209 protein-coding genes, 11 tRNA genes, 1 pseudogene and 1 riboswitch (2 of these 222 only partly in view) are annotated in these 230686 nt (G+C 69.5%); of the genes and pseudogenes, 165 read left to right on the top strand and 56 right to left on the bottom strand.

Annotated elements, in window-relative coordinates; genetic code table 11:
* Positions 1–797, bottom strand: the 5' portion of a protein-coding gene (locus tag EOV43_RS11505) for a glycosyltransferase family 2 protein (protein ID WP_128221406.1). The gene continues 76 nt to the left of window position 1, outside the view; 797 of the gene's 873 nt are visible here — the first part of the coding sequence; the start codon lies at positions 795–797; the stop codon falls past the left edge of the window.
* Between the two features lie 101 nt (positions 798–898).
* On the opposite strand from EOV43_RS11505, the gene EOV43_RS11500 reads away from it, so the two are divergent.
* The 9 genes from EOV43_RS11500 to rdgB all read left to right on the top strand — a co-directional run bounded on the left by EOV43_RS11500 (position 899) and on the right by rdgB (position 7726).
* Positions 899–1339, top strand: a complete 441-nt coding sequence (locus EOV43_RS11500) for a M67 family metallopeptidase (protein WP_128221405.1) — start codon at positions 899–901, stop codon at positions 1337–1339.
* A gap of 111 nt (positions 1340–1450) precedes the next feature.
* Positions 1451–1726 carry a MoaD/ThiS family protein gene (locus EOV43_RS11495; protein ID WP_128221404.1) on the top strand — a complete coding sequence of 92 codons (276 nt, stop codon included), beginning with the start codon at positions 1451–1453 and terminating at the stop codon, positions 1724–1726.
* A gap of 55 nt (positions 1727–1781) precedes the next feature.
* Positions 1782–2339 (top strand): NYN domain-containing protein, encoded by a 558-nt coding sequence (locus tag EOV43_RS11490; RefSeq protein ID WP_128221403.1) that lies wholly within the window; start codon positions 1782–1784, stop codon positions 2337–2339.
* A gap of 129 nt (positions 2340–2468) precedes the next feature.
* Positions 2469–3416, top strand: coding sequence for a PLP-dependent cysteine synthase family protein (locus tag EOV43_RS11485; protein ID WP_128221402.1), 948 nt, complete (start codon positions 2469–2471; stop codon positions 3414–3416).
* A 198-nt stretch (positions 3417–3614) separates the two neighbouring features.
* Complete coding sequence (locus EOV43_RS11480; RefSeq protein WP_128221401.1) at positions 3615–4373, top strand: MBL fold metallo-hydrolase; 759 nt, start codon at positions 3615–3617, stop codon at positions 4371–4373.
* Positions 4374–4476: 103 nt separating this feature from the next.
* Positions 4477–5424 carry an ABC transporter ATP-binding protein gene (locus EOV43_RS11475; RefSeq protein ID WP_128221400.1) on the top strand — a complete coding sequence of 316 codons (948 nt, stop codon included), beginning with the start codon at positions 4477–4479 and terminating at the stop codon, positions 5422–5424.
* Positions 5421–6215, top strand: a complete 795-nt coding sequence (locus tag EOV43_RS11470) for an ABC transporter permease (protein WP_128221399.1) — start codon at positions 5421–5423, stop codon at positions 6213–6215. The genes EOV43_RS11475 and EOV43_RS11470 overlap by 4 nt, the downstream gene beginning before the upstream one ends.
* Before the next feature lie 145 nt (positions 6216–6360).
* Positions 6361–7107: a ribonuclease PH gene (gene rph, locus EOV43_RS11465; RefSeq protein WP_128221398.1), complete on the top strand. Its 747-nt coding sequence runs from the start codon at positions 6361–6363 to the stop codon at positions 7105–7107.
* Between the two features lies 1 nt (position 7108).
* The gene (gene rdgB, locus EOV43_RS11460; RefSeq protein ID WP_128221397.1) at positions 7109–7726 is read left to right on the top strand and encodes an RdgB/HAM1 family non-canonical purine NTP pyrophosphatase; all 618 of its coding nucleotides are present in this window, start codon (positions 7109–7111) and stop codon (positions 7724–7726) included.
* Between the two features lie 58 nt (positions 7727–7784).
* Here the strand turns inward: rdgB and EOV43_RS11455 are convergent, their stop codons facing one another.
* From EOV43_RS11455 to bcp, 3 genes are all read right to left on the bottom strand, one after another.
* On the bottom strand, positions 7785–8687 hold the full coding sequence (locus EOV43_RS11455; RefSeq protein ID WP_128221396.1) for a bile acid:sodium symporter family protein: 903 nt from the start codon (positions 8685–8687) through the stop codon (positions 7785–7787).
* A gap of 197 nt (positions 8688–8884) precedes the next feature.
* A tRNA-Leu gene (locus EOV43_RS11450) sits at positions 8885–8967 on the bottom strand.
* 83 nt (positions 8968–9050) lie between these two features.
* Entirely contained in the window at positions 9051–9521 is a 471-nt protein-coding gene (gene bcp / locus EOV43_RS11445; protein ID WP_128221395.1) for a thioredoxin-dependent thiol peroxidase, read from the bottom strand.
* A gap of 121 nt (positions 9522–9642) precedes the next feature.
* Here bcp and EOV43_RS11440 point away from each other — a divergent pair, with 121 nt between their 5' ends.
* Complete coding sequence (locus EOV43_RS11440; protein WP_128221394.1) at positions 9643–9891, top strand: DUF3618 domain-containing protein; 249 nt, start codon at positions 9643–9645, stop codon at positions 9889–9891.
* Positions 9892–10124: 233 nt separating this feature from the next.
* On the opposite strand, the gene EOV43_RS11435 is transcribed toward EOV43_RS11440, so the two are convergent.
* Positions 10125–10197, bottom strand: a tRNA-Lys gene (locus tag EOV43_RS11435).
* A 266-nt stretch (positions 10198–10463) separates the two neighbouring features.
* A tRNA-Lys gene (locus tag EOV43_RS11430) sits at positions 10464–10536 on the bottom strand.
* A gap of 275 nt (positions 10537–10811) precedes the next feature.
* Here EOV43_RS11430 and EOV43_RS11425 point away from each other — a divergent pair.
* Entirely contained in the window at positions 10812–12887 is a 2076-nt protein-coding gene (locus EOV43_RS11425; RefSeq protein ID WP_128221393.1) for an ATP-binding protein, read from the top strand.
* 91 nt (positions 12888–12978) lie between these two features.
* Here EOV43_RS11425 and EOV43_RS11420 read toward each other — a convergent pair.
* Positions 12979–13054, bottom strand: a tRNA-His gene (locus tag EOV43_RS11420).
* A gap of 143 nt (positions 13055–13197) precedes the next feature.
* Complete coding sequence (gene orn / locus EOV43_RS11415) at positions 13198–13851, bottom strand: oligoribonuclease (protein ID WP_128221392.1); 654 nt, start codon at positions 13849–13851, stop codon at positions 13198–13200.
* A 96-nt stretch (positions 13852–13947) separates the two neighbouring features.
* Here orn and EOV43_RS11410 point away from each other — a divergent pair, with 96 nt between their 5' ends.
* From EOV43_RS11410 to EOV43_RS11390, 5 genes are read left to right on the top strand one after another with little or no spacing between them, the layout of a single operon-like run.
* The gene (locus EOV43_RS11410) at positions 13948–14493 is read left to right on the top strand and encodes a DoxX family protein (RefSeq protein WP_128221391.1); all 546 of its coding nucleotides are present in this window, start codon (positions 13948–13950) and stop codon (positions 14491–14493) included.
* Positions 14462–15223 (top strand): DsbA family protein, encoded by a 762-nt coding sequence (locus EOV43_RS11405; RefSeq protein WP_128221390.1) that lies wholly within the window; start codon positions 14462–14464, stop codon positions 15221–15223. The genes EOV43_RS11410 and EOV43_RS11405 overlap by 32 nt, the downstream gene beginning before the upstream one ends.
* Complete coding sequence (locus EOV43_RS11400; protein WP_128221389.1) at positions 15223–15480, top strand: hypothetical protein; 258 nt, start codon at positions 15223–15225, stop codon at positions 15478–15480. The genes EOV43_RS11405 and EOV43_RS11400 overlap by 1 nt, the downstream gene beginning before the upstream one ends.
* Before the next feature lie 41 nt (positions 15481–15521).
* Positions 15522–16574, top strand: a complete 1053-nt coding sequence (locus tag EOV43_RS11395) for an adenosine deaminase (protein WP_239022106.1) — start codon at positions 15522–15524, stop codon at positions 16572–16574.
* Between the two features lie 9 nt (positions 16575–16583).
* Positions 16584–17168 (top strand): DapH/DapD/GlmU-related protein, encoded by a 585-nt coding sequence (locus EOV43_RS11390; protein ID WP_128221388.1) that lies wholly within the window; start codon positions 16584–16586, stop codon positions 17166–17168.
* Between the two features lie 89 nt (positions 17169–17257).
* On the opposite strand, the gene EOV43_RS11385 is transcribed toward EOV43_RS11390, so the two are convergent.
* Entirely contained in the window at positions 17258–17596 is a 339-nt protein-coding gene (locus EOV43_RS11385) for a YnfA family protein (protein ID WP_128221387.1), read from the bottom strand.
* 122 nt (positions 17597–17718) lie between these two features.
* Positions 17719–17832, top strand: a riboswitch (SAM riboswitch).
* 37 nt (positions 17833–17869) lie between these two features.
* On the opposite strand from EOV43_RS11385, the gene EOV43_RS11380 reads away from it, so the two are divergent.
* The 4 genes from EOV43_RS11380 to EOV43_RS11365 all read left to right on the top strand — a co-directional run bounded on the left by EOV43_RS11380 (position 17870) and on the right by EOV43_RS11365 (position 24401).
* The gene (locus EOV43_RS11380) at positions 17870–19396 is read left to right on the top strand and encodes an aminotransferase class V-fold PLP-dependent enzyme (protein WP_128221386.1); all 1527 of its coding nucleotides are present in this window, start codon (positions 17870–17872) and stop codon (positions 19394–19396) included.
* Between the two features lie 197 nt (positions 19397–19593).
* Positions 19594–21036, top strand: a complete 1443-nt coding sequence (locus tag EOV43_RS11375; protein WP_239022105.1) for a dicarboxylate/amino acid:cation symporter — start codon at positions 19594–19596, stop codon at positions 21034–21036.
* 53 nt (positions 21037–21089) lie between these two features.
* Positions 21090–22055, top strand: coding sequence for a hypothetical protein (locus tag EOV43_RS11370; RefSeq protein ID WP_128221384.1), 966 nt, complete (start codon positions 21090–21092; stop codon positions 22053–22055).
* Positions 22056–22217: 162 nt separating this feature from the next.
* Positions 22218–24401 carry an Ig-like domain-containing protein gene (locus tag EOV43_RS11365; RefSeq protein WP_128221383.1) on the top strand — a complete coding sequence of 728 codons (2184 nt, stop codon included), beginning with the start codon at positions 22218–22220 and terminating at the stop codon, positions 24399–24401.
* Between the two features lie 117 nt (positions 24402–24518).
* On the opposite strand, the gene EOV43_RS15470 is transcribed toward EOV43_RS11365, so the two are convergent.
* The gene (locus EOV43_RS15470) at positions 24519–24668 is read right to left on the bottom strand and encodes a hypothetical protein (RefSeq protein ID WP_164878704.1); all 150 of its coding nucleotides are present in this window, start codon (positions 24666–24668) and stop codon (positions 24519–24521) included.
* Positions 24669–24791: 123 nt separating this feature from the next.
* Positions 24792–24868, bottom strand: a tRNA-Arg gene (locus EOV43_RS11360).
* A gap of 195 nt (positions 24869–25063) precedes the next feature.
* On the opposite strand from EOV43_RS11360, the gene EOV43_RS11355 reads away from it, so the two are divergent.
* The 5 genes from EOV43_RS11355 (at position 25064) to EOV43_RS11335 (ending at position 29783) form a co-directional block, all read left to right on the top strand.
* Positions 25064–26296 carry a glycoside hydrolase family 26 protein gene (locus tag EOV43_RS11355; RefSeq protein ID WP_128221382.1) on the top strand — a complete coding sequence of 411 codons (1233 nt, stop codon included), beginning with the start codon at positions 25064–25066 and terminating at the stop codon, positions 26294–26296.
* Positions 26297–26418: 122 nt separating this feature from the next.
* Complete coding sequence (locus tag EOV43_RS11350; protein ID WP_206611320.1) at positions 26419–26997, top strand: PAS domain-containing protein; 579 nt, start codon at positions 26419–26421, stop codon at positions 26995–26997.
* Positions 26994–27989 (top strand): methyl-accepting chemotaxis protein, encoded by a 996-nt coding sequence (locus tag EOV43_RS11345; protein ID WP_128221381.1) that lies wholly within the window; start codon positions 26994–26996, stop codon positions 27987–27989. Before EOV43_RS11350 ends, EOV43_RS11345 begins: the two co-directional genes overlap by 4 nt.
* 85 nt (positions 27990–28074) lie before the next feature.
* Positions 28075–29055, top strand: coding sequence for an alpha/beta fold hydrolase (locus EOV43_RS11340; protein ID WP_128221380.1), 981 nt, complete (start codon positions 28075–28077; stop codon positions 29053–29055).
* On the top strand, positions 29049–29783 hold the full coding sequence (locus tag EOV43_RS11335) for an alpha/beta hydrolase (protein WP_128221379.1): 735 nt from the start codon (positions 29049–29051) through the stop codon (positions 29781–29783). The genes EOV43_RS11340 and EOV43_RS11335 overlap by 7 nt, the downstream gene beginning before the upstream one ends.
* Before the next feature lie 113 nt (positions 29784–29896).
* Here the strand turns inward: EOV43_RS11335 and EOV43_RS11330 are convergent, their stop codons facing one another.
* The gene (locus tag EOV43_RS11330; RefSeq protein WP_128221378.1) at positions 29897–30490 is read right to left on the bottom strand and encodes an LOG family protein; all 594 of its coding nucleotides are present in this window, start codon (positions 30488–30490) and stop codon (positions 29897–29899) included.
* A gap of 89 nt (positions 30491–30579) precedes the next feature.
* Here EOV43_RS11330 and EOV43_RS11325 point away from each other — a divergent pair, with 89 nt between their 5' ends.
* On the top strand, positions 30580–31500 hold the full coding sequence (locus EOV43_RS11325) for a hypothetical protein (RefSeq protein WP_128221377.1): 921 nt from the start codon (positions 30580–30582) through the stop codon (positions 31498–31500).
* A 39-nt stretch (positions 31501–31539) separates the two neighbouring features.
* On the opposite strand, the gene EOV43_RS11320 is transcribed toward EOV43_RS11325, so the two are convergent.
* Together EOV43_RS11320 and EOV43_RS11315 are read right to left on the bottom strand one after the other, a co-directional pair.
* The gene (locus tag EOV43_RS11320; RefSeq protein ID WP_128221376.1) at positions 31540–32220 is read right to left on the bottom strand and encodes a hypothetical protein; all 681 of its coding nucleotides are present in this window, start codon (positions 32218–32220) and stop codon (positions 31540–31542) included.
* A gap of 97 nt (positions 32221–32317) precedes the next feature.
* Positions 32318–33823, bottom strand: a complete 1506-nt coding sequence (locus EOV43_RS11315; RefSeq protein WP_128221375.1) for a malate:quinone oxidoreductase — start codon at positions 33821–33823, stop codon at positions 32318–32320.
* 537 nt (positions 33824–34360) lie between these two features.
* Here EOV43_RS11315 and efeU point away from each other — a divergent pair.
* From efeU to EOV43_RS11275, 8 genes are all read left to right on the top strand, one after another.
* The gene (efeU, locus tag EOV43_RS11310) at positions 34361–35284 is read left to right on the top strand and encodes an iron uptake transporter permease EfeU (RefSeq protein WP_206611319.1); all 924 of its coding nucleotides are present in this window, start codon (positions 34361–34363) and stop codon (positions 35282–35284) included.
* A gap of 78 nt (positions 35285–35362) precedes the next feature.
* Positions 35363–36568, top strand: coding sequence for an iron uptake system protein EfeO (gene efeO / locus EOV43_RS11305; RefSeq protein WP_128221374.1), 1206 nt, complete (start codon positions 35363–35365; stop codon positions 36566–36568).
* Positions 36569–36575: 7 nt separating this feature from the next.
* The gene (gene efeB, locus EOV43_RS11300) at positions 36576–37898 is read left to right on the top strand and encodes an iron uptake transporter deferrochelatase/peroxidase subunit (RefSeq protein WP_206611318.1); all 1323 of its coding nucleotides are present in this window, start codon (positions 36576–36578) and stop codon (positions 37896–37898) included.
* Positions 37899–38009: 111 nt separating this feature from the next.
* The gene (locus tag EOV43_RS11295; protein ID WP_128221373.1) at positions 38010–40229 is read left to right on the top strand and encodes a hypothetical protein; all 2220 of its coding nucleotides are present in this window, start codon (positions 38010–38012) and stop codon (positions 40227–40229) included.
* Positions 40230–40303: 74 nt separating this feature from the next.
* Positions 40304–43114: a VCBS repeat-containing protein gene (locus EOV43_RS11290; RefSeq protein ID WP_128221372.1), complete on the top strand. Its 2811-nt coding sequence runs from the start codon at positions 40304–40306 to the stop codon at positions 43112–43114.
* A gap of 165 nt (positions 43115–43279) precedes the next feature.
* A complete protein-coding gene (locus EOV43_RS11285; protein WP_128221371.1) occupies positions 43280–45991 on the top strand; it encodes an Ig-like domain repeat protein in 2712 nt (903 codons plus the stop codon).
* 272 nt (positions 45992–46263) lie between these two features.
* Entirely contained in the window at positions 46264–47472 is a 1209-nt protein-coding gene (locus tag EOV43_RS11280; protein WP_128221370.1) for a hypothetical protein, read from the top strand.
* Entirely contained in the window at positions 47469–48566 is a 1098-nt protein-coding gene (locus EOV43_RS11275) for a hypothetical protein (RefSeq protein ID WP_128221369.1), read from the top strand. Before EOV43_RS11280 ends, EOV43_RS11275 begins: the two co-directional genes overlap by 4 nt.
* A gap of 74 nt (positions 48567–48640) precedes the next feature.
* On the opposite strand, the gene EOV43_RS11270 is transcribed toward EOV43_RS11275, so the two are convergent.
* The 5 genes from EOV43_RS11270 to EOV43_RS11250 all read right to left on the bottom strand — a co-directional run bounded on the left by EOV43_RS11270 (position 48641) and on the right by EOV43_RS11250 (position 54406).
* On the bottom strand, positions 48641–49981 hold the full coding sequence (locus EOV43_RS11270) for a uracil-xanthine permease family protein (RefSeq protein WP_128221368.1): 1341 nt from the start codon (positions 49979–49981) through the stop codon (positions 48641–48643).
* A gap of 213 nt (positions 49982–50194) precedes the next feature.
* Positions 50195–50851, bottom strand: coding sequence for a hypothetical protein (locus EOV43_RS11265; protein ID WP_128221367.1), 657 nt, complete (start codon positions 50849–50851; stop codon positions 50195–50197).
* Between the two features lie 121 nt (positions 50852–50972).
* Positions 50973–51650 (bottom strand): enoyl-CoA hydratase/isomerase family protein, encoded by a 678-nt coding sequence (locus EOV43_RS11260; protein WP_128221366.1) that lies wholly within the window; start codon positions 51648–51650, stop codon positions 50973–50975.
* 144 nt (positions 51651–51794) lie between these two features.
* On the bottom strand, positions 51795–52934 hold the full coding sequence (rlmC, locus tag EOV43_RS11255) for a 23S rRNA (uracil(747)-C(5))-methyltransferase RlmC (protein WP_128221365.1): 1140 nt from the start codon (positions 52932–52934) through the stop codon (positions 51795–51797).
* Positions 52934–54406: an aminopeptidase P family protein gene (locus EOV43_RS11250; RefSeq protein WP_239022104.1), complete on the bottom strand. Its 1473-nt coding sequence runs from the start codon at positions 54404–54406 to the stop codon at positions 52934–52936. The genes rlmC and EOV43_RS11250 overlap by 1 nt, the downstream gene beginning before the upstream one ends.
* Positions 54407–54491: 85 nt before the next feature.
* Between EOV43_RS11250 and EOV43_RS11245 the strand changes: the two genes are divergently transcribed.
* The 5 genes from EOV43_RS11245 to ettA all read left to right on the top strand — a co-directional run bounded on the left by EOV43_RS11245 (position 54492) and on the right by ettA (position 61561).
* Entirely contained in the window at positions 54492–55634 is a 1143-nt protein-coding gene (locus tag EOV43_RS11245; protein WP_128221363.1) for a PrsW family intramembrane metalloprotease, read from the top strand.
* Positions 55631–57436 carry a dynamin family protein gene (locus EOV43_RS11240; protein WP_239022103.1) on the top strand — a complete coding sequence of 602 codons (1806 nt, stop codon included), beginning with the start codon at positions 55631–55633 and terminating at the stop codon, positions 57434–57436. Before EOV43_RS11245 ends, EOV43_RS11240 begins: the two co-directional genes overlap by 4 nt.
* Before the next feature lie 154 nt (positions 57437–57590).
* Positions 57591–59243, top strand: coding sequence for a YfjP family GTPase (locus EOV43_RS11235; protein ID WP_128221362.1), 1653 nt, complete (start codon positions 57591–57593; stop codon positions 59241–59243).
* A 172-nt stretch (positions 59244–59415) separates the two neighbouring features.
* A complete protein-coding gene (locus tag EOV43_RS11230) occupies positions 59416–59886 on the top strand; it encodes a single-stranded DNA-binding protein (protein WP_128221361.1) in 471 nt (156 codons plus the stop codon).
* Complete coding sequence (gene ettA, locus EOV43_RS11225) at positions 59879–61561, top strand: energy-dependent translational throttle protein EttA (RefSeq protein ID WP_128221360.1); 1683 nt, start codon at positions 59879–59881, stop codon at positions 61559–61561. The genes EOV43_RS11230 and ettA overlap by 8 nt, the downstream gene beginning before the upstream one ends.
* A gap of 92 nt (positions 61562–61653) precedes the next feature.
* Here ettA and EOV43_RS11220 read toward each other — a convergent pair whose 3' ends face one another.
* Positions 61654–62151, bottom strand: coding sequence for a MarR family winged helix-turn-helix transcriptional regulator (locus EOV43_RS11220; RefSeq protein ID WP_128221359.1), 498 nt, complete (start codon positions 62149–62151; stop codon positions 61654–61656).
* An 81-nt stretch (positions 62152–62232) separates the two neighbouring features.
* Between EOV43_RS11220 and EOV43_RS11215 the strand changes: the two genes are divergently transcribed.
* Positions 62233–63108 carry an acyl-CoA thioesterase gene (locus EOV43_RS11215; protein ID WP_164878703.1) on the top strand — a complete coding sequence of 292 codons (876 nt, stop codon included), beginning with the start codon at positions 62233–62235 and terminating at the stop codon, positions 63106–63108.
* 17 nt (positions 63109–63125) lie between these two features.
* Here the strand turns inward: EOV43_RS11215 and EOV43_RS11210 are convergent, their stop codons facing one another.
* Together EOV43_RS11210 and EOV43_RS11205 are read right to left on the bottom strand one after the other, a co-directional pair.
* Positions 63126–63521: a globin gene (locus tag EOV43_RS11210; protein ID WP_128221358.1), complete on the bottom strand. Its 396-nt coding sequence runs from the start codon at positions 63519–63521 to the stop codon at positions 63126–63128.
* Positions 63522–63537: 16 nt separating this feature from the next.
* Positions 63538–64590: a mechanosensitive ion channel family protein gene (locus EOV43_RS11205; RefSeq protein ID WP_239022102.1), complete on the bottom strand. Its 1053-nt coding sequence runs from the start codon at positions 64588–64590 to the stop codon at positions 63538–63540.
* Between the two features lie 149 nt (positions 64591–64739).
* Between EOV43_RS11205 and EOV43_RS11200 the strand changes: the two genes are divergently transcribed.
* Both EOV43_RS11200 and EOV43_RS11195 read left to right on the top strand, forming a co-directional pair.
* The gene (locus tag EOV43_RS11200; protein ID WP_128221357.1) at positions 64740–65099 is read left to right on the top strand and encodes a hypothetical protein; all 360 of its coding nucleotides are present in this window, start codon (positions 64740–64742) and stop codon (positions 65097–65099) included.
* The gene (locus EOV43_RS11195; protein WP_164878702.1) at positions 65086–65448 is read left to right on the top strand and encodes a DUF5130 family protein; all 363 of its coding nucleotides are present in this window, start codon (positions 65086–65088) and stop codon (positions 65446–65448) included. The genes EOV43_RS11200 and EOV43_RS11195 overlap by 14 nt, the downstream gene beginning before the upstream one ends.
* 90 nt (positions 65449–65538) lie before the next feature.
* Here EOV43_RS11195 and pepN read toward each other — a convergent pair whose 3' ends face one another.
* Positions 65539–68109: an aminopeptidase N gene (gene pepN, locus EOV43_RS11190; protein WP_128221355.1), complete on the bottom strand. Its 2571-nt coding sequence runs from the start codon at positions 68107–68109 to the stop codon at positions 65539–65541.
* A gap of 67 nt (positions 68110–68176) precedes the next feature.
* Here pepN and EOV43_RS11185 point away from each other — a divergent pair, with 67 nt between their 5' ends.
* Entirely contained in the window at positions 68177–68827 is a 651-nt protein-coding gene (locus EOV43_RS11185) for a mycothiol-dependent nitroreductase Rv2466c family protein (RefSeq protein WP_277745786.1), read from the top strand.
* A 1-nt stretch (position 68828) separates the two neighbouring features.
* Here the strand turns inward: EOV43_RS11185 and EOV43_RS16000 are convergent, their stop codons facing one another.
* Complete coding sequence (locus EOV43_RS16000; protein WP_128221354.1) at positions 68829–69269, bottom strand: GPP34 family phosphoprotein; 441 nt, start codon at positions 69267–69269, stop codon at positions 68829–68831.
* An 89-nt stretch (positions 69270–69358) separates the two neighbouring features.
* On the opposite strand from EOV43_RS16000, the gene metG reads away from it, so the two are divergent.
* The 13 genes from metG to EOV43_RS11115 all read left to right on the top strand — a co-directional run bounded on the left by metG (position 69359) and on the right by EOV43_RS11115 (position 81401).
* Positions 69359–71152: a methionine--tRNA ligase gene (gene metG / locus EOV43_RS11175; protein WP_128221353.1), complete on the top strand. Its 1794-nt coding sequence runs from the start codon at positions 69359–69361 to the stop codon at positions 71150–71152.
* Positions 71153–71232: 80 nt separating this feature from the next.
* The gene (locus tag EOV43_RS11170; protein ID WP_128221352.1) at positions 71233–71796 is read left to right on the top strand and encodes an LURP-one-related family protein; all 564 of its coding nucleotides are present in this window, start codon (positions 71233–71235) and stop codon (positions 71794–71796) included.
* A gap of 25 nt (positions 71797–71821) precedes the next feature.
* Positions 71822–72733 (top strand): alpha/beta hydrolase, encoded by a 912-nt coding sequence (locus tag EOV43_RS11165; RefSeq protein ID WP_128221351.1) that lies wholly within the window; start codon positions 71822–71824, stop codon positions 72731–72733.
* Between the two features lie 69 nt (positions 72734–72802).
* Positions 72803–73309, top strand: a complete 507-nt coding sequence (locus tag EOV43_RS11160; protein ID WP_128221350.1) for a ribose-5-phosphate isomerase — start codon at positions 72803–72805, stop codon at positions 73307–73309.
* Positions 73310–73316: 7 nt separating this feature from the next.
* The gene (locus EOV43_RS11155; RefSeq protein ID WP_128221349.1) at positions 73317–74159 is read left to right on the top strand and encodes an Fpg/Nei family DNA glycosylase; all 843 of its coding nucleotides are present in this window, start codon (positions 73317–73319) and stop codon (positions 74157–74159) included.
* Positions 74160–74238: 79 nt separating this feature from the next.
* Positions 74239–75333, top strand: coding sequence for a PP2C family protein-serine/threonine phosphatase (locus EOV43_RS11150; RefSeq protein ID WP_239022100.1), 1095 nt, complete (start codon positions 74239–74241; stop codon positions 75331–75333).
* 101 nt (positions 75334–75434) lie between these two features.
* A tRNA-Gly gene (locus EOV43_RS11145) sits at positions 75435–75505 on the top strand.
* Between the two features lie 140 nt (positions 75506–75645).
* A tRNA-Pro gene (locus EOV43_RS11140) sits at positions 75646–75718 on the top strand.
* 270 nt (positions 75719–75988) lie between these two features.
* Entirely contained in the window at positions 75989–77362 is a 1374-nt protein-coding gene (tig, locus tag EOV43_RS11135; RefSeq protein ID WP_128221347.1) for a trigger factor, read from the top strand.
* 225 nt (positions 77363–77587) lie between these two features.
* Complete coding sequence (locus EOV43_RS11130) at positions 77588–78178, top strand: ATP-dependent Clp protease proteolytic subunit (protein ID WP_206611479.1); 591 nt, start codon at positions 77588–77590, stop codon at positions 78176–78178.
* Positions 78179–78180: 2 nt separating this feature from the next.
* Positions 78181–78789, top strand: a complete 609-nt coding sequence (locus EOV43_RS11125) for an ATP-dependent Clp protease proteolytic subunit (protein ID WP_128221345.1) — start codon at positions 78181–78183, stop codon at positions 78787–78789.
* 215 nt (positions 78790–79004) lie between these two features.
* On the top strand, positions 79005–80282 hold the full coding sequence (gene clpX / locus EOV43_RS11120; RefSeq protein WP_128221344.1) for an ATP-dependent Clp protease ATP-binding subunit ClpX: 1278 nt from the start codon (positions 79005–79007) through the stop codon (positions 80280–80282).
* 183 nt (positions 80283–80465) lie between these two features.
* Positions 80466–81401: a hypothetical protein gene (locus EOV43_RS11115; protein WP_128221343.1), complete on the top strand. Its 936-nt coding sequence runs from the start codon at positions 80466–80468 to the stop codon at positions 81399–81401.
* A gap of 113 nt (positions 81402–81514) precedes the next feature.
* Here EOV43_RS11115 and valS read toward each other — a convergent pair whose 3' ends face one another.
* The 4 genes from valS to EOV43_RS11095 all read right to left on the bottom strand — a co-directional run bounded on the left by valS (position 81515) and on the right by EOV43_RS11095 (position 87354).
* Positions 81515–84142 (bottom strand): valine--tRNA ligase, encoded by a 2628-nt coding sequence (gene valS / locus EOV43_RS11110; RefSeq protein WP_128221342.1) that lies wholly within the window; start codon positions 84140–84142, stop codon positions 81515–81517.
* Between the two features lie 19 nt (positions 84143–84161).
* Positions 84162–85403 carry a M48 family metalloprotease gene (locus EOV43_RS11105; protein ID WP_128221341.1) on the bottom strand — a complete coding sequence of 414 codons (1242 nt, stop codon included), beginning with the start codon at positions 85401–85403 and terminating at the stop codon, positions 84162–84164.
* Between the two features lie 133 nt (positions 85404–85536).
* The gene (locus EOV43_RS11100) at positions 85537–86337 is read right to left on the bottom strand and encodes a flavodoxin family protein (RefSeq protein WP_128221340.1); all 801 of its coding nucleotides are present in this window, start codon (positions 86335–86337) and stop codon (positions 85537–85539) included.
* A gap of 90 nt (positions 86338–86427) precedes the next feature.
* Positions 86428–87354: a hypothetical protein gene (locus EOV43_RS11095; protein ID WP_128221339.1), complete on the bottom strand. Its 927-nt coding sequence runs from the start codon at positions 87352–87354 to the stop codon at positions 86428–86430.
* A 172-nt stretch (positions 87355–87526) separates the two neighbouring features.
* Between EOV43_RS11095 and folC the strand changes: the two genes are divergently transcribed.
* Both folC and EOV43_RS11085 read left to right on the top strand, forming a co-directional pair.
* The gene (gene folC / locus EOV43_RS11090; protein ID WP_206611317.1) at positions 87527–89218 is read left to right on the top strand and encodes a bifunctional tetrahydrofolate synthase/dihydrofolate synthase; all 1692 of its coding nucleotides are present in this window, start codon (positions 87527–87529) and stop codon (positions 89216–89218) included.
* The gene (locus EOV43_RS11085) at positions 89215–89709 is read left to right on the top strand and encodes a DUF4233 domain-containing protein (RefSeq protein ID WP_239022099.1); all 495 of its coding nucleotides are present in this window, start codon (positions 89215–89217) and stop codon (positions 89707–89709) included. The genes folC and EOV43_RS11085 overlap by 4 nt, the downstream gene beginning before the upstream one ends.
* 41 nt (positions 89710–89750) lie before the next feature.
* Here the strand turns inward: EOV43_RS11085 and EOV43_RS11080 are convergent, their stop codons facing one another.
* Positions 89751–91145, bottom strand: coding sequence for an aminotransferase-like domain-containing protein (locus tag EOV43_RS11080; protein WP_128221338.1), 1395 nt, complete (start codon positions 91143–91145; stop codon positions 89751–89753).
* An 85-nt stretch (positions 91146–91230) separates the two neighbouring features.
* On the opposite strand from EOV43_RS11080, the gene EOV43_RS11075 reads away from it, so the two are divergent.
* The 3 genes from EOV43_RS11075 to EOV43_RS11065 are packed head-to-tail and all read left to right on the top strand — an operon-like array spanning position 91231 to position 93162.
* Positions 91231–92004, top strand: a complete 774-nt coding sequence (locus EOV43_RS11075) for a pyridoxamine 5'-phosphate oxidase family protein (protein WP_128221337.1) — start codon at positions 91231–91233, stop codon at positions 92002–92004.
* Between the two features lie 10 nt (positions 92005–92014).
* Positions 92015–92422 (top strand): nucleoside-diphosphate kinase, encoded by a 408-nt coding sequence (gene ndk / locus EOV43_RS11070; RefSeq protein ID WP_206611316.1) that lies wholly within the window; start codon positions 92015–92017, stop codon positions 92420–92422.
* Positions 92422–93162: a hypothetical protein gene (locus EOV43_RS11065; RefSeq protein WP_128221336.1), complete on the top strand. Its 741-nt coding sequence runs from the start codon at positions 92422–92424 to the stop codon at positions 93160–93162. The genes ndk and EOV43_RS11065 overlap by 1 nt, the downstream gene beginning before the upstream one ends.
* Positions 93163–93262: 100 nt before the next feature.
* On the opposite strand, the gene EOV43_RS11060 is transcribed toward EOV43_RS11065, so the two are convergent.
* Together EOV43_RS11060 and EOV43_RS15465 are read right to left on the bottom strand one after the other, a co-directional pair.
* Complete coding sequence (locus EOV43_RS11060) at positions 93263–93823, bottom strand: DUF937 domain-containing protein (protein ID WP_128221335.1); 561 nt, start codon at positions 93821–93823, stop codon at positions 93263–93265.
* Positions 93824–93897: 74 nt separating this feature from the next.
* Positions 93898–94074 (bottom strand): hypothetical protein, encoded by a 177-nt coding sequence (locus EOV43_RS15465; RefSeq protein ID WP_164878701.1) that lies wholly within the window; start codon positions 94072–94074, stop codon positions 93898–93900.
* Between the two features lie 225 nt (positions 94075–94299).
* Here EOV43_RS15465 and EOV43_RS11055 point away from each other — a divergent pair, with 225 nt between their 5' ends.
* From EOV43_RS11055 to rodA, 6 genes are all read left to right on the top strand, one after another.
* Positions 94300–95481: a hypothetical protein gene (locus EOV43_RS11055; RefSeq protein WP_128221334.1), complete on the top strand. Its 1182-nt coding sequence runs from the start codon at positions 94300–94302 to the stop codon at positions 95479–95481.
* 155 nt (positions 95482–95636) lie between these two features.
* Positions 95637–96665 carry a rod shape-determining protein gene (locus EOV43_RS11050; protein WP_128221333.1) on the top strand — a complete coding sequence of 343 codons (1029 nt, stop codon included), beginning with the start codon at positions 95637–95639 and terminating at the stop codon, positions 96663–96665.
* Positions 96665–97585, top strand: coding sequence for a rod shape-determining protein MreC (gene mreC / locus EOV43_RS11045; RefSeq protein ID WP_128221332.1), 921 nt, complete (start codon positions 96665–96667; stop codon positions 97583–97585). The genes EOV43_RS11050 and mreC overlap by 1 nt, the downstream gene beginning before the upstream one ends.
* Positions 97582–98100, top strand: a complete 519-nt coding sequence (gene mreD / locus EOV43_RS11040) for a rod shape-determining protein MreD (protein ID WP_128221331.1) — start codon at positions 97582–97584, stop codon at positions 98098–98100. Before mreC ends, mreD begins: the two co-directional genes overlap by 4 nt.
* Positions 98100–100262, top strand: coding sequence for a penicillin-binding protein 2 (gene mrdA, locus EOV43_RS11035; protein ID WP_128221330.1), 2163 nt, complete (start codon positions 98100–98102; stop codon positions 100260–100262). Before mreD ends, mrdA begins: the two co-directional genes overlap by 1 nt.
* Positions 100259–101440: a rod shape-determining protein RodA gene (gene rodA / locus EOV43_RS11030; RefSeq protein WP_128221329.1), complete on the top strand. Its 1182-nt coding sequence runs from the start codon at positions 100259–100261 to the stop codon at positions 101438–101440. Before mrdA ends, rodA begins: the two co-directional genes overlap by 4 nt.
* Before the next feature lie 4 nt (positions 101441–101444).
* Here rodA and EOV43_RS11025 read toward each other — a convergent pair whose 3' ends face one another.
* Positions 101445–102695, bottom strand: a complete 1251-nt coding sequence (locus tag EOV43_RS11025) for a hypothetical protein (RefSeq protein WP_128221328.1) — start codon at positions 102693–102695, stop codon at positions 101445–101447.
* A gap of 113 nt (positions 102696–102808) precedes the next feature.
* Positions 102809–104950, bottom strand: a complete 2142-nt coding sequence (locus EOV43_RS11020) for a sensor histidine kinase (protein ID WP_128221327.1) — start codon at positions 104948–104950, stop codon at positions 102809–102811.
* Between the two features lie 138 nt (positions 104951–105088).
* Here EOV43_RS11020 and EOV43_RS11015 point away from each other — a divergent pair, with 138 nt between their 5' ends.
* Complete coding sequence (locus EOV43_RS11015) at positions 105089–107065, top strand: TIGR03960 family B12-binding radical SAM protein (RefSeq protein ID WP_128221326.1); 1977 nt, start codon at positions 105089–105091, stop codon at positions 107063–107065.
* 3 nt (positions 107066–107068) lie between these two features.
* Positions 107069–107368 (top strand): hypothetical protein, encoded by a 300-nt coding sequence (locus tag EOV43_RS11010; RefSeq protein ID WP_128221325.1) that lies wholly within the window; start codon positions 107069–107071, stop codon positions 107366–107368.
* A gap of 82 nt (positions 107369–107450) precedes the next feature.
* Here the strand turns inward: EOV43_RS11010 and EOV43_RS11005 are convergent, their stop codons facing one another.
* Positions 107451–108692 carry an MFS transporter gene (locus EOV43_RS11005; protein ID WP_239022098.1) on the bottom strand — a complete coding sequence of 414 codons (1242 nt, stop codon included), beginning with the start codon at positions 108690–108692 and terminating at the stop codon, positions 107451–107453.
* An 81-nt stretch (positions 108693–108773) separates the two neighbouring features.
* Between EOV43_RS11005 and EOV43_RS11000 the strand changes: the two genes are divergently transcribed.
* The 10 genes from EOV43_RS11000 (at position 108774) to EOV43_RS10955 (ending at position 121758) form a co-directional block, all read left to right on the top strand.
* Positions 108774–110027, top strand: a complete 1254-nt coding sequence (locus EOV43_RS11000; RefSeq protein ID WP_128221323.1) for a winged helix DNA-binding domain-containing protein — start codon at positions 108774–108776, stop codon at positions 110025–110027.
* A gap of 60 nt (positions 110028–110087) precedes the next feature.
* Positions 110088–110801 carry a TIGR03936 family radical SAM-associated protein gene (locus EOV43_RS10995; protein WP_128221322.1) on the top strand — a complete coding sequence of 238 codons (714 nt, stop codon included), beginning with the start codon at positions 110088–110090 and terminating at the stop codon, positions 110799–110801.
* A 363-nt stretch (positions 110802–111164) separates the two neighbouring features.
* The gene (locus EOV43_RS10990; RefSeq protein WP_128221321.1) at positions 111165–114689 is read left to right on the top strand and encodes an Rne/Rng family ribonuclease; all 3525 of its coding nucleotides are present in this window, start codon (positions 111165–111167) and stop codon (positions 114687–114689) included.
* A gap of 242 nt (positions 114690–114931) precedes the next feature.
* Positions 114932–115234, top strand: coding sequence for a 50S ribosomal protein L21 (rplU, locus tag EOV43_RS10985; protein WP_128221320.1), 303 nt, complete (start codon positions 114932–114934; stop codon positions 115232–115234).
* A gap of 33 nt (positions 115235–115267) precedes the next feature.
* Positions 115268–115522, top strand: coding sequence for a 50S ribosomal protein L27 (gene rpmA, locus EOV43_RS10980; protein ID WP_128221319.1), 255 nt, complete (start codon positions 115268–115270; stop codon positions 115520–115522).
* 94 nt (positions 115523–115616) lie between these two features.
* Positions 115617–117158: a GTPase ObgE gene (gene obgE, locus EOV43_RS10975; protein WP_128221318.1), complete on the top strand. Its 1542-nt coding sequence runs from the start codon at positions 115617–115619 to the stop codon at positions 117156–117158.
* Entirely contained in the window at positions 117155–118291 is a 1137-nt protein-coding gene (gene proB / locus EOV43_RS10970) for a glutamate 5-kinase (RefSeq protein WP_239022097.1), read from the top strand. The genes obgE and proB overlap by 4 nt, the downstream gene beginning before the upstream one ends.
* Before the next feature lie 94 nt (positions 118292–118385).
* Complete coding sequence (locus tag EOV43_RS10965; protein WP_128221317.1) at positions 118386–119573, top strand: cysteine desulfurase family protein; 1188 nt, start codon at positions 118386–118388, stop codon at positions 119571–119573.
* The gene (mnmA, locus tag EOV43_RS10960) at positions 119573–120670 is read left to right on the top strand and encodes a tRNA 2-thiouridine(34) synthase MnmA (RefSeq protein WP_128221316.1); all 1098 of its coding nucleotides are present in this window, start codon (positions 119573–119575) and stop codon (positions 120668–120670) included. Before EOV43_RS10965 ends, mnmA begins: the two co-directional genes overlap by 1 nt.
* Positions 120667–121758 carry a uroporphyrinogen decarboxylase/cobalamine-independent methonine synthase family protein gene (locus tag EOV43_RS10955; protein WP_128221315.1) on the top strand — a complete coding sequence of 364 codons (1092 nt, stop codon included), beginning with the start codon at positions 120667–120669 and terminating at the stop codon, positions 121756–121758. Before mnmA ends, EOV43_RS10955 begins: the two co-directional genes overlap by 4 nt.
* A 164-nt stretch (positions 121759–121922) precedes the next feature.
* On the opposite strand, the gene EOV43_RS10950 is transcribed toward EOV43_RS10955, so the two are convergent.
* On the bottom strand, positions 121923–123617 hold the full coding sequence (locus tag EOV43_RS10950; protein WP_128221314.1) for an MFS transporter: 1695 nt from the start codon (positions 123615–123617) through the stop codon (positions 121923–121925).
* 123 nt (positions 123618–123740) lie between these two features.
* Here EOV43_RS10950 and ligA point away from each other — a divergent pair, with 123 nt between their 5' ends.
* From ligA to serA, 17 genes are all read left to right on the top strand, one after another.
* Complete coding sequence (ligA, locus tag EOV43_RS10945) at positions 123741–125912, top strand: NAD-dependent DNA ligase LigA (protein ID WP_378528781.1); 2172 nt, start codon at positions 123741–123743, stop codon at positions 125910–125912.
* 99 nt (positions 125913–126011) lie between these two features.
* On the top strand, positions 126012–126311 hold the full coding sequence (gatC, locus tag EOV43_RS10940) for an Asp-tRNA(Asn)/Glu-tRNA(Gln) amidotransferase subunit GatC (protein ID WP_128221312.1): 300 nt from the start codon (positions 126012–126014) through the stop codon (positions 126309–126311).
* Positions 126308–127837, top strand: coding sequence for an Asp-tRNA(Asn)/Glu-tRNA(Gln) amidotransferase subunit GatA (gene gatA / locus EOV43_RS10935; RefSeq protein ID WP_128221311.1), 1530 nt, complete (start codon positions 126308–126310; stop codon positions 127835–127837). The genes gatC and gatA overlap by 4 nt, the downstream gene beginning before the upstream one ends.
* Positions 127834–129351 (top strand): Asp-tRNA(Asn)/Glu-tRNA(Gln) amidotransferase subunit GatB, encoded by a 1518-nt coding sequence (gatB, locus tag EOV43_RS10930; protein WP_128221310.1) that lies wholly within the window; start codon positions 127834–127836, stop codon positions 129349–129351. The genes gatA and gatB overlap by 4 nt, the downstream gene beginning before the upstream one ends.
* 330 nt (positions 129352–129681) lie before the next feature.
* Positions 129682–130800, top strand: a complete 1119-nt coding sequence (locus EOV43_RS15460) for a prenyltransferase/squalene oxidase repeat-containing protein (protein WP_164878700.1) — start codon at positions 129682–129684, stop codon at positions 130798–130800.
* Complete coding sequence (locus EOV43_RS10920; RefSeq protein ID WP_128221309.1) at positions 130797–131456, top strand: hypothetical protein; 660 nt, start codon at positions 130797–130799, stop codon at positions 131454–131456. Before EOV43_RS15460 ends, EOV43_RS10920 begins: the two co-directional genes overlap by 4 nt.
* A gap of 43 nt (positions 131457–131499) precedes the next feature.
* Entirely contained in the window at positions 131500–132621 is a 1122-nt protein-coding gene (locus tag EOV43_RS10915; RefSeq protein WP_239022096.1) for an energy-coupling factor transporter transmembrane component T, read from the top strand.
* Positions 132618–134237 carry an ABC transporter ATP-binding protein gene (locus tag EOV43_RS10910; protein ID WP_128221307.1) on the top strand — a complete coding sequence of 540 codons (1620 nt, stop codon included), beginning with the start codon at positions 132618–132620 and terminating at the stop codon, positions 134235–134237. Before EOV43_RS10915 ends, EOV43_RS10910 begins: the two co-directional genes overlap by 4 nt.
* Positions 134234–135085, top strand: coding sequence for an ECF transporter S component (locus EOV43_RS10905; RefSeq protein WP_239022095.1), 852 nt, complete (start codon positions 134234–134236; stop codon positions 135083–135085). The genes EOV43_RS10910 and EOV43_RS10905 overlap by 4 nt, the downstream gene beginning before the upstream one ends.
* Before the next feature lie 577 nt (positions 135086–135662).
* Positions 135663–137426 (top strand): acetolactate synthase large subunit, encoded by a 1764-nt coding sequence (locus EOV43_RS10900; protein ID WP_128221306.1) that lies wholly within the window; start codon positions 135663–135665, stop codon positions 137424–137426.
* Positions 137426–137971 (top strand): acetolactate synthase small subunit, encoded by a 546-nt coding sequence (gene ilvN, locus EOV43_RS10895; protein ID WP_128221305.1) that lies wholly within the window; start codon positions 137426–137428, stop codon positions 137969–137971. The genes EOV43_RS10900 and ilvN overlap by 1 nt, the downstream gene beginning before the upstream one ends.
* A 118-nt stretch (positions 137972–138089) precedes the next feature.
* The gene (gene ilvC / locus EOV43_RS10890; protein ID WP_128221304.1) at positions 138090–139115 is read left to right on the top strand and encodes a ketol-acid reductoisomerase; all 1026 of its coding nucleotides are present in this window, start codon (positions 138090–138092) and stop codon (positions 139113–139115) included.
* A 152-nt stretch (positions 139116–139267) separates the two neighbouring features.
* Entirely contained in the window at positions 139268–140317 is a 1050-nt protein-coding gene (locus tag EOV43_RS10885; RefSeq protein ID WP_128221303.1) for a glycosyltransferase family 2 protein, read from the top strand.
* Positions 140314–140823, top strand: a complete 510-nt coding sequence (locus EOV43_RS10880) for a GtrA family protein (RefSeq protein ID WP_128221302.1) — start codon at positions 140314–140316, stop codon at positions 140821–140823. The genes EOV43_RS10885 and EOV43_RS10880 overlap by 4 nt, the downstream gene beginning before the upstream one ends.
* 2 nt (positions 140824–140825) lie before the next feature.
* Positions 140826–141533: a DsbA family oxidoreductase gene (locus tag EOV43_RS10875; RefSeq protein ID WP_128221301.1), complete on the top strand. Its 708-nt coding sequence runs from the start codon at positions 140826–140828 to the stop codon at positions 141531–141533.
* Positions 141534–141641: 108 nt separating this feature from the next.
* Positions 141642–142745, top strand: coding sequence for a hypothetical protein (locus EOV43_RS10870; protein WP_128221300.1), 1104 nt, complete (start codon positions 141642–141644; stop codon positions 142743–142745).
* 153 nt (positions 142746–142898) lie between these two features.
* Positions 142899–144485, top strand: a complete 1587-nt coding sequence (gene serA / locus EOV43_RS10865) for a phosphoglycerate dehydrogenase (protein WP_128221299.1) — start codon at positions 142899–142901, stop codon at positions 144483–144485.
* Positions 144486–144905: 420 nt separating this feature from the next.
* Here serA and EOV43_RS10860 read toward each other — a convergent pair whose 3' ends face one another.
* Positions 144906–145472: an O-methyltransferase gene (locus EOV43_RS10860; protein WP_128221298.1), complete on the bottom strand. Its 567-nt coding sequence runs from the start codon at positions 145470–145472 to the stop codon at positions 144906–144908.
* A gap of 414 nt (positions 145473–145886) precedes the next feature.
* Between EOV43_RS10860 and EOV43_RS15865 the strand changes: the two genes are divergently transcribed.
* Genes EOV43_RS15865 through EOV43_RS10835 form a run of 6 tightly spaced genes read left to right on the top strand, consistent with a single transcriptional unit; the run spans position 145887 to position 152161 of the window.
* Positions 145887–146015 (top strand): hypothetical protein, encoded by a 129-nt coding sequence (locus tag EOV43_RS15865; RefSeq protein ID WP_277745784.1) that lies wholly within the window; start codon positions 145887–145889, stop codon positions 146013–146015.
* 11 nt (positions 146016–146026) lie between these two features.
* Positions 146027–147085: a 3-isopropylmalate dehydrogenase gene (locus EOV43_RS10855; protein WP_128221297.1), complete on the top strand. Its 1059-nt coding sequence runs from the start codon at positions 146027–146029 to the stop codon at positions 147083–147085.
* 14 nt (positions 147086–147099) lie between these two features.
* A complete protein-coding gene (locus EOV43_RS10850; RefSeq protein ID WP_128221296.1) occupies positions 147100–148173 on the top strand; it encodes a branched-chain amino acid aminotransferase in 1074 nt (357 codons plus the stop codon).
* Between the two features lie 45 nt (positions 148174–148218).
* Positions 148219–149991 (top strand): serine/threonine-protein kinase, encoded by a 1773-nt coding sequence (locus tag EOV43_RS10845; protein ID WP_128221295.1) that lies wholly within the window; start codon positions 148219–148221, stop codon positions 149989–149991.
* 3 nt (positions 149992–149994) lie between these two features.
* A complete protein-coding gene (locus tag EOV43_RS10840) occupies positions 149995–151428 on the top strand; it encodes an amidase (RefSeq protein WP_239022094.1) in 1434 nt (477 codons plus the stop codon).
* A 55-nt stretch (positions 151429–151483) separates the two neighbouring features.
* On the top strand, positions 151484–152161 hold the full coding sequence (locus tag EOV43_RS10835; protein WP_128221294.1) for a hypothetical protein: 678 nt from the start codon (positions 151484–151486) through the stop codon (positions 152159–152161).
* 30 nt (positions 152162–152191) lie between these two features.
* On the opposite strand, the gene EOV43_RS10830 is transcribed toward EOV43_RS10835, so the two are convergent.
* From EOV43_RS10830 to EOV43_RS10820, 3 genes are read right to left on the bottom strand one after another with little or no spacing between them, the layout of a single operon-like run.
* The gene (locus EOV43_RS10830) at positions 152192–152806 is read right to left on the bottom strand and encodes an energy-coupling factor transporter transmembrane component T family protein (protein WP_128221293.1); all 615 of its coding nucleotides are present in this window, start codon (positions 152804–152806) and stop codon (positions 152192–152194) included.
* Between the two features lie 7 nt (positions 152807–152813).
* Positions 152814–153500, bottom strand: coding sequence for an energy-coupling factor ABC transporter ATP-binding protein (locus EOV43_RS10825; protein ID WP_239022093.1), 687 nt, complete (start codon positions 153498–153500; stop codon positions 152814–152816).
* A complete protein-coding gene (locus EOV43_RS10820; RefSeq protein ID WP_128221292.1) occupies positions 153497–154186 on the bottom strand; it encodes a biotin transporter BioY in 690 nt (229 codons plus the stop codon). The genes EOV43_RS10825 and EOV43_RS10820 overlap by 4 nt, the downstream gene beginning before the upstream one ends.
* Positions 154187–154312: 126 nt before the next feature.
* Between EOV43_RS10820 and EOV43_RS10815 the strand changes: the two genes are divergently transcribed.
* Positions 154313–154894 (top strand): TetR/AcrR family transcriptional regulator C-terminal domain-containing protein, encoded by a 582-nt coding sequence (locus EOV43_RS10815; RefSeq protein ID WP_239022092.1) that lies wholly within the window; start codon positions 154313–154315, stop codon positions 154892–154894.
* A 24-nt stretch (positions 154895–154918) separates the two neighbouring features.
* Here EOV43_RS10815 and EOV43_RS10810 read toward each other — a convergent pair whose 3' ends face one another.
* Both EOV43_RS10810 and EOV43_RS10805 read right to left on the bottom strand, forming a co-directional pair.
* On the bottom strand, positions 154919–155524 hold the full coding sequence (locus tag EOV43_RS10810) for a pentapeptide repeat-containing protein (protein ID WP_128221291.1): 606 nt from the start codon (positions 155522–155524) through the stop codon (positions 154919–154921).
* A complete protein-coding gene (locus tag EOV43_RS10805) occupies positions 155521–156114 on the bottom strand; it encodes a 2'-5' RNA ligase family protein (RefSeq protein ID WP_128221290.1) in 594 nt (197 codons plus the stop codon). Before EOV43_RS10805 ends, EOV43_RS10810 begins: the two co-directional genes overlap by 4 nt.
* A 37-nt stretch (positions 156115–156151) precedes the next feature.
* On the opposite strand from EOV43_RS10805, the gene EOV43_RS10800 reads away from it, so the two are divergent.
* A complete protein-coding gene (locus EOV43_RS10800) occupies positions 156152–157474 on the top strand; it encodes a CAP domain-containing protein (RefSeq protein ID WP_128221289.1) in 1323 nt (440 codons plus the stop codon).
* A 49-nt stretch (positions 157475–157523) separates the two neighbouring features.
* Here the strand turns inward: EOV43_RS10800 and EOV43_RS10795 are convergent, their stop codons facing one another.
* Positions 157524–158015 carry a hypothetical protein gene (locus EOV43_RS10795; RefSeq protein WP_128221288.1) on the bottom strand — a complete coding sequence of 164 codons (492 nt, stop codon included), beginning with the start codon at positions 158013–158015 and terminating at the stop codon, positions 157524–157526.
* Positions 158016–158026: 11 nt separating this feature from the next.
* Positions 158027–158983: a 3-methyladenine DNA glycosylase gene (locus EOV43_RS10790; RefSeq protein WP_239022091.1), complete on the bottom strand. Its 957-nt coding sequence runs from the start codon at positions 158981–158983 to the stop codon at positions 158027–158029.
* 96 nt (positions 158984–159079) lie between these two features.
* Here EOV43_RS10790 and EOV43_RS10785 point away from each other — a divergent pair, with 96 nt between their 5' ends.
* From EOV43_RS10785 to EOV43_RS10750, 8 genes are all read left to right on the top strand, one after another.
* Complete coding sequence (locus EOV43_RS10785) at positions 159080–159889, top strand: fumarylacetoacetate hydrolase family protein (RefSeq protein WP_128221287.1); 810 nt, start codon at positions 159080–159082, stop codon at positions 159887–159889.
* Positions 159886–161340 carry a glutamate--tRNA ligase gene (gene gltX, locus EOV43_RS10780; protein WP_128221286.1) on the top strand — a complete coding sequence of 485 codons (1455 nt, stop codon included), beginning with the start codon at positions 159886–159888 and terminating at the stop codon, positions 161338–161340. Before EOV43_RS10785 ends, gltX begins: the two co-directional genes overlap by 4 nt.
* A gap of 139 nt (positions 161341–161479) precedes the next feature.
* Entirely contained in the window at positions 161480–162529 is a 1050-nt protein-coding gene (locus EOV43_RS10775) for a CPBP family intramembrane glutamic endopeptidase (protein WP_128221285.1), read from the top strand.
* A 65-nt stretch (positions 162530–162594) separates the two neighbouring features.
* Positions 162595–162666 (top strand) — tRNA-Gln (locus EOV43_RS10770).
* A 69-nt stretch (positions 162667–162735) separates the two neighbouring features.
* Positions 162736–162808 (top strand) — tRNA-Glu (locus tag EOV43_RS10765).
* Positions 162809–163050: 242 nt separating this feature from the next.
* A tRNA-Glu gene (locus tag EOV43_RS10760) sits at positions 163051–163123 on the top strand.
* 202 nt (positions 163124–163325) lie between these two features.
* A tRNA-Glu gene (locus EOV43_RS10755) sits at positions 163326–163398 on the top strand.
* 88 nt (positions 163399–163486) lie between these two features.
* The gene (locus tag EOV43_RS10750; RefSeq protein WP_128221284.1) at positions 163487–163987 is read left to right on the top strand and encodes a methylated-DNA--[protein]-cysteine S-methyltransferase; all 501 of its coding nucleotides are present in this window, start codon (positions 163487–163489) and stop codon (positions 163985–163987) included.
* A gap of 93 nt (positions 163988–164080) precedes the next feature.
* On the opposite strand, the gene EOV43_RS10745 is transcribed toward EOV43_RS10750, so the two are convergent.
* Positions 164081–166240: an ABC transporter permease gene (locus EOV43_RS10745; RefSeq protein ID WP_128221283.1), complete on the bottom strand. Its 2160-nt coding sequence runs from the start codon at positions 166238–166240 to the stop codon at positions 164081–164083.
* Positions 166241–166418: 178 nt separating this feature from the next.
* On the opposite strand from EOV43_RS10745, the gene EOV43_RS10740 reads away from it, so the two are divergent.
* On the top strand, positions 166419–167039 hold the full coding sequence (locus tag EOV43_RS10740; protein WP_128221282.1) for a TetR/AcrR family transcriptional regulator: 621 nt from the start codon (positions 166419–166421) through the stop codon (positions 167037–167039).
* Positions 167040–167045: 6 nt separating this feature from the next.
* On the opposite strand, the gene EOV43_RS10735 is transcribed toward EOV43_RS10740, so the two are convergent.
* Entirely contained in the window at positions 167046–167402 is a 357-nt protein-coding gene (locus tag EOV43_RS10735) for a hypothetical protein (RefSeq protein ID WP_128221281.1), read from the bottom strand.
* Positions 167403–167544: 142 nt separating this feature from the next.
* The gene (locus tag EOV43_RS10730) at positions 167545–168267 is read right to left on the bottom strand and encodes an IclR family transcriptional regulator (RefSeq protein WP_128221280.1); all 723 of its coding nucleotides are present in this window, start codon (positions 168265–168267) and stop codon (positions 167545–167547) included.
* A gap of 93 nt (positions 168268–168360) precedes the next feature.
* On the opposite strand from EOV43_RS10730, the gene leuC reads away from it, so the two are divergent.
* On the top strand, positions 168361–169773 hold the full coding sequence (gene leuC, locus EOV43_RS10725; RefSeq protein ID WP_128221279.1) for a 3-isopropylmalate dehydratase large subunit: 1413 nt from the start codon (positions 168361–168363) through the stop codon (positions 169771–169773).
* Between the two features lie 13 nt (positions 169774–169786).
* Positions 169787–170374, top strand: coding sequence for a 3-isopropylmalate dehydratase small subunit (gene leuD / locus EOV43_RS10720; protein ID WP_128221278.1), 588 nt, complete (start codon positions 169787–169789; stop codon positions 170372–170374).
* 94 nt (positions 170375–170468) lie between these two features.
* Here leuD and cofC read toward each other — a convergent pair whose 3' ends face one another.
* The gene (cofC, locus tag EOV43_RS10715; protein ID WP_128221277.1) at positions 170469–171095 is read right to left on the bottom strand and encodes a 2-phospho-L-lactate guanylyltransferase; all 627 of its coding nucleotides are present in this window, start codon (positions 171093–171095) and stop codon (positions 170469–170471) included.
* Between the two features lie 118 nt (positions 171096–171213).
* Here cofC and EOV43_RS10710 point away from each other — a divergent pair, with 118 nt between their 5' ends.
* Both EOV43_RS10710 and EOV43_RS10705 read left to right on the top strand, forming a co-directional pair.
* Positions 171214–172026 carry a lysophospholipid acyltransferase family protein gene (locus tag EOV43_RS10710; RefSeq protein ID WP_239022090.1) on the top strand — a complete coding sequence of 271 codons (813 nt, stop codon included), beginning with the start codon at positions 171214–171216 and terminating at the stop codon, positions 172024–172026.
* Complete coding sequence (locus EOV43_RS10705; protein ID WP_128221276.1) at positions 172023–173051, top strand: NAD(P)H-dependent glycerol-3-phosphate dehydrogenase; 1029 nt, start codon at positions 172023–172025, stop codon at positions 173049–173051. The genes EOV43_RS10710 and EOV43_RS10705 overlap by 4 nt, the downstream gene beginning before the upstream one ends.
* 16 nt (positions 173052–173067) lie before the next feature.
* Here EOV43_RS10705 and EOV43_RS10700 read toward each other — a convergent pair whose 3' ends face one another.
* Complete coding sequence (locus EOV43_RS10700; RefSeq protein WP_128221275.1) at positions 173068–174201, bottom strand: trans-sulfuration enzyme family protein; 1134 nt, start codon at positions 174199–174201, stop codon at positions 173068–173070.
* Positions 174202–174234: 33 nt separating this feature from the next.
* On the opposite strand from EOV43_RS10700, the gene EOV43_RS10695 reads away from it, so the two are divergent.
* Positions 174235–175359 (top strand): D-alanine--D-alanine ligase family protein, encoded by a 1125-nt coding sequence (locus EOV43_RS10695; protein WP_128221274.1) that lies wholly within the window; start codon positions 174235–174237, stop codon positions 175357–175359.
* Between the two features lie 89 nt (positions 175360–175448).
* Here EOV43_RS10695 and EOV43_RS10690 read toward each other — a convergent pair whose 3' ends face one another.
* Positions 175449–175934 (bottom strand): DUF3515 domain-containing protein, encoded by a 486-nt coding sequence (locus EOV43_RS10690; protein ID WP_128221273.1) that lies wholly within the window; start codon positions 175932–175934, stop codon positions 175449–175451.
* Between the two features lie 44 nt (positions 175935–175978).
* Positions 175979–176215, bottom strand: a complete 237-nt coding sequence (locus tag EOV43_RS10685; RefSeq protein WP_128221272.1) for an Lrp/AsnC family transcriptional regulator — start codon at positions 176213–176215, stop codon at positions 175979–175981.
* 135 nt (positions 176216–176350) lie between these two features.
* Between EOV43_RS10685 and EOV43_RS10680 the strand changes: the two genes are divergently transcribed.
* The 18 genes from EOV43_RS10680 (at position 176351) to EOV43_RS10595 (ending at position 196136) form a co-directional block, all read left to right on the top strand.
* The gene (locus tag EOV43_RS10680) at positions 176351–177301 is read left to right on the top strand and encodes a thiamine-phosphate kinase (RefSeq protein ID WP_128221271.1); all 951 of its coding nucleotides are present in this window, start codon (positions 176351–176353) and stop codon (positions 177299–177301) included.
* A 185-nt stretch (positions 177302–177486) separates the two neighbouring features.
* The gene (gene rpmB, locus EOV43_RS10675; protein WP_110238881.1) at positions 177487–177672 is read left to right on the top strand and encodes a 50S ribosomal protein L28; all 186 of its coding nucleotides are present in this window, start codon (positions 177487–177489) and stop codon (positions 177670–177672) included.
* A 219-nt stretch (positions 177673–177891) separates the two neighbouring features.
* A complete protein-coding gene (locus EOV43_RS10670) occupies positions 177892–179583 on the top strand; it encodes a DAK2 domain-containing protein (protein WP_239022089.1) in 1692 nt (563 codons plus the stop codon).
* Positions 179584–179589: 6 nt separating this feature from the next.
* The gene (locus EOV43_RS10665) at positions 179590–181926 is read left to right on the top strand and encodes an ATP-dependent DNA helicase RecG (RefSeq protein ID WP_128221270.1); all 2337 of its coding nucleotides are present in this window, start codon (positions 179590–179592) and stop codon (positions 181924–181926) included.
* On the top strand, positions 181923–182540 hold the full coding sequence (gene rsmD, locus EOV43_RS10660; RefSeq protein WP_128221269.1) for a 16S rRNA (guanine(966)-N(2))-methyltransferase RsmD: 618 nt from the start codon (positions 181923–181925) through the stop codon (positions 182538–182540). The genes EOV43_RS10665 and rsmD overlap by 4 nt, the downstream gene beginning before the upstream one ends.
* Complete coding sequence (coaD, locus tag EOV43_RS10655; RefSeq protein ID WP_128221268.1) at positions 182537–183031, top strand: pantetheine-phosphate adenylyltransferase; 495 nt, start codon at positions 182537–182539, stop codon at positions 183029–183031. Before rsmD ends, coaD begins: the two co-directional genes overlap by 4 nt.
* Before the next feature lie 146 nt (positions 183032–183177).
* The gene (locus tag EOV43_RS10650; RefSeq protein WP_128221267.1) at positions 183178–183732 is read left to right on the top strand and encodes a YceD family protein; all 555 of its coding nucleotides are present in this window, start codon (positions 183178–183180) and stop codon (positions 183730–183732) included.
* A gap of 65 nt (positions 183733–183797) precedes the next feature.
* The gene (gene rpmF, locus EOV43_RS10645; protein WP_128221266.1) at positions 183798–183983 is read left to right on the top strand and encodes a 50S ribosomal protein L32; all 186 of its coding nucleotides are present in this window, start codon (positions 183798–183800) and stop codon (positions 183981–183983) included.
* An 83-nt stretch (positions 183984–184066) separates the two neighbouring features.
* Complete coding sequence (gene rnc, locus EOV43_RS10640) at positions 184067–184699, top strand: ribonuclease III (protein ID WP_465263382.1); 633 nt, start codon at positions 184067–184069, stop codon at positions 184697–184699.
* Positions 184700–184730: 31 nt separating this feature from the next.
* Positions 184731–185582: a bifunctional DNA-formamidopyrimidine glycosylase/DNA-(apurinic or apyrimidinic site) lyase gene (gene mutM / locus EOV43_RS10635; RefSeq protein WP_128221264.1), complete on the top strand. Its 852-nt coding sequence runs from the start codon at positions 184731–184733 to the stop codon at positions 185580–185582.
* Between the two features lie 57 nt (positions 185583–185639).
* A complete protein-coding gene (locus EOV43_RS10630) occupies positions 185640–186185 on the top strand; it encodes a hypothetical protein (protein WP_128316355.1) in 546 nt (181 codons plus the stop codon).
* A complete protein-coding gene (locus tag EOV43_RS10625) occupies positions 186185–186667 on the top strand; it encodes a hypothetical protein (protein WP_128221262.1) in 483 nt (160 codons plus the stop codon). Before EOV43_RS10630 ends, EOV43_RS10625 begins: the two co-directional genes overlap by 1 nt.
* An 85-nt stretch (positions 186668–186752) precedes the next feature.
* Entirely contained in the window at positions 186753–186977 is a 225-nt protein-coding gene (locus EOV43_RS10620; RefSeq protein ID WP_128221261.1) for a hypothetical protein, read from the top strand.
* Positions 186978–187030: 53 nt separating this feature from the next.
* Positions 187031–190570: a chromosome segregation protein SMC gene (smc, locus tag EOV43_RS10615; protein ID WP_128221260.1), complete on the top strand. Its 3540-nt coding sequence runs from the start codon at positions 187031–187033 to the stop codon at positions 190568–190570.
* Positions 190571–190619: 49 nt separating this feature from the next.
* Positions 190620–191102 (top strand): acyl-CoA thioesterase, encoded by a 483-nt coding sequence (locus EOV43_RS10610; protein WP_128221259.1) that lies wholly within the window; start codon positions 190620–190622, stop codon positions 191100–191102.
* A gap of 139 nt (positions 191103–191241) precedes the next feature.
* Complete coding sequence (locus EOV43_RS10605; protein WP_128221258.1) at positions 191242–191436, top strand: hypothetical protein; 195 nt, start codon at positions 191242–191244, stop codon at positions 191434–191436.
* A 42-nt stretch (positions 191437–191478) separates the two neighbouring features.
* On the top strand, positions 191479–192696 hold the full coding sequence (gene ftsY / locus EOV43_RS10600) for a signal recognition particle-docking protein FtsY (protein ID WP_206611314.1): 1218 nt from the start codon (positions 191479–191481) through the stop codon (positions 192694–192696).
* A 131-nt stretch (positions 192697–192827) separates the two neighbouring features.
* Complete coding sequence (locus EOV43_RS10595) at positions 192828–196136, top strand: glycosyltransferase (RefSeq protein WP_128221257.1); 3309 nt, start codon at positions 192828–192830, stop codon at positions 196134–196136.
* Positions 196137–196166: 30 nt separating this feature from the next.
* On the opposite strand, the gene EOV43_RS10590 is transcribed toward EOV43_RS10595, so the two are convergent.
* Complete coding sequence (locus tag EOV43_RS10590; protein WP_239022088.1) at positions 196167–197081, bottom strand: glycosyltransferase family 2 protein; 915 nt, start codon at positions 197079–197081, stop codon at positions 196167–196169.
* 221 nt (positions 197082–197302) lie between these two features.
* Here EOV43_RS10590 and EOV43_RS10585 point away from each other — a divergent pair, with 221 nt between their 5' ends.
* From EOV43_RS10585 to EOV43_RS10565, 5 genes are all read left to right on the top strand, one after another.
* Positions 197303–198613, top strand: coding sequence for an ammonium transporter (locus tag EOV43_RS10585; protein WP_128221256.1), 1311 nt, complete (start codon positions 197303–197305; stop codon positions 198611–198613).
* On the top strand, positions 198610–198948 hold the full coding sequence (locus EOV43_RS10580; protein WP_128221255.1) for a P-II family nitrogen regulator: 339 nt from the start codon (positions 198610–198612) through the stop codon (positions 198946–198948). The genes EOV43_RS10585 and EOV43_RS10580 overlap by 4 nt, the downstream gene beginning before the upstream one ends.
* Positions 198949–199097: 149 nt before the next feature.
* Positions 199098–201368 (top strand): [protein-PII] uridylyltransferase, encoded by a 2271-nt coding sequence (locus EOV43_RS10575; protein ID WP_128221254.1) that lies wholly within the window; start codon positions 199098–199100, stop codon positions 201366–201368.
* 114 nt (positions 201369–201482) lie between these two features.
* Complete coding sequence (gene ffh, locus EOV43_RS10570) at positions 201483–203045, top strand: signal recognition particle protein (protein WP_128221253.1); 1563 nt, start codon at positions 201483–201485, stop codon at positions 203043–203045.
* Between the two features lie 125 nt (positions 203046–203170).
* Entirely contained in the window at positions 203171–203545 is a 375-nt protein-coding gene (locus EOV43_RS10565) for an NYN domain-containing protein (RefSeq protein WP_239022087.1), read from the top strand.
* Between the two features lie 42 nt (positions 203546–203587).
* Here EOV43_RS10565 and EOV43_RS10560 read toward each other — a convergent pair whose 3' ends face one another.
* Positions 203588–204148, bottom strand: a complete 561-nt coding sequence (locus EOV43_RS10560; RefSeq protein WP_239022086.1) for a GtrA family protein — start codon at positions 204146–204148, stop codon at positions 203588–203590.
* Between the two features lie 38 nt (positions 204149–204186).
* Here EOV43_RS10560 and EOV43_RS10555 point away from each other — a divergent pair, with 38 nt between their 5' ends.
* The 10 genes and pseudogenes from EOV43_RS10555 (at position 204187) to EOV43_RS10515 (ending at position 210716) form a co-directional block, all read left to right on the top strand.
* Positions 204187–205278 (top strand): amidohydrolase family protein, encoded by a 1092-nt coding sequence (locus EOV43_RS10555; protein ID WP_206611313.1) that lies wholly within the window; start codon positions 204187–204189, stop codon positions 205276–205278.
* 211 nt (positions 205279–205489) lie between these two features.
* A complete protein-coding gene (rpsP, locus tag EOV43_RS10550) occupies positions 205490–205933 on the top strand; it encodes a 30S ribosomal protein S16 (RefSeq protein WP_128221251.1) in 444 nt (147 codons plus the stop codon).
* Positions 205934–205935: 2 nt separating this feature from the next.
* Entirely contained in the window at positions 205936–206178 is a 243-nt protein-coding gene (locus tag EOV43_RS10545) for an RNA-binding protein (protein ID WP_128221250.1), read from the top strand.
* 196 nt (positions 206179–206374) lie between these two features.
* A complete protein-coding gene (gene rimM, locus EOV43_RS10540) occupies positions 206375–206953 on the top strand; it encodes a ribosome maturation factor RimM (protein WP_206611312.1) in 579 nt (192 codons plus the stop codon).
* Positions 206954–206960: 7 nt separating this feature from the next.
* Positions 206961–207659: pseudogene (trmD, locus tag EOV43_RS15725) on the top strand (tRNA (guanosine(37)-N1)-methyltransferase TrmD); the annotation flags it as partial.
* A gap of 42 nt (positions 207660–207701) precedes the next feature.
* Positions 207702–208142, top strand: coding sequence for a GNAT family N-acetyltransferase (locus tag EOV43_RS15720; protein ID WP_239022308.1), 441 nt, complete (start codon positions 207702–207704; stop codon positions 208140–208142).
* 193 nt (positions 208143–208335) lie between these two features.
* Entirely contained in the window at positions 208336–208686 is a 351-nt protein-coding gene (gene rplS, locus EOV43_RS10530) for a 50S ribosomal protein L19 (protein WP_128221247.1), read from the top strand.
* Between the two features lie 36 nt (positions 208687–208722).
* Positions 208723–209601 (top strand): signal peptidase I, encoded by an 879-nt coding sequence (gene lepB / locus EOV43_RS10525; RefSeq protein WP_128221246.1) that lies wholly within the window; start codon positions 208723–208725, stop codon positions 209599–209601.
* A 15-nt stretch (positions 209602–209616) separates the two neighbouring features.
* Positions 209617–210366, top strand: coding sequence for a ribonuclease HII (locus EOV43_RS10520; protein ID WP_128221245.1), 750 nt, complete (start codon positions 209617–209619; stop codon positions 210364–210366).
* A gap of 41 nt (positions 210367–210407) precedes the next feature.
* On the top strand, positions 210408–210716 hold the full coding sequence (locus EOV43_RS10515) for a DUF2469 domain-containing protein (RefSeq protein WP_128221244.1): 309 nt from the start codon (positions 210408–210410) through the stop codon (positions 210714–210716).
* An 84-nt stretch (positions 210717–210800) separates the two neighbouring features.
* On the opposite strand, the gene EOV43_RS10510 is transcribed toward EOV43_RS10515, so the two are convergent.
* Positions 210801–212141 (bottom strand): CE1 family esterase, encoded by a 1341-nt coding sequence (locus EOV43_RS10510; protein WP_164878699.1) that lies wholly within the window; start codon positions 212139–212141, stop codon positions 210801–210803.
* A gap of 225 nt (positions 212142–212366) precedes the next feature.
* Here EOV43_RS10510 and EOV43_RS10505 point away from each other — a divergent pair, with 225 nt between their 5' ends.
* From EOV43_RS10505 to EOV43_RS10490, 4 genes are read left to right on the top strand one after another with little or no spacing between them, the layout of a single operon-like run.
* On the top strand, positions 212367–212747 hold the full coding sequence (locus tag EOV43_RS10505) for a YraN family protein (RefSeq protein ID WP_128221242.1): 381 nt from the start codon (positions 212367–212369) through the stop codon (positions 212745–212747).
* Complete coding sequence (locus tag EOV43_RS10500; RefSeq protein WP_239022085.1) at positions 212747–214321, top strand: YifB family Mg chelatase-like AAA ATPase; 1575 nt, start codon at positions 212747–212749, stop codon at positions 214319–214321. The genes EOV43_RS10505 and EOV43_RS10500 overlap by 1 nt, the downstream gene beginning before the upstream one ends.
* Complete coding sequence (gene dprA, locus EOV43_RS10495) at positions 214318–215445, top strand: DNA-processing protein DprA (protein ID WP_128221240.1); 1128 nt, start codon at positions 214318–214320, stop codon at positions 215443–215445. Before EOV43_RS10500 ends, dprA begins: the two co-directional genes overlap by 4 nt.
* 36 nt (positions 215446–215481) lie before the next feature.
* The gene (locus tag EOV43_RS10490) at positions 215482–216456 is read left to right on the top strand and encodes a tyrosine recombinase XerC (RefSeq protein WP_128221239.1); all 975 of its coding nucleotides are present in this window, start codon (positions 215482–215484) and stop codon (positions 216454–216456) included.
* Positions 216457–216489: 33 nt separating this feature from the next.
* Here EOV43_RS10490 and EOV43_RS10485 read toward each other — a convergent pair whose 3' ends face one another.
* Complete coding sequence (locus EOV43_RS10485; protein ID WP_128221238.1) at positions 216490–217011, bottom strand: M23 family metallopeptidase; 522 nt, start codon at positions 217009–217011, stop codon at positions 216490–216492.
* A 435-nt stretch (positions 217012–217446) separates the two neighbouring features.
* On the opposite strand from EOV43_RS10485, the gene rpsB reads away from it, so the two are divergent.
* The 7 genes from rpsB to rlmN all read left to right on the top strand — a co-directional run bounded on the left by rpsB (position 217447) and on the right by rlmN (position 223465).
* On the top strand, positions 217447–218289 hold the full coding sequence (rpsB, locus tag EOV43_RS10480; RefSeq protein ID WP_128221237.1) for a 30S ribosomal protein S2: 843 nt from the start codon (positions 217447–217449) through the stop codon (positions 218287–218289).
* A 44-nt stretch (positions 218290–218333) separates the two neighbouring features.
* Positions 218334–219146 (top strand): translation elongation factor Ts, encoded by an 813-nt coding sequence (gene tsf, locus EOV43_RS10475; protein ID WP_128221236.1) that lies wholly within the window; start codon positions 218334–218336, stop codon positions 219144–219146.
* Positions 219147–219288: 142 nt separating this feature from the next.
* Positions 219289–220005: a UMP kinase gene (gene pyrH / locus EOV43_RS10470; protein WP_206611311.1), complete on the top strand. Its 717-nt coding sequence runs from the start codon at positions 219289–219291 to the stop codon at positions 220003–220005.
* A gap of 176 nt (positions 220006–220181) precedes the next feature.
* A complete protein-coding gene (frr, locus tag EOV43_RS10465) occupies positions 220182–220736 on the top strand; it encodes a ribosome recycling factor (protein WP_206611475.1) in 555 nt (184 codons plus the stop codon).
* Between the two features lie 23 nt (positions 220737–220759).
* On the top strand, positions 220760–221635 hold the full coding sequence (locus EOV43_RS10460; protein WP_128221233.1) for a phosphatidate cytidylyltransferase: 876 nt from the start codon (positions 220760–220762) through the stop codon (positions 221633–221635).
* Between the two features lie 120 nt (positions 221636–221755).
* Positions 221756–222292, top strand: coding sequence for a hypothetical protein (locus EOV43_RS15455; RefSeq protein WP_164878698.1), 537 nt, complete (start codon positions 221756–221758; stop codon positions 222290–222292).
* Between the two features lie 48 nt (positions 222293–222340).
* Positions 222341–223465, top strand: a complete 1125-nt coding sequence (rlmN, locus tag EOV43_RS10450; protein WP_128221231.1) for a dual-specificity RNA methyltransferase RlmN — start codon at positions 222341–222343, stop codon at positions 223463–223465.
* 48 nt (positions 223466–223513) lie between these two features.
* Here rlmN and EOV43_RS10445 read toward each other — a convergent pair whose 3' ends face one another.
* Positions 223514–224641 (bottom strand): LOG family protein, encoded by a 1128-nt coding sequence (locus EOV43_RS10445; protein ID WP_206611310.1) that lies wholly within the window; start codon positions 224639–224641, stop codon positions 223514–223516.
* Between the two features lie 58 nt (positions 224642–224699).
* On the opposite strand from EOV43_RS10445, the gene EOV43_RS10440 reads away from it, so the two are divergent.
* A complete protein-coding gene (locus tag EOV43_RS10440; RefSeq protein ID WP_128221229.1) occupies positions 224700–226244 on the top strand; it encodes a M1 family metallopeptidase in 1545 nt (514 codons plus the stop codon).
* Between the two features lie 92 nt (positions 226245–226336).
* A complete protein-coding gene (locus EOV43_RS10435; protein ID WP_128222276.1) occupies positions 226337–228232 on the top strand; it encodes a propionyl-CoA synthetase in 1896 nt (631 codons plus the stop codon).
* 88 nt (positions 228233–228320) lie between these two features.
* Here EOV43_RS10435 and metZ read toward each other — a convergent pair whose 3' ends face one another.
* Positions 228321–229526 (bottom strand): O-succinylhomoserine sulfhydrylase, encoded by a 1206-nt coding sequence (metZ, locus tag EOV43_RS10430; RefSeq protein ID WP_128221228.1) that lies wholly within the window; start codon positions 229524–229526, stop codon positions 228321–228323.
* Between the two features lie 144 nt (positions 229527–229670).
* On the opposite strand from metZ, the gene dxr reads away from it, so the two are divergent.
* Positions 229671–230686, top strand: partial view of a 1-deoxy-D-xylulose-5-phosphate reductoisomerase gene (dxr, locus tag EOV43_RS10425; protein WP_239022083.1) — the 5' portion only. The gene runs 106 nt beyond the window's last position; the window shows 1016 of its 1122 coding nt (coding positions 1–1016); it begins with the start codon at positions 229671–229673; its stop codon lies off the right edge, out of view.

Below are 230686 nucleotides of genomic sequence, written 5' to 3'. Positions count from 1 at the left end.
GGCGGTGCGGGTACCGGGGCCGGTGGCATGCTCAGCGGGTCCTCGACGGTGTACGGAACGTGCGGAACCATCCGCTGCGCCGGAGTCCGGTAGTGCAGGAGCCGTGCGTCCTCGGGGTCCACGACGACGCGCGGGCCGCGGTTGATCTTGTGCACCGAGCGGTAGGGCGTGGCCACCTTGAACCGGGCCATCGTCTTGTAACGGCGACCCCAGGCGGGGTCGGGGTGGGCCAGGACGTCCTCACGCGACCAGCGCATCGAGTGCTGCTCCAGGATCGGACGCGACGGGTCGTAGCCCTCGGTGTCGACGTTGAAGTTGAGGAACGAGATCCGCGAGGTCCGCTTCTCGGCGTTGATCCGGCGCACCAGTGCACGGATCGAGCCGTCGCGGGGGAGGGCGATGAACTCGTCGACGTCGATGAGCGCGATCCAGCCGCGTCGGTCCGCGGTGATCTCCTCCATCAACGGAGAGATGTTGAGGCCCTGACGCAGCGAGAGCGGGTCCTGGCAGCGGAACGGCAGCGAGGCGAGGAGTTCGGCGTTGTCCTCGCGCCACTGACGGTTCGCACGCCAGCGTTCGGCCTGGTCCATGCCGGCCTGGTACTCACCGGACTCAGCACGGTGGTGGACGTGGATCCGGGCGTCGACGTCGAGGTCGGCCAGCACCTTGTCACTGTCGTCGACGAGGCCGTCGAGGACGATGTGGAACTCCTCGAAGCCGATCCGGGAGTGGTAAGTGACCCACTCCGCGAGACGGCGCGCGTCGCCGCGCGACTGAGTGACGACCGCGAATACCACGGGGTGAGACTAGGGCACGGCTGGTGCTGAAGATGACACCGGGACGCTCCACGGGCACGCCGAGGCGGTCCCCACGTGCGTCGTCGTCCTAGGATTGGTCCGTGCTCACCATCTCCATCGCAGTCCGGGACGCCATCGTCGACCATGCCAGGCGGGACCACCCCGACGAGGCGTGCGGCGTCGTCGCCGGCCCTGAAGGCAGCGACCGACCCGAGCGCGTCGTCGAGATGGTCAACGCCGCGGGCAGCCCGACCTTCTACGAGTTCGACTCCACCGAGATGCTCGAGCTCTACAAGGAGATGTGGCGCAACGACGAGGAACCGGTGGTCATCTACCACTCCCACACCGCCACCGAGGCGCACCCGAGCCGCAGCGACATCGGGCTGGCCAGCGAGCCGAACGCCCACTACGTGCTCGTCAGCACTCGCCACCACGGCCCGGAGACCGGCCTGGTGGACGATGACGTCGAGTTCCGTTCGTTCCGGATCGTCGACGGCGTCGTGACCGAGGAAGAGGTCGTCGTCGTCGAGTCCCTCGACTGACGCACCCACCGCAGCGGTCCTCGGCAGCACCCCTGACTTCACCCAGCACCACTCAGCACCACCCGCAGCACCCGTACGCACCCACCAGCCCCCGACAGCAGGAGCAGTCACATGGCCATCGAGGTCAAGATCCCCACGATCATGCGCACCTTCACCGACGGCGCGAAGTCGGTCACCGGTGAGGGCGCGAACCTGTCCGCGCTCATCGCCGACCTGGACGCCAAGCACCCCGGTCTCGGCGACCGCCTCCTGGAGAACGGCGCCCTGCGTCGCTTCGTCAACGTCTACGTCAACGACGAGGACGTCCGCTTCCTCGGTGGCCTCGAGGCCCCGCTGTCCGACGGCGACGAGATCGTCGTCCTCCCGGCCGTCGCCGGCGGCTGCTGACCCACTCCACGCACGCCATCCACCCGCACCCAGCACACACATCTCGGGAGAGCCCATGACCCAGCGTCGCACCTTCGTCCTCGTCGACGGCGAGAACATCGACGCCACCTTGGGCAACTCACTCCTGGGGCGCCGCCCGGCGCCTGAGGAGCGTCCGCGCTGGGAGCGGGTGACCCAGTTCATCGAGGAGGGCTGGGGACAGCCCGTCAACGGCCTCTTCTTCCTCAACGCCAGCAACGGGCACCTGCCCACGCCGTTCATCCAGGCGCTGCTGGCGATGAACTACCGCCCGGTCCCGCTCTCGGGTCGGGCTGACGAGAAGGTCGTCGACATCGGTATCCAGCGCACGCTGGACGCCCTGGTCGACCACGACGACGCGGACGTGGTGCTGGTCAGCCACGACGCCGACTTCGTCGACCAGATGCGCAACCTGATCGACGGTCGCCGCGAGGTGGCCCTGATCGGTTTCAAGGAGTTCATGTCGCAGCAGCTGAACGCCCTCGGCGTGAAGGTGTTCGACCTGGAGGAGGACGTCCGCGCGTTCAACGCTCCGCTCCCGCGCGTCAAGATCATCCCGCTCACCCAGTTCGACCCCGAGGTCTTCCTGCGCTGAGCACCCGGTGGGGGCCGGACGGCACCCACCGTCCGCCCCGTCCCGCGTCCTCGCCCCCGTCGACGCGGTTGCACCGCCTCGGAGACCGCATCCGGTCGTCGTGGTGGTCCGTCCCGAAAGGTTCTCCCCGTGCGTCACCCCCATCTGCTCGCCTCCGTCGGCAACACCCCGCTGGTCGGGCTGCCGGGCCTGTCGCCGAGTGAGGACGTCCGGATCTGGGCCAAGCTCGAGGACCGCAACCCCACCGGCTCGATCAAGGACCGACCGGCCCTGAAGATGATCGAGATGGCCGAGGCGGAGGGGCTCCTCACGCCCGGCTGCACGATCCTGGAGCCCACCAGCGGCAACACCGGCATCTCGCTGGCCATGGCGGCCAAGCTCAAGGGCTACAAGATGGTCTGCGTGATGCCGGAGAACACCTCCGAGGAGCGCCGCCAGCTGCTCCGCATGTGGGGCGCGAGGATCATCTCCTCGCCCGCTGCGGGTGGTTCCAACGAGGCCGTCCGGGTCGCGAAGGGCATCGCTGCGGAGAACCCCGAGTGGGTCATGCTCTACCAGTACGGCAACCCGGCCAACGCGCTCGCGCACGAGGAGGGCACTGGCCCCGAGCTGCTCGCCGACCTGCCCGAGATCACCCACTTCGTCGCCGGCCTGGGCACCACCGGCACGCTCATGGGCGTCTCCCGCTTCTTCCGCAAGGCCAAGCCGGAGGTCAAGATCGTCGCCGCCGAGCCGCGCTACGGCGAGCTGGTCTACGGCCTGCGCAACCTCGACGAGGGGTTCGTCCCCGAGCTGTACGATGCCTCCCTGATCGACACCCGCTTCTCCGTGGGCCCGCGTGACGCCGTCAAGCGCGTGCGTGAACTGCTCGAGACCGAGGGCATCTTCGCCGGCATCTCGACCGGCGCGATCCTGCACGCCGCGATCCGCCAGGCCCAGGCCGCGGTCAAGGCCGGCGAGAAGGCCGACATCGCGTTCGTCGTCGCCGACGCCGGCTGGAAGTACCTCTCCACGGGTGCCTACGAAGGCACGCTGGACGAGGCCGAGGACCGTCTCGACGGTCAGCTCTGGGCCTGAGGCCCACCGGTCTGCCGTGGTGGTGGGCGCTCGTCATGACATCCACGTGTGCGTGGGACGTGGTGAGCGCCACTCGCCCGGTGTGACCATTGCCCCGGCGCGAGCCGTCGGGCTGGACTTACTCTGGACAGGCTGCCCACACCCCGTGGCGGCCAACGCGTCGGGCGAACCGGTGCGCGCGCAGGTTGGAGGAGACAGATGAGGCTCACCGTCGTCGGATGCTCGGGTTCGTACCCGGGACCGGACTCCCCGGCGAGCTGCTACCTGTTGGAGGCCGAGCACGAAGGCCGCACGTGGCGTGTCGTCATGGACCTGGGCTCGGGCGCGTTGGGTGCCCTGCACCGGTACGCGGACCCGCTCCAGATCGACGCCGTGGTGCTCTCGCACCTGCACGCCGACCACTGTCTCGACCTGTGCGGCTACCACGTGTTGCGTCGTTACCACCCGACCGGACCTGCGCCGATCCTTCCGGTCTACGGACCCGAAGGCACCGCGGACCGGATGGCCCACGCCTATGACCTCCCGCTCGAGCCCGGCATGAAGGAGGAGTTCGACTTCCGGGTCTGGCCCACCGAGCCGGTCGTCATCGGTCCCTTCACCATCACCGCCGTTCCGGTGGTGCACCCCGTCCCGGCGTACTCGCTGCGGGTGGAGGCGGACGGACGGACCCTCGGCTACAGCGGTGACTGTGCTCCCTGTGACGGTCTGAGCACCGCGGTGGCGGGCGTCGACCTGCTGCTGGCCGAGGCCTCCTTCGAGGAGGGCGCCGACAACCCGGCAGACCTCCACCTCACCGGCAAGGAGTGCGCCGAGCTGGCGATCGAGGCCGAGGCCGGTCAGTTGGTGCTGACCCACATTCCGCCGTGGCACGACCCGGCTGTCGTGCACGCCGAAGCGGCTGCTCTCTGGAACGGACCGCTCTCGCTGGCGAAGGCCGGCGCGGTCTACGAGGTCTGAAGAAGCCCCGACGCTCAGGGATGTCCCTGAGCGGCCCCTGCGCGTACCCCCGTTCCGGGGTGGCGAAGTCGCCTCGGAACGCTGCATGAGGCAGTCTGGGGACATGATCAAGGTCCAAGGCCTCTCCAAGAGCTACGGGCAGTTCCAGGCCGTCGACGACGTGACGTTCACCGCCCAGGCGGGGCGCGTCACCGGTTTCCTCGGTCCGAACGGCGCGGGCAAGTCCACGGTGATGCGGATGATGGTGGGACTCACCGTCCCCACGTCCGGCACCGCCACGATCGGCGGGCACCGCTACGCCGACATCCCCAACCCCGGACGTCACGTGGGTCTGCTGCTGGACGCCTCGGCGCAGCACGGCGGCCGTACCGGTCGTGAGGTCCTGACCCTCTCGGCCCGCACGATGGGTCTCCCTGCCAGTCGGGTCGACGAGATGCTCGAACTGGTCGGGCTCTCGGGCTCGGAGTCGAAGCGTCGGGTCAAGAACTACTCCCTGGGCATGCGACAGCGTCTCGGCATCGCGAACGCGTTGCTCGGCGACCCGTCGGTGCTGATCCTCGACGAACCGGCCAACGGTCTCGATCCGGCCGGCATCCACTGGATGCGAGGCCTCCTGACCGGGTTCGCGGCCGAGGGCGGCGCCGTCCTGCTCTCCTCGCACCTGCTCAACGAGGTCGAGCTGATCGCCGACGAGATGATCCTCATCGGTCGCGGCAAGATCGTCGCCCAGGGCGACAAGCAGTCCCTGGCGAACTCCGCCGGTGGTGGTCCGGCCACGCTGGTGGCGGGGGAGCAGCCCGGCGCCCTGGGTGATGCCCTCACCCGTGCCGGTCTCGCGTTCGCTCCGGCCGGTTCCGGCTTCCGGGTGCAGGCCCAGCCGATCGAGGTGGGCCGCGTGGCCCAGCAGGCCAACCTGGTCCTCGCCGACCTGCGTCCGGCCGAGGGTGGGCTCGAGCAGCTCTTCCTCACCCTCACCGCCGACACCCAGCGTGACGCCCCCGCGGGCGTCTCGACGAGCCCGTCCGCCCCGACCCAGGGAGCAGAAGCATGAGCACCCTCTCCAGCGACGCCAACGCTCCGCGTCGTGGCGTGATCGACGTCGCCGCGACCAGCAAGGTCCCGTTCTTGCGTCTGGTCTCCGTCGAGATGCGCAAGATGACCGACACCCGTGCCGGCATCTGGCTCCTGGCGATCCTGGTGGCGGTCGTGGCAGTGGCCGTGGTCGCGGTCGCGGTGACCAGCCGACCCGACGGCGCTCCGTTCTTCGGGTACGTCCTCTCCACGACGGTGCCTCTCAGCATCCTGCTGCCGGTCCTGGGCATTCTGCTGATCACCGGTGAATGGACCCAGCGCACCACGCTGAGCACCTTCACCCTGGAGTCGTCGCGCATGCGCGTCATGACCGCCAAGATCGTCACCGCCCTGCTGTACGCGGTGCTCGGACTGGCGCTTGCGGCCGGCGCGGCAGCGCTCTTCGCCCTCGCCTTCGGTGCTGATCAGGCCTTCGAGTCCGCGAACTGGCCGCTGCTGCTCAACGTCGCGGTGCTCCTGACGATCCTGATGCTGCAGGGTGTCGCCTTCGGCACGCTGATCCTGTCCTCGGCCGGCGCGATCGTGGCGTTCTTCCTCGTGCCGGTGATCTTCTCGATCGTGTTGTCGTTCTTCTCCGGGCTCTCCGAGCACGTCGCGTGGTTCGACACCCAGGCGGCCCAGGCATCCCTGATGAACGACGCTCTGCCCTCGGCCACGGAGTGGGCCCAGCTGGGAACCACGAGCCTGATCTGGATCGTGCTTCCGTTGGTCGTCGGTCTGGTGCGCATCGCCCGGATGGAACTCAAGTGAGCCCTCGAACACTCCACTGAGCGCCCTCGTCGCGAGCGTGCTCCTCGGCCCCCGTCCCTCCACCCACCGGAGGGGCGGGGGTCCGTCGTTCCCGATCCTTCACCGGAGTGCTGGCGATGAGGTGTGTGAGGCCTAGGCTCGACCCATGACGCAGAACCTTTCCGCTGCTCCTCGTGAGGACGGCCGCGCCGACGACGAGCTCCGCAAGATCACTTTCACCCGCGGTTGGCAGGACCACCCGGCCGGCTCCGTGCTGGTCGAGTTCGGCCGCACCAAGGTGCTGTGCGCCGCGTCGGTCGAGATCGGTGTCCCGCGCTGGCGAAAGGGCTCCGGCCTGGGCTGGGTCACGGCCGAGTACGCGATGCTTCCCTCCGCGACCAACACGCGTTCCTCGCGTGAGTCGGTCAAGGGCAAGGTCGGTGGCCGCACCCACGAGATCTCCCGCCTGATCGGCCGTTCCCTGCGTGCCGTCATCGACGACGCCGCGCTGGGCGAGAACACGATCATGATCGACTGCGACGTCCTGCAGGCCGACGGCGGCACCCGCACCGCTGCGATCACCGGCGCCTACGTCGCACTGCACGACGCCATCGAGCACCTCCGCAAGGAGGGTGCCGTGAAGGGCAACCCGCTCAAGGGTTCGGTCGCCGCCGTCTCGGTGGGCATCATCGACGGCGTCCCGCGCCTCGACCTGCCCTACGTCGAGGACGTGCGCGCCGAGACCGACATGAACATCGTCATGACCGGTGACGGCAAGTTCGTCGAGGTCCAGGGAACCGCCGAGGGCGCAGCCTTCGACCGTGCCGAGCTGGACGCTCTCCTCGCCCTGGGCGAGAAGGGCTGCGCCGACATCACCCGTCTGCAGCGCGCCGCGCTCGGTCTGGACGCCTGAGATGAGCACTGACGTCTTCCTGGCGTCCCACAGCGCGAAGAAGATCGCCGAGATGCAGCGCATCCTGGCTGAGCACGTCCCCGGCATCCGGGTGCTCGGACTGGCCGACGTCGACGAGTTCGACGAGCCGATCGAGGACGAGGCCACCTTCGAGGGCAACGCCCTGCTGAAGGCACGTGCCGGTGTGGCCGCGACGGGTCTCCCGACGATCGCAGACGACTCCGGTCTCTGCGTCGACGCCCTCAACGGGATGCCTGGCGTGCTGTCGGCGCGCTGGGCCGGTCGGGTCAAGAGCGACGCTGCCAACAACGAACTCCTGCTCGAGCAGATGCACGACGTGCCTGACGTCCGTCGCGGTGCGCACTTCACGTGCGTGATCGCGTTCGTGATGCCGAACGGCCACGAGCGGGTCGTCGAGGGTCGGATGAACGGTCGGATCATCCGGGAGACCCGTGGCCACGGCGGCTTCGGCTACGACGTGCTGTTCGTCCCCGAGGAGCATTCGCGTGCCGGACTCACCTCGGCTGAGCTGACCCCGATGGAGAAGGACCACATCTCCCACCGCGGTCGTGCCCTGCGCGAGATCGGTCCGCTCATCGCGGCCGACCTCGCCGGCTGAGCCACTCCGCCTGAGACATTCCGCCTGAGCCACTCCGGCAGCTGCCCGCAGCGCACGATCAGACAGGAGCGCCGTCCGTCGACGACGGGCGGCGCTCCTGCGTCCGGACGGGGTTCTCGCGCCGCGACACCCAGGTGCCCCACAGGGCTGCGAAGACGAACATGATGATCGAGTAGACCGCTGCGGGCACCGAGATGGCCACGTCGTCCAAGACCTCGACGGCGACGTAGATCGCGAGCGTGGAGTTGTGGACCCCTATCTCCATCGACGACGCGATCGCCTGGGGGCCCGGGACCCCGAACGCCTTCGGGACGACGTATCCCAGCAGCAGGCTGCAGGCACAGAAGAGGGCGGCTGCGACGCCGATGTCGGCCAGGTACTCACCGATCCGCTCCCGCTCGGCCAGGACGACGCCGATGATCATCACCACCAGGATCGCCGCCGAGGCGATCCGGACGGGACGGTCGGCGCGCTCCGCGAACGCCGGACGCAGGTGCCGCACTAGCATGCCCAACGCCACCGGAACCAGGATCAGGGCGAAGACTTGGAGCACCTCGGCCAGCGGCATGGAGACCTCGTCGGTGCGGTCGTACCAGCTGATCGCGAACCCGGTGATGAGCGGGAGCGTCACGATCGCGACGAGTGAGTTCACGGCCGTGAGCGAGATGTTCAGGGCGACGTCGCCGCGGAACAGGTGGCTGAACAGGGCTGCGGTGGTCCCGCCGGGGGAGGCGGCCAGCAGCATCATGCCGATCCCCAGCAGGGGAGGCAGGTCGAGCAGCAGCACCAGGCCGAAGCACAGGGCGGGCAGCAGCAGGAGTTGGCAGCCCAGCGCGACGAGGGCTGCGCGCGGGTTCTTCCGCACCCGGCGGAAGTCTGCGGGAGTCAGTTCGAGCCCGAGGCCGAACATGATGATCCCGAGCGCGATCGGCAGTCCGATGGTGGTGAGTGCGGAGTCCATTCGACGAACCTAGGGGTGAGCCACGTCACTCTCGACCCGTGAATGGGGTAGCGCTGTGCACATCGATCAGGCACATCGATCAGGCGCATCGATCAGGCGCATCGAACCGGCGCATCGAACCGGCGCATCGAACCGGCGCAGCGACCGGACCGGGGACGCAGCAGGGCCGGTGTCACGTGGTGACACCGGCCCGTCGGTGCCGAAGAGGGGACTTGAACCCCTACGCCCAGTGGGCACAGGAACCTAAATCCTGCGCGTCTGCCAATTCCGCCACTCCGGCTCGCGGACAAGTCTAGGCAGCGTGCCTGCCGAGGCGTCGCCCGGGACCTGCCCGCGACCTGCTCGGGAGCAGGCCTCGGGGAATCAGTCCAGCTTGAGGTCGCGACGCAGCTTGGCGACGTGGCCGGTGGCCTTGACGTTGTACTGGGCGACCTCGACCGTGCCCTCGCCGTCGACGACGACGGTGGAACGGATGACGCCCGTGACGACCTTGCCGTAGAGCTTCTTCTCGCCGAACGCGCCCCAGGCGGTCAGGACCTCCTTCTCCGGGTCGGAGAGGAGCGTGATGGTGAGACCGTCGCGCTCACGGAACTTCGCGAGCTTCTCGGGCTTGTCGGGGGAGATCCCGACGACCTCGTAGCCGGCGGCCTTGAGGGAGTCCAGGGAATCGGTGAAGTCGCAGGCCTGCTTGGTGCAGCCCGGGGTCATCGCAGCCGGGTAGAAGTAGACGATCGTGCGACGGCCCGCGAAGTCGGACAGGGAGACCTGCTCGCCGGTGTCGGAGGTCAGGGTGAAGGCGGGGGCGACGTCGCCGGGGGAGAGGCGCTGGCTCACGGGTGCTCCTGTGCGTCAGGGGGTGGTGGTTCTGGTCCGGGGCCGACGCTACCTGCCGCGGCCGACAATTCCTTCTCGTCCCTCGTGGGACGGGGTGCTGTGGTGTTGGTAACCTCGCAGCGTGACCAACGACGTGAACGCCCTCGAGTCCGAGATCGAGCAGACCCGCGAGCGCCTCGCGGCGACCCTGGACCAGCTCCTCTACCGCGCGCACCCGAAGACGATCGTGGGCCGTGAGGTCACGACCGTGAAGTCGAAGTTCGTCGACCTCGAGACCGGTGCCCCGAAGACCGACGCGATCCTCCGCGCCGCCGGCATTGCCGTGGGCGTCGTCGTCGCACTGATCGTCGTGCGCAAGATCGTCAAGTGATCTGAGCTGCTGCGGGGGAGTGCCCCCTGCAGCAGCAACCGCACCACGGCTGCACCACTGCCGCGCGACGGCCACACCACTGCCGCGCGACGGGGCGGGCACTGGAGGGCAGCTCGCCGCGAAGCGCCGGAGTTGCCCACCGGTGTTCGCGGAGGGTAGCCCGCCGGGGTGGACCTGTGGGCGGACAACGAAGAAGGCCCGGTCGATGTTTCCATCGACCGGGCCTTGCTCTGTACGCCATCACGGACTCGAACCGCGAACCCGCTGATTAAGAGTCAGCTGCTCTGCCAATTGAGCTAATGGCGCCCGTTGCTCTGTTCCACCTTGCGGTGTCCCTTGCAACGAGAAGAACTTTACGACGATCTGGCCGAGGACGCCAAACCGGGGGCGATTCCGGGGTGCGCGACGCCGGAAATCGAGCGATCGGGCCTGCTCCTGGACCAGGTGGGAGCCGGTGGCACCGTGGGGGTGGGGGATCGCTGGCGCGCGCGGGTCGCGGCTGATCCCGGCAGAAGTGGCCGGAGAACGAAGAAGGCCCGGTCGATGTTTTCCATCGACCGGGCCTTGCTCTGTACGCCATCACGGACTCGAACCGCGAACCCGCTGATTAAGAGTCAGCTGCTCTGCCAATTGAGCTAATGGCGCCCGTTGCATGAACCTGAGGCTCTGCGAACCTTGCGGTTTGCCCTGCAACACGTAGAACGTTAGCACCGAGATCTTCGGAGGCACAATTCGGGGCGCTGCGTGGGGCCTCCCCGCCGGAGCGGAGACCGAACGGTGCAGGTCATCTGGCCTGTTCGGGTCATGTCCGCTCGCTGGTGTCCGGAAGCGGACAGAAACGGGGCGCCGCCGCGCGGCACACCGTTAGGGTCGGCAGAAGTGGAAGCCTGCGCGCTCGAGGGGAGGGGGACGAGGTGGTCATGGGCCGAGGGTGGGCAGCGCTCGCGCTGACCCTGTTCGTCGTCGTCGCCTCGCTGTACTGCGTCGGCATCCAGCCAGCTGCGGTGACGGTTCCCGAGGCGCTCCCCGTGGGACTGGTCGCGGGCACCTGGTTGTTGCTCCCGCGCTCCACGCGGCCGATGCTCGTCGTTCCGGTCGCCGCCGGTGTGGCGGCCGTCTACGCCGTCTTCGATCGCACGTGGGGAGTCTCGCTCGGGCTGGGCATCAGTGCTGCCCTCGGTGTCTGGGTGGCGACCGAGGTGCTCACCGACCGCGGTCGGCGCCCCGCAGCCCTGCTCAGCGACGACGACCTGGGCTACTTCGTCGGAGCCGGCTTCTTGGGTGCGTTCGCGGGGGCGTCGGGAGCTGTCGTCACTGCCCTGTGCACCGGGTACGCACCGTGGTGGTTGGCAGGTTTCGGCACGATGGTGTGCCATCTGGCCACCTATCTGACCGTGATGCCGCACTTCATGGGGCGCGCGCGTTTCCCCAGCGTCGCGGGCTCGGGGGAGCGCATCCTCCAGTGGACGCTGATGATCGTCCTCACCGTGGCCTGCTTCCTGCCGATCGAGGCCGACTTCTCCCTCGTCTTCTGCCTCATCCCGGTGATGGGATGGGCGGCCCTGCGCGCCCCGATGCGGGAGACGATCGTCCAGGTCCTGGTGGTGACCACCCTCACCCACGCCATGACCTCGCGTGGGCTGGGGCCGTTCGCCACGAACCCGCTCGCCTCGGACGTGCACAACGAGCTGGCCGTGATCGCCTACGGCGTCTTCGTGTGCGCCTACGCCCTGACGGTCATCCCGTTCTCTCTCGCCGTCGGGATCCAGCGCCGTCAGGCCTGGCGAGCCAAGTCCGAGCAGGCCCGTGTGCGTCAGCTGGTGCGGAGTGCGTCGGGCGTCGCCATCATCGGCACCGACGCCGAGGGACGCATCGACCTCTTCAATCCCGGTGCCGAGAAGATGCTCGGGTACACCCAGCGCGAGGTGCTGGGTCTCTCGCCCAGCATCTTCTTCACGCAGGCTGAGGTGGAACGGCTCTCCCGTCGCCTCGGCAGCCGGGCCTCGTTCGGTGACGTCGCGGCCAAGTTGGCTGCCCGCACGATCTCCAACACCGACGTCGAGTTCCTGCGCAAGGACGGCGAGGTGCTCACGTTGCAGTTCGCGATGTCGCGCATCCACGACGACGACGGAGAGGTCGCCGGGTTCGTCGCCACCGGCGAGGACGTCACGGACCGCGTCAAGCGTCAGCGGGCTCTGGAAGAGGCGTTGGCCGCTGAGCAGGTGGCCAACGAGAACCTCAAGGAGGTCGACCAGGTCAAGGATGCCCTGATCTCCGGTGTCAGCCACGAACTCCGCACCCCGATCACCAGCATCCTGGGCTACCTCGAAGTGCTGGAGGACGGCGGTTTCGGCGACCTTGAACCGGCGCAGGTCCGTGCCTTGCGGCGAGTCCGGGGCAACAGCACCCGCCTGCTCTCGCTGATCGACGACCTCCTGATGCTCAACCGGATCCAGGACGAGTTCGTCGAGGTCGTGCACTCCTCCCTCGACCTGCGCGAGGTCGTGCGTGGGGCCCGGGAGAGCAATCTCTCGGTCTTCGCGGCGGCCGGCGTCCGGTTGGTGTGCGAGGTGCCGGCCCGGGCGGTCCGGGTGCAGGGCGACGCCGACCGGCTCGCTCGTGTCCTGGACAACCTCCTCGGCAACGCTGCGAAGTTCACCGAGCGCAGCGGCGAGGTGCTCCTGTCGCTGCACTGCGAGGGGCAGCAGGCCGTCGTCACCGTCAGCGATTCCGGCATCGGGATCCCGGCCTCGGAGCAGCCCCGGGTCTTCGATCGCTTCTACCGGGCAGCCGCTGCGCGTGAGCGTGCGATCCAGGGAAGTGGGCTCGGTCTCTCGGTGGCCCAGGCCCTCGTTCGGGCCCATGGTGGTCGGATCGAGGTCTCCTCGGAGCCGGGCGAGGGCTCGACGTTCCGGGTCAGGCTCCCGTTGGAAGGACGCGTGCCGGTCCCCGAGCAGGACCGCGCCGTCGCGCGGCACCAACGTTCCGTGACCTGAGCCGTCCGTGACCTGAGAGTTCGGCGGCTCACCGCGTCCCGAGGCAGAAATGCGAAGAACCCCGATCCGTGAGGACCGGGGTTCTTCGTGTTGGGGTGAGTAACGGGGCTCGAACCCGCGACAACCGCGACCACAACGCGGTGCTCTACCAGCTGAGCTATACCCACCATGGTTTTGTCCGGCAGTGCCGTAACCAAGAAGAACTATAGAGGACTTCGCTCCAAGTGCTTAATCGGGGGTCTCGACATGCAGATCGGGCCGGGTCCACGGAGTGTTCCGTGGGCCCGGCCCGATCGATGGGCGAGAGGCGTCAGGCCTGCTCAGCGGGGTTGTCGGTGGCCTCGGCCGGCTCGTCCCAGAGGCCGGTGATGGATCCGGCGTGCTTCGCGGCGATGCCGCGCGCGGTCTCGGAGTCGGGGCCGGGCTGGGCGACGAAGACGGCCTCGCGGTAGTAGCGCAGCTCCTCGATCGACTCCTGGATGTCGGCCAGGGCGCGGTGGTTGCCACGCTTCTCTGCCGCGGCGAAGTAGGCACGCGGGTACCAACGCTTCGACAGCTCCTTGATCGAGGAGACGTCGACGTTGCGGTAGTGCAGGTATCCCTCGAGCTCGGGCATGTCGCGGGCCAGGAACGAGCGGTCGGTACCGACGGTGTTGCCGGCCAGGACGGGGCGCGCGTTCTCGCCGCACTGCTCCTTGATGTACGCCAGCACGCGTGCCTCGGCGTCGGCCAGCGTCGTGCCGCCGTCGAACTCGGTGATCAGGCCCGAGGTGGTGTGCATGTTCCGGACGAAGTCGTCCATCTGCTCCAGCGCGGCGGCCGGGGGCTTGATGACGATGTCGACGCCCTCTCCGAGCACGTTCAACTCGTAGTCGGTCACCAACGCAGCCACCTCGACGAGCGCGTCGTTCACGAGGTCGAGGCCGGTCATCTCACAGTCGATCCACACCAGACGGTCATTCACGTGCACCAACCCTACTCCCGGGTGGCCGTCGCAACGCAGAACTGGAGGTCAGGCCTCCTTTTCAGGCGTAAGGCCACGTCAACTAGGGTTGAAGACGTGGACACCCGAGCGTCCCGGGGAGCGACGCCCTGGATCGGAACCGCCCTCCGTCTGGTGACCGGGGGCGTGTGGCTCGTGGCCGGAGGCGCCAAGCTCGGCGACCTCGACGGGAGCGTCCGTGCGGTCCGTGCCTACGAACTCCTGCCCGAGGCCGTCGTGCCCGTGGTCGGCAGTGCGCTGCCGGTGCTGGAGGTGGCCGTCGGCCTGATGTTGGTCCTCGGTGTCCTGGTCCGGGCCAACGCCCTCCTGTCCGCGGTCCTGTTCGCCGCCTTCGTCGTCGGCATCGCCTCGGCCTGGGGCCGCGGGCTCGAGATCGACTGTGGTTGCTTCGGTGGCGGGGGAGTCGAGGAGGGGGCGTCGTCGAAGTACCCCTGGGAGATCGCCCGGGACCTCGCGCTGCTGGCCATGTCGATCTGGCTCGTGGCGCGTCCCCGTACGCGTCTCGCCCTGGACACGCTGCTCTTCCGTTCCCACGAGTGGAACACCGACGCTGACACCGAGAGGAACGACGATGGCGAAGAACACCCCCACCTCACGCGCTGAGGACAAGGCGGCCGCCGCCCAGCGCCGCGAGGCCCGCAAGCAGAAGGCCGCAGCTCAGGCCGCTGCTGCCGAGGCGGCTCGCGTGGCCCGCCAGCGCAAGGAACGGATCACCGTCGGTGCGATCGTCGCCGTCGTCCTCGCTCTCGTCGTCGGTGTGGCCTGGTGGGCCGTGCGCGACAGCGGACCGGTCGCGGCACCGAAGAACGTCGTCGACTCCTACGCACTCGCCGTCGGTGACCCCGACGCCGAACACGTCGTCGAGATCCACGAGGACTTCCTCTGCCCGGCGTGCGCCTGGTTCGAGGGGGAGACCAACGAGGACCTCACCGCCGCCGCCGAGGCCGGCAAGGTCTACGTGAAGTACCTCCCGATCAACTTCCTGAGCCGTTTCGGTGACTACTCCGAGCGCGCCACCAACGCCTTCGCCGTCGTCCTCGACGCCGCAGGCCCCGAGGTCGCCAAGACCTTCCACGACTCCCTCTTCGCCGCCCAGCCCGCCGAGAACGGCAACAAGCCCGACGACGACTGGCTCGTCGAGAAGGCCGTCGCTGCCGGTGCTGACGAGGACGCCGTCCGTGACGGCATCGAGGAGATGGCCTTCGAGGGCTGGGTGGCAGAGGCCACCGACGCCGCGTCCAAGGCCGGGATCCGTTCCACCCCCACCGTCGTCGTCGACGGAACGGTCCTGGAGAACAACGACCCCTCCACCCTGATGGGAATGATCAACTGATGCACGTCAAGCAGGTCCAGCGCTGGGTCATCACCGCGCTCGTCATCACCACCGCCATCCACTTCGTCGGCGGACTGCTGCTGCTGATCCCGTACGTCGGCACGGACTCGGCGTTCTGGGTGCTCACCGTGATCTCCGCGATCGTGATGGCGATCTCGATCATCGGAGCGCTGCTCCTGCACAACAAGAGGTGGCTCAGCCCGTGGCTGCTCTTCGCGGCCGTGCCGGTCATCATCAGCTTCATCTGGGTGAAGTGACGCCCTCCCTCGGGTGACGGGTTCCTGACAGACTCCTCGGTGTGAACGCTCACCCGCTGTCAGGCTTCGTCGCCGGCCTGCCCAAGGCCGAACTGCACGTCCATCACGTCGGCTCCGCGTCGGAGTCGATCGTGGCCGAACTCGCGCAGCGCCACCCCGGGACGGTTCCCTCCGACCCGGCCGCGCTGCGCGAGTTCTTCACGTTCACCGACTTCGCGCACTTCATCGACGTCTACCTCGCGGTCGTCGACCTGCTCAAGGAGCCCGAGGACATCCGGCTGCTCACCTACGAGGTGGCGCGCGAACTTCGTCGGGGCCAGAACGTCCGTTACGCCGAGCTCACGATGACGCCCTACACCTCCGTCCTGCCCCACGACCCCGCGCGTGGCATGGCGATCGAGGCGTACACCGAGGCGATCGAGGACGCCCGGGTGGCGGCCGCGCGTGACTTCGGGATCGAACTGCGCTGGATCTACGACATTCCCGGAGAGTCCGGGATCCCGGCTGCCGACGCGACCCTCGACTTCGCGCTGCGCCACGCCCCGGACTCCCTCGTCGGGTTCGGTCTCGGTGGCCCCGAGATCGGGGTCCCGCGACCGCAGTTCCAGCCGCACTTCGCCGCTGCCCGGGCCGCGGGCCTCCGCTCGGTGCCGCACGCGGGTGAGACCACCGGGCCGCAGACCGTCTGGGACGCGATCACGCTGCTGGGCGCCGAACGCATCGGCCACGGCACCACCTCGGCCCAGGACCCGCGCCTGCTGGAGCACCTGGCCGAGCACCGGATCGCGCTCGAGGTCTGCCCCTCGTCCAACGTCGCCACCCGCGCGGTGGCCTCGCTGACCGAACATCCGATCACCGCGTTCCGTGACGCGGGAGTGCGAATCACGGTCAACTCCGACGACCCGCCGATGTTCGGGACCACGCTCAACCGTGAGTACGAGATCGCCTCCGACCTGCTAGACCTCGACGCCGCCGGAGTCGCCGCACTGGCGGTCGAGGCGGTCGAGGCCTCCTTCGCGAGCGAGCAGGTGAAGACGTCGCTGCGTACCGAGATCGCCGACTACGTCGCAGGGTTCTCGACGACGGCGGGCTAACGTTCGGGTGTGAACGCCTCCCAGCCCGTCTCCCTGCCGCTCATCCCCACCATGCGCAGCAAGATGATGGCGGGACGCCCGTTCGTCATCGACTCCGGCATCCGCCGCATGGTCACCGCCTCAGCGTCGCGGGTGCACGCCTTCACCGCCTGCGACCCCGCCGACACCGAGCGTCGTGCCCAACTGCTGGCTGCGGTCTTCGCCGAGGTGGGCGAGGGCGTCGAGGTGCGCGGTGCGCTGCACGTCGAGCTGGGGGAGCGGACCACCGTCGGTGCCCGCACGGTGCTCGGTGCCGGGTTCAGCTGTGTCGACTACGCCCCGGTCGCGGTCGGGGCTGACGTCGTGATCGGTGCCAACGTCTCGATCAGCACCCTGCTGCTGCCGCACGACCCCGACAAGCGGGCCGAGAAGTGGGCCGGGGGTGCGGCCGTGAGTATCGGGGACAACGTCTGGATCGGTGCCGGTGTGGTGATCAATCCCGGTGTCACCGTCGGCGCGAACGCCGTCGTGGAGAGCGGTTCCGTCGTGGTCAACGACGTCGAGCCGGACACTCTGGTGGCTGGCAACCCCGCGAAGCTGATCCGTCGCCGCTGAGCCGCTGAGCCGCTGAGCCGCTGAGCCGCTGAGCGGCAGGTCGGCTGAGCCGCTGAGCCGCTGAGCGGCAGGTCGGCGGAGCCGCTGAGTCAGGCGAGGTTGCGCGGGGCGTACATGATCAGCGCGACGCCGACCAGGCAGACCAGCGATCCGGCGACGTCCCAGCGGTCGGGGCGGAAGCCGTCCACGACCATGCCCCACAGCAGCGATCCGGCGACGAAGACGCCGCCGTACGCGGCCAGGATCCGACCGAAGTTGGCGTCGGGCTGGAGCGTGGCGACGAAGCCGTAGAGGCCCAGGAGGACGACGCCCGCGCCGATCCAGAGCAGGCCCTTGTGTTCGCGCACGCCCTGCCAGACCAGCCAGGCCCCGCCGATCTCGGCGAGCGCGGCGAGCAGGAAGAGTGGGATCGAGCGCAGGGTGTCCATGCGCGGCATTCTCGCAGTGGGGACGCTGGCGGGGGTGGTTCGCACGCTCCGGCAAGCATCTCGGAATCTAAGTCAATGGATTAGGTGGACAAACCCCCGAGTGGGTGTGTTAGCGTCTTCCACGTCACGAGAACTGGTGCAAAGCCCCGGCTGGCCAGTCAGCAACCCTCCTTCTGCGGCGGGGTGCTCCGGGTGAAGACACGGCCCGTCGCAACAGCGGCGAGCAAGCGCAGACCCGGGTGACCGGGTCGTCTGATCCGTTGGAGACCCGCCATGTCCTACCTGTCCCAGCTCGAGCGTTCGTTCATCGAGTCCGGAGCCCTCGCGGCCCCCGGTGAACTGCTCGGCACCGGCGGCGACACCGCCGTCCGCGACCTCCGCACCCCGTCCGCGCCGTCGAACGCCACGCCTCTGCGCGGCCGGGTCGGATTCGCCCAGGACGTCGTGCCGACGGCCGTCGACCCGCGACCTGTTGCTCAGGCGCCGTCCGCAGGGCGCGGCGAGATCGCACCCCTGGCCGCCCTCGTCGGAGCCGACCAGACCGCGCCGCTCGTCACCGGTGGCGAGCTGCGCTACGTCAACCTCGACATTGCCGCCAGTGCACCCGCGCTGGTCGCCGTGGCCGAGCGGGTCGCGGAGTTCCTGCCCTACTACTCCAGTGTCCACCGCGGCTCGGGCTACGCCTCGATCGTCTCCACCGGCGCCTACGAGAACGCCCGCCGGGTGATCGCGGACTTCGTCGGTGCCCGGTTCGACGACGTCGTCCAGGTGGTGCGCCACACCACCGACGCCTTCAACCTGCTGGCCCGAGCGGTGCCCGGTGACGTGGTCCACCTCGACCTCGAGCACCACGCCAACCTCCTGCCCTGGCGCTCGTCGGGTTCGCGTCAGGTCGCCGTCGCGGGCACCCTCGAGGAGACCTTGGTCGCGCTCGACGCCGAGCTCGCCAAGGCCCCCGCGGCCCTGCTGGCCGTCACTGGTGCCTCCAACGTCACCGGCGAACTCCTGCCGCTGGACCGCCTCGTCGCGATCGCCAAGGCGCACGGCGCTCGGATCGCCGTCGACGGCGCCCAGCTCGTCCCGCACCGCCGCATCGACATCGAGGCTGCTGGCATCGACTACGTCGCGTTCAGCGGACACAAGGTCTATGCGCCCTACGGCGCCGGCGTCCTGGTGGGACGACGTGACTGGCTCGACGCCGCCTCGCCGCTGCTGCTCGGCGGGGGAGCGGTCCGCGAGGTGAGCACCACCGGCGTCAGCTTCGCCGCCACTCCGGCGCGCCATGAGGCGGGCACGCCCAACGTTGTCGGCGCGGTCGCGATCGCTGCCGCCCTGGAGGAACTCGAGCGGATCGGCGAGGACGCCGTGGTGGCCCACGAGACCGCTCTGCGCACCCGTCTGGTCGACGGCCTGCGCCAGTTGCCGGGCGTCCGGGTGCTGGAGATCTGGCCCGGTGAGGCCGAGGTGATCGGCGTCGCGACGTTCTCGGTGGAAGGATTCTCCGCCGAGCAGGTGGCCCACTTCCTCTCCGCGGAGTGGGGTGTCGGCGTCCGCGACGGTCGCTTCTGCGCCCACCCGCTCCTGGCTCGACTCAACGGCGGTCGCACCGCGGTGCGCGCCAGTCTCGGACTGGGGTCGTCGAGCTCTGATGTCCACCGCCTGCTCGCGGGCATCGACCAGCTCGTGACGCACGGTCCGGAGTGGACCTACGGCGTCGACGGACTGCCGAGTGTCGACCCGCGTCCGCTCCCGGCCTGGGCGACCGGCGGTGCAGTCGCTGCTGCCCCCTGCCGCGACTGACTCGGTAGGACTGACTCGGTAGGACTGGGTCGGCGCGACTGATCCAGGTCTGCCTCTGGCGGCAGGGGTTGGTCCGCCGCTGCGCCACTGCGGGTGAGGCGGCGCTCGACCGCCCTGGAGTGCGCCCCGGCGCAAACTCTTGTATCTCCATTAAGTACACTTCTTTTATCAACAAACACGCTTGAAAGAGAATGCCTGTGAACTGGCTCAACCTCGCGACGCTGACGGCCGTGGTCGTCGTCTTCGTGGCCCTGTCGCTGCTGCGGCGTCGCGGCGTCAACTTCAGCGTCCTCACGTTGATCGCCCTCGTCGCCGGTGTCCCGGTCGGCATCGTCGGCGCCGACCACGTGGCCTGGGTCGAACCGATCGGACGGATCTACATCAACGTCCTGCTCGCCGCCGTGGCCCCGCTCATCGCGGTCGCGATCATCTCCAGCATCATTTCGCTCGGTGACCTCGCCAAGCTGCGTCGGATCGGCTCCCGCTCCGCCTTCTGGCTGCTGCTCTCCAACGCCCTCGGCGTGGTGATCGCACTCGGCGTCGGTCTCGCAGCCGGCACCGGCAAGGGTGTCGACGAGCAGCTCGGTGGTCAGGAACTCAACGTCCTGGAGAACTCCGTGCAGGACTTCACCCAGGTGGTCGTGAGCTTCTTCCCGACCAACGTCGTCGGAGACTTCTCGGCCAACAAGATCATCCCGATCATCTTGGTCTCGGTCACCCTGGCGATCGCCTACCTCGCGCTGCTCAAGGAGAACCCGGCCGTGCGCCCCTTCGGCAACGGCATCGAAGCGCTCAAGCTGGTGGTCTTCAAGGCCGTCGGCTACGTCCTGGGCCTCACGCCCTACGCCATCGTCGCCCTCACCACCACCGTCGTGGCCGGCACCGACGACCTCGGGGAGAAGTTCACCTCGCTCCTGGGGCTGCTCGCCCTGACCTGGCTGACCTGCTTCGTGCACACCTTCGGTGTGAACGCCGTGCTGCTGCGCGTCTTCGCCGACGTCAGCCCGCTGGCCTTCTTCCGGAAGTTCCTGCCCGCCCAGGTCACCGCATTCACGACCCAGTCGAGCGTGGGCACCCTGCCGGTCACCACCGACCTGCTGACCCGACGCATCGGCGTCCACTCCGAGGTCGCTCACTTCACCGCTCCGCTCGGCACCACCATCGGGATGCCCGGGTGCGCCGGCATCTGGCCGGTCCTGATCGCGGTCTGGGGCATCAACGCCTACGGCCTCGACTACGGCGTCACCGACTGGATCGTCCTCGCGGTCCTCGGCGTGCTGGTCTCGGTCGGCACCGCCGGGGTCCCCGGAGTTGCCACCGTCGCCGCCGTCACCGTGCTCGCTGCTGCCGGACTCCCGCTCGAGTTCGTCGCCGTCACGCTCCCGATCTCGACCATCGCCGACATGGCCCGCACCACCACCAACGTCACCGCGGCCGGCGTCAGCGCCACCATCGTCGCTCGCCAGGTCGGCCTGCTCGACGACGACGTCGCCCAGGACCCGCACGCCGGGATCGACCCCGACCAGATCCCAGGACGGCGTCGTGCCGACCAGCCGGTCGCCGACGCGCCGCACTCCACGCCTCCCGTCACGCCGACGGTCGCATCGACCGTGGCGGCGCCCGACGTCGAACTCGTCTGACCCACTCAGTCCCACCTGCACTCAGCAATCAGCACCCAGCCCAGGAGAACCTCATGAAGACCTCCCTCACCGTCCTCAGCGCCTTCGGCCTCGCGGCCGGTTCGCTGATGCTCGCCGCACCGTCCCACGCCGTCATCAACCCGGCCGACAACCCGCGCCCGATCACCGTCAAGGGCGACGACGGCCGCACCTACAGCGACGGCGAGGACACCCTCCCGGGCTACGACGACGTCGAGTGCTCCTACATCCCCGGCGCCTGGTACGACTTCGACAACAACAAGGTTCACTACGCTGACGGCCAGTCGGTGAGCTGGACCGAGTGGGACCGCGTCGCGGGCTACAAGACCTGGCTGGCCAAGAAGAACGCCGCCGCCAGCACCCCCAAGTCCAGCACCCCCAAGGCCACCACGCCCACCACCCCGAAGAGCGGTGGTAGCACCGGAACGAGCGGCACCACCACGCCCACGAACGGCGGCAAGACGCCCGGCACCAGCACGCCCACGAGTGGTGGCAAGAAGGCCAGCACCAGCACGCCCACGAGCGGCGGGCAGGCCTCGAAGCCCACCACGCACACGGCACCCCGCACCGGCACGGCTGCGCAGGGCGGTGCCGCGGCGCCGAGCACCGGCACCGCGAGCACCGGCACCGCGACCACCGGTCCCGTCACCGACGGCACCGTGACGGACGCCGCGCAGACCCCCGCCGGAGAGGTCGACGAGACCCTCACCAAGGACTCGACCACCGACGCGTCGGAGGCAGGCGCGAAGGCCACCGATGTCGAGTCCGAGGCCGGTGCTGGTGAGTCGGGTGACTCCGGCGAGGGCGTTGCCGCCGGTGACGCACCCCAGGTGGTCGAAGGGACCTTCGCCTCCGCCGAGCGCACCGACGCAGCCGCCGCCGAGGACGACGGCAGCAGCATCGCCGGCCTCGCGATCCTCGGTGGCCTGGCCGCAGCGGCAGCCGCACTCGTCGGGGGCAGCACCGTCGTCAAGCGTCGTCGCAGGGAGGTCCAGCTCTGAGCAGCCGATGTAGCGGCGCAGCCCAGCGCTGCGCCCGACCCTGAGCCACGACCCTGAGCCACGACCCGCGTCACGTCTGAGCTGACGCTGCACTCCACCCACCGCGCACTGCGTGCTCGCGGGGCCCTGCCCTGCCCTGAAACTCTGAGGAAAAACGTCACCATGAACGTCTTCACCGCCCGCTCCCGTCATCTCGTCGCCCGCCGTCGCGTCGCCGCCGTCCTGACCGGCCTCGCCCTTGCGGCGCCGCTGACGGCGACGCTCCCGAACGCCGTCGCCGCCGAGCCGGCCCGTACGGCCACCACCTCGGTGGACAGCAGCTACCTCGCCGACGTCGTGGGCCTCCCGGCCAGCACCGTCGTCGAGACCGTCACCTACGACCGCTTCCAGTGGCTGCTCCAGCAGCCCGGCCAGTTCGCGTTCCTGATCGGATCCACCACCGACGCTGACTTCACCACCAAGGCCGTCGCCGCCGACGCCGCCGCCCGCGCCGCCGGGGTGAAGAAGATCTACTGGTTCGACCCCAACCTCACCGGCCAGAAGGGCGTCCTCAACCTCGACACCCGCAAGGCCGCCGGCATCGACCTGGCCGCTGACAGCCAGGCGGTCTTCGGCAACATCTGGAACAACGTCGTGGCCCAGTACCTCGGCAACGGCACCAAGGCCACCGTCGCCGCCAACGGCAACTCGGTCACGCTCGCCGCCGACGCAGCCGTCGTGAACGACGCTGTCGACCCGATCTTCGACGCCCGCCCGGAGAAGTCCGACGCCGTCGCAGCGGACTCCACGCTGTTCCTCGTCTACGACAAGGACCGCCTCGTCGCCGGTGCTCCCGACAAGGTGATCGACTGGGCCGACCTCTCCGCCACCGCCGACGTCACCGGTGAGGTCACCGGCGTGGTCGCCGCGGCGGGAGGCGGAACCGTCGTCGACGAGATCGGTCAGTTCTCCTGGTGGAAGGCGCAGAACAACTCCCGCCACAAGGTCGCCTCGCCCGACGAGGCCCGCTACGGCGGGGACATCATCACCGACGCCGACGACACGAAGGGCTGGCGCGTCCAACAGGTCACCTACCCCGAGCTGGTCCACCTGCTCGACGCCAAGGAGGCCGGCGCCAACTTCGCGCTCCTCTTCGGTGGCACCTGGTGCCCCAACACCCGCGCGGTGATCGCCGACGTCAACCGTGAGGCGCAGGAGAACGGTGTCCGCACCGTCTACAACTTCGACCTCGTCCTCGACGGCGGCATCACCAACGGCTCCAACGGCGCGGCGAACCCGATCCACGTGCGTGACAACGCCAACCGCCTCACCGTCAACGACTTCCGTCCCTCGTTCGTCTACGGCGACCTGGTCCGCAAGTACTTCCGCAACGCCGTCACCGAGTACGACCCGCACACCGGCAACCGCGTCGCCTACTACCCGGGCAACGACCAGGCGGCGTTCCCCGACGTGGTGCGCAAGCTGCAGGTTCCGTTCCTGGTCAACTACGAGCGCGGCACCGGCAACAACCCGTCCAACACCGCGATCAAGCGTCAGTGGATCCAGCAGAACGTCGACTCCAGCACCGGCCTGGCGACGTTCAAGGAGTACATGACCAACGCCTGGTTCACGAACCCGTCGAAGCAGCTCGGTCTGAGCTTCGCGATCCCGGCCGACGAGTCCACGCTGAGCGAGGCCGAGGCCGCCCAGCTGGAACAGGCCCGCACCTCCCTCGCCTTCGGCCAGGAGGCCAAGCGTGCGCTGGGCGACTTCTTCGGTGGTCTGCCGGGGGCGGTGCGCGCCTCGCGCACCGTAACCGCGGCGAACGTCACCTTCGGCACCGCGCCGCAGGTGAAGGTCGCGATCACCAACAAGTTCGGTCGCGTCGCCTCCGGTGCGGTCACCGTGAAGGTCGGCACGAAGACCTTCACCGGCACTGTCGTCGACAACTCCGCCGTCGTCACCCTCGGCAAGCTCGCTCCCGGCAAGCACACCTTCACCGTCACCTACGCCGGCGGCGAGGAGGTCCTCGGCTTCACCGAGACCGGTGCGGTCACCGTCGCGAAGGCCAAGGCCGGTGCCGTCACCGCCAAGGTCACCAAGGCCCCGACCACCAAGAAGGCCGGCAAGGCCACGCTGACCGTGACCTCGAAGGTCGCCGGTGTGAAGCCGTCGGGCAAGGTCACCGTCACCCTCAAGAAGGCCAAGAAGACCACCAAGGTGGTCGGCACCCTCAAGAACGGCAGCGTCGCGGTGAAGCTGCCCAAGCTCGCCAAGGGCACCTGGACGGTGTCGCTGGCCTACGCCGGTGACACCAACCACCTGTCCGCCACAGGCGCCGGCACGAAGATCGTCGTCAAGAAGTGACGACCCTCAGGTCCGCCTGACCCGTCCGCGGGCCCGACTGCACGGGCCCGTGGGGGAGCGGTGGTGTGAACGGCGACGGCCGCGGAGATCTCTCCGCGGCCGTTGTCGTGTCCGGGGTCAGGCCCCGCGGTTGCCGTACTTGAGCAGCAACCACATCACGATCCCGGTGCCCACGAGCATGATCAGGCCCAGGATGGCGGTGTTGAGGCCTGCGTTGGACGCCTCGGACTGCTGGGTGGCGGCCACGATGAGGGCGCTCTGGGTCATCGACTCGTTCCTCTGCTGGAGATGCAGGCGTCGGGGACTGCCGACGTCATACCGATTCTAGGCCGCGGCCGGTGGAGGTCGAACGCCACGACGGCGCCGGGCAGAGGCCCGGCGCCGTCGTGGTGGTGCCCCCGGCAGGATTCGAACCTGCGACCATCGGATTAGAAGGCCGGTGCTCTATCCAACTGAGCTACGGAGGCGTGACCCGTTGAGCGTGTCCGGAGGGAGTCTAGCCAGTGCGGGACCCGTGGCCATCACCCGTGTGGTCGCCTGCGGGTCGCGGTGGGGACCCGACCGGGATACCCACTCTTCGGGCTGCTGGACGTGACGTCGGCGCCTAGGGTCGGAGCCACTGGGGAGCCGTCCCCGCGCGCAGCACCGGGGAGGCGTTCTGCATGGGCCAGCGCACGGTCGTTGCGGCGCCGTTCCTCGGTGCGGCACTGGTCCTCGTGATGGCACTGGTCCTCGTGGGATCGCTGGGCGCAGCGTTCCTGCTCGGTGCCCCGGAGGACGCCGGTCACGGCGAAGCCACGCGAGCGGACTCCGGTGCTCGTGGGAACGGCACGACGCCCAGCCCTGCGACCAGCGAACCGACCTCGGGCTCGAGGCCGGGGCCGACCGGCGGGGCGCCCGGGAGCCTGCTCGGGGATGCCCTGTCGGATCCTCGCGGAGAGCCGGGGGAGACCCTGCTCCCGAACCACGTCGGTGAGACGTCGAGCGGCGTCGCTCCGGAGGCCGGCCACGGTGGTCGCTCGGATCCGCCGCCGCAGACCCTGGAGCCGGGCGAGGCGGCCGTGGCGCATTCGGCTCCTGTGTACCGCAGTACCGGCACCGTCTTCGGAGTCGCGCTCTCCAGCACCGACGGATCGATCCCCGAGGCGCTCGCCACCAACGACGCGCTCTTCGGACGGCTCCCGGTGGTGCGTCAGTTCGAACCCGGGCTGCCACCCGTGGGTGCCTGGTCGAGGCGAGGAGTGCTGGCGGACCGGATGCTCGTCCACTCGTTCCGTCGGGCGCCGCAGGAGATCGTCCGCGGGATCCACGACGACGCGATCGCCGCGTTCTTCGCCCAAGCCCCGACCCAGCAGCCGATCTTCTTCTCCTACTGGCACGAGCCCGAGCCCGACATCGCCGCGGGACGCTTCAGCGCCGAGCAGTACCGCGCGGCGTTCCGGCACGTGGTCGATCTCGTCGCCATGACCGGCAAGGAGAACCTCTACCCGACGCTGATCCTCACCGGGTGGACCGCCGATCCCGCCTCGGGGCGCGACTGGCGTGACTACAGCCCCGGTGACGACCACGTGTCGGTGCTGGCCTGGGACCCCTACAACGGAGCCCACGGCAATCCCGACCGCTACCGGAGCCCGGCCGAGGTCTTCGGCCACGTCGTCCGGGTCTCTGCCGAGGCCGGCAAGCCGTGGGGGATCGCTGAGACCGGCAGTGCCCTCGTCGCCGGGGACACCGGTACGGGGCGAGCGGAGTGGCTGCGTCGCTCTGGGGAGTACCTGGCGCGCCACGGGGCTGCCTTCGTCACCTACTTCCAGTCCACGCGCGACGGTGACTTCAAGTTGCTGGACGAACCCTCGGTACGCGCCTGGGCCCGACACGTGCAGCGAGGCAGCCGCTGAGGGTTGTGGACTGGTCCACACGAGTGAGAGACGTGGACCACAAACGGTCACATGACGCTCCACGGAGTCGATCTACCCGGTGACACGGGTATCGAAACCCACGTGACGAGCGGAGTTCCCCAGTGAGCCTGATCCACGAGACACCCCCCACCCGATCGCGAGCCCGTCAGCGGGTCCAGCCCACCGGGGTGGAGCGCACGTTCGGGGCCGACGAAGTGATCGTCACCAAGACCGACCTGCGCGGCCACATCACCTACGCCAACGACGTCTTCCTGCGCGTCTCCGGCTACGGCGAGTGCGAGATGATCGGCCAGCCGCACTCGATGATTCGTCATCCCCACATGCCGCGTGCCGTGTTCAAGCTGCTCTGGGACAGCGTCCAGAGCGGCAAGGAGATCTTCGCCTACGTCATGAACCTGGCGTCCGACGGCTCGCACTACTGGGTGCTGGCCCACGTCACCCCCAGTTTCGACGAGCGCGGCGGCATCGTCGGCTACCACTCCAACCGTCGGGTCCCGACCCGGAAGGCGTTGGAGACGGTGATCCCGCTGTACGCCCAGCTGCGCAGCGTCGAGGGAGGCCACGCCCGAGCCGTCGACGCAGCCGAGGCCGGACAGGCCGCCCTCGAGGCACACCTGGAGACCCTGGGTCAGACGTACGACGAATTCGTCTGGTCCCTGAACCCGGAGGACGGCCGATGAGCACCCGCACCGAACTCGCCGAGGCACGGGCCGAACTCGACGCCTACCGCGCTGCCGTCCAGGCACTCCTGGGCGTCTTCGACCAGGCTGCCGAGGGCAACCTCGAGGTCCGGGTCCCGCACACGCCGGGCACCGAGCAGTCGCCCGACATCATCGCCCTGCGCACTGCGGCGAACCGCTGCCTCGACCGGACCGACGCCTACGTGCGTGAGTCCGGCGCGGTGCTCACCGCTGCCAGCGAGGGGCGCTACCACCGCCGGTTCCTGCTCGGTGGCACCGCCGGTGCCTTCCGGGACGGAGCCCGCGTCATCAACGAGGCCCGCGCCGACATGGCGGCAGCCAAGGCACGCCTCGACAGCACCGACGGGGAACGCCGCGCCCTGGCCGACCAGCTGGAGGAGACCGTCCTGACGGTCGCCGAGCAGGTGGCAGCCGCCTCCACCGAGCTCTCCGCGACCGCTGCGACCCTGGCCACCAGCACCGCCGAGACGGTCCGTCAGGCCGAGAGCACCGGCAACACCGTCGTCCAGCTCGAAGCCGCCTCGGAGCACATCAGCAGCGTCGTCTCCACGATCGCGCAGGTCGCGGCGCAGACGAAGCTGCTCGCCCTCAACGCCGCGATCGAAGCCGCCCGTGCCGGTGAGGCGGGACGCGGGTTCAACGTCGTCGCCACCGAGGTCAAGGCGCTCGCCGACCACACCGCCGCCTCCACCAAGGAGATCGGCGTCCGGGTCACCGACGTCATGCGCGCGGCCGAGGAGTCCGGGGAGACGATCTCCCGGATCAGCGAGTCGCTGCGCGAGATGGCGCCGATGGTGGACGCGATCACGATCGCCGTCGACGGCGTCGGCAACCACAGCGGCTACTCCGGCGGGTACGGATCGGACGACTTCGGCTACGGCGCCCTGCACGGCGACCTCCAGGGCCTCGCGAAGATGGCCGAACTGCTGCGCAGCGAGGTCGGGGAGTTCTTGGCCAGCCTCCGCGCCTGATCCCGGACGGGTTTGGGGACCTACCCTCGAAGGGGAGGGGAGAAGGTGGGCGGGGACACTCCCCGCCCACTCGGGAGGTTCCACCGTGAAGAGATCCGTCCGCAGGACCCTGACCGCCCTCACGTCCGCTCTGCTGGCCGCGACCGTGCTGGCCCCGCTCGCCGGTGCCACACCCACGGGGCGGCCGGACACGGGAGCCGCGACGCGCTACACCCCGCCGGCACCGCAGTGGGGCACCTGTGAGTTGCCGCGCCTGCAGCGCGCCGGAGCCGAGTGCGCCGACCTCGTCGTCCCGCTCGACTGGGACCGTCCGCGGGGCAAGAAGATCACCATCGCGGTGAGCCGCAAGGTCCACACCGACAGTGACTACAAGGGCATGATCGCCGTCAACCCCGGCGGACCGGGAGGCTCCGGCCTCGTCTACCCCGTGCTCGGAGCCTCGATCCCGGACGGCGTCGGCGCGAAGTTCGACTGGTACGGCTTCGACCCCCGCGGCGTCGGATCGTCGGAGCCGTCGTTGAGCTGCGACCCCGACTACGCCGGTCAGGACTACGACCGCCCGAACTACGTCCCCGATCGCACCGCCGAGGGACGCGCCAACGAGGCGTGGTGGAGGAAGACCACCAGCGACTACGCCCGGGCCTGTGCCCGCGCGGACGCCAAGGAACTGCTGCCGCACATGCGCACCGTCGACGTCGCCCGTGATCTCGACGCCCTGCGTCGGGCGGTGGGGGAGAAGAAGCTCAACTACTACGGCTTCTCCTACGGCACCTACCTCGGTCAGGTCTACGCGACGCTCTTCCCGCAGCAGACCGGCAAGATGGTCTGGGACGGCGTCCTCGACGCCGACAACGCCTTCTACGAGGCCAACCTCGAGCAGGACGTCGCCTTCGACGCGAACCTCGACCGCTACTTCGCCTACCTGGCCGCACGCGATGACCACTTCGGTCTCGGGACCGACCCGGCGGCGATCAAGAAGGGCTACTACTCCCTGCGGGAGCGCCTCGACGACGAACCCGCCGCCGACGGTCTGTTGGCCCCGACGAACTCGACGACGCGATGCTGACGGTCGGGTACTACGTCTACGGTTGGGTCGAGCTCGGCGAGGCCTACGCCAAGCTCGTGAAGACAGGCGACGGCACCGACCTGCTCGCCGAGTACGCCGGCCCCGGTGACGACAACGGCTTCGCGGTCTACAACGGTGTCCAGTGCACCGACGCACAGTGGCCGTCGTGGCAGAAGACCCGTCGCGACGCCGCTCGACTGCACGCCGAGCACCCGTTCCTGACATGGGGCAACACCTGGTACAACGCTCCGTGCCTGAACTGGCCCGCGAAGTCGCACCGGGCGTTCAAGGTCGACGGATCCAAGGTGCGCACCCCCATCCTGCTGGTCGCCGAGACCCATGACGCGGCCACCGTCTACTCCGGTGCACTCGCCACGCGCAAGGAGTTCCCGACCGCGTCGCTGATCGAGGGCGTCGGCGGCACCACTCACTCGGGTTCGCTCTCGGGCATCGACTGCACCGACGACGCGATCGCGACCTACCTGGACACGGGGGTGGCCCCGCAGCGGGTGAAGGGCAAGAACCGCTCCGACCTGCAGTGTGACCCGGTCCCGGTGCCCGAGCCAGAGCCGGTCGTCTCCGGTGGTGCGGCGCTGTCGCGCAGTGCGTCCCCGTCGGCCGCGGCCCTGACGGCAGCTCCGGCCGCGAGCACCCGAGACCGGGTTCCCGCCGACGTGCGTGCTGCGCTGCAGCAGGCGCAGCGTCAGGGTCAGGGCGCCGGACGCTGATGGTGCGTGGGGTCGGGGTGCGTGAGAGCGTCCCGACCCCACGACCCTGTGACCCCACGGCCCTCAGCACCCACGGAGGAGCCGGTGACCATGCCTGCGCCGGCTCGTGACGCTCAGCGCAGGGGAGCGCGGGCCTTGTCCGAGAACGTCGCCCCGCGGCGTGCCTCCAGACCGACCAGCGCCTCGTCGAGGGTCTCGGCGACGACGAGGTCGTCGAAGACCTCCCGACGCACGAAACCGGTCTCGGTGAGCGCCTCGAGGGCCTCCAGCAGCGGGGTCCAGAAGCCGCCCCAGTTGAGGAAGCCGACCGGGTCGTCGTTGAACTCGATCGAACGCCACGACCACATCTCGATGATCTCCTCCAGCGTGCCGAGGCCTCCGGGGAGCGCGATGAACGCGTCGGAGAACTCCGCCATCATCGCCTTGCGCACGTGCATGTCGTCGACCACGTGCAGCTCGGTGAGGTCCTGACGGCCCCACTCCTTGGCCATCATCCGGGTCGGGATGACGCCGATCACCTCGCCGCCGCCGTCGAGGGCGCCCTGGGAGACCCGCTCCATCAGGCCGTGGCCACCGCCGCCGTAGACGAGGCCGATGCCGCGCTCGGCCAGGTCGCGCCCCAATCGGTAGGCGGCCTCGGAGTGGGCGGGGTCGTGGCCCGGGCTGGAACCACAGAAGACGGCGACGCGACGGAGCTGGGAAGTCATGGGACGAGTTTCTCACCGAGAGGGCGGCGGCCCCACCTCGCCGGATGACAGTCCTTGGCCGCTGACGACGCTCGCTGTTACCAAGAGTCATGGGCGACCTGCTGGCCACCGAACTGTTCGCCGTCCTTCTGGGCGTCCTCGTCTTCGGGTACGCGATGCTCGGAGCGGTGGCCAATTCCGGGTTCGTCACCAGTCGCACGCTGCGCGACGTCGAACTGCGTCACCGGGTGCTGGACGGCCTGCTGCACGCCTGGGGGCTCGATCCTGCGAGCACGCTGGCCGATCTGGAGGAGGCGGCCCGGGCCCGCAGCCTCGGACCGGAGGCCGCCCACGACCTGCGTCAGGTGTTCCGGGGTGCCAACAGCCGTGTCAGCCTGCGTCGTCAGGTCGCGTTCCAGCGTTCCCTCGACGAGGCCTTCCTGCGTCTGGCGAGCGACGACACCGAGGCGGGCCGGGAGAACAGCACCGCACTGCTGGCCCATCGCGGCGAGATCGAGAGACGGGCCCGACGTGAGCTCGACCAGGCCTGTGCTGCGCTGAGGCAGCCAGAAGGAGTGGGGCCGGAGGGGGCGGGTCGCGACGAGGCCGGGTTGGACGAGGCAGGGGCGCTGCTACGGGCCGGGGCGGACCTGCTGGGAGCCGACAGCGTCGGGCTGCTGCGGACGGTGACTCGCGACGTCCGCGACGCCCCGCGTCATCTGGCCGGGTTCGCGGCCAGCAGTCTCGACCGGCTGGGGCGCGGCGTCACTCTGGGGCTCCTGGGGGCCTGCCTGTGGGAGGCCGTCGACGACGCGGTGAGCGACTTCGACTCGTTCGGTGTCTCGATCACCTGGGGCACGTTGATCGGGGTGGTCTGCGTACTGCTCCACGACCTCGTGCGGATGGCCCGGGCCGTGGCGGTCCACCCCGGTCGCGACGGGGCGACCCGTCGCGACCTGGTGGAGTTCGTGCTGCTCCTGCTGCTTCCGGCGTTGTTGGTGGCAGCAGCGTTCTTCGTGCTGGTGCGCTGAGCGGCCAGCGGTCTCAGCCCCGCGTCAGCAGGTGAGTGCTCACTCCTCGTAGACGTCGACCTGCACGAAGAGCGGGTCCTCACCGATGACGCCGCCCAGGACCTCGTCGGCCCACTCCTCGGAGTCTCCGGAGAGCGGCTCGTCCTGCTCGACGACACCGGTGACGCCGCCGACGGCGCGCAGGCCCTCGAGCTGCCAGAGGTTGTTCCAGCCGTCGGTGTGGGCCAGGTGCAGGAGAGCGAGGTCGACGTCGTTGACCTCGGCCTCGGCCTGCTCGGTGGTGGCCTCGGGGGAGGTCTTGAGGTAAGCGGCGCGACCGGCGGCCATCAGGGCCTCAGGGTCGGTGATCGCGTAGTCGTGACGCTGGAAGACCGACACGACGGCCTCGGTGGCCTCGTCGGAGACCTCGGCGGTCTCGACTGCGTCGGCGTCGTCGGCACCGCAGCCGCAGCCGTCGCAGCCGCAACCCTCGGTGGCGTAGACCTCGTCGGCGCGCATCGGGTGGACCTCGCCGGTGATCGCGGCGTAGGCGTCGTCCAAGGCGATCAGGAACGGGGCCAAGGCCTCGTCGGCGGCCACGAACTTCTCGGTGTCTCCGTCCGCGGCGACGATCGCGGAGGCATGGGTGATCAGCGCGCCTCGCAGGGCACCGGCTGCCTCGACCAGACGGGCAGCAGCGTTCTCGGGGGTGTGGGGCTGGATCTCGACGTCGCTCTTCATGAGGCCGAGCCTAGGCGAGGGTGACCGAATGCAGCGACCCCCTCGCCCGCCGAGTGGCGGGGAGGGGGTCGTTGGAGCTGCGGTGAGCCGTACGGCGTCAGGCGCGGTCGAGGCCCAGGGCGCGGGTGGTGCGCTCGTGGAGCTCGGCGGCCAGCTCGGGGCGGTCGGAGAGCGGGGCACCGTAGGAGGGGATCATCTTCTCCAGAGCCGGCTTCCAGTCGTCCATCTTGTCGGCGAAGCACTTCTCGATGATCTCGAGCATGATCGACGGGGCGGTCGAGGCGCCCGGGGAGGCACCGAGCAGACCGGCGATGGAACCGTCAGCCGCGGTGATGACCTCGGTGCCGAACTGCAGGACGCCGCCCTTGCCGGGGACCTTCTTGATGACCTGGACGCGCTGACCGGCAGTGATCTTCTCCCAGTCGTCCATCTTGGCGTCGGGGAAGTACTCCTGCAGCGAGACGAGCTGCTTCTTCTTCGACGCCAGCAGCTCGGTGATCAGGTACTTGACCAGACCGAGCTCCTTGAGACCGACCTGGAGCATGGGGACCAGGTTGTGCAGGCGGATCGACTTGAAGATGTCGAACAGCGAACCGGCCTTGAGGAAGCGCGGGGAGAAGCCGGCGTAGGGGCCGAACATCAGGGCGGGCTTGCCGTCGACCATGCGGGTGTCGAGGTGCGGGACCGACATCGGCGGAGCGCCGACGGCAGCCTTGCCGTAGACCTTCGCCTTGTGCTGGGCGACGATCTCGGGGTTGGTGGTGCGCCAGAACTCGCCGGAGACCGGGAAACCGCCGAAGCCCTTGATCTCCTTGATGCCGGACTTCTGCAGCAGCGTGATGGCCTGGCCACCGGCACCGACGAAGACGAACGGAGCGTTGGCGGAGAACGCGGCGCCGGTGTCGCGGTTCTTGCCCGCGACCTTCCAGATGCCGTTGGTCTTCTTGATGCTGCGGACCTCGACGCCGAGCTCCATGGTCACGGCGCCGGAGGCGACGAGCGGCTCGATGAGGAGGTTGGTGAGGGAACCGAAGTCGACGTCGGTACCGGCGGTCGAGCGGGTCGCGGCGACGGGCTCGTCACCCGTGCGGCCGGCGAACAGCAGCGGCGCCCACTCAGCGATGACCTTCGGGTCCTCGGAGTACTCCATGCCCGCGAACAGCGGGTGGTTCTCCATGAGGTCGAAACGCTTCTTGAGGTAGTCGACGTTCTTGGCGCCCCACACGAAGGAGATGTGCGGGGTCGGCTGGATGAACGCCTCGGGGTTCGGGATCTGACCCGACTCGACGAGGAACGCCCACAGCTGACGGGTGACCTGGAACTGCTCGTTGACGTGGACCGCCTTGGCGATGTCGACGGAACCGTCGGCAGCCTGGGGGGCGTAGTTCAGCTCGCAGAGTGCGGCGTGACCGGTACCTGCGTTGTTCCAGGGGCCGGACGACTCCTGGGCGAGCTCGCCCAGACGCTCGACGACTGCGATGCGCCAGGTGGGCTCCACCTGGTGCAGGAGCGTCGCCAGCGTGGCGGACATGATGCCGCCGCCGACGAGGATCGCGTCGTACGAGCCAGAGCCGTTGGTGTCTCCGTGGCCTGCGGTGTTCACGAGAGTGTCTCCTTATTGCAGGCCCACAGTCGCGGTACGGATGACCAGGCGCTGGATGGGTCTGCCGAGCTGGTTCGGTCTGCGGGACACAGGTCCCCACAAGTCATCATGCGGGGGTCGCGCGGAGCACCCAAAATCGGTGGGCTCCTGCACCCGCCTGCCCTGAGACGAAGGTCACGCGAGGGTGCAGAACTCAGGCGGACGGCACCGTGGTGGCCCCCGCGACCGCGGCCGCGGTCCGATGGGGCCTCGCTGTCGATCCGCTCGGGCGTCGTGACGCGACCGTGATGGCACCTGCCCCCGCATGGGGGAGTGAGACCTCGAATCTTTTCCGGCCACCTCCCAGGTGGGCATTCGTGCTGGTCAGCGACCTTTGCGGCTCCCCGGCTGCCGCCCGCGTGACGCGCGTCACGGAGCTGCTGAGTTGAAATGAGGCAAGGCTTGCCTAACTATTCGTCTTGTCGGTCAATGCTTAGGCATGGCTAACCTTCCTCTGACTGAAGGTACTGTCTGTGCCGTCCCCTCCCAGGAGTCCCCGTGCTCGGCACCTTCATGATCGGCCTGCGCGAAGGCCTCGAGGCCGCCCTCGTCGTGGGCATCCTCGTGGCCTACATCCGCAAGATCGGCCGCAGCGACGTGCTCCGGAAGCTCTGGTTCGGTGTCGGCGTCGCGATCGGCGGATCCCTCGCCATCGGCGCGATCCTCACCTTCGGCGCCTACGGACTCACCTTCCAGGCCCAGGAGGCGATCGGCGGCTCGCTCTCGATCCTCGCTGTGGCGCTGGTGACCTGGATGATCTTCTGGATGCAGGCCACGGCTGCCACCCTCAAGAAGGAACTGCACGCCAGCATCGACGCCGCCCTCACCGGCACCGGCGTCGGTCTCGCCTTCATCGCCTTCGTCTCGGTGGCCCGCGAAGGTCTCGAGACCGCCCTCTTCCTCTGGTCCGCGGTTCGCGCCAGCGACGACGCCCCCACGGCCTGGATCGGTGCCGTCCTGGGCCTCGCGCTCGCCGTCGCCCTGGGCTGGCTGATCCACCGCGGTGCCGTGCGCCTCAACCTGGCCACCTTCTTCACCTGGACCGGCGGCTTCCTCGTCGTCGTCGCGGCCGGCATCCTCGCCTACGCCGTCCACGACCTGCAGGAGGCCCGCTTCCTCCCCGGCCCGTTCTCCACGGCCCCCGAGGGCGCCGGATCGTTCGTCTCCGGCTGGTACGGCCCCGACGCCTGGCTCTTCCAGATCTCCGACGTGATCGCCCCTGACGGCTTCGTCGGCGCACTGCTCAAGGGCACCGTCGGCTTCACCCCCGAGATGACCAAGCTCGAGGTGCTGGCCTGGTTCGTCTATCTCGTCGTCGTCGGTGGCCTCTACACCCGCGCCGTCCTGCGCTCGCGCCGACCGCGTCCGGCCGACGCCACCGCCACCTCTGTCCCCGCCACCTCTGTCCCCGCCGGCGACTGACGCGCGCGCCTGCACCGCATCTGCCCAGCACCCCACCTGCACTGAACCGCACTGCCCGAGAACTCAGGAGAACCCCAGATGAAGCTCACCGTCGCCCCGCTCGCCGGCGTCGCCCTCGCAGCCTTCGCGCTCAGCGGCTGCGTCTCGAACACCACCTCCGAGGCCGGCGCGCTGACCGTCTCCTCCAGCGCCGACGAGTGCAAGGTCTCCGCCGACACCGCGGAGTCGGGCAACATCTCCTTCGAGGTCACCAACGACGGTGACAAGGTCACCGAGTTCTACGTGCTGGGCTCCGACGGCCTCCGCATCGTCGGCGAGGTCGAGAACATCGCCCCCGGCATCACCCGCAACCTGACCGTCCAGGCCCAGCCGGGCGAGTACTTCACCGCCTGCAAGCCGGGCATGGTCGGCGACGACGTCGACAAGAACGCCTTCACCGTGACCGGCAAGGCCATCGAGATCGACCCCGAGGACGCCAAGGCCGTCGAGACCGCCGTGGCCAACTACGTCTCCTACACCCAGGCCCAGGTCGCCGAGCTGGTCCCGAACGTCCAGGAGTTCGCCGACGCCTACAAGGCCGGCGACGACGCCAAGGCCCGCGAGCTGTTCCCGATCGCCCGTATCAACTACGAGCGCATCGAGCCCACCGCCGAGCAGTTCGGTGACCTCGACCCGAAGATCGACTACCGCAAGCCCGGTGCCGAGGCCGAGGGCCTGGAGTTCACCGGCTTCCACCGCATCGAGATGGACCTCTGGCTCGACGAGGCCATGAAGAACTACCCCGACGAGAAGGTCACCGCTCTCGACGAGGCCGGCCGCGCGAAGGTCGGCGACCAGCTGGTGGCCGACGTCAAGGCCCTCTACGAGAAGGTCCACGCCGACGACTTCGCCCTCTCCCTGGGCGACATCACCAACGGTGCGATCGGCCTGCTCGACGAGGTCGCCGCTCCTGACGGCAAGCTCCCCGGTGAGGAGAACGAGTTCGCCCACACCGACCTCTACGACTTCTACGCCAACGTCGAGGGTGCCGAGGTCGCGTACCTCAACGTCCGCGACATCGCCGAGGCCAAGGGCGAGGACGGCAAGAAGCTGGTCGCCGATCTCGACCAGCAGTTCAAGGCCATGAAGGACCTGCTCGCCACCTACGGCGACTACGACCAGGGCTTCGTCTTCTACGACACCGTGAAGCAGCCCCAGCGCAACGAGCTCGGTGCCGCGCTCAACGCCCTCTCCGAGCCGATGTCGAAGCTGACCCACACCGTCCTCGGCGTCGACGCGGAGTGATGCCGTCGTGACTGAGCAGTCGGGGCAGGGGTCTGCCCGGTCACAGCAGGACGGCGCCGCTGGTGCTCCCCGGTTCGGCCGTTGGTCGCGCCGGGGAGTGCTGGGGCTGGCCGGTACCGGCGTCGCCGGTGCCGCCGTCGGCTTCGTGGCCGGACACGCCTCCGTCGACGAGGCCATGCCGGCGGTGGTCGACCCCGCGACCGTCGTCCACCCGTTCCACGGCGAGCACCAGGCCGGCATCACCACGCCGGTCCAGGAGCACCTCTACTTCGCTGCCTTCGACGTCCGCGACACCACCACGCGTGAGGACCTCGTCGAACTGCTGAAGGCCTGGACCGAGGCCGCCGAACGCCTCACCCGTGGGCTCGAGGTCACCGAGGACGGTGCTGTCGACGGCCCCGTGCTGCTGCCCCCGGACGACACCGGCGAGGCACAGGACATGGGAGCCCACGCTCTCACCGTCACCTTCGGTTTCGGCCCTTCGCTGTTCACCGGCGAGAAGGGCAAGCGCCTCGGCATCGCCGACCGGCGACCGGCCGAACTGAAGAAGCTCCCGCTCTTCGCCTTCGACCTCCTTGAGGACCCGATCAGCGACGGCGACCTCTGCATCCAGGCCTGCGCCGACGACCCGCAGGTCGCGATGCACGCCATCCGCAACCTCTCGCGCATCGGCTTCGGCACGGTCCGGGTCCGCTGGACCCAGCTCGGGTTCGGCAAGACCGCCTCCACCGACCGCACCACCCCCACGCCGCGCAACCTGTTCGGGTTCAAGGACGGCACCGCCAACGTCATGGCCGACGAGACCGCAGCGCTCGAGGAGCAGGTGTGGGTCCCCGACGACGCCACCCCGGCCTGGATGGCGGGTGGCTCCTACATGGTGACCCGCAAGATCATGATGACGATCGAGTCCTGGGACCGCGCCAGCCTCGCAGAGCAGCAGCGCGTCATCGGCCGTGACAAGGGCGAGGGCGCCCCGCTCTCGGGCGGACTGGAGTTCACCGACCCGGTCTTCGCCGCGAAGAACGAGGACGGCTCGCTGGCGATCGACGTCGACTCCCACGTGCGTCTCGCGCATCCGGAGATGAACAACGGCACCCGGATGCTGCGTCGTGGCTACAACTTCGTCGAGGGCAACAACGCCCTGGGGCAGCTCTCGGCCGGCCTCTTCTTCATCTGCTTCCAGCGCGACCCACAGCAGTTCATCGACATCCAGAACAACCTGCGCGGCGACCTCCTCAACGAGTACATCCGCCACGTCGGTTCAGCCCTCTTCGCGGTCCCGGCCGGAACCGCCGAGGGCGAGTACGTGGGACAACGCCTCTTCGGCTGACCAGCCCGCACCCAGCACCAGCCAGCAGCAGTCAGCAGCACCAGTCAGCAGCAGAGCACGGCTTCGGGGGACGCCGTGACATTCCTTCCGCACGTCCCCAAGGAGCCAGCCATGACCACCGCCAGGATGACCACCGCCCGGATGACCACAGCCAGGATCCGGTCCCGCCGCACTTCCGCAGCGGTCCTGGCCCTCGCCCTCACCGGAGGAGCCCTCGGACTCGCGCCGCAGGCAGTGCTCGGTGCTGCGTCGGCCGCACCGGCAGCCAAGGCCACGATCACCAGCGTCGACGCCGTCGTCGGCTCCGACCGCACGATCCGCGTCGGTGTGAAGTGCAGCGTCGCGAAGTGCACCGGCACCGTCAGCGTCAAGGTCAGTGGTGTCGGCACCGTGAAGAAGACGTACAAGCTGGCCAAGGGCAAGAAGGCCACCGTCGCGCTGAAGCTCTCCGCGGCGCAGACGAAGAAGGTCGCAGCGGCGCCGAAGGCCGGCACCGTGACCGTGACCCGCAAGGTCGGCAAGACCACCAAGAAGGTCACCCGCAAGGTCGAGGTCAAGGCTGCCGCCCCCTCGCTGCTGCTCACCTCGACGACCGTCACCGTCGGCCACGACCACGTCGTCGCGGTCGCCCTGACCTGCAAGGCAACCTCCACCTGCACCGCCACCGCCAGCCTCACCGTCGCCGGCAAGGGTGGCTCCGGCACCCAGGCCGTGCGTCTGGCGAAGGGCGCCACGAAGACGCTTCGCTTCGCGCTGACGCCGGCCCAGGTTGCCGCTCTCGGTGACGGCTCGGCGAAGGTCACGGGCGCCCTGCGCATCGTCGAGACCGCGCCGGAGAAGGTCACCAGCACCCAGACCGTCGCGCTGCTCCTCGACCACGAGATGGACACCGAGCACGGCACAGGAACGGGCACCGGCGGTGACGAGCACACCGGCCACGAGAACACCATGGCTCTGGACGACACCTACTCGCAGGCCTACCTCAAGGTCTGGAAGCCCACCGCGTACGACACCTGCACCACCGCGGAGCACCAGAGCTACTCAGTGACCGGTGTCGACGGCAAGCTCTACCCGTCCTGGCACCCGGCGGTGCACACCCGCGCCGACGGCAGCATCTGCACCTTCGGGCACGAGCACGGCGACGACCCGCGCAACTCCGACATCTACGACTGGGTCGTGTCGGAGTACAAGAAGCAGAACCCCGACGCCAACGGCGTGCCGTTCGGCTACGGATCCGAGCAGCTCACCGTCTACTCCAACATCCACAACTCCGTCTTCCATCGTCACGAGGACGACCCCGGCCACAAGGTCATCGTCGCCAACAACCAGCTCATGGGCGTGAAGTTCACCGACCGCTGGGGTGACACCCAGGAGATGGAGTGCGACACCCTGATCAAGGCCCACCAGGGATCGCACTCCTCCGACGCGACCAAGAACAACACCCACGAGCTCGTCTACGCCCTGAGCTGCAACGACGGCACCAAGGTCCTCACCACCGTGATGACCAACTACGGCAACGCCAACGAGCTCACCTCGTCCTGCACCCGCCCCTTCGCCACCGAGCACACCAGCAGTGGCACCGTCATCGAGACCAAGGGGTCCATCCTCCCCGCAGGTGAGGGCGGCGCCCGCTACATCCCGACGCTCGACTGCATCAACGCCTACGTCAAGAACGGCGCCGAGAGCGGCACCCCCGGCTCCGCCGTCGACGACCGTCGCGGTTCGCCCGCCGCCTCCAGCAACGGCTGGTGGTGGGCCGGGTACGAGCAGTGGCAGTCCTTCTCGACCCTGAAGATGGCCGACGGCAAGGAGATCGCCCGCTTCGAGCCGTGGTTCGGTCTGCAGAACCCCGCCCGCTACTACACCGGCAACACCGAGACCAACACCTCCGTCGCGTACCTCAACGACCTCGCCTGGGAGAACGGCAACCAGCAGAACTGGGGCCCGTGGAAGGACCAGCGCGCCGCGTCGCCGAGCGAGCCCGTCGACGAGTTCTCGCCGAAGTCCTGGTTCAAGGGCGACATCCGTGACGCCTGGCTGACCACCACCAAGGTCGACAACCGTGACGCCGCTTCCTCGGTGATCTGGACCAACCCGTGGGGCAAGGAAGGCAGCACGACTGCCTTCACCGGCAGCATCCGCACCATCGTGTCGCGCACCTCGAACGTCGAGTACGTGAAGACCACCACCCCGACCGTGGCCAACCGCTCGACCCGCACCTCCGAAGGTCTGACCCGCCAGGGCGCCTCGGCCCCGCTGACCATGAACTTCTTCTACGACTACGGCCGCGACGTCCGGGGCAACTCGCTCGGCGTGCACGCGCCCAACTGATCGCAGCCCGACGTCCAGCACACCCCGGCGGCGCCCCCGCGACGGCGCGCCCCGGGGGAGCGGAAGGAAACCCCATGAAGAACACCCGTACCTCAGTGCTGCTCGCCCTCGGCCTCGTCGCCGGTGGAATCGGTGCCGGCATCCCGGTCAGCGCGCACGCCGAGCGTCAGGCAACCGCGCTGGCCGCGACCGGTCTGGCCGACGCCTTCGCGCCCACCGCCCTGACCCTGCACGGCGGCCGCGCCAACCAGGAGTTCGGCACCGTCCTCAACTCCGACGTCTGCGACCTCGACGGCGACTCCGCCGGCGACGTCACCGCCACCGGTGCCGCCGCGTTCGGCAGCACAGGCGGCAGCTTCGTCGACATGGAGGCCCAGCGGCGTCTCGACGGCTACTCCGACGCGCTCACCGACCTTCCGCAGTGGACCAACTGGACCACCGACGGCACCACCGGGTTCACCTGCGCCGGGGACGTCAACGCCGACGGCTTCGACGACCTCGTCGAGGTGGTCGCCCCGACCACCCGCGTGATCGCGGTCGAGCAGTCCGCCGGGACCCGCAACGCCTCGGGCAAGCTGGTCCAGAACCGGGTGCGCCGCTACACGTTCCCCACCGGCTCCACCCACCTCGGCGCCCGCGCCCTGGGTGGCGCCGGCGACGTCGACGGTGACGGTCTGGGGGACGTCCTCGTCTCCCAGCACACCGCCACCCCTGCCGCCACCCCCGCCGCCACGGGCACCGGCGCCACCCGCGCCGAGGCCGGACGCCTCTGGGTGCTGCGCGGCAAGGCGGAGGCGACCTTCCCGAGTGCGGTCTCCACCCCCACCCTCACGACGTCGGCCAACGCCGGAGCCGACGTCGCGCTGGTCGTGAGCGGCGCTGCCGCCGGTGACCGGATCGGTACCGCCGTCAGCCTCGGTGACGTCACCGGGGACGGCTTCGACGACCTCGCCGTCGCCTCCGAGCGCGGCACCGTCTGGCTCGTCCGTGGCGCTGCGCCCACCGCCACGACCCGCGAGGTCGACCTCGCCGCGAGCGACGGCCACGTGATCGCCACCGGTGCCACCGGCCTGGCCGACCTCGCCGTCGGTGACGTGGACGGCGACTCCCGCACCGACCTCGTCGTGGGTCTGGGGGCCGGCCTCGGCACCGGCCCGGCCGCCGACGGTGGCGTCGCCGTCATCACCGACCTCGCCGACGCCGCCCTCGCCGCCACTCCTGTCGTCGTCGACCCGGCTGCCGGAACCGTCAGCGTGTCCGGCACCACCCACGGCTACCTGGTCCGCGCCGAGCACCCCGGCGACGCGCTGGGGCACTCCGTTGCCGTCATGGGCGACCTCGACGGTGACGGTCGTGACGACCTCCTCGTCGGTGCGCCCGGCGTCGACGTCCCCGACGCCTCCGGCCGGCTCGTCGCTGACACCGGCGCCGCCTACGTCCTGGCCGGTCGGGCCGGGGGAGCGGTCCAGGAACTCTCCGATCTCACCGCCGCCCAGGGACACCGCGTGGACGGCACCCGTGGAGACGCCCAGGCCGATGACCGCGCCTCCCGGTTCGGCTTCGACGTCGCGGCAGTCGGCGACGTGGACGGCAACGGAGCAGCGGACTTCGCGGTCTCCGCGCCGGGCCGTTCTGAGCACGCCACCTACCGTCAGGGTGCCGTCACCGTCGCACTGCGCGGCGAACTCGGCGCCCAGGTCTCGCTCAAGGCGGCCCGCCGTGTCGGGGACGACGGCATCGCCGTCGCGGACGGCACGGTCCTGAAGGCCTCCGACGTCGTCGACGTCCGGACCAACCTCCTCCTCGCCACCGCGCAGGGCATCTCCGGGCGCGTCACCCTGACCGTCGACGGCGCCCCCGTCGCGACCGGGGCCACCACCGTCTCTGCTCCGCATCGTGCGTTCGCGTTCTTCGACGACGTCGCGCTGCCCGTCGGCGAGCACGTCCTGGGGGTGCGCACCGATGCCGTCGCCGGCGTCCACGGCGCCGCCACACAGGCCGGCCCGCAGGTCCTTGTCACCGACACCACCCGCACCACCGTCACGGTCGAGAACGGCCAGCTCGTCGCCCGCGTGGTCACCGCCACCGACGGCACGTCCCTCACCACCGGAACCGTCACGTTCACCACTGCCGGTGGCGAGACCCTGGCCGCTGACGTCGCCGTCGTCGAGGGCGTCGCCCGCGTCGCCCTGCCGTCCGGCACCGTCCGTGCTGCCGCCACTGGTGCCCGGGCCGCGTACAGCGGTGTCGCCACCAGGTTCCGCGGTGAGCCCGCCCAGCTCCTGGCTGCTTCCACCGCCACGGTCGCTGCCCCGGTCACCCCCAAGGGCACTCTGACGCTCTCGACGAAGAGCGTCCGTCGCGGCGACGTCGTGCGCGCCACCCTCACCCTGGACCGCGTGGTCTCCGACACCGTCACGCTGCTCGTCGACGGCCGTGCCGTGGGGACCGCGAAGGTCACCGGCCGCACCGCCACCGTGCAGCTGCCGAAGACGCTCGGCGTCGGCAGCCACACCGTCACCGCCCGCACCGCCGGCACCCAGGAGCTGTTGGCCACCACGGCCACCGCGAAGCTCACCGTCACCCGGACCACCACCGGCACCGTCAAGGCCACCGCGAAGAAGTTCGCCCGCGGCGGCAAGCCGAAGGTCGTCGTCACCGTCGCCAAGGCCAGCGACGGCACGTGGCCGGTCGGCAAGGTCACCGTCAAGGTCGGCGGCGTCGCGAAGAAGGTCAAGGTGACTGCCGCGAAGAAGGGCAAGGTCACTGTCACCCTGCCCGCTCGCCGCACCGCGGGGAAGGCCACCGTCAGCTTCACGCCCACAGCCCGCGGCTCGTACACGACCCCGAAGAGCACCTCCGTGAAGCTCAGGCCCCGCGGCTGAACTCCGCATCCGCACTCCGTGCAGCGGGAGCCACCCCCCAGACCCCGAGCGGGCGCCACCACCTGACACGTCACCGTCGACGTCCGGTGCTGCCCGCGTCCCGGCCCTCACCGGAACACCACCACGAGACCGTCCCGAGTCGGTCCCGAGTCCAGAGGACAGAACATGAAGAAGCAGTCACTCGCAGCGGTCAGCCTGACCCTGCTCGTCACCGGCCTCACCGCCCCGGCCGTCGTGGCCAGCGCCGAACCCGCCGAGTCCGCCGACTCGGTGGCCTCGCGTCAGGTCGCCTTCTCCGGCGAGAACACCAGCTTCGGCAGCGCCCTGTCGCAGAGCTCCTGCGACGTCAACGGCGACCAGATCGACGACACCGTCGTCGGCGACCAGAACTGGAACCGTCAGGGCCACGCCAAGGTCGGTGCCGCCTACGTCATCCTCGGCGCGAAGGACCGGATCGGCGGCGACACCACCGACCCGTCCTCGGCCAACGCCGTCCGTCTCGGCGGCATGGCCAAGACCGTGTCCGGCGGCATCTGGGCTGGCTTCTCGGTCTCCTGCCTGGGCGACGTCAACGGTGACGGCTTCGACGACGTCGTGGTCGGCCACGGCTCGCGCATGCACCACCAGGCTGCCGTGGTCTTCGGTGCCAAGGACTTCGGGCCCGTGGACCTGGGCAACCTGGGCGAGCGCGGCTACCTCATCAACGACCCGGGCGCTGACGACACCACGACCCGCGACAAGGCGACCGACAACTTCGGCCACTCGGTGGGTTCCGCCGGTGACGTCGACGGCGACGGCCTCGCCGACATCGCCGTCTCCGACAACCTGGCCGACTACAACGGCAACAACGCCGGTCGCGTCTGGATCGTCAAGGGCAAGAAGACCAGTGCCGACGTCGACGTCCAGGCCGACACCGACCAGGTCATCATGACGATCGACGGCACCGAGGGCAGCCGTCTCGCCGGAGCGACCTCGGTGGGCGACGCCAACGGCGACGGCAAGGCAGACCTCGTCATCGGCGCCTACACCGCCACCCCCTACGGCACCTCGGCCCCGGTCGCGGGTGCGGCCCACGTCGTCCACGGCGGTGTCTCCTCCCAGGTCGTCTTGGGCACTGACGAGGCCCCCGGGTTCGACGTCTTCGGTTCCACCCGCGGCCGTGACCGTCTCGGCATGTCGGTGGCTGCGATCGGTGACGTCAACGATGACGGCCTGACCGACTTCATCGCCGGCGGCGACGGTGTCACCAACGGCACCGCCACCCGTCACGGTGGCGCCGCGGTGGTCCTCGGTTCGGCCTCGACCAACACGGTCATGACCGACCCGACGTCGGAGATCAGCGTCTTCGAGTGCGCCGACGGTTCGGTGAGCGACGACTGCGCCGGCTCGGAGAAGATCGCCCGCGGTCACTGGATCAACGGCGCTTCCGCCAACTCCAAGGCCGGTTTCGCGGTCGCCGGCGTCGACGGCACCGGCGACGTCCTCGTGGGCGCCTACGGCGAGTCCCCGCGAGGTGCCGCCTACCTGCTGCACGTCGACGGCGAGCGCACCAGCACCCTCGAGCTCGCCGACCTGACCGCCGAGCAGGGCGAGCGTTTCACTCCCGACCTCGGCTCCGGCGCCTACGGCCGCACCCTGGCCTCCGTCGGTGACTTCGACGGCAACGGCGCGCAGGACTTCTGGTTCGGTGGCGCCTCCAGCACCCTCGCGATGGTGTTGCGCGGTGATCTCGACACCGAGGTCTCCGCCACCGCAGCCACCGACGTGGAGGCGGGCGAGGAGTCCACGCTGACGGTCCGTGTCGCCGCGCTCCTCGAGCAGTTCGCCGACGACGTGGCCGGCACGGTCACCCTCGCCGTGGACGGCGAGCAGGTCGCGGGTTCCACCGAGGTCGTCGACGGCGTGGCAGCGGTCACCGTCCCGGCCCTGGCCACGGGCGCCCACACGGTGTCCGCGACCTTCGTCCCCGCCGCCGGTGCAGGCGTCAAGGCCGGTACGGCCACGGCGGCCCTCGAGGTCGCTCCGCGTACCGCGAAGGGTCGTCTCTCCCTCGACAGTCGGACCGTCTCTGTCGGTGACGAGATCGAGGCAGTCCTCACCTCCGCCCAGGACCTGACCGGTGAGGTCGCCTTCGTCGTGGACGGCACCGAGGTCTCGACCGCTGCGTTCTCCGACGGCGAGGCCGTCGTCATGCTCTCGGGTCTCACCGCCGGTCGGCACACCGTCAAGGCCGTCTACGCCGGCGACGAGTCCTTCGCCGGGTTCGAGACCGCCGCCACGACGCTGCGCGTGAACAAGGTCGACGCCGAGATCGGTGCCGTGAAGGTCTCGAAGCGCTCGCTGGTGGCAGGCACCGGTCCGGTCACCGTCACCGTCGCGGTCCCGGGCGCAGGCTCCGGCACCGTGAACCTCTACGACAACGGCTCGCGCATCGGCGCCGCTGCCGTGCGCAGCGGAGTCGCCACCTTCACGTTGGTCTCGCCCCGGGCCGGCTCCCACGCCCTGAGCGCCCGCTTCCTGGGCAACGCCGAGCTCAAGGCCTCCAGCCTGAGCGACGAGACCGTCGTCCAGGTCCGCAAGGCGCGTCTGGCCAAGGTGAAGGTCGCGGCGAAGAAGTTCGCCCGGGGCAAGAAGCCGAAGGTCACCGTCATCCTCGGCAAGCTCGACAACGGGGCGTACCCGGTCGGCAAGGTCACCGTCACGAGCGGTGGACGGTCCTACACCAAGGCGGTCACCGCCGCCTCCCAAGGCAAGGTCGTCGTCACGCTGAAGGCGTCGACCACGAAGGTGCGTGTCCGCGCCGCCTTCACCCCGACCGATCGCGTCAACGTGGCCCCGGCCACGAGCGCGAAGGTCACCGTGGGCATGCGTCGCTGACGCGCAGGTTCAACGGGGACAGGGAGGGTGCTGCTGGGCACCCTCCCTGTGGGGTCTTCACCCACGGTGCACCCACACCTCGCCACGGGCACGGTGTGACGCAGGCCGGCGAGGGGGCTCCGGGCCTGACACGACACTGTGATGGAGATGACGTTTGAATCACCTCTTTCCTTGACCGAAGGCCGGAGAAAACGAGGCGGAACGCGGAGAATCGACGTCGGTCGTGGCCCCATCCGCGGGGCCGCCACGTCTCAGCTGGAGCCCCACCACACATGACAGCCGCCAAGGACGAAAGTCCCGGACGCGTCGCCTCCCTGTTCCGCCCGGTCCTCGACCGGCTCCCCGGCGCCGCCCGTCGCCCCCTCGCGGTGCTGGCGCTCGTTCTCCTCGCTGTCCTCCTGCGTCGGGCCGTCGTGCACGCCTTCGCCTGGCCGTACCTGTTCGGGGCCTGGGTGATCGACCGGATCGGCCTCGACGAGGGGCACCTGCTCGAGGTGCTCGTGCCGTGGTTCTTCGAACTGATCTGGCTGGCTCTGATCGCGCAGGTCGCGGTCTCGATCGCGGTGCAGTGGCGGGCCGAACGCCGTGCGGACCGCGGCATCCGCCTCTTCGAACGCGCCCACGGGGCCGAGATCGCAGAGCTGGAGCGCCGCATCGACCTGGCTCCCGGACTGATCGACGAGATTGAGAACGAGGCCGCTCGGATCGACCTCTCCGTGGCAGCCATCGACCACGGACTCCTCGTGCCCGGAGCCGTGGAGCTGGGGGAGCAGGACGAGTTCGGTTCCGGCCACGTCGGGGTGGCCCACCGTGCGTTGATGGCTCAGCTCGCCGATCCCGGACTCGACGTGACGGCGCTGCGTGCCCAGCTGGTGGCCCTGCGTGCGTCCGCCGGCGCAGATGTGGACGCCGTCCTCGACGCCGGTCAGGAGGACCTCGACCGCCTCGCCGTCCTGGAGGACCAGCGGGAACAGGCACGGACTGCTGGATCGGAGGCGGCCGGAGGCGGGGCCACGGTGCACCTCGACCCGACCGGCGCCGGCGCCAGTGCCTCGGTGATCGTTCCGGTCGAGCAGGGTGACCTGCTGCTCGACGCCCCCACGCGGGTCATGGAGACGGTCTGGGGACGCAGTGCCGAGCGTGCCGCCCGCACCGTCTGGGACGGTGTGCAGGCGTCCTTGGAGGCCGGTGAGCACGTCGAGGCCGTTTTCCGGGTCAAGCGCAAGCGGCCTCCGTTGGACGTGGTGGTGGTGACCGACCGTCGGCTGCTGGCCTACGACGTCACCTCGGCCGCGGCCGGTCCGACGCCGGTGCACGTCCTGCCGCTGGCCTCGATCGGTGCAGTGCGGATCGTCGGGTTCATGGAGGTCGTCGAACTCAGGATCACCGGCGCCGACGGCCTCGTGCTGGGTCCCCTGGGGCACACCGCCGACCGAGACCTGGTCCAGTGGGCCCTGCGTCCGAGAGGAGGTCGGGCATGAGTACGACCACGACGTCACGCACCGCTCGGCCTCGCCCCGCGCCGGTGCGGGCGCGCCGGGCCGCGACGGCCCTGGCTGCGGTCGGTCTGGTGACCTGGGGGATCGGTGCCGCCGGTGCCGCCCTGGAAGACACCGGATACGAGAAGAAGCTCCTCGTCGACGGTGGCGGAACGGTGCTGGTGCAGGCCGCCCAGCAGGTCTGCTGGCGCCTCGAGGCCCACGACGAACGCTCGTTGGGACGCACCACCGTCAGCGAGGCCGGGCACGCGGTGCCGAACTTCGTACGGGAGGGCTGCGGCAACGCCGACGTGGAACTTCCGGGAACAGTGATCTGGGGTGCCACCAGGTTCCAGGTCCAGGACCGTTCGGCTGAGGAGTTGGCGGCCTTCGTCTGGGCCGACCGTGGATCGGTGGTCAGTGGCGCGATCGCGACGCCGGGCGTCGTCGCCGACGGTGCTCAGGGCTACGTCCTTGACGTGGAGCACCGTGGCCGGGTCCTCGCCGGTGAGATCTCCGATGCTCGTGAGGTGGGGCCGACGTTCGCCGCGGGCGGTCGTGGGGTCCCGCCGGTGCAGGTGCGTCAGCGTCTGGAGGCGGCCGGTGCCGATCTCGGCCTCTTCACCGACGGCTTGGAGGAACTGGGTGCCCGCACCGCGGCCCGCCCGGTCGGTGACCTGCTGAGCGCCCGCGCCGACCTGCGCGACCTGATGCCCAGGGCCCGCAACGCGATCACCTACGCCACCTTCCTCACATCGCTGGTGGACCCCGCGACCTCGGTGGCCACGTTGGAGCAGTGGTTCGAGCGGTTCGCCTCGGGGAAGGCCGGGAAGACGCTGAAGGCCTCCGAGACGCAGCTGCGTCAGGTGGCGGCCCGGGTCCGGGTCGACACGGTGAAGGAGAGGTTGCGCAACGGCGCCAGCGCGGCGCAGTGGCGCGAGGCCGCGGCCGGGGTAGATGACCTGGTCCGGATCTCCCCGGACGAGGCCGAGCGCTGGGAGACCGCACGGGAACGTTGGCTCGCGCGTGCTGCCGAGGAGCAGCAGGCCGAGGACGCCGCGGCGCGCACCGCGGACCCGGACGCTGCGGAGCAGTAGACCTCATGACGTACGACGCCCCGCCCGGGAGGACCCGGGCGGGGCGTCGTACGTCATGAGGGAGCGGGGCCCGATCAGGCCTTCGCCTCCGCGGGGGCGGACTCGTCGTCGCCGCCACGGATCTTCTCGAGGGTGTTCATGAGGTGGTAGAGCACCAGGACGGCCGCGGTGCCCACCGCGATGCCGCCGAACTTCACGTCGCCCCACACGAGGACGTCGTTGCCCATGCCCATGGCCAGGATCAGGCCGACAGCGATCGGGAACAGGTTCTTCTGCAGGCCGAAGTCGACCTTTGCGTCGATCCACATGCGGACACCGATCAGGCCGATGACGCCGTAGAGGGCGAGCGTCGCGCCACCGATGACACCGTTGGGGATGGTGAAGAGGATCGCGCCGAACTTCGGCGAGAGCGAGAGCAGGATCGCGACCACGCCGGCCACCCAGTAGGCGGCGGTGGAGAAGACGCGGGTGGCGGACATGACGCCGATGTTCTCGCCGTAGGTGGTGGTGGCCGAACCGCTACCGAGACCGGCAACGACGGTGGCGGCACCGTCAGCGAAGAGGGTGCGTCCGGTCATCGAGTTGATCGAGTCGTCCTTCACCAGGTGCGCGACGGAACGGACGTGTCCGACGTTCTCGGCGACCAGCACGAAGAGGACGGGCAGGAACATCGGGAGGATGGTCCAGTCGACGCTGGGGGAGGTGAAGGTGGGCAGACCGATCCAGTCGGCAGCCTTCACGTCGTCGAAGTTGAGGACGCCCAGCGGCCAGGCGGCCAGGTAGCCGATCACGAAGCCGATCAGCACTGCGATCCGGCCGATGATGCCGCGGAACAGCGCCGCGATGATCACGATCGCGAAGACGGTCACAGCAGCCAGGAGCAGGTGGTCGTTGTCGACCGGCTTGCCGCCGGGGGCGAACGAACCGCCGGCGTTCAGGTTGATGACGTTGTTGTACGACGCCTGGGCCAGGTTGAAGCCGATCAGGGCCACGACGGCACCCATGACGGCAGGCGGCATCAGCGCGTGGATCCAGCCGGTGCCGACCTTGCCGACCAGCAGACCCACGGCGGCCAGTGCGGCACCGGTGAGGATGATGCCGAAGAGGGCGGCGGAGAAGTCGGAGCCGTTGGACGCTGCGATCACGGGGGAGATGAACGCGAACGACGAACCCAGGTAGCTGGGGACACGGTTGCGGGTGATCAGCAGGAACAGGATCGTGCCGACGCCCGAGAACAGCAGCGTGGTGCTGGGCGGGAAACCGGTGATGATCGGGACCAGGAAGGTCGCGCCGAACATCGCGACGACGTGCTGCGCGCCGAGGCCGATGGTGCGGGGCCAGGTGAGGCGTTCGCCCGGAGCGACGACCTCGCCGGGTGCGACGGACTTGCCGTCGCCGTGGATGGTCCAGGCCACTGTGGGGTTCCTCCTGAGGACAGGGCTCACCCGACAGCCGGGCTCGCGTCGGGGTGGAAGCCTACGCCCGGACGACGTCGTGGAGCCGACTGCGTGCACGCGACCGAACCGAGAGGGGCCCCGGCGTCACACGCCGGGGCCCCTCTCAGGACGTCACGGACTCAGCCGCACGCTGGTGTCTGGGCGCTCAGTCGCACTCCGGTGTCTGGGCGCTCAGTCGCACTCGTCGCACAGGCCGGTGGCGGGCAGCACCATGAAGCACGAGGAGCAGAACTTCTCCACCGCCTGGGTGAGTCGCACCTCGGGCTCGGGCTTGGCCGGCTTCGCCGCACGGGGAGCGCGGGCGGCGGTGCCGGTGCCGGGCACCCGGGTGCCGGCGGCTGCCGCACGCGGGGTGGTGGCACGGGTGGCTCGGGCCCGCACGGGGGTGGGTGCCGGGGCAGGCAGGACGGGCTCGGCGCCCTCCTCGGGGATCTCGGCGCCATGGACGCGGTAGAGCTCCTCGCGCTCGTTCGCGGCGTGCAGGTTGGGGTTCTCGACGAACTCCCCGCGCACGGCCTCGACGGTGTCGGCCCACCACTCGGGCATGGTGCCGTCGGTGTTGACCACGAGGGCGCCGAGCAGCGGCTCCGCGCGACGACGGCACTCCTTGGCGACGCGGAACAGCACGTCACCGATCCACGACGACGGAGTCGCGCGGTAGCGGATCCGGGTGCGCTCCTGCAGCTTCGCGGCGAAGTCCGGCAGGTAGATCACTGCGTGGTACTCCATCGCGACGTCCGAGAGGACGTGCCGGGCGGCGAGCGCGAAGGTCTCCCTCGCGTTCTCCTGGTCGATGGTGCGGGCCTCGATCCACGGAGTGTCGTTCACGTCGATGGATTCTACGGGCCGGATCCCGTCGGGACGTGGTCGCGGGGGTGCGTTCCCGGGAGGGTGTGACGCACCTCCCGAGAACGCGTTGCTGCGCCCCTCGTCAGAGAGCGATTTCAGCTCAGAGTGTGAGGTCAGCGGGCAACGGCGTGAGCAGAGCCGTGCTGGCGGAGGCGAACATGCGCTGCTTGATCGCCCCGATGGTGGTGCGCTTCTTGCCCGCCAACGGGGTGACCAGGGCGGCAGCCCGGGCGACGACGTCCGCCTCGGGTGCGGTGGCGTCGACGATCCCCGCGGCCAGTGCGTCGGCTGCGCTGAAACGACGCCCGGTGGTCATGGAGGCGATCTGGGCCTGCGGGGTCAGCTTGGCCTGGATCAGCGCGTTCATGCCCTCGGTGAAGGGGATGTCGATGTCGGCCTCGGGGAAGCAGAAGAACCCGCGGTCCTCGCGCATCACCCGGTAGTCGTGGGCGATCGCGAGCATCGCGCCGCCACCGAAGGCGTGGCCGTTGATCGCCGCGACGGTGGGCACGGGCAGCGTCAGCACCTTCTCGAACATCGCGTGGATCCGGTCGACGTACCAGGCGAGCTTCTCGGCGTTGCCCATCACCCACTCGAGGTCCAGGCCGTTGGAGAAGAACTTGTCGGCGCCGGTGGTGAGGAGCGCGACGGGTTCGCTGGAGGCTGCGATCTCGTCGAGCGTGTCGTGGACGAAGTCGAGGAACGCGGGGGAGAAGCGGTTCTCGCCCTCGTCCAGGCTGAGCGTCCAGAGAGCGTCGTCCTTGGTCAGTGCAGGCATGCTCGTCGTCCCTCGTCGTGGTGGCTGCGGGCCGCGGTCCGGGCCGCGGTGCGACCCACGCTACTGGCGAGTAATGAAACTGTCACCGGGTCAACAGGAAACTCCTGGAACCCGGTGACAGCGACGTTGCGGGGAAGGTGACTCTCAGCCCGCGCGGGTCAGCAGCACCAGCACCTCGAAGTGAGTGGTGTGCGGGAACATGTCGAGCACCCGGGCCCGGACCGGACGCAGTGACGGCATCGCCGCGAGGTCGCGGGCCAGGGAGGCGGCGTTGCAGGAGGAGTACAGGACCGACCGGGCGCCGGAGTTCTCCAGCCAGCCGGCCAGTTCCGCGCCGATCCCGCGACGCGGCGGGTTCACGACGACGAGGTCGGGTGCAGCCTCCTGGGCCAGAGCCCATGCAGTGGCGTCAGCGGCCACGAAGGTGGCTCCGGTCAGGTCGAGGTCGGCGGCGGTACGACGGGCCGACTCCACGGCCTGCGCGCTCACCTCGACGCCGGTGACCCGACGTGCGGGGTGGGAGTGAGCCAGGTGCAGGGCGAAGCCGCCCACGCCGCCGTAGAGGTCCCAGACCTCGGCGTCGTCGGGAACGGTGGTCAGTTCGTCCACCCACGCGACGGCCTCGCGGTACAGCGCGGCGGCGACCTCGGTGTTGGTCTGGAAGAACGACTGCGGACGCAGGTGCAGGTCGAGGTCGTTGACGGTCATGGTCAGCGTCTCACCGTGCAGCAGGATCTCCTCCTCGCCCTCCAGTACCGCGGCGTGCGCGGGCTGCAGGTTGACCGAGACGACGCGGGCGTCGATCGCCTCGAGCAGGGTCGGCAGATGCTTGCGGATCCTGAGCACCGACTCGGTCGAGCGCAGCACGAAGCGCACCATCAGGCCGCCGTCGGCGGCCTCGGTGACGAGCAGGTGCTTGAGTTCTCCCCGACGTGCAGCCACGTCGTAGGGGACAAGGCCGGCCAGGGTGACGAAGTCACGCAGCGCGGGCATCGCGGCGACCAGTCCGGCCGAGTGCAACGCGCAGTCGGTGAGGTCGACACCGGCGCCGTCGGGCGTACCGATGCCCAGGACGGGAGCGGTGACGGTGCCGGAGACCACCATCTTGGCCTTGCTCCGGAAACCCGACTCGGCCCCGGCGAACGCGGGCACCCATTCCCGCACCCCGAAGGGTGCGAGCAGGTCACGCAGGGTCTGTTCCTTGTCGGCCACCTGGGTGGCACGGGGGACCGGCAGCAGGGTGCACGAACCGCACCGTCCGGCGTCGAAGTGGTCGCACTGCATCAGCGGCGCAGCGCTCCCATCCACTCCTCGATCGCGGAGACCTCGCGCGGCAGCGAAGCCGAGAGGTTCTCGTTGCCGTCGGCGGTGACGAGGATGTCGTCCTCGATCCGGATGCCGATGCCGCGCAGCTCTGCCGGGACCAGCAGGTCGTCGGCCTGGAAGTAGAGGCCGGGCTCGACGGTCAGCACCATGCCCTCGGCGAGCTTCGCGTCGGTGTAGGCGCTCGGGGCAGCCTTGGCGCAGTCGTGGACGTCCATGCCGAGCATGTGTGACGTGCCGTGCAGGGTCCAGCGGGCGTACACGCGCGAGTTCGGGTCCAGCGCCTCCTCCGGGGAGCAGGGAAGCAGGCCCAGGTCGCCCAGACCGTGGGCCAGGACGTCCATCGCGGCGCGGTGCGCGGCGAGGTAGTCCGCACCGGGCTTCACCGCGGCGATGCCGGCGCTCTGCGCGGCGAGCACCATCTCGTAGAGCTCGCGCTGCAGCGGGGTGAAGGTGCCGTCCACCGGGAGCGTGCGGGTCACGTCAGCGGTGTAGAGGTTGGTGTTCTCCACGCCCATGTCGAGCAGGACGAGCTCGCCGGGCGTGATCGGGCCGGTGTTGTCGATCCAGTGCAGCGTGGTGGCGTGGCTGCCACCGCCGACGATCGAGTCGTAGCCCAGGTCGTTGCCCATCGCACGGGCGCGACGGAAGAAGGTGCCCTCGATCCAGCGCTCGCCGAACTCCAGGGCGCGGTCCCACTCGGAGACAGCGTCGTTGAATCCGAGCGCGGTGATGTCGCAGGCCTCGCGCAGCTGCGCGATCTCCCAGTCGTCCTTGACCAGACGCAGCTCGGAGGCGACACGACCGAGGTCGGTGTCCCGGGCGGCCTGCTCGGCGTCGGCGACGGGGAGGAGCGCGTCGACCTCGGCATGCACGCCACGGTGCACGCGGGTCGGGGTGCCGGAGGCCAGGAAGTCGGGCAGCTCGGAGACGTGGCGGACCTCGATCCCCAGCGACGACGACAACTCGCGGACACTGGCGCGCTCGCCGGCCCACAGAGCGCCGTACTGACGGTCGCGGAAGAACTCGTCGGAGTCACGACCCGAACGCGGACGCGCGAACAGCACCGGGGAGCCGTCGGGCTCGATCACCAGGACGGCGTCGGAGGTCTGGTTGCCGCTCAGGTGGGTGTGCGCGGTGTCGGGACGGAACCGGTAGTCGGTGTCGTTGGCGCGCATCTTGTAGCTGCCCGAGGGCAGGACGAGACGCTCGCCGGGGAACGCGGCGTGCAGGTCAGCACGACGACGGGCCGCCAGCGGCGCCACCGGGTGCTGGGGGAGGTCGGCGTCACGGTCCGCCCATCCGGTCCGCATGAAGTCGGCGTAGGCCTGCGGGACCGCAGGGTCGTGGGACTGCGTCCCGCCCTCCTGCGCGACCTGCTCGGTCGTCTCGGCGTCGGTGCTCTGGTCCGGGGTCTGGTCCTGCTCGTTCACGGATTCGACTGTACGCGGGCGTGACACGTCCCACCGCACCGACGAAGGCCTGACCCGCCGCTCCCACGCCACTAGGATTCCGGCCATGTCCCAGACCACAGCGGCCCGTCCTCACGTGGCCCGCCGCACCGAGAGCATCGCCTTCGTCCGGGTGGTCTCAGTGGCCTGCGTGGTGGGTGCGGTGCTGGTCGCCGGGGTGCTGCTGGCCTCGGGTGAACCCGCGGTCGTGGCCCTCGGCGTCGTCCTCGCAGCGCTGCCCGTGGGCCCCTTGGTGGGCTGCTACCTCTGGCTCGACCGCTACGAGCCCGAGCCGCGCAGTCTCCTGCTGGCCGGGTTCTGCTGGGGAGCCTTCGCCTCCACGACGTTGGCGGTCCTGCTGCAGCTGCCGCTCGGTGAGATCAGCGACGAGGTGGCCACCGTGGTCGCGGCGCCGCTGACGGAGGAGAGCACGAAGGGTTTCTTCCTGCTGATGCTGTTCTGGTGGCGACGCAGTGAGTTCGACGGCGTCCTCGACGGCATCGTCTACGCCGGCATGGTCGGCATCGGGTTCGCCTTCGTCGAGAACGCCCTCTACCTGGTGAGTGCCGTGGTGGAGGCCGAGGAGTTCGGCCTCGGGCCGGGGGAGGCACTGGGTGGCACGTTCGTCGTGCGCTGCCTGGTGAGCCCGTTCGCCCACCCGCTGTTCACGATGTTCACCGGTGTGGCGGTCGGACTGGCGATCGGCAGCCGTTCCGCCGTGGCCCGATTCTGTCTCCCCGTCGTGGGGTGGACGCTGGCCGTCGTCCTGCACGGCCTCTGGAACGGTGCCGCCACCTGGGCTGACGGTTCGGGGTTCCTGTTCGTCTACGTCGTGCTGATGGCTCCGGTCTTCGTGCTCGCGATCGGCCTCGCTCTCTGGGTGCGTGGCAACGAGCGCAGAGTGCTCACCGCAGCCCTCCTCGACGCCGCCCGGCGGGGCCTCCTGCCCGAGACCGACATCCCTTGGCTGGTCGACCTGAGGGCTCGCCGGCTCGCGCGCTCGTTCGCCCGCACGTACGGTGAGGAGGCGGGGCTACGTGCGATGGAGGAATACCAGCAGGCAGCCGTTGAGTTCGGTTTCCTCCATCACAGATATCTTCGTGGTACTCCGCCACCGGACTTCGCTGCTCGCGGCGCGTCCTTCGTGGCTCGGCTCAGTGCCGTCCGTCCTCTCATCTCCTTTCCCGGACAGGTGGTTCCCACCCGATGAACACCCCCCACAACGAGGGCTCCTCGACGCAGGGCTCGTTCGACCACGCTGACGCAGCGGTGAGCGGTGAGGACACCTCCGACATCTCCGTCAAGGGCGCCCAGATGCTGACTGCCCTGGTGCAGTTGCGCGGTGCGCTCCAGAGCGCGGAGCTGGCCCTCGACGTCCCCGGCGTCGAGGAGCAGCGCAAGGCCCGTGACGAGATGGTCAGCCAGCTCGAGGACTACGTGATTCCGCGCCTGATGACGATCGAGGCGCCGATGCTCGCCGTCGTCGGTGGCTCCACCGGTGCCGGCAAGTCGACGCTGGTCAACGCCCTGGTGGGCAAGCAGGTCACCACCTCCGGCGTGTTGCGCCCCACGACCCGCAGCCCTGTCCTGGTGCACCACCCCGACGACGCCCACTGGTTCCGTCAGGACCGCCTCCTGCCGGACCTGGAGCGCGTCGACCGTTCCACCGACGACCCGCGCGCGCTGCAGCTCGTCGGTTCCTACGCCATCCCGCAGGGCCTCGCGATCCTCGACGCCCCTGACGTCGACTCCGTCGAGGAGGCGAACCGTCTCCTGGCCGCCCAGCTGCTGGCGGCCGCCGATCTCTGGCTCTTCGTCACCTCCGCGGCCCGCTACGCCGACCAGGTGCCGTGGGAGTTCCTGCGCCACGCCGCCGAGCGTTCGGCCGCGGTCGCGATCGTCCTGGACCGCACCCCCGACGACGCGCTCGAGACCGTCGCGACCCACCTGGCCCGGATGATGGCCAGCCGTGGTCTCAAGGACTCCCCGCTCTTCACGGTCCCCGAACGCCCGATGGACTCGCGCGGGCTGCTTCCGCCCGATGCCGTTGCCGACGTGCGCGGATGGCTCGACATGCTCGCCGAGGACTCCGAGGCGCGTGCCGGCGTGGTCCGTCAGACCCTCGAGGGTGCGATCCGCACCGTCGCGCGTCGTACCCACGAGGTCGCGGACGCCTCGGCCGAGCAGGCCGGTGTCCAGAAGCGTCTGGCCGACGACGTCGACGCCGCCTACATGGCAGCGCAGGCCAAGGTCACCGAGGCTCTCTCCGACGGCACCCTGCTGCGTGGCGAGGTGCTCGCACGCTGGCAGGAGTTCGTCGGCACCGGCGAGCTGCTGCGTTCCCTGGAGGACCGCGTCGGTCGTCTGCGCGACAAGCTGATCGGCGCGATCAAGGGCAAGCCCCAGCAGGCCGAGCGGGTCACCGTCGCGGTCGAGTCCGGTCTGGAGACGCTGCTCCTGGAGCATGCCGAGGCCGCTGCCGAACGCGCCGCGGAGTCGTGGAAGTCCCTCGCGTCGGGTCAGCGTCTGCTGCTCGAGTGCGACTACGACCTCTCCCGCGCCTCGCGTGACTTCCGTCGCCGTGCCGAGCAGGCCGTGCGCGACTGGCAGGCCGGCGTCCTGGAGATGGTCCGCACCGAGGGCGCCGACAAGCGCTCCACCGCGCGGTTCCTCGCCTACGGCGTCAACGGCCTGGGCGTGGCCCTGATGGTCGTCGTCTTCGCCCACACCGGCGGTGCCCTGGTGGGGGCCGAGGCCGGCGTGGCCGGTGGCAGCGCGCTCCTGGGGCAGAAGGTCCTCGAAGCGGTCTTCGGCGACCAGGCGGTGCGGACCCTCGCAGCGCGGGCCAAGGAGGACCTCGAGCGTCGGGTCACCAAGCTGCTCGACGCCGAGCGCGACCGTTTCGTCCTGGTCCTCGCCGGGATCGGTGACGCACGGGAGGCCTCGGAGAACGTCCGTGAGGCAGCTCGTCGCGTCGACGACCTCCGTTTCGCACTCAGTCAGGGCGAATGATGGGTGGCGGTGTCGTGGGAGCTGCTGGTGCCTGTGATGCCGTCGTGACCCGATCGGTTCGTTCTCGGTGCGCCTCCACAGCCCGGCGGTGTGTCGAGACCTCGACCCGCGCCCTATTCTTGGTCTGATTTCGAATCCCAATGTTGAGGACACGATGACGTCGCTTCTCGAAGGTGCCAAGAAGTTGGTCACCCGCGGATCTGACCTGGGCGCTCGCGTCGAGGGTCTCGAACAGGCCGTCGAGGCCGCCCGCGGTCGCCTGGACGACTCCCTGCTCGACGACACCGCAACGGTGGTGGAGCGGGCTGCCGGCCGTCTGCGGATCTCCGCGGAGCACACCATCGTCGCGCTCGCCGGAGCCACCGGTTCGGGCAAGTCGTCCACGTTCAACGCTCTCACCGGGCTCGACCTGAGTGCGGTCGGCGTGCGTCGTCCCACCACCTCGTGGGCCACCGCCTGCGTGTGGGGTTCCGAAGGCGCCCCCGAGCTGCTGGAGTGGATGGGCGTCCCGGCCCGACACCAGGTCACCCGTGACTCGATGCTGAGCGACACCACCACCAGGGACGAGCTCGACGGCGTCGTCCTCCTCGACCTCCCCGACCACGATTCGACCGAGGTCTCCCACCACCTCGAGGTCGACCGTCTGGTCCACCACGCCGACCTGCTGGTCTGGATCCTCGACCCGCAGAAGTACGCCGACGCGGCGATCCACGACCGATACCTGTCCCAGTTCAAGGGCCACGAGGACGTCATGCTCGTCGTCCTCAACCAGATCGACCGGGTCCCGGCGGAGCGCCGGGGCGCGATGGTCGACGACGTGCGTCGTCTGCTGGTCGCGGACGGTCTCAACGGCGTGCCGGTGATCCCGGTCAGCGCCCAGGAAGGCTGGGGCGTCGCCGAGCTGCGCGGTGCGATCGCGAAGAAGGTCGCTTCCAAGAAGGTGGCCCGCAAGCGTCTCGAGGCCGACGTCAAGGTCGCCGCCGCCACCCTCGAGAACTACGTCGGCACCGCGCCGGCCCCCAAGCTGTCCGACGAGCGGGTCGCTGCGCTCGAGGACGCCCTGGCCGACGCCGCCGGCGTGCCCACGGTCGTCAAGGCCGTCCAGGACTCCACCCGTCTGCGCGCCAACCGTGCCACCGGCTGGCCGGTCACGGCCTGGGCCTCCCGGTTCAAGCCGGACCCCCTCAAGCGACTCCACCTCGACCTCGGAGACGCCGGCAAGGAACTCACCGGTGCCGCCCGCACCTCGGTCCCGGAGGCCACCCAGGTGCAGCGAGCCCGGGTCGACTCCGAGGTCCGTGCACTGGTCGACGACGCCACCACTGGGTTCCGTCCCGCGTGGGCGAGCGCCGTCCGGGCCGCCTCGGTGGCCCGTCTCCCCGAGATCGGCGACCGTCTCGACCGTGCGCTGGGGGCCACCGATCTGGGCGCCGAGAAGGTGCCGGGCTGGACCGTCGTGGTCCGCCTGCTGCAGTGGCTCCTGATCGCCCTGGCTCTCGCGGGCGCCGGCTGGCTGGTGCTGTCGATGCTCTCGACCGCCTCGGGCGCCGACGCCTCCACCCCGTCCTGGCTCGGACTGTCCGCACCGGTGCTGATGCTGGTCTCAGGGATCGGCCTGGGTCTCCTGCTCGACCTGGTCTGCAAGGGCCTGGTCGCGGTCAGTGCCCGCAACCGTGCCGCGGCTGCCGACGCCCGGCTGCGTTCCTCGATCCGGGCCGTCTCCGACGACCTGGTCGTCGGGCCGGTCAACGCCGAGCTGGCCTCCTACGCCGCCGCCCGTCAGGGACTCGCCGCCGCCCTGCGCTGATCCGACGGCGCTGATCCGCCGAGCCGGGAGCCACCGCACGTCCCCAGCCGGACCATGAGGGCTTCCACACCCGCTTCACCCACAGGCCCCACGAGGACGTCTCCTCGTGGGGCCTCGTGCGTTCCACGCTGGTGCCCGCCCCGGAACGGCCGGGAACGAGGAGGAGCGCAGCATGAACGAGGACCGGATCACCTTCAGCGGCAACGTCGGCAGCCGGGTCGAGCTCGGCGCCGTGGGGGAGGGCGTCGCCGTGGCGAGTTTCCGGGTGGGGAGCACCCCGCGCCGGCTCCGTGACGGACGCTGGGAGGACGGCGAGACCGCCTGGTACACCGTCAAGGCCTGGCGTCAGCTAGCCGACAACCTCGCTGCCTCACTCAGCGTCGGCGACCCGGTGCTGGTGACGGGTCGGGTGAGCGCGGAGACGTGGACGGCGCAGGACGGCACCCTGGTGACCCGGCACGTCGTGGTCGCGGCCTCGGTGGGCCACGACCTCACTCGGGGACGCAGCACCTTCGTCCGGCCCGGACGTCAGCAGCCACAGGTCGAGACGCCGGGGGACGCCGTGGGCGAGGACACGGAGGAGGCTTGTGCCGCGATGGACACCGACGCAGGAGACCCCGGTAGGCTCACGTCCCATGGCTGAGTACGTATTCACCTTGCGCAATGTGCGCAAGGCCCATGGTGACAAGGTCGTTCTCGACAACGTCACCCTCTCGTTCCTGCACGGCGCCAAGATCGGCATCGTCGGTCCCAACGGTGCCGGTAAGTCGTCGCTCCTGAAGATCATGGCCGGTCTTGACCGACCCAACAACGGCGACGCGATCCTGGACCCTGAGGCAACCGTCGGCATGCTCCAGCAGGAGCCGCCGCTGACCGAGGGCAAGACCGTCCTGGAGAACGTCGAGGAGGCCGTCTTCGAGATCAAGTCGAAGATGAAGCGCCTCGACGAGGCGTACATGGAGATGGGCGACCCGGACGCCGACCAGGACGCCCTGATGGCCGAGACCGGTGACCTCCAGACCTTCCTGGACAACGCCAACGCCTGGGACATCGACTCCCGTCTCGAGCAGGCGATGGACGCGCTGCGTTGCCCGCCGCCCGAGGTCCTGGTCGACAACCTGTCGGGTGGTGAGCGTCGCCGCGTCGCGCTCTGCAAGCTCCTGTTGCAGCAGCCCGACCTGCTCCTCCTCGACGAGCCCACCAACCACCTGGACGCCGAGTCGGTCCAGTGGCTCGAGGGTCACCTCAAGAGCTACCCGGGCGCCGTCCTGGCGATCACCCACGACCGTTACTTCCTCGACAACGTCGCCGAGTGGATCGCCGAGGTCGACCGCGGCTCGATCCACGGCTACGAGGGCAACTACTCCACGTACCTGGAGACGAAGAAGGAACGCCTCAAGATCGAGGGCCAGAAGGACGTCAAGCGCGCCAAGATGCTGGAGAAGGAACTCGAGTGGGTTCGCTCCAACGCCAAGGCACGTCAGACGAAGTCGAAGTCGCGTCTGGCTCGCTACGAGGAGCTCGCGGCCGAGGCTGACAAGGCCCGCAAGATCGACACCGCTGACATCAACATCCCCCCGGGCCCGCGCCTGGGTGACATCGTGCTCGAGGCCGAGAAGCTCACCAAGGGCTTCGAGGGTCGTGTGCTGTGGAACAACATCTCCTTCACCCTGCCCCGCGCGGGCATCGTCGGCGTCGTCGGCCCCAACGGTGTCGGCAAGACCACCCTGTTCCGCATGATCACGGGCAACGAGGAGCCGGACTCCGGCAAGCTCACCGTCGGTCAGACCGTCAAGATCTCCTACGCTGACCAGAGCCGCGGCGGCATCGACCCGAACAAGAACGTGTGGGAGGTCGTCTCCGACGGTCTCGACCACATCAAGGTCGCCAACTTCGAGATGAACTCGCGCGCCTACGTCGCGTCGTTCGGCTTCAAGGGTCCGGACCAGCAGAAGAAGGCCGGCGTCCTCTCCGGTGGTGAGCGCAACCGCCTCAACCTGGCGCTGACGCTCAAGCAGGGCGGCAACATGCTGCTCCTCGACGAGCCCACCAACGACCTCGACGTCGAGACCCTCTCGGCTCTCGAGGACGCGCTCCTGGACTTCCCCGGCTGCGCCGTGGTCACGTCCCACGACCGTTGGTTCCTGGACCGGGTCGCCACCCACATCCTCGCCTGGGAGGGCGACGACGAGGACGGCGCCAAGTGGTTCTGGTTCGAGGGCAACTTCGCCTCGTACGAGGCCAACAAGATCGAGCGTCTCGGCCAGGAGGCGGCACGTCCGCACCGTGTCACGCACCGTCGCCTGACCCGCGACTGATCGCGCCCACGCGCCAGCCATGACGAAGGCCCCGACCGGTGAGGTCGGGGCCTTCGTCGCGCCCGGGAAAGCGCAGGTCGTGAGGTGTCGGGTCAGGCGGTGCCGCGGAACTCCATCGCGGGGTGCCGTCCGATCAAGTGGTCGGCGACCGCGTTCATCACCCGTCCGGCGATCTCGAACTCCTCGTCGCTGACCAAGTCGATCAGGTTGGCGCGGACACCTCGCACATGCACGTGCGAGGCCTCCTGCAGGACCGCGAAGCCCTTGTCGGTCATGGTGGCGACCACGCCACGGCCGTCGTCCGGGGACGCGCTGCGGGCGACGTGCCCGGCGCGTTCCATCCGGTCGATGGTGTGGGTGACCCGGCTGCGGCTGTGGGCCAGCGCGTCAGCCAGGTGGGCCATCCGCATGCAGCGTCCCTCTCGTTCGGAGAGACGCACGAGGATCTCGTACTCGGTGAGTGAGATGTCGTGGTTGCGGCGCAGGTCGTCGTCGAGCCTGTCCATCAGCAGCGTGTGCCCCAGCAGGAACGCACGCCAGGCACGCTGCTGGGACTCGTCGAGCCAGTTGGTTTCCCCCGGATAGGTCATGGGGCGACCTTAGCGGTCCGGAACCGTCGTCGCTCGGAGGCCCACGGAGCGCAGAGTGCCGGGTCGTGGCACGATCCAACGGTGCGCCACGTCTACCAGTGCCCCCTGCGATGGGCTGACCTCGATCCGCTCCAGCACGTCAACAACGTGAAGTACCTGGACTACCTCCAGGACGCCCGAGTCGACTTCCTGCGTACGATCGCGCCGGGTCTGCGGGCCGACGCCGCGTCCGACGCCGTCGAGGCGTTGGTCGTGGTCGCCCACGACATCACCTACGCCGCCCCGCTCGCGCTGCACCGCAGCGTCGACGTCGAGTGCTGGATCTCGGAGGTGAAGGCCGCGACCTTCACGATCTCCTACGAGATCGTCACCCGGGTGGGGGAGCAGCGGGTCGTGCACGCGAGCGCGTCGACCGTCCTGACGCCGTTCGTCTTCGCCGAGCAGCGTCCCCGTCGACTGGCTGCCGAGGAACGGGCCCTGCTGAAGGGATGGATCGAGAACCCCACGCCGAGCACGCCGCTCCCGCCGATGCGTCCCCACCTCACGCCCGCGGGGCACTACGACCTGAACGTCCGGTTCTCCGACGTGGACGCCTACGGCCACGTCAACAACGTCACCTTCCTGGAGTACCTGCAGGAAGGACGCATCGCCTTCACCGCCGAGCTGCGCAACCAGCTGGAGCCGCAGGACCGCACCTCGGTGGTCGTCGCGCGGACCCGGATCGAGTACGTGCGTCAGATGCACCACCGGGTCGAGCCCTACGCCGTCGTCAGCTGGATCGAGAGCATCGGCAACCGCTCGATGGTGGTCGAGTCCGAGATCCGTGACGGTGACGTCGTCCACGCCCGTGCCTCGGTCGTGCTGGTCTTCTTCGACCCCGAGACCCAGCGCAGCGCAGCGCCGTCAGCGGCGATGCGGGCGTTGGTCGAGTCGAGGGTGGCCCCGGCCGGCCGCTGAGCGTCAGGTGCTGAGCCTCAGGAAGTGGGGGAGTCCTCGGCGTTGAGCATGAACGCGGCGGCGTTCTCCACGTAGTCCCAGAAACGGGTGCGCTGCTCCGGGGTCAGCTCGACGGCGTCGAGCCCGGCCGCGAAGTGGCGCAGCCAGTGCTGGGCCGAGGTGGGGGTGACGGCGAACGGCGCGTGCCGCATCCGCAGACGCGGGTGGCCGCGCAACTCGCCGTAGGTGCTCGGACCGCCCCAGTACTGGGCCAGGAAGAGCGTGAAGCGCTCCGCGGCGGGGCCGAGGTCGGCCTCGGGGTACATGGGGCGCAGCACCTCGTCGTCCGCGACCCCTGCGTAGAAGGTGTCCACGATCGTGCGGATGGTGTCCATCCCGCCGATCTCGTCGTAGAAGGTGCTCACGGGTTCCATTCTGCCTCCCTCCTGCTCAGTCGTCAGATCCGGTGACGCTCTCCACCGACGCGGTGGTCTCGTCGCTGACGTAGCGGGTGTGCGGCACGACGATGCCCTCGGCCTCGAAGCGGACCTTGATCCGCTCACGCAAGGCTCGGGCGACGGCCCACTGTTCCATCGGGGCGGTCTTCACCGAGAGGCGCACGACGATGCCCTCGGCCGAGATCGACTCCACGCCCGGGACGACGGGCTGCTCGATGATCCGGCCCTCGAAGTCCTCGTCGTCGCGCCACAGGGCGGTGGCCAGGTCGAGCAGGGTCTCGCGGACGTGGAACAGGTCGGCCTCGTGGGAGACGGTGACGTCGAGGACGGCACGGGCCCAGTTCTGGCTCATGTTGCCGACCTTGGTGACCTCGCCGTTGCGGATGTACCAGACGGTCCCGTTGCCGTCGCGCAGGCGCGTCACGCGCAGGGTGACGGCCTCGACGGTGCCCTGGATGTCGTTGACCCGGATCACGTCACCGACGCCGTACTGGTCCTCGAAGATCATGAAGATGCCCGAGAGGAAGTCCTTGACGAGGGTCTGGGCACCGAAACCGATGGCGACACCGACGATTCCGGCCGAGGCGATGATCGGGGCGATGTTGAAGCCCATCTCGCTGAGGATCATCGTGAACGCGACCGCTCCGATGACACCGGAGATGACGCTCTTGAGCAACGAGCCTATGGTGCGCGCGCGTTGGGCGCGGCGGGTGGAGTCGGTCAGGTCGGTGCTGGCGGTGCCCTCGGCGCTGCGGCCGAGCGGGATCTCCTGCATCCGGGCAGTGACCTTGTCGGGAACGAACGGGGTCTCGGCACTGCGCACGATCCGGTCGACGACGCGGTGCAGGAACCACCGCACGACGACGGCGACCAGCAGGATCGCAGCCACGACGAGGGGTTTGCCGATGACGACGTCGGCCAGGTCGGCGAGGGTCTGGTTGCCGGTCATGTCGAGGACCCAGCCACAGATGTCCTCGTCGGCGGAACAGCGGGGGGAGGCGACCGGAATCGTGGGGGCGTCGGTCGCGACGTGGTGGAGCAGCATGGATCCCAGTATGCGGGGGAGCGGCGCGGAGTACGGCTGCGCCGGTACGGGCGGAGCCGCGTCGGGTCCGGCGCGGGGGTGAGCAGGACCACGCGTGGGGGCCCGGATCGGTGACCGAGGTCCGAGGGTGACGCGATACCCTAGGGGGCGTGACCACCAAGAGCACCTCCGTGACCCGCCCCGCCCGCGCCCTGCGCTCGTCGCTGCGCCTGTCCGTGCCGGCGGCGGTCGCCGGTTCCGCACTGGTTGCCGGCCCGGCCTTCGCCGACGTTCCCGAGGTCTGGACCCGTCCGGACGAGCCGCAGTTCTTCGAGTTCTTCATGATCCTCGTCGGCTTCCCCGTGATCGTCGCCCTGGTCGTCTACGCGCTCGTCTCCGTGGCGAACCTCCGCAAGAAGGAGAGCCCGTACTCCGGCATCGAGGGCCAGTGGGCCGGCGGTACCGACGGCAAGGGTCTTCACGCTGCTGAGTCCGCTCCCGGCGCCGGTGGCGCGAGTGGCTCGTTCTGACCTTTCGTCGCGCCAGCGGGCCCAGCTCGACCGCGCGATCCGGGAGGCCGAGACCGCCAGTCGCGTCGAGTTCTCCGTCTTCCGTGGCACGCTGACCGCTGATCCCACGGGTCACGCGGCCAAGCTGCACGGCATGATGGCCGCCCCGGACCGCAGTGTCCTGGTCGCCGTCGACCCGAAGGCCCGCGTCATCGAGATCGTGACCGGTGCAGCCGTGCGCGGCCGTCTCACCGACGCGAAGGTCCGCAAGGTCGTGAAGGCGATGGGCAAGTCCCTCGCCGCGGGCGACCAGGTGGGCGCGCTCACCGACGCACTGGCTCAGCTGGCCAAGGACGCCCGTACCCGCTGAACCACTCCGCCCCGGTTCTCACCGCCGGGCCGGAACGCAGAAGGCCCCGACTCCCGTGAGGGAGTCGGGGCCTTCGTGCTTGCCGAAGCGTCAGGCGCCGGCTGCGGCGTCGAAGGCCTGCGCGGCGAGGGCGCGGGCCACGTCGGCGCGACCCTCACGGACGTAACGCTGGGCCTGGACGGGGGCGTCGGTCGTGGCGAGCCACGCGTCGGCCTTCTCGAGCAGCTCGGCCGAGGCGACGGCCTTCGGGAAGCCGTACTCCAGGACGATCGAGGCCTTGTGGAAGCCGAGGACCTCCACCAGCGTCGAGGCGGCCTCGAAGTAGGTGTCGACGTAGGGCAGGACGACGTCGTCCTGGCCGCCGCGGAAGATCGACAGCACCATCTCGCGGGAGGTGGCGTTGGGGGTCTTCGGGTCCATGATCGCGGCCCAGCCGGAGGCCTTGGCCTCGGCGGTGGGCTGGGCGACCCGGGCAGCGGCAGCCGACTCCTTGCCGGAGATGGTGGTGTCGCGGGCCAGCTCGGCGTCGATCTCGGCGTCGCCTGCGCGACCGGCGGCGGCCAGGGCGATCACCAGCGACCAGCGCAGGTCCTGGTCGACGGCGAGACCCTCGAACGGCGAGGTGCCCTCCAGCAGTGCGGCGACCTCGGCCAGCGCGGCGTCGGAGTGCGCGGCGGCGGCGTACTGACGCACGAACGTCAGCTGGTGGTCACTGCCCGGCTCGGCGGCCAGGGCGAGGGCGCGCAGGCCCTGCTCCCACTCGGCCTTGAGTGCGGCACGGTGCTCGGGAGCGGTGTACTGGATCACGGCCATCGCGGCGTAGGCCGGGACGCGGGACAGGCCCCACGCGTCGGTCTCGGAACCGATGTTGGCCAGCACCAGACGGACGTAGTCACGCGAGGTCATCTCGGCGTCGCGGGTCATGTCCCACACGGCACCCCACACGAGCGCGCGGGCCAGGGAGTCCTCCATGTCGGCGAGGTGCTCCAGCGCGGTGGCCTGGGAACGCTCGTCGAGACGGATCTTGGCGTAGGCGTGGTCGGAGTCGTTGAGCAGCAGCAGGTCCGGCTGGACCTTGCCGACCAGCTCGGCGAGTTCGGTCGAGGCGCCCTCGACGTCGACCTCGACGTACTCACGACGGACCAGCTTGCCGGCCTTCTCGCCCTCGGTGACGAGGTCGTAGAGGCCGATGCCGAGTCGGTGGCGACGCAGGGTCGGCTGCGACTCGATCGCCGTCTGGGTGACGGAGAACGAGGCGTAGGTGCCGTCCTCGGCGAGGGTGAACTCCGGACGCAGGGTGTTGACGCCCGCGGTCTGCAGCCACTCCGCGGCCCAGCCCTTGAGCTCGCGACCCGAAGCGGTCTCGAGCGCGGAGAGGAGATCGTCGAAGGTGGCGTTGGAGAACGCGTGGTCCTTGAAGTACTGACGCAGGCCCGCGAGGAAGGGCTCCAGGCCGACCCAGGCCACCAGCTGCTTGAGCACCGAGGCGCCCTTGGCGTAGGTGATCATGTCGAAGTTGACCTCGACGGCGTGCAGGTCGACGTTGTCGGCCGCGACCGGGTGGGTCGAGGGGAGCTGGTCGGCGCGGTAGCCGGTGAGCTTGCGGGCGTTCGCGAAGCCGGTCCAGGCCTCGGTGAACTCGGTCGCGTTGGCCTCGCACCAGTAGGAGCCCCACTCGGCGAACGACTCGTTGAGCCAGAGGTCGTCCCACCACTGCATGGTCACGAGGTTGCCGAACCACATGTGGGCCATCTCGTGGATGATCGTGGAGGTGCGCTGCTCGTAGAACGAGCGCGGCTGACGCGAGCGCGGGAGGTACTCGTCGCGGAAGGTCACGCAGCCGGCGTTCTCCATCGCGCCCATGTTGTACTCGGGCACGTAGAGCTGGTCGTACTTGCCGAACGGGTACGGGAAGTCGAACTGCTCCTCGAAGAACGCGAACGACTTGCGGGTGTCGTCGACGAGACGGTCGACGTCCATGAACTCGGCCAGCGACTGGCGGCAGAAGTGACCCAGCGGGATGGTTCCGTGCTTGCCCTCGTAGACGTCCTGGACCTCGAAGTACTCACCGGCGACGATCGCGGTGATGTAGGTCGACATCTTCTTGGTTGGCTCGAACGCCCACACGGCCTTGGAGTCGTCACCCTCGACGGCGACCGGTGCAGGCGTGGGCGAGTTGGAGATGACCTTCCAGTGCGACGGAGCCGTCACGGTGAAGGTGAAGACCGACTTGAGGTCGGGCTGCTCGAAGGTGGTGTAGACGCGGCGGGCGTCGGGCACCTCGAACTGGGAGTACAGGTAGACGCGGTCGTCGGCAGGGTCGACGAAGCGGTGCAGACCCTCACCGGTGTGGGAGTAACGGCAGTCGGCGGAGACCACGAGGGTGTTCTCGGACGCCAGGTCGTCGAGCTGGATCCGGCTGTCGGCGTACACCGTGGCCGGGTCGAGGGTGCGTCCGTTGAGGGTGATCGTGTGCACGTCGGCGTCGACCAGGTCAGCGAAGGTGCTGGCGCCGGGGGTGGCGGCGGTGAAGGTGATCGTGGTGGTCGATCCGAACTTCTCCTCGCCGGTGGTGAGGTCGAGTTCGATCGCGTACGAGGTCACGTCCAGGAGCGCAGCGCGGGCGGCTGCTTCGTCCCGGGTGAGGTTGGTTCCAGGCATGAGACCCATGGTGTCACCGCCCCGAAGCCGAGGACGTCATCCACACCACTCTGGTTGACTTCGGTACGTGACTGAGACCTCTGCTGCCCCCTCTGCCGTGTCCGCTGACCAGACCGCCCGCGACACCGCCGGTTTCTGGTTCGACCCGCTGTGCCCGTTCGCGTGGATCACCTCGCGCTGGATCCTCGAGGTCGAGAAGGTCCGTGACGTCGACGTCGAGTGGAACGTCATGTCGCTGGCCTACCTCAACAAGGACAAGGACATCCCGCAGACCTACCGCGACATGCTCGAGCCCGCCTGGGGCCCGGTGCGCGTCTGCATCGCCGCCGAGCAGCGCCACGGCAAGAGCGTCCTCGCCGGCCTGTACACCGCGTTCGGCGAGTTGATCCACCACGAGAAGCAGCCGATCAGCCGCGACCTGATCGCCACCGCCGTCGAGCGTGCCGGTCTGGAGGCCGACCTCGTCGACGCGATGGACGACGCAGGTCTGGACGAGGCCGTCGCCGCCTCGCACCACCGCGGCATGGACCAGGTCGGTGACGACGTCGGCACCCCCACCATCTCCGTCAACGGCGTCGCGTTCTTCGGTCCTGTCCTCAACGCAATCCCCAAGGGCGAGGACGCCGGAGAGCTGTGGGACGGCGTCGTCACGGTGGCGAAGTTCCCCAGCTTCTTCGAGCTCAAGCGCTCGCGCACCGGAGGCCTCGACTTCTCCTGATTCACCGGTGTGGTGGCGACCAGTTCAGCTGGTCGCCACCACGGTCGCTGCGACCATGCTGGTCATCAGTGCCGCATTGACGGCCTCGACCGCCTTGCGGACCGCGTCGGTGGCCCAGCCGCCCTCGGCGATCGCCTTGGCACGACGCTTGACCTCCTTGCGCGGAAGGTCGCTGGGGACCACCTTGTGCACACACCGTGGCGTCCACGCGTTCCAGGATTCCGCGATCCACCAGACGTGCCGCGACGTCTTCGCGGGCACCCTTGCCGAGTCTGGTCACGACGTCGGAGGGGCTGCGGGGCCTCTCCGCGACGATGCTCCACGCCCGGGCGAGCAGCGGATCGGCCTCAGTCGCCTGGGTCGGGCCCGGGGGAGGAGCCACGGCGATGATGCGGTCGCTGGCGAAGACCCCGTGACCGGCCTTCGGGTCCAGGGCTGCCATGCCGTGGAGCGCGAGTCGGGTGGCTCATCTCCTCAGCCTGGTGCGGGGCGATGGTGCTCGAGGGGCGACCACCTCACTACTCTGGACCCATGAGCAAGGTCCTCTCCGCAGTTGCCTGGCCGTACGCCAACGGCCCCCGCCACATCGGCCACGTCGCCGGTTTCGGCGTCCCCTCCGACGTCTTCAGTCGCTACATGCGCATGGCGGGTCACGACGTGCTCATGGTGTCGGGTTCCGACGAGCACGGAACCCCGATCCTCATCGCAGCGGACGAGGCCGGCAAGACCCCGCAGGAGATGGTGGACCACAACCACCGTCTGATCGTGGAGGACCTCGTCGGTCTGGGCGTCTCCTACGACCTCTACACCCGCACCACCACCGGCAACCACCACCTCGTGGCCCAGGAGCTCTTCAAGGGCGTCCACGAGAACGGCTACTTCATCGAGCAGACCACCTACGGTGCGATCTCTCCCTCGACCGGCCGCACCCTGCCGGACCGCTACATCGAGGGCACCTGCCCGATCTGCAAGGAGCCGGGCGCCCGTGGCGACCAGTGCGACGCCTGCGGCAACCAGCTCGACCCCCACGACCTGATCGACCCGGTCTCGCGGATCAACGGCGAGAAGCCGGAGTTCATCGAGACCCAGCACCTCTTCCTCGACCTGCCCGCCCTGGCCGAGGCCCTCGGTGAGTGGCTCGACGAGCGCGACGCCTCGGGCACCTGGCGTCCCAACGTCATCAAGTTCTCCAAGAACATCCTCTCCGAGATCCGTCCCCGTGCCATGACGCGCGACATCGACTGGGGCATCTCGGTCCCGCTCGAGGGCTGGGCGGAGAACCCGTCGAAGAAGCTCTACGTCTGGTTCGACGCCGTCATCGGCTACCTCTCGGCCTCGGTCGAGTGGGCCCGCCGCTCGGGCAACCCCGAGGCGTGGCGCGAGTGGTGGAACGACCCGCAGGCCCTGTCGTACTACTTCATGGGCAAGGACAACATCACCTTCCACTCCCAGATCTGGCCCGGCGAGCTGCTGGCCTACAACGGCAAGGGCGCCAAGGGCGGCGAGAGCCACTCCCTGGGTCAGCTGAACCTGCCCACCGAGGTCGTCTCCTCGGAGTACCTGACGATGGAGGGCCGCAAGTTCTCCTCGTCGAAGAAGGTCGTCATCTACGTCGCGGACCTGCTGAGCCGCTACCAGCCCGACGCCTTCCGCTACTTCGTGGCCGCTGCCGGCCCCGAGAACCAGGACTCCGACTTCTCGTGGGGCGAGTTCGTCACCCGCACCAACTCCGAGCTCGTCGCCGGCTGGGGCAACCTGGTCTCGCGCACCGCGACCCTGATCGCCAAGAACTTCGGACAGATCCCGGCCGCTGCCGCCCTGACCGACGCCGACGAGGCGATCCTCGCCTCGACGCTCAAGGCGTTCGACACCGTCGGTGACCTGATCGGTCGCAACCGCATGCGCAACGCGATCAACGAGGCGATGCGTGCCGTGGCCGACGTCAACAAGTACGTCACCGACTCCGAGCCGTGGAAGATCAAGGAGGACCCGGAGCGTCTGGGCACCGTCCTGAACGTCATGGCCCAGTGCGTCCAGGACCTCAACACGCTCCTGAGCCCGTTCCTGCCGTTCACCGCGAACCAGATCGACGCCGTCCTCGGCGGTGCCGGTGACGTCCAGCCGATGCCGCGCGTCGAGGAGGTCGACGACCTCGACCTCGAGGGCCGTTCCTACCCCGTCATCACCGGCGACTACTCCGGTGCCCGCGCCTGGGGCCGCAAGGACGTCGTGGTCGGCACCCCGATCGAGAAGCCGACCCCGGTCTTCACCAAGCTCGACCCGGCCCTCGTCGACGAGGAGCTGGAGCGCCTCGGCCTGAGCTGAGGCCGTCCCGGCCGAGCGTCGGACAGGACCTGTGGAACACGCGCACGGGCCCATGGGAGTGACACGTACTGTTCACCCCCATGGGCCCGACGCACATTCCGCGCTTCTTCGTGAAGCAGAAGATCACCATGATGGTGAACCGCTACGAGATCCTGGCCGCGACGCCGGACGGGAAGCCGGGGCAGATGCTCGCCTTCGCCGAGCAGAAGCGCTTCGCGTTCAAGGAGCAGGTCACGTTCTTCGCCGACGCCTCGAAGACCCAGCCGGTCTTCGGCTTCAAGGCGCGTCAGGTGATGGATCTCAACGCCGGCTACGACGTCCGTGACGCCGACGGCGTCCAGATCGGGTTCTTCCGCAAGGACTTCGGTGCCTCCCTGATCCGCTCTACCTTCCACGTCGAGGGCCCCGGCTACGTCGGCACCGGTCAGGAACGGTCGATGCCGGTGGCGCTGCTGCGTCGCTTCGTCGACCTCCCGCTGCCGATCCACTTCGACTACGCCGACGCCTCGGGCCAGCCGCTGCTGTCGGTGACGCGCGGCTTCTCGATCCGCGACAACTACGAGGTGTCGGTGCCCGATGCCCGCATCGACTTCCGGGTCGCCGCCGCGGTCGCGGTCGCGATGGACGCCCTGATGGCGCGCTGACACTGTCCACGGACAGGATCTCTGCATGGTTCTCACTCCGCAGTCCCGTCGCGCGGTTGCTCTCACGTCGTCGGGCCCGAAGGTCACCGAGGACGGCTACTCGATCGACGCCGAACGTGCCCGGGACCGCGCCCTCGCGCTGGCCTCGGCCCGCGAGGACGTCGCTCACGTGCATGACCACACCGCCGTGGTGGAGGGGTGTGAACCCGTGACGGTGCGTTACTACGCCAGCACCGACAGCCCGGCCGGTCTGGTCGTCCACCTGCACGGCGGCGGCTTCGTCTTCAACGACGTCGAGATCCACGACTCCTCCGCCCGACGCTTCGCCAACCGTTCCGGGCTCGCGGTGCTGAGTGTGGAGTACCGGCGTCCACCCGAGCACAGGTTCCCCGCGGCCCCCGACGACGTGTCCACCGTGGTGGGCTGGCTGCAGGCCGGGGGAGTGGCCGAGCTGGGCCTGCCTGACGACGTCCCTCTCTTCGCCCACGGGGACTCCGCCGGTGCCAACCTCGCCCTGGTGGCGGCGCTGCGTCACCCGGGCACCTTCGCCGCGATCGCGTTGATCTACCCCTTCCTCGACCCCGCCGCCGACGCCCCCAGTTGGTACGAGGAGAGCGAGGGCTTCGACCGCGCCGAGGCGCTCTGGTACTGGGAGCAGTACGCAGCCACCGACGCCGACCGCAGCCACCCCGACATGGCGCCGCTGCTCAGCGACGCCCTCGCCACCCTGCCCCCGACGCTGGTCGTCACCTGCGAGCACGACCCGTGCCGCGACGACGGGGAACGCCTCGCCGTGCTGCTGGGCGAGGCGGGCGTCTTGGTGACCGCAACTCGTTACCTCGGGCTGGTGCACGGCTTCTGGCGTCATCCGAAGGCGTTCGACCAGGCCGAGCCGCTGATGGCGCAGGCCGGGGCATTCCTCCGCCTGCACGCCTGAGGATCACCGGGTGCAGCCACCTCCGAACGGGGGGTCGGTGGGGCGACGCCGATCTGAGACAATGTGTTCATGCGCGTTCACATTGGCTCCGACCACGCTGGCCTCGAACTGAAGGACCACCTCCTCAACTGGCTCGTCGACAACGGCTACGAGGCCGTCGACCACGGCCCGTTCGTCTACGACGCCCTCGACGACTACCCCGTTTTCTGCCTGCGCGCGGCCGAAGGTGTCGCCGCGGAGCGCGCCGAAGGCCTCGACAGCCTCGGCATCGTCATCGGTGGTTCCGGCAACGGCGAGCAGATGGCTGCCAACAAGGTCATCGGCATCCGTGCCGCCCTGGTCTGGAACGACGACACCGCGGCCCTGGCCCGCGACCACAACGACGCCAACGTGATCTCCGTCGGCGGCCGTCAGCACACGATCGAGGAGATGACCCGTTTCATCGGCATCTTCCTCCAGGCCCCGTTCTCGGGCGACGAGCGCCACGTGCGCCGCATCGGACAGATGAGCGAGTACGAGGTCACCCGCGAGCTCCCCGCCCTGCCGGAGTCGGCCCTGCGTGGCCCCGAGGCCTGAGAGATCAGTGCCTGAAGGACACACCCTGCGCCGGCTGGCCGGACACCTCGACGAGGCGTTCCGCGACCAGCCGGTGCGTGTTTCCTCCCCGCAGGGCCGCTTCGCCGCCGAGGCACGTGACCTCGACGGAGCGGTCCTGCTGGGCGCGGACGCCAAGGGGAAGCAGCTCTTCGTCGAGTTCGAGGGCGACCGGTTCGTTCACGTCCACCTCGGCCTGATCGGAAATTTTGACGTCCACCGCGGCCTGCCCGCCGGTGCCGACGTCGTTCCTGATCCCGTCGGCGCGGTCCGGCTGCGGTTCGCCACCGCCGACGCCTGGGCCGACCTGCGTGGTGCCACCCGCTGCGACCTCGTCGGTCCGGCACGCGTCGCGGAGGTCATGGCCACTCTCGGCCCTGATCCACTGCGTCCCGACGGTGACGTCGCACAGGTGTGGGCCAAGGTCAGGCGTTCGAGCCGCACTATCGGCGACCTGCTGATGGACCAGACCGTGATCGCCGGGGTCGGCAACGTCTACCGCGCCGAGGTGCTGTTCCGCCACCGCATCCACCCGCTGGTGCCCGGCAAGGAGCTCACCCGGGAGCAGTTCGTCGCGATCTGGGACGACCTCGTCATGCTGATGACCGAGGGCGTCGCGACGGGGCGGATCGACACCGTGCGTCCCGAACACACTCCCGAGGCGATGGGCCGCGATGCCCGCAAGGACGACCACGGGGGAGAGGTGTACGTCTACCGCCGCACCGACATGTCGTGCCACGTCTGCGGGACACCGGTCAGCGCCAGCGTCCTGATGGGCCGGAACCTGTTCTGGTGCAGCGAATGCCAGCCCGAGTCGCTTCGCCGGGCCTAGGCTTCCGGTGTGACCGTAGGGTGACGTGGCGGGTACACACAGCAGGAGTGGCGACAGGAATCGGCGAACGAGGATGGGTGTGGCGCGGCTGAAGACGCTCGGCGAGAGGTGTGCCGGGTTCGCGCGCACCTGCTGGCAGCGGGCGCAGCGTGCCGGCTGGTCGGTCGAACTCGCCGCGCTGGTCCTGGTGACGGTGGTGGTCGCCGTCCTCATCGTGGTGTTCCCCGTGATCGTCCCGCTGATCACCTTGGTGCTGCCCCTGGTCGTCGGCAGTCTTCTGCTCGGCCCCCGACAGTTGCCGTGGTTCGTGGTCTTCGTCCTGCTGGCGTTGGCGTTGACGGTCACCCGTCAGGAGGACATGACGCCGCGCACCGCGATGGCGATCGCGATCATCTTCGCGCTCGGTTTCATCGTGCTGATGACGTCCTTCCGGCGCACCCGTCTCGGTGTCGGCGGCATGCGCGGCGAGTCGATGCTCGTCGACCTGCGTGACCGCATCCTCAAACAGGGACGCATTCCCGAACTCCCGAAGGACTGGAACGTCGGCTGGGAGCTCCGCTCCGCCGGCGGCACCGCGTTCGCCGGGGACTTCGTCGTCGCGTCGCGTTCGGGTCTGACCCGGCTCGAGCTGGTCGTGGTCGACGTCTCCGGCAAGGGTGAGGAGGCAGGGACCCGTGCGCTGCTGCTCTCCGGTGCGTTCGGTGGTCTCATGGGCGCGTTGCCGCCCGCGGAGTTCCTGCCTGCCGCCAACACTTACCTGATCCGACAGGAGTGGCGTGAGGGGTTCGCGACCGCGATCCACATCTCCGTCGACCTGATGACCGGCGACTACGAGGTGCGCTCGGCGGGCCACCCGCCCGCGATCGTGCACGACGCGGGCTCGGGGCGCTGGTTCGTCCAGGAGACCGAGGGCCCGTTGCTGGGCCTGGTCGACGATGCCGAGTACCCGGTCGTGCGTGGCCACCTGCGCCGCGGTGACGCGGTGCTGCTCTACACCGACGGCCTGGTGGAGTCCCGCACGCGCGACATCTCCACCGGCACCGACCACCTGCTCGGCCAGGCCGACCGGGTGCTGCGCGGCGACTTCGAGGACGCCGCGGCACGCCTGATCGACGCCGTCGACATTCCTGGCGACGACCGTGCGCTGTTGGTCGTCCACCGCCGCGTCGGGTGACGCGTTCCGGGGCGAGAACCCGGCCCGGTTGCACTCTCGGGGGCTGAATGTGGCACCATGTCACCCGTACCGAGCACACGGACTCGTCCGGTTCGGTGCGCGCGAATGTAGCTCAATGGTAGAGCCTCAGTCTTCCAAACTGATTACGCGGGTTCGATTCCCGTCATTCGCTCAGATCCCACTCAGCCCCGGCCCCAGGTCGGGGCTGAGTGCATTGCGGGCACCGACGCCGTGGGCTGTGTCCAGCGACGTCGTCGTGGTGTGCACGGTGATAGTGTGACCGCGGTTTCGATGCACGTTCAGAGCATCGACCGGGGCGTAGCGTAGTGGCTAGCGCGCCTGCTTTGGGAGCAGGAGACCGCAGGTTCGAGTCCTGTCGCCCCGACGGTTGAGCAGAACGAAGGACCCCCGCCTCGGCGGGGGTCCTTCGGCGTTCCCGGGCAGGGCCACGGTGGCGCAGGCGCGGGAGCGGGGGGATTTACGCGGGCATGGCGGCGACCAGTACTCTGGTCGGTGGACAAATCTGCCGGGCCCCGTGTGACTCCGCTGTAGGCGTGAGTTGCGCTGGTCTGCCCGTTCGGACCGGCCGCACCCCTGCGGCACCACGCCCGGGACGGGCACATGAACCCGCACCACCATCGATAGGAGAACACCTGTGAAGAGCGCCGTCGAGAACTTGAACCCGACCCGGGTCAAGCTGACCGTCGAGGTGCCCTTCGAGGAGCTCAAGCCGAGCCTCGACGCGGCCTACAAGAAGATCGCCCAGCAGATCAACGTCCCCGGCTTCCGCCGTGGCAAGGTCCCCGCCGCGGTCATTGACCGCCAGGTCGGCCGTGGCGTCGTCCTGAACGAGGCCATCAACGAGGCCATCGGCCCCAAGTACATGGAGGCCATGCAGGCCGAGGGTCTGGAGCCGCTGGCCCAGCCCGAGATCGAGGTCACCAAGATCGAGGACAACGAGCTCCTCGAGTTCGTTGCCGAGGTTGACGTCAAGCCGCAGTTCGACCTCCCGAACTACGACGGTGTCGAGGCCAAGGTCGAGGACATCGAGATCACCGACGCCGACGTCGAGGACCAGATCCAGGCCCTCCGCGAGCGCTTCGGCACCCTGGTCGACGTCGAGCGCGCTGCCGCTGACGGCGACTTCGTCACCATCGACCTGACCGCTGCCAAGGGCGGCGAGACCGTCGAGGGCGGCGAGGTCTCCGGCATGTCCTACAAGGTCGGCCGCGGCGGCATGCTCGAGGGTCTCGACGAGAACCTCGCCGGCATGAAGGCTGACGACGAGAAGACCTTCGCGTCGCAGCTCGTCGGTGGCGACCTGGTGGGCGAGGACGTCGACGTGACCGTCAAGGTCACCGCCGTCCAGGAGCAGCAGCTCCCCGAGTTCGACGACGAGTTCGCGCAGCTCGCCTCCGAGTTCGACACCGTGGCCGAGCTGACCGAGGACGTCCGCGAGCGTCTGGCCCGCTCCAAGCGCCTCGAGCAGGCTGCCGCCGCTCGTGACGCCGTTCTCGAGGCCCTCCTCGAGCAGGTCTCCGTGGCCCTGCCCGAGACCCTCGTGACCGACGAGCTCAACTCGCGTCGTGCGAACGTCGAGCAGCAGCTGCTGTTCGCCGGCCTCACCATGGAGAAGTACCTCGAGGACGAGGGCCAGACCCAGGAGGAGTTCGAGGCTGACCTCGACCGCCGTGTCCGCGACGCCATCACCGCTCAGTTCATCCTCGACGCCGTGGCGAAGAAGGAGGAGCTCGGTGTTGACCAGAACGACCTGTCGCAGCACATGATCATGCGCGCCCAGCAGTCCGGTCAGGACCCGCAGGAGTTCGCGAACCACATGTTCGAGCACAACCACATCCCCGAGCTCGTCCAGGAGATCCTGCGCGGCAAGGCTCTTGCCCAGATCGTCGAGACCGCTTCGGTCAAGGACGCTTCGGGCAACGTGGTCGACCTCAAGAACCTGCGCCCGGACGGCACCATCGCCGAGCCGGCCGCTGACGAGGCTGCTGAGGAGACCGAGGAGGCCTGAGCCTTCCGCGTCCCACGCTGACGGAACCCCGTCGTCCCTGCCCTGGTGGCCGGGACGGCGGGGTTCTGCCGTTTCAGGGGCACTGACGGCGCAGCGGGACACGCCGGTCCGGGCAGGTGTGCGCTGTGGGCGAACAACAGGCGATCCGCCGTGGAAGTGTCGGTGGCACCGGCTACTGTCGTCAGCGTGAACCCGAACTCCAGTGCTTCCCAGACTGCGCCCCAGATGAACGGCGGCGCTTCGTACGGGCTCGACGACGGCGTGTACTCCCGACTGCTCAAGGAGCGCATCGTCTTCCTCGGGTCCGAGGTCCGCGACCAGAACGCGAACGCGATCTGCGCGCAGCTCCTGCTGCTCTCCGCGGAGGACCCCGAGGCGGACATCTACCTGCACATCAACAGCCCGGGTGGTTCCGTCGACGCCGGCATGGCGATCTACGACACCATGAACTACATCCCCAACGACGTCGTGACCGTGGGCATGGGCCTGGCCGCGTCGATGGGCCAGTTCCTCCTCTGCGCCGGTGCCAAGGGCAAGCGTTACGCCCTGCCGCACGCGCGCATCATGATGCACCAGCCCTCTTCGGGCATGGGCGGTTCGGCCTCCGACATCCGGATCCAGGCCCAGCAGTCCCTGCACATCAAGAAGGTCCTGCTCGACCTCATCGCCGAGCACACCGGTCAGTCCGTCGAGCAGGTCATCGTCGACGCCGACCGCGACCGCTGGTTCACCGCCGCCCAGGCCCTCGAGTACGGCCTGATCGACAAGGTGATCACGAGCGCCCGCGAGACCACCTCGAAGCCCAAGAAGGACTGACGATGAACTACTACATCCCGCAGTGGGAAGAGCGGACCTCCTACGGTGTCCGCCGGATCGACCCCTTCGCGAAGCTGTTCGAGGAGCGCATCATCTTCCTCGGCTCGCCGATCTCCGACGACGTCGCGAACGCCGTCATGGCGCAGCTGCTCTGCCTGGAGACGATCAACCCCGACCAGGACATCTCGATCTACATCAACTCGCCCGGTGGCTCCTTCACGGCGCTCACCGCGATCTACGACACGATGCAGTTCATCAAGCCCGACGTCCAGACCGTCTGCCTGGGTCAGGCTGCCTCGGCCGCCGCGATCCTGCTCGCCGCCGGTGCCCCGGGCAAGCGTCTCGCTCTGCCGAACTCGCGCATCCTGATCCACCAGCCGTACACCGAGGGCACCTTCGGTCAGACCTCGGACATCGAGATCCAGGCCAACGAGATCCTGCGCATGCGCGACCTGCTCGAGACGATGATCTCCGAGCACTCCGGCAAGGACCGCGACGAGGTCAGCCGCGACATCGAGCGCGACAAGATCCTCACCGCTGAGCAGGCCGTCGAGTACGGTCTGGTCGACTCGATCCTCCAGTCCCGCAACAGCGCCTTCGCGCTGGGCTGACGGACCCGGGTGGGGCACGTCCAGCTGGACGTGCCCCACCACCCCGCCGGGCAGCGGATCGCCCCCGGCTCCCGTGTCACGGAGCGTAAATCGCGTCCGGACGGGTAACGTCGAACTCTGCGCCTCCCGCGAGGTGCACCGCCCTGACGGGCGACCCTGCAACGCAGCACGACCGCCGGACCTGGTCCGGCCCTGACCGGAGGAATGATCGAGAAGTGGCTCGAATCGGTGACGGCGGCGACCTGCTGAAGTGCAACTTCTGTGGGAAGAGCCAGAAGCAGGTCAAGAAGCTCATCGCAGGCCCCAACGTCTACATCTGTGACGAGTGCATCGAGCTCTGCAACGAGATCATCGAGGAGGAGCTCGCCGAGGGTACCGAGGTCGGTCTCGAGGAGCTCCCGAAGCCGCGTGAGATCTTCGACTTCCTCCAGCAGTACGTGATCGGCCAGGAGCAGGCCAAGAAGGCGCTCTCCGTCGCCGTCTACAACCACTACAAGCGTGTGCGGGCCCAGGCCTCCGCCGCTGCGCGTCCTGGCAAGGACGACGCCGTCGAGGTCGCCAAGTCCAACATCCTCGTGATCGGTCCCACCGGTTGCGGCAAGACCTACCTGGCCCAGACGCTGGCGCGCATGCTGAACGTCCCGTTCGCCATCGCCGACGCCACGGCTCTCACCGAGGCCGGTTACGTGGGCGAGGACGTCGAGAACATCCTCCTCAAGCTGATCCAGGCCGCTGACTACGACGTCAAGAAGGCCGAGACCGGCATCATCTACATCGACGAGATCGACAAGGTGGCCCGCAAGGCGGAGAACCCCTCGATCACGCGAGACGTCTCTGGTGAGGGCGTCCAGCAGGCACTGCTCAAGATGCTGGAGGGCACCACCGCGTCGGTGCCTCCGCAGGGTGGTCGCAAGCACCCCCACCAGGAGTTCATCCAGATCGACACCACCAACGTGCTGTTCATCGTCGGTGGTGCCTTCGCCGGCCTCGAGCACATCGTCGAGCAGCGCGTCGGCAAGAAGTCTCTGGGCTTCACCGCCGAGGTGCGTGGCGAGGCCGAGCGCGAGGCCGACGACTACATGGCCCAGGTGCGTCCCGAGGACCTCACCAAGTTCGGTCTGATCCCCGAGTTCATCGGCCGTCTGCCGTTGATCGCGTCGGTCGCCAAGCTCGACAACGCCGCACTGGTCCAGATCCTCGTCGAGCCCCGCAACGCGCTCGTCAAGCAGTACCAGCGGCTCTTCGAGATCGACGGCGTCGAACTTGAATTCACCGAGGGCGCCATCACCGCGATCGCCGACAAGGCGCTCGAGCGTGGCACCGGTGCTCGCGGTCTGCGCGCCATCATCGAAGAGGTGCTGCTCGGCGTCATGTACGAGGTGCCGTCCCGTGACGACGTCACCAAGGTGATCGTGACCCAGGAGTCCGTCCTGGAGGACGCGGCCCCGACGCTCGTCACCGGCGAGTTCGAGAGCAAGCGCAAGTCGGCCTGACCCGGACGACGCGTGGCCTCCGGGCCCCTGCGCAGCCACCGTGGCCCCTGACCATTGGTCAGGGGCCACGGTGCGTCCCACGAGGTCACGCTCTGGTCGCAAAAGTGCAGAACTCACGTGTTGTCGCAGCGTCGAGTGGAGAATGACACGGTTCGAGCCCCCCTCCGACAGGACCATCCACCCATGAGTTCCGAGCACCGCAGGCCCCTGTACGCATTCGTTGTCGTGACGTTGCTGTGCGCGGGGATCGTGTTCAGCGGACTGCGCAGCGATGCGTTGAGCGGCGTGCTGCGTGCCGTGGGGGTGGCGACCTCGCAGTACACGACGAGCGCCCACCGGCCGCAGACGGTGCCGTCGTCGGGTATGGCCGGGGGAGCGGTTGGCACCTTCGTCCCGAACACGCCTGATGCGACCGGCAGAACCCTGGGGGAGGGACACGGCACGTCCAGTCAGCCCTCTCTGGCCACGGCGCCCACCGCACAGCCGGTCACGGACCACGACGACGAGCCTGTCACGAAGCCTGTCACGAAGCCTGTCACCGGACCGGCCGACAAGGTGACCGACGAGGCGCCCACGTCCGACCCCGGCATGCAGCCCCGCGGCGGTGCGGCCCGGAGCGCCACAGCAGGGACCCCCGCTCCGACTGCCGTTTCCGCGCCCGCCAGCAAGCCCTCGACGGGCCCCGCGGGCAGGCCCGCTTCCGTGCCCACCACGACGCCCACGGCTAGGCCGACCGGGCAGCCGGGCACCTCCGCGAGAGAGAACCGGGAGGTGAACACGCCGTCGAAGAAGCCGCACCACTCGCGGCACGGTCACCGTGCAAGGCCGGGCAAGGAGAAGGCACACGGCGAGGGCGAGTGGAAGGGACCGCGCCAGCACCGGGAGCACTCCCGGGAACCTGAGAAGAAGGTCAGGGGCGATGTCGAGCGTCGGACCCAGAAGCACCTCAAGCGCGAGGCGAAGCCCCAGGGCAGCCACAGCGGGTCCGATCACAGCCGTCCTCCGCTGCGCAAGCAAGCCGGCAAGCAGCCCCGGAAGGCCCAGGCCGGACAGCGCGGCCAGCACAGCAACAAGCAGGGCAACCAGCAGGGCAACAAGCCGGCGGCCCGACAGCGCTGATCCGGCCCCCACATGCACAGGAGCCCTCGTCCCGATCGGGACGAGGGCTCCTGTGCGTGGTGACGTGTGTGGTGTGGTGGTGAGTCACCGTGAGGTGCTCACCACCACGACCGTCACTCCTCGGTCGGGGCCACCTCGGCCTCGACGGTGAGATCGGTGGCGTCGGCGTCGACGGTGAAGATCAGGTCACCGGTGATCTTGCCTGCCTTGCGCAGGTCGGGAGCAGCCAGTTCGGCGTTCTTGACCAGGGCCTCGGGGCCGGTGATCTCGACGCGGGTCAGCTCGTGACGCATCTTGACCTTGGCCTTCGACTTCGCGCCACGCACGCCCGAGAGAGCGGCGGAGACGGCGGTGAGGACCGCGCCGTCAGCAGCAGCGGCAGAACCGAGGTCGTTGACCTCGGGCCAGCGCTGGGTGTGCACCGAACCCTCGTGCCACCACGACCACACCTCTTCGGTCGCGTAGGGCAGGAACGGGGCGAGCAGCTTGAGCAGCGTGTCGAGGGTGAGCGCCAGAGCAGCCTTCGCGGACTCGGTGGGGATGCCACCGTCCTCCTCGTAGGCACGCTCCTTGACCAGCTCGACGTAGTCGTCGCAGAAGGACCAGAAGAAGCGCTCCGCGGTCTCGAGGGCGCTGGTGTAGTCGTAGGCCTCGAACGCCTCGGTGGCGGTGCGGATGGTGTCGGCCAGGCCGCCCATCAGCGCCACGTCGACCGGCTGGGAGACAGCGATCGGGTTGGGGTCGGTGGCCTTGATGTTGCCGAGCACGAAGTTGGCGACGTTGAGGACCTTCATCGCCAGACGACGACCGACCTTCATCTGGGTCTCGTCGAACGGCGAGTCCAGACCCGGGCGGGCCAGGGAGGCACGCCAGCGCACCGCGTCGGCACCGAACTTGTCGAGGATCTCGGTCGGGACGACGACGTTGCCCTTCGACTTCGACATCTTCTTGCGGTCCGGGTCGAGGATCCAGCCCGAGAGCATGGCGTGGGTCCACGGGGTGGCGTCGTTCTCGAAGTGAGCACGGACGACGCGGGAGAACAGCCAGGTGCGGATGATGTCGTGGCCCTGGGTGCACAGGTCCATCGGGAAGACCCGCTCGAACAGGTCGTTGTCGGACTCCCACTGACCGGCGATGTGCGGGGTCAGCGAGGAGGTCGCCCAGGTGTCCATGACGTCGGGGTCACCGATGAAGCCGCCCGGCTTGCCGCGCTGGTCCTCGGCGTAGCCCACGGGGGCGTCGGTGGAGGGGTCGATCGGGAGCTGTGCCTCGGTCGGGACGATCGGGGCCGCGTAGTTGGGCTCACCGTCGGCGTCGAGGGCGTACCAGACCGGGAACGGGATGCCGAAGAAGCGCTGGCGCGAGATCAGCCAGTCGCCGTTCAGGCCGCCGACCCAGTTGTCGTAGCGGTGCTTCATGTGCTCGGGCAGCCAGTTCAGCTGGGCGCCACGGGCGAGCATCTTCTCGCGCAGCTCGGGGTTGCGACCACCGTTGGTGAGGTACCACTGGCGGGTCGAGACGATCTCGAGGGGCTTGTCGCCCTTCTCGTAGAAGTTCGCCATGCGCTGGGTCGGCTTGGGCTCGCCGATCAGGTCGCCGGTCTCGCGCAGCTTGGCCACGACGGCTTCGCGGGCCGAGAACGTGGTCTTGCCGGCCAGGGTCTCGTAGAACTCCGAGGCGTCGGGGGCTGCGTTCGGGGCCTGGAGCCACTCCGGGGTGTCGCGCAGGAAGCGGCCGTCGCGGCCGATCACGGTGCGGACCGGGAGGTTGAGCTCGCGCCACCAGGTGACGTCGGTGAGGTCACCGAAGGTGCAGCACATCGCGATGCCGGCACCCTTGTCCATCTCGGCGCCGGCGTGGGCGACGACCGGGATCTCGACGCCGAAGATCGGCGACGTGACGGTGGTGCCGAAGAGAGCCTGGTAGCGCTCGTCCTCGGGGTGGGCGATCAGGGCGACCGCGGAGGGCAGGAGCTCGGGACGGGTGGTCTCGATCTCGATGGTGCCGCCGTCGGGCGTGTGGAACGAGACGCGGTGGTAGGCGCCGGCGTAGTCGCGGGCCTCCAGCTCGGCCTGGGCCACAGCGGTCTGGAAGGTGACGTCCCACAGGGTGGGGGCTTCCTGGAGGTAGGCCTCACCGCGGGCGTAGTTGCGCAGGAAGGCGCGCTGGCTCACGGCCTGGGCGCGCTTGCCGATGGTCGTGTACTGCTGGTTCCAGTCGACCGAGAGACCCAGCGTGCGCCAGAGCGACTCGAAGACCTTCTCGTCCTCGGCGACCAGCTGGTCGCAGAGCTCGATGAAGTTCGGGCGGCTGATCGGGATCTGCTTCTTCGGGTCCGGCTTGGCCGGAGGGGTGAAGTCGGCGTCGTAGGGCAGCGAGGGGTCGCAGCGCACACCGAAGTAGTTCTGCACGCGACGCTCGGTCGGCAGACCGTTGTCGTCCCAACCCATCGGGTAGAAGACGGTCTTGCCGCGCATGCGCTGGAAGCGGGCGATGAGGTCGGTGTGGGTGTACGAGAAGACGTGGCCCACGTGCAGCGAACCGGAGACGGTCGGCGGCGGGGTGTCGATCGAGTAGACGTTCTCGCGCGGCTGGGTGCGGTCGAAGGCGTAGGTGTCGTCGGCCTTCCAACGCTCGGCCCACTTGGCCTCGAGTCCCTCCAGTGCCGGCTTCTCCGGTACGACGACGGCGCGCGGTGCGGACGTCGGCGTGGTCACCTCGGGGCTTGAGTTCTCAGTCATGCCCTGCAGTGTATGAGGCTCAGAGTCGGGTGAGGAAACCAGTTCCGGGGGCCTGCCGTTCGCCGGGCGCGGCGAGGAAGGCCTTGAGGGCACGGTCGTCGCCGGTTCCGTCGTCGGTGGGGGACCAGGTGGGGGCCACCTGGTACTCCCGCAGGATGTCGCGCAGGAACGGCACGACGGTGGGGTCGAGAACCACCTGACGGGCCACACCGGCGAGGTCCAGGGGGCCTTCGGTCTCGCTGACCAGGTCCATCACGCCGCCCCAGGAGCAGGTCAGCATGCCGGCGCCGACGTCGGCCAGGGCGTCGCACAGGACGCCGGTGAGGAGGAACACGCAGTCCTCGACGGTGACGGCGTCCGAACGCAGGGCGTTGGCCACCCGCGAGCGCAGGTGACCCTGCTCCACGAGGTCGAGGAGTTCCCACAGCGTCGAGACGGTGGGGGAGGCGGAACGGAACAGGATGATGGAGGACGCGCGCGAACGACGGTTGGTCCAGCGTGCCATCGCGTCCTCCCACTCCAACTCGCCGGTGCCGGGCGGGAGACCCGCGTCGGCGACGTTCTCGAAGAGCGCGTCGGCGTCGGAGAGCAGGAACAGTGCGGGGTCGCTGGCGGCGGGGTTGCCGGGGATGTCGGGACGGGCCTCGAGCTCGGCCGCGTCGGCGATCTCCATGCCGCGCTCGGCGAGCAGTTCGGCCAGACCGAGGTAGACCGGGCGCGGGACGAGGTTGTCGGTGAGGTCGGGGTGGACGAACTCGTCGATCCACCACTGGGTGGCCTCGTGGATGGCCGACTCGAGCTTCTGGGTGCCCGAGGGGCGGGTGGCGCGGGCCGGTTCGTCCTGGGTGCCACCGCGCAGTCGCGAGAAGAGGCCGCCGCGGGACTTGCCCGACGGTTCCTCGGCGGCGGGCCGTGCGCCGTGGTCGCGCTCGGTCATGACCCGGGTGACGACCTCGGCCAGGTCGCCCTGGTCGAGGGCGAGCAGCATCGGGACGCCGATGTCGAGGATGTAGGGCTCCTCGTGCGTCGTCACGTGGGCGTTGCCGACGACGCGCAGGGCGTCGGGCGTCGTCAACCCACTCTCCAGTGCGATCTGGCGCACGAACTGCCACAGCGCCGGCTGCTCGATGTTGGTGACGCTGACGGTGCCGTCGAGCATCGAGGTGGTGTCGGCGGTGAACATCTCCTGCCACAGGGAGGTCACCCAGTTCTCGCCCGCGGGGGCGCTGGGGGACACGGTTCCGAAGGCGGGCTCGCTCATGCTGCACTCCCTGGTGGCGGCGCTTCCCCCGGGAGGCCTCCCGGGGGACTCGATGCTAGCCGCGGGGAAGTGACGCGTGGCCGTTATCCCCCAAGTGACGCATGGTGCAGGTGTGACACGTCACGGGGCGGGGTCAGCCCTGGTACGGGTTGGCCGAGCCCTCGGCGATGCCCTTGCGGATCTTCTTCTCCACCGTGGCGGCGAGCCGGTTCGCGAACCACGGCAGCTTGCGGTCGGTGAACCAGTCGGCGTCGAACCAGCCGCGCTCGTCCCAGTAGGCGGCGTCGACGGGGCCTTCGTCGCGTCCGCTCTCCACCAGCAGCCGCGCGACCCGGAAGCCGATCAGGTCCGCCGCGGTGGGGGCCGGCTCGACCGGGTTACGAGCCTGGTCCACGACGCTGGCGGCGAGCTCGTCGAGGGCCGCGTCGACCTTGGCCCGGTAGGGCGCCTTCTTCAGACCGGGGCCGTTGACTCCGAGCTGACCGACGGTGTGGAAGCCCCAGCGTCGGGTGGCGGACTTCAGGTACCCGAGCGCCTGGTCGTGGCCGGCCCCGGCGGCGGTGGAGATCTGCACACACGGCTTCCCGACGTGGGCGGGGCGGTGGATCAGGTAGGCGAAGTGGTCCACGAACCGCTTCATCGTCGCCGAGACGTGGAAGGAGTGCACGGGTGTGGCGAAGACGACGAGGTCGGCCTCCTCCATCAGTCGTGCGGCGCGGGCCGCGGAGGAGAAGTTGGGGCAGCTCTGCTCGCCCGCGGTCATGCAGCCCAGACAGGCGGCGCACGACGGGCCGAGGTCGAGCGAGTCGGTGTCGACGGTGCTGACCTCGACGTCGGGGACGATGCCTCGCACCCGGTCGAGGAGTTCGTTCACCAGACGTCCGGTCGCGCCGTCACTGCCGTGCCCCGTTCCCATGACCACACCGATGTGCACTGCTGCTCCTGACGACGGGTGCTGTCACGGCGACGGCACGACGCGCGGATCATATATTTCGCGTCGTGCCGTCGGAGGGCGACGCGCCGCTCAGCGGGTGACGTGCACGGTGGCGTTCGCGGTCCCGGTGCCCACACCCTTTGCGCGTGCGCCCGCGGTGGGGGTGAAGGTGACCGCGACGCGGTGCTTGCCCTTCTTCAACGACTTCGGCAGTTGGACCGTGAACGAGCGGGCCTTGCGGGTGGTCACCGTGCGCACCTTCTTCCCGTCCACCCGCACCACGACCGTGCCGGCCGGAGCGACCGTGTGCTTCGCGCCCTTGCGCAGGGTGACGGTGAGGCGCGCCTTCGCGCCCTTCTTCGCGACGACGGCGCGCGCGACCTTGGCGGCCTTCGGCTTCACGGCCAGACGGACCGGCGTGACCTTCGGCTTCGGCTGCGGAGTCAGGGTCGGCTTCGGGGTCGGCGTCGGGGTCGACGTGGTGCCGATCGTCACCGTCGTCGGTGTGGTCTTCGGGGTGCACGACACCGTCGCGGGGAATCCGTAGGCGGTCAACGCCATGGAGAAGGCGCCGGGCGTGAAGGTCAACGTGGGGCCGGGAGCGGTGGCGCTGCCGGTGAGGGACGGCAGGTCGATGGGCACGTTCGGGGTGGCGGTCAGCGACGCCACGTACCCGGTCAGTGTGGTCGACGTCCCGTTGACCGACGCCGTGAGGGTGGAGGTCACCTTGGTGATGTTCAGCGCGCTGTCCAGGGGCAGCGTGGGACGGCCGCCGGACGCGGTCAGTGTCGTCGTGCTGCCTGATCCGGACGCGGTGACGGTGAAGTCGACCGGGAGGTCGAACTTCTGGTTCAGCAGCGGGATCGTGCACGCGTACGACGCGCTCACGGTGGCGGTGCCCTTGACGGCGGCCGTCGCAGAAGGGGCCATGAGCACTGCTGAGGCGGTGGCGCCGGCCAGGGCGGTGGGCAGGACAGCTGTCAGGGCTGCGGTACGCGTGCGGAGGTGCGAGGTCATGGTGGGCGGGCTCCCCTCGTGGTGCTGAGCCCCCGTGGCTCGGCACGTCGCAGCGAGTGTGCCCCGAACCACGCCGCCGCACGGAGGGATCGGAGTGCGGTCCCTCAGATGGGGTATGCGGCCGGTCGCGCGGAGTGGGGCCGCTCGACGCCACCGCCTAGACTCGGGGGCGATGAGCACCTCTTCTGGATCCTTCGACGGCCCCCGCTACGCCCAGACCTTCGCGGAGGTCGAGGACGCCCTGCTGTCGCGTTGGCCCGAGACCCGTCTCGAGCCCTCGCTCGACCGCATCCAGGCGTTCGTCGAGCTCCTCGGCGACCCGCAGAAGGCCTACCAGTCGGTGCACCTGACGGGCACCAACGGCAAGACCTCGACCTCGCGGATGATCGACACGATCCTGCGGACCCTCGAGCTGCGCACCGGCCGCTTCACCAGCCCTCACGTCGAGAAGATGAGCGAGCGGATCTCGATCGACGGTGAGCCGCTCTCCGACGAGGCCTTCGTGGACGCCTTCAACGACATCGCACCCTTCACGCACCTGGTGGACTCCACCCAGGAGCACCCGCTCTCCTTCTTCGAGACCGTCGTGGGCATGGCCTACGCCGCGTTCGCCGACGCCCCGATCGACGTCGCCGTCGTCGAGGTCGGCATGGGCGGAGGCTGGGACGCCACCAACGTGATCGATGCCCAGGTTGCCGTCGTGCTGCCGATCGCCCTCGACCACGCCCAGTACCTGGGCGACACCATCGCCGCGATCGCCACCGAGAAGGCCGGCATCATCAAGCCCGGTGCCCAGGTCATCCTGGCCCAGCAGACCCCCGAGGCCGCGGAGGTGCTGATCGCGCGCGCCGCCGAGGTCGGCGCCACCATCGCCCGCGAGGGCATGGAGTTCGGCGTCGTGAACCGGGTCGCCGCCGTCGGTGGCCAGGTCGTCACCCTGCAGGGCCTGCGTGGCCGCTACGAGGACGTCTTCATCCCGCTCCACGGTGCCCACCAGGCACAGAACGCCGCGGTCGCGCTGGCCGCCGTCGAGGCGCTGCTCGGTGAGCACGACCTCTCCGACGAGATCATCCGTGAGGCCTTCGGCCGCGTCACCTCGCCGGGTCGTCTCGAGGTCGTGCGTCGCTCGCCGTCGATCGTCCTCGACGCCGCCCACAACCCGCACGGCGCCGAGGCCTCGGCCGCCGCGATCGAGGACGCCTTCGGCTTCGACCCGCTCATCGGCGTCATCGGCGTCATGGGCGACAAGGACTACGAGGGCGTGCTCGCCGCGTTCGAGCCGCACATGGCCCACCTCGTCGTCACCCAGAACTCCACCCCGCGGTCGATGAAGGCCGAGGACCTGGGCGAGGTCGCCAAGGAGATCTTCGGCGAGTCCCGCGTCACGGTGCTCCCCGACCTCGCCTCCGCGATCGACTACGCCGCGGCGCTGGCCGAGGCTGGTCAGGCCTACGGCGACGCGATGGGCGCCGGCGGCGTCCTGGTGACGGGTTCGGTGGTCACCATCGGCGAGGCCCGCGCGATGATCCGCCCCGAGGGCCGCGAGGCTGCCCCGGCCAAGGACCCCAACGCCATCCCCGACGCCCCCGAGATCTCCCCGTCGATGCTGCGCGCCATGCAGGCCGCCGCGGTCACCGACGGCGACCTCGACTCCGGTCTCGACATCGACCCCTTCGCGGGTGCGAAGTCGGTGCGCGGACCGCGCCACGAGGACGAGGACCCGGTGGCACGCTTCATCGGCGAGTTCGGCCTCGACTCCGACGGCGACATCGACGCCGACGACATCTTCGCGATGGACGAGCGTGCCGCTGCCGACGCCCGCGGTGGGAACGACCAGAACAACGACGACGAGGACGACCAGTGAGCAACCAGCCCGAGCAGCAGGCCGAGCTCGAGAACCCCACCCTGGGCACCGACGGTGACGAGGGAGTCGACGAGGCCGTCGACACTCGTACCCCCGAGGAGATCGCAGCCAAGGAGCTCCGCAAGGCTCCGCGTCGTGGTCTCTGCGCCGCGGTGCTCTGCCTCGGTGCGATCGCCTACGGCCTGATGACGCCGGTCCTGATCGGTGTCACCGAGGTCAACACTGTCCTGGCCTGGGTGGTCGGCGTCGGCCTGTGCGTGCTGTCGTTCCTCACCGCCGGCCTGCTCCGCAAGGAGTGGGGCTACTGGCTGGGCGGTGCGATCCAGGTCGCCTCGATCCTGGTCGGCTTCTGGATCCCGGTGATGTTCTTCCTCGGCGGCGTCTTCGCGCTGCTGTGGTTCGGCTCCGACGCCCTGGGCCGCAAGATCGAGCGCGAGAAGCGCGAGGCCTGGACCGCGTGGGTGGCCGAGCAGAACGCTCTCAAGGCCTGATCCCGGTCAGTCCCTGATTCGTCCCTGACGTCCGTGCTCGCTCAGTCGAGTGCGGACGTCAGTGCGTTCAGGGCGCGGTCGAGTTCGTCGTCGTCGGGCCCACCGAAACCGACCACCAGACCGGAGAGCCCGGCGGTGCGGCAGTAGGCCGAGAGCAGGTTGACGCCGAAGCCGGCCCGCTCGGCTGCCGCCCGGGCCGCCACGGCGCGGTCCTCCTCGAGCAGCCACGTCGTGTACATCCCCGCCACCGGTCCCGCCAGTTCTGCGTACGGGGAGAGCGCCGCCACCACACGCGGTGCCCGCTCGGCGTACGCGCGTCGGGCCTGACGCACCACGGCGTCGACGTGTCCCTCCAGCAGCAGTTCGGCGAAGACCGCCTGCACTGCCCAGGGCGGGGTGTCGTGGGTGAGGGCGCGGAAGGCGTCCAGGTCGTCCATGAGTCGATCAGGGGCGACCATCCAGCCCAGACGCAGTGACGGCATCACCGACTTCGAGGCGGTGCCGAGCAGTGCCACCTGGTCGGGGGCCAACGCGGTGAGCGCCGGCAGCGGCGCGACGTCGTAACGCAGCTCGTAGTCGTAGTCGTCCTCGACCACGACGGCGCCGTGACGTTCGGCCTCGCCCACCAGCGCGAGCCGTTCCTCGGCCGACATCACGCGCCCCAACGGGTGCTGGTGCGCGGGGGTCACGTAGGCAGCCGCGAGCCCGTCGAGAGACGGCCGGAACGACGCACCGGGGCGGCGGGGCACCGGGAGGTCGACCACGGTGCGGCCGCCGGCCAGCACGGTCGCCACCGCGGCCCGGTACCCGGGATCCTCGATCCCCACCGGCCCGGGAGGAAGCGCCGTCAACAGGTGACGCAGCCCGGCGGTGGTACCTCCGCTCACCCGGACGTCATCAGCGTCCACGGCGAGGCCTCGCTCCCGTGCGATGCGTTCGGCCAGGGCTCGGCGCAGCAGCGGCAGACCACGATGGTCGTCGTACCCGCGTGGGGGAGAGGTGTCGCTGACCCGCCGCCAGGCACGGCGCCAGCCTGCGTGAAGAGAACGGGGAAGCGGCTCCGGACGCCACGGCGTGCCAGCGTCCATGGGAACGAGATCGCCCGACGCGAAGGGACCGCCGGTCGCGACGCTGTGGGGACGGTGCGTGGTTCGCGGCCGGCGCGCTGCGTCAGCAGGCCCGGTACTGATGCGCGTGCCCGAACCGTGGCGCGAGTCGATCCAGCCCTCCGCGCGCAACTGGTCCCAGGCGCTCTCGACGGTGGCGCGGGAGACAGCGAGGTCGGCGGCCAAGGCCCGGGTGCTGGGCAGGCGGTCGCCGGGACGCAGGGTCGCGTCGAGCACCTGCCGGCGCACGGCGTCGGCCAGCTGTACGGGAAGGGGCTCGGGCCGGGAGCGGTCGAGGTCGACCACCACAGGGACCTGAGGAGTGAGCACGGGGGACACCTGCCGAGGAATGGTCTGAACAGAAGCACGCGAAGTGGCACGGGTGTACGGACCACTTCCGGATCAGGATTGAAGCATGCACACCGCACCCACCTCGATCGTTCCTGCCCGCACGGCGCCGCCCCTCCAGCCCGCCCCGCCCCTCCAGTCGACTCCACGGACGACCCTGACCCGGGGACGTCATCGCGGAATCGAGGATCGTGACGCCCTGCACGACCTGCTCGCCCAGGCGCTGCTCGCCCACGTGGGGATCGACATGGGCACGCACCCCGTCGTCCTGCCCTGCCTGCCGGCGCTGGACATCGAGGGTCCCGACGAGGGCGGCACCCTCTACCTCCACGGTTCGGTGGGTGCAGTATGGGTGCGTCGTCTGCTGGCCGACGGATCCGACGTCTGCGTCACCGTCACTGAACTCGACGGCTTGGTCCTGGCCCGTTCGGCCACTCATCACTCGATGAACTACCGCTGTGCCGTGGTGGTGGGACGACCTCGGGTGGTGCCGGAGGGCCCGGAGAAGGTGCGGGCCCTGGACCTCCTCGTCGACCAGGTGGTGCCGGGGCGTGCGATGCACCTGCGCCCCAGCACGCGCAAGGAGATGGCGGCCACGTGCGTGCTCGCGGTGCCGCTGGCCGAAGCGTCGTTGAAGATGCGGGCCGGTGATCCTGTCGACGACGAGGACGACGTCGCGGCCGGGGGATGGGCGGGCGTCGTACCGGTGCAGCGAGTCCTCGGCGACCCTGTCGACGCTGCGGACAACGAAGCGCCGGTCCCGGCCCACGTCGTGAGGCACGTCGCTGACGACGACGGTGTCCGCAGGGTGGGAATGGGCGACGACGTCCAGCGTCGTTAGGCTGGGTCCCATGACCCAGCGCACCTTCGTCCTGCTCAAGCCCGACGCCGTGAAGCGCGGCCTCGTCGGCGAGATCCTCTCCCGCTTCGAGGCCAAGGGCCTCTCGCTGGTCGCCATGGAGCTCCGCACCATCGACGCCGCCCAGGCCGACGCCCACTACGCCGAGCACGTCGAGCGCGACTTCTACCCGCCGCTGCGCACCTTCGTGACGTCGGGTCCGCTCGTCGCGCTGGTCCTCGAGGGTGACGAGGCGATCGACGTGGTCCGTACCCTGAACGGTTCCACCGACGGTCGCAAGGCTGCCCCGGGCACCATCCGCGGCGACCTCTCGCTCTCCAACCGCGAGAACCTGGTCCACGGCTCCGACTCCGAGGAGTCGGCCGCCCGCGAGATCGCGCTCTGGTTCCCGAACCTCTGATGAGCACCACCAGCTCCGACATCCGTCCCGCGGACCGGCTCGCCGACTGGCTCGACGGCCTCGGCCTCCTCGACCAGCTCGAGGACGCCGGCCTGCCGAAGGTGATCCGAGGCCACGACGGCCGCGCGCACTGGCAGGCCCGCGCCACCGGTGAGCCGCTCAGCGACGCCGAGGTGTCGGCGCTGGAGGAGCAGTTGCGTCAGCAGGGCGACGAGCGTGAGCACGCCGTCCCGCTGGCCCTGGTCCTGCTGGCCCGCCGGGCCAAGGTCCGCAAGGAACTGCTCGGCACCCTCACCCACGACCACGCCTCGCTCGCCGAGGTCCGTGACGCGACCCTGAACGCCACCCGGTTCGCGGTGGCCAAGGCGTCCAACGCCCACCAACTGCTGGTGGTCACCACCGGCGCCGAGACCCGGATCCCCGCGTTCCAGCTCGACGCCGCCGGTGAGGTCCGCGCCGAGCTCGTCGGCGTCCTGGAGCACCTGCTCGGGGCCGGGATGGATCCGTGGAACGCATGGGCCTGGCTGACCCAGCCGGTCGCGCTGCTCGGGGGAGGCGTCCCGGAGAAGCTGGCCGCCGACGCCGAGGAGGCTCCGCTCGTCCTGCACGCCGCGAAGCGTCTGGCCGATCGGGTCAAGGCTGACCCCGATGCCCCGGTCAAGCCGGTGCAGGCACCCGCACCCTCCGCGCTCCCGACGAAGTCGTCGGCCGGCGGTTGCGGTTGCGGCGGACACCACTGACCCACGGCGCACGACGTCGCGAGTTCGCTCGCACCACGCCGCAGGCCCTCACCCGCACCGGGTGAGGGCCTGCTGCGTTGTCGTGGCTCTGGAGGCGGGTTCAGTGGCGTCGACCGCTGCCCAGCAGTCCGCCCAGGACGTCGAGGATCGAGGGCGCGGGACCACCTGAGGCGCCCGAGGACTCCGCACCCCGCAGTGCCGACTGCAGCACCTGTCCCAGCACACCGCCGCCGGAGGCAGCACTGTTGCCCGCGGCAGCGCCGCCGACCCGTTTGGCGAGGTAGCTCATCACCAGTGGCGCCAGGATCGGCAGCAGCTTCGTGACGAGGCCCTTGTCGAGGCCGTTGATCCCGCCCAGACGCTGCACCACCTGCTCGCGGGCGTCACCGAAGACATGCTGGGTGATCGCCTCGCCGTCAGTGGGGTCCACGTCGCCCACCGTGACGGCGTCGAGCGGGGGATGCTGGGCCACCGCCCGGGCCAACGACGCCTCGCCGGCCGGATCGTGGACGTTCGCGCTCATCCCGCCCAGCAGGGCGTGCAGAGCGACGGTGACCGCCTCCCGCGTCTTCGCGGGATCGCTGCCCAGGCGTGCGGCGAGATCGGGGATCGAGAGACGGGAGACGAGGTCGTCGAGGGGGCTGCCGTCAGAAGTTGTCATGACGCCAACCTAGAACCGGGCGAGCCCGCTGCACCAGAGGCACGTCATCCGCTTCGGGCCTTCACAGGCTGCTCTCAGAGAGTGCCGACGAACACCTCGGGGACGTGCCGCACGGGGAAGTTCGCCGAGGCCGCGACGAAGCAGAGTCGGGTCACCGCGACGTCGTATCGGTGGACGCTCTCGGTGGCGGAGGCGGGAAGATGCGCGGACGGTGACACGGACGCTCCGGGGGAGTGGTCGATGGAGTTCACGAAGGACACGGTGCGGGCGGCGCGTGCTCGCGGTCGCAGCGATCCGCACCGCCCGATCATGCATCGCATTCGTGAACCTGGCCAGCGTTCCCAGTCTGACTGATCAAGCGGAACGCAACCCAGTGGGATTCACTCCTGCATTGAATCCCCCCACTGGTCACCGGCGGTGCGACAAGATGAGCGCGCGGAGGACGGAACTGGTCCACTGGAAGTGGGAGAACAGTTGTGATTGGTTTGGACGTTGCTGGCCTCAAGAAGCACTGGTATCCCGGCTACGAGGATCTGCCGGGGCGGCTCCGCTTCTACCTGCACGTGGATGAGTGGGGCATCGACATGCCCGACCTGGAGTCGATCACCGACATCGGCGAGGGCGTCTCCGACACCATGGCCCAGGCCTCAGATGCACAGCGGTCGCCGTGCGCGGGCGAGTGGTTCCTGACTCCGTACGGGTGGAGCGCGGTTGTGACGGAGACCTACGACGTCGACGAGGCGTTGGAGTGGCTGGAGTTGTTCGTGGCCACGTTCGGCAGATTCGCCGACGGGCAGGTACGAGGTGGGCCTCCGAAGGGTAAGGGTCGCGGGTTCGCCGGCTCGTTCTTCGCCTCCAGCACGCTGTATCTGCCGACGGACGACCTGACGACGATGGACCCGGTGACGAGAAACATGCGCTGGGCGGTGGCCGAGGAACCCACGCGCGAGTTCGCCCGGTGCGCGTTGGACTGGATCCAGCAGGTCCGAGGTGAGATCCATCTGCGCAGGGGCGTCGACTGGTGGGTGCAGTGTCTCGATCTGGTCCATGACGAGACCCCCGTGGTGGAGGCGATCAGACGCGGCGGCTCGATGACCTTCGAGAGCCGCCGATCGCCAGATCGGTTCCGGCACATCACCGTCCGCCCGTTGGGGCGGGCCTTCGGCCAGATCCAGGACCCCACGCTGAGCGCTCGTGAGCAGTTCGATCTCGCCACCCAGTTGATGCTCTTCAACCCGAGCGCACTGAACTACGGCTACGTCGCGTGGACAGAGGGAGGCTCGAAACAGGAGGAGAGCGCCAACTGGCCCTTCATCGACGACGGCCACGAGCGAATGGCCCGTCACCTGATGGCCGACTACGTGGTCGATGCCCAGCCGCTGCAGCTGCTCACCACGGCACACCTCGACAAGGCCCATGACCTGGGCAACTGGTTGGTGGAGGAGGTCGCTCCGGACCGTTTCCTGGTGACCGCCCGCGATCTCGACCCGTGGCTGGTGCAACCGGGGCTGGATCCCAAGAGACGCAGCCTGTACCACTTCGCGCCGGGGTTGAAGGAGCGTGCGCGTGAGGAGTTCGGCGACATGATCCTGACCGCCAGCATTGTCAAGGAACGTCGCCTGGTAGAGCGGAGTGTTTCCTCGCCTGACGAACGTTGAGAGGGGAAGTGCCGCAGCAGCAGCGGAGGCACCCACAGGTGTGACGGCCGCGTGTCCTCCACGGATGCGGGGTGGCTGAAACCTAGGCTTGGGCCAGCGGTCGTGACCTCCCACGGCCGTTCTTCCCCCGATCGACCAGCGAGGGCTCGGACTACATGGCGAACAGCCTCATCGGCCGCGACATGGCGGTGGACCTCGGCACGGCCAACACGCTGGTGTACGTGCGCGGCAAGGGCGTCGTCCTCGACGAACCCAGCGTCGTGGCGATGAACACCACCACCGGCGAGGTCATCGCCGTGGGCCACGAGGCCAAGCGCATGGTCGGTCGCACCCCGGAGTCGATCAAGGCCGTCCGGCCGCTCAAGGACGGCGTCATCGCCGACTTCGACGCGACCGAACAGATGCTGCGTCACTTCATCCAGCAGGTGCACCGTCGTCGTTACTTCGCCAAGCCCCGGATGGTGATCTGCGTTCCCAGCGGCATCACCGCCGTGGAGCAGCGCGCCGTCAAGGAGGCCGCCTACCAGGCAGGCGCCCGACGGGTCTACGTCGTCGAGGAGCCGATGGCCGCGGCGATCGGTGCCGGCCTGCCGGTGCACGAGGCGACCGGCAACATGGTCGTCGACATCGGCGGTGGCACCACCGAGGTCGCCGTGATCTCCCTGGGCGGCATCGTGACCTCCCTCAGCGTCCGCACCGCCGGAGACGACCTCGACGCCGCGATCGTGCAGTGGATGAAGAAGGAGCACGCCCTGATGCTGGGCGAACGCACCGCGGAGGAGGTCAAGATCTCCTTGGGGTCGGCGTTCCCGCTCGGGCAGGAGATCGACGCCGAGATCCGCGGCCGCGACATGGTCTCCGGTCTGCCGCGCACCGTCCAGGTCTCGACCGCCGACGTGCGTCACGCGCTGGAGGAGCAGATCTCCGCGATCGTCGACGCCGTGCGGCACACCCTCGACCAGACGCCGCCCGAGCTGGCCGGCGACATCATGGACCGCGGCATCGTCCTCACCGGTGGTGGCGGACTGCTGCGCGGCCTCGACGAGCGCCTGCGCCACGAGACCGGGATGCCCGTGCACGTCGCGGAGAACCCGCTCGAGTCGGTCGCCTACGGTGCCGGTCGCTGCGTGGAGGAGTTCGAGGCCCTGCAGCAGGTCCTCCTCTCCGACACCCGGAGGTACTGATGGCGCGTCCCTCCACCGAGAGGCGCTGGCGTGGCCTGGACGACGGTGGGCGTGGCCCCCGCACCACCCTCGTCGCGCTCGTCCTCGCCTCGCTCACCCTCGTCGTCCTCGACCACAACGGGGGCGACGACTCCGTCCTCGAACCCGTCCGTGAGGTCGCCGGCACCGCCTTCGGCCCGCTGGAGAAGGTGACCGACGCCGCGGTGCGCCCCTTCACCGCCGTCGGCGACCACTTCCGCAGCCGTGCGGCCCTGCAGGACGACAACGACGCGCTCCGCAAGGAGAACGCGACGTTGCGCCAGCAGGTCGCGACCGCCGACCACGACGCCGCCCGTCTGGCCGAGTACGACGCCCTGACCCGCGCCGCCGCCGACCTGGGACGCACCCTGGTCCCGGCCCGCGTCATCGGCTACGGCGCGGCGCAGTCCTTCGGCAGCACCGTGACGATCGACGCCGGCAGCGAGGCCGGGATCCGTCCCGACATGACCGTCCTCAACGCTGACGGCCTGGTGGGCCGGGTGCTGCGAGCGACCCGCCGCAACGCCACCGTGCTGCTGATCGTGGACCCCGAGTCGGTGGTCGGTGGCCGACTGGGCCGCTCGAAGGAGGTCGGGTTCCTCAAGGGCCGCGGCGTCCTGGGCAGCGAAGGACGTCTCGACCTCGAACTCCTCGACCCCAAGCACGTCCCGTCCCAGGGCGACAGCGTCGTCAGCTGGGGCAGTGACGGCGCCGGTCCCTACGTCGCCGGTGTCCCGGTCGGCAAGGTCACCGAGGTGTACTCCAGCGTGCGCGAGCAGTCCCAGCGCGCCGTGATCGACCCCTACGTCGACTTCTCCACCCTCGACGTCGTCGGCGTCGTGGTCGAGGCCGGCACCCAGAGCGACCGGGCCAAGGTCCGTGCGGACGGAGGAATCGGATGACGTTGGCCCGTGGAGCGTTCGCGGTCGCCGCCGTCGTGGTGGCGCTCGCCCTCCAGATCTCGCTGCTGCCGCACCTGGCCTGGGAGGGCGTGGTGCCCAACCTCGTCCTGTTGGTCGTGGTCGCCGCAGCCCTGACCCGTTCCCCGCGGTTCGCGATGGCGCTCGGTTTCGTGGGCGGTCTGCTCATGGACCTCGTCCCGCCGGCCGACCACACCGCCGGACGCTGGGCGCTGTCCCTGGTCCTGGTGGCGTGGTTCGCCTCCTCTGCCCGTCGCGGCACCCGTCCCACCTGGCTGCAGTCGGTGCTGACCGCTGCCGCCGCGTCGTTCATCGGATCGTCCGTCTTCGCACTCACCGGGATGCTGCTCTCCGACCCGGAGACGTCGACGGGGGAGATGCTGGCCGTGATCGGCGCAGGCGTCGGCTTCGACGTCGTCTGCGCCACCTTCGTGCTCCCGGTGACCATGTTGGCGCTGCGCCGTCTCGGGGCGGCCGGCGAGCGGGAGCGACCCTGATGGACGCCTCCCTCCGCACCACGCCGCACCGACCTGCAGCCCGGGCCGCCGAACGCAGCCGACTGCGTCTGGTGGTCATCCAGACCTTGGCCCTGACCCTCTTCGTCACCCTGCTGGCACGCCTGTGGTTCCTGCAGGTCGCTGAGGGCGAGGACTATGCCGCGATGGCCGCGGACCAGTCGGTGCGCGACATCGTCGTCCAGCCCCAGCGTGGTCTCGTCGTCGACGCCCAGGGCCGACCGCTGGTGGCCAACCGCCTCTCGTGGGTGGTCTCGGTCGACCGTTCGGTGCTGGCCAAGCTCGCCGCCGACGAACGCGGCAAGCTGGTCGCCCGCGTGGCCGACGCCGTCGAGATGAAGGCCTCCGAGGTGGAGGCCAAGCTCGTCGACTGCGGCAAGGAGAACGCCGAGGTCGGCACCTGCTGGAACGGCACCGCCTTCCAGCCCGTCCCGGTGGCCACCGACGTCGACCAGGCCGTCGCCCTGCGCGTCCTCGAACAGCCCGAGGACTACCCCGGCGTGGTGGCCGAGCAGCAGAACGTCCGCTCCTACCCCTCACCGTTCGGCGTCAACGCCGCCCACGTCCTGGGCTACCTGAGCCCGATCACCGCAGACGAGTTCGCCCAGGCCAAGGCCAAGGACGACCGCTCCGTCAACGGTGCCTCCGTCGTGGGCCGGGCCGGCGTCGAGAAGCAGTACGACGCCTGGCTGCGCGGCATGCCCGGGTACAAGCGCGTCAGCGTCGACCACATGGGTCGGGTCAAGGGTGACGACTCCCAGGTCGAGGCGACCCCGGGCGACACCCTCGTCACCACCGTCGACGCGAAGGTCCAGGCCGTCGTGGAGAAGGAACTGGCCCGCTCGATCGCGAAGCAACGCACCATCGTCGACTCCGTCACCGGGCGCAAGTTCGTCGCGGACTCCGGTGCTGCGGTCGTGATGGAGGCCAAGACCGGTCGGATCGTCGCGATGGCCTCGGCTCCCACCTATGACCCCGAGGTCTGGGTGGACGGGATCTCGTCCAAGGAGCTCGCCCGCCTCTACTCCGAGGAGGCCGGGACCCCGCTGCTCTCGCGCGCCACCCAGGGGCAGTTCGCGCCCGGCTCCACCTGGAAGCCGTTCATGTCGGCCGCTGCCCTCGGCAACGGCTACTCGACCGACACCCGGCTGCCGTGTGCGTCGAGCTACCGCGTCGGCAACCGTGACTTCAAGAACCACGAGTCCGGTGCCTACGGCGTGATCGGTTTCGCCAAGGCCCTCGAGGTCTCCTGCAACACGTTCTTCTACCGGATCGGCCACGACTACTGGAAGAAGTACGGCTCCGACGTCTCCGACGTCGACGCCAAGGACCCCCTCGTCGAGGGCGCCAAGGACTTCGGCTTCGGCGCCACCACCGGCGTCGACCTCCCCGGTGAAGCGTCGGGCCGGATCGCGGACCGCACCTGGAAGCGTTCCTACTACGAGTCGCAGAAGGACTACTACTGCGGCATCTCGAACAAGCCCCGCGACTCCGAGACCTCGGACTTCCTCTACCGCTTCTCCCGCGAGTTCTGCATCGAGGGCTTCGCCTACCGCGCCGGTGACGCGGTGAACTTCGCCATCGGTCAGGGCGACACCTTGGTCACCCCGCTGCAGTTGGCCCGTGGCTACGCCGCGATCGCCAACGGCGGCACCCTCTACGAACCCCGCGTCGCCAAGGCCGTCGTCAGCCCCGAGGGCGAGGTCCTCCAGGAGATCGCCCCGAAGGTGCAGGGAACGGTCTCGACGTCGAAGAAGGCGCTGACGTTCCTCGACAACGCACTCAAGGGTGTCTCGACGGCCGGCACGATGGCCTGGAAACTGGGCGGTTTCCCCACCGACGAGATCCCGATCCGATCCAAGACCGGTACCGCGGAGGTCTACGGCAAGCAGTCCACCGGTTGGGTGGCGTCGTACTCCGAGGACTACGTCGTGGTGATGATGATCAGCCAGGCCGGCACCGGTTCGGGTGCCACCGGTGACTCGATCGCGAAGATCTACGAGACGCTGTACGGCGTCGTCGACGGCGAGGCGAAGGGCGCCAAGGCAGCAGTGCCGGGCACCACCCCCAACGCCAATCTGCCGCGGTTCTCCGCCGACGGCACGATCCTGCCCCCGCTGGTGGAGAAGGGGAAGAGCCGATGACCGACCTCGCCTCCGTGCGTCCCGCCCTCCGATCGGGTGAACGTCCGGCCCTCCGCTCGCCCGGTGTCGACTGGGTGCTGATGGCTGCGATGACGGGTCTTCTCGTGGTCGGCACCCTCGCGATCTGGTCGAGCACCTCGCACGACACCTCCGACCCCACCGCGTTCCTGCGCAAGCAACTGGTCAACATCGCCATCGGCACTGTGCTGATGGTGGTCGTGATGGCCACCGACCACCGCTGGGTCCGGATCGTCACCCCGGTGGTCTACCTGGCCTCGGTCGCCGGTCTGGTGCTGGTGCTGGTCGCCGGCGCCGAGATCAACGGCTCCCAGTCCTGGATCCGTCTGGGCGGCATGACCATCCAGCCCTCGGAGTTCGCCAAGGTCGCCGTCGTGGTGGGCATGGCGCTCTACGCCGCGGAACGATCCGAAGGGCGGGGAGGACGCTCGGTGCGTTCCTCCGACGTCCTGGGCATGCTCGCGATCGCTGCGCTGCCCGCGGCCCTGATCCTGCTCCAACCCGACCTCGGCACGATGCTCGTCCTCAGCGCCACCGTCTTCGGCGTCCTGGCGATCTCGGGGGCGTCATGGAAGTGGCTCGTCGGCCTGCTCGTCGGAGCGGTTGCCGCTGCCGCCGCCGCGGTCAGCCTCGGCGTGCTCAAGGCCTACCAGGTGGACCGTTTCATGGCGTTCACCAACCCCGGACTCGACCCGCGAGGGGCCGGCTACAACACTGAGCAGGCGCGTATCGCGATCGGCAACGGTGGCGTCTGGGGCCAGGGACTCTTCGACGGCTCCCAGACCCAGTCCGGGTTCGTTCCCGAGCAGCACACCGACTTCGTCTTCACCGTGATCGGTGAGGAGCTCGGACTCGTGGGTGCCGGACTCGTGGTGGTGCTGGCCTGCGTCGTGGTGTGGCGGGCGCTGCTGGTCGCCGCGGGATCGGACGACATGTTCGGTCGGGTCGCCGCCGCGGGCATCGCCTGCTGGTTCGGGTTCCAGGCCTTCCAGAACATCGGCATGTGCCTGGGCATCATGCCGGTCACCGGTGTCCCGCTGCCGTTCGTCTCCTACGGAGGTTCGTCGGTCTTCGCCGGCATGCTGGCCGTCGGCCTGCTTCAGAACATCCACCTGCGTTCTGCGGCGTCGTTGCCGACCCGGTTCCTCTCCCGCGGCTGACCCGTCAGGGTGCGTGGCCCTCGCCACTCCAGCGGGTCGAGATCCAGTCGAATTGGAACCAGAGCAGGCCCGCCACCACCAGGGCGGCCTGCCATCCGCGTCGCACGGGTGCGGCCAGCGAGGTGTGGAAGGTGAGGGCGAAGAGCGTGTACCGCGTCCCCGAGCCACCCACCCCGACGGTGGCCAGGATGAACACCAGGTAGCCCAGCGACCAGGCGTGCAACTGCGGGCCAAGTGCTCGGTTCGCAGGCAGCAGGGCACCGCCCAGACAGAGGCCGATCCATCCGGTCACCCAGAGGGCGGCCAGCCAGCCGCTGCCGGCCTGCGCGGTGAGCACCGCGAACGGGGCCGTGGTCTCGGTGCCGCCCGGACGCTTCCAGGCGTCCTGGGTCAGGAACAGGCCGTCGGCCTCGCCGCTGAGGAGACCCACCAGGACGGGCCACAGCAGCACCGAGGCCACCGACAACATCCCCAGCGCCACGAACCGTGCCAGGTCGGGAGTCCAGATGCGTCGCCCGGGGTCGTCCGCGCCGTCGCCACGCCAGTGCGCGAGGAACTTCGGTGCGAAATGGACCAGGATCACCAGCCCCAACGGGACCGCCAACGGTCGGACCAGGCCGAGGGCGACGATCCCGACGACCAGCCAGCCCCACCGTTGCTTCTGCAACGCCAGCAGGGTGGCCAGCAGGACCACCATCGCGGTGGCCTCGCTGTAGTTGGCGGAGAAGACGCCAGCCGCAGGGAACGCAGCCATCGCCACCGGAGCGGTGAACAGGAACCACGGCCGGGTGCTGGCCAACTGCGGGGCGTAGGCCAGCAACAGACGACGCATCAGCAGCACCGCGACCAGCCCCAGCACCGTGTTGAGCGCGATCGCGGCCGCGCCGGTGGAGACGTGCCCCAGAGCGGAGAGCAGACGCACCGTCATCGGGTAGAGCGGATAGAACGCATACGGGTTCTGCCAGACCCTCCCGTCCTCGCCACGGGGGAGCGTCTCGGGGTATCCGTCCTCCACGATGATCGTGTACCAGTTGGCGTCCCACGCCTGGTGCATCAGACGCCAGGCGTCGACGGGTTCGTCGCCGCGCCAGGACCGCGGACGTGACAACGGGTCACGCGCGGCGACCAGGAACGCCACGACCGCGGTGACCCGGGTCAGCAGGTAGGCCAGGGTCAGACCTGCCCACCAGCGGTCTCCGACGAACCACCGTGAGACCCGCCCCCGGGCAGGGGACCCCTCGGTCTGTACGGACATGGTCGGACCGCCTTCCGTCGGTTTCCGCGACCTGTCGTCGCAGAACAACCCGGGTCAGCGTACGGAGAGTGCGGGAAGCGCGGGACGGTGATCCCGACAACGTCGTGCACGCCTCAGGTCAGGACGCGCCGCGCGGGGGCGGGCGTGCTGGCCGGTGCCCCACTCGCGAGGGCGCCTTCCGGGCCGGCGCCGGCGGCCGGCAACGTGAACGAGACCGTCGTCCCACCGTGCTGGTTGGTGCGTGCCCAGATCGTGCCGCCATGACGTTCCACGACCCGCTTGCACAGGGCCAGGCCCAGGCCGAACCCTTCGACCGCGGTCGCGGGGCCGGTGCCGCGACGGTACTCGTCGAAGATCGCCTCTTCCTGGCCAGTTGGGAGCCCGATGCCCCGGTCCTCCACGTCGACCCGGATCCATCCGGGCTCGGTCCGGTGGGACCGCAGTGCGATCTCCGGGATGGTGTCGGGCCGGGAGAACTTCGACGCGTTCCCGACCAGGTTGGCCAGCACCTGGCGCACGGTGGCGAGGTCGGCCTCGACCCGGTGTGGCACCTCGATGCTGAAGCGGTGCGGGCCGTTCTCGGCCATCTGCGAGACGACGGCGTTGACGGGGTCGACGAGGTCGAACACGATCTCGTGCAGGGTGCCCTGGCGCTGGACGGTGTAGTTGAGCCAGTCGTCGATGATCTGTCGCATCCGGCGGTTGCTGGACCGGGCGCGCCCCAGCATCACCAGCGCGTCGTCGCCCTCGCCGTCCTGCAACGAGTCGTGGGCCATCTCCAGCCATCCCTCGAGGCTGGTGAGCGGAGCACGCAGGTCGTGGGCCACGACGCCGGCGAACCCGGAGAGCTCGTCCATCCGCTGGTGCTGTTCGGTGACGTCGACCAGCACCACCATCACGCCGTCGTCGGCCTGGTCGCTGAGCCGCAGCGTGCGTTGTCGCAGCACCCGACGTCCGGCCGGGGTGGGCAGCACCAGGTGTTCGACCTCGAACAGGTCACGGTCGCCGACCGGGCGGCCGTCCAGCGTCGAGAGGCCGAAGTGTGCCGTCCAGTCGCCACCCCGTTCGGCGGGAAACGGCCGGCCGAGGAGCTCGACCGCGGCGGAGTTGTGGAACCGCATCGTGAGGTTCTCACCGACCACGACGATTCCCTCCTGCATGGCTTCGAAGACCGTCTCCATCACCTGCAGGTGCCGCGAGGTCCGGGCCCGCTCGACCCGGAGGTCGTCCATCAGGTCGTCACGTCGACGGTTGAGGAACGCCAGGGTCAGTGCGACGAGGATCAGTGCCGCCACCATCAGGTCCATGACGGTGCTCAGCGGGACGGGGCCGGGACGTCCCTCGATGCTGTTGAGGCGGGGGGAGAGGGTGACGCTGACGGCGCCGAGCAGCAACGAGAAGAGCGCCGTCACCCAGACCCGACAGGTCAGGGCGATGATGATCGTGGGGATCACCTGGAGCCACGCCATCGTGACCGCGCCGGTGCTGTGCACCCACAGGAGCAGACTCACCGAGGCCAGCCACACCCCGATCACCCGGGTCCACGGCTGGTCGAGATCGGCGGGGGTCCAGGTGCTGAAGATGATCAGGGTCGCGGACCCGCCGACGACGGTGACCACCACGACGTGGCTGATCCACTGCACGTTCTCGAAACCCTGCAGCGACCACAGGTCGACGCCGGGGACCGAACCGACCAGCAGTGAGAACAGTGCGCTGAGGACCGCGCCCGCAGACAGCGGCACCAGGTCGATCGCCTCGTGCGGAGCCCAGCCGGCCCAGGCGCGTCGCCACGGGGCGGCGTCGGGCAGCAAGGCGGGCTCGCCCAGCTTCATGGCCCGACGCGTCACCTGGGTGCCGAGCCCCATGACGACGGCCTGCAGCGGGATTCCGGCGGCCGACCTCAGGGTGTCGAGAGCGCTGGCCTCCATCAGCACGCCGGTGAGGACACCGATCCCGGACAGGCAGGCGAAGGTGAGAAGGAAGAGGGGAGTGGGCCGGGGCAGGAGTCGGGAGGATGACCAGTCCATGCACAGCCAGGTGAACGCCACCGTGGCGACCAGCCAGACGTCGGGCATCACGCCGGGAGGGTGCGAGCCGGCGACGACGACGGCGAAGAGCGTCGTCATCGTGAGCCCGAGCGTCCAGATCGCCCAGAACCATGCACGCGACGAAGGAGGGGGCGTGTCGAGCGTCGTGGGGGCGACGCCGGGTGAGGTGCCCTCGGCTCGGGTCGGCTCTGCTCCACGCTCGGACATCGGCGTTCGTTCCCTCCCCGCTCCGGCCCCCGCCGGGAAACACCGGCCACTGTAGGGGAGCGCGACGGCGGGTGCGGTCGAAGCAGAATTTCGTCGTACCCTTGAACGTCGTCCCGCTCCTGACACGTCGAGGTCTCCATGTCCAGCGCAGAAGTCACCACTCCCGCCACCGGAGAGTCGGTCTTCCACCTGCTCGAACCGCACCTTCCGTCGGTCTCCAAGCCGATCCAGTACGTCGGTGGTGAGCTCAACTCCACCGTCAAGGAGTGGGACTGTGCGCCCGAGGGCGAGACCGTCCGCTGGGCACTCATGTACCCCGACGCCTACGAGGTCGGTCTGCCCAACCAGGGCGTCCAGATCCTGTACGAGGTGCTCAACGAGCGCGACTGGATCGTCGCCGAGCGCACCTACGCCGTGTGGCCCGACATGGAGAAGGTGATGCGGGAGAACAACATCCCGCAGTTCACCGTCGACTCCCACCGTCCCCTCGGCGGCTTCGACGTGTTCGGTCTCAGCTTCTCCACCGAGCTGGGTTACACCAACATGCTCAACGCCCTCGACCTGGCCGGCATCCCGCTGCACGCCGCCGACCGTCGTGAGCACGACCCGGTCGTGCTGGCCGGCGGTCACGCCGCGTTCAACCCCGAGCCGATCGCCGACTTCATCGACGCCGCCGTGCTCGGTGACGGCGAGGAGGTCGTGCTCGCGATCTCCGAGGTCGTGCGCGAGTGGAAGACCGAGGGTCGTCCCGGTGGCCGTGAGGAGCTGCTGCGTCGCCTCGCGGTGACCGGCAACATCTACGTCCCCACGTTCTACGACGTCACCTACGGCGCCGACGGCGCGATCGAGGCCGTCGTCCCCAACCGTCCCGGCATCCCGGACCGGATCCGCAAGCACACCCTGATGGACCTCGACGCGTGGCCGTACCCGGCCAAGCCGCTGGTCCCGCTCGCCGAGACCGTGCACGAGCGTTTCAGCGTCGAGATCTTCCGTGGTTGCACCCGTGGTTGCCGTTTCTGCCAGGCCGGCATGATCACCCGCCCGGTCCGCGAGCGCTCCCTCACCACCATCGGTGCGATGGTCGAGAACGGCATCCGTGCCTCCGGCTTCGACGAGGTCGGTCTGCTGTCCCTCTCCTCGGCCGACCACACCGAGATCGGTGACCTGGCCAAGGACCTCGCCGACCGCTACGAGGACTCCAACGTCTCGTTGTCGCTGCCCTCGACCCGCGTCGACGCCTTCAACATCACCCTGGCCAACGAGTTCTCCCGCAACGGTCGCCGCTCCGGTCTGACGTTCGCCCCCGAGGGCGGCTCGGACCGCATGCGCAAGGTCATCAACAAGATGGTCGACGAGGAAGACCTCATCCGCACCGTCGCGACCGCGTACTCGCACGGCTGGCGTCAGGTGAAGCTGTACTTCATGTGCGGTCTCCCCGAGGAGAACGACGACGACGTCCTCGCCATCGCCGACCTCGCCAAGCGTGTGATCCAGAAGGGTCGCGAGGTCTCGGGTCGCAACGACGTGCGCTGCACCGTTTCCATCGGTGGTTTCGTGCCGAAGCCGCACACCCCGTTCCAGTGGGCCCCGCAGCTCGACCACCCCACCACCGACGAGCGTCTCAAGAAGCTGCGCGACATCGTCCGCGAGGACAAGAAGTACGGTCGTGCGATCGGTTTCCGCTACCACGACGGCAAGCCCGGCATCGTCGAGGGACTCCTCAGCCGCGGTGACCGCCGCGTCGGCGGGATCATCGAGCAGGTGTGGCGTGACGGTGGTCGTTTCGACGGCTGGAGCGAGCACTTCTCGTTCGACCGCTGGATGACCTCGGCCGAGAAGGCGCTCGACGGCACCGGCATCGACGTCGACTGGTACACCACCCGTGCCCGTGACTACGACGAGGTCCTGCCCTGGGACCACCTCGACTCCGGTCTCGACAAGGACTGGCTGTGGGGTGACTGGGAGGACGCGCTCGCCGCGGCCAACGGTGAGGACATCGAGGTCGAGGACTGCCGCTGGACCCCGTGCTACGACTGCGGTGTCTGCCCCGAGATGGGCACCGAGATCCAGATCGGCCCCACCGGTCAGCGTCTCCTGCCCCTGACGGTGGTCTGAGCCGTGGCCGCTGGTTCCCGCGACCCGAAGCCGTTGTTCCCGGCCGACCCGCCCGGCGTCACGCCGGCCGAGTCGACCGCCGGACGCATGGTGGTGGGGTTCCTCGTCGCCGGCATGTTCCTGGTCGGACTGGTCGTCATCGTCCTGATCGGCGTCTGGGCCGACCGCCAGGGCATCCCGATGGTCTACGTCACGATCGCGCTGGTCGCGGCGCTGTTCGGCGTCTTCACGTTGCTGCGTCGCTGGGCCGACAAGAAGGACGCCGAGGAGCAGGCCGCTGCTGAGGCAGCCCCGCAGGACTGACACACCGCACTTCACGCAGAAGGGCGCCACCCCGGCCGGGGTGGCGCCCTTCTGCGTCTTCGCTGTGTCTGCGGGGGAGGGGTCAGCGAGTCCTGACCTGGTCCTCCAGGTAGGCAGGTCGACCCACGTACAGCGCCAGGGCGACCAGCGGGACCAGCAGGCCCAGCAGGAACCAGATCGGGGCGACCCAGCCCCCGGCGTGGTTGTGGATCAGGCCGAGGACGAGCGGTCCGGGGGTGGCGATCAGGTAGCCCACCGACTGCGTGAATCCGGAGAGAGCGGCCGTGCCGGGAGCGGTGCGCGCGCGCATGCTCACCAGCACCAGGATCAGGGGGAACGTGGTGCCGCCGACGCCGAGCAGCAGAGCCCACAGGACGCCGTACTGGCCCGGCAGGGCCAGCAGACCGGCGAACGCGATCGGGTAGCAGGCGATGACGCCCATCATCAGCACCCGCTGGTCCTTGACCCGGGCCAGCAGGGTGGGCAGCACCAGCGAGCAGGGGATGCCCGCTGCGGCGATCAGGCCGACCAGCACACCGGCGTAGGTGGCCGAGTACCCGGTGTCGCGCCACATCTGGGCGAACCAGCCGAACATCGAGTACGCGATCGCGGACTGGACGCCGAAGAAGCCGGCCAGCGCCCACCCCAGCGGGGTGCGGGCGACCTGTCCGAACGTGATCGTGCGCTCAGCGGCGGCGGGCTTGCGGTCCCGGACCACCAGGGCGATCCACGGGACGACGGCGACGGCGGCGACCAGGGCCCAGGCACCCAGGCCCCAACGCCACGTGCCGGCCGCCTCGGCGACGGGGACGGTGGCGGTGAAGGCGAGGGTGAGGCCGGTGGCCATCGCGGTGGTGTAGCAGGAGGTCGCGAACCCGATCCGGTCGGGGAAGTGCAGCTTGACCAGCGACGGTGCCAGGACGTTGGCGCACGCCATGCCGGAGACGGCCAGTGCGGTCCAGAGCAGGAACAACGTGCCGGAGTCAGTGGTGGCACGTGCGCCCAGGCCGATGACGACGGCCACGAGCGCGAAGAGAGAGACCCGGTGCAGGCCGACGACGCGGGCGATCCACGGTGCGAGGCCGCCGACGACGGCGAACGCGAAGACCGGGAGCGAGGTCAGGATGCTGGTCGTGGTCGGGGAGAGCGAGAGTCCGGCGCGGACCTCCTCCAGGACCGGTCCGACGCTCGTGGCGGCCGGACGCAGGTTGAAGGCCAGCAGCACCAGACAGGCCAGGACCAGCCAGACAGGGAGGCCGGTGGGGGTGGTGGCGGAGGACGGGGTGGATGTGGGGGGTGTGGGGGAGTTTCGGGGGGATGACACACGGTGATCCTCCCATCGCCCTCGGGTGTCACGTCGAGGTGCACGGGCGAACCCGTCGGGGGTGAGAGGCATGCTGGATCCATGCTCCACGTCACCGACGTCACCCGTCGTGCCCTGATCGCGGTCCGGCATGGGCTGGCCCCCGGCCACCGCCATCCTTCGATCACGGCCGCGACCGCCGTGATGACGGCCTGGCACGCCACCGAGGCTTACACGGTGCCGTTGGCCGTCGCAGCCCGTGTCGACGGCGTGGGCCTCACCGACGTCGAGCAGGCCCTGCACGCTGCCGACCCGGCCGAGCGCATCCTGGTGAAGCAGCTCGCGATGCGTCGCACTCTCTTCGCCTTCGACCGCGCCACCTTGCCTGCGGTGTGGGCCAGTGCCGCGTCCCGCACCGCGGCCACCCAGGCCGCCACCCTGTTCAAGGCACTCGTCGCCTCGGGCGTCACCGATGACGCCCAGCGTTGGTGGGACGAGGTCTCCGCCGTCGTGCTCGCCGAGGTGGCCCGCCGTGGCACGGTCAACGCTGCGGAGTCCTCGACGCTGCACCCCGACCTGTCACGACGCCTGCAGGTCGGCAGCGGGAAGTGGGCCACCGAAGTACCACTGGGTCCGCGGGTGCTGCTCGTCCTGGGAGCCCAGGGACGCCTGGTCCGCGCAGCCAACGAAGGCCACTGGCGGATCTCCCGTCCCCGTTGGGGAGTCACCGACGTGCTGCTCCCGCAGGAACGCGCGGAGGCAGCTCGGTGTGACGCACGGGCCGGGTACGCCGCACTGGTCCGCGGCTGGTTGGCCGGCTTCGGGCCGGGGACCGAGGACGACGTCGTCTGGTGGTTGGGAGCCACGCGCTCGGCGGTGCGCACGGCGTTCGCCGACGTCGGTGCGGTGCAGGTGAGGCTCGGCTCGACAGATGACTCAGACGGGGGAACCGTGGGCTGGGTCCTCCCTGACGACGGCCTCCTCGACTCCGGGGGTGGCGGATCGGCGGCGCCGGAACCGGGGGAGTGGGCGGCGCTGCTCCCGGTCCTGGATCCCACCGTCATGGGCTGGAAGGGACGCTCCCACTACCTCGACGACGCTGCCGTGGCCGCGCACTTCGACCGCAACGGCAACGCCGGGTCGACTGCGTGGTGGAACGGCCGCGTCGTGGGTTGCTGGGTGCAGGACGCTGACGCCACGGTCCGGGTGGTGGTCGACGAGCACCGTCACCGGGAGCTCCCGGCGACGGCCACGGCGGCGTTCGCGGTGGAGGCCGAACGCCTCACCGAGTTCCTCGGTGGCACCGTCATCAGTGGGGTCTACACGACCCCCGTGATGAAGGCGGCGCGCGCGTAGGCGAGCGCACGGGGTGAGGTCGAATCGGCTGCGGTGACCCGGCCGGGCTACCGTTGTCCGGTGCGCAACCAGCCCGAGCAGCAGGCCCCGCCCGTCCAGCGACTCCGTCTTCGCTACGCGAAGCGCGGACGCCTGCGTTTCACCAGCCACCGCGACTTCTCGCGCGCCTTCGAGCGCGCCGTCTTCCGTGCCCGGCTGCCCATGGCCTACTCCTCGGGCTTCAACCCGCACCCCCGCATCTCCTACGCCGGTGCCGCCCCGACCGGTTCGGCCTCCGAGGCCGAGTACGTCGAGATCGGTCTGGCCAAGGTGCTCGACCCGGCCGAGGTCCTCGCGCTGATGGACTCCTCGCTGCCGCCCGGTCTGGACGTCCTGGAGTGTGTGGAGTCGCCCGGTGGCGCGCTGCACGACCGGCTCCAGGCCAGCGTGTGGCGTCTGGACCTGCCCGGTGCCGGTGACATCTCCGCGGCCGTCGAGGCCTTCCTCGCCGCCGAGGTGATCGAGGTCGAGCGCATGACCAAGAAGGGCATGCGCACCTTCGACGCCCGTGACGCCGTGGTTGCGCTGCGCACCTACGTCGAGGGTGACGACGCCGTCCTGGAGACCCTCATCGAGCACCGTGAGCCGGCCGTGCGTCCCGACGACGTCATCAAGGCGCTCCAGACGGTCGGCGAGGTCGCTCCCACCGGTGCTGTTCTCATCACTCGTCTGTCCCAGGGCCCCCTGGACCGCGAGGCCGGCACCGTCGGTGACCCGCTCGCTGTCTCGTCCTGATCCCGCTCAGGGCCTCGGTGTGCGATACTGACGAAGATTGCCGTCGGCGGCGCGTTCGTCGACAGTGATCCGACGACGTTCTCGCCTGATCGGCACGACTGGTCAGGCACGCACTTCGGACGTCGACACCAGACCGCGACGCGGCCCGGGGGACCAGTGACAGAGGTACCCCACCGGCATCGGACGACCCCACAGGGACGTTCCGGTGAACGAGGGCCCGGCGACCGCGGAAGGTGTCGGTCAGACGTGGTGCGACGCACAGGCGGAGGGGTTGTCGCCACCGAAGGCTTTGCGTCCGACACCTGCACCGGGGTCGAGGCGTCCTGAACACGACCGGTGCCGTGCACCGGTCCGAGGAGCACCATGCTCGACGAGACCACCCCTGCCGAGGAATCGGCCACCATCACCACGAACGTCACCGAGGGCACTGCCCCGGAGAGCAGCGAGACCGCTCCGGCCAAGAAGGCTGCGAAGAGGGCTCCCGCCAAGAAGGCTGCTGCCAAGCGTGCGCCGCGCAAGACTGCCGCGCAGAAGGCTGCTGAGGCAGCTGCTGCCGCTGAGGCGGCTGGCGACGCTCCCGTCGACGCGCCGGCTGAGGTTGTTGCTGACGCTGCTGCCGAGGCCCCGGCCGAGAAGCCGGCCAAGAAGGCTGCTGCCAAGCGTGCGCCGCGCAAGACCGCTGCGCAGAAGGCTGCTGAGGCAGCTGCTGCCGCTGAGGCCGCCGCTGACGTGGCCGCTGAGGCACCCGCTGAGGCACCCGCTGAGGCACCCGCGGAGAAGCCGGCCAAGAAGGCTGCTGCCAAGCGTGCGCCGCGCAAGACCGCTGCGCAGAAGGCTGCTGAGGCAGCTGCTGCCGCTGAGGCCGCTGTCGACGCGCCCGTCGAGGCTCCGGCTGAGGTCGTTGCTGACGCTGCTGCTGAGGCTCCCGCCGAGAAGCCCGCCAAGAAGGCTGCTGCCAAGCGTGCGCCGCGCAAGACCGCTGCGCAGAAGGCTGCCGAGGCTGCCGCTGCCGCTGAGACCACTGAGGCGCCTGCTGCCGCCGAGACCCCCGCCACCACCGACGCCGTCGAGACCGAGGCTGCTGCCGACGAGTCCGGCACCCTGCCGCTCTTCCAGGCTCCCGAGCCGGTCAAGAAGAGCACCCGTCGTCCCCGCAAGACCGCCGCGCAGCGCGCCGCGGAGGCTGCTGCTGCCGCCGAGGCCGCCGCGCTCGAGGCTGCCGAGGAGGAGACCGACGAGGACGCCCTCGTCGTCGCCGAGGCCGACGCCGAGCCCACCGACGCCGAGTCCACCGACGAGGCCGCTGTCGACGCCGAGACCGCCGAGGCCGACGAGACCGACGAGGATGCTGCCGAGAACGACGAGGACGGTCAGCCGACCCGTCGTCGTCGTCGTCGTGGTGGCCGTCGTCGTCGCAAGTCCTCCAACGCCGAGAACGAGTCCGACTCCGACGCCGAGGGTGAGGGCGAGGCTGCTGCCGAGTCCACCGAGGCCGAGAAGCCCTCCGAGGACGCCGCCGACTCCGAGGAGGGTGCCGACTCCGACGCCTCCGAGGACGCCGACGGTGCTGGTTCCAGCTCGCGTCGCCGTCGTCGTCGCCGCCGTGCCGGTGACACCGAGGCCGGTGCCAGCGACGACCCGGAGAACACCGTCGTCCGCGTCCGTGAGGCCCGTGAGGCCCGCAAGGCCGAGGACCAGATCACCGCGGTCACCGGATCCACCCGTCTCGAGGCCAAGAAGCAGCGCCGCCGCGAGGGCCGCGAGGCCGGCCGTCGTCGTGCCCCGATCGTCTCCGAGGCCGAGTTCCTGGCCCGCCGCGAGGCCGTCGACCGCGTCATGGTGATCCGCCAGCGCCCCGACCTCACCCAGATCGCCGTCCTCGAGGACCGCGTCCTGGTGGAGCACTACGTCGCCCGCGAGTCCCAGACCTCGCTGATCGGCAACGTCTACCTCGGCCGCGTCCAGAACGTCCTGCCGTCGATGGAGGCCGCGTTCGTCGACATCGGCAAGGGCCGCAACGCCGTCCTGTACGCCGGTGAGGTCAACTGGTCCGCTCTGGGCCACCGTGACGGCCAGCCGCGCAAGATCGAGGCGTTCCTGTCCCCGGGCCAGTACGTCCTGGTCCAGGTCACCAAGGACCCGATCGGCCACAAGGGCGCCCGCCTCACCTCGCAGGTCTCCCTCGCTGGTCGCTTCCTGGTCTACGTCCCGGACGGCACCACCTCGGGCATCTCCCGCAAGCTCCCCGACACCGAGCGTGCGCGCCTCAAGACCCTGCTCAAGGAGATCGTCCCGGACTCCGCCGGCGTGATCGTCCGCACCGCCGCCGAGGGTGCCTCGGAGGAGGAGCTCACCCAGGACGTCGAGCGTCTCAAGGCCCGTTGGGAGGAGATCGAGCGCAAGTCCCAGAACAAGGGCTCCGGCGCGCAGCTCCTCTACGGCGAGCCCGACCTCACCCTCAAGGTGGTCCGCGACCTCTTCACCGAGGACTTCACCAAGCTCGTCATCGAAGGTGACGACGCCTGGGCGACCGTCCAGAACTACGTCGAGTCGGTTGCTCCCGACCTCGCCGATCGCCTGGAGAAGTACGAGCCGGCCGACGCCGCCTCCGCCGTCCAGGGCGACGTGTTCAGCGTCTACCGCGTCGAGGAGCAGATCGCCAAGGGCCTGGACCGCAAGGTCTGGCTGCCCTCGGGTGGTTCGCTCGTGATCGACCGCACCGAGGCCATGACCGTGGTCGACGTCAACACCGGCAAGTTCACCGGCTCGGGCGGCAACCTCGAGGAGACCGTCACCAAGAACAACCTCGAGGCCGCCGAGGAGATCGTCCGCCAGCTCCGCCTGCGCGACATCGGCGGCATCATCGTCGTCGACTTCATCGACATGGTCCTGGAGTCCAACCGCGACCTCGTCCTCCGCCGTCTGGTGGAGTGCCTGGGGCGCGACCGCACCCGTCACCAGGTCGCCGAGGTCACCTCGCTGGGTCTGGTCCAGATGACGCGCAAGCGCATCGGCACCGGTCTGCTCGAGGCGTTCTCCACCGACTGCGAGCACTGCCACGGCCGCGGTGTCGTGACCCACGCCCACCCGATCGAGGCGCGCTCCGGCGCGGCTGAGGAGGAGGGCCGTCGCGGCCGTCGCAACCGCAAGGGCGACAAGGGCCAGAACGAGTCCAAGCAGGACGCCAAGCAGAACGACGCCAAGCAGGTCGAGCCGAAGGCCGAGGAAGCCCCGGTCGCCGAGGTCGCCGTCGAGAACCAGGCTCCGGCTGCTGAGGTCCAGGGCGAGGAGAAGTCGGCCGAGCAGGGTGAGCGTCGTTCGCGCAGCCGCTCGCGTCGTCGTCGGGGTTCGTCCGCTGCTGCGGCCGAGGCCGGCCAGGACGCTCCCGCCCAGGACGCACCGGTTCAGGACGCACCGGCCCAGGAGCCCGCCGAGGCCGTGACCGTGGTCGAGGAGACCGCGCCCGCCGAGGCGGTCACCGAGGTCGCCGCTGAGGTCGTCGCCGAGCCGGTGGCCGAGGTCGTCGAGGAGCCCGTCGAGGCACCGGTCGAGGTCGTGGCCGAGGCTGCGCCCGTCGACACCGCCCCGAAGGTCGTCACCCGCACCCGTACGCGCCGTGGAGCGTCCCGTGGGGTCACCACCCCGTCGGTGCCCGCAGAGCCCGTCGTCGTCGCTGAGGCAGCTCCTGTGGCTGCCGCTCCGGTGATCGTCGCGGCGCCGGTCGTCGAGTCCCGCCCCAAGGTCATCACCCGGACCCGTGGTGGTGCTCGCACCGCTGTCCCCTCGACCCCGGCCCCCGAGGCCGTCGTCGAGGACTCCGAGGGTGATCACGACGAGCTCTCGATCGAGCACGTGCCGGTGAAGAAGAAGGGCGCTCGCAAGCGCTGATCCACCCCTGTTTCATCCCCGGGCCGCCTGCGGCCCAGCCGGGATGCGTGCCCGGTGGTGCGAGGTTTTGCACCACCGGGCCATGCACCCTAGTATTGATTCCCGGTGTCACTGACACCTTCCTGCGTGTATTGCGCTGATCCCTGGGAGACATCCCGCGGTGGTCTAAGCGCGGCGCGGGCGCCCAAGGTTTGCAGTTGTTGACGGGACTCGCTGGAGTCCGACGAGGAGAGTGAGTCGCGGTGTACGCGATCGTGCGCAGTGGCAGCAAGCAGCAGAAGGTTGCTGTCGGCGATGTCATCGAGATCGACCGGGTCGAGACCGCCGTTGGCGAGTCCGTCACCCTTCCCGTCGTCCTGGTGGTCGACGGAGAGAAGGTCACCGCGACCGGCCTCGACAAGGCTGCCGTGAAGGCCGAGATCCTTGGTGCTACCAAGGGCCCGAAGATCATCATCCAGAAGTACAAGAACAAGACCGGCTACAAGAAGCGCCAGGGTCACCGCCAGAAGTACACCCAGGTCAAGGTCACCGACATCACCCTCTGAGCCTTCGCGCCCGGATTCTCTAAGGACTGAAACATGGCACACAAGAAGGGTGCAGCCAGCACCAAGAATGGTCGTGACTCGAACGCTCAGCGCCTCGGCGTGAAGCGCTTCGGTGGCCAGGCTGTCAACGCCGGTGAGATCATCGTCCGCCAGCGTGGCACCCACTTCCACCCGGGTGCCGGCGTCGGCCGCGGCGGTGACGACACTCTGTTCGCGCTCGTTCCGGGCGCCGTTGAGTTCGGCAAGAAGCGCGGCCGCAAGGTCGTCAACGTCGTTCCCGGCGAGTGACCTAACCGTCACTGACACAAGACATCAGTTGAAGGGCGTCCCTAGACTTGGGACGCCCTTCGGCGTTTAAACCCCCCTTTTCAGGAGCACAACCATGGCTGTACCCACATTCGTAGACCGCGTGACCCTTCACGTCGAGGCGGGACGGGGTGGGCACGGTGTGGCCTCCGTGCACCGCGAGAAGTTCAAGCCGCTGGGCGGCCCCGACGGCGGCAACGGTGGTCCCGGTGGATCGGTGATCCTGCGCGTCGAGCCCGACGTCAGCACCCTGATCGACTACCACCACAGCCCCAAGCGCAAGGCACCCAACGGTGCCGGTGGAGCAGGCGACCACCGCAACGGTGCCCACGGCGCCGACATGATCCTCGGTGTTCCCGACGGCACCGTCGTCACCGACATGCAGGGCAACGTCCTGGCCGACATGATCGGCGTCGGCGCCGAGCTCGTCATCGCCCAGGGTGGCCGCGGCGGCCTCGGCAACGCCGCGCTGGCCTCGGCCAAGCGCAAGGCCCCCGGTTTCGCGCTCCTCGGCGAGGAGGGCGAATCCATCGAGATCGGCCTCGAGCTCAAGGTCGTCGCCGACATCGGCCTGGTGGGTTACCCCAGCGCCGGCAAGTCGTCGCTGATCGCCTCGATCTCCCGGGCCCGCCCGAAGATCGCCAACTACCCCTTCACCACGCTCGTCCCCAACCTGGGCGTCGTGCGTGCCGGTGACACCGTCATCACCGTGGCCGACGTGCCCGGTCTGATCGAGGGTGCTGCCGACGGTCGTGGTCTCGGCCACGACTTCCTGCGTCACATCGAGCGCTGCGCCGCGCTGGTCCACGTCATCGACACCGCGTCGATCGAGCCCGGCCGCAACCCGATCGACGACCTTGCCGCGATGGAGAACGAGCTCGCCCGCTACGGCGGCCTCGAGGACCGTCCGCGTCTGGTCGCGCTCAACAAGATCGACGTTCCCGACGGTTCCGACATCGCCGACATGGTGATCGAGGAGCTGCGTGAGGCCGGACACCGTGTGTTCCCGATCTCCGCGGTCTCCGGTGCCGGCACCAAGGAGCTCATCTACGCGATGGCCGAGATCGTCAAGGAGTCGCGCGTCGAGAAGCCGAAGGTGGCGCCGACCCGCATCGTCCTGCGCCCCTGGGCCATCGACGGTGGCGCCGACTTCGAGGTCGTCCGTTCGCCCGAGGGCTGGCGCGTGCGTGGCGAGAAGCCGATGCGTTGGGTCCGCCAGACCGACTTCTCCAACGAGGAGGCCGTGGGTTACCTGGCCGACCGCCTCACCCGCCTCGGTGTCGAGGCCGAGCTGCTGCGCCAGGGCGCGGAGGAGGGCGACGCCGTCCTCATCGGTACCGAGGCCAACTCGGTCGTCTTCGACTTCAAGCCGTCCATCGAGTCCGGAGCCGAGATGCTCGGACGTCGTGGAGAGGACGAGCGTCTCCGTGACGAGCGTCCCTCGGCCCACCGTCGTCGTGAGATCGCCGAGGCGATGGACGAGCGCGACGAGAGCGAGACCCGTGCCGACGTGGCGCGTCGTCTCGACCGTGAGATGCGCCCCGGTGTCGGCCCGATGTCCTACGTCATCGGTTCCGAGGACGACCCCGACTGGAACGAGAGCGACACCACCAAGTGAGCACCCAGGTCACCACCGTCACCGAGTTGCGCGAGGCCGTCCTGAAGGCCCGTCGTGTGGTCGTCAAGATCGGTTCGTCCTCGCTCACCGTCGACGGCGGTGGCCTGGCTCCCGAACGCATCCGGGAACTCGTCGACGTGCTCGCCGGTGTGCGGGCGCGTGGCGCCGAGGTCGTGCTGGTCTCCTCCGGCGCGATCGCAGCCGGTCTGGAGCCGCTCGGCATGACCGAGCGTCCCGCGAGCCTCGAGCTGCAGCAGGCTGCTGCCTCGGTGGGTCAAGGACTCCTGGCCCACCACTACCAGCAGGAGTTCGCCCGCCACGGCATCACCACCGGCCAGGTCCTCCTGACCGTGGACGACGTCGTGCGTCGCTCGCACTACCGCAATGCGGCGCGCACCTTCGACGCGCTGCTCGACCTCGGCGTCGTGCCGGTGGTCAACGAGAACGACACCGTCGCCACCTCCGAGATCCGTTTCGGTGACAACGACCGCCTCGCCTCGCTGGTGGCGCACCTGGTCCACGCGGACCTGTTGGTGCTGCTCAGCGACGTCGACGCCCTCTACGACGGTCCGCCGTCGCGCCCCGGCGCGCAGCGCATCGTCGAGGTCCGCTCCGCCGACGACCTCGGGGGAGTGGAGATCGGTTCGGTCGGGTCCAAGGTCGGCACCGGTGGCATGGTCACCAAGGTGCAGGCCGCCCGGATCGCGACCGGCGCCGGCATCCCCGTCGTCCTCACCGCCGCCCCGCTCGCCGCCCAGGCGCTGGCCGGCGAGACGGTCGGCACGTTCTTCCACCCGACCGGACGTCGTCGTCACCTGCGTCTGCTCTGGCTGGCCCACGCGAGTGAGACCAAGGGCACGCTGACGCTGGACGCCGGTGCCGTGCGCGCCGTCGTCGAGCGCGGTGCGTCCCTGCTGCCGGCCGGTGTCACCGACGTCGACGGCGACTTCGGTGCCGGAGACCCGGTCGACCTGATCGCGCCTGACGGTGCCGTCGTCGCGCGTGGTTTCGTCCACTTCGACGCTGCCGAGATCCCCGGTCTGCTGGGACGCAGCACCGCCGACCTGCGCGAGACCCTCGGCGAGGAGTACGAGCGCGAGCTCGTCCACCGCGACGACCTGATCCTGCTCTGAGCCGAATCCACCCCACGCACGTCACGAGCCCCGGTGCTCGCCCGCTCCGCAGGAGTACGGGCCAGCACCGGGGCTCGCGTACTCTTGGGAGGCGATGAACAGCGTCAGTGCACCTACCGTCTACCTCGACCACGCAGCGACCACCCCGATGCTGCCCGAGGCGATCGAAGCCATGACGGCGGAGATGACCAAGGTGGGCAACGCCAGTTCCCTGCACGGTGCCGGACGGGCCGCGCGCCGCGTCGTCGAGGAGGGCCGTGAGGCCATCGCCGGCGTCCTCGGCTGCCGCCCCGGCGACGTGATCTTCACCTCCGGTGGCACCGAGTCCGACAACGTCGCGCTCAAGGGCATTCACTGGGCCCGCCACTCCGCCGCCCCGGCCCGCCGCCGGATCCTGGCCAGCGCCGTCGAGCACCACGCCGTCCTCGACCCGCTCGAGTGGCTCGCCAAGGAAGCCGGTGCTGAGCTGGAGCTCGTCCCCGTCGACGAGCACGGCCGTCTCGACCTGGAAGCCTTCGAGGCCAGCGTCGAACGGGATCCGGGTTCGGTCTCGCTGGTCACCCTGATGTGGGCCAACAACGAGGTCGGCACCCTGCAGCCGGTCGCCGAGGTGGTCGCGATCGCTGACCGCCACGGCATCCCGGTCCACACCGACGCCGTCCAGGCCGTCGGGGCGGTCCCGGTCGACTTCGCCGCGAGCGGTGTCGACTCCCTCGCCTTCACCGGCCACAAGCTCGGTGGCCCCTACGGCATCGGTGCGCTCGTCGCCCGCCGTGACCTCCGCTTCACCCCGCTGTTGCACGGCGGTGGACAGGAGCGCGGGATCCGTTCGGGCACCCTCGCCCCGCCCGCTGTGGCCGGTTTCGCCGCCGCCGTCACCACTGCGGTGGCCCGTCAGGCCGAGCACGCCGCCCGGGTCTCCGCGCTGCGTGACGACCTGGTGCGTCGGGTGATCGAGGTGGTTCCCGACGCGCACCTGCACGGCGACCCCGTGCACCGTCTGCCCGGCAACGCTCACCTGGGGTTCCCCGACTGCGAGGGCGACGCGCTGCTGATGCTGCTCGACGCCCAGGGCATCGCCTGCTCCACCGGATCGGCCTGCTCGGCCGGGGTCCCGCAGCCCAGCCACGTCCTGCTGGCGATGGGACGCGATGCCGCCGAGGCCCGGCACTCCCTGCGCTTCACTCTCGGCCACACCTCGACGTCGTCGGACGTCGACGCGGTGGTCGCCGCCATCGGGGCCGCCGTCGAGCGTGCCCGCAACGCCTACCGGAGGCACTGATGAGGGTTCTGGCAGCCATGTCCGGCGGAGTCGACTCCGCCGTCGCCGCAGCACGCGCCGTCGAGGCCGGTCACGACGTCACCGGCGTCCACCTGGCGCTCTCGCGCAACCCCGCGTCGTACCGATCGGGTGCCCGCGGGTGCTGCACGATCGAGGACTCCAACGACGCCCGTCGGGCTGCCGACATGATCGGGATCCCGTTCTACGTCTGGGACATGTCCGACGAGTTCCACGAGAACGTCGTCGAGGACTTCATGGACGAGTACGCAGCCGGACGCACCCCCAACCCGTGCCTGCGGTGCAACGAGAAGATCAAGTTCGCCGCCGTCCTGGATCGTGCCCTCGCGCTCGGTTTCGACGCCGTGGCCACCGGCCACTACGCCCAGTTGGAGACCGGCGCCGACGGCCTGATCGAGATGCACCGCGCCGTCGACCACGCCAAGGACCAGTCCTACGTGCTCGGCGTCCTCACCCAGGACCAGCTCGCGCACTCGCTCTTCCCGCTCGGTGACTCCACCAAGCCCGACGTCCGGATCGAGGCCGAGCGCCGCGGGCTGCTCGTGGCCGACAAGCCCGACAGCCACGACATCTGCTTCGTCGCCGACGGCGACAACGCCGGGTGGCTCAAGGAGAAGCTCGGCGACCGCGCCCCCAACGACGGCGGCGACATCGTCGACGACGTCACCGGTGAGGTGCTCGGCCAGCACGAGGGCACCGTCGCCTACACGATCGGTCAGCGCAAGGGTCTCAAGATCGGCCGCCCCGCGCCCGACGGCAAGCCCCGCTTCGTCCTCGACATCGAGCCCGTCTCCGGCACCGTCCGGGTCGGTGCCCGTGAGCGTCTCCGGGTCGAGGCGATCGAGGCCGACCGGGCCCGCTGGTGCGGCACTGTCCCCACCCGCCTCGAAGGCACCGTGCAGCTCCGCGCCCACGGCGACGAGCACCGAGCCACCGTCGTCACCGACGGCGAGAACGTCTCCGTCGAGCTCCACGACCACGCCTTCGGCATCGCGCCGGGCCAGGCCGTCGTGATCTACGACGGTTCCCGCGTGGTGGGTTCGGCGACGATCACCTCGACCCGTCGCGTGGACGCATGAGTCTGCTCCTGCCCGGTCAGGACTTCGACGCCGCCGAGGTGGCCGTCGAACCGGTCCGGTTCGGTCCCGCCGCCACCGGCATCGGCTCGATGCCCGGGGGAGCGGTGCTCAACGCCGAGACCGAGAACGCGGTCCTTTACACCGAGGCCGTCAAGGCCGTCATGGGGCTGCTGCCCGACGTCGCGCACCTGCCCGAGATGCCGGGGCGTGGAGCGGCCGCCGACATGGTGGGCCGCTCGCTCGCCCTCGTCGCGGAACTCTCCGCCGACCTCCAGCCCGCGGGCTGGCGCCTGACCGGCATCCACGCCACCTCCGGCGTCGACCAGCGTCGGGCCCGTTCGCTCGTTGGCCAGGACCTCGACACCCTCGAGGAGCACGCCCAGGGGTTCGACGGGGTCTTCAAGGTGCAGGTCGCCGGACCGTGGACGTTGGCGGCCACCGTCGAACGTCCCGGCGGAGACAAGCTGGTCGCCGACCACGGTGCTCGCCGAGACCTCGCCCAGGGTCTCGCCGAAGGACTGCGTGACCACGTCGCCGACGTGCGTCGTCGGGTGCCGTCGGCGTCCCGGATCGTGGTGCAGGTCGACGAACCCGCCCTGCCGGCGGTGATGAACGCCCGCGTCCCCACCGCGTCGGGGTTCGGCAAGCACCGCACCGTGCACCCGCCCGAGGCCTCGGCCCTGCTCGAACACGTCCTCGGTGCCGTCACCGACGCTGGCGCCGAGGCCTGGGTGCACTCCTGCGCTCCCGGTGTCGACTGGTCGCTGCTGCGCGGCGCCGGAGCGACCGGCCTGCTCACCGATCTCTCGATGCTCGACGCTGCTGCGTTCGAGCCGCTGGCCGAACACGTGGAGGCCGGCGGAGTGCTCGGCCTCGGCGTGCTGCCCACCGTTGCCCCGGCCACCGACCCCGGTGACCGTCCGGTGGTGGAGAAGGTCATGCGGTGGCTCGACATGATCGGATTCGACCCCGAGGAGGTCGCCGACCGCGTCCTCGTCACCCCGGCCTGCGGCCTCGCCGGTGCCAGCACCGCGTGGGCTCGACGAGCCCTCGAACTCTCGGTCTCGACCGCAGCCAACCTGCGCTGACGCCGCCCTGCCAACGGGGACGTCATAGGAATCCGGGGTCCTGGCCCTGAAAAGCCATGACGTCCCGCACCGAAGGGCGCGGGACGTCATAGGAATCGATTGCCCCCACCCCGGATTCTTATGACGTCCGGGAGCGGAGCGGGTGGATCAGACGTGCCGAGAGGTCAGGCCGGAGCGTCGACCGGGGTCTCGTCGTCGGTGGCAGCCCCGGGGCGCTTGGCCTGGCCGAGTTCGTGCGGCTGGACGCGCATGAAGGAGACCATCACGATCGAGGCCAGGATCATCAGCCCGGCTGCGGCGACGAACGCTGCGGTCGCGCCCTCGGTGTAGGAGGTCTGGAACAGGACGGCGTCGAGGTAGCTCTGGCCGGTGCCGGGGAGCGGGGCGTCGGGGTCGATGCCGGCCTGCTGCAACAGCGCCGTGACGGGGCCGGTGACCTCGTCGTTGCGGGCGTTGATGAAGTGCAGGCTGATGGTGCTGAGCAGGCCCAGACCGAAGGCGCCACCGATCTGGGTGACGGTGTTGAGGACCGACGAGCCGACGCCCTGGTCCTCGGTCTTGACGTTGTGGATCGCGGTCAGCGTCATCGGCACGAACACCATGCCCATGCCCACGCCCATGAGGGCCAGGAACGGGAAGAGGTCGGTGACGTAGGTGAAGGAGTCCGCGCCGACGGTGAGGCCCTGGGCGAACTGCGCGACGGCGTGCTCGGGAGAGTCGTCGACGGAGTAGCGGGAGAAGCCGAAGAGGCCGCAGGCCGCCAGCAGGGTTCCGGCGCCGGTGATCCAGCGGATCGAGTACTTCGCGACCAGCTTGGAGGAGGCGATGGTGCCGATCATGACCGACATCGAGAACGGCAGGAACGCGAGTCCGGCCTTGAAGGGCTCGAAGCCGACGATGCGCTGCACGAACTGGCCGTTGAAGTAGAACATGCTCATCATCGCCATCGAGGCGAACAGCATCGCGGCGAACGAGGTGCCGCGGGTGCGGTCGGCGATGATGCGCAGCGGCAGCAGGGGGTGCTTGACGGTGCGCTCGATGACGATGAACGCGACGAGCAGGGCGATGCCCACCAGGCCGAAGGTGATCGTCTGCGGGTGCGTCCAACCGCCGTCGGCGTCACCGGCCTTGGTCAGGCCGTAGACGAGGGAGAACATGCCGAGCGTGACCGTGAGGGTGCCGGCGATGTCGAGGGGGTTGCGGTTGCGGTCGGACTCACGCAGCCAGCGCGGTGCGAGCAGAGCGGTGATGATGCCGATGGGCGCGTTGATGAGCAGCGTGAGGCGCCAGCCGGTGACGTCGACCAGACCGAAGATCGACTCGATGCCGGTCAGCCAGCCGCCGAGCAGCAGACCCATCGCGGCACCGATGCCGGACATGCCGGCGTAGATGCCCATCGCCTTGTTGCGCTCGGGGCCGGCGGGGAAGTTGGTGGTGATCAGGGCCAGTGCGGCGGGGGAGGCCAGTGCGGCGCCGACGCCCTGGAGTCCACGGGCGGTGAGCAGCATCCAGCCCTCGGTGGCGAAACCGCCCAGGAGGGAGGCCCCGGCGAAGATCCACAGACCGATGGTGAAGGTGCGTCGTCGTCCGAGCATGTCGCCGAGACGACCGCCGAGGATGAGCAGGCCACCGAAGGTGAGCGCGTAGGCGGTGACCATCCAGGTGAGCGCGGACTGGCTCAGGCCGAGGTCGCGGGCCACGTGGGGCAGGGCGATGTTGGTGATCGTGCCGTCCAGGACCAGCATCAGCTGGACGACGGAGATCAGGACGAGCGCCTTGCGCAGGCTGACGCCAGCGGCGCCGGCACCGCCCTCAGGCGTGGACGCAGCGGGCGCTGTGTCGGGGGTGGAGTTGCTCATGGGGTCCTCACGGCAGGGCTGGACAACGTGCACCGGAAAATATACGACCTCTCACTCGGTTACGGGTCGGTACTGCTCGGCCGTGGGCAGGGTCACCCGCGCCGAGCGTGCGTCGCGCGGCCGCTGCTGAAATCGTCGGCGCCAACAGGCAGGATGGAGCCCATGCAGAACGCCGACGCCGAGCCCGCTGCTGCGCTCGATCCCGCCCTCGTCCAGCAGCACGAGGCACTGGTGGCCCAGATCCGGGCCGCCGACGCCGAGTACTACGACACCGACGTCTCCGAGCGCTCCAGCTCGATCACCGACGCCGAGTACGACGCGCTCATGCGAGAGCTCAAGGCTCTCGAGGCGGAGCACCCGGAGCTGCAGACGGCCGACTCCCCGACGCAGCGGGTCGGCGGAGCACCCCTGACGGGTGGTCCGTTCGCCTCCTACGACCACCTCCAGCGCATGGAGAGCCTCGACAACGCGTTCGACGACGACGAACTCGCCGCCTGGTACGCCCGTGTCGTCAAGGACTCCGGGATCGCCACGCCGCCGCTGCTCTGCGAGGTCAAGGTCGACGGGCTCGCGATCAACCTGCTCTACCGTGACGGTCGCCTCGAGCGTGCGCTGACCCGCGGCAACGGCACCACCGGCGACGACGTCACCGCCAACGTGCTCACCATCGCCTCCATCCCCGAGGTGCTCACCGGCACCGTCGAGCACCCGGTCCCGGCCGTGGTCGAGGTCCGCGGCGAGGTCTTCATGGCCAAGGACACCTTCCGCAAGGTCAACGCCGCCCGCGTCGAGAACGGCGAGGACGAGCTGGCGAATCCGCGCAACGCCGCAGCCGGTGGCCTGCGCCAGAAGGACCCGGCCAAGACTGCCGAGCGTCACCTCGACATGGTCTGCCACGGCATGGGGTTCCGGGAGGGGTTCGAGCCCGCCTCACAGTCCGAGGCCTACGCGGCGTTCAAGGCGTGGGGTCTCCCCGCGTCCACCCGCGCCACCGTGGTCCCCGACCTCGCAGGAGTGCGTGAGTTCATTGCGTACTACGGCGAGAACCGCGCCGAGGTGGAGCACGAGATCGACGGCGTCGTGGTCAAGGTCGACTCCGTCGCCGTCCAGCGCCAGCTCGGCTCCACCAGCCGCGCGCCGCGCTGGGCCGTGGCCTGGAAGTACCCGCCCGAGGAGGTGCACACGCTCCTGAAGTCGATCGAGGTCAACACCGGCCGCACCGGACGTGTCACCCCGTACGGCGTCATGGAACCGGTCCAGGTGGCGGGCTCCACCGTCGAGATGGCGACCCTGCACAACTTCTACGAGGTCAAGCGCAAGGACGTCCGCCCCGGCGACGTCATCGTCCTGCGCAAGGCCGGCGACGTGATCCCCGAGATCCTCGGGCCGGTGCTGGTCGAGGGTCAGGAGCGCCCGCCCGAGTGGGTCGCTCCCACCCACTGCCCCTCCTGCGGCACCGAGCTGGTGGAGAAGAAGGCCGGGGACAAGGACCGGCGCTGCCCCAACCACCAGTCCTGCCCCAACCAGTTGGTCGAACGCGTCGAGCACGTCGGCGGACGCGGTGCCTTCGACGTCGAAGGCCTGGGGTGGAAGGCCGCCAAGGCACTGCTGGATGCGGGCGTTCTCGTGGACGAGGGCGATCTCTTCGCGCTCACCCCGGACGACCTGCTGCGCACCAGCCTCTTCACCCGGGGCCCGAAGAAGGGCGAGGAGGGGCCGCAGGTCACCGAGAACGGGCTCAAGATGCTCAAGAGCCTGGAGGAGCGCAAGAGCGTTCCGCTGTGGCGCGTCATCGTCGCGCTCTCGATCCGCCACGTCGGACCCACCGCGGCCCGCGCCCTGGCTGCGGAGTTCGGCTCCCTGGACGCGATCCGCGCTGCCGACGAGGAGACGCTGGCCCAGACCGAGGGCGTCGGCGCGATCATCGCCGCCTCGGTGCGCGAGTGGCTCACCGGCGAGGGGGCGGAGTGGCACGTCGGCATCCTCGACAAGTGGGCCGCCGCCGGCGTGCGCACCGAGGACGAGCAGGACGAGTCCCTCCCGCAGACCCTGGCCGGCCTGACGATCGTGGCCACGGGTTCTCTGGAGAACTTCTCCCGCGACTCGGTCAAGGAGGCGATCATCTCCCGCGGCGGCAAGGCGTCCGGCTCGGTGTCGAAGAAGACCGACTTCGTCGTCCTCGGCGCCAACGCTGGCTCCAAGGCCGCCAAGGCCGAGGAACTCGGACTCCGCACCCTCGACGAGGCCCAGTTCGTCACGCTGCTCGAGGGCGGCCCCGACGCCCTCGAGGCCTGAGGCCCCACCACTGCACGTGCTCGGGGCCAGACGGAATCCGGCTCCGCGCACCCACGCGCCTAGAATCGCAACGTACCGACAACACTGAAGGACGGCTGCATGCCTGAGATCACCAGGGAAGAGGTCGCCCACCTGGCGAACCTCGCCCGGATCGACCTTTCCGACGCCGAACTCGACCACATGGCTCCCCAGCTCAACGTGATCCTCGAGTCCGTCGCCTCGTTCAAGGACGCGGTGGGCGACGACGTCGTTCCGACGTCGCACCCGATCCCGCTGACCAACGTCTTCCGTGAGGACGTCGTCAAGCCGGGTCTGACCGCCGAAGCGGCTCTCGCGATGGCTCCGGCCTCCGAGCAGCAGCGCTTCATGGTTCCGCGCATCCTGGGAGACGAGCAGTGAACAACTGGATCACCAAGACCGCCGACGAGCTGGCCCAGGCCCTCGCCGCCGGCGAAGTCACCTCCGTCGAGCTGGTCCAGGCCCACCTGGACCGCATCGCCGCCGTCGACGGCAACGCCGACGCCGGCCTCCACGCCTTCCTGCACGTCGACGCCGAAGGAGCCCTCGCCCAGGCGAAGGCCTCCGACGAGCGCCGTGCCGCCGGCACCCCCGCCTCCTACCTCGACGGCGTGCCGATCGCGGTCAAGGACGTCCTGGCCACCCAGGGTGTCCCGACCACCTGCGCGTCCAAGATGCTCGAGGGCTGGATCCCGCCGTACGACGCGACCGTCGTGGCGAAGATCAAGGCCGCCGGTCTGCCGATCATCGGCAAGACCAACATGGACGAGTTCGCGATGGGTTCCTCCACCGAGCACTCCGCCTACGGACCCACCCGCAACCCGTGGGACCAGACCCGCATCCCCGGTGGCTCCGGTGGTGGCTCGGCCGTCGCCGTCGCTGCCTACGAGGCCCCGCTGGCCCTGGGCACCGACACCGGTGGCTCGATCCGTCAGCCCGCAGCCGTCACCGGCTCGGTCGGCGTCAAGCCCACCTACGGTGGCATCTCCCGCTACGGCCTCGTCGCCATGGCGAACTCCCTCGACCAGGTCGGCCCGGTCTCCCGCACCGTCCTGGACTCCGCGCTCCTGCACGAGCTCGTCGGCGGCCACGACCCCCTCGACTCCACCTCGCTGACCGACGAGCCCACCGGCTTCGTCGAGGCCGCGCGTGAGGGCGCCAAGGGCGACCTGACCGGTCTCAAGGTCGGTGTCATCACGGAGCTGCAGGGCGACGGCTACCAGCCCGGCGTCATGGCTCGCTTCACCGAGTCGCTCGAGCTGCTCAAGGCTGCCGGTGCCGAGATCGTCGAGGTCTCGTGCCCCAACTTCACCCACGCCCTGGCTGCGTACTACCTGATCATGCCGTGCGAGGTCTCCTCCAACCTGGCGAAGTTCGACGCCATGCGTTACGGCCTGCGCGTGACGCCTGCGGGCGACCCGTCCGCCGAGGACGTCATGCGTGCCTCGCGTGCCGCCGGCTTCGGTGACGAGGTCAAGCGCCGCATCATCATCGGCACCTACGCCCTCTCCTCGGGCTACTACGACGCCTACTACGGTCAGGCCCAGAAGGTCCGCACCCTGATCCAGGCCGACTTCGCTGCCGCCTTCGAGCAGGCTGACGTGCTGGTCTCGCCGACCGCGCCGACCACCGCGTTCAAGCTGGGCGAGAAGCTCGACGACCCGGTCGCGATGTACCTCAACGACCTCGCGACCATCCCCGCCAACCTCGCCGGCGTCCCGGGCATCTCCCTGCCCAACGGTCTCGCCGACGAGGACGGCCTGCCGTCCGGCTTCCAGATCCAGGCTCCCGCCCACTCCGACGCCCGCCTGTACAAGGTCGGCGCCGCGCTGGAGGCACTGCTGGAGAAGGGCTGGGGTGCCCCGTTGCTCTCCCAGGCTCCCGAGATCGAGGAGGTCCGCGCATGAGCGCCGCACCCGTGAAGCTGATGAGCTTCGAGAAGGTTCTCGAGAACTTCGACCCGGCGATGGGCCTCGAGGTCCACGTCGAGCTGAACTCGAACACCAAGATGTTCTGCGCCTGCCCCACCGAGTTCGGTGCCGAGCCCAACACCCAGGTCTGCCCGGTCTGCCTGGGTCTGCCCGGTGCGATGCCGGTCGTGAACGTCAAGGGTGTCGAGTCCGCGATCCGGATCGGTCTCGCGCTCAACTGCGAGATCGCCGAGTGGTGCCGCTTCGCGCGGAAGAACTACTTCTACCCGGACATGCCGAAGAACTTCCAGACGTCCCAGTACGACGAGCCGATCGCGTTCGAGGGCTTCATGGACGTCTCCATCGAGGGTGCTGACGGCCAGCCCGAGATCTTCCGCGTGGAGATCGAGCGCGCCCACATGGAGGAGGACACCGGCAAGTCGCTGCACGTCGGTGGCGCCACCGGCCGCATCCAGGGTGCCGACCACTCGCTGGTCGACTACAACCGCGCCGGCATCCCGCTGATCGAGATCGTCACCAAGCCGATCATCGGCGCCGGTGAGCGTGCTCCGGAGATCGCTCGCGCGTTCGTCGGTCAGCTCCGCGACCTGATCGTGGCCCTGGGCGTCTCCGACGCCCGCATGGACCAGGGTTCGATCCGTGCCGACGTCAACCTGTCGCTGGCTCCCAAGGGCGAGACGAAGCTCGGTACCCGTTCGGAGACCAAGAACGTCAACTCGCTCCGCTCGGTCGAGCGTGCGGTCCGCTACGAGATGCAGCGCCACGGCGCCATCCTCACCGCGGGCGGTTCGATCCTTCAGGAGACCCGTCACTGGCACGAGGACACCGGTGTCACCACGTCGGGTCGCGAGAAGTCCGACGCCGACGACTACCGCTACTTCCCCGAGCCGGACCTCGTCCCCGTCGCGCCGTCGCGCGAGTGGGTCGAGGAACTGCGTGCCACGCTGCCGGAGAACCCGACCGTGAAGCGCAACCGTCTCCAGATCGAGTGGGGCTTCTCCGACATGGAGATGCGCGACACCATCGGTGCCGGTGCGTTCGGCCTCGTCGAGCAGACCGTCGCGGAGGGTTGCGCCCCGCAGGCCGCTCGCAAGTGGTGGCTCGGTGAGCTCGCCCGTCGTTCCAACGAGGACGGCGTCGAGATCTCCGAGCTGGGCATCACCCCGGCCGACGTCGCGAAGATCCAGAGCCTCGTCGAGGCCAAGACGATCAACGACAAGCTGGCCCGCAAGGTCATCGAGGGCATGCTCGCCGGTGAAGGCACGCCGGAAGAGGTCATCGAGAAGCGCGGCCTGGCCGTCGTCTCCGACGAGGGCGCGCTCTCCGCGGCCGTCGACAAGGCGATCGAGGCCAATCCGGGCGTCGCGGACAAGATCCGTGACGGCAAGGTGGCCGCTGCCGGTGCCCTGATCGGTGCCGTCATGAAGGAGATGGGCGGGCAGGCTGACGCCGGTCGCGTCCGCGAGCTGATCATCGAGAAGCTCTCCTGAACTGACGCCCCACCGTTCACGCGACGCTCGTCGCAGCAGTGAGCACGGACACCCGGACCGCCCCGCGGTCCGGGTGTCCTCATTTCCTGCGCGCGGAGTTACCCTCGTGGGGCACCATTCAGAAGCACCCAGCATCAACACGCCCGTGGCGGAGAAGCCGGTCGAATCCCGGCGCTGACCCGCAACCGTAGACGGTCCCTTCTCGCAAGGGGCCGTGAGCCGGACCGCACGTCACGGGACGTTCCGAACCAACGCTGTCGAGGAAAACGGCGAGTTCGACCCCGGGACAGGCCCGTGGGCGTCCTCCGCCGTCGCAGCGGAGAGGACCTCATGAAGAACTTCCTGACCCCACGCCCCGTCGTGCTGGCGCTCGCTGCTGCCGCACTGGCCGCCACGTCCCTGGCTGGCTGCTCGTCGCAGGACGACGACGCCGCGGCGGGCAGCACGGCCGCAGCATCCGAGACCGCCGCGTCGTGGGTTCTCGACGAACTCAACGACGGCTCGCTCCTCGAGGTCACCTCCTCGTGGGAGGGCGAGACCAGCACCAACGTCGACCTCGGGGGCAGCATCGACCTCGTGCTCGCGCTGGACGCCGTCGAGCAGGCCGCCGACCGGAGTGCGAAGATCACCGACGCCGTCGCGGCAGACCTCGCCACCTACGTCGGTGCTGGCACCGAGATCTACTCCGGCGCCTCCGCCAAGGCACTCGTCCTGGCCCTGTCCCAGGAACGCGATGCGACTGACTTCGGCGGCCTCGACCTCGTCGAGCGGGTCGAGTCCACCGTCACTCGCGAGGGAGAGGCGCAGGGACGCATCAGCGACTCCTCCGAGTACGGCGACTACGCCAACACCCTGGGTCAGGCCTACGCCGCCGCCGGCCTCACTCTGGCCGGCAGCCCCCTGGCCGACGACGCCGTCGACTTCCTGCTGGACCAGCAGTGCGAGGCCGGCTTCTTCCGCCTCGACTTCGCGGCAGCAGACGCCGCCGAGCAGGACTGCGACGCCGCGGGCGACCTCGGCGACCAGGCGGCCGACGTGACGGCGATCGTCGCTGTCCAGCTCGCCGCCGTCGCCGAGAAGGCGTCCGACGACGTCTCCGAGGCCCTCGACGACGCCCGCGCCTGGCTGGTCTCCCAGCAGGCCGAGGACGGTTCGTTCGCCGACCCCGAGAACGGTGTCAACGCCAACTCCACCGGTCTGGCCGGGTGGGCGCTGCGTGACCTCGGCGCCACCGCCGAAGCAGACAAGGCCGCCGCGTGGTTGACGGGCCTGCAGATCACCGAGGGGGAGAGGGGCAAGCTTGCCGACGAGATCGGTGCACTCGCCTACGACACCGCGGCACTGGAGGCCGGTCGTGAGCACGGCATCACCGACCCGCTCGACCGCACCCAGTGGGTTCGCGTCGCTGCCCAGGTCGTTCCGGCACTGAGTGCACCGGCGGCGAAGTGACTTTGCTGCTTCACCTGCGTGCGCTCGCGCTCGCCGTGGTGCTGACGGCGAGCACGCTCACCGTCGGTGCCCACGCGGCCGACCCCGGGACCGGCGGAGCGTGCGCCGCTGACGGCGTCCGCGTCCTGGTCGACTTCGGAGCCCTCAGCGACCCTGACGGCCCCGAGGGTGTACCCGGCCGCCTGACCGCGTGTGACGACGACGTCGCTGGTGAACGCGCCGACCGCAGCATCGTCGATGCCGGTGTCGAGCTGACGTGGGCGTCCCGCTCGCCCGGCTTCGTCTGTCGGGTCCAGGGTCTCCCTGCCGACGACGCGTGCGTCAACGCTTCCCCCGCCGACGCCTACTGGGCAATCTGGTGGGCTGCCGCCGGTGACACCGAGTGGGTCTACTCCGCCCAGGGACTCAGTTCGCTGCGCACTCCGCAGGGCGGAGCCGTCGCTCTGGTCTGGCACACCGGGCGCGGGCGTGCCTCGTCGCCGGACGTCAGCCCGGCCGACCTCGCCACCGCTGCCGCCGACCACACGGTTGCCCCGGAAGGGACCGACGTCAACGTCGACGAGGGCCTGCCCGTCTGGGTGCCGGTCGTGCTGATCGTCGTCGTGGCCGGTGTCGGCGGCGCCGTCGTGGTCCGTCGACGCAAGGCACAGGCCTGACCCGATGACTCAGACGAACAGGACGAGCATCCGCGCACCTCGCGTGCGGGGACCCCGTGAACTGCACCCCGTGGCGTGGTGGACGTGGGCCGTCGGCATGGCCGCCTGTGCCTCGCAGACCACCAACCCGTGGGCGCTCGTCCTGCTCGCCGTCGTCACCTGCACCGTCGTGTACGCCTGCCGCGGGGACGGCACCTGGGCGCGCGCGTTCAAGCTCTACCTGTGGCTGGCCGGCATCACGGTCGTCGTCCGGGTCCTGTTCCGGGTGCTGCTCGGCGGGACGTCCACCGGAACCGTCCTGGTGGACCTGCCCGCGATCCCGTTGCCTGACTTCGCCGCCGGGATCCAGCTGCTCGGTCCGGTCACCCGGGAACAGGTGCTCGCCGGTCTCTACGACGGCATGCAACTGGCCTGCATCATGCTCGCCTTCGGTGCCGCCAACGCGTTGGCCAACCCCAAGCGTCTGCTCAAGGTGCTTCCGCCGGCGCTGTACGAGATCGGTTCCGCGATGGTCGTCGCCGTCTCGGTGCTGCCGCAGCTGGCCGACTCGGCCCGACGGGTCAAGCACGCCCAAGAACTCCGGGGCGGGGAGACCGGGCGCTTCCGCGGCCTCCGTCGGCTCCTGGTCCCGGTCCTGGAGGACGCTTTCGAGCGGTCGTTGTCGTTGGCGGCCGGGATGGACGCCCGCGGCTACGGACGTTCCGGTGCCGTCGATCCGAAGGCCCGCCGGGTCACCGGTGCGCTGATGGTGGTCGGGGTCCTCGGCACCTGCGTCGGCGTCTACGGATTCCTCGACCGCACCACCCCGGCGTGGGTCGGCTGGCCGATGCTCGCCCTGGGCGTCGTCTGCGCCGTCGCAGGAACCGCGAGTGCCGGACGACGTGTCCAGCGGACCCGCTACCGCGCCGAGACCTGGCACCGGGAGGAGATCTGCGTCGCCGCCTCCGCGGTGATCGCCGCGCTGGCCTGGGCCTGGCTGTCGAAGGACCACCTCATGGATCTGCACCCCGGCGTGACGGGTCCTCCACCCGCGACGCTCGGGATCTTGGTGCCGCCGCTGGTGGCGCTGCTCCCGCTGCTCGTCGCACCGCCCGCCCCCACCGTGCGCAACCGCACCGCCCCGCACGCAGACACCCTCCACAGCGAAGCAGAGGTCGTTCGATGATCCAGCTCCACGACATCGAGTTCGGCTACGCAGGCCGCCTGATCCTCGACCACGTCGACCTCACGATCTCCGACGGAGAGTTCCTGCTGCTCGCCGGACCCACCGGCGCCGGCAAGTCGACCCTGCTCGGCGTCGTCTCCGGACTGGTCCCGACCTACTCCGGGGGAGTGCTGCGCGGCGACGTGACCCTCGACGGCGAGAGCATCCTGGCCCTCCCGGCCCGGGAGCGCGCCGACCGGATCGGCTACGTCGGGCAGAACCCGGCCGCCTGGTTCGTCACCGACACCGTCGAGGAAGAACTCGCCTACGGCATGGAGCAGCTGGGGTTCGCCCCGGCCGTCATGCGTCGTCGGGTGGAGGAGACCCTCGACCTCCTCGGCATCGCCGACCTGCGCCACCGCGACCTGCGCACCCTCTCGGGCGGCCAGCAGCAGCGCGTCGCGATCGGCTCGGTCCTCACCGTCCACCCGCGCCTGCTGGTCCTGGACGAACCGACCTCGGCGCTCGACCCCACCGCTGCCGAGGACGTCCTCGCCACGCTCACCCGTCTGGTCACCGACCTCGGTGTCTCGGTGCTGGTGGCCGAGCACCGGATCGAACGCGTCGTCCCGTTCGCCGACCGGATGGTGCTGCTGCGCGGCGACGGCACCCTGGAGGTGGACGTTCCGCAGGTGGTCCTGGAGTCGTCCCCGATCGTCCCGCCGCTGGTCGATCTGGGCCGCGCGGCCGGATGGTCGCCGCTGCCACTGAACGTGCGTGAGGCCCGACGTCACGTCGCGAAGCTGCGCCCCGTCCTCGCCGACGCGGTCGCCACCGGACGCGTCACCCCCGTCGACCTGCCTGCCGCCACCGGAACTCCTGCGCTGCAGGCCACCGGTGTGGTGGTCGCCCACGACCGCACCCCGGTGCTCAACGGCGTCGACCTGGCCCTGCACCCCGGACGCGTCAGCGCCCTGATGGGACGCAACGGTGCCGGGAAGTCGACGCTGCTCTGGACCCTCCAGGGCCGCCTGGGACGCGTCGGGGGAGAGGTACGCACTGCCGGCACCGACCCGCACGCCGCCGGTGTCGACGGACGTCGGGCGCTCTCGGGGCTGGTGCCGCAGACGGCCGCCGACCTGCTCTACCTGGAGACCGTGGGCCAGGAGTGCGCGGCCGCCGATGCCGGATCCGGTGCCGAGGCCGGTCGCTGCCGAGGTCTGCTGGAACGCCTCGCACCCGGGATCGACGACGCCACCCATCCCCGTGACCTCTCCGAGGGCCAGAAGCTCGCCCTCGCCGTCGCCGTCGTACTGACCTCACGTCCGCCGGTACTGCTGCTCGACGAACCCACCCGAGGCCTCGACTACCCGGGCAAGGCTGCGCTCGCTACGATGCTGCGCGACCTCGCCGACTCCGGCACCGCGGTGCTGGTGGCCACCCACGACGTCGAGTTCGTGGCCCTGGCCTGTGACCGCGTCGTCGTGATCGCCGACGGTGAGGTGGTCTCCGACGGCCCGACCCGTGAGGTGGTCGCGGAGTCCCCGGCCTTCGCCCCGCAGGTCACCAAGGTGCTCGGTGCACCGTGGCTGCGCGTCGACGAGGTGGCCGAGGCACTCTCCGGGGTCGCGTCGTGAGTCGTTCCACGCGGCGTCTCGCCAGTCGCAGTACCGACCTGACGGGTTCGTTCCTGCTCGACGACCGCCTCCGCGTCGGCCCGCGCTCGGCGCTGGTGCTGGCGTTGGTGAGCGTCGTCGGGTTCATGATGCTGGCCTGGCCGTTCTTCCTCGAGGTGGGTGACGGCCAACGCGTCGACCCGCCGTTCCTCTTCGTCGCCCTGATGCCGCTGCTGCTGCTGATGGTGCTGGCCGAGATGACCGAGGGCGGCATGGACGCCCGGGTGGTGGCGGTGCTCGGCCTGCTCTCGGCGATCAACGGGGTCCTGCGCGGCCTCGGTGCCGGGGTCGCGGGCCTGGAGCTGATCTTCTTCCTGCTGATCCTCGGCGCGCGGGTCTTCGGGCCGGTCTTCGGGTTCGTGCTGGGGTGCACGTCGTTGTTCGTCTCGGCGCTCTTCACCGCCGGGGTCGGCCCGTGGCTCCCGTTCCAGATGCTGGTGGCGGGCTGGGTCGGCATGGGGGCGGGATTCCTGCCGCGTCGCGTGAGCGGGCGCGCCGAGATCTGGATGCTGGTGGCCTACGGCGTCGTCGCGGCGTACGCCTACGGACTCCTGATGAACATGTGGGGCTGGCCGCTGGCCCTGGGCATCGAGGTGCCCGGCTACGAGGCGACCTCGCTCTCGTACGTCGCGGGCGCGCCCCTGGGCGAGAACCTGCACCGTTTCGGCGTCTACACGCTGGTGACCTCGACAGGTGGCTGGGACACCGGCCGGGCGATCACCAACGCGGTCGCGATCGCCGTCCTGGGGCCGTCGGTGCTGGCGAGCCTGCGGCGGGTGGCCCGCAAGGCGCTCGTCGAGCGACGCTGACCCGGCCTTCGCTCGGCCTGAGTGTCGTGCTGGTGGCTCGGAACCTGCTCCCACTCCCGGTCGCTCCACGACACGTCATTGTGGAGGGAGCGACCGGGAACGGCCCTTGCAGGGAGCCCTGAGAAAAAGGTAGGCCGGCGTCACGACAGAGGCGTCACCGTTCCGTGACATTCGTGTGAACGCCTTCACGAGATGATGACGACGACGTTTCGTGAAGCGCGCGTCCGTGCCACCCCTCAATGGGTGGACCCTGCGCCGGACAGGGTTCCGGACGTGACCAATGGGGCTGATGTGACTTGCCACGCACTCGACGCTCAGAGTGGCCAGCATCTGGGATCGCCTGACCACTATTCAAGACGGCGTGACAGAATCCCTTGACGTGGGGTGCCCCGGGCGCGACCGTTGTTACATGCGCAAGGACATTCTCGTACGCCTCGACGCGTGAGTCGGGACACCGAGAGTCCTCAGACGCACGCGTCGCCCTCCGTTGCCGTCACGGCCGGGGGGTTTTTTGTTGGGCACACACAGTTGGCCGCCTCCCGGCGGACGAGCAGGGCAGCAGAGGAAGAGACAGCAGATGAGTGAGCAGGGCAGCACGGTCACCGGCGCCCAGAGCCTGGTGAAGTCCCTGGAGAACGCGGGTGTCACTGACATCTTCGGTATTCCCGGCGGCGCGATCCTCCCGGCCTACGACCCCCTGATGGACTCCACCCAGATCCGCCACGTCCTCGTACGCCACGAGCAGGCTGCGGGCCACGCCGCCCAGGGCTACGCGGCGGCGACCGGCAAGGTCGGCGTCTGCATGGCCACCTCGGGTCCCGGTGCCACCAACCTCGTCACCCCGATCGCTGACGCCTACATGGACTCCGTCCCGATGGTCGCCGTCACCGGTCAGGTGGGCAAGTCCCTCATCGGAACCGACGCGTTCCAGGAGGCCGACATCCGCGGCATCACGATGCCGATCACCAAGCACAGCTTCCTGGTCACCGAGGCCGAGGACCTGCCGCGCGTCGTTGCCGAGGCGTTCCACATCGCCTCCACCGGCCGCCCCGGCCCGGTCCTGGTCGACGTCACCAAGTCGGTCCTGCAGGCCACCACCACGTTCCAGTGGCCCACCGAGATCACGCTGCCCGGCTACCGTCCCGTGACGCGTCCGCACAGCAAGCAGATCCGTGAGGCCGCCCGCATGATGCTGGGTGCCCGCAAGCCGGTCCTCTACGTCGGTGGCGGTGTCATCCGCTCCCGCGCGTCCAAGGAGCTCCGTGCCCTGGCCGAGTTCACCGGCATCCCGGTCGTCACCACCCTGATGGCCCGCGGCGCCTTCCCGGACTCCCACGTCCAGCACCTCGGCATGCCCGGCATGCACGGCACCGTCGCAGCCGTCATGGGTCTGCAGCGCGCCGACCTGATCATCTCCATCGGTGCCCGCTTCGACGACCGCGTCACCGGCAACCTGGACTCCTTCGCGCCCGGCGCGATGGTCATCCACGCCGACATCGACCCGGCCGAGATCGGCAAGAACCGCCACGCCGACGTCCCGATCGTGGGCGACGCCAAGGAGGTCCTCGTCGACCTGCTCCACACCCTGCAGGCCGAGAAGGCTGCCGGTCACGAAGGTGACTACGAGGAGTGGATCGACTTCTGTGCCGGCAACAAGAAGCGTTACCCGCTCGGCTACGACAAGCCCGCCGACGGTTCGCTCGCCCCGCAGTACGTGATCGAGCGTCTGGGCAAGATCGCCGGCCCCGAGGCCATCTACGCCTCCGGTGTCGGTCAGCACCAGATGTGGGCCACCCACTTCGTCGGCTTCGAGAACCCCAACACCTGGCTCAACTCTGGTGGACTGGGCACGATGGGCTACTCCGTCCCCGCCGCCATGGGCGCGAAGGTCGGCATGCCCGACTCGACCGTCTGGGCGATCGACGGCGACGGCTGCTTCCAGATGACCAACCAGGAGTTGGCCACCTGCGCGATCAACAACATCCCGATCAAGGTCGCGATCATCAACAACGAGGTGCTCGGCATGGTCCGCCAGTGGCAGACCCTCTTCTACAACGAGCGCTACTCCAACACCGACCTGCACACCGGTCCGGCGCGCCCGATCCCGGACTTCGTCAAGCTGGCCGACGCCTACGGCTGCGTGGGCCTGTCCTGCGACTCCGAGGCCGACGTCGACGCCACCATCGAGAAGGCCATGGAGATCAACGACCAGCCCGTCGTCGTCGACTTCCGGGTCAACAAGGACGCGATGGTCTGGCCGATGGTCGCCGCCGGCACCAGCAACGACGACATCAAGTACGCCCGTGACATGGCGCCCAAGTTCGACGAGGACGACATCTGATGACCAAGCACACCCTCTCCGTCCTGGTCGAGAACAAGCCCGGTGTCCTGGCCCGCGTGGCCAGCCTGTTCAGCCGTCGTGGCTTCAACATCGACTCCCTCGCGGTCGGCCCGACCGAGCACTCCGAGGTCTCCCGCATGACCATCGTGGTCAATGTCGAGAACTTCCCGCTCGAGCAGGTCACCAAGCAGCTGAACAAGCTGGTCGAGGTCATCAAGATCGTCGAGCTCGACCGTCCCGCGTCGGTCCGTCGTGAACTGGCCCTGGTCAAGATCAAGGCTGACGTCGACACCCGCGGCAACGTCCTCGACGCCGTCCAGCTCTTCAAGGCCAAGGTCGTCGACGTCTCGCCCGACGCGATCACCGTCGAGATCACCGGCAACGCCGACAAGCTCAAGGACTTCCTCGCGGTCGTCGAGCCCTTCGGCATCCGTGAGCTCGTCCAGTCGGGAATGGTCGCCATCGGCCGTGGCCCGCGTTCCATCACCGAGCGGACCGCCAAGCCGGTTCCCGTCCCGGTCCCCGCTCCGCCCGTCCAGGGCTGAGCAACCCCCTGGGGCGTGCCCGCGCAGTGACACATCGGTGACCCCGTTGTGACAATGCGGCACTCCCTGTCAGAAGATTTCCTCACCTGCACCACATTCCGTACGAAGGAGAGCCCCCGTGGCTGAGATGTACTACGACGCCGACGCAGACCTGACCCTGATCCAGGGCAAGAAGGTTGCGGTCATCGGTTACGGCAGCCAGGGCCACGCCCACGCGCTCAACCTCCGCGACTCGGGCGTCGACGTCCGCATCGGTCTCAAGGAGGGCTCGAAGTCCCGCGTCAAGGCCGAGGACGAGGGCTTCACCGTCGAGACCCCCGACGCCGCTGCCGCGTGGGCCGAGGTCATCGTGATCCTCGCCCCCGACCAGTCCCAGCGCGACCTGTTCGCCAACGACATCGCCCCCAACCTGAACGACGGCGACATCCTCGTCTTCGGTCACGGCTTCAACATCCGCTTCGGCCTGATCACCCCGCCGGCCGGCGTCGACGTGATCATGGTCGCCCCGAAGGCTCCGGGTCACACCGTGCGTCGCGAGTACGTCGCGGGCCGCGGCATCCCGGACATCATCGCTGTCGAGCAGGACGCCTCGGGCCAGGCCTGGGACTACGCCAAGTCCTACGCGAAGGGCATCGGCGGCACCCGTGCCGGCGTCATCAAGACCACCTTCACCGAGGAGACCGAGACCGACCTGTTCGGTGAGCAGGCTGTCCTCTGCGGTGGCGCCTCGCAGCTGATCCAGTACGGCTTCGAGACCCTGACCGAGGCCGGCTACCAGCCGGAGATCGCCTACTTCGAGGTCCTGCACGAGCTCAAGCTCATCGTCGACCTCATGTGGGAGGGCGGCATCGCCAAGCAGCGCTGGTCGGTCTCCGACACCGCTGAGTACGGCGACTACGTCTCCGGCCCGCGCGTCATCGACCCGTCGGTGAAGGAGAACATGAAGGCTGTCCTCGCTGACATCCAGAACGGCAACTTCGCCAAGCGCTTCATCGAGGACCAGGACAACGGCGCCAAGGAGTTCCTCGAGCTTCGCGCCAAGGGTGCTGCCCACCCGATCGAGGCCACGGGCCAGAAGCTCCGCGGTCACTTCTCGTGGAAGCAGCAGGACGCTGACTACGTCGAGGGTTCGGCTGCTCGCTGATCCCGGATGCACGCAGACCATCACCTCGTGACGGTTCCGTGACCTATCCTGCATGACAGGCCCGTTCGCCCCAGGCGGACGGGCCTGTCGGCTTGTCGGCTCCGAAGGGCGGGCGGGTCGTTCCTGCCGATTCCGCGAAGGGTTCGTCACCGATGTCTGACAGTTCCTCCACCGTGGCGCCCGTCCCTGGCGTCCGCGACCCTGCCCCGGCCGACGGCGAGTTCGTGGCCGAAGGTCGCCGGAGTGTCCAGTTTCTCCTTCCGGTCTACGACGAGGAGGAGGGCATCGAACACTTCCACGCAGAGCTCGCGTCCACCGTGGCCGTGCTCGAAGACCGCTACGACGTCTCCTTCCTCTACGTCGACGACGGTTCGGCCGACTCCTCGCTGGAGAAGCTGATCGAGCTGCGTGAGCACGACGAGCGTGTCTGCGTGGTGTCGTTCTCCCGCAACTTCGGGCACCAGAAGGCGATCACCGCGGCCCTGGACATGTGCGAGGCCGACGCCGCGATCATCATGGACACCGATCTCCAGGACCCCCCGCGGGTGGCCCTCGAACTGGTCGAGAAGTGGGAGCAGGGTGTCGACGTCGTCTACGCCCAGCGCCGCACCCGCGAGGACTCCCGGTTCAAGAGGTTCAGCGCCGATGCCTACTACCGACTGCTGGCCCGGATGGCGTCGATCGAGATCCCGCGCAACACCGGTGACTTCCGCCTGATGGACCGCCGGGTGGTCCTGGAACTGCGCAAGTACCGCGAGCAGAACCGGTTCATGCGCGGCCTGGTCTCCTACGTCGGGTTCCGGCAGGAGGCGGTCCTCTTCGACCGTGACGCCCGGTTCGCCGGCGCCACCGGCTACCCGCTCAAGAAGATGCTCCGCTTCGCCGGTGACGGCATCTTCGGTTTCTCCACCGTCCCGCTGCAGGTGATCTCGCGGGTCGGCTACTTCGTCTCCTTCCTCAGCGTCCTCGGTGCGGTCTACGCGTTGGGCGTCAAACTCTTCGCCCCCGAGAGCAGCGTCCCGGGCTGGGCGTTCCTCAGCATCGTGGTGCTCCTGATCGGCGGCATCCAGATCACCATGCTCGGCATCTTGGGCGCCTACGTCGGACGTACCTACGCCGAGGTCCAGCGTCGCCCCCTCTACTCGGTGCAGATGGTCGCCGGCAGCCCGTCGGGCGTCGTTCGGCGGGGCGAGCGCAGGTGAACGGCGAGCCTCGCGCCGTACCGCGCGAGGGGGTCGCCCAAGCGGTCCGGTTCGCGCTGGTCGGGGTGGTCAACACCGCGATCGACCTGGTCATCTTCGGCCTGCTGGCCCTGACCGGGTGGCCGGTGCTGCTGGCCAACCTCGTCTCCACCTCGGCGGGAATGGCCTTCGGGTTCTTCGCGCACCGCAGTTTCTCGTTCCGCTCCACCGCCACAGTGCGGGAGAGCGCCCCGCGGTTCGTCCTGACCACCGGCGTCGGACTGTGGCTGGTCCAGCCGCTCGTCATCCTGGCCGGTGCCGCGGTGTTGGTGGCGTTGTTGGGGGAGTCCTCCGTGACGGAGGTCTGGATGCCGAAACTGGCTGCGATCGCGGCCGGAATGGTCTGGAACTTCGCGATCTACCGTCTCTACGTCTTCGCCGACCGCTCGCGCTCCGCAGGCCGCGGCGACAGCGCAGGAGAACATGCCCCCGAGGGGAACAAACCCGACGTCGGTGAGGTTCGCTGAGCATGCGTATCGACATCTTCTCCGACGTGGTCTGTCCCTGGTGCTACATCGGCAAGCGCCGCCTCGAAGCTGCCCTGGCCGAGTTCGAGCACGCCGACCAGGTCGAGGTCGTCTGGCGTTCCTACCAGCTCGACCCGTCTGCTCCGAAGGACGCGGTGGTCTCCACCGTCGAGGCTCTGGGCGCGAAGTTCCCCGGTGGCCCCGAGCAGGTGAAGCAGATGCTCGCCCGTACCCGGGGCGTCGCTGCCGAGGAGGGCCTCGAGTTCGGTGGGGACTCGTTCCACGCCAACACCGTCGACGCCCACCGCCTGCTGCACCTCGCGCTCGAGACCGCCGGCCCGGCCGTCCAGGGCGAACTGAAGGAAGCTCTCTTCCGCACCCACTTCACCGAGAACCGCAACGTCGCTGACGCGGACGTCCTCACCGAGGTGGCGGTCGCGGTCGGCCTCGACGCCGACCGCGTCGCGCAGGTCCTGGCCGGCGACGAGTTCGCCGACGCCGTGCAGGCCGACATTGCCCAGGCCCAGGCCTACGGTTCCACCGGTGTGCCGTTCTTCGTCGTGGACGCCAAGTACGGGGTCTCCGGCGCCCAGCCGAAGGAAGCGTTCACGCAGGTGCTGGAGCGTGCGTGGTCCGAGGCCCAGCCCTCGATCACGGTCCTCCCCGCCGAGGACGCCGAGGCCTGTGGTCCTGACGGCTGCGCCATCTGATCCACGGCCCGCACACACGGCCTCGTTCGGTGATCCACCGGACGGGGCCGTCTGCGTTCCGGTGGAAAGGGGTGTCGGTGGGCGTCAGGTTGCGCCACACTGCTGAGCGTGACCGAGCCTGCTGTTCCCGCTGACCTGGCACCCGTCGTTGCGTCTGCCCCTGAGGCCGTCGGCCGGAGCGCCCCCGGTGCGCGCGTGGTCGGGATAGACCTGGCTCGCGGCGTGGCGCTGCTGTCGATGTTCGTCGCCCACACTGCGCCGAGTGCAGGGCCCGGGGGAGTCCTGATGCTGTCGGAGTACTTCCCCTTCCCGCTCTTCGTGATGCTGCTCGGAGCAGGAGCCGAGTTCGTGGGGCGTCGCACACGCGTCGCCCGCCACGCCGTCGAGTCCCTGGTGCGAGCTGCGTGCCTGCTGCTCGTCGGCTGGGCTCTGACGTTCGCCGGAGCCCAGGTGTTCGTCGTGCTGGGTGCGATGGCGCTGGCTGCCGCCCTGGGATGGTTGCTGGCGGTGCTGCCCTCATGGGTGCTGACGCTGGCCGCAGTGATGGGAGTCGCGGTCACCGCGTGGTGGAACGAGACGGTCACGGAGTGGCGCCTCGACCTCCTCGTCGCCGGCCGAACGGATCTGCTCGAATGGGTGAACCTCGTGCTCAGTCCCGCCTACCCGGCCCCCTACGTGCTGGCCCTCGCTGCGCTGGGCGTGGTGACGGCCAGAGTGCTGCACCCCCGTCCGGGACGTGGCGCAGCGCCGTCGCCGAAGGTTCTGGCCTGCATCGCCACGACAACCGGGCTCGTGGGCGTGGGGATCCTCGCCGCCCACCGGGTGGGAGTGATCGAGGCGGGTGCTGATTCGTTCGGGTGGGCCACCACGGTGGCCTCTGTCGCGCTCGCCGTCGCCGCCTGGTCTCTCGCCGAGTGGGGCGCCCGTGTAGCCCCACGCATCACCGCTCCGCTGGCCGCAGCAGGGTGCATGTCCTTCACGCTCTACTCGCTGCACGTGGTGTGGCTGGGATACTGGGCTCGTGAGCTGTTCCCCGGGCGACCGGACGACGCGTGGGTGAACGTCGTGGGCATGAGCGTGCTCGCGCTGCTCCTCGGAGTGACGTGGCAGGCGTTGCGATTGCCGGGGCGCTGGTGGCGGGGCCCTCTGGAGGGGGCAGTGGGTTCGCTGGCGGGAGCCGCCGGTCGCCTGACCCCCGCGCGTGGGCGGTAGGGGCGTCTCGTCTCAGTGCCCCTGACCTCGGTGCGGGAGGGAGGTACGGCGGAGGTACCATCGAGCGGGCAGCACAGCGTCGTGCACCCTTGCCGCGTTGACCTCGGGTCCGCGGACCGATCCATTCACCGGACATTCTGTGAGGACACAGCTGTGACCAAGCCCGTCGTACTTCTCGCCGAAGAGCTCAGCCCCGCCACCATCGAGGCCCTGGGCCCGGACTTCGAGATCCGCAACTGCAACGGCGCCGACCGCGCCGAGCTGCTCGCCGCCATCGTGGACGTCGACGCGATCATGGTCCGCTCGGCCACGCAGGTCGACGCCGAGGCCCTGGCTGCTGCCAAGAAGCTCAAGGTCGTCGCCCGTGCCGGTGTCGGCCTGGACAACGTCGACATCAAGGCCTCCACCCAGGCCGGTGTCATGGTCGTCAACGCGCCGACCTCCAACATCGTCTCCGCCGCCGAGTTGGCCGTCGCCCTGATGCTGGCTGCCGCCCGTCACATCTCGCCCGCCCACGCCGCTCTGCGCAACGGCGAGTGGAAGCGCTCCAAGTACAACGGCATCGAGCTGTACGAGAAGACCGTCGCGATCGTCGGCCTCGGCCGTATCGGCGCCCTCGTCGCCCAGCGCCTCTCCGCCTTCGGCATGAAGGTCATCGCGTACGACCCCTACGTCCAGGCTGGCCGCGCCGCCCAGATGGGTGTCCGCCTCGTCGACCTCGACACCATGTTCGCCGAGGCCGACTTCATGTCGGTCCACCTGCCCAAGACCCCCGAGACCGTCGGCCTCATCGGTGCTGAGCAGCTCAAGAAGGCCAAGAAGGACCTGGTCCTGGTCAACGCTGCCCGCGGTGGCATCGTCGACGAGGCCGCCCTCTACGAGGCCCTCAAGACCGGCGAGATCGCTGCTGCCGGTCTCGACGTCTACGCCAAGGAGCCCTGCACCGACTCGCCGCTCTTCGAGCTCGAGAACGTCGTCGCCACCCCGCACCTGGGTGCGTCCACCGACGAGGCCCAGGAGAAGGCCGGCATCGCCGTGGCCAAGTCCGTCCGCCTCGCGCTCGCCGGTGAGCTCGTCCCCGACGCCGTCAACGTCCAGGGTGGCGTCATCGCTGAGGACGTCCGTCCCGGCATCGGACTGACCGAGAAGCTCGGCCGCGTCTTCACCGGCCTGGCCGGCGAGGTCGCCCAGCAGATCGACGTCGAGGTCCGTGGCGAGATCACCGAGTACGACGTCAAGGTGCTCGAGCTCGCTGCCCTCAAGGGTGTCTTCTCCGACATCGTCGAGGACCAGGTCTCCTACGTGAACGCCCCGCTGCTCGCCGCCGAGCGCGGCACCGCGGTCCGTCTCGTCACCGAGACCGAGTCGCCCGACCACCGCAACCTGATCACGATCCGCGGCACCCTCGCCGACGGCTCGCAGGTCTCCGTGGCCGGCACCCTGGTGGGCATCTCGCAGCGCGAGCGCCTCGTCGAGGTCAACGGTTTCGCCGTCGACATCGAGCCCACCGACCACCTCGCGTTCTTCACCTACGCTGACCGCCCGGGCATGGTCGGCACCGTCGGTGGCGTCCTCGGCGAGGCCGGCGTCAACATCGCCGGCATGCAGGTCGCCCGCGACACCAAGGGCGGCGACGCCCTGGTCGCCCTCTCGGTCGACTCCGCGATCGACGCCGACACCCTGGCGAAGATCGAGACCGCGATCGAGGCCTCCAAGGTCCGCGCCGTCAACCTCGTCTGAGGCTGACACCCGGGCCGTCAGGCCCGAGCAGAACCATCCAGCAGCCCGGTGACGCGCACAGCGTCACCGGGCTGCTGGCGTGTCAGCAGGGTGTTCCTACGGGTCAACGGGGCCTGGGCTGGCGCCTGGCTGGTTCCGGTCGCCTCGGTTGCCTCGTCTTCGCGTCCGGCACATGACGGTCGTCCCGCCCTTCCGTGGCGACGGTCACGACGAGCGCGGGCCCGTGCTCAGTGTGGAAGCAGGTCGCGTCGGGCCTCTTCGCGCGCGACTGGCGTCGGCTGGAGGAGCGGGGTGGACTGCCCAGAGGATCGTGTCGTCACCGGTGCCTGGTGGGGTGGCCACAAGGCAACAGCAGTGCAGGAGGCAGGACGCCGGCCAGCAGGTGGGATCGATCTGCTGCGTCGCGCTGGACCGGGAATCTCAGCGTCGCGTGGCGATCAGGGCGGCGGCGTCGTCGGCCACCATCACCTCGACCGCGGTGAAGCGCTCGTCGGTCAGCCACTCCTCACGGAGGGTGTCGACGCGGCCCATGTAGATCGGGGGCCACGAGGCGCACGGGGTGAAGTCGTCCAGGACGACGATGCCGCCCGGCTCGACGAGGTCCGCGATCGCGTCGACGCGGACCGAGTCGGGGTCACCGGCGTCGAGGAAGAGGAGCGAGAAGGGGCCCTTGGACGCCAGCGTCGACCAGTCGGCCTCGAAGACCTCGACGGCGTCGTCGTCGGTGAAGATCTTGGCCGCGGCCTTGGCCAGACGCGGGTTCAGCTCGGCGGTGACGATGCGGGCATCGCCTTGCAGACCGGAGCGGAGCCACGCGGTGCCGACACCGCACCCGGTGCCGAACTCGGCCATCACGCCGCGGCGGGTGGCGGAGAGAGCAGCCAGTAATCGACCGGTCTCGTTGCGGCAGAAGGAGACGTACCCGGCTCTGCGGCTGACGTCGAACGCCCTGCGGACGACGTCGGGAAGTTCCGGGGGAGCACTCATGTACCCAATTCTCGCAGACGTGCGTGACGAGCGCCTCGCCCGTCCGCGCCTCGAAAGGCTTCACAACTACGTCGTGTAGGAGTAACGTCTGAAACATCATGCGGACCGTCAACGTACTCGTTAGTCGCCGCGGCGAGGCCTGAGAGAAGGCCACCTCGTCGCGGTGTTGCTGCACCCCCGAGGTCCTTCACGTTGAAGCAGGTCTGAGCCGGAGTTCCCCCGACAGGGAACCGGCCCGCGCCGGACGACGGTCCCCACCCCGACCGTCCCGCCGGTCGCAGCTCCGCCCGATCACGCCATCCGTGATCCGGGTCTCTCCCGCCGAAGCCAGGCGACGCCCACGTCATCGCGTCACCGGCCGAGGTCGCCCGTTTCCGACCCCGGTTGTCAGGGGTCACACCCTCAGGAGAGAACATGTTCCAGATCCACACCGCTGAGTGGGGCCCCGACCGTCACAACCCGGAGAGCCCCTGGAGCCACGACTCGCTCGAGTCCTTCCGGGACCAGCGAGACGCTGGCGACCAGCGTCCCGACGACAACTAATCTGCGGAGCCATGACCCACACCTCGACCGAGAACCCGATCAAGCTCGCTGTCATCCCCGGTGACGGCATCGGCCCCGAGGTCACCGCTGAAGCCCTCAAGGTGCTCGACGTGGTGGCCCCCGGAGCCTTCGCCAAGACTCACTACTCGCTGGGGGCCGAGCACTACCTCGCCACCGGTGAGGTGCTGCCGGAGAAGGTCCTCGACGAGGTGAAGAAGCAGGACGCGATCCTGCTCGGCGCCATCGGCGGCAAGCCCAACGACCCGAACATCCCCCCGGGACTGCTCGAGCGTGGCCTGCTGCTGACCCTGCGTTTCGCGCTCGACCACCACGTCAACCTGCGCCCCTCGAAGCTGTTCCCCGGCGTCGGTTCCCCGCTGGCCAACCCCGGCGAGATCGACTTCGTGGTCGTCCGTGAGGGCACCGAGGGTCCGTACACCGGCAACGGTGGCTCGATCCGCGTCGGCACCCCGCAGGAGGTCGCGACCGAGGTCAGCCTCAACACTGCCTTCGGCATCGAGCGCGTCGTGCGTGACGCCTTCGCCCGCGCGCAGCGCCGCACCCGCCGCAAGGTGACGCTGGTCCACAAGACCAACGTGCTGGTCCACGCCGGCACCATGTGGTGGCGCATCGTCAACGAGGTCGCCGCGGAGTACCCCGACGTCACCGTCGACTACCTGCACATCGACGCAGCCACCATCTTCATGACCACCGACCCGGGTCGTTTCGACGTGATCGTCACCGACAACCTGTTCGGCGACATCATCACCGACCTGGCTGCTGCCGTCACCGGTGGCATCGGTCTGGCCGCGTCCGGAAACCTCAACCCCTCCCGGGCCACCCCGTCGATGTTCGAGCCCGTCCACGGCTCGGCCCCCGACATCGCGGGTCAGCAGAAGGCTGACCCGACGGCCGCCATCCTGTCCGCATCGATGCTCCTCGACTTCTTCGGCATGACCGACGAGGCCGCCCGCATCGAGAAGGCCGTGGCAGCCGACATCGCCGAGCGCGTCGCCGGCGAGTCCCGAACCACTGCTGCGATCGGCGACGCGATCGCTGCGCGAGTGTGAGAGCCCCCATTTCCATGGACATCAGCACCACCCTGAACCCCACCCCGGTCGACGACTCGACGCTCGCCGAGATCCTCGCCGACCCCGGATTCGGTGACCACTTCACCGACCACATGTTCACCGTCGAGTGGACCCCGGAGAAGGGCTGGCACGACGCCCGCATCACTCCGTACGGTCCGCTCACCCTGGACCCGGCGACCTCCGTCCTGCACTACGGACAGGAGATCTTCGAGGGCATGAAGGCCTACCGTCACGACGACGGTTCGGTCCACCTGTTCCGTCCCGAGAAGAACGCCCAGCGCATGAACTCCTCGGCCCGCCGCCTGGCGCTGCCGGAGATCCCCGAGGCCGACTTCATCGCCGCGTGCGAGGAGATCGTCAAGGTCGACGAGCGTTGGGTGCCGGGCTCGGAGGGCGAGAAGTCCCTCTACCTGCGTCCCTTCATGATGGCGACCGAGAAGTTCCTCGGCGTGCGCCCCAGCCGTCACGTCACCTTCATGGTGATCGCGTCGCCGGCCGGTGCGTACTTCAAGGAAGGCCTCAAGCCGGTCGACCTGTGGCTGACCGAGGAGTACAGCCGTGCGGGTCGCGGTGGCACCGGTGCCGCCAAGACCGGTGGCAACTACGCCGCGTCGCTGCTGGCCCAGCAGGAGGCCTACGACAACGGGTGCGCCCAGGTCGTCTTCCTGGACTCCGTCGAGGGGCGGTACGTCGAGGAGCTCGGCGGCATGAACCTGTACTTCGTGTACGCCGACGGTTCCATCGTCACCCCGGCCACCGGCACGATCCTCGAGGGCATCACCCGCGACTCGATCATCACGATCGCCCGCGGTCTGGGCCACGAGGTCACCGAGCGTCGTTTCGAGATCGACGAGTGGCGCAAGGGCATCGAGTCCGGCGACATCGTCGAGATCTTTGCCTGCGGCACGGCTGCCGTCGTCTCGCCGGTCGGTTCGATGAAGTCGGCCCAGGGCGTCACGCCCGCGCCGGCCTCCACCGAGCTGACCATGAAGATCCGCAGCGCTCTCGTCGACGTCCAGTTCGGTCGCGCCGAGGACACCCAGGGATGGTTGACCAAGGTTCTCTGACCTGCTTGCCTGAGGTTTCGTGACTCAGGGACGTACCCTCTTTGGGTGAGCGTCACTTCTCGACCCCCGTCTCCGCCCCCCGGGATGCGCGTCGGCAACTACGAGTTGCTGGCCCGTCTCGGTGAGGGTGGGATGGGGGTCGTTCACTTGGCCCGCGGCACCGACGGACGTCGGGTCGCGCTGAAGGTGATCCGACCCAACGTCATCGCCGACGACGAGTCCCGCTCGCGACTGGCCCGCGAGGTCAACTCGCTCTCCCGGGTGCGCAGCCACCGGGTGGCCGAGGTGATCGACGCCGATCCCTGGGGCCCGGTGCCGTACGTCGCGACCCGGTACGTCCCGGGGCTGTCCCTGCACGACCACATCGCCCAGCAGGGCCCCCTGGTCGTCGAGGACCTGCTCTGGAGCGCCCGCTGCCTGGCCGAGGCGCTCGTCGCCGTGCACGCCGCCGGTGTGCTGCACCGCGACATCAAGCCCTCGAACGTACTGATGGAAGGCCGCTCGCCGGTCCTGATCGACTTCGGTCTGGCCCGCGTCGCCGAGGACAGCCAGATCACCGCCGAGGGCTGGCTGCTCGGGACGCCCGGCTACATCCCGCCGGAGGTGCTCCACGGCGACCAGGCCACCGAGGCCTCCGACGTCCACTCCTGGGCCGCGACGGTGGCCTGGGCCGCCACTGGCCGCACCCCCTTCGGGTCGGGACCGCACGCCGCCGTCTTCGACCGGGTGCGTCGCGGCGAGCACGACCTCGCCGGGGTCCCCGACGAGATCCGCGACCTGCTCGAGGCCGCGCTCGACCCCGAGCCCCGCAACCGCCCCTCGCTGGCGGCTGCCCTCACCTGGCTCGACGACGACGACGTCCCGACGCTGGTGAGTCCGCCCTACGCCCCGATCGACGACGACGCCGGCACCACCGTGCTGCAGGTCCCCGAGACCCGTCCCGTGGGACTGGACTCCTGGGGACGCGCCACACTGCCCGCGTCGGCGGTACCGGCCGAGCACTATCCGGCCCGTCTCGAACACCTCGCTCCGCAGGAGTCGTGGGGGGCTCCGATGGCGCCGGCGCCGCTGCCCGCCCGAAACACTGCTCCGCCGCTCGACCCGTCGACCCGCTGGATGCCGGCGGACGCACACGTCGCCCCTGCCGTCCGCGGCACGGAGTTCGCGCCGAGCCAGCACCGCGACGGCGGCGAGCCGTGGGGGGATCCGTACGTCGCAGAACCTCCTGCCGCCTTCGAGCCTGCGGTCGGGTGGGCCGAACGCTTCCGCCGCTCCACCCTCACGCTCTCGCTCGCCCTGCCGGTGGCCGGTGCCGCGTCGTTCGCGCCGTGGAGCACCGCGATCCTGCTCGCCCTCGCGGTCTGGCTGCTGCGTGCTGCGGCGGGTTCGCGCGACGCCCGTGAGCGTCGTCGGGCGACCCGCGGTGAACGCTGGTACGACGTCGCCCAGTCCGCCCTCGGAGCTCCGTTCCACGTCCTGGGGGCGGTGCCGGGCACGGTGCTGCTGCTCCTGTGGACGCTCTGTTTCGCGACGGCGGCCGGGCTGCTCGCCTTCGCCTTCGCGACCGGTGTGCCCACGGGCGCTGCGGCCGCGGCCGGGGTGGGTGTCCTGGGCATGTGGTGCGGTCCCGGTGCGGGACGCCTGCGTCGCCCGGTCCGAGCCGTCGTGCGGCCGGTGTCGTCGAACGGATGGATCTGGGCCGTCGCACTCGCCGCGGTGCTGGGGCTGGCCTGGTTCGCCGGCTCACAGACGTTGCTGCCCGGCGCCGACGGAACCGTGGACTGGGGACCGGCCTCGTCCGCCCCGTGGGACCGTTGACCCGTGGCCACACCTGACGGCGCCGGACCTGATCCGCTGCACCTGCTGACCGCACTCGAGCAGGGGGCAGCGGTGCGTCGCGGTGACGTCTCCCCGGTCGAACTGGCCGAACACCACTTGCGGCTGCTCGACGACGTCGGCGCCTTCGTCACCCGGGACGCCGAGCGTGCCCTGGCCGCGGCGCGGGCGCTGCCGGCGTCGGGGGAGTCGCCGCTCTTCGGGGTGCCGACCGCGATCAAGGACCTCAACCCGACCGCAGGCACCCGGACCACGTTCGGGTCGGCGGCCTGGAACGACTTCGTGCCGACGTTCTCCGACAACGTGACGCTCTCGATCGAGGCAGCGGGGATGGTGTGGCTGGGCAAGACCAGCACGCCGGAGTTCGGGTCCCCGGCCTACACCGAGCCCGAGGGCCGTCCCGCTGCAGTGACGCCGTGGGACCGCACGCGGGGTGCGGGCGGTTCGTCCGGGGGAGCGGCCGCCGCTGTCGCTGCTGGTCTGGTGCCGGTGGCGCAGGGCTCCGACGGCGGAGGGTCGATCCGGATCCCCGCGTCGTGCTGCGGAATCGTCGGGCTCAAGCCGTCGCGCGGTCGGGTCTCCGCGGCACCCACCTACGGTGATCCGGTCGGTCTGGCCACTGCCGGATCGTTGGCCCGGACCGTCGCCGATGCTGCCGCGATGCTCGACGTCCTCGCCGGGCACCGCGTCGGGGACCCGAGCTGGGCCCCTGAACCGGCCGGGACGTTCCTGTCCGCCACTCGTCGTGACCCGGGGCGGTTGCGGATCGCGAGGTTCATCGACCCTGTCATCACCGTCACCGACGTCGATGCTGAGTGTGTCCGGGCTTGGGAGGACGCCTCGCTCCTGCTCGAGTCGTTGGGACACGAGATCGTGGACGTCGAGGTCCCGCTGCCGCCCGAAGCACGGGCGGTCTTCGAGGTCTGCTGGTCGGTGCTGACCGCGCTGTCGAGCGCCCCTGAGGGGCGCGAGCACCTGCTGCGACCACTCACCCGGTGGCTGAGTGAGAAGGGGCGTGCGGTGAGTGGTCCTGAGTTCGGGCTGGCGATCGGCGAGGTGCGTCGGATCGCCGCCGCGGCGCTGGAAGCTCTTGCTCCCTACGACGCGGTGCTGACCCCCACGCTGGCCTCGCCACCGGTTCCGGTGGGGGCGCTGCGCGACGACGCAGATCCGGCCGGCGACTTCGAGGCCCAGTGCCGCTTCACGCCGTGGACCTCGGCCTGGAACGTCACGGGCATGCCGGCCGTCTCCCTGCCGACCCATTGGACCGCCGACGGGCTGCCGGTGGGGGTGATGTTGGCCGGACGCCCAGCGCAGGACGAGCTCCTGCTGTCGCTCTCCGCGCAGGTGGAAGCGGTGTCGGACTGGACTGGACGTCGTCCACCTCCGGCTCGCCAATTTGGGCATTCTGCACCGTAAAGGTGGTGTCGTTCCTAGCATTCCTGCGGTATCTGCGCACGGAACAAGGAGCGGCATGACTGCGATCGATCTCACCACTGGTTTTTCCCGTCGGGCGGTGACGCGTGCTGCTGTGTGGACCGTTCCGGCGGTGAGCATCGCGGCTGCGAGCCCGGCCTTCGCCTCCTCGGACGGCTACGAGCTCGGTGCTCTGCGCTTGGGTGTGGTGCCCTCCGACGCGGAGTGGGGCAACGGGGCGACGCGGCAGTTCACGCTCAGCGTCACGAAGACGGGCGTGGCGGTGCCGGCAGGGTCGGTGATTCGGTTCGAGGTAGTGCCGCGTGACGTCGCCGACTACTGGGCGCCGGTCTGGGACCGGCCCGACAGTGTGGTTCTCGCCACGGTCCCTGCCGGGGCAGCGGTGCTGAGCAGCGAACTGCTGCCCCGCAACGAAGACCTGCTGGCGCTGTTGGCGGACCCTGCTGACCCGGCTCCGACCAAGGATGACGACCTGGCGACTTCGTGGGCCGAGTCGGCCGGCCGGTGGAGTTGGGTCCTGGGGGACATTCCTGCAGGCCGCGTCAGCCTCACCTTCACGGTGGTGCTCACCCAGCAGACCTTCTGGGGTGCCGACGGCCAGGTCGTGGAGTGGAAGGCCGTGTTCAGTCCGCCGGCCGACGCCGCTCCGTCCAACGTCTTCGCCCCCGAGGTCGTCGGAGTTGCGCTCGCCCTGACCAGTGTCGACGTGGGCTGAGCCCTTCGGGGGTCGTTCCTGAGGAAGGCCTCAATCGTCGCCGAGCCCGCGCGCGTGCAGCGCGTCCCCGGTGTCACGTGCGTGAGCCACTGCTCGCAGCACGAACGGCACCAGCCAGACCCGGGGGTCGCGTTCCAGGCCGCGGGCTCGCGCTGCGTCCCGGGTCTCGGCGGCCAGTTCGAAGACGAGCGGCACCGTCCGGATCACCAGGCTGAACGCCAGGGCCACCCGTTCAGGATTCACCCCGACGCGGCGCAGCGGGGTCAGCAGTCGCACGACGACGTCCAGGATGTCGTCGACAGCAGTGGTCGCGGTGAGCACCAGTGACAGCAGGACCAGCGCGACGAGGTCACCGACCTGTTCGAACGCCACCTGCCACGAGGACCGCCACAGCGAGTAGGCGACCAGGATCACGCAGAGCACCAGCAGGCTGCGCAGCGTCGTCCACACCTGACGGGGACGGACGCCTGCGGCCAGGACCAGGCCGAGTGCCACGGCCAGGGCTCCCGCGGCGGTGAGCCAGCCACTGAGCCAGACCACCACGATGCCGGCCACGAAGAGGGCGGCCAGCTTGGTGCCGGCGCCGAGTCGGTGCAGCCAGGTGGTGCCGGGGGTGTAGGAGCCGAGGACGCTCGTGGTGCTCATCGGAGCATCACACCGACGCGCGGTAGTGCGCGACGGCCTCGGCCCCGGTGCCGTCGAAGACCACCCGGCCCTCGAGGACCACCAGGCCCCGCTCGCACCGGGCAGCGAGGTCGAGGTCGTGGGTGCAGACCACCAGCTGCTGCTCCAGGCCCAGCAGCAGGTCGGAGACCGCACGGGCGTTGGGCAGGTCGAGCAGCGTGGTCGGCTCGTCGGCCACCACGACAGAGGGCCGGCAGGCCAGTACGCCGGCCAGGGCGACTCGCTGACGCTGACCGCCGGAGAGGGTGTGGACGCTGCGGTCGGCGAGGGCGTCGAGTCCGTGCTCGGCCAGCACGTCCAGAGCGGCCGCACGTCGAGCCTTCTTGTCGCGGTGGCTGCGTCGCAGCGACAGCATGACGTCCTCGAGCACGGTCGGCATCACGAGCTGGGCGGAGGGGTCGGTGAAGACGAACCCGACGTGGCGACGTGCTGCGCGGCCGTCGGCGACCACGTCGATGCCGTCGACGACGACGCTGCCCTCGGCCGGGTTCACGAGCCCGTTGACGAGCCGGGCCAACGTCGACTTGCCGGACCCGTTGGGGCCGACCAGGGCGACGCTGGCCTCGGTCAGTTCGAGGGTGGTCTCCTGCAGGATCGTCACGTCCCCGTCGAGGGTGGGGGCGGTGACGACCACGCGGTCCAGGGTGATGCTCACGCCTCGATGTTCTCCCGAGCGGCGTCGTCGCCTGCGATCGGGGCTGCCGTCGGCGCACTGGCGGCACCGCGGCGACGCACCGGCATCAGGTCGGGGAAGGCGCGGTGCACGGCGACGGCGATCAGGCCGACGGCGATGTTCTTGACGACGTCGCCGGGCCAGAAGGTCATGTCGTAGGCGATCGCGTCGCCCCAGGTGCTCATCGACTCCACCCGGGCGTGCAGGACGGCGATCCCGAGCGGGTGCACGGTGAGGAAGGATGCGGCGAGTCCGCAGAGTGCGATGGCCAGGACCGGTGCGCGACGGGTGCGGTTGCGCATCACGACGACGAAGAAACCACACAGCAGGGCTGCGACCGGGAATGCGAGGAGGTAGCCGGCCGACGGTGCGGCGAGCACGGACAGGCCGGCCTTGCCCTGGGCGAAGATCGGCAGGCCGGCGAAGCCGACGGCCAGGTAGAGGAGGACCGCGAGCAGTCCACGCCAGGGGCCGAGCACCGCTCCGGCGAGCATCACGCCGAGGGTCTGCAGGGTGATGGGAACCGCTCCCATGGGGATTCCGGGCAGCACGGCGCAGGCCGCGATCAGCGCGGCGAAGACGGCGATCAGGGCGAGGTCGCGAGCTGGGCGGGCCTGGGCACGTATCGTGGGCCGTCGGTCGGCGGTCGTGCTGGGCTGGGAGCTCATCCCTGTGGTCCTCTCGTCCGCACCTGAACGATGGTCAGGTGAACGGCGTTCAGGTTAAGTTGATCGCGATTCCCCGTCAACGGCGGGGCGGCCGGTCTCGGGTAGTGACATCACACAGGAGCAATCGTGGCAGCAGTGAGGCACCGGCGTGGTGACGTCGTGGCAAAGGCCGTCGAAGTTCTCGACACCTACGGTCTGGCCGACCTGACGATGCGCCGGCTCGCCTCCGAGCTCGACGTCCGCCCCAGCGCGCTCTACCACCACTTCACCAACAAGCAGTACCTGCTCGCGGCCGTGGCTGACGAGCTCCTCGAACGCTCGCTCAAGCCCGTCGAGGACGGTCCCTGGGACGCCAGGCTCACCGCGGCTGCCACCGGCCTGCGCGAGTCCCTGCTGGCCTGGCGCGACGGCGCCGAACTCGTCGCCACCGTCCACGCGTTCGGTCTGGGTGCGGAGAAGGTCGACGACCACGTCGCCGTGACCCTGGAGGACAGCGGCCTCAACGAGGCGCTGCGGCGCGTGGTCACCCGCACCGTCCTGCACTACGTCTTCGGGCACGCCACCGCAGAGCAGACCCACCTGCAGGCAGCCAGCGCCGGAGCTCTGGAGAGCGGCGACGACATGAGCTGGGGTGCAGGGCAGGAGTTCACCGCCGGGCTCGCCCTCGTCGTCGACGGAGTCCGGGCCCGGGTCTCCACGCTGGCCTGACGGTCCGGCCTGAGCCGCGGATGCTCAGACCTCGACGACCGCCCCGGTCCGCTCGGCCAGCAGCACCGCGAGACCCAGACTGATCCGTGCCCCGGTCAGCCGCGCCTCGTCGAGGACGGCCGCGCCGAACGACGCACCACGCAGATCTGCCTTCGACAGGTCCGCCTCGCGCAGCACCGCGTGGTCGAGCCGTGCGTCGCGCAGGCTCGCGCCCACCAATGAGGCCAGGGACAGGTCGCTGTCGCGCAGGTCGACGTCACTGAGATCGGCACCGGCGAGGTTCGCCCCGCGCAGGTCGACACCACGCCAGACCCCGCCGACGACGCGCAGCGGGCGCATCCGGCACTCGGCGAACGACGACCCCGTCGTCTTGCAGCCGTCCAGCGTGGCGTCGAAGAAAGAACACCGCCGGAACTCGCACCCCACGAATGCGGTCGCGGTGAACGTGGCGGCGTTGAAGCGGCAGTTCCCGAAGACGCAGTCGATGAACCGGGCGCCGGTGGCCACCACTTCGCTGAAGTCCACCTCGGCGAACGTGCAGCGGGTGAAGGTCGTGCCCGAGAGGTCGTCGCCGAACCAGTCCTCGTCACGGAAGTCGACGTCGGAGACGGCGTTCTCGAAGGTGCTCACCCGAGCATCCTGCGCCCCGTGCCCAACTCCCACCGCGCCAGGAGGCGACACTCCTGTGGAGCCCACCAGGCCAGGTCGAGATGACGGACCTCCACGCGCGCCGGGAGCAGGTGTGCCACCGAGGCCTGGGTCGAGGCCTCGGTGACCTCCTCGGAGAGGGCGTCCAGCGTCAGGTGCGGGTCGGGGACGAAACGACCGCCGTAGGGGAGGACGTGGGGGAGTGTGGCCCGCAGTGCGTCGGTGAGGGCACTGAACGGACGAGGGTCGGTGGGGCGCAGGTGCACGATCCCGGTGGGGAAGGTGGCCACCTCGGCGAAGACCGCCGCGAACGGCGCAGCATCGGCGCAGACCTGTGCGACGAGCGAAGCCAGCGGGCCGGGGACGCCGCCGTGGCCGGCTTCGTCCTGTTCGACGTCCGGCACCGGCCCGAGCGCGGTGACGTGGGCGTGCACGAAGTGGGGGTCGTCGGAGACGTAGGCGGCGTCGTAGTGGGCCGAACGCTCCCGCACCCACCTGTCCATCGACGGCACGGGAACCTGGAGCACGGCATGGCCGGGATAGGCGCCGCGCGGGGTGAGGTGCTGCGACATGCACACAGCCTCGCACGCGTCGACCTAGGCTTGATCCATGAGCATGCCCCGCCGCACCGTCCCGACTGCCCTTGCTTCTGCGAGCGGTCTGGTCCTCTCCCTGGTCCTGATGGCTCCGGCTGCCCAGGCAGCACCGACCACGCCGAAGGTCAGCGTCTCGGCCCCGGCGAAGGCCACCACCGGAGCGACGGTGAAGTTCACCGGCAAGGTGACAGGTCGCTCGGCCGGAGCCACCGTGGTGCTCCAGCGCCGCACCGCCTCGGGGTGGGTCAAGGTCCGCACCGCGAAGGTCGCGAAGTCGAAGAAGTACGTGCTCACCACCACGGCACGCAAGGGCGCCACGAAGTACCGGGTCGCGGTGCGGGCCACCAGCAAGATCCGTGCGGCTCGCTCGAAGACGCTCACCGTCACCGGCCGTGCTGTCGCACCCACCCCGACGCCCACGGCCAGCGCAGAGGTGCAGCGCATCCTCAAGGACACCAACGCGTTCCGAGCCCGTGAGGGCAAGGCTCCCCTGACGTTGGACGTCGCGATGAGCAAGGTTGCGCACGCGTGGAGCACCGAGATGGCGCGCAGCCAGAAGATGTGGCACAACCCCTCCTACGCCGACCAGATCCCGGCGGGTTGGACGTCGGCAGCGGAGAACGTGGCCTACGGCTACGGCGTCAACGCCGTGGTCGAGGCCTGGATCAACAGCTCCGGTCACCGACGCAACATGCTGGGCGACTTCACCACCATCGGCATCGGTGTCGCGAAGGCCTCCGACGGCACGCCCTACTACACCCAGAACTTCGCGAAGTACGCACGTCGCACGTCGACTCCGACTCCCACGTCGACTCCGACTCCCACGTCGACTCCGACTCCCACGTCGACTCCGACTCCCACGTCGACTCCGACTCCCACGTCGGCTCCGACTCCCACATCGACGCCCACGCCGACGCCCACGCCCACGCCGACGCCCACGGCTCCCGTTCTCCCCGGAGTGCCCGCCGAGGTGCAGCGGATCCTGACCGACACGAACGCCTTCCGAGCCGAGAACGGTCTGACGCCCCTCACGCTGGACACCGAGATGAGCAAGGTCGCCCAGAGCTGGAGCGAGACGATGGGCCGGACCGGCTCGTTCTTCCACAACCCTGACTACGTGGCCCAGATGCCCAGCGGCTGGCGCGGCCTCGCCGAGAACATCGCGGCCGGCTACGCAGTCGACGCCGTGGTCACCGGCTGGATCAACTCCGAGGGCCACCGTCGCAACATGCTCGGCAACTACACCCACATCGGGATCGGGTACGCCTCCGTCCCCGGATCGCCCTACACCCGCTACTACACGCAGAACTTCGGCAACTACCCCGGCGGACGCTGACCACGGACGCTGGCCACGGACGCGCACCCGGCCTCGTGCGGGGCGGCGCTCAGCGCGCTCCGACGAGGTTGCGGACCTCGAGGACCGAGGTGAACGCCTGGTTGGTCATCTCGTCCAGGCCCTGCGGGGAGGACTCGTCGCAGGTGCCTTCGGTCTGGCAGCGCAGGACGGTGGTGCTCGTGAGCGCGAGGTTCTCGGTGGTGGAGTGGACAATCTCCTGCACCCGCTCGCCGCAGGTCGCTGCGACCTTGCGCGCGCTGTCGGTGAGGCGGTCGCTGTCCAGGGAAGCACTCATCGCGGCTGATCCCGAGACCGCGGCGGCGAGGTGCATGCCGGCCTGTTCGACCCAGCGGGTCGCGGCACGTCGGCAGGTCGCAGGCTCGGTGCTCGCCGGCGCTGCTGACGCCGAGGGTCCGGACGAGGCGCTGGCGCCGGCGGGGGAGGTCGCCTCGGGGAGGGCGACGGTGTCGCTGGTGTCGTGGGTGGAGCCGCAGGCGCTCAGGAGAGCGGCCAGGAGCAGAGCAGTGCCGAGATGCTTCACGCAGTGAAACTTTAGACGGACTGTCCTGTCGTCTCCGTGTCCACGACTGCGAGGAGCTGTTCGCACCAGTGCAGCAGTTCTGTCCTGAGGGGTGCTGCCCGCTCCGAGAACCCGCGCTGCATCTCGGCGTACTCACGTTTGCCCTCGGCCGTCTCGATCCGGACCGGCACGAACTCCTCGTCGTCGATCCAGAGTCCGGAGAGGTCGTAGGGAGCGGCGCGCATGTCGAGGATCCGGATGTCGCGGGCCAGTTCGAAACAGTCCGCGACCAGGTCCGACGGGATCATCGGGCTCAGCCGGAAGGCGTGCTTGTACAAGTCCATCGCGGCATGGAGACAGCCCGGCTGCTCGAACGCAGGACGGTCGTCCGGGCCGGGGGCCAGAGTGTTGAGCGGCCTCGCGGTGGGGGTGAAGAACCGGAACGCGTCGAAGTGCGAGCACGCGATCCGGTGCGACTCCACCACGGCGTCGGTGCCCGCGGTGCCCAGCCGCAACGGCCACGAGTTGTGCCGGGTCTCGTCCTCGTCGAGTCCGTGCACCATCGCCCACTCGTGCAAGCCGAAGCAGCCGAAGTTCGGCGTCGCGCGCAGGGTGGCGCGCAGCAGTCGGGCCAGCGTCTCCAGCAGCACGCGTTGGGAGGCGACGAACTCAGGCGTCACCCGGGCGTCGCCGTCGTGGACCGTGTAGCCCTTGAACTTCTCGTACTCACCGGCGCCCGCGAGCGTCACGCCGTAACCGGGGTGCCAACGTCGCAGTTGCGACGGCTTGAAGGCGTAGTAGACGAAGAGGAAGTCGTGGACGGGGTGCTTCACCTTCTCGTGGCGACGCTCCATGTGGGCGTCGAGGAAGGCGGCGAGACGTGCCTCGTGCGCCGCCGTGCGTGCCCGCCACTCCTCGGGGGCGAGGACGGTCGCAGGAACGGTCGCGGAAGCAGGCACGGGAACGGTCGGGGAGGGCACGGCTGACACGCTCCTAGCCTCACATCCGTGTGAGGGGGGTCGCCAATTCACCCGCCCCGGTCGCGGCGACGCGGGGGAGGGGCACGACGCCGGTAGGCTGGGTGGGTGCGTATCGCGAGATTCACCGTCGGAGAAGAACCCCAGTTCGGCATCGTCACCGGAGAGCTCGACCAGTACGGTCAGCCCGACGAGGACGCGACCGTCGTCGCGCTGGCGGGTGACCCCCTCTACATGGGCATCAAGCTCCTGGAGCAGCAGTACAAGCTCTCCGAGGTCAAGCTGCTCGCGCCGGTCCTGCCGCGCAGCAAGGTGATCGGAGTCGGCCGCAACTACGCCGACCACGCCGCCGAGCTCGGCAACGAGGTCCCGGCCGAGCCGATGATCTTCATGAAGCCCAACACCTCCGTCGTCGGCCCCGGAGACCTGATCCGCTACCCGGAACAGTCCAACGAGGTCCACTACGAGGGAGAGGTCGCCGTCGTCATCGGTCGCATCTGCCGCGACGTGCCGGTCGAGAAGGCCACCGATGTGATCCACGGCTACACCATCGCCAACGACGTCACCGCCCGCGACCTGCAGAAGAGCGACGTGCAGTTCACCCGCGCGAAGTCGTTCGACACCTTCTGCCCGCTGGGCCCGTGGATCGAGACCGACCTCGACCCCCAGAACTTCACCGACGGTGTGGCGATCCAGACCTTCCTCAACGGTGACCTGGTCCAGGACGGCAGCACTGCCGCCATGGTCCACGACATCCCTGCGCTGGTGGCCTACGTCTCCAGCGTCATGACGTTGCTCCCCGGCGACGTCATCCTCACCGGCACCCCCGCGGGTGTCGGACCCATGAACGTCGACGACGAGGTCGAGATCTTCGTCGCCGGCATCGGAACCCTCACGAACAAGGTGGCAGCTCGATGACCTCCCGTCCCGTCCGCGTACGCATGGCCCCCAGCCCGACGGGCTCGCCGCACGTCGGCCTGGCCCGCACGGCGCTCTTCAACTGGGCGTTCGCACGTCACCACGGTGGCACCTTCGTCTTCCGCATCGAGGACACCGACAAGGAGCGCAACACCGAGGAGTCCTACCTCGGTCTGGTCGAGGTCATGCGGTGGCTCAAGCTCGACTGGGACGAGGGCGTCGAGGTCGGCGGCCCGCACGGTCCGTACAAGCAGTCCGAGCGCACCGACATCTACGCCGACGTGCTGGCCAAGCTGCGCGCGTCGTCCTACACCTACGACTGCTACTGCACCGGTGAGGAGCCGCAGGCCCGTCGCAAGGCCGCCGGTTCCAAGGTGATGGGCTACGACGGCTTCTGCCGCGACCTCACCGACGAGCAGGTCGCTGCGTTCAAGGCCGAGGGTCGTCAGGCCGTCGTCCGCTTCCGCATGCCCGACGGCGAGATCAAGTTCAACGACCTGGTCCGCGGCGAGATCGCCTTCCAGACCGAGTTCGTCCCGGACTTCGCGCTGGCCCGCGCCAACGGCGACCCGCTCTACACGCTGACCGCACCGGTCGACGACGCCACCATGCAGATCTCCCACGTTCTGCGTGGCGAGGACCTGCTCTCCTCGACGCCGCGCCAGATCGCGCTGTTCGAGGGCCTCAAGGAGATCGGTCTCACCGACTTCACCCCCGAGTTCGGCCACCTGCCGTACGTCATGGGCGAGGGCAACAAGAAGCTGTCCAAGCGCGACCCCGAGGCCAACCTCCTGGGCTACCGTGACGCCGGCTTCCTCCCCGAGGGCCTCCTCAACTACCTGGCCCTGCTGGGTTGGTCGCTCTCCGGCGACCGCGACGTCTTCACCCTCGACGAGCTCGTCGAGGCCTTCGACATCGCCGACGTGCAGCCGAACCCGGCCCGCTTCGACCTCAAGAAGGCCGAGGCGATCAACGCCGACCACATGCGCATGCTGACCCTGGAGGACCTCACCTCCCGTGTCCTGCCGTTCCTCAAGGCCGAGGGCGTCGTCTCCGACCCGCTGAACGACGCCGACGCGCAGATGCTCGAGCTGGCCATGCCGCTCGTCGCCGAGCGCATGAACAAGCTGACCGAGGCCCCGGCCCTGCTCGGCTTCCTCTTCGCCGACGAGGCTTCCCTGGAGCGCGTCGACGCCCTGGGCGAGGCCGACAAGCCGGTCGTCGAGGCGTCGCTCGCCGCGATGGAGGCCCTGGAGACCTGGAGCACCGCCGAGATCGAGGCCGGCCTGCGTGCCGCCCTGATCGACGGTCTGGGCCTCAAGCCCCGCAAGGCCTTCGGTCCGGTCCGCATCGCGATCTCGGGCCGCAAGGTCTCCCCGCCGCTCTTCGAGTCGATGGAGCTGCTGGGTCGCGAGCGTTCGCTGACCCGTCTGCGTGACGCCCTGGCCTGAGGCATGCTGGGCTGAACCACAGCCACACCTGCCCCGCGAGGGGCACGGACCTGCGGGGTCCGGTCTGCGGACCGGACCCCGTTCGTCCATCCTGAGCACGACACGTGTCGGCCCCGACACCGATCGAGAGGCATGAACCTTGAGCGAGCAGGCGACGCCGCCGCAGCTGCAGACCGACGAGCGTCCGGGCGCAGTACCCCATTCGGCAGGGCCTGACGTCGTGGTGGCTGACGTCGTGGTGACGGGGGAAGCGTTGGAATACCACCGGATCCAGCGCGCGCACCAGCACAAGTTGTGGCGCCCACTGCTCGGCGTGCTGCTGGTCGGGCTCTTCGGGTTCGGTGTCGTTCCGGTGGGCCTGCTGATGGTCTTCGGCGGTGTGGGAGCGCTGCTCGGTGAGGGCTTCGAGGCGTCGTTGGACGCGGTCGGGGACACCTCGGACGTGACGGTGGGCTCCATGGCCTACCTGCTGCTGTCGCTGAGCCTGGTGATCCCTGTGGTCTGGGTGGTGACGTTGGCGCTGAACCACCTCCGCCTCGGATGGGTGACCTCCGTGGTGGGTCGGATGCGCTGGGGTTATCTGTGGCAGTGCGTGGGACTGTCGGTGATCGCGCTGTTCGCGACGATGGCGGTTCAGCAGTTCGTGCCCGCCGACGCCGTGGAGGACATCGCGCTGACGGCGAACCCGATCACGGGCGAAGTGGTCGCGATGGCTGTACTGATCCTGGCGCTGGTGCCGTTCCAGGCGTCGGCGGAGGAGTACATGTTCCGCGGCTACCTGACGCAGGCCTGCGGTGGCCTCTTCGCCAACCCGTGGCTCGCCCGGGTCGTGGCGGTCGTGGTGCCGGCGTTCCTGTTCGCGCTGGCGCACGGTGCCCAGGACCCGCCGATCTTCTTCGACCGTTTCGCCTTCGGACTGACGGCCGGCGTCCTCGTGATCGTCACCGGTGGTCTGGAAGCGGCGATCGCGATGCACGTCCTCAACAACTACCTGGCGTTCGGGCTGGCGATCCTGTTCACCGATCTGTCCTCCGCGTTGGAGCCCACCGGAGGCACTTGGTGGAGCCTGCCGGGGACGCTCACGCAGTCGCTGGTCTATCTCGCTCTGGCGTGGTGGTTGGCCCGTGCCAAGGGGCTCGCAACAACGGTGGGGCGGCCCGTTTTGGTGTCTCCGGCCAGACCTGTGTAATGTTCTTCTTGTTGGGGCGGAACGGCCCGGGCAAGACTGAGAAGTCAAACAAATTGAATAGCCAATGGGATATGGTGTAATTGGCAACACAGCTGATTCTGGTTCAGTCGTTCTAGGTTCGAGTCCTAGTATCCCAGCGAGTTCTGGCAGATGTGTCGTGAACTTAAAAAGTGGAGGCGGGAGTCCACACTCCTTCCTCTGCGCCTGCCCCGGTCGTCTAGCGGCCTAGGACGTCGCCCTCTCACGGCGGTAGCGTGGGTTCAAATCCCATCCGGGGTACAACTCAGAAAAGACCCGATCTTCGGATCGGGTCTTTCTGCATTTCGGGGTATTCACTGCGGACGTCGTCAGATCTGGTCGTCATGACGACCAGATGTGATGACGACCGCGGATTCGAGGAGGGGCTCGAGGGGGCTCGGGGGAGAAGCCGGGGAGTGCTGAGCCCGGATTTGTGCGCTCTTGGGCCCATTGCTACTGTTCTTCTCGTCGGAACGGCTGCGAAGCGGTTCTGGCAAGCGCAAGCCCCGGTCGTCTAGCGGCCTAGGACGTCGCCCTCTCACGGCGGTAGCGTGGGTTCAAATCCCATCCGGGGTACAGCAGCTGAAGGGTCCGATCGAAAGATCGGGCCCTTCAGTCATTTCTCGTCACGACGGCCTTCGCGCGCACCCTGGAGGCGGGCTTGGGTGGTCGAGCGAGTGGGAGCAAGGGCATGCGGGCCCCGGTTTCGTCCGTCGGCACGGTGCTTGGTACTGTTCTCTTCGTCGGAACGGCTGAGAAGCGGTTCTGGCAAGCGCAAGCCCCGGTCGTCTAGCGGCCTAGGACGTCGCCCTCTCACGGCGGTAGCGTGGGTTCAAATCCCATCCGGGGTACAGCAACTGAAGGGTCCGATCAATTGATCGGGCCCTTCAGTCATTTCTGCCTCTCGGCGTCGCCCGTGTCACCGCGTAGCCTCGAGTCATGGACCTCACGACCACGCCGTCGGACTCGTACGCCGCTGTTCTCGACAGCCCGATCGGGCCGCTGCGCGTCGTCGTGCAGGACGAGAAGGTCACGGCCGTCCACTTCCATCCCTTCGACGATCTCGCGGCAGCAGAGGGCACCACGCCGGTCCTGGACGCGGCGCTGCGCCAACTGCGGGAGTACTTCGCCGGGGAACGCACCGTTTTCGACGTGCCCTTGGGCGCGGTGGGCACCGCCTACCAGCACCGGGTCTGGGCGGTGCTGAACGAGATTCCTCACGGCACCACCGTCAGCTATGCCGAGGTGGCACGTCGTCTCGGGCAGGAGCCGGGCGCCTCGCGGGCCGTGGGCACTGCCTGCGGCCGCAACCCGGTGCCGGTGATCGTGCCGTGCCATCGCGTGGTGGCGTCCTCCGGTGCCCTCACCGGTTACGCCGGGGGAGTGGAGCGCAAGGCGACGCTGCTCGCGCTCGAACGCCACGACGTCACCGCAGGCTGAGGCCGGGCTCCCCTCCGGACGTACGAAGGCCCGGCTCCCTCCACAGGAGCCGAGCCTTCGCGGTGTTCGTCACACAGGACTGCAGGGGATGCGTCAGGCGTCGACCAGAACAGCGTCGACGTCGTCGGCGGGTGCGTCGTCGTCCGACTTCTTGGCGCCACGCTCCGGCATCACCTTCGGGCCCATCGGAGCCGGGGCGGGGGCGGAGGCACGGTTCACGTACGGGTCCACGACGAAGAAGTTCAGCAGCAGACCCACGACACCCCAGATGCCGATCACGAGCAGGTCGCGTCCCACGCCCACGCCGTCGAAGTAGACGACCGAACGGGCGATGTCGACGGCGGCCGGAAGCGGCAGCACGTCGGCGGCGAAGCGGAAGTACTCCGGGACCATCCAGATCGAGAGGCCACCGCCGGAGGCCGGAACGCCGGCCAGCATGACCAGGACCATCACCGGGATCAGCGCGCCGAGGCCGAACATGCGGACCAGGACTGCGCTGGCCCAGGAGACCATGAAGATCGTGAACGCTGCGGCGCCCAAGAACGTCAGGACGTGCCCGTTGACCGCGCCGATCAGGACGTCGAACAGGAACCAGAACCAGATCGACATGCCGACCGCCCAGCCGGCGTACATGGGCAGCAGGGCGCGGGTGCGACTGATCTCGGAGGCGCCACCGCGGAAGACCGCAGTGAGCAGGAAGCCGGCCATGATCCACGCCATGCCGACGTAGAGGCTGTTGGAACCGCCGAGGTCGTTCTCGGTCAGCGGGGCGGCGTCACGCGTCTTGAGCGGACCGAAGCCCTGCTCGGCGCCACCGGCGGCGATCTGGGTGAAGATCTGCGTGGCAGCACTCTGCTGGGCCGCGCCGGCGCCACCGGCGGTGACGAGCTCGGGCGAGGTGCCCGGAGCAAGGGCCGGGACGTAGACCGCAACGATCTCCTGGGACATGAGCAGGTCCTCGGCCTCGTCGAGGTCCTCGACGGCACGGAGGTCGACGTAGTCACCGAGCTGCTCGCCGACACCGGCGATGAACGGGGTGGTGGCGGCCTCGGGGCCGACGACGGCGACGGGCATGTCGCTCATCTGGGCCTTGGCCATGCCGAAGCTCATCAGCGTCACGACGGTGATGACGATGGCAGCAGGGAAGGCGGCAGCAGCGAAGAGGCGACGACCGTACGGGGCCACGGGGCCACCGGCCAGCGCGGACAGCGGAGCGTCGGGAGCCTGGTAGAGCGGGGCGGCCAGGATCGCGGCGCCCTGACGCTTCTCCAAGAGTGCAGCCAGGACGACGGTGACGACGAAGCCGACCGCGAGGACAGCGACGTGCGGCCATGCGTCGGCGGCGTCGAAGTAGATCACCGAGCGGATCGCCTCGCCCGCCTGACCCAACGGGAGGACGTGGTGCATGACCTGGAAGAAGCCCGGCATCGACTCCAGGGACATCGCCAGGCCGGAGGCCGGGACACCGAAGACGACGAGCAGCAGCATGCCGGCCAGGACCTGGAAGGGGCCGAGCAGGCGGGTGAAGACGTGCATCGTGTTGGAGACCGCAGCGATCGCGAGCGTTCCGACGCCGAGGAACAACGGGTAGTGCCCGTCGACGGCACCCATGACCGGGCCGAGGATGGTCCAGATGATCGTGCTCATCACGGCGCCCCAGCCGATCGAGAGCGGCACGAAGATGCGCGACCTCAGCAGGTTGGGGGTGCCGTTGATGAGGCCGGAGAGCGGCACGTAGCCGGCGAGCATGAAGCCCATCGCGGCGAACAGGACCATGGTTCCGGTGCCGTCGCCCTCGGGCAGCGGGACGACGTCCTCGACACCGACGACGGTGACGCCCAGGCCGGACAGCGCCGGGACGAGGGTGTTCTGGGCGGTGCTGGCGCGCGAGGCACCGCCGGCCATGGCGGTCTGGACGGTCGCGCCCTCGTCGGTGATGACGACGGCGCCCGCTGCCTCACGATCGGTGAGGGCCGCGGTGGCGTCCTTCACGTCCACGACCGAGACGTCGAGGGTGTCGCCCACTGCGGCGCGCAGGCCCTCGGCGGTCTGCTCGGCGCCCATGCCGGCGACGACGACGGGCAGGTCGCGGGCCTGCGGAGCGTGCATGGTCCCCATGTACGTGGCGTACATCATGGTGACCATCAGGAACGCCATGACGAAGAGCGCGATGATGCGGCCCTTGCGTTCCTGCTCGGTCTCGGGCGGCGGCGGCGGGTACTTCGCCGTGTCGTAGGTGGCGGTGTGAGCCACGGAGGTCCTCCAGGTGGATCTGTCTCCTGCGCGCGGCCAGGGCATGCCGCCAGCAGTCGGTGCGGTGTGGCCCGTCGTGGACCGTCGTTCAATATAAGGCACATGCCTTAAAACGCGTCGTCCGTCGTATCGTGGGACTCGTCCGCCCGCGAGGGCATCCCCACGACGAGGAGAATTCGTGCCCCGCGCCGACGTCAGCGACGACCTGCTGGACGCAGCCGAACGACTCTTCGCCGAGCACGGCATCGCCGCCGTCTCCGACCGCCGGATCGCTGAGGCGGCCGGCAACGGCAACCACTCCGCGGTGCGCTACTACTTCGGTGGTCGCAGGGGTCTGCTGGAGGCGCTGCTGGACCGACACCGGCGCGAGCTCGAGGAGTGTCGGCGGGCGCTCCCGGTCGCGGGTGGCTCAGTGCGCGAGCAGGTCGAGTCCCTGCTCGACCCCCAGGTGGCGGTGCTGCGTTCTTTGGGGGCGACCAGTTGGCGCGCGCGTTTCCTCTTCGTCGTCTACCGCGACCCCGCCACGAGTGGGATCTTGGCAGGGGCCGACGGCGACCCGATGAGCAACCGCAGCGTCTTCAGGTCGCTCTGTGCGCTCCTGCCCGACGTCGGCGACGACGTCCTCGAGAGCCGTGCTCGCCTGATGGGCCTCGTGGTCACGGCTGTCTGTTCGGCACTGGAGGAGCGCGTCAGCGTCAGCGGGGATCTCTCGGTGTGGGACGAGGCGGCCTGGTTCCTGCGGGACGCGATCGTCGGCATGCTCGCTGCGGAGGTCTCACCCCGTCCCGGGACGGACTGAGCGGCCTCAGCGACGGCGCACGACGCGGACGAGTCCGCCGATCAGTGTGCCCACGGCTGCCGGGACCAGGGTGAGCACGGCCATGAAGCCGCCACCGTCGAACCCGTTGGCGAGGGAGACCGTGACGTCGAAGAGCACCGCGGCCAGCGTCCAGCACACCAGTGCGTTGAGCCAGCCGTGCCGCACGGCGTCGCGCCACGACCATCCGAACGCGACCACGGCGCTGACGAGGAACGCCAGCAACCCTGCGCCGATGTTGGCGTCGGTGCTGGGAGCGAACGTGTCCCAGGCCCAGATCTGTCCCAGGAACAGCAGGGTCAGGGCGACAGCGCGAACGAGGGTGCGCAGCAGGGTGGAGAGCATGAGGGTCCTTGTCCGGAGAGGGAGTGGGCCCGAGAGGTGTCGATCATGCATGACGGGCCGGACGCTGGTGCGTCCGGCCCGTCATGGTGGGTGCGGTCAGTCAGCCGCAGTGCGGTGTGTCAGTCAGCCGCAGCGCGGTGTGTCAGTCAGCCGCAGCGCGGCGGAGGCTCTCGCTCAGGCGCTCGGCGGCGGCCAGGACGGCGGGCGCGTGCATCCGACCGGGCTGGCGAGAGAGGCGCTCGAGTGGGCCGGAGACGGAGACGGCGGCGATGATCTTGCCGCCGGGGGAGCGGACCGGGGCGGAGACCGAAGCCACCCCCTGCTCGCGCTCGCCGACGCTCTGGGCCCAGCCGCGACGGCGGATGCCGGAGAGCGCCGTGGCGGAGAAGGCAGCGTTCTGGAGGCCGCGGTGCATGCGTTCGGGGTCCTCCCAGGCGAGCAGCACCTGGGCGGCCGAACCGGCGCGCATGGTCAACTGCGAACCCACGGGGATGGTGTCGCGCAGACCAGAGGGGCGCTCGGCCGCAGCGACGCACACACGGTGCTCGCCCTGCCGACGCCACAACTGGGCGGACTCGCCGGTGATGTCGCGCAGGCGGGCCAGGACCGGGCCGGCCGCGGCCAGCAGGCGGTCCTCGCCCGCGGCGGCGGAGAGCTCGGAGAGACGCGGGCCCAGGACGAAACGTCCCTGCATGTCACGGGCCACCAGGCGGTGGTGCTCCAGTGCCACCGCGAGTCGATGTGCAGTGGGTCGGGCGAGGCCGGTGCCGGCCACGAGTCCGGCCAGCGTGGCGGGTCCTGCCTCCAGTGCTGCGAGCACCAGGGCGGCCTTGTCGAGAACGCCCACTCCGCTTGAGTTGTCCATATGGCAATACTGCCGTCTCACGAACTGGGATGCAAGAGGTATATTCTTGCCCGGGCCCATACCGGGCCTTCACAGCTACGAGAGGAGAAGGTCATGGGCAAAACCCTGGCCGAGAAGGTGTGGGACGAGCACGTCGTCCGGAGTGCTGAGGGTGAGCCCGACCTCCTTTACATCGACCTCCACCTCATCCACGAGGTGACCAGCCCGCAGGCCTTCGACGGTCTGCGCATCGCCGGCCGCAAGGTCCGCCGTCCCGAACTGACCCTGGCGACCGAGGACCACAACGTCCCGACGCTCAACTGGGACAAGCCGATCAAGGACCCGGTCTCGCGTGCCCAGATCCAGGCGCTCCGCACCAACTGCGAGGAGTTCGGCATCCGCCTGCACCCGCTCGGTGACGTCGAGCAGGGCATCGTCCACGTCGTCGGTCCGCAGCTGGGTCTGACCCAGCCGGGCATGACGATCGTGTGCGGCGACTCGCACACCGCCACCCACGGTGCGTTCGGTGCGATCGCCCACGGCATCGGCACCTCCGAGGTCGAGCACGTCCTCGCGACGCAGACGCTGTCCTCGATCAAGCCGAAGACCTGCGCCGTCACGGTCAACGGTGAGCTGGCCGAGGGCGTCACCGCCAAGGACCTGATCCTTTACCTGATCACCAAGGTCGGTACGGGCGCGGGCATGGGCTACATCGTCGAGTACCGCGGCGAGGCCATCCGCAACCTGTCGATGGAAGGCCGCATGACGGTCTGCAACATGTCCATCGAGTGGGGCGCGAAGGCCGGCATGGTCGCCCCCGACGAGAAGACCTTCGCCTACCTCAAGGGCAAGCCCGAGGCTCCGACCGGTGCCGAGTGGGACAAGGCGGTGGAGCACTGGAAGCAGTACTACACCGACGCCGACGCCGTCTTCGACAAGGAGATCGTCATCGACGCCTCCGAGGTCACCCCGTGGGTGACCTGGGGCACCAACCCCGGTCAGGGCGCCCCGCTGGGCGGCAACGTCCCGGTCCCGGCCGAGTTCGACGACGTGATCGAGCGCACCGCCGCCGAGAACGCCCTCGCCTACATGGGTCTGGAGGGTGGCGTCCCCCTGAAGGAGGTCGCCGTCGACCACGTCTTCATCGGTTCCTGCACCAACGGTCGTCTCGACGACCTGCGCGCGGCTGCCGAGGTCCTCAAGGGCCAGAAGGTCTCCGACTCCGTCAAGATGATCATCGTCCCGGGCTCGGCGCGTGTGCGTCTCGAGGCCGAGGCCGAGGGTCTGGACAAGATCTTCCTCGCCGCCGGTGCCGAGTGGCGTGGCGCCGGTTGCTCGATGTGCCTGGGCATGAACGACGACAAGCTGGACGGTCCCCACCGCACGGCGTCGACGTCCAACCGCAACTTCGAGGGTCGCCAGGGCACGGGTGTGCGCACCCACCTGGTCTCCGTCCCGGTCGCCGCCGCGACCGCGATCCGCGGAACCCTGTCGTCCCCCGCCGACCTCGTGTCGGTCCAGGCCTGAAAGGGGCACTGAGATGGACAAGTTCATCAGCCACACCGGCATCGCCGCCCCGCTGCGCCGCAGCGACGTCGACACCGACATGATCATCCCCGGTGACTTCCTCAAGCGCATCACGCGCACCGGCTTCGAGGACGGCCTCTTCTTCGGCCTGTTCAAGGACCCGGAGTTCGTGCTCGCCCAGGAGCCGTACACGAAGGCGGAGATCCTCGTCGCCGGCCCCAACTTCGGCACCGGCTCGTCCCGCGAGCACGCCGTGTGGGCGCTGCAGGACTTCGGCTTCAAGGTGATCATCTCCCCGCGCTTCGGCGACATCTTCCGCTCCAACTCCGGCAAGTCCGGCCTGCTCACCGTGCAGGTCGAGGAGGAGAAGGTCAAGGAGCTGTGGGACCTGCTCGACGCGACCGTGGGTCTGGAGGTGACCGTCGACCTCGAGAACCGTGAGGTGCGCGCCGGTGACTTCTCCGCCCCGTTCGTCATCGACGACTACACCCGCTGGCGCTTCATGGAGGGCCTCGACGACATCGGCATCACGCTGAGCCACGACGAGGACATCGTCTCCTACGAGGCGAACCGCTTCAGCTGGAAGCCCGCCGTCCTCTGACGCGAGCCCCACGCAGAGCCCCACGGGGCTGAGCGCAGCAACGACGAGGTCGACCGAGCACTGCTCGGTCGGCCTTCGTCGTACGTGGGGGAGTTCAGCCTGCGGCAGCAGCCGTTGTCGCCGGACCGCAGCCCAACGCCAGAGCCCGCTCCAGGTCTGCCGAGGTGTCGACGTCGAGACGGACCCGGTTCGGGACGTCCGTGACCTCGACCGCTCCCTCGGAGACGTGGAAGCCACGCGAGTTGAAGCCGAAGCCCGGGGTGAACGAGCCGTGTGGGGCCGAGTAGAGCGTCGTTCCCGAACCGTCGGCGTCGGGGACGAAGGCAGGGCCCTGCGGAGCCGCTGCGGCGAGGGCGGCGAGGGTGACGTCCAGCGCCTCCGCGCTCAACGCCGGGAGGTCCGCGCAGACGGCGACCGGACGCGCCTCGGGCCACCGGCGTCGGGCTTCGGCGGCGGCCTGCTCGAGCGTCGCGTTCAGGTCACCCGAGACACCGTCGGGAATGACGACGCAGCGTTCGCGCAGCTGCCGGGCCAGACGGAAGTCGTCGGTGACGACGATCGTGCCGGTCACCGAGGGGCAGCAGGTGACGGCGTCGAGGGTGTCGGCGAGGAAGGCGTGTGCAAGCGCACGGCGGCGGTCCTCGTCGACGTCGGCGAGCCGACTCTTGCCGTGTCCGAGGGGCTTGACCGGGACGAGGGCGGAGAATGAGAGCGAAGTCATGGCCCTGATGATCCTGCCAGCCCGTGGTCGCGACCAGCGAGTAGCCTCTACCAGTACGCCTCCTCGCACTGCGCCGGACGCGTGCTGTCCACGCACACGCAGGTATCGAGGAGTCTTGGTGGGTCGCAAGAAGCCGGTGCACCCGAATCTCGGGTTCAGCGTCGTCGTGGGGACCCTGATCCCGTTGGTGAGGGCACTCATCACCCGCGAGGACCGCGGGGTCGAGAAGCTCCCCACCTCGGGGGCGGTGCTGGCGTTCAACCACGTCTCGCACTTCGACCCGTTCGTGACCGGACTCTTCGTCTACGACCAGGGGATCCTGCCCAGCTACCTCGTCAAGGAGGGGCTGTTCCGCAACCCCTGGCTGGCCAAGCTGCTGCGCAGCGCCGGCCAGATCGAGGTCAAGCGGATGACCACCGACGCCGCCAACGCCTACGAGCACGCCGTCTCCGCCCTCGCCGAGGGTCGACTGGTCTGTGTGTATCCCGAGGGGACACTGACCCGGGACCCCGACCTGTGGCCGATGCGGGGCAAGACCGGCGTGGCCCGGATGGCGTTGGCCACCGGAGCCCCGGTGATCCCCGTGGGCCACTGGGGCGTGCAGGAACTCCTGCCGCCCTACGCCAAGCGGTTGCGGCCCTTCCCACGGAAGAAGGCCGTCGTGCAGGTGGGGGAGCCGGTCGATCTCGACGACCTCCGCGGCCGTGAGCTGACACCAGAAGTGATCACCGAGGCCACGGAACGCATCATGTCTGCGATCGTGTCCCTCGTCGAGGATCTTCGTGGGGAGAAGGCACCCGCGGAACGCTTCGACCCGCGCCGGGCGGGAATGGCGGAGATCGGTGATCCGAGCCGGCATCGCACTTCACCCGCCGAGACGCCGCAGAGCCTGCCCGAACAGCCCCAGAACACGAAGGACGACGACGCATGACGACTGCTGCCACCGAAGCCGCGCCCACTCGGATCGCCGTGGTCGGAGCCGGTTCGTGGGGCACCGCCTTCGCGATCGTGCTGGCCGACGCCGGCAACGACGTCGTGGTGTGGGCCCGACGTGCCGAGCTCGCCGAGGCGATCACCGAGCGCCACGAGAACCCTGACTACCTGCCCGGCATCGCGTTGCCGACCAACATCAGCGCCACCAGCGACGTCGCCGAGGCGATCGCCGACGCGGAGGTGGTGGTCTTCGCCACTCCGTCGCAGACCTTCCGCGACAACCTGCGCACCTGGGCCGAGCACCTGCGTCCTGACGCGGTGATGGTGAGCCTGATGAAGGGTGTCGAGCTGGGCACCCTGAAGCGGATGAGCGAGGTGATCGCGGAGGAGACCGGTGCTGGTCCCGAGCGGATCGCCGTCGTCTCCGGTCCCAACCTGGCCAAGGAGATCGCTCGCCGCGAGCCTGCCGCATCGGTGGTGGCCTGCACCGACGAGGACGTGGCAAAGCGTCTCCAAGGGCTCATCCACGGCCCGCACTTTCGCCCCTACACCTCCGTCGACGTGGTGGGCTGCGAGCTGGGCGGTGCCTACAAGAACGTCATCGCGCTGTCGGTCGGCATGGCGGTCGGCATGGGTCTGGGGGACAACGCCACGGCGTCGCTGCTGACCCGTGGTGTCGCCGAGGTCGCACGCCTGGCCGTGGCCCAGGGAGCCAACCCACTGACCCTGATGGGTCTGGCCGGCATCGGCGACCTCGTGGCCACCTGCAACTCCCCGCTCTCACGCAACCGCACCTTCGGAGAGAACCTCGGTCAGGGCCTCAGCGTCGAGGAGATCTACGCCTCGACCCGTCAGGTCGCCGAGGGCGCGAAGTCCTGTTCGTCGCTGCGGGCACTCGCTGAGCAGCACGGGGTCGACGCCCCGATCGCGGCCGCGGTCGACGAGGTGATCCTGGGCAACCTCAAGCCCGGCGACATTCTCAACGCCTTCTTCTCGCGTTCGCCCAAGGCCGAGACCGCCTGACGTACCGCCGCTGGCCTCAGGCCGGGAGCACCAACTGGTCCAGAGCCGTACGCAGGTCGTTCCAGAGGTCCTCGACGTCCTCGATGCCGACACTCATCCGGACCAGGGCGTCGGGAATGGTGGCCGGCTCGGTCTTCCACCGACGACGACGCTCGAAGGTCGACTCCACGCCACCCAGGGACGTGGCGTGGACCCAGATCTTCGTCTTGCGGGTCAGCAGGTCCGCGGCCATCGCGCCCTCGGACAGGACGATCGAGACGATCGCGCCGAAGCCGGGGTAGCGGACCTCGGAGATCGCGGGGTGCTCACCGAGACGACGCACCAGTTCGGCGGCGTTGGACTGCGCGCGCTCGACCCGCAGGTGCAGGGTGCGCAGGCCGCGCAGGGCCAGCCACGTCTCGAAGGTGCCGGGCACAGCCCCCATCAGCTCGCGGCGGCCCTTGAGGACGCTGAACAGTTCCTCGTCACGCGTCACGACGGCGCCGAGCAGCACGTCACTGTGGCCCGAGAGGTACTTCGTCGCCGAGTGCACGACGATGTCGACGTCGTCCTCCAGCGGACGCTGCAGCACCGGGGTCGCGAAGGTGTTGTCCACCACGACGTAGGCGCCCGCCTCATGTGCGGCGGCGGTGATCGCGGGGATGTCGGCGACCTCGAGGGCCGGGTTGGTCGGGGACTCCAGCCACACCAGGACCGCGTCCTCGCACGCGGCGACGACGGCCTCGGTGTCGGTGATGTCGACCAGGACGCAGGTCAGGCGTCCGCGTGCCTCCATGTCGGCCATCTGCATGACGGTGCCGTTGTAGGAGTGGCGTGCAGCCACCACCTTGCCGCCCTGACCCACGAGGTCGAGGACGGTGGAGACCGCGGCGAGCCCCGAGGAGAACGCCAGCGCACGGCCGCCCTCGAGCTGGCCCAGCGCGTCCTCAAAGGCACTCCAGGTGGGATTGCCGAACCGGCCGTACTCCACGTCACCGCCGGCGCGGTAGGTGGAGGCCATCGTGATCGGGGTGTTGAGCGGTGCGTCGGGAGCAGCAGCCGGGCGCCCGGCGGTGACCGCCACGGTGCTGGGGTGCAGTGCCGGTGCGGCGTCGGCGCTCGCGGACGTGGCGTCGGTCTCGGTCAGGTCGCGGGGGAAGTCGGTGCCCATGGAAGTGAGCGTAGGCGGCTAGGGTTGAGCGTGATGAATGCACCTGCACGCCACAAGCCCCGTGTCGCCGTCGTCTTCGGCGGACGTTCCTCCGAGCACGCCATCAGTTGCGTCACCGGAGGCGCCGTCCTCGACGCCATCGACCGCGAGAAGTACGACGTCGTGCCCGTGGGCATCACCCACGACGGCCGGTGGGTCCTGGAGAGCGACGACACCTCCCGCCTGCGCCTCGGTGCCGACGGCCAGCTCCCCGAGGTCGACGCGACGCGTCCCGCGGCCGCGCTGGTCCGCGCCGACGAGGGCACCGTCCTGGAGATCACCGAGGCCGACGGCAGCCGCCGCAGCCTCGGCGTCGTCGACGTCGTCTTCCCGGTCCTGCACGGCCCGTGGGGCGAGGACGGCACCCTGCAGGGCATGCTCGAGATGATGGACGTGCGGTACGTCGGTCTCGGGGTGCTCGGTTCAGCCGTCTCCATGGACAAGCACTACATGAAGGTCGTCCTGGCCGACGCCGGCGTCCCCGTCACCCCGGGCATCACCGTCACCCAGCGTCGTTGGGAGCGTGAGCCCGACGCCGTCCGCGCCGAGATCGCAGCCCTGGGCTACCCCGTCTTCGTGAAGCCGGCCCGTGCCGGGTCCTCGATGGGCATCAGCAAGGTCGCCGACGCCTCCGGCATCGACGCCGCCCTGGCCGAGGCCCAGCAGCACGACCCCAAGGTCCTGGTGGAGGTCTCCGCCGAAGGTGCCCGCGAGGTCGAGTGCGGTGTCCTCGAATCTCTCGACGGTGAGATCCTCGTCTCCGACCCGGCCGAGATCCGGATCACCGGTGAGCACGAGTTCTACGACTTCGCCGCCAAGTACGACGCCGGTCAGGCCACCGAACTCGACATTCCTGCGCGTCTGCCCGAGGGCGTCGCCGAGCGGATGCGCGAGCTGAGCGTCAAGGTCTTCGAGGCCGTCTCCGGTGAGGGCCTCTCTCGCGTCGACTTCTTCGTCATGCCCGACAACTCCCTCGTCGTGAACGAGCTCAACACCCTGCCCGGCTTCACGCCGCTGTCGATGTACCCGCAGATGTGGCAGGCCGCCGGCGTCTCCTACCCCGAGCTGGTGGACCGTCTGGTCCAGCTGGCGCTGCAGCGCAGCACTGGCCTGCGCTGATCGCTCTGCGCTGACCTACGACGAAGGCCCGCACCCCAGGGTGCGGGCCTTCGTCATGTCCGGGTGCGGAGCGGGTCGCCGAGGGCGACTCAGACGCAGGGCTGGGTCTCGGTCAGTTGCTCGTGGACCAGCTCGCCGAGCACGGCCAGCTGGGCGTCGGGAGCGTTGCTGCGGAAGGTGGCCGGAACCGTCACCGTCACCCGCGGGGAGTGGCTCTGGGCGGTGAGGGTGATGTCCTTGCTCTGGTCCTTGAGCTGGGAGTCGGGCATGAACCAGCCCACGTCGTCGATCTGGCTGCACGAGCTGAACGCGTCGAACTCGCTCGGCACCTTCGCCCCGCACTGCAGCACGATCGGCGGGGCACCCCAGGCTGCGGCCGTGGTGGAGCCGGAGACGTCACGACGTTCCTGACCGAAGAGCTCCGCGGGCAGGGAGTCCACGAACTTCTCGCAGGTCTTCACGTCGGCTGCGTCGACCGGAGGGGTCTCCACCTCCACGGCGCCTGAGCAGGCAGCCAGCAGGGGTGCGGCCAGGGCCAGGGCGAGTACTCGGGTGGGGCGGGGGAGCGTCGTCACCCCTGTTTCCTACCACCGGGGCCGAGGCGGGACGGAACCAGCGATCAGGCCTGCACGACTGGACACGTCAGGGTCCGGGTGATCCCCGGCAACGCCTGCACCCGGGACGAGACCAACCTGGCCAGAGCGTCGACGTCGTCGGCCTCCGTGCGCAGAATCACGTCGTAGGGCCCGGTGACGTCGTCGGCCGTCAGGACTCCCTCGATCCGTAGCGCGGAACGGGCCACGTCACCGGCACGCCCCGGCTCGGTCTGGACGAGCACGTAGGCCTGGACCGCCATCGCCTGCTCCTGAGGACGTGGGGGACCGCTCCGGACGGGAGCGGCGGGGCCGGGGAAGGCACCCTGTCTGTCAACGTACGCGTGCCCGGGTATGTCGGGAACCCCTGCGTCCTCCGCTTCTGGTGAGATGTCCACATGGCTTTGCGTGAGAATCAGCCTCTGTCCGAGGTGGGCGAGTTCGAACTGGTCGAGGCGATCGTGGACAACTTCCCCCAGGGGGAGCACGTCCTGGTGGGTCCCGGCGACGACGCGGCACTGGTGCGTGCCCCCAAGGGGCACGTCGTGGTGACCACCGACCTGTTGGTGGAGGGACGACACTTCCGGCGGGACTGGGCCAGCGCCCGTGACGTCGGCCATCGTGCGGCGGCCCAGAACCTCTCCGACGTGAACGCGATGGGCGGACGTACCCACACCCTGACCCTGGGGCTGACGCTCCCGGGCGACCTCGAACTGGGGTGGCCACTGGAGTTCGCCCGGGGTTTCGCCGAGGAGTGCGCGAAGGTCGGAGCCAGCGTCGTCGGTGGTGACGTGACCCGCGGTGACGCGATCGTGGTGGCTGTGACCGCGATCGGCACCTGCTCGGTGGCTCCGGTGCTGCGTTCGGGCGCGACGCCCGGGGACGTGGTGGCGCTCTGCGGGCGTCAGGGCTGGGCTGCAGGCGGTCTCACCGTCCTCAAGCGTGGCTTCCGCTCCCCGCGGGTGCTGGTGGAGGCCTACCGTCGTCCTGAGCCTCCCTACGACGCCGGACTGCAGGCCGCCGAGGCGGGCGCCTCCGCGATGATGGACGTCTCCGACGGTCTGGTGGCCGACGCCCGACACATCGCTGCGGAGTCCCGGGTGGCGATCGACCTGCGCACCGCCGACCTGGAGATCCCCGAGCCGTTGGAGGCCGTGGGCTCTGCCCTGGGCGTCGAACCGATGGACTTCGTGCTCACCGGAGGTGAGGACCACCCCCTGCTCGCGACCTTCCCGGACGCCGCGTCCGTGCCCGAGGGATGGCGGGTCGTGGGGTCCGTGGGGGAGGGTTCAGGAGTGACTGTCGACGGCGAGGAATTCGCAGGAGCCGGAGGATGGGTACACTTCTGATCGGAGCACGTGCCCAACACATCCTGTGCGGAGGTACGGCCCCTGGCCGGAAGGACTCGGCCCAGTCCCCACGATTTCATCCGGGGAGCAGGGTCGGCTACTCTAGCCAAGTTGCTTGCCGATCGGATTCCTCCGATTGCTGCGGGCACGGAGACGAATTCAAATCGAACTGATCGGAGTGCACGGTGGCTGCCGTCTGCGACATCTGCGCCAAGAAGCCGGGCTTCGGCAACAACCGTCCTTGGTCGCGCAAGATCACGAAGCGTCGCTTCAACCCGAACATCCAGCGCGTTCGCGCCACGGTGAACGGCACCCCCAAGCGCGTCAACGTGTGCACGGGTTGCCTGAAGGCCGGCAAGGTCTCGCGCTGACCTGAACGCTGAGAAGACCCCGGGGAGCACTGCTCCTCGGGGTCTTCTGCATTTCGGACCCGACTGCTCCGTGAGGCTCGGGTCCAAGGGCCCCTCGTGCGCGTCGCGGTGGGGCCCACTAACGTTGGCGTCCACCCCTGACCCGTCGGTAGGACGGAGAGGTCCGGACGCCGACGGGGTGGCACCGACGAGGCGGTACGACGAGCAGGAGACGAACACGTGGAACGGGTTCCCGACGGCATTGCCCTGGACACCGTGCTGCGGTTCGTCGACGTCGCGACCGACGCGTTGAGCGCGGCCCGCGAGGAGATCGACGCCCTCAACGTGTACCCGGTCCCTGACGGGGACACCGGGACCAACATGTTCCTCACCTTCTCCGCCGCGCGAGAAGCGATCCGTACCGCCGCCGACAACGGCGCCGAGGTGGGTCCCGCACTGGCCGAGTTCCGTCGCGCTGCGCTCATGGGGGCGCGCGGCAACTCCGGCGTCATCCTGAGCCAGTTGATCGGCGCCGTCGCAGCCCGCCTCGAACGAGGCCAGGACGAGACGTACCACCCCGGCATCCTGATCGAGGCGCTGCAGGAGGCCACCGAGGCCAGTTATGCCGCCGTCGGGGTCCCGGTGGAGGGCACCATCCTGACCGTCTCCCGGGCCGCCTCCGACGCCGCTGCGGCGGTCGCCGAGCGACGCACCCGCGACGGCCTCCGGGTCACCACCGGCGCCGTCTTCGGGGCTGCGGCTGCGGCTGCGCGCGAAGCGCTGGCCCGGACCCCGCAACAGTTGCAGGCACTGGCCGACGCCGGTGTGGTCGACGCCGGTGGCCGCGGGCTCACCGTCATCCTCGACGCCGCCGAACGCGTCCTGACTGGTCGCACGGTCGTCGGGACCACCGCCCACACCTTCGTCCCGAGGATCCCGGTCCCGGTGGCGAGCCCGGCCGGTCATGGCACCGATCTCGGCGGAGACCTCACCGAGGAGGGCCCCGCCTACGAGGTGATGTACCTCCTCGACGCCACCGAGAGTGCAGTTGCCACGTTGCGCACGCGTCTGGGCGAACTCGGCGACTCACTCGTCGTGGTCGGCGCCGAGGGCCTCTGGAACGTACACGTCCACGTCGACGACGTCGGCGCTGCGATCGAGGCCGGGATCGAGGCGGGTCGGCCGCACCGGATCCGGGTCACCCACTTCGCCGACCAGGTCGAGCACCAGCACGGTCACGGCCACGTGGTCGAGGCGAGCCGTCGCGGCCGGCGTGTGGTCGCGGTGACCGCCGGTCCCGGGCTGCGCGACCTCTTCGCCGAGGCAGGTGCCCAGGTCGTGGCTGCAGGGCCTGGTCTGCGACCGTCGGCCGGTGAGATCCATGCCGCGATCGAGGCCACCGGTGCTGCGGAGGTGATCGTCCTCCCCAACGACCCCGACTCCGTGCGCGTCGCGGAGATCGCTGCCCGCACCGCCCAGGAGAACGCCGACCTGCGGGTCTCCGTCATCCCCACCCACGCCCAGGTCCAGGGTCTGGCCGCGCTGGCGGTGCACGAACCTGCACGCTCCTTCGAGGCCGACGTCCTGGAGATGACCGCCACTGCCCGACACACCCGCCACGGCGCGGTGACGGTCGCGGCCAAGCAGGCCATCACCACTGCCGGCCCGTGCGAGCCCGGCGACGCTCTCGGCGTCATCGACGGCGACTTCGCGATCGTCGGCACCGACCTGCTGGAGGTCTCCACCGGCGTGGTGTCGCGTCTGCTCGGAGCCGGTGGTGACCTCGTCACCCTGGTCTCGGGTGCGGGAGCCGGAGCGGACGAACTGGCCCAGGAGTGCGCGGCGCGCGTGGAGGAGACCCACCCGCTGGCCGACGTCGTCGTCTACGCCGGTGGGCAGGAGCGTTACCAGCTCCTCATCAGTGTCGAGTGATCCGTCATGACGTCGATCACCCCTGAATCCTCGATCGCGACCGTCTTCGGTCGTCAGTCCAAGAAGCGCAAGGCGGTCGAGGAAGGTCTCGGGATCCGCACGGTCGGCGACCTGCTCGACCTGTTCCCGCGTCGCTACGTCCGCACCTCCGAGCTCAGCCCTGCGGTGCGCCCCGTGGAGGGCGAACTGCTCAGCGTCGTCGGTGAGATCCAGGCCAGTCAGGTGAAGTCGTTCGTCAACCGACGCACTGGCCGACGCAGCTACCGGCTCGAGGTGGCGGTCGCCACCCAGGGGCCGGTCTTCGTGATGACCTACTTCCTGCCCTACGAGGGCATGGCCAACGCCGAGGCCCGACGCCACACCGTCGGGGCCCGCGGCATGTTCACCGGCAAGGTGCAGGTCTTCAACGGACGCTGGCAGCTCGCCCAGCCGCACTCGGTGGTCTTCGGGGCTCCTGAGGCGGCCGGGACGTTGGAGGGCACCGACCCGGATGCTCCTGACGCCGACGCGGCTGCCGATCTGGCGATCTCCGACGAACGGCTCGCGGCCAGCCTCAAGGGGCTGATGCCGATCTACCCGCTCACTGCGGGTGTCTACTCCTGGGACCTGCAGAAGATCGTCCAGCTGGCCCTCGAGCTCGTCGTCGACCTCGAGGACGTCCTCGACGCACCGCTGCGGGAACGCTTCTCGATGGTGGACGTCCACACCGCCTACCGCTTCGTGCACTCTCCCGACGACCACGCCGAACTGGCCCGGGGCCGTCGTCGGTTCCGGTTCGTCGAGGCACTCGTGCTGCAGTTGGTCCTGGCCCGGCGCCGGGCTGCTCACCGCGAGGTCGGGGGAGTGGCGCGCACCGGTGGCGGTGGCCTGCTGGCTGCCTTCGACGCCCGGTTGCCGTTCACGTTGACGGCCGGACAGGTCGAGGTCGGCGCCACGTTGGAGGAGGAGATGGCCCGGTCGTGGCCGATGAACCGACTCCTGCAGGGTGAGGTCGGCTCGGGAAAGACGTTGGTCGCGCTCCGGGCGATGCTGCGTGCCGTCGACTCCGGCGGACAGGCCGTCCTGTTGGCTCCCACCGAGGTCCTCGCCCAGCAGCACCACCGCTCCATCACCGCACTCCTGGGCGACCTTGCCGGTGGCGGGTTCCTCGGCGGTGCTGCGGAAGCCACCCAGGTGACGTTGCTGACCGGCTCGATGAGCAAGTCCCGACGTCGGGAGGCGCTGCTGCAGATCGCGTCGGGGGAGGCCGGGATCGTGATCGGCACCCACGCACTGCTGGAGGACGTGGTCTCGTTCGCCGACCTCGCCCTCGTCGTCGTCGACGAGCAGCACCGTTTCGGTGTCGAGCAGCGCGCGGCGCTGACGTCGAAGGCCGAACGACCGCCGCACGTCCTGGTGATGACCGCCACCCCGATCCCGCGCACCGTCGCGATGACCGTCTTCGGTGACCTGGAGACGTCGGTCCTGCGCGAACTCCCTGCGGGACGTGCCCCGATCTCCACCCACGTCGCCCCACTGACCGAACAGCCGCACTGGGCGGCCCGGGTCTGGGGACGCGTGGCTGAGGAGGTCGCGGCCGGGCACCAGGTCTACGTGGTGTGCCCGCGGATCAGCGGCGACGTCCAAGAACCCGGCGAGCAGGACTTCCTGCCCACCGACGAACTCGGCGACCCGTTCGACGACGACTTCACCGAAACAGCCGCCTCCCAGGTGCAGGCCGCCCCGAAGCACGCACCGGCCGCCGTCGAGGAGGTCGTGGCCGAACTCACCGCCGGGCCGCTCGCCGGTCTGGGGGTGGCGGCGCTGCACGGTCGGATGGCGGCTGACGACAAGGACAGCGTCATGCGTCGCTTCGCGGCGGGCGAGATCGACGTCCTGGTCTCCACCACCGTGATCGAGGTCGGTGTCGATGTGGCGAACGCCACCACCATCGTCGTCCTGGACGCCGACCGCTTCGGCATCTCCCAGCTGCACCAGCTGCGTGGACGTGTGGGTCGTGGCGGACTGCCCGGTCTTTGTCTGCTGGTGACGCACGCAGAGATCGGTTCCGAAGCACGTCAGCGCCTCGACGCGGTGGCCTCGACTACCGACGGCTTCGAGCTCAGCCGGGTCGACCTGGAGCACCGGCGCGAGGGTGATGTCCTGGGCAGGAACCAGTCCGGGCGACGTTCCAGCCTGGAGAACCTGCGGGTCCTGCGCGACGAGGAGACGATCCTGGAGGCCCGTCGTGCGGCCGAGGAGTTGCTCGGCGAGGACCCCGCGTTGGACGCTTTTCCGGGGCTTGCGAGGAAGGTCGCCGAGATCGAGGCGAGCAGCAGCTCCGACTACATGGAGAAGGCATGACCAGGATCATTGGCGGGCGCGCCGGCGGACGTCGACTGGCGACCCCACGTGGACAGGCCACCCGTCCCACCAGCGACCGGGTGCGTGAAGCGTTCTTCTCCGCGGTGGAGCACTGGTGCGGAGACCTCGACGGACTTCGGTTCCTCGACCTGTACGCCGGATCCGGGGCGGTCGGGCTGGAGGCATGGTCACGAGGCGCCGGTGTGGTGACGCTCGTCGAGCAGGACCGTCGTACTGCTGCTCTGATCCGGACCAACGCCGTCGAGCTCGGTTTCCCCCGCGCCGACGTCCGCGCTGCAGGCGTGCAGGCCTTCCTGGCCTCGCACCCCAGTGCCCCCTACGACGTGGTCTTCCTCGACCCGCCCTACCCGCTGACCAACGCCGAGGTCGAGGCCGACCTCGCGGCGCTGCTCACCGGTGGCTGGCTGGTGCCCGAGGCACTGGTGGTCGTCGAGCGTGGGTCGCGCTCCAAGGAGCTCGTCTGGCCCGAGGGCCTGGAGATGCACCGGGAGAAGAAGTACGGCGAGACGGTGCTCTGGTACGGTCACGCAACCGCTGAGGACGAGCCTTCCGGGGAGTCCGAGGACGCCGCTGAGTTGCAGGAGGACGCGTGACCCGAGTCGTCTGCCCGGGATCCTTCGACCCGGTGACCTTGGGACACGTCGACGTCTTCCGACGAGCTGCCGCCCTCTTCGACGAGGTGCTGGTCGCGGTGGGCGTCAACGCCACCAAGTCGGCGACCCGTTGGTTCGACTCCGACGAGCGCATGGCGATGCTGCGTGAAGCCGTGGCCGACCTGCCCAACGTGCGCGTGGTGGGCTTCACCGGCCTGCTGGTGGACTTCTGTGTCGAGCAGGACGCTGCGGCCGTGGTGAAGGGGCTGCGCTCCAGCACCGACTACGAGTTCGAGCAGCCCATGGCCAACATGAACGCGCACCTGCAGGGCATCGACACCGTCTTCCTGGCCTGCGACCCGCAGTGGTCCTTCGTCTCCTCCAGCCTGGTCAAGGAGGTGCTCTCCTTCGGTGGCGACGTCTCGGCGTTCGTGACCCCGCGGGTGCTGGAGCAACTCCGGTCCCGGCACGCGGAGCGCACCGCCTCCTGAGGCGAGCTGCGGGTGGCCGCCGAGGTGACCTCGCGGCGTGATTCGTCGCACGTCCCGGGCGGGGGAGCGGTCGTACGTTTTGCCCGGTGCGTCGCTGGACGGTTAGTCTTCTCTGGTTCTGTTGCGCCAAAGATGAAGGTGGACCAGTGAGCAGTCTGGACCCCAGAGCGCCGTTCGTGCTCGACACTCGTGAGCTCGGTCGACGTCCGGGAGCCCAGCGCGAGCTGAGCATCTCCGTTCCGGCACCGGCAGAGCTCGGTATCGAAGTCCTCCATGTTCCCGAGGGTGAGCAGGTCCAGTTGGACCTGCGCATCGAATCGGTCATGGACGGTGTTCTTCTCACCGGTACGGCTGAGGCCGCGCTGGAGGGTGAGTGCACCCGGTGCCTGGAGCCCATCGAAGACGAAATCTTCGTTGATCTCCAGGAGCTGTACCTCTACGACGACGTCACTCGTGACGGGGCCGATGAGGAGTTGGGCGACGAGGCCAGTACCCTTGAGGGAGACCTGCTCGACCTCGAGCCCTTGCTGCGGGACGCGGTGGTGCTTGCACTGCCGTTCCAGCCTCTGTGCCAGGACGATTGTCCGGGACTGTGCATCGATTGTGGTGCGCGGCTCGCGGACGAACCCGACCACACGCACGAGGCGCCCATCGACCCGCGCTGGGCGGGCCTCACGGCCCTCAAGCAGGACCAGGACTGAAACCGGTCGGACCCGACCGGTACTAAAGCAAGTGGCCATCACGGCCCAGGCATGAGGAGATAACAGTGGCTGTTCCGAAGCGGAAGATGTCGCGCAGCAACACGCGCCACCGTCGCTCGCAGTGGAAGGCTGTCGCCCCCGCGCTGGTCAACTGCGCGAACCCGGCCTGCGGCGCCAAGACCCTCCCGCACCGCGCGTGCGGTGAGTGCGGCCAGTACGGCGCCAAGACGGCCCGTCGCCAGGTCCTCTGAGACCGAGCACGGTTCTGAATACTCAGCGTCTGCGCGAGCAGCTCGGTGATCCGGTTCTGGATCCCGAGCTGCTCGAGCGTGCGTTGACCCACCGCTCGTACGCGTACGAGAACGGTGGCCTCCCCACCAATGAGCGCCTGGAGTTCCTCGGGGACTCCGTCCTGGGCGTCGTGGTGACGGAGACCCTGTACCTGAACCACCCTGACCTTTCCGAAGGTCGTCTGGCGAAGTTGCGTGCCGCGGTGGTCAACGCACGTGCACTGGCCGGAGTCGCACGCACCATCGGTCTGGGCGAGTACATCAAGCTCGGCCGTGGTGAAGAGACGACCGGTGGTCGTGAGAAGGCGTCGATCCTCTCCGACACCGTCGAGGCAGTCATTGGTGCCATTCACCTCTCGGGTGGCATCGAGGCCTCGGCAGATGTGGTCCACCGTTTGTTCGACCCCCTGATGGAAGCTGCGGCTGCCCTCGGTGCGGGTCTGGACTGGAAGACCTCGCTGCAAGAACTCGCTGCCGGGCACCAGCTCGGTGTTCCCGAGTACGTGATCGAGGACGACGGTCCCGACCACATGAAGACGTTCACCGCACAGGTCCGTGTCGGCGATGCCCTCTACGGGCACGGCACGGGTCGGTCGAAGAAGGAGGCCGAGCAGGCCGCCGCCGAGACCGCCTACGGTGAGATCAAGGCCAAGCACGAGGCGTCCCAGGACTCCTGAGCCTCGGCTCTCTTCCTACGGAGACACACCCGTGCCTGAACTTCCTGAGGTGGAGGTCGTACGACGTGGCCTCGAGCGCCACGTCGTCGGTTCCACCGTGCACGCCGTCGAGGTGTTGCACGATCGCCCCGTCCGCCGAGAGGCGGGCGGGGCCTCGTCGTTCGTCCAGCACATGACCGGACGCACTGTCTCTGCGGTGCGCCGTCGTGGCAAGTACTTCTGGCTCGCCCTGGACGGTGACGACGCCATGCTCGGCCACCTGGGCATGAGCGGCCAGATGTTGCTGAAGTCTGCCGGCGCGCCCGACGAGCGTCACCTTCGGGTGCGGTTCGTCCTCGACGACGGCATGGAGATGCGGTTCGTCGACCAGCGCATGTTCGGTGGCCTCTCCTACGCACCCGGCGGAGCGGAACTGCCCGCGGAGATCGCACACATCGGACGCGACCCGCTCGACGAGCAGTTCGACCTCGCCGACGTGGCCCGACGGATGCGTCGTCGCACCGTCGCGGTGAAGCGTCAACTCCTCGACCAGAACCTCGTCTCCGGCGTCGGCAACATCTACGCCGACGAAGCGCTGTGGCGTGCCCGCCTGAACGGCGAACGTCCCGGCGACCGACTCACCCAGACCCAGGCCGTCGACGTCCTCGGACGCGCGCAGGAGGTCATGCTCGCGGCTCTGGACGAGGGCGGGACCTCGTTCGACGCGCTCTACGTCAACGTCAACGGCGAGTCCGGCTACTTCGACCGCAGCCTCAAGGCGTACGGCCAGGAGGACCGTGCGTGCGAGCGTTGCGGCACGGCGATCGTGCGGGTCGCGTTCATGAACCGCTCCTCGTACTACTGCCCGAAGTGCCAGCCGAAGCCGCGGGCCCGACGCTCCTGAACTGACGCTCTCCCTCCCGCCCCGGTACGGCCCCGGGGAGATACGCATACTGGGCGCGTGTGCTGGGTGTGTGACGAGAAGCAGGTCGAGAGCGACCCGACGCGGTGGACGCCCGACTTGGCGGCAGCCGACCGTCGCTGGGGCCCCTATCTCGCGGTCAGCGGCTTCTTCGGCCTGATGATGCCGATGACGTTGGCGGAGGACGGCTGGGTTCTCGCGCTCGTCGGCACAGTCGTCGTGGTGGCCGCCATCGTGGCGGCGGGGCGCTGGGACGTCGGCAGGTGGCGTCGTCGGCTCACTGACGCCCACCTGCGTCTGGACGGCACGACGCTGCACTTCGCGACCCGGGGGAGTCCGCGCTCGATCGACCTCACCGACCACGAGATCGTGAAGTTGGGTGCCGCTGCGCCTGAGAGCAGCCCCTGGATGGCGGTATTCCATGAGGGGACGACCGTCACTGTGTCCCGTGACCGGAAGTGGGGCCCTGACGAGGTGATCGTGGACGCGTTCGTCGTCGGGAAGAAGTACGACGAACTGGAACGGTTCCTGGCCAGCGCCTGCGACACTGCCGGCGTCCCTTTCGAGAGTCAGCGTGTGCCGTGATGACAGCCCAGCCCGAATCCCAGTTCCTGCTGGATGCCACGGTGACCGAACTCCGCTTCGACGGACGACGCCCATTCGTCGTCTGCGGCCTCGACGTTCTCGCCCGTGACGGCCAGGGAGCGTTGCTCCTGGTGGAGGCCGATGCGAACGCGGAGATCGTCGACGTCGAGCCGGTGCAGGAGTGGCTGCGTGGCCGGGCTGCTCTCGATCTCAATGCGGCACTGGAACTGTGGAACATGGCCGTGGACGTCGCCCGGACCCTCGACCTTCCCTTCCGGCAGCGGGGGCGGACCGCGGACGTCTGCTACGGCAAGCTCTTCGCGGCCGTCCTGCCGCGGTTCGCGTACAGCGGCCCGGGCGAGTACGACGGCTCCGGGTACACGCCGATCTGGACGCCGGCCCAGTACCGGACGCTGCGGCGGGTCATGGGTGACGCTCTCCATGTGCTGCGGGTCGGGGTACCGGCGCCGGCATCACGATGATTTGACCCTCTGTTGCACAACCGTCACATTGGAAAGGTCGGCACTCCACGGGGGAGGAGCCGCAGACCCGGAAGGTTCCATCCTGATGGCCAAGGCCCTCTTCGGACACGTCGCGTCCGACCCGCGCTCCACCCGCGTCCAGTACGAGAACGCGCTGCTGCGTCGTCGGGTCGCCGACCTGGAGGCGCTCGTCGCCCGACTCATGGACGAGAACGACCGTCTGGTCGCCGGCCGCGCCGAGGAACTGACCGCCGACGCCCTGGCTGACGCCGTCACCGACGCCCGCGCGGGCGAGGTTGTGACCGCCTGAAATCAGGCCCAGCACGGGTACCCTGAACCACGTCCAGCACGTGAGGAGTCAGGGTGTACCTGAAGAGCCTGACCCTGAAGGGGTTCAAGTCCTTCGCTTCGTCGACGACCCTCGACCTCGAGCCGGGCATCACCTGCATCGTCGGGCCCAACGGCTCGGGCAAGTCCAACGTCGTCGACGCCCTGGCCTGGGTGATGGGCGAGCAGGGAGCCAAGTCGCTGCGCGGCGGCAAGATGGAGGACGTCATCTTCGCCGGCACCTCCGGTGCTGCGGGACGTTCACCGCTCGGCCGCGCCGAGGTCTCCCTCACGATCGACAACACCGACGGTGCGCTCCCGATCGAGTACGCCGAGGTCACCATCTCGCGGACCATGTTCCGCAACGGCGGCTCCGAGTACGCGATCAACGGCGCCAAGGCCCGACTCGTCGACGTCCAGGACCTCCTCAGTGACTCCGGCATCGGCCGCGAGATGCACGTCATCGTCGGGCAGGGACGCCTCGACTCGATCCTGCACGCCACCCCTGAGGAACGCCGTGGCTTCATCGAGGAAGCAGCCGGTGTCCTCAAGCACCGCAAGCGCAAGGAGAAGGCGCTCCGCAAACTCGACGCGATGGAGGGCAACCTCCACCGTCTCGACGACCTCCTCGCCGAGATCCGCCGCCAGCTCAAACCGCTCTCGAAGCAGGCCGAGGTCGCTCGTCGCGCCTCGGTCGTGCAGGCCGACGCACGCGACGCCCGTGCCCGCCTCGCCGCCGACGACCTCGTCCAGGCCCGCGACGTGCTGGCCCGCGAACTCGCCGACGAGTCCGCGCTCCAGGAACGACGCACCGAGGTCGAAGCCCTCGTCACCCGCCTCCGGGCTCGCGAAGGCGAGATCGAAGCCGGGCTGCGTGACGGCCTGCCGGTCCTCGCCCAGGCCCAGGAGACATGGTTCGCCCTGCAGGGTCTGCGCGAACGCATGCGTGGCGTCGACTCCCTGGCCTCCGAACGTCTCCGCAACGCCGCCCGCACCGTCGAGGAACCCCTCAGCACCGGACGCGACCCCGAACGACTCGAAGCCGACGCCGTCCGCGCCCGGGCCGAGGAGGACGCCGCCCTCGCCGAGGTCGAACAGCGCACCGAAGCCCTCGCCAAGGCGGTGGCCGAACGACGCCTCGCCGAAGAAGCAGCCCAACTGGAGGACCGCCGCGTCGGCGCCGCCGTCCGCGCGGTCGCCGACCGTCGTGAAGGACTGGCGCGCCTCGCCGGACAGGCCGCCGCCGCCCGCGGCAAGGTCGACTCCGCCGACGCCGAGATCGGACGCCTCGAACTCGTCCGCACCGCCGCCCTGGAACGTGCCGAGGCAGCCCGCGTCGAGTTCGCGGCCGTGGAGGCCGACGCCCAGGGCCCCGGCGAGGACCGCGACACCCTCGACGCCACCCACCGCGCCGCCGTCACCGCGCTCACCGACCTCGACGCCCGTCGGGCCGACGTCCGCACCCGCACCACCGACGCCCAGCGCGACCACGCCGCGCTCAGTGCCCGCCGCGATGCCCTCGCGCTCGGCCTCGACCGTACCGACGGTCCCGGCGCCGTCGTCGCCGCGGCAGCAGCCGGCACCCTGACCGGAACCCTCGGCGCCCTCGCGCAACTCGTCACCGTCCCCGACGTCCACCGCCCGGCCGTCGCCGCGGTGCTGGGGGAGAGCGCCGACGCGATCGCGGTCGCCGACCTCACCGCCGCCACCGCAGCCCTGACCCACCTCAAGGCCAGCGACCTGGGACGCGCCCCACTGCTGCTCGCCGGCGCCCCGACGATCGCACCGGCGACCGCCGGACGCACGCTCCCGGCCGGTGTCGTCGCCGCCCTCGACGTCGTCGGCCACCCCGAGGCGCTGACCGGCGCAGTGACCCGCCTGCTCGGCCACGTCGTCCTCGTGCCCGACCTCGACGCCGCCCGTGTCGTCGTCGACCAGCACCCCGACCTCACCGCCGTCACCCCCGCCGGTGACGTCCTCTCCGCGCACGCCGTCATCGGTGGCTCCGCAGCCCGCCCCTCCACGCTGGAGGTGCAGGCCGCCCACGACGAGACGGTCGAGGCGATCGCCCGCGTCGTGACCCTGCTCGAACACCTCGCCACCGAGACCGCCCGCGTGCAGGCCGACCGTGCCGAGGCCGTCACCGTGGTCACGGCTGCCGCCGAAGCGCTGCAGGCCCACGACGACCGGCTCGCCGCCGTCGCCGCAGACCTCGCCCGTCTCGGAGCCCGCGAACGCGAGGCCCACGCCGAGGCCGACCGCACCGCCGCCGCGATCGAGAAGGCCCGGATCGGTGCCGAGCACGCCCGTGCCACCCTGGTCGAGCTCACCGAACGCCTCGCCCACGCCGAGGCTGCCCCCGTCGACGAGGTCGACACCACCGAACGCGAACGCCTCGCCGACGCCGCCCGTCAGGCCCGTCAGGACGAGACCGACGCCCGGCTCGCGCTCCGCACCGCGGAGGAACGCGCCCGTGCCCTCACCGGACGTGCCGACGCACTGCTGCGTCAGGCCCGCGCCGAACGCGACCACCGCACCCGCGCCGAGGCCCGCCGGGCCCGGACCCGCGCCGAAGCCCGCGCCGCCACCGCCGTACGGCACGCCGTCTCCGTCGTCCTCGACCTGCTCGAGGACTCCGTGCAGACCGCCGCCAGCGAACGGACCCGGATCGAGAACGACCGCAAGGACGCCGAACAGGACCTCCTTGCCGTCCGGTCCCGTCTACGCGAGCACGTCCGTGAACTCGACGACCTCGTGAACTCCGTGCACCGAGACGAACTCGCCCGCGCCCAGCAGCAGATGCGGATCGAGCAGATGGAGGCCCGCGCGATCGAGGACCTCGGTCTCGCCCCCGACGTCCTGCTCGCCGAGTACGGCCCGCACGTCGACGTCCCTGCCCACGACGAGACGGAACCGGCCACGCCCTACGTCCGCGAGGAGCAGGAGAAGCGCCTCCGCGCCGCCGAACGCGACCTCGTCCAGTTGGGTCGGGTCAACCCGCTCGCGCTGGAGGAGTTCACCGCGATGGAGGAACGCCACCAGTTCCTCACCGCCCAGCTCGACGACCTGCGTCGCACGAAGGTCGACCTGCTCGGCATCGTCAAGGACGTCGACGCCCGGGTCGAGGAGGTCTTCACCCAGGCCTGGCACGACGTCCGCGAGGCGTTCGACCACACCTTCTCCCGGCTCTTCCCCGGGGGCGAGGGCCGACTCCTGCTCACCGACCCCGACGACATGCTCACCACCGGCGTCGAGGTCGAGGCCCGTCCGCCGGGCAAGAAGGTCAAGCGGCTCTCGCTCCTCTCGGGCGGTGAGCGATCGCTGGTCGCCGTCGCTTTCCTGGTGGCGCTCTTCAAGGCCCGCCCCAGCCCGTTCTACATCCTCGACGAGGTCGAGGCTGCCCTGGACGACACCAACCTGGGACGACTGCTGACGATCTACGAGGAGCTCCGGGAGAGCTCCCAGCTCCTGGTCATCACGCACCAGAAACGGACCATGGAGGTCGGCGACGCCCTCTACGGTGTCACCATGCGGGGTGACGGTGTCTCGACCGTCATCAGTCAACGGCTCACCTGAGAGCTTTCGACCACTGACCCCTCCACCACTGACAGGGAGAACCGACCGCATGAGCACGCCCGCCCCCGAGGGCAAGCCGGCCCGCCCCACCCGCGCCGACTACGTGGCCTGGCGCACCGTCACCACCCGCTGGCGTGACGACGACGCCTACGGTCACCTCAACAACGCGACCTACTACGAGATCTTCGACACTGCCGTCAACGCCCACCTCTTCGAGGCCACCGGCACCAATGTCCGGCACCTGCCGCAGATCGGCGTCGTCGCGGAGACGTCGTGCCGCTACTTCCGTGAGATCGGCTTCCCCGAACCGATCGAGGCCGGCGTGGTGGTCGACAAGGTGGGCCGGTCCTCGATCGTGTGGCGGATCGGTCTCTTCCAGGGCGGCTCCGACGAGGCCGCCGCCGAGGGCCGGTTCGTGCACGTCTACGTCGACAACTCCCACGGTGCGGGCAACCGCCCCGTGGCCCCGATGCCAGACGTGATCCGCGCCGCCGTCGAGCCGCTCCTGCGCCCAGCGCCGACCGAGGGATGAGGTCTGCGCCACAGCAGTGACGCTGCGCGCATGACCTCACGCGCCCCGACGCCGCCCATCGTGTGAACGTGGGTGTGCGTCGGGTGCACCGCCCCCCGCGGGTCGAGCGGCCCGCCGGTGCCTTCCGCGGAGGAGAACCGTGTTCTGGATCGTGCTGTTCTGGGTGGTGGCGATCGTCTTCGCCCTCGTCGTCCTGGCCCAGGTCGGGTACGTCGGCAGGGGCCGTGAGGTGCCCGGCATCACCAGCCTGCGTCGACTGCTGGAGAGGGAGAACGACCACCAGGCTCCCGCGACGGTGCGCGACGGTGGACCTGACGAGGCCGAGAGCCTCTGAGCCACTTCGGCCCCGAGGCCGGTGGTCTGGGAGGATGGCGCCATGAGTGACATGTCCCCGTGGATCTGGGCCGCGATCGCGGTAGCCGTCCTGCTGGTCGTCGGCACGGTCGTGCTCTTGGGTGCCCGCGCCCTGGGCAAGGCCGTCGAGAACAAGCCCGCCGTCGCGCCGAAGACCCCCGCCACCCCGCCGCGTGCACCGCAGGTGCCCGCCGGTGAGGCCGGCGCCCCGGTCACCGACGCCGACGAGGACGAGGCCGTCGACGACGCCGCCGAGACCCCCGGCGTCGAGGCTCCCGTCGAGGAGATCGTCGAGGAGGCCGCTCCCGAGCTGGAGCGTCCCGAGTCGACCCAGTCGCGCCTCGTGCGTCTGCGCCAGCGTCTCGCCGGCACCAACAACCCCCTGGGCAAGGGCCTCCTGGCCCTGCTCTCGCGCGACAAGCTCGATGAGGACACTTGGGAGGACATCGAGGACACCCTCCTCACCGCCGACATCGGCGTCGCGCCCACCCAGGAGCTCGTCGAGGGTCTGCGCACCCGTCTCCGCGTCGAGGGCTCTGCCGCAGGTGAGGTCCGTGAGGTGCTCGCCGACGAGCTCGTGAAGCTGGTCGGCCCCGACATGGACCGACGCCTGCAGGTCTCCGGCGAGAACGGCAACCCGGGCGTCGTGCTCGTGGTCGGCGTCAACGGCGTCGGCAAGACCACCAGCGTCGGCAAGATCGGTCGCATCCTGGTGGCCGAAGACCGCAAGGTCCTGATGGGCGCTGCAGACACCTTCCGTGCCGCCGCTGCCGAGCAGCTCGGCACCTGGGGCGAGCGCGTCGGCGTCGAGGTCGTCCGCGGCCCCGAGGGTACCGACCCCGCCTCCGTGGCCTTCGAGGCCGTCAAGAAGGGCGTCGAGACCGGCGTCGACACCGTCATCGTCGACACCGCTGGCCGCCTGCAGAACAAGTCCGGCCTCATGGACGAGCTCGGCAAGGTCAAGCGCGTCATCGAGAAGCAGGCCCCGGTCACCGAGGTCCTGCTCGTCCTCGACGCCACCACCGGCCAGAACGGCATGATCCAGGCCCGCGTCTTCGCCGAGGCCGTCAACATCACCGGCATCGTGCTCACCAAGCTCGACGGGTCCGCCAAGGGCGGCATCGTCGTCGCCGTGCAGCGCGAACTGGGTGTCCCGGTCAAGCTGGTCGGACTCGGAGAGGGCGCCGACGACCTGGCTCCCTTCGAGCCCCGTGCCTTCGTCGAGGCACTCCTGGGCTGAGACCCAGACCACGACACGCACGGTCGGCCCGTCCCGGACGGGGCGGGCCGACCTGCATCCGGTGTAGACATCGGTGCGACGAGGGACGACACCCCGGGGTGCGCCGCGGGGACGAGCAGGACGGTGGGCACGTGAGCAGCAACGCAGCGGGGCACGACCAGCGGGGGAGCTGGATGCGGGCCAAGGCAGCCGGAGTGAAGCGACGGCTGGGACGCCTCACCGCGGACACCGCGCCGACCCAGCCCGCCACGAGCGGTGAGCCCCCGGCCCGCTCACGCGACGCGAAGTTCCTCGACGCCCACCCGTTCTTCGACGACGACTGGTACCGCCTCGTCACCGGCGCGAAGGGTGATCGACAGGCACTCGTCGACCACTATCTCCGTGCCCCGCTGGAGAAGCGGGTCTCACCGCAGCCCCTCTTCGACCCGGTCTGGTTCGCTGACCACTTCGCCGGCGACCTCGCCGGCAAGGACCCCTTCCTCGTCTTCGCACGCCGCAAGCGCTTCCGCGCCGCCTTCCACCCGCTCTTCCACCTGCGTGAGTACCGCCGCAGCAACCCTGACGTCTCCGAGCACCCCCGCGGTCCCCTCGGGCACTACCTGGAAGGACACGCAGCAGCATCTGCTGCGGGCACCGCCCCGGCGATCGCCGCCTGGTGGCCCACCGAGGCCGGTTCGATGCGCGACTTCCTGCTGGCCCGCGCCACCGAGCACCGTGACCGCGTGGCCCGCGCCACCGGGCCGGTCGTGACGCTGCGCACCATCGAACGCGCCAGCGAACGCGCCGCCGCGGCGCCTGCACCCGAGTCGTCGACCGGGCCGGTCGACGTCGTCCTCGCGCCGGGCGCCGAGGAGGAACTGCTGCGCAGCGCCCTCACCTCGTTGGTCGCCCAGACACACACCGACTGGCACGTCCTGGTCGGCTCCCGTGACTGGGGCTTCGACGTCACGCCGGTCCTGGCAGAGCTGCTGCCGGCTGGATCCTGGACCACCGTCGAGGTGCCGTCCGGACACCGTCCGGCGCTCGACGCAGCGGTCGTTTCCGGCGGTGCGGGGGAGTGGATCACGTTCCTCGACACCTCTGACGTCTGGGCCCCCGAACGTCTCGCCCGTCTGCTCGACCACGCGACGCGTCGCGACCTCGACGTCGTCGCCGACGTCATGGAGGTCACCACCGCCGCTGGCCGTACCCGCCGTCTGCGCACCGGCCTCGGTGCCGGCGACCCCACCCTGACGGTCCGGCTCCCGCGAGGTCGGGTGCTGATGTCCCGTCGGGCCTGGGACGAACGAGCCCTACCGGCACTGCGCACCGACCTGCCCTCGAGCCACGAGTTCGCGATGAACCGCGCGCTGGCCGCGCCGGCCGGCATCGATGTGGTCCCGTACGTCGGTGTACGGCGCGACGAGGGCGTGCGAGAGGCGTCGCGCCGGGTGCCCGTGCCGTTGCGTCCGCGCTTCGACCACGGCGCCGTGCGCGGCTGGGACGATGTCGTTCTGCGTGACCGTCTCCTCGATCTCACCTCCGAGCAGGGCCGCGAGCGTGAGGCCGACCTGGTCTCGGTGATCGTGCCCACCTACCTCGACACCCACATGACGCTGCGTGCCGTCACCGCCGTCATGGAGACCACCGCGGCCGCCGGAGCGCGGGTGCAGGTGGTGGTCGTCGACAACGGGTGCCGTCCCGAGCAGGCCGCCGTCCTCGATGCGTTCGCGCTGCGCTGGGACACCGATGACGCCCGCGTCCAGGTGGTCCACAACGACGGCAACCTCGGCTTCGCACTGGGCAACGACGTCGCGCTGCCGCTGCTGCGTGGCGCGGTGACGGTCTTCCTCAACAACGACACCGTCGTCACCGACGACTGGCTGGCCCCGCTCGTCGACGCCCTCGCCGACGAGACCGTCCTGGGCGCGCAGTCGCTGCTGCTCTACCCCGACGGTTCGGTGCAGTGCGCCGGCATCGCGTTCCCGGCCACCGGTGGTCTCCCGCACGGTTTCGCGCAGTGGCACCCGGTCGAGGACGTCCTGGGCCGTGACGGCGCCCCGGGCGTGGAGGCGTTGCGCTTCCACGCCGGCACCGCCGCGTGCCTGGCGATGCGGACCGACGACGTCGTCGCGCTGGGAGGTTTCGACCCTGTGTTCAGCAACGGCATGGAGGACGTCGACCTCTGCCTGCGTGCCGCCGAGCTCGGTGCGGCGCGCGGCGTCACCGGCCCGGCGTTCGTGGTCCGTCCCGACTCCGTGGTGTGGCACCACGAGTCGGTCTCCCCGGGACGCTTCAAGCGCTACCAGACCAACCGCAGGGTCTTCCTCGACCGCTGGCACGGACGTCTCCCCGCCGACGACGTCGACCTCTGGGCAGCCATCGGGTTCGAGGTCACCGGTCACCGTGCCGACGTCAAGCAGGGCAAGGAACGGATCCTCGCGGTCCCGCGCCCCGAACTGCGTCGCGCCCGTCCGGAGCCGACGCGAGGCAGCACCCGCCTCGACATCCACGAGTCCGCACCGCGCCTGCGGTGGGCGATCAAGAACCCCGCCCCGGGCGGATCGGTGGGTGAGCGCTGGGGCGACACTCACTTCGCCGACTCCTTGGCCGAAGCCCTGCGCGACGCCGGACAGGAGGTCGTCATCGACCGCCGTCAGGCCTGGGACCGTCGTACCGCCCACCTCGACGACGTCGCGCTGGTGCTGCGGGGTGTCGGCGCGTACAACCCTGCCCCCGACCAGGTGAACCTGGCCTGGGTGATCTCGCACCCCGACGACGTCGGTGGTCCCGAGGCCCGGCTCTACGACCACGTCTTCGGTGCCTCGATGCACTGGGCAGAGGAACAGTCCCGACGCTGGGGCCTCCCGGTCGAGGGCATGCTGCAGGCCACCGACCATCGTCGTTTCCACCCCGACCTGGCCGTTCCCGACACCGGGCACCCGGTGCTCTTCGTGGGTTCCTCGCGCAAGCAGGCCCGCCCACTGGTGATGCAGGCGGTGGAGCACAACGTGATGCTCTCGATCTACGGCACCGAGTGGCGCGGCATGGTGCCGCCGCGGTTCGTGAAGGCGGAGTACCTCGACAACCGCTCCGTCGGTGCCGCCTACCGTTCGGCCGGGGTGGTCCTCAACGACCACTGGGAGGACATGCGCCAGTGGGGCTTCCTCTCCAACCGCCTCTTCGACGCTGCGGCCGCCGGTGCTCGCGTGATCACCGACGACGTCACCGGTCTCGGTGACGTCTTCGGTCGCTCGGTCCAGGTGGCGCGCACGCCGGAGGACCTGGTGCGGCTGACCACGATGAGCGATCCCGACACCGTCTTCGGCGACGACGCAGAACGGCGTGAGGTGGCTCGACGGATCCACGCCGAGCACTCGTTCGCGGCGCGCGCGACCCGTCTGGTGGAGGTCGCGGTCGCGGCTCACCGGGCCCGGGGTTTCGACCGCTTCCAGCGCTGAACGGCGGAGCAGTGGGGGGTGGGGTGACCCTCAGACCTTCATCGAGACCGGCAGCGTCGCGTCGAACAGGTCCGGCAGCAGTGCTGTGGCGCGCAGTGCGGTGAGCTCGTCCACCAGGCGGGTCTCGCGCACGAACCACCCCTGTGGCTCGCCGAGGGCCAACTGCTCGGCGTCAGGCAGCCGGTTCTCGTAGGTGGGACGCAGGCGTCCTTCCTGCCAGAGTCGGTAGTCCCGCATGCCGTGGTGGTTGGGGGAGGGGTTGAGGGTGGCGGAGGCGCTGTAGGCGCTGCCGGTGTTGACCACCTTCGACTCGAACTGTTCCCAGGAGCGCCACGGGACGTGCAGCACCTCGAGCCGGACGGCGTCGTCGGGCTGGCCGTTGGAGACGACGGTGGTGAAGTGGTTGCCGGGTCGCACGACCACGTCGCTCTCGCCACGGTGCACGGCGTTGGGCGTGGGGTGGGCGTGCAGGTCGCGGCGTTCCAACTCCTCGACCGGACGTCGGTCGCGCCACACGAGCTGGTCGAACGCGGTGTGGCCGGGCACCTGGCCGGCGGTGGGGCCCACCATGTTGACCACGTCGACGGTGAACGCGTTGAGCCCGAACGGGGTGCGTTCCAGGGCCTCGCGCACGGTGAGGGAGCGGTCGACGGCGACGACGAACTCGTCGCCGTCGAGGTTGACCACCCAGTCCGCCCGGTGCACGGTGCGGGCCCGCCGGGCCATCTCGGTGACGCGCTGCCCCTGCTGGTGCTCGTGCAGCGGGTCGTGGAACAGCTCGACCCTGCCGGTCGCCGCGTAGGCCTCGAGGACCTCGCGGGTGCCGTCGACCGAGCCGTTGTCGGTGACGAGCAGCAGGTCGATCCCCTGGGCGAGGGTGTGTTCCACCATCGCGGCCACGATGTCGACCTCGTCGCGCACCATCAGCGTCGCCATGATCCTCATGGCGCGACCCTAGCCCGGCCCGGCTGAGGGTCCCGCGACGCCACATGTGTGGCCCGGGTCACCAGACACGCACACGGTGAGAGCCCGTTCACATTCCCGTAACCGAGAAGGTCCTAGACGTTTCACCCACGCAACACGGTTCGTGGGGGACGGAAATCTCGGCGTCGGATTCTTGCTGCATCACACACCGCAGCATCTGCTGATCACGACATGGAGGATCCATGGAAGACCTCGCGATGCACGTGTGGACGCTGGTAGCAGCGTCCCTCGTGCTCTTCATGACCGTTCCTGGTCTCGCACTGTTCTACGGCGGCATGGGCCGGTCGAAGTCCGTGCTCAACATGATGATGATGTCGTTCTCCGCCGCCGGTATCGCTGGCGTCGTCTACGTCCTCTGGGGCTGGTCGATGTCCTACGGCGAGAAGGACATCGCTCTTCTCTTCAACAACCCCTTCGAGACCTTCGGGCTCTCCGGCGTCGAGGGCTCCGACCTCATCGGTGTCGGCTTCCAGATGACCTTCGCGATCATCACCGCCGCCCTCATCTCGGGTGCGGTCGCTGACCGTCTCAAGTTCTCTGCGTGGGTGGTCTTCCTCCCCCTCTGGCTGACCCTCTCCTACTTCCCCCTGGCCCACATGGTCTGGGGCGGTGGCTTCCTGGCTGACGCCGAGAACGGCCTCGCTGACCTGCTCGGCTCCGCGGTCCCGGTCGACTACGCCGGTGGAACCGTCGTCCACATCAACGCCGGTGTCGCCGGTCTGGTGCTGGTCCTCCTGCTCGGCAAGCGCATCGGCTTCGGCAAGGAGCCGATGAAGCCCCACAACCTGCCCCTCACCATGATCGGTGCCGGCATCCTGTGGTTCGGTTGGTACGGCTTCAACGTCGGTTCCTTCGTCGCCCCCGACGAGAACGTCGGCGAGGCCTTCATGTCCGAGACCGCGCTGGTCTGGCTGAACACCACCGTCTGCACCGTCGCCGCCATCTGCGGCTGGCTGATCGTCGAGAAGATCAAGCACGGCAAGGCCACCTCGCTGGGTGCCGCCTCTGGTGTCGTCGCCGGTCTCGTCGCCATCACCCCGTCCTGCGGCGCCCTGTCGCCGATCGGCGCGCTCATCCTCGGCGTCGTGGTCGGTGCCCTCTGCGCCCTGGCCGTCTCGCTCAAGTACAAGTTCGGCTACGACGACGCCCTTGACGTCGTCGGTGTCCACCTCGTCGGTGGTCTCGTCGGCACCGTGGCCATCGGCCTCCTGGCCACTGACGGTGGTCTCTTCTACGGCGACGGCGCCTCGCTCCTCGTCACCCAGGTCGCTGTGGCACTGTTCGCCATGCTGTGGGCCGGTGTCGCCACCCTGGTTGCCGCTCTCATCGTGAAGGCCGTCGTCGGTCTCCGCGCTGATGAGGAGGACGAGGTCGAGGGTCTCGACTTCTCCGAGCACGGCGAGGCCGGTTACGACTTCGGCACCACCGTCGGCCGCGGACGCTCCGTCCTCGCCGGCACCACCGACAAGACCAAGGAAGGCGCGAACGCATGAAGCTCGTGACCGCGGTGATCAAGCCGCACAAGTGGGAAGACGTCCGTGAGGCACTGGAGACCTTCGGTGTCGCCGGGATGACCGTCTCCGAGGTGTCCGGCTACGGCCGCCAGAAGGGCCACACCGAGGTCTACCGCGGTGCTGAGTACGACATCGCGCTGGTTCCCAAGATCCGCATCGAGATCGTCGTCGAGGACGCTGACGCGTCCGACATCGTCGACATCATCGTGAAGACCGCCCAGACCGGTCGCATCGGTGACGGCAAGGTGTGGGTCATGCCGGTCGACACCGTCGTCCGCGTCCGCACCGGTGACAAGGACGCCTCGGCCGTCTGAGTCCCAGGACCGACGACCTGACGTCACCTCCATGGTGTGATCGCAGGCCCACCTCGTGCCCCGGCACGGGGTGGGCCTCGGTCGTTCTCGGGGCGCTCCGCCCGCCCCGCCCTCCCGCACGCCCCCACCCGTCCTGGCAGGAGCCGAAGATGACCGCCGCTGAACGAGCAGACCGCACCGCCGCCGCCGACGCCGCCTGCAAGGCCGCGTACACCGCGGCCGGCGCCCCCGACGTCGGGGTCGTGCTGGTCGCCGTCGGCGGATACGGCCGCGGTGAGCTGGCCCCCTTCTCCGACCTCGACGTCGTGCTCGTCCACGACGACGCCGTCGACCCCGGCGAGATCGCCTCCACCCTCTGGTACCCGCTGTGGGACGCGAAGTACAAGGTCGACCACTCGGTCCGCTCGTTCACCCAGATGCTCGACGCCGCCCGTGCCGACGACCGCGTCGCCCTGGGCCTGCTCGACCAGCGCTACCTCTGCGGCGACACCCACCTGTCCCTGCGCCTGCGCACCGCACTGCTGGCCGACTGGCGCCGCACCGCCCGTGAGCGCCTGCGCGACGTCGGAGCGATGTCTCGTCGCCGCCACGAGAGCGTCGGCGAGCTCGCCCACCTCTCGGTGCCCGACCTCAAGGAGTCCGCGGGTGGCCTGCGGGACGGCTGCGTCCTCAAGGCCGTGACCGCGACCTGGCTGGTCGACGTGCCCACCACCGATCTCGAACGCTGCCGGCGCGCCCTGCTCGACGTCCGCGACCACGTCCACACCCTCTCGGGCCGCGCCGTCGACCGGATCCAGCCCGAGCTGTGGTCCCCGCTCGCCGAGGCCTTGGACCTCCTCAAGGACGACGGCACTCCCGACGCCGAGGCCGCCCAGCGTCACGTCCGCAGCCACGGACGACGCGTCGCCCACCTGACCCGTCTCACCTGGCGCCGGGTCGCCACCGTCCTCGACGATCCCCGCCCCGGCACCGTCACCGCACCGGTCACCGTCGTCCGTGGCGTCGCCGCGCACGGCCCGCAGGTGGTCCTGGACGGCACCGTCGACCCTGCCGCCGACCCGGTGCTGCTGCTGCGCGCCGCCGCGGTCGCCTCCGAGGGCGACCTCGCCCTGGAACCCACCACCGCCGCCGAACTCCTGCGTGACTGCCCGCCGCTGCCGACCCCGTGGCCGGTCGAGGCCCGGGACCTGATGGTCCGGCTCCTCGCGGGCCGGGGACTGCTCGGCGTCTGGGAGACGCTGGAGGAGACTGGCGCACTGGAACACTTCCTGCCCGAGTGGGAGGAGATCCGGCTGCTGCCGCACGCCTCGGTGATCCACCGCTTCACCGTCGACCGGCACGTCGTCGAGACCTGCGTCGAGGCCTCGAAGCTGATCCGGCGCGTCGAACGCCCCGACCTGCTCATGGTCACCGCGCTGCTGCACGACATCGGCAAGGGGACCGGACTCGATCACAGCATCGCGGGGGAGGAGAAGGCCCGCTCGGTCGCCCTGCGGATGGGCTTCTCCGAGGCCGACGCCGGTGTGGTCGCGACCCTCGTGCGCTGGCACCTGCTGCTGCCCTCGGTCGCCACCGGACGCGACCTCGACGACCCGGTCACGTTGGAGGAGGTCACCTCCCGGATCACGACGCCGGTCCAGCTCGAACTGCTCGCCGCGCTCACCGAGGCCGACTCCCTCGCCGCCTCGGCGAAGGCATGGTCCTCCTGGCGTGCCCGCCTCGTCGGCGGACTCGTGGCCCGGGCTGCCGCCGTGCTCGGCCCGACCGGAGCCGAGGAACGGTGCGAGGACAGGAGCGACCTGCCCCAGCTCCCGCAGGTGAAGGTGCCGCTCGCGGTGCGTTCGGGCAACCAGGCCGCGGTGGTGCAGGTGACCCCGCACGACGACGGAGCCGGGTCCAGCGTCCTCGTCCTCGCCCGTGACCGGGTCGGCCTGCTCGCCGACGTCGCCGCAGCGCTGGGCATCGAGCGGATCTCGGTCCGTGCGGCGAGGGCGTGGTCCCAGACCGAGCCCGACGGCACCGAGTGGGGCGTCTCGGAGTGGGACGTCGACTCCGAGAGCCTGGACGCGTCGCAGGTGAGGGAACGCTTCGCGCTGGTGGTGGCCGGCAAGGCCGACACCCGCCGTCTCGAACGGGTCCCGGCCGACGCGCTCGCCCCCGTCGTCGTGGTCCGTCCCCGGGCCTCGCGCAGCGCCACTGTGCTCGAGGTCCGGGCCGGGGACCGTCCCGGCCTGCTGCACCAGGTGCTCACCGCAGTGGCCGGGCTGGGGATGACGGTCCGCTCCGCCCACGTCGACACCGTCGGCCCGCAGGCCGTCGACGTCTTCTACCTCTGCGAACTGGGTGCCAAGGCGCTCAGCGAGACCCGGGCGGCCGAGGCCGCGCACGCCGTCAGGGCGGTTCTGTCCCCGACTGGTTAGTCTTGTCCCTCGATGACCGTGCCCGGCCCCGCGCCGGAGCGTCGTCGAGGCTGCGGACCCCGCGTCCGCACCACCTGCCGTACCTCCACGTTCCGAGCCCACGAGGGAATCACCGTGTTCGCCACCCTTTCCGATCGCCTTGCAGACACCTTCAAGAACCTCCGGGGGAAGGGCAAGCTCTCCGAGGCCGACATCGACGCCACCGCGCGTGAGATCCGGATCGCGCTGCTCGAGGCCGACGTCGCCCTGCCGGTCGTCAAGGAGTTCGTCGGCGCGGTCAAGGAGCGTGCCCGTGGCGAGGAGGTCAGCGGTGCGCTGAACCCCGCCCAGCAGATCGTCAAGATCGTCAACGAGGAGCTCGTCACCATCCTCGGTGGCGAGACCCGTCGTCTCCGCTTCGCCAAGACCGGTCCCACCGTCATCATGCTGGCCGGTCTCCAGGGTGCCGGTAAGACCACCCTCGCGGCCAAGCTCGCGCTGTGGCTCAAGGAGCAGAAGAAGACCCCGCTCCTGGTCGCCGCCGACCTCCAGCGCCCCAACGCCGTCACCCAGCTCAAGGTCAACGGTGAGCGCGTCGGCGTTCCCGTCTTCGCGCCGCAGCCGGGCAACGGCATCGGCAACCCGGTTGAGGTCGCGCGTGCCGCGATCGAGGAGGCCAAGCGCTCCCTGCACGACGTCGTGATCGTCGACACCGCCGGTCGTCTCGGCATCGACGCCGACCTGATGCAGCAGGCCAAGGACATCCGCGACGCCGTCAACCCCGACGAGGTCCTCTTCGTCGTCGACGCGATGATCGGTCAGGACGCGGTCAACACCGCCCAGGCCTTCCTCGACGGTGTCGGCTACGACGCGGTCGTGCTCACCAAGCTCGACGGTGACGCCCGCGGTGGTGCGGCGCTCTCCATCGCCTCGGTCACCGGCAAGCCGGTCATGTTCGCCTCCAACGGCGAGAAGATGACCGACTTCGACCTGTTCCACCCCGACCGTATGGCCTCGCGCATCCTCGACATGGGTGACGTGATGTCGCTCATCGAGCAGGCCGAGAAGGCGTTCGACGCCGAGCAGTCCGCGAAGGCTGCCGAGAAGCTCCTCTCCGGCCAGGGTGACTTCACCCTCGAGGACTTCATGGACCAGATGAAGCAGCTGCGCAAGCTGGGTTCGATGTCCAAGATCCTCGGCATGCTCCCGGGCATGGGTCAGTTCCGCGACCAGATCGAGAACTTCGACGAGCGCGAGCTGGACCGCATCCAGGCGATCGTCTCCTCGATGACGCCGGCCGAGCGTCAGAACCCGAAGATCATCGACGGTTCGCGTCGTGCCCGCATCGCCAAGGGTTCGGGCACCCAGGTCAACGACGTCAACCAGCTCGTCGACCGCTTCTTCGCCGCCCGCAAGATGATGCAGCAGATGGCCAAGGGTGGCGGCATGCCCGGTATGCCGGGAATGCCCCCGATGCCCGGCATGGGTGGCGGCAAGAAGGGCAAGCAGCCCAAGAAGGGCGGCAAGTCCAAGCGCACCTCGGGCAACCCGGCCAAGGCTGCGGCGCAGAAGAAGGAGATCGCCGCCAAGGCTCCCGCCGCGCCGAACCCGTTCGGTCTGCCCGGTGGCGACATCGACTACGAGAAGGCTGCCGAGCAGCTCAACCTGCCGAAGGACTTCTCCAAGTTCCTGAAGTGACCCTGCGCGGCCCGATTCCTTCAGGCCGCACCGGTCATGACGCACGAGGCCTCGACACCGTCCGGTGTCGGGGCCTCGTTCTCGTCGGGGAGGGGATGCTCGCCCTGCGTCGCTAAACTCCTCGGGTGCGCATCTCAACCGTGATGGTCGTCGACGCTGCGAACGTCGTCGGGTCCCGCCCCACCGGATGGTGGAAGGACCGTGCCGCCGCGTCCCGGACCCTGCACGAGAAGCTCCTCGTGGGGGACACCCCGCACGACGAGATCGTCCTGGTCCTCGAAGGTCAGGGCAAGGGCGGAGTCAAGGCCGGCAAGATCCAGCACGTGCGCACCGTGCACGCCCCCAAGGACGGCGACTCCGAGATCGAGCGTCAGACCCGGGCCGCGGTCGAGAAGGGGTGCCGGGTCACGGTGATCACCGGCGACAACTTCCTGCGCGCCCGCGTGCAGGGCATCGGGGCGATGGCGATGAGCCCGTCCTGGCTCCTCGACCGACTCTGACCTGACCACGTCCGTCAGCCCAGATCCATCAGTGCAGTGCCGTCAGCGCAGGGCGTCCTCGGGCTCACGGACCGGAGCCGGGGACGCGGCTGCATGGCCGCGCACCGCGGAGAACGTCCACACCTTGTTGAGGACGAACGAGAGCGGCGTCGTGGCGCAGATGACGATCAGCTGACCCCAGTAGAGGCGGGTCCGCCAACCGGTGGAGTCGTCGAGGAGGTCGGTCGGCAGTGCCAGCGGGGACCCGGTGTGCATCAGCAGCGTCAGCAGACCCAGGCCCAGGCACTGGGCGATCAGGCCGACGGAGAAGAACGGACGGAACTCCGCCCACCAGCCGGCGTGACCCGAGGAGTTGAAGGTCCACTTCCGGTTCAGCTGGAAGTTCCACAGGCAGGCAACGAGGAACGCCACGGTGGAGAACACGTGGTACCAGCGGATGTTGAAGTCGGTGAGCGGGATGCCGGCGATCAGGTCGTCGACGTCGGGGCCGAACTTCTTGAGCATCACCACCACGGCCAGGTTCACCAGGACTCCGGAGGCGCCGACGACGCCGAAGCGGGCGAAGAGGCGCAGGTTCCGGCTGAGGCGGTCGAAGGTGCTCACCCGCCTCACGCTAGCCGGTCCCACTAGGGTTCGGCGGTATGGACGACGCCATGTTCCCTTCGCCGGCCCTGCACGTCACAGGGCCGGTGCTCCCGCACGGTGAGGTCGAGGACCTCTGGATCGTCGACGGTCGGATCACCCGGGAGCCGCAGCGTGGCGCCGAGACCGTTGCCCGCGGCTGGATCGTGCCCGGACTCGTGGACGCGCACTGCCATCTCGGGATGGACGAGGGTGGAGCAGTCAGTGAGGCCGAGACCGAGGCGCAGGCCGTCGTGGACCGGGACGCGGGTGCACTGCTGATCCGCGACTGCGGTTCGGCGGCGGACACCTCCTGGGTGCACGAGCGTGACGACCTGCCGCGCCTGCTGCGGGCCGGACGCCACGTGGCGCGCAGTCGCCGCTACATCCGCAACTACGCCGACGAGGTGGAGCCCGCCGGACTGGTCGAGGCCGTCGTCGCCCAGGCCCGCCGTTCCGACGGCTGGGTCAAGGTGGTGGGGGACTGGATCTCGCGTGAGGACGGCGACCTCACCCCGTCGTTCCCGCCCGCTGACCTCGCGGCAGCGATCGAGGCAGCGCACGCCGAAGGAGCCAAGGTGACCGCGCACTGCTTCGGTCCCGACGTCCTGCCCGGCGCGATCGAGGCCGGGATCGACTGCATCGAACACGGCACCGGACTCGACGAGACGTTGATCGCGGCGATGGTGGCTCGCGGAACGGCACTGGTGCCGACCGTCATGCAGTTGGACAAGTTCCCCGGCCATGCCGCGGCGGGGGAGGCGAAGTTTCCGGCCTACGCCGCCAGGATGCGTGACCTGTACGCCCGGATGCCGGCCACGTTGATGGCCGCGCACGAGGCCGGGGTGGCGATGTACGCCGGCTCGGACTCCGGGGGCGTGACCCGTCACGGCAACCTCGCCGGAGAGGTGCTGGCATTGCACGAGCTCGGCATGAGCACCTATGACGCGCTGGGGGCGGCGTCGTGGCGTGCGCGCACCTGGTTGGGCTTCGACGGGCTGGAGGACGGCGCGTCGGCCGACCTCGTCGTCTACGACGCGGACCCGCTCGCGGACCTGTCGGTGCTGCGGCGTCCGGCCAGGGTCGTGCTGCGCGGACGTGTGGTCGCCTGACCGACGTGAGTGGCGAGCCTCACAGGGCGTCGAGCGTCTGGTTTTCGGAGCGGATTGGCCGAGGTGACGGGCGTCTGGCACACTAGATCACTGTGTCCTGTCCGTATGGGCCCTCTCACCGGCGGACAGAGCCCATCGAGTGATCTGACCCGGTCCCCACCTGGTTGGAAGGTCACTCACCACCAACAACTTTCGAGGAGACACCACAAAAGTGGCCGTCAAGATTCGCCTGAAGCGCCTGGGCAAGATCCGTGTTCCCCAGTACCGCATCGTCGTCGTCGACTCCCGCAAGAAGCGCGACGGTCGCGTCATCGAGGAGATCGGTATCTACCGTCCGAAGGAGGAGCCCTCCTTCATCTCCGTCACCGGTGAGCGCGCCCAGTACTGGCTCGGCGTCGGCGCCCAGCCGACCGAGGCCGTTGAGGCCATCCTGAAGATCACCGGCGACTGGCAGACCTTCAAGGGTCTCCCGGGCACCGAGGGCACCCTCAAGGTCGCCGCTCCCAAGCGCGACAAGCTCGAGATCTTCAACGAGGCCCTCAAGGAGGCCGCCAACGAGCCCAAGGGCGCCGCGGTGACCAAGAAGGCCAAGAAGGAGGAGGCCCCCGCTGAGGAGGCCCCCGCCGCTGCCGAGGCCCCGGCCGAGGACGCCTGATCATGCTTGCCGACGCACTCGAGCACCTCGTTCGTGGAGTGGTTGACCACCCCGACGACGTGTCCGTCAAGGACAAGCAGCTGCGTCGCGGTTCGATCCTCGAGGTCCGGGTTCACCCCGAAGACCTCGGCAAGGTGATCGGTCGCAACGGTCGTACGGCCTCCGCGTTCCGCACCATCGTCTCGGCCCTCGCGGGTCGCGGCGGGGCACGGATCGACTTCGTGGACGTCGACCGCCGACGCTGAACAGCTTTCTCGGGTGCACCTGGTGCATCGCGAAGGGCGTCACCCTCACGGGTGGCGCCCTTCGTGCATTTCATGGGCCGTGCATTTTATGGGCCGCGCATTTCATGGGCCCGTGCATTTCGGGCGCAGTGCAATTCCTGCGCAATGCCTTCCGGCGATGGGTGGAGAGCTCGGCGTTCCGCCTAGAATCGCGTCCGTGAGCAGCGTTGAACTGGTGGTCGGACGTATCGGCAAGCCCCACGGAATCCGTGGCGAGGTGACGGTCGAGGTGCGCACCGACGATCCCGACACCCGCTTCAAGGTCGGCTCGGTGCTCGCCGTCAAGCCCGCCAAGGGCAAGACCTCCGAGTACGAGCAGCTCACCGTGCGCTCCAAGCGTTGGCACCAGGGCGTCCTGCTGCTCTGCTTCGCCGAGTTCGCCGACCGCAACGTTGCCGAGACCGCACGTGGCCTCCTGCTGGTCGTGGACGTCGCCGGTGACGACCTCGGTGACGAGCCCGACGCGTTCTACGAGCACCAGCTCGTCGGTCTCGAGGTGCGCAACCTCGACGGCGAGGTCATCGGCAAGGTCACCGGTCTGCAGACCGGCACTGCCCAGGACCTGCTCCAGGTGAAGGCGAGCGACGGCCGCCCTGCCCTCGTCCCGTTCGTGGCCGCACTGGTCCCGAGCGTCGACGTCCGTGGTGGGTTCGTCGTCGTGGCCGACCGTCCCGGTCTCGTCTCGGACTTCCTTCCCGAGGACGACGACGCTGCTGCCGCTGCCGACGAGGACTGATCGACCCGTGCGCATCGACGTCCTCTCGATCTTCCCCGACTACCTCAGCCCGCTCGAGCTCTCGCTCCCGGGCAAGGCGCGCGCCAAGGGTCTGCTGGACATTCGTGTCCACGACCTGCGTTCCTGGACCACCGACAAGCACCGCACCGTCGACGACACCCCCTACGGTGGTGGCGCCGGCATGGTGATGAAGCCCGAGCCGTGGGGCCAGGCGTTCGACGACGTCATCGCCGAGGCGACGCCCGAGGACGCCGAGTCGCCGGTGCGTCCCACGATCATCTTCACCACTCCCTCCGGTGCCCCGTTCACGCAGGCCACCGCGCGCGAGCTCTCCGGACACGAGCACCTCGTCTTCGCCTGTGGCCGCTACGAGGGCATCGACCAGCGCGTCATCGACCACGCCGCCAGCATCGGTGAGGTTCGCGAGATCTCCCTGGGCGACTACGTCCTCAACGGCGGAGAGGTCGCGGCGCTGGCCGTCACCGAGGCCGTCGTCCGTCTCCTGCCCGGATTCATGGGCAACCCGGAGTCGCTGACGGAGGAGTCCCACGAGGACGGCCTGCTGGAGTACCCCGTCTACACCAAGCCGCAGTCGTGGCGCGGTCACGAGGTCCCGGCAGAGCTGATGACCGGCAACCACAAGCTGATCGCCGAGTGGCGCCACGCCCAGCGCGTCGAGCGCACCGCCCGTCGTCGTCCTGACCTGGTGCACCCCAGCGCTGCGCCGGGCGAGGCGTCCCTGCGGGTGATGGCTCCCGGTGACGCCGGCGAACTGCTCACCCTGCAGCGTGCCTGCTGGGCTGGTGAGGCGCTGACCAACCCCGGCGTCGAGGTCCCGGCGCTGACCGAGACCCTCGACGACGTCCAGGCCTGGGGCCAGGAGTGGACCGTCCTGGTGGCGCACCGCGGTGGCCGTCTGGTCGCCGCCGGTCGTGGTCGTCTCGTCACCGAGGAGGGCCGCACTGCGTGGGAGATCGGCCGCCTGATGGTTGCCCCCGACCTGCACGGCCAGGGACTGGGCCGCTGGATGTTGGAGGCCGTCGAGACCGCCGCCCCGGCCGAGGCCACCGGTTTCGTGCTCTCCACCGGAGCGCGGTCGCAGAGCAACCTCAAGACGTACCGCAAGGCGGGCTACCGTCCGACCGGCGAGAGCGCTGGTCTGGTCCGGCTCTCCAAGCGTCGCCGCTGAGTCGGTTTCGCCAGCCGCGTCGTCGTCTGGCAGACTTGACAACTGGTCTGTCCTGTCGAGACCCGCTCCGGTCAGTTCACGCGGAGGGGTCGCGCTTCTCGCCTGCCACAGGGGGAGAGGGCGCACACGGCGCTGGACGGCCGACGAAATGATCACTATCCGCGGCTGACCTGTGGCGTCCGTGAGGAGCATCATGAGCAACCTGCTTGCCGAGATTGGCAACGTCAACAAGCGCACCGACGTCCCGGCCTTCCGCGCCGGTGACACCGTCAAGGTTCACGTCAAGGTCATCGAGGGCTCGCGCTCCCGTGTCCAGGTGTTCCAGGGCGTCGTGATCCGTGTCCACGGTTCCGGCATCGGTCGCACCTTCACCGTCCGCAAGGTCTCCTTCGGCATCGGTGTCGAGCGCACCTTCCCGCTGCACTCCCCGATCTTCGAGTCGATCGAGGTCGTCACCCGCGGTGACGTCCGTCGCGCGAAGCTTTACTACCTGCGCGACCTGCGCGGCAAGAAGGCGAAGATCAAGGAGCGTCGCACGGTCTGAAATGGCCTGCTACCAGTTTCTGGATAGCATCAGCGCGTGACTTCACAGGACCGCGACTTCCCCCGTCCCGACGACGCGGAGGAGTCGCGGTCCTTTGTGCCTGCGGACTCCCACGACGGGACCCAGATTCCCGACGCCGCGCCCGCCGAGGAGCCGCGCGCTCTCACCCGCAAGGAACGAAAGCGGCAGAAGGCTGCGGCCAAGAAGCAGCTCCCGTTGTGGCAGGAGACGATCCTCCTGCTCGTCCTCGCCCTCACGGTGGCGATCGTGGTGAAGAGCTTCTTCATCCAGGCGTTCTACATCCCGTCGGAGTCGATGGAGCCCGGTCTGGTCCGCAACGACCGGATCGTCGTGCAGAAGATCTCCTACTGGGGCGGCGGTGAACCGCAGCGCGGCGACGTGATCGTCTTCAAGGACCCGGGCGGTTGGCTCAACGACGCCCAGACCGAGCCGGGCAACATCGTCGCGAAGGCGATGACGAAGGTCGGCCTGTACCCCGAGGGCGGCCACCTGGTGAAGCGCGTCGTCGGCGTTGGCGGTGACGTGATCACCTGTTGCGACGACGACGGCCGACTCAAGATCAACGGCGTCGCGATCGACGAGCCCTACGTCAACGACGACCCGCTCACCGACTGCAACGGCCCGATGCCCGGCGCCTGCGACTGGCAGACCGTCACGGTTCCTGAGGGGCACCTCTTCGTGATGGGTGACAACCGCGGCCACTCGGCCGACTCCAGCTTCCACATGTGCCGTGAGGGTCTGGAGACCGACTGTGTCCCGGGCCGTGAGTTCGTCTCCACCGACCTCGTCGTGGGACGGATGGCTGCCCTGGTCTGGCCGCTGGGTCACGCCCGGATCGAACACCGTCCCGACGCGTTCGCCGACGTTCCCGACACCGCCTCCTCCGACGACTGAGAGCACTGACCCGACGTGGTTGCAGCAGTCCCCACCCTGCGCACCGAACGCAGCATCATCCGTGAGGGCTACCCGCTGCTCGCCTGCGCCGACGAGGTCGGCCGCGGAGCACTGGGTGGTCCCGTCAGCGTCGGCATGGTCGTCGTCGACGCCGACACCCGCACCGCACCTCAGGGCGTCAAGGACTCCAAGCTGGTGCCGGCCAAGCTCCGTGAGGAGCTCGCGCCGAAGGTCCGCCGCTGGGCCGTGGCCCATGCGGTGGGTCATGCCAGTGCCGCCGAGATCGACGCCCACGGCATCGTCGTGGGGCTGCGCCTCGCGGCCCAACGGGCACTGGCCGGTCTGGGGGTCGTTCCGGACCTGGTCCTGCTCGACGGCAACCACGACTACCTCACTGCTCCGGAGCAGTTCTCACTCTTCGACGCCCCGCCCACCGCCTGGGACCTCGACGGCACGCCCGAGGTGGAGGTGCCGCCGGTGCGCACCGAGATCAAGGGCGACATGCGGTGCGCCGGTGTCGCGGCGGCCAGCATCCTGGCCAAGACCGAGCGCGACGCGATCATGGCCGAGCTGGCGACCGAGCACCCGGGCTACGCGTGGGAGGTCAACAAGGGCTACGCCTCGCCCGACCACGTCGCGGCGTTGGCCACGCGTGGACCCTGCGTCCAACACCGTCGTTCGTGGAGCCTGCCGGGCGTGAACGCCGCCCAGCCGTCGGGCACGGGTTCGGGCGTCCGACCCGCGACGGCGGGCGTCGCGGACTAGGCTCTCCTGCGACCACGTCCGGCCACGCGAAGGGAACGAGCATGAGTGCCGAGGACCTCGAGAAGTACGAGTCCGAGATGGAGCTCACGCTCTACCGCGAGTACCGCGACGTCGTGCAGCTCTTCAAGTACGTCGTCGAGACCGACCGACGTTTCTACCTCTGCAACCAGGTGGACGTGAAGGCCCGCGGTGAGTCCGGCGAGGTCTTCTTCGAGGTCTCGATGAGTGACGCCTGGGTGTGGGACATGTACCGTCCGGCGCGGTTCGCCCGCAACGTCAAGGTGCTGACCTTCAAGGACGTCAACGTCGAGGAACTCAACCATCCCGACATGGACCCCTCCGAGGCCTGACGCCCGGCCCCACCAGCACGCGAAGGCCTCACCGGTCCAGAACCGGTGAGGCCTTCTGCGTCCGGAGAACCGGGGACCGGCAGGTCAGAGCCCGGTGTCGGTCGAGATCGGCTCGAGTGCCAGGACGTCGTCGATCACGACGGGTGTGTCGGTGTCCACGAAGTCGTACTCCGTCATCGTCCACATGTCCATACCGGGCACCGGGATCGGGTAGCCGCCGTTCTCGGTGTGCATCGTGACCATGATGGTGTAGCTCCCGGGCAGGGAGAACCCGTCGGCACCGAAGATCGAGTAGCTCACCGGCACCTCGTAGGAGACCTCCTGCCCCGGCTGCACGTCACCGGGGGCGAACTGCATCGTCATGAACGCCAGCGGAGCGGTCGTGGGAGTCACCTCACCGGGGGCGTAGACCACCACGGCGCCCTGGGTGGGGGTGCTGGGAATCGTCTCGGGGAACTTGAGGGTGAACTTCGCGGTGGTGTTGGCCTCGGCGATGGTCTTGTCGTTGCCACCGCCAGCAGGTGCGGACTCAGCCTCCTGGGTGCGGGGCAGTGCGGTGAACGTCGACCAGATCGCGTCCCCGGCGATCGAGGGCCAGGCGTGGCCCTGACGCTCCTCGCCGGCGCCTTCGTTGTGCATGCACAGGTGCACCGGGTAGGCGTTGGTGGCCTCGACGGTGCCGTCGGCCGTTGGGTACTGGGTGCAGGAGTCGTGCGTGCCGGGCTGACGGACGCCGGTGTCGAGGCCGTTGTACCGGGCCCAGAACTCACTGGTCTGCTGGGCGAGAGCGAACGGGACCACCGGGTCGGAGGTGCCCTGGACCTGGATCACCGCCACCGATCCGGTGCAGCGCGTCGACATCAGGACGCCGGCCGCCGGTGCGATCGCGCGGACCCGGTCGCCGAGCTGGCAGCCGATCTCGTGCGACATACCGGCGCCGCTGCTCTGGCCGGTGACGAGGACGTTGTCGTGGTCGAAGGTGACCTGATTCTCCAGTTGGTCCAGGACGGCGGCGACGTAGGGGACGTCGCGCTCGGTGACCCACTGCCGGGTTCCGTTCGTGCTGACCAGCGCCTCGGGATAGACCATGATTGCGTCGTCGCCGACGGCGTCGGCGAGGTTGTAGGTGTCGTCGAGCCACTTCGCGTGCGACCCGCCGGTGCCGTGCAGGGCCAGCACGAGCGGGAGCGGTTCGCCGTCGGGGGAGTAGCCCTCGGGCAGGTCGAGGTAGTACTGGCGTTCGCCGTCGGCGCTGACCAACGGGTGCAACCCGGTGGAGGCGGCGGGCAGGTCGACGCCCTCGGCCTCGTCGGCCGATCCGGCACACCCGGAGGCGAGCAGGGCCAGGGCAGCCAGGGCTCCAGCGGCGCGGGCAGTGGCTCGGCAGCGTGTTGCCGAGGGGAAGAGGTGACGCGAGAGTGACACGTTTTCTCCGTAGGGCTGGGTGGACGGACGCCGGCCAGTGTGGAACGGCGGCGGCCCCTTCTCCCGGCGTGAGGGCCAACTGGTCCGGACAGGTGTCCGGCCCCGGGCTCCCCGTCGGCACTGTCCCCAGCTCCGTCGCTGCTCTCCGGCGCAGCCGGGACGAGGCCGCGACGCTGGCAGGCGCCGTGGTCGACCGGGCCGACGGACCTGCAGGAGGGAACGACGATGACCAGCAACCGCACCACCCACAACGCTCGCCTCGGCCGATGGGGCGAGGAGGTCGCCCGCCGGCACCTGCTCCGGGCCGGGATGACGCTCCTGGACCAGAACTGGCGCGGCCCCTCGGGCGAGGTCGACCTGGTCCTGCGCGACGGCGCCGAGGTGGTGGTCTGTGAGGTGAAGACCCGCACGTCGTCGTTGCGTGGCACCCCGCACGAGGCGGTCGACGAGACGAAGGCGGCACGGTTGCGCCTGCTCGCTGCCGAATGGGTACAGGCCCATCCTGAGGCGGGCGCCGACCCCGGCGCGGTCCGCGTCGACCTGGTGGCGGTGCTGCGTCCACGCGGTGCCGCCCCGCGCCTCGAGCACGTGCGGGGGATCTGTTGATGCTGGCGACCTCGCGCACCGTCGTGCTGCAGGGATCGCTGGGACACCTGGTGGAGGTGCAGGTGGACATATCGCCCGGCGTCGTCGGGGCGACCATCGTCGGACGTCCCGACGCCTCCCTGCTGGAGGCCCGCGACCGGGTACGGATGGCGATCACGCACTGCGCCGCTCCCTGGCCCGCGACCCGACGCGTCACGATCCTGCTCGCCCCGGCCGACCTGCCCAAGCGCGGCACCCACTTCGACCTCGCGATCGCGGTGGGGATCAAGGCAGCGGACGGGACCATCCCCGTCGACGCGCTCACCGGCACCGTCTTCGTCGGAGAACTCGGGCTCGACGGCGGTCTGCGCCAGGTGCCCGGAGTGCTCCCGATGGTGATGGCGGCAGCAGCCGCAGGAATCCGTCGGGTCTTCGTCCCCGAACCGTCCGCGGTCGAGGCGGCCCTCGTGCCGGACATGGAGGTCTTCGGAGTGCGGTCCTTGGCCCAGGTGGTGGCGCAGTTGCGCGGAGACGAGGTGCCAGTGGCGACCCCGGTCGGGGCAAGCGGCGGCACCAGCCTGCTGAGTTGGCGGGGCGAGGACCGCCGCGACGACGTCGACCTCTCCGACCTCGTCGGCGTGGCCGATGCCCGATTCGCGCTGGAGGTCGCTGCCGCCGGCGGACACCACCTGCTGCTGTCCGGTCCGAAGGGAGCAGGCAAGACGTCGTTGGCCGAACGCCTGCCCACTCTCATGCCTGACCTCACCCGCGAGGAGTCCCTGGAACTCACCGCACTGCACTCCCTGTCGGGCTCCGGGACGCGTGGCCTGATCCTGCGTCCGCCGTTCCTTGCCCCCCACCACGACGTCTCCAAGTCGAGCCTCGTCGGGGGAGGAAGCGGCAGGGTCCGGCCAGGTGAAATTTCCCTGGCCCATTGCGGAGTTCTCTTTCTGGACGAGTTCCCGCTCTTCCGCACCGACGTCATCGAGGCGCTGCGCCAGCCGTTGGAGAGCGGCGAGATCCGGGTGGTGCGCGGCGACGAGTCGGCGCTCTTCCCGGCGCGGAGCACCGTGATCCTCGCGGCCAACCCCTGCCCGTGCGGGGAGTACCGGGCCGTGGCCCGGGAGAACCGGTGCACCTGCCCGGAGGTCGCACGTCGTGAGTACCGGCGCAAGGTGAGTGGACCGATCGCCGACCGGGTCGACGTCGTGCGACACCTGCTGCCCACTGGTCCAGCCGACACCGACCGATTCGCTGTGCGGGAGAGCTCTGCCGAGGTCCGCGTCCGGGTCACCGACGCCCGCGCCCGCCAGGCAGCTCGGTACGCGGGACTGGGCTGGCGGCTCAACTCCCAGACACCGGGCCACCTGCTGCGCGAGGAGTGGCCTCTGCCCGACGCCGGACAGGCCCGCCTCGACGACCACGTCTACTCCGGACGGCTCAGCCGTCGTGGTGCCGTGCGGGTGCACCGACTGGCATGGACGGTGGCCGATCTCTCCCGACGCGAGCGCCCGTCCGACCTCGACGTCGACGTCGCTCTCGCACTGCGCACCGGCGCCGAGTTCTCCCTCGCTGCACTGGGGCGTGCCTCATGAGCGCGCTCGACGAACGGCTCGCCCGGGTCGCACTCAACTGGCTCACCGAACCGGGCGACCCCCGCGTCGCGCGACTCGTCGAGGACCTCGGTGCCGTCCGGGTCCACGAGCACCTGCTCGCCGAACGCGACGTCCACGGACTCCACACCGACGTCGCCGCCCGGCTCGAAGGATTCGACGTGCATCGTCACCTCGACGAGGCCGAGAAGACCGGAGCGCGGTTCGTCGTCCCGGGGGAGGAGGAGTGGCCCACCCGGCTCGACGCCCTGCGCGACGCGCCGGTGCTGAACGAACGTGGGGGAGTCCCTGTCGGGCTGTGGGTCCGGGGACCGCTCGACCTCGCCGGCCTCACCCGCTCGGTGGCAGTCGTGGGCTCCCGTTCGGCCACCACGTACGGCACCCAGGTCGCGGCCGAGATCGCACACGCCGTGGCTCGGGCCGGGAGCGCGGTGGTCTCCGGAGCCGCGTTGGGCATCGACCAGGCCGCGCATCGGGGCGCACTGGCAGGCAACGGGGCCACCGTGGCGGTGCTGGCCTGCGGCGTCGACCGGATCTACCCGGCCGCCAACCGGGCTCTGGTCGAGCACGTCCTGGACGTGGGCGCGGTGGTCTCCGAGGCCGCCCCGGGACGGGAACCGACCCGGATCAGGTTCCTGTCCCGCAACCGAGTGATCGCAGCACTGTCGGAGGTGACCGTGGTGGCGGAGGCAGCTCTCCGCTCGGGCGCGCTCAGCACGGCGACGTGGTGTGAACGGCTCAACCGTCCGTTGCTCGGTGTCCCGGGGCCGGTCACCAGTGCCCAGTCCCAGGGCGTCCACGAACGGCTGCGGTTGGGGCGGGCCCACCTGGTCACCTGTGGCGAGGACGTCCTGGAGTACGTCGGACGTCCGGGGGAGCACCTCACCGACGCCCGCCACGGCGAGACGATTCCGCGTGACCGGCTCCCGTGGCGACAGAAGCAGGTGCTGGAGGCGTTCCCGGCCGTGGACGTCGTGGACGCACCGGCGCTGGCCCGGGCGGCAGGCATCGGGATCCGGGAGGTGCAGGGAGCGCTGCTCCGCCTCGGCGCCCACGGATGGGTCGTCCAAGAAGGGGAGGGGTGGCGTCTGGGCCGGCACGGGTGAACCGATCCGGGGAGCCGGCGTGCCTAGGATGTGCAGGTGAATTACACCGAGCCGGACGAGAGCGCAGGCTCCCTCGACGACGGCCCCGAAGACCGCCTCGTCGACGAGGCGACGGCGGCCCTGCTCGGCGAGTTCGAACGACATCTGGCGATCGAGCGGAACCTCTCCGAGCACACGGTGCGTGCCTACCTCCTCGACGTCACCGGGATGCTCGAGCACGCTGCCCGTCTCGGCGTCACCGAGGTGGCCGCGATCGACCTCGCGGTGCTCCGCAGTTGGCTGGCCAACCTGCAGACCCGCGGCAAGGCGCGCAGCACGATGGCGCGTCGGGCCAGCGCGGTACGGGTCTTCACCGCGTGGCTGCGCCGCACCGGCCGCACCGAGACCGACGCCGGCTCGCTCCTGCTCTCGCCCAAGCGTGCGAAGTCCCTGCCCTCGGTGCTGCGGGTCGAGGAGGCAGCGGCCGTGCTCGACGGCGGTCACGAGGAACCGGGGGAGACCACGCCCGTCGGTCTGCGGGACACAGCCCTCCTCGAACTCCTCTACGCCACCGGGATCCGCGTGGGGGAACTGGTGGGCCTCGACGTCGACGACGTGGACGACGAACGTCGGGTCGTGCGGGTCATGGGCAAGGGAAGCAAGGAACGCACGGTGCCGTTCGGGCTCCCCGCGGCGCGGGCGCTGCAGCTGTGGCGTACCCAGGGCAGGCCGGCCCTCGCCACGCACCGTTCCGGCCCCGCTCTCTTCCTGGGCGCCCGGGGAGGACGCCTGGACCAGCGGGTCGTACGCGACCTCGTGCACCGTCGGGTCGCAGCAGTTCCCGGGGCCCCCGACATGGGGCCGCACGGATTCCGGCACACCGCAGCGACCCACCTGCTCGAAGGTGGCGCCGACCTCCGTTCGGTCCAGGAACTGCTGGGACACGCCTCGCTGTCGACCACACAGATCTACACCCACGTCAGCACCGACCGGCTGCGCACCGCCTACCGTCAGGCCCACCCCCGCGCCTGATCTGGCGCCTGATCTGGCGCGAGATCTGAGCGCTCAGCCCGTGAGCGGGAGCAGCCGGACCCGGGGCACCGCCACCAGCGTCAGCGGATCCAGGTAGACGAGGTCACGACCGGTACCGGTCCGCAGACCCCAGTGCAGGCACAGCATCGGCGCACAGTGCGAGCCCACCGGCGTCAGGGTCCCCACCTGCTTGCCGCGCCTGACGACGTCCCCGACCCGCAGCGTCGTCACCACCGGTTGGTAGGTGCTCCGGGTGCCGTCATCGTGCTGGAGGCTCACCCCGGGAACTCCGGCGACGACCCCGGCGAACACCACCGTCCCGGACAGCGCCGCGTGCACCGGCTGCCCGGCCACCCCGAGCAGGTCGACACCGCGGTGCCCGGTGCCCCACCGCACGTCCGGGGCCCGGAACGGCTCGACGAGGGTGGGGCGCCCGGTCAGCGGCCACGACCCGACGGCCCGCTCCGGGACCGCCTCCGCGGGCGGCCCACCGAGCAGAACGGCACAGGCCAGGGCGAGAGGGACGGGGGAGCGCAGCCGGGCAGGTCGGGTCATGGTCGGAGCGTGGCCTCCCGGGAGCCCGACGGCGTCGCGACGCCGATGCCCTGGGGAGGAGGTCCCCGATGCTGCGGGGGTGTCGTGCCTGTGCGTGCGAAGTGGTCCTGCAGGGCTGCTCACAGCCGTCGGATCCGGTGCTCGGAGGAGGTCGGGATCAATTCGCTCCGTCGTCGTGCGGTGGCGTACTCTTGTCGGCGCAGCCCTCACGGGCTGACTACGCGTGCCCTCTCGCCGCGTCGCGGGCCCTCCGGCCCACGGCTCACGCGGGTGCCGTCCTCAGTTCCACCCGGTGGAGACACCACGGTGGATCGGCCGGCACGGGGCACCAGGGCGACCGGCATCCGTCGGGAGCATGAACTGAAAACCTGACGCAGCACCGTTGCCCGCACACCTGTGCGGGCTCGTCGTGCGCGTCCCACAAGGAGACACATCATGGCAGTCGTGACCATGCGCCAGCTGCTCGACAGCGGCGTCCACTTCGGACACCAGACCCGTCGCTGGAACCCGAAGATGAAGCGCTTCATCCTCACCGAGCGCAACGGCATCTACATCATCGACCTTCAGCAGTCGCTGGGTTACATCGACCGCGCCTACGCCTTCGTCAAGGAGACGGTGGCCAAGGGTGGTCAGATCATGTTCGTGGGTACCAAGAAGCAGGCCCAGGAGGCCATTGCTGAGCAGGCCACCCGCGTCGGCATGCCCTACGTCAACCAGCGCTGGCTCGGCGGTATGCTGACCAACTTCCAGACGGTCGCGACCCGTATCGCCCGCCTGAAGGAGCTCGACGAGATCGACTTCGACGACGTCGCCAGCTCCTCGCGCACCAAGAAGGAACTGCTTCAGATGCGTCGCGAGCGCGACAAGCTGAACAAGTCCCTCGGTGGTATCCGCGAGATGTCCCGCGTTCCCGCCGCGATCTGGATCGTCGACACCAACAAGGAGCACCTGGCTGTCGAGGAGGCCCGCAAGCTGCGGATCCCGATCATCGGCATCCTGGACACCAACTGCGACCCCGACACCGTCGACTTCCCGATCCCGGGCAACGACGACGCCATCCGCGCCGTTGGTCTCCTCACCCGCGTGATCGCCGACGCTGCTGCCGAGGGCCTCATCGCCCGCTCCGGCGGCAAGGGCGCTCCGGCCGAGCCGCTCGCCGAGTGGGAGGCGGAGATCCTCGCTGGCGAGGCCGCTGAGGCTCCCGCCGCTGAGGCTCCGGCCGTCGAGGCCGAGGTTGCTGCTGAGGCTCCGGCCGAGGCTGCTGCCGAGTCCAACTGACGCCAGTCAGTCGTCCACAGACCAACTTTCGAGGAAGAGGATTCATGTCCAACTTCACCGCTGCCGACGTCAAGAAGCTCCGTGAGCTCACCAGCGCCGGCATGATGGACTGCAAGAAGGCGCTGACCGAGACCGACGGCGACTTCGACAAGGCTGTCGACCTGCTCCGCGTCAAGGGCACCGCCAAGGCTGCCGCCCGTGCCGCCGAGCGCGAGGCCTCCGCCGGCCTGGTCGTCACCGCTGGTGGCGCCCTGGTCGAGCTGAAGTCGGAGACCGACTTCGTCGCGAAGAACGCCGACTTCATCGCTGCTGCCGAGAAGATCGCCGCTGCTGCGGACGCCGCCAAGGCGACCGACGCCGAGGCCCTCAAGGCTGTCGAGCTGGACGGTTCCACCGTCGGCGCGATCGTCGAGAACCTCGCCGTCACCATCGGTGAGAAGATCGAGCTCGGCCGCGTCGCCTACTTCGACGGCGAGACCGTCACCTACATGCACAAGCGTGCAGCTGACCTCCCGGCCGCCGTGGGCGTGCTCGTGGAGTTCGAGGGTGACGCTGCTGCTGCCAAGGCTGCCGCCATGCAGGTTGCCGCCATGAAGGCTCAGTTCCTCACCCGCGACGAGGTCGACGCCGACGTCGTCGCCCGCGAGCGCGACGTCATGACCGCGAAGACTCTTGAGGAGGGCAAGCCGGAGGCTGCCGTCGCCAAGATCGTCGAGGGTCGCCTGGGCGCCTTCTTCAAGGAGATCGTCCTCCTCGAGCAGGAGTCGATCAGCGAGTCCAAGAAGTCTGTCAAGCAGGTTCTGGACGCTGCCAACACCACCGTCAAGCGCTTCGTCCGCTTCGAGGTCGGTGCCTGATCCCTGAGGGATCACTCGAGCAACACCATGCAGGAGGCCGGTTCGGTGGATCACTACGAGACCATCGAGCCGGCCTTCTCGTATCTTCAAGACTGACGAAACCCTGGGAAGACCACCGCGGCCTCCCGCGAAAGGAACTGGTGTGACCACCTACAAGCGCGTCCTGCTCAAGCTGTCCGGCGAGGTCTTCGGCGGCGGAGCCGTCGGCGTGGACCCGGACGTCGTCTCCCAGATCGCCCGCCAGATCGCTGAAGTGGTCAACTCCGGTGTCCAGGTCAGCATCGTCGTCGGCGGTGGCAACTTCTTCCGCGGCGCCGAGATGCAGCAGCGCGGCATGGACCGTTCCCGCGCCGACTACATGGGCATGCTGGGCACCGTCATGAACTGCCTCGCACTCCAGGACTTCCTGGAGAAGGAAGGCATCGACACCCGCGTCCAGACCGCCATCACCATGGGCCAGGTCGCCGAGCCGTACATCCCGCGCAAGGCGATCCGCCACCTCGAGAAGGGCCGCGTCGTGATCTTCGGCGCCGGCGCCGGCATGCCGTTCTTCTCCACCGACACCGTCTCGGCGCAGCGCGCGCTCGAGACCCGCTCCGAGGTCGTCCTCATGGGCAAGCAGGGCGTGGACGGCGTCTACACCGCCGACCCCCGCAAGGACCCCACGGCGACCAAGCTCGACACCCTCACCTTCCAGGACGCCCTGCAGAAGGGTCTGCAGGTCGCCGACGCGACCGCGTTCGCCCTCTGCATGGAGAACAACATGCCGCTGATCGTCTTCGGCATGGAGGACGAGGGCGCCATCCTGCGCATCGTCCAGGGTGAGAAGATCGGAACGCTGGTCCGCTCCGAGGCCTGAGCCCCGAGAACCACCGCACGACGTCGTCGGGGCCTGCTCCTGGTGGGGCAGGCCCCGCACCAGCACCACCCCCCCGAGAACAACGCAGCACAACGCAGCACAACGCAGCACCACCGAGCACCACATCCGAGTGCCGCAGACACGGCACCACGCAGCAGCGAGAGTAGGTAGACGTGATCAACGAGATCCTCACCGAGGCCGACGAGAAGATGACCAAGTCGGTCGACGCCACGCGCGAGCAGTTCAACACGATCCGCGCGGGTCGCATCAGCCCGGCCGTCTTCAACAAGCTGGTCGTCGAGTACTACGGCTCCCCGACGCCGATCCAGCAGCTCGCGACCTTCTCGGCCCAGGACGCGCGCACCATCCTGATCCAGCCCTTCGACCAGTCCGCCGTCGACGCCGTCGAGCGCGCCGTGCGTGACTCCGACCTGGGCGTGAACCCCTCGAGCGACGGCCGCGTCCTGCGCTGCGTCTTCCCCGAGCTCACCCAGGAGCGTCGCAAGGAGTACATCAAGCAGGCCAAGGCCAAGGCCGAGGACGGTCGTATCGCCGTGCGCAACGTCCGTCGTCAGTCCAAGCAGCTCCTCGAGGGCCTCGAGAAGGACGGCGAGGTCGGCAAGGACGACGTCGCTGGTGCCGAGAAGAAGCTCGACGCCCTCACCAAGAAGGGCACCGACGCGATCGACGAGATGCTGAAGAAGAAGGAGGCCGAGCTGCTGGAGGTCTGAGACCTCCTGCAGCACGCATCCTGATGAGTACTCCTGCCTCCACGGCCCCGGCGCCGAAGAAGGACCACGGCCGGGCGGGCCGCAACCTGCCGGCAGCGATCACCTCCGCGGTGGTCCTGCTCGGCATGTGCGCCGCCACCCTGTGGTTCTGGAAGACTGCGTTCATCGTCGTCGTCGCGGCTGCCATCTGCATCGGCGTCTGGGAGCTCGGTCGTGGCCTGAAGGCCAAGGACATCGACCTCCCGCAGGCGCCGCTGATGCTCGGCGGCGTCGTGATGGTCGCGACTGCCTACTTCTTCGGTGCCGAGGCGCTGGTGACCGCCACCGCGGTGACCGCCCTGGTCACGATGCTGTGGCAGCTGCGCCAGGGCGTCGACGGCTACGTCCGCAACGCCACCGCGGGAGTCTTCACGCTGATCTACGTCGCATTCCTCGCCTCGTTCGTCGGACTGCTGCTCTCCGAGGGAGGCAGCACCGGGTTCGAGCGGTGGGATGACGGCGTCAAGGGCATCGTGATCTTCGTGCTCATCACCGTGGCCTCCGACACCGGTGGCTACGTCGCCGGTGTGCTGTTCGGCAAGCACCCGATGGCCCCGGTGATCTCGCCCAAGAAGTCCTGGGAGGGCTTTGCCGGTTCGATGATCGCCTGCACCGCCGCCGCGACCCTGATGGTCACGGGCCTGCTCGACGGCGACTGGTGGGTCGGCGTCCTGCTGGGCGTGGTCGGCGCCGTCATGGCGACCCTGGGTGACTTGGTGGAGTCCGTGATCAAGCGCGACATGGGCGTCAAGGACATGTCGCAGGTGATCCCCGGTCACGGTGGTCTGATGGACCGTCTCGACTCGCTGTTGGCGACCGTCGCCCCGACCTGGTTGATCCTGCACCTGCTGGTCTTCTGAGACCGCTGCACGCACGCTCGGCTCTCATGCCGAAGGAGGCACCCCGCCCGCGTGGTGGGGTGCCTCCTGCCGTTGCGGCTGCCATGATTCAGGACATCAGGCGATGTCAGGGGGAGTGGCATGAGCAGTGACCTGCGCGACGGTCCATGGTCCGGTCCCGAGCACCGGTTCCAGAGCCTTGGCACCGGGCTCCGTCGGCCCGACGTCGACGCCGCGGCGGTCATCGGTGTCGAGCAGCCAGCTGTGGAGCGGAGCAGGGAGAACGACAGGGAGAACGACGGGAAGAGCGACGGGAAGAGCGACGGGAAGAGCGACGGGAAGAGCGACGGGAAGAGCGACGGGAAGAGCGACGAGGCGTGGATCGGATCCCCGGCCCCCGCACCGATCCGTCCCGCGTTGCTCGGCTTCTACGCAGGCCTCCTGACGATCGCCCTCGTCCCCGCACTCTGGGCGACCCTGCTCCGGGTCACCGTCGGACCGAACCACACCGAGACCTACTTCTGGTGGGTGCTGAGCGTGTTCGTGGTGCCGCTCGCCCTGATGCTCGCCGAGCGCACCCGCCGGCTCGGGGCCTGGATGCTGGCGGGAATGGTGGTGACCCTCGTGGTGGTCGCCGTCACCACGACAGCCGTGCTCTGGGTGATGGTGAACACCTGAGCCGGTGACGGTTCGACGCCTGCGGCACACCGGTGGGAGAATGGCGAGATGTCCGAGAACCTCCCGCTGCTGCCGCTCGTGTTCGACGAGCCGCGAGGCCGCAAGAAGCCGCCCCCGCACCTCGCCGACTTCGACGAGGCAGGTCGCAAGGAACTGCTGGTCAAGGCTGGCCTGCCCGGGTTCCGTGCGAAGCAGCTCTCGAACCACTACTTCGCGCGTCTGACCAACGACGCCGCCGACATGACCGACCTCCCGGCCGGTCAGCGCGACGAGCTCGTCGCCACCCTGCTGCCCACCCTGATGGACGGGATCCGCGTCCAGACCGCCGACAAGGGCACCACCGTCAAGACGCTGTGGAAGCTCTTCGACGGCGCGCTGGTGGAGTCGGTGCTGATGCGCTACAAGACCCGCACCACCGTCTGTGTCTCCAGCCAGGCCGGCTGTGGCATGGCGTGCAGCTTCTGTGCCACCGGCATGGGCGGCCTGCAGCGCAACATGTCGACCGCCGAGATCGTCGAGCAGGTCGTCTCCGCCAACCGCACCATGGCCTCGGGCGACATCCCCGGTGGCCCGGGTCGCGTCTCCAACGTCGTCTTCATGGGCATGGGCGAGCCGCTGGCCAACTACAAGGCGGTCGTCGGCGCCGTGCGTCGTCTCACCGACCCGGCCCCGGCCGGTCTCGGCATGAGCGCGCGCCACGTCACGGTCTCCACCGTGGGCCTGGTCCCGCGCATCCTGCAGCTGGCCGAAGAGGGCATTCCCTGCACCCTCGCGCTGTCCCTGCACGCGCCCGACGACGAGCTCCGCAGCGAGCTGGTCCCGGTCAACACGCGCTGGTCGGTCGACCAGACCGTCGAGGCAGCCTGGACGTACGCGAAGACCACCAAGCGTCGTGTCTCCATCGAGTACGCCATGATGCGCGACATCAACGACCAGGCCTGGCGTGCCGACCTGCTCGGCGACGTCCTGAACAAGTTCGGCGACTGGCCGTGGGTCCACGTGAACCTGATCCCGCTCAACGAGATCCCGGGCTCGAAGTACACCCGCTCGCGCGACGAGGACACCGACGAGTTCGTGCGTCGTCTCGAGGCCAAGGGCATCAGCACCACCGTGCGTGACACCCGCGGCGACGAGATCGACGCCGCCTGCGGTCAGCTCGCTGCGTCTGAGTGACCTGCTGCTGCGTGACTGAGTGATCTCCTCGGACGGCCCCGGACCTGCTCAGGTCCGGGGCCGTCCGACGATTTCGGCTGCTTCCTCGACCGAGTCGACCAGGTGGACGTGCTTCTCCATGACGCGTCCGCGGGCCAGCGCCTTCAGCAACGGCCAGGCTGGCAGCGTCTCGGTCCAGTACTTCTTGCCGAGCAGCACCATCGGTGCCACCGAGCTCTCGTCGGCGTAGTAGTTCTCGCAGGCGTCCTGGAAGATCTCCTGCACGGTGCCGCCCGCGCCGGGCAGGAACACGATCCCGGCGTCACAGATCTCCAGCAGGATCGCCTCACGGGTGGCGTTGCGGAAGTACTTCGCGATCGCGGTGGCGAACGCGTTCGGCGGCTCGTGGCCGTAGTGCCAGGTCGGGACGCCGAGCGTCTCCCGGGTCGGGGAGAACCGGGTCAGCACGTCGCGCGCGGCGCCCACCCACCCGTCCACGTCGGGGGTGAACGACGGCGCGGCGGCCAGCATCGTCAGGGCTTCGTCGAGGTCGTCGAGGGAGTGGTCCGCCATTCGTCCCCCCACATTGGCGGCCTCCATCGCACCGGGGCCACCACCGGTGGCGACGGTGTGCTCCTGCCCCAGGGCGTGCCCGAGTCGGGCGCCGCCGGCGTAGGCCTTGGTGCCCCGGCCAGCGGCGTGCCCGCCCATCACCCCGACCAGGCTGTGGTTGCTGCGCCAGCGTTCGAGAGCGGCGTCGACGGCGTGGTCGTGCAGGTTGCGGGGGAGTTCTCCGTCGCCCTCACCGTCGAGACCGGTGAGCCCTCCGGCGGTGGCCACGGCCGCGGCGTGCGACCACGCGTAGGCGCGGGCGTCGAGGGAGTCGCGGTACCGCTCGGTGTCGTAGAGCTCGTCGACGGAGTACAGCGAGTCGCGGTCCAGCCGCACCGGGACGCCGGGCACGGTGGGGAAGACGATCGCGCCGCGGGAGCGGACCCGCCGCACCTGCTCGGGGGTGAGCACGCAGCCCACGAAGAGTGCCCCCGAGGGATCGACGGCGTCGAACTGCGCGTCGCACCGGGTCAGGTCGGCCCCCAGCACTCGCCAGCCCGCGAGTGAACGAGCTCCGGAACGGATCCTGTCCTCGAAGTCGGAACGGGTGTGGACGTCGGGCTGTTGTCCTCTGGTCTGTCTCACCCCGAGAACGTAACCGAGGGGGAGTGGGTCCAGGGGTGTCCGGGGGTAGGTTCGCCCCATGACGTCTGACCGCCGCCACTCCCGTCCTGCCCAGCGTCCCGGCGTGCGTCCCGGCGTGCGTCCCGGCGTAGGCATGTGGCGTCGCGCGGCGGCAGGGATCGCGGTGGCGCTGAGCCTGGTGCTGGGCACGGCGCTGGGCACGGGACTGGGCACGGGACTGGGCACGTCGCTCCTGGCGCCTGCGACGGCGGACGCTCCGGCACCGGTCGTCGGCAGCCGCGGCATCGGCGACTCCTACTTCCCGCTCGACGGCAATGGCGGGATCGACGTCCAGCACTACGACGTCAGCAACCGCTACGACTTCGCCTCAGGCACCCTGCGCGGACGCACGGTGCTGACGCTCCGCGCCACCCAGAACCTGAAGTCGTTCAACCTCGACCTGCTCCTCACCCCGACCGCAGTCAGTGTCGGCGGGACGAAGGCGAAGTTCCGCAAGGACGGCAAGCACGAACTCGTCATCACCCCGGCCACTCCGCTCAAGGCCGGGCGCACCGTCAAGGTCGTGGTGCGCCACACGGGAGTTCCGGCGAAGCTCTCCTACCGCGGCAAGAAGAACTTCGTCGCCGACAAGCAGGAGGTCGTCGCGGTCAACGAACCGCACATGGCGCCGTGGTGGTTCGCAGCGAACGACCACCCCAGCGACAAGGCCACCTTCACCGTCGCGGTGAACGTCCCGAAGGGCAAGCAGGCCATCTCCAACGGAGTCCTGAAGTCGAAGAAGGTGTCCGGGAAGCGGGTCACCTGGACCTGGGGATCGAAGGATCCGATGGCGACCTACCTGGCCTTCTTCGTCGCGGGGGACTACACGATCGAACGTGGTCGCACCGACGGCCTGCCGTGGCTCAACGCCGTCTCGAAGAAGCTGCCCGCGAAGCAGCAGAAGCGGGCCCTGAAGCTGCTGCGGCGCTCGGTGTCGGTGATCCGCACCTTGGAGAAGGACCTCGGCCCCTACCCGTACGGCGTCACCGGGGGAGTCTCGGTGGGCTTCGATCTCGGGTTCGCGCTCGAGACCCAGACCCGTCCGGTCTACTGGCCGTTGAGCGGCCACGAGAGCGACGTGGTCGTGCACGAGTTGGCCCACCAGTGGTTCGGGGACGACGTCTCGATCGACCGCTGGAGCGACATCTGGCTCAACGAGGGTTTCGCCTCCTTCATGGAGTACCGCTACGCCGAGCGTCGCGGCGAGAAGGCCGCCGGGAACGCGATGCTCGAGGACTACCACCGTTGGACCGCTGCCTCCGACGACCTGTGGAAGGTCCGCATCGGCGCTCCTGGCGCCGGGAAGGTCTTCGACCAGGCCGTCTACGCCCGCGGGGGCATGGCGGTGCAGGCGTTGCGCAACCGCATCGGGGAGAAGGCGTTCGCGACCCTCCTGCGCACCTGGCTCGCGCGCCATGCCGGCGGCAACGCCTCGGTGGGAGAGTTCACTGCGCTCGCAGAGCAGGTCAGCGGTCAGGACCTGGGTGCGTTCTTCGAGGCGTGGCTGTACGCGCCGAACCGCCCCGCGCGGACGGCTGCCAACGGTTTCGTAGTCACCGGCTGACTCCGGCTGGTCCGGACACACTCGCCGGCGTACCCCCGTTCGGGGGCACAATCGGTGGCCCGTGTTGTCGTCACGATGTGGCGCACGCCACCATGGTGCCCATGACGTACCGCACGGAGTTCGACCGATCCATCGCCGACCCCGAGTCGTTCTGGGGCGAGGCCGCGCGCAGCATCGACTGGTTCCGCAAGCCCACCCGAGTGCTCGACGCCAGCAACCCGCCCCAGTACCGCTGGTTCCCCGACGCCACGCTCAACACCTGCTACAACGCGTTGGACCGGCACGTCATCCGTGGAGCGGCCGAACGCACAGCGATCATCTACGACTCGCCCGTCACCGGCACCAAGCGGGAGATCTCCTACGCCGAACTGCTCGGCGAGGTCGGGGCGTTCGCGGGCGTCCTGCAGCAGCTGGGTGTGGAGAAGGGCGACCGTGTCGTCATCTACATGCCGATGATCCCCGAGGCCGTCGTGGCGATGCTGGCCTGCGCCCGGGTCGGTGCGGTGCACTCGGTGGTCTTCGGCGGGTTCGCGCCGCACGAGCTGGCACTGCGCATCGACGACGCCCAGCCCAAGGTCGTGGTGACCGCTTCCTGCGGCATCGAGCCGAACCGCACCATCGCCTACAAGCCGCTCCTGGACCGGGCCCTCGAGCTCGCCGAGCACCAGGTGCCGGCCGTGGTCGTGAAGCAGCGTCCTCAGGTCACTGCTGAGCTCGACCCCGAGCGCGACCTCGACTGGAACGCCGCGATGCACGCTGGCTACCAGCAGCCCGGAGCCTGCGTCGAGGTGGACGCGACCGACCCGCTCTACATTCTCTACACCTCCGGAACCACCGGGAAGCCGAAGGGCATCGTCCGCGACAACGGCGGTCACGCGGTCGCGATGGCCTGGTCGTTCCCGAACATCTACGACTGCGGCGCCGGTGACGTCTGGTGGGCGGCCTCCGACGTCGGATGGGTCGTGGGCCACTCCTACATCGTCTACGCCCCGCTCATCGCCGGCGCCACGACCGTCCTCTACGAAGGAAAGCCGGTCGGCACCCCTGACCCGGGCGCGTTCTGGCGCGTCATCGCTGAGCACAAGGTGAAGGCGCTCTTCACCGCCCCCACCGCCCTGCGCGCGATCAAGAAGGAGGACGCCGAGGCCGAGCACTTCGCGAAGTACGACACCTCCAGCTTGCAGTCGCTCTTCCTGGCCGGTGAGCGCCTCGACCCCGACACCTACGACTGGGCGAGCGAGAAGATCGGCGTTCCGGTCGTCGACAACTGGTGGCAGACCGAGACCGGCTGGGCGATCGCTGCGAACCTGCGTGGTCTCGAGCCGATGCCGATCAAGGCCGGATCCCCGACGGTGCCGGTGCCGGGCTTCGACGTCCGTGTCCTCGACGCCAGCGGCGACGAGGTCCCGGCCGGTGAGGAGGGTTCGATCTGCGTCAAGCTTCCGCTCCCGCCCGGCTGCATGACCGGCGTCTGGGGCGACGAGGACCGATTCGTCACCGGCTACCTGAGCGCCTTCGACGGCTACTACCTCTCCGGGGACGGCGGTCGTGTCGACTCCGACGGCTACGTCTACGTCATGGGTCGCACCGACGACGTCATCAACGTCGCAGGCCACCGCCTCTCCACCGGCGCGATGGAGGAGGTCCTCGCTCGCCACCCGGCCGTCGCCGAGTGCGCCGTGATCGGTGTCGCCGACACTCTCAAGGGCCAGCTGCCGCGCGGTTTCGTGGTCCTCAAGGACGGTGCGGACGTCGACCCTGACGAGCTCGCCGCCGAACTGGTCGCCAAGGTCCGGGCCGAGATCGGTGCCGTGGCCGCGTTCAAGGAGGTCGTCGTCGTGCAGGGCCTGCCCAAGACCCGCAGTGGCAAGATCCTGCGCCGCACCATGCGTGACATCGCGGACGGCAAGGAGACCAAGGTGCCCGGCACCATCGAGGACGCCGGGGTGCTCGACGTCCTGCGTCCGGTGCTGCGTCCCCAGAGCTGACCGCGCCCGAGCCGCTCATGACGAAGGCCCCCGAGCACCTGCTCGGGGGCCTTCGTCATGGCAGTCGTGGCTGTGGTGCCGGGGAGGCTCAGAGCTTCTCGAGCGCCTGTGCGAGGTCAGCGATCAGGTCGCGAGAGTCCTCCAGGCCGATCGAGAACCGCACGGTGCCGTCGGTGATGCCGGCAGCGGCACGGCCTTCGGGGCCGATCCGGCGGTGCGTGGTGGTGGCCGGGTGGGTCACCAGCGACTTGGCGTCACCGAGGTTGTTGGAGATGTCGAAGATCGCCAGGGAGTCCATGAACTTGAACGCCTCGGCCTGACCGGCGGCCAGCTTCACCGCAACGACGGTGCCGCCACCGGTGAGCTGCTTGGCGACCAGGTCCTTCTGCGGGAAGGAGTCCAGGAGGGGGTAGATCGTGGTGTCCACCTTGGGGTGGGCCTCCAGGAAGCGGGCCACCGCCTCGGCGTTCTCGGCCATCCGGCGCACGCGCAGGTCGAGGGTCTCGAGACCCTTGAGCAGCACCCACGCGTTGAACGGCGACATCGAGGGACCGAGGTTGCGCAGCAGCATCTCGATCTTGGCGATGTAGTCGACCGTGCCGAGCACGGCACCGCCCAGGACCCGGCCCTGGCCGTCGATGTGCTTGGTGGCGGAGTAGACGACCACGTCGGCGCCCTGGGTCAGCGGCTTGGAGAAGACCGGGGTGGCGAAGACGTTGTCGACGATCACCGTCGCACCGGCGGCGTGGGCCAGCTCGGCGACGACCTCGATGTCGACCATCGCGAGCAGCGGGTTCGACGGGGTCTCGAAGAGCACCGCCTGCGTGGGCACCGACAGCGCCTCGGCCCAGGCGTCGTTGTCGGTGGGGTCCACCAGTACGCACTCGACGCCCCACTGGGGGAAGAACTCGTTGACGACGTAGATGATCGCGCCGAACATCGAGCTGGAGGCGACGACGCGGTCACCCTGCTTGAGCAGCACGGCGAGGGAGGCGAAGATCGCCGACATGCCCGACGCGGTGGCCTTGCAGTCCTCGGCGCCCTCGAGGGTCGCGAGGCGTTCCTCGAACATGCGCACCGTGGGGTTGGTGTAGCGCGAGTACACGTAGTGGTCGACCTCGCCGGCGAACGTGTCGGCGGCCTCCTGTGCGGAGGAGAAGACGTAGCCACTGGTGAGGAAGAGACCCTCGGAGGTCTCGGCGAACTCGCTGCGTGCCACTCCGGCCCGCACGGCCTGGGTGGCCGGGTGCCAGGAGGGCTGCTCGTTCAGGGGGGTGTTGGCGTCGTCACTCATGTTTCCAAGGTTCTCACCTGTCACGGAGCGGTCTCGAAAGTGGTGCGATCCGCGAACATGCGACGTGTGCCGCGCCACGTCCCGTACCCCGACGCCCCGGACGTGGACGCGTCGCGGGCCGGGGGCGGTGGGAGACTTCCTCGGGTGAAGCGACGCGACGTGGTCATCCTCGGCAGCACCGGCTCGATCGGCACCCAGGCCCTCGACCTGGTCCGGGCCAACCCGGACCGGTTCCGGGTGGTCGGACTCACCGCCGGAGGATCCAACCCTGAACTGTTCGACACCCAGGTCAAGGAGTTCGCCCCGGCGTACTCGGGTCTGGGAGAGGACGCCTCGGTGGAGGCGGCCGGGATGGCTGCCGACGTGGTGCTCAACGGCATCACCGGTGCCGTCGGTCTGCGCCCCACCCTGGCGGCACTCGACGCCGGCACGACGCTGGCGTTGGCCAACAAGGAGTCGCTGATCATGGGCGGCGAGGCCGTGACGCGTCGTGCGAAGCCCGGCCAGATCGTCCCCGTCGACTCCGAGCACTCCGCGATCGCTCAGTGCCTGCGCTCGGGGGAGCAGCGTGAGGTCCGCAAGCTCGTCCTCACCGCGTCGGGCGGCCCCTTCCGCGGCCGTACCCGCGACGAGCTGACGCAGGTCACCGTCGCCGAGGCACTCAACCACCCCACGTGGGCGATGGGACCGGTCATCACGATCAACTCCGCCACCCTGGTCAACAAGGGTCTGGAGGTGATCGAGGCGCACCTGCTCTTCGACGTGCCGTTCGACGACATCGAGGTGACGGTGCACCCCACCTCGGTGGTGCACTCGATGGTCGAGTTCGTCGACGGTTCCACGATCGCGCAGGCGTCCCCGCCCACCATGCACATCCCGATCGCGCTCGGCATGGCCTGGCCCGAGCGGGTCCCGCACGCCGCGGCGTCGGTGGACTGGACCAAGGCACACACCTGGCAGTTCTTCCCCCTCGACGACGACGCGTTCCCCGCAGTCCGTCTGGCCCGCGAGGCCGGCGCCCGGGGACGCACCGCGCCTGCGGTCTACAACGCCGCCAACGAGGTCGCCGTCCAGGCGTTCCGCGACGAGCAGATCGGCTTCGTCGACATCCTCACCGTCGTCGAGGACACGCTCACCGTTCACGACGTAGGCTCGAACGC

This window comes from Nocardioides yefusunii, from assembly GCF_004014875.1.
GTDB lineage: Bacteria > Actinomycetota > Actinomycetes > Propionibacteriales > Nocardioidaceae > Nocardioides > Nocardioides yefusunii.
This window is presented reverse-complemented; position numbering and strand designations above follow the sequence as displayed.

Excerpts from the sequence above, each read along its gene's own strand:
- EOV43_RS11495 (WP_128221404.1), top strand. The coding sequence starts at position 1,451 with ATGGCCATCGAGGTCAAGATCCCCACGATCATGCGCACCTTCACCGAC.
- EOV43_RS11490 (WP_128221403.1), top strand. The coding sequence starts at position 1,782 with ATGACCCAGCGTCGCACCTTCGTCCTCGTCGACGGCGAGAACATCGAC.
- EOV43_RS11480 (WP_128221401.1), top strand. The coding sequence starts at position 3,615 with ATGAGGCTCACCGTCGTCGGATGCTCGGGTTCGTACCCGGGACCGGAC.
- EOV43_RS11475 (WP_128221400.1), top strand. The coding sequence starts at position 4,477 with ATGATCAAGGTCCAAGGCCTCTCCAAGAGCTACGGGCAGTTCCAGGCC.
- EOV43_RS11470 (WP_128221399.1), top strand. The coding sequence starts at position 5,421 with ATGAGCACCCTCTCCAGCGACGCCAACGCTCCGCGTCGTGGCGTGATC.
- rph (WP_128221398.1), top strand. The coding sequence starts at position 6,361 with ATGACGCAGAACCTTTCCGCTGCTCCTCGTGAGGACGGCCGCGCCGAC.
- rdgB (WP_128221397.1), top strand. The coding sequence starts at position 7,109 with ATGAGCACTGACGTCTTCCTGGCGTCCCACAGCGCGAAGAAGATCGCC.
- EOV43_RS11455 (WP_128221396.1), bottom strand. The coding sequence starts at position 8,687 with ATGGACTCCGCACTCACCACCATCGGACTGCCGATCGCGCTCGGGATC.
- EOV43_RS11425 (WP_128221393.1), top strand. The coding sequence starts at position 10,812 with ATGGGCCGAGGGTGGGCAGCGCTCGCGCTGACCCTGTTCGTCGTCGTC.
- EOV43_RS11405 (WP_128221390.1), top strand. The coding sequence starts at position 14,462 with ATGGCGAAGAACACCCCCACCTCACGCGCTGAGGACAAGGCGGCCGCC.
- EOV43_RS11400 (WP_128221389.1), top strand. The coding sequence starts at position 15,223 with ATGCACGTCAAGCAGGTCCAGCGCTGGGTCATCACCGCGCTCGTCATC.
- EOV43_RS11385 (WP_128221387.1), bottom strand. The coding sequence starts at position 17,596 with ATGGACACCCTGCGCTCGATCCCACTCTTCCTGCTCGCCGCGCTCGCC.
- EOV43_RS11380 (WP_128221386.1), top strand. The coding sequence starts at position 17,870 with ATGTCCTACCTGTCCCAGCTCGAGCGTTCGTTCATCGAGTCCGGAGCC.
- EOV43_RS11370 (WP_128221384.1), top strand. The coding sequence starts at position 21,090 with ATGAAGACCTCCCTCACCGTCCTCAGCGCCTTCGGCCTCGCGGCCGGT.
- EOV43_RS11365 (WP_128221383.1), top strand. The coding sequence starts at position 22,218 with ATGAACGTCTTCACCGCCCGCTCCCGTCATCTCGTCGCCCGCCGTCGC.
- EOV43_RS15470 (WP_164878704.1), bottom strand. The coding sequence starts at position 24,668 with ATGACCCAGAGCGCCCTCATCGTGGCCGCCACCCAGCAGTCCGAGGCG.
- EOV43_RS11355 (WP_128221382.1), top strand. The coding sequence starts at position 25,064 with ATGGGCCAGCGCACGGTCGTTGCGGCGCCGTTCCTCGGTGCGGCACTG.
- EOV43_RS11345 (WP_128221381.1), top strand. The coding sequence starts at position 26,994 with ATGAGCACCCGCACCGAACTCGCCGAGGCACGGGCCGAACTCGACGCC.
- EOV43_RS11335 (WP_128221379.1), top strand. The coding sequence starts at position 29,049 with ATGCTGACGGTCGGGTACTACGTCTACGGTTGGGTCGAGCTCGGCGAG.
- EOV43_RS11330 (WP_128221378.1), bottom strand. The coding sequence starts at position 30,490 with ATGACTTCCCAGCTCCGTCGCGTCGCCGTCTTCTGTGGTTCCAGCCCG.
- EOV43_RS11325 (WP_128221377.1), top strand. The coding sequence starts at position 30,580 with ATGGGCGACCTGCTGGCCACCGAACTGTTCGCCGTCCTTCTGGGCGTC.
- EOV43_RS11320 (WP_128221376.1), bottom strand. The coding sequence starts at position 32,220 with ATGAAGAGCGACGTCGAGATCCAGCCCCACACCCCCGAGAACGCTGCT.
- efeO (WP_128221374.1), top strand. The coding sequence starts at position 35,363 with ATGAAGCTCACCGTCGCCCCGCTCGCCGGCGTCGCCCTCGCAGCCTTC.
- EOV43_RS11295 (WP_128221373.1), top strand. The coding sequence starts at position 38,010 with ATGACCACCGCCAGGATGACCACCGCCCGGATGACCACAGCCAGGATC.
- EOV43_RS11290 (WP_128221372.1), top strand. The coding sequence starts at position 40,304 with ATGAAGAACACCCGTACCTCAGTGCTGCTCGCCCTCGGCCTCGTCGCC.
- EOV43_RS11285 (WP_128221371.1), top strand. The coding sequence starts at position 43,280 with ATGAAGAAGCAGTCACTCGCAGCGGTCAGCCTGACCCTGCTCGTCACC.
- EOV43_RS11280 (WP_128221370.1), top strand. The coding sequence starts at position 46,264 with ATGACAGCCGCCAAGGACGAAAGTCCCGGACGCGTCGCCTCCCTGTTC.
- EOV43_RS11275 (WP_128221369.1), top strand. The coding sequence starts at position 47,469 with ATGAGTACGACCACGACGTCACGCACCGCTCGGCCTCGCCCCGCGCCG.
- EOV43_RS11260 (WP_128221366.1), bottom strand. The coding sequence starts at position 51,650 with ATGCCTGCACTGACCAAGGACGACGCTCTCTGGACGCTCAGCCTGGAC.
- rlmC (WP_128221365.1), bottom strand. The coding sequence starts at position 52,934 with ATGCAGTGCGACCACTTCGACGCCGGACGGTGCGGTTCGTGCACCCTG.
- EOV43_RS11245 (WP_128221363.1), top strand. The coding sequence starts at position 54,492 with ATGTCCCAGACCACAGCGGCCCGTCCTCACGTGGCCCGCCGCACCGAG.
- EOV43_RS11240 (WP_239022103.1), top strand. The coding sequence starts at position 55,631 with ATGAACACCCCCCACAACGAGGGCTCCTCGACGCAGGGCTCGTTCGAC.
- EOV43_RS11235 (WP_128221362.1), top strand. The coding sequence starts at position 57,591 with ATGACGTCGCTTCTCGAAGGTGCCAAGAAGTTGGTCACCCGCGGATCT.
- EOV43_RS11230 (WP_128221361.1), top strand. The coding sequence starts at position 59,416 with ATGAACGAGGACCGGATCACCTTCAGCGGCAACGTCGGCAGCCGGGTC.
- ettA (WP_128221360.1), top strand. The coding sequence starts at position 59,879 with ATGGCTGAGTACGTATTCACCTTGCGCAATGTGCGCAAGGCCCATGGT.
- EOV43_RS11220 (WP_128221359.1), bottom strand. The coding sequence starts at position 62,151 with ATGACCTATCCGGGGGAAACCAACTGGCTCGACGAGTCCCAGCAGCGT.
- EOV43_RS11210 (WP_128221358.1), bottom strand. The coding sequence starts at position 63,521 with ATGGAACCCGTGAGCACCTTCTACGACGAGATCGGCGGGATGGACACC.
- EOV43_RS11205 (WP_239022102.1), bottom strand. The coding sequence starts at position 64,590 with ATGCTGCTCCACCACGTCGCGACCGACGCCCCCACGATTCCGGTCGCC.
- pepN (WP_128221355.1), bottom strand. The coding sequence starts at position 68,109 with ATGCCTGGAACCAACCTCACCCGGGACGAAGCAGCCGCCCGCGCTGCG.
- EOV43_RS16000 (WP_128221354.1), bottom strand. The coding sequence starts at position 69,269 with ATGGCAGCCCTGGACCCGAAGGCCGGTCACGGGGTCTTCGCCAGCGAC.
- metG (WP_128221353.1), top strand. The coding sequence starts at position 69,359 with ATGAGCAAGGTCCTCTCCGCAGTTGCCTGGCCGTACGCCAACGGCCCC.
- EOV43_RS11170 (WP_128221352.1), top strand. The coding sequence starts at position 71,233 with ATGGGCCCGACGCACATTCCGCGCTTCTTCGTGAAGCAGAAGATCACC.
- EOV43_RS11165 (WP_128221351.1), top strand. The coding sequence starts at position 71,822 with ATGGTTCTCACTCCGCAGTCCCGTCGCGCGGTTGCTCTCACGTCGTCG.
- EOV43_RS11160 (WP_128221350.1), top strand. The coding sequence starts at position 72,803 with ATGCGCGTTCACATTGGCTCCGACCACGCTGGCCTCGAACTGAAGGAC.
- EOV43_RS11130 (WP_206611479.1), top strand. The coding sequence starts at position 77,588 with ATGAACGGCGGCGCTTCGTACGGGCTCGACGACGGCGTGTACTCCCGA.
- EOV43_RS11125 (WP_128221345.1), top strand. The coding sequence starts at position 78,181 with ATGAACTACTACATCCCGCAGTGGGAAGAGCGGACCTCCTACGGTGTC.
- EOV43_RS11115 (WP_128221343.1), top strand. The coding sequence starts at position 80,466 with ATGAGTTCCGAGCACCGCAGGCCCCTGTACGCATTCGTTGTCGTGACG.
- valS (WP_128221342.1), bottom strand. The coding sequence starts at position 84,142 with ATGACTGAGAACTCAAGCCCCGAGGTGACCACGCCGACGTCCGCACCG.
- EOV43_RS11105 (WP_128221341.1), bottom strand. The coding sequence starts at position 85,403 with ATGAGCGAGCCCGCCTTCGGAACCGTGTCCCCCAGCGCCCCCGCGGGC.
- EOV43_RS11095 (WP_128221339.1), bottom strand. The coding sequence starts at position 87,354 with ATGACCTCGCACCTCCGCACGCGTACCGCAGCCCTGACAGCTGTCCTG.
- folC (WP_206611317.1), top strand. The coding sequence starts at position 87,527 with ATGAGCACCTCTTCTGGATCCTTCGACGGCCCCCGCTACGCCCAGACC.
- EOV43_RS11075 (WP_128221337.1), top strand. The coding sequence starts at position 91,231 with ATGCACACCGCACCCACCTCGATCGTTCCTGCCCGCACGGCGCCGCCC.
- ndk (WP_206611316.1), top strand. The coding sequence starts at position 92,015 with ATGACCCAGCGCACCTTCGTCCTGCTCAAGCCCGACGCCGTGAAGCGC.
- EOV43_RS11065 (WP_128221336.1), top strand. The coding sequence starts at position 92,422 with ATGAGCACCACCAGCTCCGACATCCGTCCCGCGGACCGGCTCGCCGAC.
- EOV43_RS11060 (WP_128221335.1), bottom strand. The coding sequence starts at position 93,823 with ATGACAACTTCTGACGGCAGCCCCCTCGACGACCTCGTCTCCCGTCTC.
- EOV43_RS11050 (WP_128221333.1), top strand. The coding sequence starts at position 95,637 with ATGGCGAACAGCCTCATCGGCCGCGACATGGCGGTGGACCTCGGCACG.
- mreC (WP_128221332.1), top strand. The coding sequence starts at position 96,665 with ATGGCGCGTCCCTCCACCGAGAGGCGCTGGCGTGGCCTGGACGACGGT.
- mreD (WP_128221331.1), top strand. The coding sequence starts at position 97,582 with ATGACGTTGGCCCGTGGAGCGTTCGCGGTCGCCGCCGTCGTGGTGGCG.
- mrdA (WP_128221330.1), top strand. The coding sequence starts at position 98,100 with ATGGACGCCTCCCTCCGCACCACGCCGCACCGACCTGCAGCCCGGGCC.
- rodA (WP_128221329.1), top strand. The coding sequence starts at position 100,259 with ATGACCGACCTCGCCTCCGTGCGTCCCGCCCTCCGATCGGGTGAACGT.
- EOV43_RS11025 (WP_128221328.1), bottom strand. The coding sequence starts at position 102,695 with ATGTCCGTACAGACCGAGGGGTCCCCTGCCCGGGGGCGGGTCTCACGG.
- EOV43_RS11020 (WP_128221327.1), bottom strand. The coding sequence starts at position 104,950 with ATGTCCGAGCGTGGAGCAGAGCCGACCCGAGCCGAGGGCACCTCACCC.
- EOV43_RS11015 (WP_128221326.1), top strand. The coding sequence starts at position 105,089 with ATGTCCAGCGCAGAAGTCACCACTCCCGCCACCGGAGAGTCGGTCTTC.
- EOV43_RS11000 (WP_128221323.1), top strand. The coding sequence starts at position 108,774 with ATGCTCCACGTCACCGACGTCACCCGTCGTGCCCTGATCGCGGTCCGG.
- EOV43_RS10990 (WP_128221321.1), top strand. The coding sequence starts at position 111,165 with ATGCTCGACGAGACCACCCCTGCCGAGGAATCGGCCACCATCACCACG.
- rpmA (WP_128221319.1), top strand. The coding sequence starts at position 115,268 with ATGGCACACAAGAAGGGTGCAGCCAGCACCAAGAATGGTCGTGACTCG.
- obgE (WP_128221318.1), top strand. The coding sequence starts at position 115,617 with ATGGCTGTACCCACATTCGTAGACCGCGTGACCCTTCACGTCGAGGCG.
- EOV43_RS10965 (WP_128221317.1), top strand. The coding sequence starts at position 118,386 with ATGAACAGCGTCAGTGCACCTACCGTCTACCTCGACCACGCAGCGACC.
- mnmA (WP_128221316.1), top strand. The coding sequence starts at position 119,573 with ATGAGGGTTCTGGCAGCCATGTCCGGCGGAGTCGACTCCGCCGTCGCC.
- EOV43_RS10955 (WP_128221315.1), top strand. The coding sequence starts at position 120,667 with ATGAGTCTGCTCCTGCCCGGTCAGGACTTCGACGCCGCCGAGGTGGCC.
- EOV43_RS10950 (WP_128221314.1), bottom strand. The coding sequence starts at position 123,617 with ATGAGCAACTCCACCCCCGACACAGCGCCCGCTGCGTCCACGCCTGAG.
- gatC (WP_128221312.1), top strand. The coding sequence starts at position 126,012 with ATGCCTGAGATCACCAGGGAAGAGGTCGCCCACCTGGCGAACCTCGCC.
- gatB (WP_128221310.1), top strand. The coding sequence starts at position 127,834 with ATGAGCGCCGCACCCGTGAAGCTGATGAGCTTCGAGAAGGTTCTCGAG.
- EOV43_RS15460 (WP_164878700.1), top strand. The coding sequence starts at position 129,682 with ATGAAGAACTTCCTGACCCCACGCCCCGTCGTGCTGGCGCTCGCTGCT.
- EOV43_RS10910 (WP_128221307.1), top strand. The coding sequence starts at position 132,618 with ATGATCCAGCTCCACGACATCGAGTTCGGCTACGCAGGCCGCCTGATC.
- EOV43_RS10900 (WP_128221306.1), top strand. The coding sequence starts at position 135,663 with ATGAGTGAGCAGGGCAGCACGGTCACCGGCGCCCAGAGCCTGGTGAAG.
- ilvN (WP_128221305.1), top strand. The coding sequence starts at position 137,426 with ATGACCAAGCACACCCTCTCCGTCCTGGTCGAGAACAAGCCCGGTGTC.
- EOV43_RS10885 (WP_128221303.1), top strand. The coding sequence starts at position 139,268 with ATGTCTGACAGTTCCTCCACCGTGGCGCCCGTCCCTGGCGTCCGCGAC.
- EOV43_RS10875 (WP_128221301.1), top strand. The coding sequence starts at position 140,826 with ATGCGTATCGACATCTTCTCCGACGTGGTCTGTCCCTGGTGCTACATC.
- EOV43_RS10860 (WP_128221298.1), bottom strand. The coding sequence starts at position 145,472 with ATGAGTGCTCCCCCGGAACTTCCCGACGTCGTCCGCAGGGCGTTCGAC.
- EOV43_RS15865 (WP_277745784.1), top strand. The coding sequence starts at position 145,887 with ATGTTCCAGATCCACACCGCTGAGTGGGGCCCCGACCGTCACAACCCG.
- EOV43_RS10855 (WP_128221297.1), top strand. The coding sequence starts at position 146,027 with ATGACCCACACCTCGACCGAGAACCCGATCAAGCTCGCTGTCATCCCC.
- EOV43_RS10850 (WP_128221296.1), top strand. The coding sequence starts at position 147,100 with ATGGACATCAGCACCACCCTGAACCCCACCCCGGTCGACGACTCGACG.
- EOV43_RS10835 (WP_128221294.1), top strand. The coding sequence starts at position 151,484 with ATGACTGCGATCGATCTCACCACTGGTTTTTCCCGTCGGGCGGTGACG.
- EOV43_RS10830 (WP_128221293.1), bottom strand. The coding sequence starts at position 152,806 with ATGAGCACCACGAGCGTCCTCGGCTCCTACACCCCCGGCACCACCTGG.
- EOV43_RS10820 (WP_128221292.1), bottom strand. The coding sequence starts at position 154,186 with ATGAGCTCCCAGCCCAGCACGACCGCCGACCGACGGCCCACGATACGT.
- EOV43_RS10805 (WP_128221290.1), bottom strand. The coding sequence starts at position 156,114 with ATGTCGCAGCACCTCACCCCGCGCGGCGCCTATCCCGGCCATGCCGTG.
- EOV43_RS10800 (WP_128221289.1), top strand. The coding sequence starts at position 156,152 with ATGAGCATGCCCCGCCGCACCGTCCCGACTGCCCTTGCTTCTGCGAGC.
- gltX (WP_128221286.1), top strand. The coding sequence starts at position 159,886 with ATGACCTCCCGTCCCGTCCGCGTACGCATGGCCCCCAGCCCGACGGGC.
- EOV43_RS10750 (WP_128221284.1), top strand. The coding sequence starts at position 163,487 with ATGGACCTCACGACCACGCCGTCGGACTCGTACGCCGCTGTTCTCGAC.
- EOV43_RS10735 (WP_128221281.1), bottom strand. The coding sequence starts at position 167,402 with ATGCTCTCCACCCTGCTGCGCACCCTCGTTCGCGCTGTCGCCCTGACC.
- EOV43_RS10730 (WP_128221280.1), bottom strand. The coding sequence starts at position 168,267 with ATGGACAACTCAAGCGGAGTGGGCGTTCTCGACAAGGCCGCCCTGGTG.
- leuC (WP_128221279.1), top strand. The coding sequence starts at position 168,361 with ATGGGCAAAACCCTGGCCGAGAAGGTGTGGGACGAGCACGTCGTCCGG.
- leuD (WP_128221278.1), top strand. The coding sequence starts at position 169,787 with ATGGACAAGTTCATCAGCCACACCGGCATCGCCGCCCCGCTGCGCCGC.
- cofC (WP_128221277.1), bottom strand. The coding sequence starts at position 171,095 with ATGACTTCGCTCTCATTCTCCGCCCTCGTCCCGGTCAAGCCCCTCGGA.
- EOV43_RS10705 (WP_128221276.1), top strand. The coding sequence starts at position 172,023 with ATGACGACTGCTGCCACCGAAGCCGCGCCCACTCGGATCGCCGTGGTC.
- EOV43_RS10700 (WP_128221275.1), bottom strand. The coding sequence starts at position 174,201 with ATGGGCACCGACTTCCCCCGCGACCTGACCGAGACCGACGCCACGTCC.
- EOV43_RS10695 (WP_128221274.1), top strand. The coding sequence starts at position 174,235 with ATGAATGCACCTGCACGCCACAAGCCCCGTGTCGCCGTCGTCTTCGGC.
- EOV43_RS10685 (WP_128221272.1), bottom strand. The coding sequence starts at position 176,215 with ATGGCGGTCCAGGCCTACGTGCTCGTCCAGACCGAGCCGGGGCGTGCC.
- EOV43_RS10680 (WP_128221271.1), top strand. The coding sequence starts at position 176,351 with ATGGCTTTGCGTGAGAATCAGCCTCTGTCCGAGGTGGGCGAGTTCGAA.
- EOV43_RS10665 (WP_128221270.1), top strand. The coding sequence starts at position 179,590 with ATGACGTCGATCACCCCTGAATCCTCGATCGCGACCGTCTTCGGTCGT.
- rsmD (WP_128221269.1), top strand. The coding sequence starts at position 181,923 with ATGACCAGGATCATTGGCGGGCGCGCCGGCGGACGTCGACTGGCGACC.
- EOV43_RS10625 (WP_128221262.1), top strand. The coding sequence starts at position 186,185 with ATGACAGCCCAGCCCGAATCCCAGTTCCTGCTGGATGCCACGGTGACC.
- EOV43_RS10620 (WP_128221261.1), top strand. The coding sequence starts at position 186,753 with ATGGCCAAGGCCCTCTTCGGACACGTCGCGTCCGACCCGCGCTCCACC.
- EOV43_RS10610 (WP_128221259.1), top strand. The coding sequence starts at position 190,620 with ATGAGCACGCCCGCCCCCGAGGGCAAGCCGGCCCGCCCCACCCGCGCC.
- ftsY (WP_206611314.1), top strand. The coding sequence starts at position 191,479 with ATGAGTGACATGTCCCCGTGGATCTGGGCCGCGATCGCGGTAGCCGTC.
- EOV43_RS10590 (WP_239022088.1), bottom strand. The coding sequence starts at position 197,081 with ATGAGGATCATGGCGACGCTGATGGTGCGCGACGAGGTCGACATCGTG.
- EOV43_RS10585 (WP_128221256.1), top strand. The coding sequence starts at position 197,303 with ATGGAAGACCTCGCGATGCACGTGTGGACGCTGGTAGCAGCGTCCCTC.
- EOV43_RS10580 (WP_128221255.1), top strand. The coding sequence starts at position 198,610 with ATGAAGCTCGTGACCGCGGTGATCAAGCCGCACAAGTGGGAAGACGTC.
- EOV43_RS10575 (WP_128221254.1), top strand. The coding sequence starts at position 199,098 with ATGACCGCCGCTGAACGAGCAGACCGCACCGCCGCCGCCGACGCCGCC.
- EOV43_RS10555 (WP_206611313.1), top strand. The coding sequence starts at position 204,187 with ATGGACGACGCCATGTTCCCTTCGCCGGCCCTGCACGTCACAGGGCCG.
- EOV43_RS10545 (WP_128221250.1), top strand. The coding sequence starts at position 205,936 with ATGCTTGCCGACGCACTCGAGCACCTCGTTCGTGGAGTGGTTGACCAC.
- EOV43_RS15720 (WP_239022308.1), top strand. The coding sequence starts at position 207,702 with ATGGCTCCCGGTGACGCCGGCGAACTGCTCACCCTGCAGCGTGCCTGC.
- rplS (WP_128221247.1), top strand. The coding sequence starts at position 208,336 with ATGAGCAACCTGCTTGCCGAGATTGGCAACGTCAACAAGCGCACCGAC.
- EOV43_RS10515 (WP_128221244.1), top strand. The coding sequence starts at position 210,408 with ATGAGTGCCGAGGACCTCGAGAAGTACGAGTCCGAGATGGAGCTCACG.
- EOV43_RS10505 (WP_128221242.1), top strand. The coding sequence starts at position 212,367 with ATGACCAGCAACCGCACCACCCACAACGCTCGCCTCGGCCGATGGGGC.
- EOV43_RS10500 (WP_239022085.1), top strand. The coding sequence starts at position 212,747 with ATGCTGGCGACCTCGCGCACCGTCGTGCTGCAGGGATCGCTGGGACAC.
- dprA (WP_128221240.1), top strand. The coding sequence starts at position 214,318 with ATGAGCGCGCTCGACGAACGGCTCGCCCGGGTCGCACTCAACTGGCTC.
- EOV43_RS10485 (WP_128221238.1), bottom strand. The coding sequence starts at position 217,011 with ATGACCCGACCTGCCCGGCTGCGCTCCCCCGTCCCTCTCGCCCTGGCC.
- rpsB (WP_128221237.1), top strand. The coding sequence starts at position 217,447 with ATGGCAGTCGTGACCATGCGCCAGCTGCTCGACAGCGGCGTCCACTTC.
- tsf (WP_128221236.1), top strand. The coding sequence starts at position 218,334 with ATGTCCAACTTCACCGCTGCCGACGTCAAGAAGCTCCGTGAGCTCACC.
- EOV43_RS10460 (WP_128221233.1), top strand. The coding sequence starts at position 220,760 with ATGAGTACTCCTGCCTCCACGGCCCCGGCGCCGAAGAAGGACCACGGC.
- EOV43_RS15455 (WP_164878698.1), top strand. The coding sequence starts at position 221,756 with ATGAGCAGTGACCTGCGCGACGGTCCATGGTCCGGTCCCGAGCACCGG.
- rlmN (WP_128221231.1), top strand. The coding sequence starts at position 222,341 with ATGTCCGAGAACCTCCCGCTGCTGCCGCTCGTGTTCGACGAGCCGCGA.
- EOV43_RS10440 (WP_128221229.1), top strand. The coding sequence starts at position 224,700 with ATGACGTCTGACCGCCGCCACTCCCGTCCTGCCCAGCGTCCCGGCGTG.
- EOV43_RS10435 (WP_128222276.1), top strand. The coding sequence starts at position 226,337 with ATGGTGCCCATGACGTACCGCACGGAGTTCGACCGATCCATCGCCGAC.
- metZ (WP_128221228.1), bottom strand. The coding sequence starts at position 229,526 with ATGAGTGACGACGCCAACACCCCCCTGAACGAGCAGCCCTCCTGGCAC.